The organism is Streptomyces sp. HUAS TT7 (assembly GCF_051550175.1).
In the GTDB taxonomy this organism is placed as follows: Bacteria; Actinomycetota; Actinomycetes; order Streptomycetales; family Streptomycetaceae; genus Streptomyces.
On the sequence record NZ_CP196175.1, the window covers coordinates 3,568,947 to 3,795,149 of the forward strand.

Consider the following 226,203-nt stretch of genomic DNA (forward strand, 5'->3'; position numbering starts at 1 on the left):
CGGGCGAGCGGTGCTTGCGCTGCACACCGTGACCGGCGCCCAGGCCCTTGAAGTTGTGACGCTTCATGCCACCGGCGAAGCCCTTGCCCTTGCTCTTGCCCGTGACGTCGACCTTGACGCCGGACTCGAACACCTCGGCAGTGATCTCCTGGCCCAGCGTGTACTCGCTGGCGTCAGGGGTGCGGAGCTCCACCAGGTGGCGGCGCGGGGTCACGTCGGCCTTGGCGAAGTGGCCCTTGAGGGGCTTGTTCACCTTGCGCGGGTCGATCTCGCCGAAGGCGATCTGGACCGACTCGTAGCCGTCGACGTCGTTGGTGCGAACCTGCGTCACGACGCACGGCCCGGCCTTGATGACGGTGACCGGGACGACCCGGTTGTTCTCGTCCCAGACCTGGGTCATGCCGAGCTTCTCGCCCAGGACGCCCTTGATGTTCTTGCTCATCTCGGCCCGTCCCTTCAGAGCTTGATCTCGATGTCGACGCCGGCCGGGAGGTCGAGACGCATCAGCGAGTCAACCGTCTTCGGCGTGGGGTCGAGGATGTCGATGAGGCGCTTGTGCGTGCGCATCTCGAAGTGCTCGCGAGAGTCCTTGTACTTGTGCGGCGACTTGATGACGCAGTACACGTTCTTCTCAGTGGGCAGCGGCACCGGGCCCGCGACCGACGCACCAGTGCGGGTCACCGTCTCGACGATCTTCTTCGCCGAGGAGTCGATGACCTCGTGGTCGTAGGCCTTGAGCCGGATGCGGATCTTCTGTCCCGCCATGGCTACCTAGTAGTCCTTTGTCTCGTAACGCTCTGGAACCCGGGGGATCCACTGACTCCCACCTCCGACCCACGCGGTCGGGCGTGTCGCACTCCCTCTACGCAGAAACCCCATACGGAATTTCCCAACCAAGGGGATGCGGGCCACAGGACCTCGCAGATGGGGGTAGAACACCCACCGGACGCCTGGCCGGAGCCCCGCTGACACTTCCCGGAAGATTCCCGTACGTCCGCCCCTGAGCAGGGACGACGAGTACTGTGGGACTCGCTTCCGGTCCTCCCGGCGGGAGGCGCGCAGCATCGGCACTCAACCGAGCAACCCCGACAGTCTGCCATACGGGGCCAGGGCCTGGCCAATCGCAGCCGGGAAGCGTACCCCACGTCACATGCACTCACGCATTCGGCACGCGCCCGAGCGCCACTCAGTGCCATTCCTGCACGTCGACGAGGGTGCCCCGGGCCACATCCGGCCTGGCCGCCCACGGAGGGCCGTCATCGCATCAGCGCCCTGACATCCGCCGAAGGGATGCGCACGGACACCCGGCTGCCCGGGTTCAGCTTGAGGGCGACATCGGGCGGCAGGGACGCCAGGAGCTGGGCGCAGGTGACGGCTTGCAGATGCGGTGCCGTGCTCGGGGCGTGGCCCGGGGCGGTCAGGACGGGCACGAAGCGGCCCTGGGCATCGCTGTACAGGGCCAGCCCGGGTTCAGCCGTCGGCACCAGAAATACCGTCGCTCCGGCCAGGCGGCCCACCACATCCGCGTCCGGCCCGTGCCCTGTCGCGGCCAGCTGCATTGCCGCGTCGACCGCATCCGTGGGGACGGGAAGCCCGAGCGCCGTCGGGGACGGCCGATAATTGGGATTGCGCTTGAACATCCCCGGGTCGCCCTTCGCATCGACCGGCCAGGCACCGATGACCGCGTACGGCGGAACCGATCCCCTCGGGTCGTACGCCGGGTCGATGGAGTAGAGCCAGCTACCGGGCGCCCTTTTCGCCTGGGCCCGCAATTCGTCGGTCAGAACGGGTTCCGACGGCGCCATGTTGTTTCCGTTCATACTGAATCCATCCAATTTTCTCTGCGCAGCGTGATTCGGCTGCTCGGGCCGTCATTGCCCAGTCATAACGTCCACCCTGGTGGCAGGTCGGGACCGGGGACCGGGGGTGGAGCCGAGGCAACGGGCGGTTGATAATTGAGATTCAGGGTGAATTTTCCCCACTGCCCGTCAGGTGTTCGCTCCCACACCCCCTTGATGTTCTCCGCACGAAGACCCCCAGGAAAAGTGACCTCCTGCTCTGCGGTTCTGAAATTCTTGGGATGCGAAGCATTCACATCGATGCCGTCCGGCCGCGCCCTTGGCCGCCCCGGCCCGGGCGGCATCCTGGACGTCCTCCCTGAGACCGGACTGGACGGTGGATCGCAGCCCGCCGGCAGCGAGCATTTCCGGTTCGGCGAAGTTGGGAGCCAGCCGCCCGCCGAATTCGAGCGGGTCGTGCTTGAACTCGTTCCACATGTTCTTGGCCGCCCGCTCCGGGTGGGCGTCCATGGAGACGAGGCCGGTCAGGGTGGTGGTGACGCCCTTCGCGTACTCGGCGGGGTGGAGGAGGTTGTAGGGGTCCTCGGGGTTGAGGCTGCGGGCGAAGTTCAGGATGTCGGCGGTGCCCTTGACGACGCCCACGGCGACGTGGTCGAGCTCGAGCTTGCTCTGGGCCCACTCGACGGTCCCGGCGTAGTGGGCGAGAGCACCGGACGCGTCGTGGCAGGCGGACGACGCCTCGTCCCACTTCGCCGGGTGCATCGCGAACCGGTCGCGGAAGGCGTCGGCGGCCTGCCCCTTCCAGCTCCCGGAGTCCAGCCGGCGCATGCCCTGACCGACCTTGCCGAACGCGGTGGAGAAATCGGCGAGGTGCTTGGCGTTGGCCCGGATCGTCTTCGGATTGCCGTGCACGAGGTCGTTGAACAGGTCGGTCTGACCGAGCTGCTTCTCGTCGACGTACGCGCCGAGTTCGGCGGCGACCGCATCGCCGAGGTCGTCCACCTGCTCGGCCAGACCGTGTGCGCCGACCCGGTCCAGGAGGCCGCTGACGGCGTGCGCACCTTCATCGACGGCGCCACCCACCGCCTTCTTACCGGCGTCGATCCCCTCCTCGACCTTGCCCAGGCCCTTGTTCAGCAGGTTCTTCCCTCCGTCGACCAAGCCCCCGAAATCCACCATCAGCCCTGGCCTCCGCCCTTCGTGCGCTGCTGCTCCGCGCGTTCGGCGGGCGACGGGCCGAACGTCTTCTCACGCCACTGGTCCACGGCCTCGTCCTGGCCGGAGGCCGACAGGGCAAGACCGAACAGGTTCAGCTTGCTGTCGCTGAAGTCCCGGCCGGGGTACCGAGCGCCGGCACCGCGACATCCAACAACCTTGCGCCGAGCACCCGTTGATACGCCCACTCCCGGAATCCCTCACCGCGTGCGATCGCGAACCGGGCCAGCGCCGCCTCGTCGGAGAACGCGCAGATCCACCGGACCCCGCCCCACTCGGAGATCCAGGGCCCGCCGTCGATTTCGGGCACCAGCACGGCGGTACGCCGGAACTCCCCCAGCACCGCGGCGAACTCACGCAGCCTCTCCTGCCCCACAAGCCCCCCGGATATCTCCACGCCCCGCAGAATCACATGAGCCCGCTTCATTCCGCAAAGCGAATCGGGCTGATTTCAGGGCGAGTTGACCGATAGCAGTGCGGCTCGGCGTGGCCGCCTTGCCGTCTATTTCCGTACGTCCCCGAGGCCCGCCCCGGAAAGACCTGAGCCGACTCACTGACGCAGGCCAAGACCCGGGCCCACCGCATCTCCCCTCCCCCGCACCGCACCGGCACGGGCGCCGTCCCCACCGACATCCACCGGCCCCCGACGGCTCCCGCTACGCGACCCGCAAGGACTTCGTCCACGGCGAGGACGTCACCATCGCCGAGTGGACGATCTCCACCGAATCCCTGCCCCGCTATGAATAACCCGCTCCGCCCCTGCCATCACCCCCCTCGGTAGCATCGCCGGTATCCCCCTCGGCACCCAGCGGACGGAACGTACGTGTACGACGTAAGCGGTCGCGCCCAGCGCAGCGGCACCGGCGGGCCCACCCGTCGCGCACTCCTCGGAACCGCGGCCGCCGTCGGCCTCACCGCCACCGTCGCGGGATGTTCCGTACCCACGACCGGGCGCGCGGCCGCCCACGCCGCCAAGGACGCCCCCCTCGCCGCCCCCCGCACCCCCCTCCTCCTCCAGATCCTCGCCCACCCGGACGACGACCTGTACTTCATGAACCCCGACACCCAGCACACCCTCGACTCCGGGGTTCCGCTGGTCAGCGTGTATGTCACCGGCGGGGAGGCCAATGGGGACAACCGGGTGGTCAGCGACACCGGGCCGCACGTCTACGACAAGGCCGCCTACTCCTCCGCCCGGCACCAGGGGCTGCGGCAGGCCTACGCCACCCTCCTCGGGCTCGACAAGTACACCCCCTGGGAGAAGTCCGTCGCCGAGCTGCGCGGCGGGCACCGCGCCGAGGTCAACCGGCTCCAACACCGGGGCCGCAGCGTGGAGTTGGTGTTCCTCAACACCGCGATGCACACCCCGCTCGGGGGGCGGATGGGACTGCCCAGCCTCTGGGAGGACCACCGCCTCCAGCTGCCCGTCGTCATCGCCGAAGGGTCACCGCTCACCCAGGCCAAGGCCTACACCTACGACGACATGGTCGACGTCCTCGCCGGGATCCTCGACGACTACGCGCCCACCCTCGTGCAGACCCTCGATCCCGACCCCGACATCCAGCACAGCTCCCCCGCGAACCGCTCGCACGACTCCGAGCAGCCCGGGTACTCCGATCACGCCGACCACACCGCCGCCGCCTCCTTCGCCTGGGCCGCGATGATCCGGCACGCCGAGCGGGGCAACGCCTTCCTCGCCACCGCCTACCGCGCCTACTACAACCGGCACTGGCCCAAGAACCTCCCCCCGAAGGTGCTCGCCGAGAAGGCCGCGCACCTCGTTCCGTACGGCGGCGCCAAGGACTGGCAGTGCGGGAATCCCGGCGGCTGCGGGGACTACAACGTCGGCGGCAACCGGCCCCTCACCAACTGGAAGGGGTGGGTCCGCTCCACCCACCACCGCCACCCCGGCACCCGGCTCACCCTGTCCGGCGACGGCTCGTACGCCTACGGAGTGCTCGGGCTGCGGGCCGTGAGATGGAGCCGGAACGACGATGGCGGCTGGGGCGGCCCCGAGGACCTCGGCGGCTCGCCCCTCGCTCCCGTACTCGGCGGCGCCACCCTCCCCGACGGGCGTCAGATGCTGTTCGGGCTGCGGTTCTCGTCCCTCCAAGGGCGGGCCGGCGCCAATACCCGGGAGATCGTCACGCTCGAACAGGCCTCCCCCGGCGGGAAGTTCGGAGCCTGGCGAGGGCTCGGGAATCCCGAGCGCGGGGACGACCGCGGGCGGCGGATCGGGACTCCGCTCGCCCTCGCCGCGCCGGACGGGCGCGTCCACCTCTTCGTGCGCAACGCCGACCGCGGCATCAGCTCACGCACCCGGGCGGCGGACGGCACCTGGTCCCCCTGGCGCGATCTCGGTGGCGCATCCGTACAGGAAGGGCTGAGCGGCGTCGTCGACGGGCGCGGGCGCGTGCACGTCTTCGCGGCCGGCGCCGACACCGTGCACCACTGGACCCAGGCCGCCCCGGGCAAACCCCTCGCCCCCGCCCCCTCCCGGCTCCCGCTCGCCGTCGACGCGGTGGCCCCGGTCCCGCTCGGCGACGGCGTACAGCTCCTGTACCGCACGTCCGCCGACCCCGCAAAGGCCCTCCAGGACCCCGGCTCCCCCGCCTCCCCGCACCTCACCTCCGTGGACGCGAGCGGCCGCCCCGCGAAACCCGTCGCACTCGACGGGTACGGGCCCGTCGGCGCCGCAAGCGGGTTCATGCTGGGTGCGGACGAGCAGGGGATCCTTCAACTGGCCCATGAACAAAGGGTGTTGAAGCGTACCCAGGGCGTCGTGCCCGTCGGCCTTCCCACCCTGTACGTCCGGGACGGGCGCGCGCTCGCCGTCGGGCTCGGGGTCGACGCCCGGCCCTGGTCCTGGCGGCCATAGAAACCCCGGCAACCCGGCCGTAAAACCCCGGACAACGCGAAGAGCCCCGCACCTCGAAAGGTGCGGGGCTCTTCTGACAGCTCAGCGAGCTACCAGGTCAGACGGTCAAGTAATTACTTGACGATCTTGACGACCTGGCCGGCGCCCACGGTCCGGCCACCCTCACGGATGGCGAACTTCAGGCCCTCCTCCATGGCGACCGGCTGGATCAGCGCGACCGTCATGGCGGTGTTGTCGCCCGGCATGACCATCTCGGTGCCCTCGGGGAGGGTAACGACACCGGTCACGTCAGTCGTACGGAAGTAGAACTGCGGGCGGTAGTTGTTGAAGAACGGCGTGTGACGGCCACCCTCGTCCTTGGACAGGATGTACGCCTGGGCCTCGAACTCGGTGTGCGGGGTGACCGAACCGGGCTTGATGATGACCTGGCCGCGCTCGACGTCCTCGCGCTTGATGCCACGGAGGAGCAGACCGACGTTCTCACCGGCCTGGCCCTCGTCGAGCAGCTTGCGGAACATCTCGATGCCGGTGACCGTGGTGGTGGTCTTCTCGGTCTTGATACCGACGATGTCGACGGTCTCGTTGACCTTCAGGACACCACGCTCGATACGACCGGTGACGACGGTGCCACGACCGGTGATCGTGAAGACGTCCTCGATCGGCATCAGGAACGGCTTGTCGACGTCACGCTCGGGCTGCGGGATCGCCTCGTCGACGGCGGCCATCAGGTTCAGGACCGACTGGCCCCACTCCTTGTCGCCCTCGAGCGCCTTGAGCGCCGAGACCTTGACGACCGGCAGGTCGTCGCCCGGGAACTCGTACTCGGAGAGGAGCTCACGGACCTCGAGCTCGACGAGCTCCAGGATCTCCTCGTCGTCCACCATGTCGGCCTTGTTCAGGGCGACGACGATGTACGGAACGCCGACCTGGCGGGCCAGGAGCACGTGCTCCTTGGTCTGCGGCATCGGGCCGTCGGTGGCGGCAACCACGAGGATCGCGCCGTCCATCTGCGCGGCACCCGTGATCATGTTCTTGATGTAGTCCGCGTGACCGGGGCAGTCGACGTGGGCGTAGTGACGCGACTCGGTCTGGTACTCGACGTGCGCGATCGAGATCGTGATACCGCGCTGGCGCTCCTCAGGAGCCTTGTCGATCTGGTCGAAGGCCGAGGCCTCGTTCAGGTCCGGGTACGCGTCGTGCAGCACCTTGGTAATGGCGGCCGTGAGGGTCGTCTTACCGTGGTCAATGTGACCGATGGTGCCGATGTTGACGTGCGGCTTAGTCCGCTCGAACTTCGCCTTCGCCACTGAGTCCTCCTGTGGAGTGGTTCTGTACGCCTTGCTTCATCGGCGCCAGGTGATCTTTGCTGGGATGCCGGGGCCCGGGGCATTCACCGCAAACCTGATGGTTTACGCCGAATGCCCCAGTGGCTCCGGTGACAAGCCTAAAGCGTGAACTCGGAAGAGTTACTCGCCCTTGGCCTTCGCGATGATCTCCTCGGCGACGTTCCGCGGAACCTCGGCGTAGGAGTCGAACTGCATCGAGTAGCTTGCGCGACCCGAGGTCTTGCTGCGGAGGTCGCCGACGTAGCCGAACATCTCCGAGAGGGGCACGAGGCCCTTCACGACGCGGGCGCCGCTGCGCTCCTCCATGGCCTGGATCTGGCCACGGCGGGAGTTGATGTCACCGATGACTTCACCCATGTAGTCCTCGGGCGTGACGACCTCGACGGCCATCATCGGCTCAAGGAGCACGGGAGAAGCCTTGCGCGCGGCCTCCTTGAAGGCCTGCGAACCGGCGATCTTGAACGCGAGCTCGGAGGAGTCGACCTCGTGGTAGCCACCGTCGAGAAGGATGACGCGGACGCCAGTCATCTCGTAGCCGGCCAGGATGCCGAACTGCATGGCCTCCTGCGCACCCGCGTCCACCGACGGGATGTACTCCCGGGGGATGCGGCCACCGGTGACCTTGTTGACGAACTCGTACGACGCCTCGCCGCCCTCGATGGGCTCGATCGCGATCTGCACCTTGGCGAACTGACCGGTACCACCGGTCTGCTTCTTGTGGGTGTAGTCCACGCGCTCGACGGTCTTGCGGATCGTCTCGCGGTACGCGACCTGCGGCTTGCCGACGTTCGCCTCGACCTTGAACTCGCGACGCATACGGTCGACGAGGACGTCGAGGTGAAGCTCGCCCATACCACCGATGATGGTCTGGCCGGTCTCCTCGTCCGAGTGAACCTGGAAGGAGGGGTCCTCCTCCGCGAGACGCTGGATGGCGACACCCAGCTTCTCCTGGTCACCCTTGGACTTGGGCTCGATGGCGACCTGGATCACCGGAGCCGGGAAGTCCATGGACTCCAGGATCACCGGGGACTTGTCGTCGCACAGCGTCTCACCGGTGGTGGTCTGCTTCAGGCCCATGACGGCGACGATGTCACCGGCGCCCACCGACTCGATCTCCTCACGCTTGTTCGCGTGCATGCGGTAGATCTTGCCGATGCGCTCCTTCTTGCCCTTGACGGAGTTCAGCACCGAGGTGCCGGCCTCCAGGCGACCGGAGTAGATCCGGATGAAGGTGAGCTTGCCCAGGTGCGGGTCGCTCGCGATCTTGAACGCCAGCGCCGAGAGGGGCTCCTCGTCGGACGGCTTGCGCTTGACCACGACCTCCGGGTCCTTGACGTCGTGGCCCTCGATGGCCTCGACGTCCAGGGGGGAAGGCAGGTAACGGACGACGGCGTCGAGCAGGGGCTGGACGCCCTTGTTCTTGAACGCGGTGCCGCAGAACACGGGGGTGACGGTGGTGTCGCCGCCCTTGCCGGACGCGATGGTGATACGACGCACCGCGGCGTACAGCTGCTCCTCGGTGGGCTCGACGCCCTCAAGGAAGAGCTCCATGATCTCTTCGTCGTTCTCCGCGACGGTCTCGACCAGCTTGCCGCGCCACTCTTCAGCAGCCTCGGTGTGCGTGGCCGGGATGTCGACGACGTCGTACATCTCGCCCTTGGTCGCTTCCGCGGACCACACGAGGGCCTTCATGCGGACCAGGTCCACAACGCCCTCGAAGTTGGCCTCGGAACCGATCGGCAGCTGCATCACGATCGGGGTGGCGCCGAGGCGGTCCACGATCATGTCCACGCAGCGGTGGAACTCAGCGCCGGTGCGGTCGAGCTTGTTGACGAAGCAGATACGCGGAACGCCGTAACGGTCGGCCTGACGCCAGACCGTCTCGGACTGCGGCTCCACACCGGCGACACCGTCGAACACGGTGACCGCACCGTCGAGGACGCGGAGCGAACGCTCCACCTCGACCGTGAAGTCCACGTGGCCCGGGGTGTCGATGATGTTGATGGTGTGGTCGACGTCCTCGAGCGGCCAGTGGCAGGTCGTCGCGGCGGACGTGATGGTGATGCCGCGCTCCTGCTCCTGCTCCATCCAGTCCATCGTGGCAGCGCCGTCGTGGACCTCACCGATCTTGTACGAGACACCGGTGTAGAACAGGATCCGCTCGGTGGTGGTCGTCTTGCCCGCGTCGATGTGGGCCATGATCCCGATGTTGCGGACCTTGGCCAGGTCAAGTGAAGTGGTAGCCATATCGGCTCAGTCTTCTCTCGGTCTCGATGTGGGTAGCGACTACCAGCGGTAGTGCGCGAAGGCCTTGTTGGACTCGGCCATCTTGTGGGTGTCCTCACGCTTCTTGACCGCAGCGCCGAGGCCGTTGGAGGCGTCGAGCAGCTCGTTCATGAGGCGTTCGGTCATGGTCTTCTCACGGCGGGCGCGGGAGTAGCCCACGAGCCAGCGCAGCGCGAGGGTGGACTGACGGCCGGGCTTGACCTCGACCGGAACCTGGTAGGTCGCGCCACCGACACGGCGGGACTTGACCTCAAGGGACGGCTTGACGTTCTCCAGCGCGCGCTTCAGCGTGATGACCGGGTCGTTGCCGGTCTTCTCGCGGAGGCCTTCCATGGCGCCGTAGACGATGCGCTCGGCGGTGGAGCGCTTGCCGTCCAGCAGGATCTTGTTGATCAGCGAGGTGACAAGAGGAGAGCTGTAGACCGGGTCGATGATGACCGGGCGCTTCGGGGCGGGGCCCTTACGAGGCATTCTTACTTCTCCTTCTTGGCGCCGTAGCGGCTGCGAGCCTGCTTACGGTTCTTGACGCCCTGCGTGTCGAGGGAACCGCGGATGATCTTGTAACGAACACCCGGCAGGTCCTTCACACGGCCACCGCGCACGAGCACGATCGAGTGCTCCTGCAGGTTGTGACCCTCACCCGGGATGTAAGCCGTGACCTCGATGCCGGAGGTCAGACGCACACGCGCGACCTTACGGAGCGCCGAGTTCGGCTTCTTCGGGGTGGTCGTGAACACACGCGTGCAGACGCCACGACGCTGGGGCGAACCCTCGAGCGCGGGCGTCTTGTTCTTCTCGACCTTGTCCTGCCGGCCCTTCCGGACCAGCTGCTGGATCGTAGGCACTACTTCTCCGGTTTCTGTGTGCCGTAGTAAAACTAACCTGGAACACGTCTCCGACCCACGCGGTCGGGTGTGTCGAATACTGCAGACCCCCGCCCAAAGGCAGGAGAGGCGCAGATTGCGGTGGCCGGTCCAGAAGCTCGCGCTGCGGACGTAGGCACGCAGCGGAGCCCAGGCACACCCCAGGCACAAGGTCTGAGCGTACCTACCTCATCGACTTGGGTCAAAACAAATGCCGTCCACCCCGACACGCCGGTGAGCAGCCCCTCGGTCGTCCCGCCCGGATCCCGGGTCCGCCGAGGGGCGCCGCTCAGCTGCTGGCCGAGCGCCGGGGGTGTACGCCCCGAGAGCGGGCCCCGCTCACCGCGATGATCATCTCCGCCATCTCGACGAACTGCCGGCGGTGACTGTCCGGGATGCCCAGGAGTTCGGCCGCCTCCGCGGGCGTGACCCTGCCGCGCCCGGCGTCCACACGGTCCTTGCGGGGCCCGTCCGGCAGCGGCAGGTCCTCGGCCGTCACCCGGCCCGACTCGATCAGCATGTCCCGCAGCCCCACCCCCAGAACCCGCGCGAGGGCGCGCATGGTCTCCAGGTCGGGCAGGCTCTGCCGCTGCAGCAGCCGGGTCACCGCGGCCCGATGGACGCCCGCGTCCTCCGCGAGCCGGGATCTGCCGCCGCCCCGCGGGCTGTCGATGTCGTATCCGCGCTCGCGCATCAGGTCCTCGACCCAGCCCGCAAACCGCTCCATATCCGAGCTTTTCTCGCCCATAGCACGCTCCCTCCGCAACAAAGCCGACCCTACCGTCCGTTCGCGCGCGCAATGACCAGCATGAAGTGCGAGTCCGCAACTAGCCACCCCGCCAGGCAAAAACCCGGTATACGCAGGGACAACCGGCTGGAAACGGGCCACGGAACGTCGAACGCCCGCAACCAAGAGCAAGGTTTGTTGCGCACTCGCACGCAATATCGGTAACGTTGATTGCGCCACCGCAACAAGAGGGTCCGCAACCCCTCCCGCTTCCAGAGAGGGATTCCGTCCCATGCCCGCACCCGCACCCGCCCGCGCACCCCTGTCCCGGGGCGGCCATCCCGCCGCCCGGCGTTCCGAGGACTGGCGTACGCACGCCGCCTGCATCGGCCTGCCCGACGATGCCGTCTTCGCCCGCGAGCCCGAGGCCGCCCGGCCCGCCCTGCGCGCCTGCGACATCTGCCCCGTACGCCGTTCCTGCCTGGAGGCCGTCGCGCCGCGCCGCAGCTGGTTCGACGGCGTCAGCGGCGGGCGCCTGTGGCGCAACGGCCAACAGGTCAAGATCCCGGCCGGTTTCGACCGCCCCCGCACGGCCGACCGCCTTCGCACGCCCCCCGCCGGTTCCGGACCCGACCGCCGTCGGGAGCCGCAGTCATGAGCACGAGCACAGGAGCAGCAGTCATGAGCCACCGCCCCGACCCCGCCGCCGTCTGGCTGGGCATCCTGCTCCGGCAGTTCCCCGAGCTGCACCAGGAGCTCGCCCCCGGCCGGGGCACCCGCCCGCTCGACGCGGTGCGCTCGGGTCGGCCCACCGCACCGGCCGCACCGATACGCCTGTTCATCTCCGACACCATCCGCGACATCACCGACGGCGTGGTGGAGCTGGAGGAGGCGGTCACCGAGAAGCTGCGCATACCGCGCCCGCCGCGCGGCACGGTCGAGCAGCGCCTGGCCCGGCTGATCGGCCTGCTCGACGAGGTCGCGGCACGCCCGATCCTGGCCGAGCACGTACGCGGTGAGGCCCGCCGGATGGCCCGCCGCTGCTCGCTGGCGCTGGGCGATGCCGAGAGCCCGGTCCGCGTCGGCGGCCGCTGCCCGCACTGCGACTCCGTGTCCCTGCGCGTCTTCCCGCACCGCGAGACCGTCCTGTGCGTCAACCCGGGCTGCCGCTGCGCCGAGGCGGAGTGCGGCTGTCGTACGGACGCCGCGCACCGGCACTCCTGGGTCCGGGCCGACTGGCAGCGCCTCGCGGAAGCGACCGACGGCGACCTGGCGGAACTGACGGCGGCTCAGGACGCGGAGGGGCCAGCGGAGGTGCTGTCGGCGGCGTGCGACACGGAAGGGGTCTCCCGATGAGCCGGACGCGTACGACTGCCCCCTACACCCCGGCCGGGGCCCTCATCACCACGGCGATGGCGGCCGAGGAGGCCGCGGTCACCCCCGACACCATCCGTAAGTGGGTCCAGCTCGGACACATCGCACCGGCGGGCCGCAGCGGCCGCTCCCATCTCTTCCACCTGGCCGACGTCTTCGCCGCGGAGCGGGCAACGCGCAGGCCCCACGAACTCCGCGCCTGAATTCCATCTCCGTACATACGAGTGCCCCGCAGCCGGTGTGGCTGCGGGGCACTCGTATGTACGAAGGGGGTTCGGCGCGACTTCCAGGGGCGGGCCCCACCCGCCCCCGTCGGACGGCTAGCGCACCCGGGGCCGCGGCGAACCGCTGCGCCCGGCCGGGCCGCGTACGTCCCACGCGGGCACCTGGTAGACCTGCGCGTCGGCCGGGGTGTCGTCCCCGAAGGTGGCCATGGCCTCCTGCCACCCGGTGACGAACCCGTTGAGCTCCGCGTCCCCGATGGCCCGCTCCGCCACCTTGCCGACGACGGCGGTGAGCGCCCGGGCGACCTCGGGGGTGAAGGACCCTGCGGTGGCGGAGTCGGCGGCCACCTCCACAGTGGCGGTCACGACGTCCGAGACGCGCTCGCTGTACACACTCACCGCGTGACTCCTCCGCACCCCACGACCTGCTCGCTCATGCCACCCCCAGGTGCTCTTTGACGGCCCATATGCCCTTCCGTGCCACTCCCTGGCATCTGTCATGAGATGCCCCAGAGTGCGCGACAACCACAAACCTAACCCGAGGAACTGACACTGTGTTCCCTGAGGGCCGCGCCCGGATCGCTCAGCAGATGAGCGGCTCGTCGAGCACCACGAGCGACAGGCGTAATTGCGCCCTCGAAACCTCAAGTTGCGTGCCCGCACGATCTCGTTCACAATAAGTGCAGCGGCGGAGCTGTGCCCCCTACCGGGTGCGGCCCGCCGCTTCTCGTTGAGCGCTCCGGTGCGTACGGGCCGAACGGCAGCCCGCTCTCCCGCCCTCCGCACCGCCCGCGCGGCCCGCACCCACCGCCGCTCGACGCACTCCGCCCTTCAACTCACCGAAAGGAGGCCCGGTTGAACGAGGCCCTGCTCGCGTTCCCCGACGTGGAACGTCTGATCGTCGACCACCTCAAGTACCGGCCGGAGCTGGCCGGGGTGGCGGTCGACAACCGCCCGCCCGCCGACTTCGACGGTACGCACCAGGCGGTGCTGGTCTCCCGGACCGGCGGCGCCTGGGTCGACGACCTCCATCTCGACCAGCCACTCGTCGAGTTGGAGGTGTACGGCAAGACCAAGACGGAGGCACACACGGTGTCGCTCTCGGTCCGCGCCGCGCTCCTCCAGCTCCGCGGCACCACGTACGGCACCGCGGTCGTCACCGACGTCGTGGAGACCGAGGCGGTGCGCTGGCTGCCGGACTACAACCGGCCGGCCGGCAACCGCTATCTGACCACGGTGCGCCTGTCCCTGCGCCCGTCCTGACCGCCCTCCCCATGAAGGCCCCGCCGAATCCGGCGGGGCCTTTCGCGCATCCTGAACGAACTAGGAGAACCACCATGTCCGGAATGAATCCGAGCGAGATCCGCGTGGCCGGCACCGGCCGCATCTTCCTCGCCAAGGTCGGCACCGACGCCCCCGCGGACACCACCACCGACTGGGGCACCGCCTGGCACGACCTGGGTTACACCAGCACCGACGGCGTGAAGTTCGGCCGCAAGGGCAAGACCGCCAACATCGACACCTGGCAGTCGCTGACCCCGGCCCGCACGATCTACACCGAGCGCGAACTGACCCTGAAGTTCGGCATGCTCCAGCTCAACGAGGACACCCTGCCGTTCTTCTTCGGCGGCGGCGAGGTCGTCGAGACCGCCCCGAACTCGGGCCTCTACAAGTACGAGATCCACAGCGACCAGGGCGAGGACGAGCGCGCCCTTGGCGTGGAGTTCACCGACGGCGCCGAGGTGCGCTACCGCTTCGTCGTCCCGCGCGGCCTGGTGACCGTCTCCGACGACGTCGACCTCAACCGCAAGGGCGCCGTGAAGCTCGGCGTCACCTTCACGGCAATGGCCACGAAGCCGGACGCGCCGCTGGCGACGTGGCTGATGAAGGACAAGGCGTTCGCTACGAAGTAGTGCGCCAGAGGCGGGAGTTGGAACCCCGCCCCGCCTGAATGGGGCGCCGCCCAACGCCCCCGCCGCCGGGGCGGCGCCCCTCCCCTTCCCCCCTTCTCTCTTACTTAGGAGCAGCACCATGTCCGGATTCGACGTCAACGCGGCCCGCGCCCAGCGCCTGGAGGCCCACGGGACCGCCTGGTCCTTCCAGTTGGACGGCGACACCTTCGAACTCCCCACCGAGATCGGCCACCGTACGGCCCGCGCGCTGCGGGAACTCGACGACAGCGACGTCGACGGGCTGCTCGGACTGCTCCTGGGCGAGGCCCAGTTCAAGCGGTTCCTGGAGCACGACGTGACGATGCAGGACATCGCCGCGGTCCTGGAGGCGTACGGCAAGGAGACCGGGCTCGGCCTGGGGGAAGACTGAGCCTCGACGCGTTCGTCGAAGAACACGCCGAGGCTCTCGAAGCCGACCTGCTACGCCATTACGGCGTGGACCTGCTGGACTGGCACCGCGGGGCGGTGTCGTCCCGCCGCCTCACGGTCCTCGTGAAGCACCTGCCACGCGACAGCGCGGTCAACCGCGACCTGCACGGGGAGGCGGTGGAGTGGGACGCGTCCACGCACCTGCTGGCCGCGACGGTGGACCACCTGGCGGTGGCGAACTGGATGACGGCGACGATCAATGGCGGCGAGGACTCCGATCCGCTGGAGTATCCGGAGGGGGTGCCGCGGCCGGCCTCCTTGGGGGCCTCTGAGGACGAGGCACTGACGCCCGGGGCGAACGATTCACTGCCCGGCCCGGAGGAGTTGGCCCGCTTCTTCTTCTGAGCCAACGGGATCCGCGATTTCACGTCGCCCACAGATCTCTCCACCGAAATCGACACGCCCCTGTTCGACGGAGAGACGAGCTTCTCGCCACCGCGCACAGGGCAGGACTATGGGCCTGTCAAAGAAAGTGCAGAACTATAAAAGGGAGGAGCACCAGGTGGACCGTTCCCAGCAGAATGATCCCGTTTCTCAGATCTCCGCGCCCCTGAGACTTCCCTCCGTACAACTCCATTTCCGTACGCGCCCGGCGGTCCGGTGACCTGGGATCGTAAATCACCTGGACCCTCTCGCCGTCACGTGAAATTCGACCGTCGGCCAGAGGGCTCCGGTATGAGGTGGCACGCCCGTCCAGAGTGGTAAACCGGAAGAACTCCAGCACCCGGCCCTCATCCCAGGATGCACCAGTGCATTCCGCAGTGACAGCCACTCCCGTCTTGCGGAGCCTGCGATCTACCAGCAATGGGTAGATGCCGAATGGGAATACGTAGAGAGCTGTCGGCACGAGCACGATAAATCCGTACACAAGCCACAAAGAATTTTGCCACATCCAACTCAGCACAGACCCCCCCAGGGCCAATAATTCGCAAATTTACGGCAAACTATCACAAGTCGGCAGGAGAGATCAAGAACTGCCTGACCTCCGAACGAATGGAGTAACGAGATGGCCATCGATCCAGGCCCCTTGGTGAGCGATTACTTCGTCGAGAAATTCGAAGACACAAAGGAGGAGCATGCCGAATTCAACAGGAAGATCAATGATGTCAACTTTGCCGTAAACGGCCTGGGGCTGACGGTCAATGGCTGGACCAACACCATCAGCACTTTGAGCGGAAGCATCGAGGGGCTCAAGGTCGGGCTCGGCGCCATAGCGCTCGGATTCACTCCCGTAAAAGTCGATGGCGCCCTTTTCAAGATGGACGAAAAGGGAATTGTATACGCCGGCAAGCAGAAGTGGACCTGGCCACACGCCCGGGATGAGAAGCAGAAACAAGAGGCCGCGGATAAGCGGGCATCCAAGCTTCAGGGAAAACTGGAAGAAGCTGGGCAAACTGCAAGGGATAGCGTTGAGCAGGCCAGACTGGACCCTCGCGACGCCGAGAAGGCAAGGAAAGCAAAAGAGGACGTCGCCGCGTTCCGCGTCGCCTACTACAACGCCCGGGTGGACATCCAGCGGGCGCAGCAGCTGCGAGACAACGCGAAAGCCGCAGAAACCGCGGCCAGGGAAGCCAGGGAGAAAGTGCAGCGGGATGCACAAGCTACCGGACATACCGTTCAATCCCTGGCGCAGCAGGTTCGGGAACTCGAAAGAGAATTGGTCGCGCACTGAGAATGGTTCCCCGCCCCAGGGCACTGCCGCGAAAACAGGATCGGAATAGAACATGTCCCTAGTCCAGTCCCTGACCAGAGCCTCCGGCTCGCTAAAAGGATTCAAAACAGGAATAGACGGCGCCGGCCGCTCCGCCGGTGCCCTCGGGCGGCAGGCCGGGGCCGCCAACAGCAATGTGGGGCGGATCAAGGGGGCCGCTCAGCAGTCCGCTCGTGAGCTCAAGGGGATGAAGACCGCCGCCGACCAGGCCGCCAAGTCCGTCGGGAAGGTCGGCAAGGAGGCCGGGGCCGGCGGGGTTTCCATGGGGAAGCTCCAGGGCGGGCTCAAGAACGCCGACGGGGGGTTCAAGGGGCTCAACAAGGCCATGAAGGGCAACGTCATCGGGATGCTGCTCGAACTCTTCGCCCCGCTCATCGAGAAGGTCGTCGCCATGGCGACCAAGTCGAAGGCGATGCAGAAGATCATGAAGGTCGCCTTCGACGTCATCGGCAAGGCCGTCGACACCGTGATGAAGGCGATCGGGCCGCTGATGAAGGCCACCGGGAAGGTCATTTCGTCGGTCTGGAACGGGATCAAGGGGGCCATTCTGCCCATCGCCCTGTGGATCGCCAGTTTCATCCCCGGCGCGTTCGACACCGTCAAGAACGCCCTGTCCAGCGCCTGGGGCGGGCTCTCCCGCTTCGCGGGCGGGGTCTTCGACGGGATCCTGTCGGCGGTGAAGTCCCCGCTCAACATGGTCATCGGGCTCATCAACTCCGCCATCGGCGCCCTCAACGGCATCAAGGTGTCGATCCCGGGCTGGGTCCCGCTGGTCGGCGGGAAGACCTTCGGCGTCAGCATCCCGAGGATTCCGATGCTCGCGGAGGGCGGCATCGTCGCCCCGCGCAGCGGCGGTGTGCCCGCGATCGTCGCCGAGGCGGGCGAGTCGGAGGCGGTCATGCCGCTGTCGAAGCTGGACCGGCTGCTGAGCCGTACCGCGGCCCGTGCCGCATCGGTCCCGGCCGGGCCCGACGGGTACGGCAACGGGTTCCACATCGAGAACTACTACGCCACCCAGAGCACCGACCCCCAGCACACCGCCCGCGCCCTCCTCTTCCTCGCCAAGGCCCGGGGATGAGCCACAACACCCGGAACACCCCTCGGAGGGAGGACTCCCATGGCCGCAGCCCTGGCCCATCCGCTCGCCGGCTCCAGCGGTGCCTTTCGTAACTTCGGCGGCTCGGTCGGTCAGGCCGCCCGGGCCGCCGGGAGCGCCCGGAACGGCATCACCGGCGCCGCCCGTGCCGTCGACCGGATCAGGGCGTCCACCACCCAGGCCGGCAAGAACATCAAGCAGTTCGCGACCGGCGCCGACGCGGCCGGCCGGGCCGCGGGGGCACTCGGGCGGCAGGCGCGCGGGGCCGGCTCCGGGATCCTGAAGGTCAAGTCCGGCGCCCAGCGCGGCACCCGCGAGCTCAAGAACCTGAAGCGGAGCTCCGACAGTGCCGCCAAGTCCATCGGGCTGGCGGGCAAGGGCTCCGGCGTGCTCGGAAAGGTCGCCACCCTTTTCGGCGGCAATCTCAAGATCGCCGGCGCGGTCATGACCGCGGTCAACCTGGTCATGAAGGCCAACCCATGGGTCCTGGTCGCCACCCTGCTCGCCCCGTTCGCCGAACAGCTCATCGAGTTCGCGCTGAACTCCGAGCTCGGACAGCAGCTCATGGAGACGGTGTTCTCCACCGTCGGCAGCCTGATCGAGACCGCCCTGACGTACATCGCCCCCGTCGTCACCGGCTATCTGACCGTCGTCCTCGGGTTCTGGAAGGGGCTCGGAGACGTCATCAAGCCGGCCCTGAAGTGGGTCACCAGATCGGTTCCGGGTGCCTTCCGTACGGTCAACTCCGCCATGGAGAAGGCACTTCACGGCATGGGCGGCTTCCTGGAGAGCGGCTTCCAGATGGCCGTCGGCGTCATCAAGGGCCCGATCAACGGGCTCATCGCCTTCGCCAACTGGGTCATCGACGGACTCAACAGCCTCAGTTTCAGCATCCTCGGCAAGCACTTCGGCGTCGACCTGGCCAAGATCCCGATGCTCGCCGAGGGCGGGGTCGTCTCCCCCCGCACCGGCGGAGTCCCGGTGATCCTCGCCGAGGCGGGCGAGGCCGAGGTCGTCCTGCCGCTGTCCCGGCTCGACGCGCTGCTCGCCCGCACCGCCGAGGCGGCCCGCGCCGCGCGGCCCACCGCCCGCACCCCCCGTATCGAGCACTACCACGAGCCCGAGGGCCGCGGCTCGTACGGCATCGCCGAGGAACTGCTCTTCCTGGCGCACACCACGTAACCCAGAAGGTGAGGGCCGACCACCCATGCCCCCAGTACAGTTGACCACCACTACCGAACCCCCCGGCTCACTGATCACCCGCGACGGGCAGATCCAGTGGGCCGGACTTCTTTTCGGGCCCGGCACGGACTACGAGATCGCCGACAGCGGTCTCACCGGCTGGGCCGACCTCCCCGGCCTCGACAGCGGCGACGTGCTGCGCCCCGACCAGCACGGCGCCTGGCCCGGCGCCCAGTGGTCGCAAGCCCGTACCGTCACCGCGTCCGTCTGGCTGCTGCCCGACCAGCGCGAGCAGGCGGCCGCCGTGGCGCAGCGGTTCCGCGCCGCGACCTCGGTGCACTCCGGCGAGCAGTGGCTTGCCGTACGACTGCACGGCGAGACGCTGGCCGTGCAGGCCCGGGTCAGCCAGCGTTCGATTCCGCACGACCGCATGTACGTCACGCAGGGCGCCGCCAAGGCGACCGTGCAGTGGGTCTGCGCCGATCCGCGCCGCTTCTCGCTCGACGTGCAGTCCGTACGCACCGGGCTTCCGCTGCCCGAGACGGGTCTGACCTGGGAGCGGCCGCCCGCCCAGACGCCCGACCCGGACCAGCCCCCGCCCAAGCCCGACGAGGAGACCCGGCCGACCGGCGCCCCGGCCCCGCTCGTCGCGCCCGCCGAAGCGCCGCCGGCTCCCGTTCCCACGTCCGGCCTCGCCTGGCCGCTGGGCTGGGGCACGGCCAGGTCCACCGGGCTCGCCACCGCGTTCAACAGCGGCGACGCGCCCGCCAACCCGGTGATCGAGTTCCGGGGCCCGGTCCGCAGGCCGTCGCTGACCCGGCTCGGCGACGGGCTGCGCCTGGAGTACGACATCACGCTGGCCACGTCCGACGTACTGACCGTCGACACCGGCGCGGGCACGGTGCTGCTCAACAACACCGCCTCGCGCATCCACACGGCCACGGCCTGGTCCACACCCGAGCAGCTCTTCCAACTGGAGCCGGGCCAGAGCACGTTCGGCTTCCGCTGCGCGGCGGGTTCGAACCCGAGCCCTGCCGGTCCTCAGCCGTCGGCGACGGTCACCTGGCGCAACGCGCACTGGTGACCCGCCCCCGCACCTCAACTTCCGTACACCACTTAGGAGTTCGCATGAACATCGGCAGTGCCTGGCTGCTCAACAGCACCGACGGCAACGGCGGACAGTCCCGGCTCGACACTCGGCTCGCCCCGATCGGCACCATGGCCCCCGACGGCCCGCTCGCCACCCGTAGCGGCGTGATCCCCGGCTCCCCCGAGGGTCGGTTCCTCATGTCCGGCCTGTACGTCTTCGGCGACACCGCGGGCATGAGCGGGCTCGTCGCGCCGGGCCGGGCCGTCGTCCAGGGCCGCGCGGGCTCCGGCGCCTACCCCGTCTACATCCCCGAGTACACGAGCCTCACCTTCCTCGACGGCGACCCGGGCCTGCCCCGCATCGACCTCGTCGTGCTGCGGGTGTACGACGACGCGGGCAGGACCGCCGCCGTCCTCGAAATCGTCCAGGGTGACTACGCCGCCTCCCCCGTCGCACCCCGCGTCCCGGAGGCGGCCCTCGCGCTCGCCGAGGTCAAGGTGCCGATCGGGGCCTCCGCGGGCAACGGCGGCATCGACTGGACCACGGCCGTGAAGGACGTGCGCCGGCCCACCGCGTCGGTCGGCGGCATCATCCCGGGCGGCGGCGCCTACAACGGCTCCTACCCCGGCCAGTACCGCGACAACGGCGGCAGCCTGGAGCGCTGGAACGGTACGGAGTGGCGGCCCTACCCCGAGCCGCGCTCGGGCTGGGAGGACTACACGCCGGCCTGGGGCCAGGCCACCGCGGGCGCGCCGGTCCCGAAGATCGGCAACGGCACGCTGTGGGGCCGGTACATCAAGGACGGCCCGATCGCGCACTTCCAGGCCGCGCTCACCATCGGCTCCACCAGCAGCTGGGGCGGCCCGGGCCGCAACGGCAACTGGTACCTGACCCTGCCGATCCGCCCGGCGGGCCCGCGCGGTCTGACCGTCAACTTCCGCGCCCGCACCGGCGGCGACCCCGGCGGCTACTTCTACGGCGGCGCCGAGACCAGCACCGCGTACCACCCCAACGGCGTGGCCCGGAACTGGTCCACCATCCAGTCCAACGGCAGGCCGACCGGCGTGTGGGTCGACGCCGACGACCCGATGACGCCGGTGCCCGGCAGCTGGTACGAGGTGTGGGGCACCTACGAGGTCGCCCCGTGAACCGCGTGACACCCACGGGCGAGGTCACCTACCGCGCCCTGTTCTGCGACCTGCGCACCGACCGGGTCATCGACGCGCTGCCGCTCACCGAGGTCGAGTTCGACGACTTCATCGGCAAGCCCGGCCAGCTGCGCGCCACCGTGCCGCTGCCCGACGCGGCGCTCGCGGGGCGGGCCCGCGAGGCGCTCCGGCCCGGCCGCACCGCGGTCTGGCTGGAGCGCGGCTCCGACATCTGGTGGGGCGGCATCCTGTGGACCTGCACCCCGGCCGGCGACGAGCGCGGCCGGCTCGACGTGCAGATCCAGGCGGGCACCTTCGACTCGTACCTGGACCACCGCATCCTGTCGGGCGATCTGGCCTTCCCGGCCCCCGGCACCGACCAGTTCGAGATCGTCCGCGCGCTCGTACGGCACGTCCAGGAGCAGCCCGGCGGCGACATCGGCATCGTCCTCGACGAGGGCCTGTCCGGCGTGCTCGGCAGCCACGCCTACGCCCGGACCGACCTCGCCCGGGTCCGCGAGCTGATCGACGCGCTCGCCGCCCTCCAGTACGGATTCGAGTGGCGCATCCAGTGCTACCGCGACTCCGAGACGGGCGCCCGGGTCAAGAAGCTCCAGCTGGGCCACCACAAGATCCGTACCGGCTCGGTGCCGATCGTCCTGGACCGTCCTGGACCGGTGCTCACCTACAGCCTGCCCGCCGACTCGACCGTGCAGGCCAATGTGTGGCTGGCCCGCGGCGAGACCGCGAACAACAACAACGCCGCGGCCTCGCTCCCCCAGATGTCCGACCCGGCCGTCGCCGCCGACGACCTCGACGCGGGCTGGCCACGCCTCGAAAGCTCCTCGGACCACAGCGGGGTCTTGGACAAGGCCGTCCTGGACAGCCTGGCCCGGGCCGAACTCGCCCGCTCCAGGCGCCCGCAGGTCATCCCCGAGATCACCGTCCGCGTGGACGGCCGCATCACCCCCGCCCTCATCGGCGCCTCGGTGCTGCTGCGCATCCGGGACGGCTGGCACCAGGACGGCACCGATCCGCGCTACCGGGTCGTCGGCCTGACGGTGACGCCGCCCGGCCGCGGCCGCAGCGAGACCGCGAAGCTCTACCTGGAACTGGAGGACGCCTAGATGGCCGCGATCCCCACGGATCTCCTGGACCGCATCCGTGCCCTGGAACGCCAGGTCCGCGCCCTGATGGGCAGCGCCAACACCCGGCCCGCGATGGACCGGATCAGCGGCGGCAACGTCGTCATCAGCGACGGCGGGCAGCTCGCGGTGCGCAACCGCGACGAGCAGAAGGGCGCCGAGCTCCTCTACATCGGCCAGGTCTCCCCGGCCCGGCCCGGCGGCGAGGAGCAGCAGGGCTTCTTCGTGCGGCGCGACGACGGCTCCAAGGCCCTCACCGTGCACGCGGACGCCCCCGACCTCCAGCCCAACCAGTCGGTGAAGGTCTTCGACCGCAAGGGCAACGCGCTGTTCGCCGACGACACCGGCGGCGCGGGCCTTGCCCGCCCCTACATCCCGTATCCGCTGCCCACCCCCGAGGACACCGGCCACTGGGAGTCCACCTCGGCCACCGAGTGGACCACCCTCTACAACGGCAACGCGATCGCCCAGCACCCGAATCTGTACTGCCTGATCGCGGCGACGCAGGGCGGCGAGGTCCGGCTGCTCGTCAACGGCGCCCAGGTCGGGCCGAGCGCCGCGGGGACGCTGGAGTTCACCGCGCCCCTCGGGGCCCCGTACGACAGCCCCGTGACCTTCCTGGTGCAGGCCAGGGCCACCGCGCCCGGCGCCACCGTCCGCTGCTCGCCCCGCGCGCTGTACGGCGTCAAGTCCTGACCCCCGCCCGATAGTTCTAGGAGCCCCTCCGTGTTGCCCACCACCATTCCCACGGTGACCGTCACCGCCCGCTACCTCACCCCGGCGGGCCTCGCCCTGAGCGGCACGGTCACCTTCAGCGCCCCCACCCTGCTCACGCACACCGCGAGCGATGTCATCCTGGGCGGCCCGATCGTGGCCCCGCTGGACGCGGACGGCCGGATCAGCGCGGTCCTTCCGGCCACCGACACCCCGGGCATGAACCCGGTCAAGTGGCAGTACACGGTGACCGAGCAGCTCTCCGGCCTGCCCGCGAACCGCACGTACAACATCGTGCTCCCGGCCGCCCAGGCCACCGTCGACCTGGCCGACCTCGCGCCCGCCGACCCGCAGGCGCCCCAGTACGTCGCCGTGCCGGGCCCGCCCGGCCCAGCCGGTGCGCAGGGCCCGGCGGGGCCGGCGGGCGCCCCCGGCGTCGTACGGTCGGTGAACGGCCGGAACACCGCGGACATCGTCCTCGCGCCCGCCGACGTCAAGGCGGTGGCCGCGGCCTCCGTCGGCGTCGCGAACGGCGTGGCCTCGCTCGACGCAGCCGGACGGGTGCCGGCCGCGCAGCTGCCGCCGGGCACGGTCGACCCGGTGTCGTCCGTCAACGGCAAGAAGGGCGCGGTCGTGCTGAGCGCGGCCGACGTCAACGCGCTCGACCAGGCGGCAGGCGACCTGCGCTACGTACGCCCGGAGGGCATCCCCGTCCAGTCGGTCAACGACCGCACCGGAAAGGTCGTCCTCGACGCTGCCTCGGTGGGCGCCGCCCCGCTCGGCTCGGCGGTACTGCTGACCGGCACGCAGAACATCGACGGCGCCAAGACCTTCACCTCCGTACCGTCCTCGGCCGCCGCCCCCGCGGCCGCGGCCCATCTGACGCGCCGGGACTACGTCGACGCCGTCGCCACCCCCGGCAGCTGGGCCCCCGGCGACCTCGGCTTCAAGGCCTGGGGGTTCGATCCGGCGGCCACCTCCGGCAACCGCTCGCAGTACTGCGGCGCGGGCTCCGTCTACCTGATGGGCATCCGCCTCAGCACCCCCGCCACCATCAGCAGCGTCGCCTTCTACTGCACCGGCTACGTCGGCGGCACCCTCAGCGAGGCGACGTACGCGGGTCTGTACGACGCGAACGGCACCAGGGTCGGCATCACCGGCTCCCTCAAGGACGTCATCAAGGACGGCGCCACCGCCGTGTGCCCGCTGACCAAGGCGTACGACGCTCCGGCCGGCAGCTACTGGGTGGCGCTGGTCGTCAACGGCCCCTCCGAGCCGGGCAAGGGCCCCGCGTTCGCGATGGGAGCGGGCGCGGGCGACCGTCCGGCCGGCTCCGCCCGGATGCCGAACGCCTTCGCCCGCTACGGGCGGCTGCCCGCGACGGGCCAGGCCTCGCTGCCGACCAGCTTCGCCCCGAAATCCATCGTCACCGACACCAACTCCCTCTGGGCCGCCGTCGCCTGACCGGCCCCCGACCCGCCCCCGAAAGCCCCCCCGTGCCGCGGCGCCGGGGGCATTCGTCCGTCCCCGCTCCGAAAAGGAATCGCATGTCAACTCCCTTGTCCGCAGAGGCATTTGTGGCCGCACTGCGCGCCGAAGGCGTCGCCGTCGTCGAGGTCGACGGCTGGCGCGACCACAACCGCAACCACAAGGGCGCCTGGGGCCCGGTCAACGGCGTGATCGTCCACCACACCGTGAGCAGCGGCACCGACTCCTCGGTCCGCCTGTGCTACGACGGCTACGACGAGCTGCCCGGCCCGCTGTGCCACGGCGTCATCGCCAAGGACGGCACCGTCCACCTGGTCGGCAACGGCCGCGCCAACCACGCGGGCGGCGGCGACCCGGCCGTCCTGAACGCGGTGATCGGCGAGAGCTACGCCGCCCGGCCCCCGGCCACCCACCAGCACGAGGGCAGTTCCGGCGCGGTCGACGGCAACGCCCGCTTCTACGGCTTCGAGTGCATCAACCTCGGCGACGGCTCCGACCCCTGGCCGGCCGCCCAGCTCGACGCAATCGAGCGGGTCTCGGCGGCGCTCTGCCGGGCCCACGGCTGGTCCGCGAAGAGCGTGATCGGCCACCTGGAGTGGTCGGACTGGAAGAGCGACCCGCGCGGCTTCGGCATGCCCGACATGCGCTCGCGCATCGCCGCCCGCCTGTCCGGGAAGCCGTCCGAGACCTCCGAGGGCGCCGCCGCGATCGCCGCGGCGGCCAGCCCCAACGGCCCGCGGCGCCACCAGCCGTTCCCCGGCGCCGAGTTCTTCGCCGAGGGCCGGAACTCGCCGGTGATCACCGCGATGGGCCGCCGCCTGGTCGCCGAGGGCTGCTCGGCGTACGCGGAGGGCCCGGGCCCGCGCTGGAGCTCCGCCGACCGCGCCTCGTACGCCCTGTGGCAGAAGGAGCTCGGCTTCGACGGTGCGGACGCCGACGGCGTGCCGGGCCGCAGCTCCTGGGACGCCCTGAAGGTCCCGTACACCGCCTGATCCCCCGGCCGCACAGCTCCCCCGAGCCCCCAGAAATGAGAACCCCCATGTCCGAAGCCGCCAAGCACGCCCTGCGCACCGTCCTGCAAACGGCCGTCGGTCTCGCCCTCGCGCTGCCCGCCATCGTGGACGCCTCCGGCGTTTCCGCCAGCCTCCCGTGGGTCGCGGGAGCACTCGCCGTGGCCGGCGGTCTCGCCCGTGTCATGGCCCTGCCCGCCGTGCAGGCCCTGCTGCCCGGCTGGCTGCGCACCCGGTCCCAGCCCACGGGTGCCGCCGATGACCGAGCCTGACCCGGGTGACCCGGTCGCGGTCGCCCTGGAGCTGGAGCGCCTTCGCGGCACCCTGGAGGCCGGGTTCGCCCGGGTCGACGGGGCACTGGCCCTCCTTGTGCAACGCAGCGACCAGACCGACCGACAGCTGGCCGACCACGAAAGCCGCCTGGACGCCCTGGAGCGGGCCCGCTGGCCGGTCACCAGCATCGCCGCGCTCACCGCGGTGACCGGCACGGCGCTCGGCCTGTGGCAGCTGGCCGCCCGCTGAAAACCCCGAAGGGCGCCCACCCCGCGCAAGCGGAGTGGGCGCCCTTCGGCAGACGTACGCCTTACTGGTTGTACGGACCGTAGTCGTAGTCCTCCAGCGGAACGGCCTGGCCGGAGCCCGTGCCGAACGGCGAGTAGTCGATGTCGTCGTAGCCGACGGCCGAGTACATCGCGGCCTTGGCCTCTTCGGTGGGCTCGACCCGGATGTTGCGGTAGCGGGACAGACCCGTACCGGCCGGGATGAGCTTACCGATGATGACGTTCTCCTTGAGGCCGATGAGGCTGTCGGACTTGGCGTTGATCGCCGCATCCGTCAGGACTCGGGTCGTCTCCTGGAAGGAGGCGGCCGACAGCCAGGATTCCGTCGCCAGCGAGGCCTTGGTGATACCCATCAGCTGCGGACGGCCGGAGGCGGGGTGACCGCCCTCGGTGACCACACGACGGTTCTCGGTCTCGAACTTCGAGCGCTCGACGAGCTCGCCCGGCAGCAGCTCCGCGTCGCCGGACTCGATGATCGTCACGCGGCGCAGCATCTGCCGGATGATGATCTCGATGTGCTTGTCGTGGATCGACACGCCCTGGCTGTTGTAGACCTTCTGGACTTCGCCGACCAGGTGGACCTGGACCGCACGCTGACCGAGGATCCGCAGCACGTCGTGCGGGTTGGTGGCACCGACGGTGAGCTTCTGGCCCACCTCGACCGCGTCGCCCTCGCCGACCAGCAGACGGGCACGCTTGGAGATCGGGAACGCCGTCTCCTCGCTGCCGTCGTCCGGGGTGACGACGATCTTCTTGGTCTTCTCGGTCTCCTCGATCCGGACGCGGCCCTTGGCCTCCGAGATCGGCGCGACACCCTTGGGCGTACGGGCCTCGAAGAGCTCGACGACACGCGGCAGACCCTGCGTGATGTCGTCACCGGCCACACCACCGGTGTGGAAGGTACGCATCGTCAGCTGGGTACCGGGCTCACCGATGGACTGGGCGGCGATGATGCCGACCGCCTCACCGATGTCGACCAGCTTGCCGGTGGCGAGCGAGCGTCCGTAGCAGAAGGCACAGGTGCCGACCGCGGACTCACAGGTCAGGACCGAGCGGGTCTTGACCTCCTCGACACCCGCACCCACGAGGGCGTCGATGAGCACGTCACCGAGGTCCACGTTGGCCGGCGCGATGACCTTGCCGTCGACGACGACGTCCTCGGCGAGCATGCGGGCGTATACGGAGGTCTCGACGTCCTCGGTCTTGCGCAGCACGCCGTCGGCGCCCCGCTCCGCGATCTTGAGCTTGAGGCCGCGGTCGGTGCCGCAGTCCTCCTCGCGGATGATGACGTCCTGCGAGACGTCCACCAGACGACGGGTCAGGTAACCCGAGTCGGCGGTACGAAGCGCGGTGTCCGCCAGACCCTTACGGGCACCGTGCGTGGAGATGAAGTACTCCAGAACGGTGAGGCCCTCACGGAAGGACGCCTTGATCGGACGCGGGATGGTCTCGTTCTTCGCGTTCGACACCAGACCACGCATACCGGCGATCTGACGCATCTGCATCATGTTTCCTCGGGCACCCGAGTCAACCATCATGAAGATGGGGTTCGTCTTGGGGAAGTTCGCGTTCATCGCCTCGGCAACCTCGTTGGTCGCCTTGGTCCAGATCGCGATGAGCTCCTGCGTGCGCTCGTCCTTGGTGATCAGACCGCGCTCGTACTGCTTCTGGACCTTCTCGTCCTGCGCCTCGTAGCCCGCGACGATCGCCTTCTTGGCCTCGGGGACCACGACGTCGGAGATGGCCACGGTGACACCGGAACGGGTCGCCCAGTAGAAGCCGGCCGCCTTCAGGTTGTCGAGCGTCGCCGCCACGATGACCTTGGGGTAGCGCTCGGCGAGGTCGTTGACGATCTCGGAGAGCTGCTTCTTGCCCACCGAGTAGTCGACGAACGGGTAGTCCTCGGGCAGCAGCTCGTTGAAGAGCGCGCGGCCCAGGGACGTACGCAGCCGGAACGAGTCGCCCTGCTGCCAGGTCGTCTCGCCGTCCTCGTCGAGCGGCGGGGTCCAGCCGCGCGGCGGGACGGTGCCGATCGGGAAGCGGATGTCGACCTTCGCCTGGAGCGAGAGCTCCCGGGCGTCGAACGCCATGATCGCCTCGGCGGTCGAGTTGAAGGAACGGCCCGCGCCCTTCACCTCGCGCTCCTCTTCGTCCGTGGTGAGGAAGAAGAGGCCGAGCACCATGTCCTGGGTCGGCATGGTGACGGGACGACCGTCGGCCGGCTTCAGGATGTTGTTCGAGGACAGCATCAGGATGCGGGCCTCGGCCTGCGCCTCCGCGGAGAGCGGCAGGTGGACGGCCATCTGGTCACCGTCGAAGTCCGCGTTGAACGCGGTGCAGACGAGCGGGTGGATCTGGATGGCCTTGCCCTCGACCAGCTGGGGCTCGAAGGCCTGGATGCCGAGGCGGTGCAGCGTGGGCGCACGGTTCAGCAGAACCGGGTGCTCGGCGATGACCTCTTCGAGGACGTCGTACACGACCGTGCGGCCGCGCTCGACCATCCGCTTGGCGCTCTTGATGTTCTGCGCGTGGTTCAGGTCGACCAGGCGCTTCATCACGAACGGCTTGAAGAGCTCCAGCGCCATGGCCTTCGGCAGACCGCACTGGTGCAGCTTCAGCTGCGGACCAACGACGATGACGGAACGCGCGGAGTAGTCCACACGCTTGCCGAGCAGGTTCTGACGGAATCGACCCTGCTTGCCCTTGAGCATGTCGGACAGCGACTTCAGCGGACGGTTGCCGGGGCCCGTGACCGGGCGACCACGACGGCCGTTGTCGAAGAGCGCGTCGACGGCCTCCTGAAGCATGCGCTTCTCGTTGTTCACGATGATCTCGGGGGCGCCGAGGTCGAGGAGTCGCTTCAGGCGGTTGTTGCGGTTGATCACACGGCGGTACAGGTCGTTCAGGTCGGAGGTCGCGAAACGGCCACCGTCCAGCTGCACCATCGGACGCAGGTCCGGCGGGATGACCGGGACGCAGTCGAGGACCATGCCCTTGGGGCTGTTGGAGGTCTGCAGGAACGCGGACACAACCTTCAGCCGCTTCAGCGCACGGGTCTTCTTCTGGCCCTTGCCGGTGCGGATGATCTCGCGGAGGCGCTCGGCCTCCTCGTCGAGGTCGAAGGTCTCCAGGCGCTTCTGCAGGGCAGCGGCACCCATCGAGCCGTCGAAGTACGTGCCGAAGCGGTCACGCAGCTCGCGGTAGAGCAGCTCGTCGCCCTCCAGGTCCTGGACCTTGAGGTTCTTGAAGCGGCTCCACACCTCGTCGAGACGGTCGATCTCGCGCTGCGAACGGTCGCGCAGCTGCTTCATCTCGCGCTCGGCACCCTCGCGCACCTTGCGGCGCACGTCGGCCTTGGCACCCTCGGCCTCAAGCTCGGCGAGGTCCGTCTCGAGCTTCTTGGCGCGGGCTTCGAGGTCCGAGTCGCGACGGTTCTCGATCTGCTGACGCTCGACGGAGACGTGCGCCTCCAGCGACGGCAGGTCGCGCGTACGGCGCTCCTCGTCCACGAACGTGATCATGTACGCGGCGAAGTAGATGACCTTTTCGAGGTCCTTCGGCGCGAGGTCGAGCAGGTAGCCAAGACGCGACGGAACGCCCTTGAAGTACCAGATGTGGGTCACGGGAGCGGCAAGCTCGATGTGGCCCATCCGCTCGCGGCGCACCTTGGCACGCGTGACCTCTACGCCACAGCGCTCACAGATGATGCCCTTGAAGCGGACGCGCTTGTACTTGCCGCAGTAGCACTCCCAGTCCCGGGTCGGACCGAAGATCTTCTCGCAGAAGAGTCCGTCCTTTTCGGGCTTGAGGGTGCGGTAGTTGATGGTCTCCGGCTTCTTGACCTCACCGTGGGACCACTGACGAATGTCGTCAGCGGTGGCGAGGCCGATCCGCAGCTCGTCGAAGAAGTTGACGTCGAGCACTTGTCGTCAATCCCTCTTTCGGGGTCGATTCTTCAAGATGGTCTGAGGGGGGTCCGGATGGGGGTCCCTCCCAGGCCCATAAGGCCTAGGGGGAGGAGGGGGCTCTTGGTGAGCCCCCTCCAGACCCGTCAGACCTCTTCGACGCTGCTCGGCTCGCGCCGGGACAGGTCGATACCGAGCTCCTCCGCAGCGCGGAAGACGTCCTCGTCCGTGTCGCGCATCTCGATGGACATGCCGTCCGAGGACAGCACCTCCACGTTGAGGCAGAGCGACTGCATTTCCTTGATGAGCACCTTGAAGGACTCGGGAATGCCGGGCTCGGGGATGTTCTCGCCCTTGACGATGGCCTCGTAGACCTTCACACGGCCGGTCACGTCGTCGGACTTGATGGTCAGCAGCTCCTGGAGGGCGTACGCGGCGCCGTATGCCTCCAGCGCCCACACCTCCATCTCACCGAAGCGCTGGCCACCGAACTGGGCCTTACCACCCAGCGGCTGCTGGGTGATCATCGAGTACGGACCGGTCGAGCGGGCGTGCAGCTTGTCGTCGACCAGGTGGTGCAGCTTCAGGATGTACATGTACCCGACCGAGATCGGGTCCGGGAACGGCTCGCCGGAGCGGCCGTCGAAGAGCTGCGCCTTGCCGGACGGCTGCACCAGGCGGTCACCGTCGCGGTTGGGGATCGTGGCCTCGAAGAGACCGGAGATCTCGTCCTCGCGGGCACCGTCGAAGACCGGGGTCGCGACGTTGGTACCGGCGGCGACCTGGTCGGCGCCGATGGCCTGCAGACGCTGGGCCCAGTCGTCGGCCAGACCGGAGACGTCCCAGCCGCGGCTGGCGAGCCAGCCGAGGTGGATCTCCAGGACCTGTCCCGGGTTCATTCGGGACGGGACACCGAGCGGGTTGAGGATGATGTCGACCGGAGTTCCGTCCTCGAGGAACGGCATGTCCTCGATCGGAAGGATCTTCGAGATGACACCCTTGTTGCCGTGACGGCCGGCGAGCTTGTCACCGTCCGTGATCTTGCGCTTCTGCGCCACGTAGACGCGAACCAGCTGGTTCACACCCGGCGGCAGCTCGTCGCCCTCTTCACGGTCGAAGACGCGGACGCCGATGACCTTGCCGGTCTCGCCGTGCGGCACCTTCAGCGAGGTGTCACGCACCTCGCGGGCCTTCTCACCGAAGATCGCGCGCAGCAGGCGCTCCTCCGGCGTCAGCTCGGTCTCACCCTTGGGCGTGACCTTGCCTACGAGGATGTCGCCGGCGACGACCTCGGCACCGATACGGATGATGCCGCGCTCGTCGAGGTCGGCGAGGACCTCCTCGGAGACGTTCGGGATGTCCCGGGTGATCTCCTCCGGGCCGAGCTTGGTGTCACGGGCGTCGACCTCGTGCTCCTCGATGTGGATCGAGGAGAGGACGTCGTCCTGCACGAGGCGCTGCGACAGGATGATCGCGTCCTCGTAGTTGTGACCCTCCCACGGCATGAACGCCACGAGCAGGTTCTTGCCCAGCGCCATCTCACCCTGCTGGGTGGCGGGACCGTCGGCCAGGACCTGGCCCTCGATCACGCGGGCGCCCTCGTCCACGACAACCTTCTGGTTGACCGAGGTGCCCTGGTTGGAGCGGGAGAACTTGGCGATCCGGTACGTGGTGTACGTGCCGTCGTCGTTGGCGACGGTGATGTAGTCCGCGGAGACCTCCTGGACGACACCCGCCTTCTCCGCCTTGATGACGTCACCGGCGTCGACCGCGCAGCGGTACTCCATGCCGGTGCCGACGAGCGGCGCCTCGGACGTGATCAGCGGCACGGCCTGACGCATCATGTTCGCGCCCATGAGGGCACGGTTGGCGTCGTCGTGCTCGAGGAACGGGATCATGGCGGTCGCGACCGACACCATCTGGCGCGGCGAGACGTCCATGTAGTCGACCTCGGTGCCGGGCACGTAGTCGACCTCGCCGCCACGGCGGCGAACCAGGACGCGCGGCTCGGTGAACCGCATCTCGTCACTGAGCGCGGCGTTGGCCTGCGCGATGACGAAGCGGTCCTCCTCGTCGGCGGTGACGTAGTCGACCTCGTCGGTGACCTGGCCGTCGACGACCTTGCGGTACGGCGTCTCGATGAAGCCGAACGCGTTGACGCGGCCGTACGAGGCGAGCGAACCGATCAGACCGATGTTCGGGCCTTCCGGGGTCTCGATCGGGCACATGCGGCCGTAGTGAGACGGGTGCACGTCACGGACCTCGAAGCCGGCCCGCTCACGGGAGAGACCACCCGGGCCAAGCGCCGACAGACGGCGCTTGTGGGTGAGACCCGACAGCGGGTTGTTCTGGTCCATGAACTGCGACAGCTGGCTGGTGCCGAAGAACTCCTTGATGGAGGCGACGACCGGCCGGATGTTGATCAGGGTCTGCGGCGTGATCGCCTCGACGTCCTGGGTCGTCATGCGCTCACGCACGACGCGCTCCATACGAGCCAGACCCGTACGGACCTGGTTCTGGATGAGCTCGCCGACGTTGCGCAGACGACGGTTGCCGAAGTGGTCGATGTCGTCGGTCTCGACGACGATGTTCCGACCCGACTCGCCGACCGTCTCGGTCTCACCGGCGTGCAGCTTGACCAGGTACTTGATGGTCGCGATGACGTCGTCGGTGGTGAGCACGCCCGCGTCGAGGGGCTCATCCGCGCCGAGCTTCTTGTTCACCTTGTAGCGGCCGACCTTCGCGAGGTCGTAGCGCTTCGGGTTGAAGTAGAGGTTCTCGAGCAGCGTCTGAGCGGCCTCGCGCGTCGGCGGCTCGCCCGGGCGCAGCTTGCGGTAGATGTCGAGCAGCGCGTCGTCCTGGCCCTGGGTGTGGTCCTTCTCCAGGGTGGCGCGCATGGACTCGTACTCGCCGAACTCCTCCAGGATCTGCTCGGTGGTCCAACCGAGAGCCTTCAGGAGAACGGTGACGGACTGCTTGCGCTTGCGGTCGATGCGGACACCGACCATGTCGCGCTTGTCGATCTCCATCTCGAGCCAGGCACCCCGGGACGGGATGATCTTGGCCGTGAAGATGTCCTTGTCGGACGTCTTGTCGATGTTGGAGTCGAAGTAGACACCCGGCGAGCGGACCAGCTGCGACACGACGACACGCTCGGTGCCGTTGATGACGAAGGTGCCCTTGTTGGTCATGAGCGGGAAGTCGCCCATGAAGACCGTCTGGGACTTGATCTCGCCGGTCTCGTTGTTGGTGAACTCGGCGGTGACGAAGAGCGGGGCCGCGAACGTGAAGTCGCGCTCCTTGCACTCGTCGATCGAGTTCTTCGGCGGCTCGAAGCGGTGGTCGCGGAAGGTCAGCGACATCGACCCGGAGAAGTCCTCGATCGGAGAGATCTCTTCGAAGATCTCCTCCAGACCGGACTTGGTGGGGACGTCCTGTCCACTCTCGAGAGCGGCCTCGACCCGAGACTTCCAAGCGGCATTGCCGAGCAGCCAGTCAAAGCTCTCGGTCTGCAGCGCAAGAAGGTTCGGAACCTCGAGGGGCTCCTTGATCTTTGCAAAGGAGATGCGCAGCGGGGCGGTGCTGGCGCCGTTGTTCGTATTGGCGGTCGAGGCGTTGCGCGAGGCGGCCAAGAGGGGGTCCTTCCGAGGGCTCGGACTCACTACGCGCGTACCGGTCCCACGTGGGCACAGAGAGAGACGTTTCTGATTCGGCCGGAAAGGCCAGTTCAGGGCGGTTCAATCCGAGGTGCTCAAGCGAGGGCATGCCCCTGGTGACGGGCAGGGGACAGCTAACAGGCAGCGCAAAGGGACAGTGTAGCCACTCGGCACACTGATGTCCAGGGCGGATTTTTCGAGACCCGCATTGCTCTTCTCAAGTACCTCGGTACCTCGGTCAGCCGTGCGCCGCGCAGACGCAGATTAGTACTGCCCTCTTCGCCGTCGATCCATGCCTCGGATCCGGATCGTTGTGACGACGCGTCCTGAGAATTGCGCGCTGCGTGCGGTTCGTCAAGACCCCTCCGCTCCCCGGAGATCGCCGCGGGAGCCGTGCGGAGCGTACGCCTGCGTCCCTGCCGAGCAGACGGCGAAGATCACCATACTCCCAGACAGGCCCCGTGCAAGGCAGGGTCGCGGGTACGCCGAAGGGCGACCACCCGGATGGGTGATCGCCCTTGGCGGTGTCCAGCGGCGCGCGAGCGCGCCTGCGAGACGGGTGCGGGTCGGCAGACCCGCGAGGTGTTACTTGACCGTGACGGAGGCGCCGGCGGCCTTGAGGGACTCGGCAGCCTTCTCCGCGGCCTCCTTGGCGACCTTCTCGAGGACCGGCTTCGGGGTGCCGTCGACGAGGTCCTTGGCCTCCTTCAGACCCAGGGAGGTCAGCTCGCGCACGACCTTGATGACCTGGATCTTCTTGTCGCCGGCGCCCTCGAGGATGACGTCGAACTCGTCCTGCTCCTCGACGGCCTCAGCGGCGGCACCCGGGGCACCCGGGGCAACGGCGGCGACGGCCGCGGCGGCGGTGACGTCGAACTTCTCCTCGAAGGCCTTCACGAACTCGGAGAGCTCGATGAGGGTCATCTCCTCGAACTGAGCGAGCAGGTCTTCCTGGCTGAGCTTCGCCATGATGGGCGATCCTTCCACTAATTCGGCAGGTGCCGGATGTACATGTAGGCGGGCGTACGTTCGGCCCGCTGCGACCGCGTCCCTAGTGGGCCGCGATCAATGCGCGAGCCGAATTACTCGGCACCGCCCTGCTCGGCGAGCTTGACGCGAAGCGCTTCCGCGGTGCGGACGAACTTCGACGGCAGCGCCTGGAGGAGCGAGGCAGTCTGGGACTGCTTGCCCTTGAACGCGCCGGCCAGCTTGCTGAGCAGAACCTCGCGGGACTCGAGGTCCGCAAGCTTCTTGATCTCATCGGCGGACAGCGCCTTGCCATCAAGGACACCGCCCTTGATGATCAGGTTCGGGTTCTCCTTGGCGAAGTCACGAAGACCCTTCGCCGACTCCACCGGGTCACCGGTGATGAAGGCAGCGCCCGTCGGACCGGTGAACTGGTCGTCGAGCGAGGTGATCCCGGCATTGTTGGCCGCAATCTTGGTCAGCGTGTTCTTCACCACGGCGTACTGGGCGTTCTCACCGAGCGAACGACGCAGCGTCTTGAGCTGCGCCACGGTGAGACCCCGGTACTCGGTCAGCACGACGGCGTTCGAGCTGCGGAACTTGTCCTCAAGCTCGGCTACGTCGGCAGCCTTGTTGGGCGTCGGCATAGTGCGTCGGCCTCCTTCCGGGTGATGAGGACCGCTCAGAAGGGGCTGAACAATACGAAACGCCCCGGCGCAGGCGCACGGGGCGTAGCTCAACCAGCTGCACTCAGAAGAGGAACATCCGGGAACTTTCCACGGTCACCTGCGCGGGTCGTCCGCATTCAGCGGATCCTTCGGCCACCGCCCCTTCGAATGAAGGCACGGCAACGACCAGCGGTCTTTGGCTTCTGGGGAAGCGTACGTTACGGGGTCCGCGTCAAGCAAATCCGCCCAGACGGACCCCCGCGCGGGCTCAGGCGGCAGTAGCGCCCGCGCCGGCGCGCTTCATCAGCTCGGCCAGGTCGGCGACCTGGTCGGCCGGCGGGGTCTGCACGGTGACCGGCTTGTTGTAGTCCAGGAACTTGACGGTCATGTCCAGCGGGCCCTTGGCGGCCGTGGCCTGCGTCCGGAACTGCTTGGTGTGGTCCTGCCCGTCGATCCACATGTCCATCTGAAGCGAGCCGACGCCCCACTCCTCGTACTGCTTCAGGGACTTCTCCGCTCGCCCCTTGGCAGCGGCGTCCTTGCCCTTGAGGCTGTCGCGCAGCTGGTCGAGGGTGACGGTGCCCGCGTAGTGCGTGGTCTTCACACCGTCGACGGTCTCCTCGCCGAGCTTCTTGAGGTCCTTGGCGGCGGTCAGGTTGTTGGACTCTTCGGCCGGGTTCTTGTCCGCCTGGTTGCCGAGGCCGGCCAGCGGGTTCCTACCGCTCTGCTGCCCCAGGGCGGACAGGTCGAACTTGAACCAGGACTTGCCGTCCACCGGCTCGCCGGCGTTCATGTACATGGCGTTGTCCACGAAGCGGATCTCGAACTCGCCGGACTCTCCCCCGGAGCCGCCCTTGGCCTTCATCTGCATCGCGAGCGGCTTCATGCTCATCGACGCGCTCGCCTCGACGGTGCCGGCGTCAGGCGTCTTCCCGGTCATCGTGTACGAGAGGGACGTCAGCTCGCTGTTCTTGGCGGCCGCGCGCTTCACCGCAGCCGCGAACGTCGCCTCTGCGGGCTTCCCGGCCGCCTGGCCCGCGGAGCCCTCAGCGGATTTGCCCGCAGCCGGCTTGCCGTCGCCGGAGCAGGCTGCGAGGCCGGCGACCAGCACACCGGCCAGCACGGCGGCAGCGGCGTTGCGGTGGATGTGACGCATGTGGATCCCCCCAGGATCTGCTGATGCCGCGCATCGGTAATGATTCGGCAAACTCCAAAGATCGTAACCGCTGCCACTGACAAGTCGCACACGAAAAAACCGGCCCCCGCGCCTCTGACGAGGTGCGGGGGCCGGTCTCAGTACGCGGCGTACGTCTCCGTACGCGAACCCGCGACTGCCGGTGATCCGAGGGATCAGACGGCGGCCGGGTCCTCCTCGACGAGGAGGTTGCGGGTGCGGTTCTGGTCCAGGGTGATACCGGGGCCCATCGTGGTGGTGATGGTCGCCTTCTTGATGTACCGGCCCTTGGCGGCGGACGGCTTCAGACGGAGGATCTCCTCCAGAGCCGCACCGTAGTTCTCCACCAGCTTGGCGTCGTCGAACGACACCTTGCCGATGATGAAGTGCAGGTTCGAGTGCTTGTCGACGCGGAACTCGATCTTGCCGCCCTTGATCTCCTCGACCGCCTTGGCGACGTCGGGGGTGACCGTGCCGGTCTTCGGGTTCGGCATCAGGCCACGGGGACCGAGCACGCGGCCGAGGCGGCCGACCTTGCCCATGAGGTCCGGGGTGGCGACGACGGCGTCGAAGTCCAGACGGCCCTTCGAAACCTCGTCGATGAGCTCGTCGGAGCCGACGATGTCGGCGCCCGCGGCAAGCGCGGCCTCGGCACGGTCGCCGGTCGCGAAGACCAGGACCCGGGCGGTCTTACCGGTGCCGTGCGGGAGGTTCACGGTGCCACGGACCATCTGGTCGGCCTTGCGCGGGTCGACACCCAGGCGGAAGGCGACCTCGACGGTGCCGTCGAACTTGGTCGTGGAGGTCTCCTTGGCGAGACGGACCGCCTCGAGCGGCGCGTACAGCTTGTCCGCGTCGATCTTGGCGTCCGCAGCGCGGAGAGTCTTGCTGCGCTTCACTTCTGCTCCTGTGTTGGTTCAGGCATGGAGTCGTGGTGCGGGCCAGCGCATGGCCCTACCACTGAGGTCAAACGGGGGTGAGCTGAGATCAGCCCTCGACCGTGATGCCCATGGAACGGGCGGTGCCGGCGATGATCTTCGACGCGGCGTCCAGGTCGTTGGCGTTCAGGTCGGCGAGCTTCGTCGTGGCGATCTCGCGGACCTGGGCCTCGGTGATCTTGGCGACCTTGGTCTTGTGCGGCTCGCCGGAGCCCTTCTCGACACCAGCGGCCTTGAGGATCATCTTCGCGGCCGGCGGAGTCTTGGTGATGAAGGTGAAGGAGCGGTCTTCGTAGACCGTGATCTCCACCGGGATCACCCAGCCACGCTGCGACTCGGTCGCGGCGTTGTAGGCCTTGCAGAACTCCATGATGTTGACGCCGTGCTGGCCGAGCGCGGGGCCGACCGGCGGGGCCGGGTTCGCCGCACCGGCGTTGATCTGGAGCTTGATAAGCCCCGTGACCTTCTTCTTCTTGGGAGGCATTGCTCTCTCCGGGTCCTAGTGAGAGTGAACCGCCTGCATCCGATCAACCGGATGGAGGCATACCGCACAACGATAACGGGTATAGCTGTGCGGCTAAAAACCGAGCAGGTCAGAGGGGCTGCGAGAGCCTCTCTGACCTGCTCGGAAGTGCTGGTTCCAGAAAGCGCCGGTGGCCGGGGCCGCTAGTTCTTCTGGATCTGGTCGAAGCTGAGCTCGACCGGGGTCTCTCGGCCGAAGATCTCGACCAGGCCCTTGACCTTCTTCGAGTCGGCGTTGATCTCGTTGATGGTCGCCTGCAGCGTCGCGAACGGGCCGTCGGTGACGGTGACCGAGTCACCCACCTCGAAGTCCAGGACCTGGACCTCGACCTTGCGCTGCGGAGCCGGCTTGCCCTCGGCCTCGGCGGCCTCGCGGGCGGCCTTCTCCTCGGCCTCCGGGGCGAGCATCTTCACGATCTCGTCGAGCGTCAGCGGGTACGGGTCGTAGGCGTTGCCCACGAAGCCGGTGACACCGGGGGTGTTGCGGACGACGCCCCAGGACTCGTTCGTCAGATCCATGCGGACGAGAACGTAACCGGGCAGCTTGTTCTGCCGGACGTTCTTGCGCTCGCCGTTCTTGATCTGGACGATCTCCTCTTCGGGGACCTCGGCCTGGTAGATGAACTCCTCGACGTTCAGCGAGACGGCACGCTGTTCGAGGTTGGCCTTCACACGCTTCTCGTAACCGGCGTACGTGTGGATGACGTACCACTCGCCGGGCAGGAAGCGGAGCTCCTGGCGCAGGGCCTCGACCGGGTCGACGGGGGCGGCGGGCTCCGCCGGCTCCTCGTCCTCGCCGGATTCGGCGGAGACCTCGGCGGGCTCCTCGTCCGACTCGGAGGCCTCGGCCTCGTCGGAAGCGTCCTCTTCGGTCACGTCTTCGGTCAGGTCGGAAGCCTCGGCGGCTTCGGCCTCGGGCTCGGCGTCGTCGGACTCGACGTGCAGGGCAGCCTCTTCGGCCGCTTCGCCCGCAGCGGCGTCGGCAGCCTCGGCCTCGTCCTCGTCGGCCGCCTCGATGATCTCGAGCTCGTCCTCGACGGACTCGACCGACTCGATGGCGTCGTTCAGGTTCGGGTCAGACACGGTGGCTGCTTCTTCCTGGCTACAGATGGGGTGGAACATGCGAAAGGGGCGCCGATTGAGGGGCGCCCTTCGCTGATCAGCCGAAGACGTACTTGACTACCTGCGAGAAGCCGGAGTCAATCAACGTCACGATGCCAATCATGATGACAACGAACACGATCACGACGGAGGTGTACGTCGTCAGCTGGCTGCGTGTCGGCCAGACAACTTTACGGAGTTCGGCGACGACCTGCCGGTAGAAGAGCGCGAGACGGCCCAGAGGGCCCTTCTTGCCGCGCTTACCGCCCTTGCGGGCCTTCTTCTTCGAATCCTTGGACTCCGCTGCCTCGTCCTGGGCATCAGGCATGTCGATGGAGCCCACGGCGTCCGTCACGCTTCTCACCTGATTCCGGGTCATGGCCGTGCCGCGCCCGGTGGAGCCGCACGGCGGTGCATTGAAGTACGTACATGCGCACACATCCTGGCGAAGGTGTGTGTAGCAGGGCCGGAGGGACTTGAACCCCCAACCGCTGGTTTTGGAGACCAGTGCTCTACCAATTGAGCTACGACCCTTTGTGGTTCCCCCAACCTACCGCATGTGGTGGTGTGGTCGGTGAGGGCCAACAGGCAGTGAGTGTACGTGGTCAGGGGCCCGGCGTCGAACAGCTTGCTCCCGAACACCTTCCGAATCGCTTCGCGATCCGTTCCGGATCACTTCGGAATCCGTTCCGGATCGCTTTCCGGATCATTTCCGACCGCCTCGTCATCACCTCCGCCTCCCCTTCGCGCGGCCTCTCTCACGACCCCTGTCACAGCCTCTTCAAGGGTGCCGCTCGGACGCCTGTCCACATGCTGACCGGTCCGTGAAACGCGGGTGCTCCCTTCGTCGGGGGTCTGGGACCATGGCCGGCATGAGCGCTGCAACTCCCCCGCCTTCCTCCCCCACCGAGCGCCGGGTCTCCGCGCGCATCGGCGCCATCTCCGAGTCCGCGACCCTCGCCGTCGACGCCAAGGCCAAGGCCCTCAAGGCCGCCGGGCGTCCGGTCATCGGTTTCGGCGCGGGCGAGCCCGACTTCCCGACGCCCGACTACATCGTCGAGGCCGCCGTCGAGGCCTGCCGCAACCCGAAGTACCACCGCTACACGCCGGCGGGGGGCCTGCCCGAGCTCAAGGCCGCCATCGCCGCCAAGACGCTGCGCGACTCCGGCTACGAGGTCGACGCCTCCCAGGTCCTGGTGACCAACGGCGGCAAGCAGGCGATCTACGAGGCCTTCGCGGCGATCCTCGACCCGGGCGACGAAGTCATCGTCCCGGCGCCCTACTGGACCACCTACCCCGAGTCGATCCGGCTCGCGGGCGGGGTCCCGGTGGACGTCGTGGCCGACGAGACGACCGGGTACCGGGTGTCGGTGGAGCAGCTGGAGGCGGCCCGTACGGAGCGCACGAAGGTCGTTCTGTTCGTCTCCCCGTCCAACCCCACCGGCGCCGTCTACAGCGAGGCCGACGCCGAGGCGATCGGGCGCTGGGCCGTCGAGCACGGGCTGTGGGTCATGACCGACGAGATCTACGAGCACCTGGTGTACGGCAGCGCCACGTTCACCTCGCTGCCCGCGATCGTGCCCGAGCTGCGCGACAAGTGCATCGTCGTCAACGGCGTCGCCAAGACCTTCGCGATGACCGGCTGGCGGGTCGGGTGGATCATCGGCCCGAAGGACGTCGTGAAGGCCGCGACCAACCTCCAGTCGCACGCGACGTCGAACGTCAGCAACGTGGCCCAGGTGGCCGCGCTTGCCGCCGTCTCCGGGAACCTGGACGCGGTCGCCAAGATGCGCGAGTCCTTCGACCGGCGCCGCACCACCATGGTGCGCATGCTGAGCGAGATCCCCGGCGTGGTCTGCCCCACCCCCGAGGGCGCGTTCTACGCCTACCCCTCGGTCAAGGCCCTGCTCGGCAAGGAGATCCGCGGCAAGCGCCCGCAGACCTCCACCGAGCTCGCCGCGCTGATCCTGGACGAGACCGAGGTCGCGGTCGTCCCCGGCGAGGCCTTCGGCACGCCGGGCTACCTGCGGCTCTCCTACGCGCTGGGCGACGACGACCTCGTCGAGGGCGTCTCCCGCATCCAGAAGCTGCTGCGCGAGGCCACGGACTGAGGTATTGCGCATAAGCGGGCTCCCGGCGAGGCCAGGGGCCCGCTTATGCGTTCAGGCACGCGCTCATTCGGTGAACTCGGCTGCCTGGACCAGGATCTCTACGGCAAGATCCCTGGGTGACTCCTCCCCAGAGGGGCTTCTCACTTGGCCGCCACAGCGGCCTCATGACGGACAAGCCCTGCCCGGCACCTCGCGGCACAGGGCAGAGCCTAGCGATTACGGAGCGTTGATGGGTGTGGTTCGCGATATCCGACAGCTGCCCAAGGCCCATCTGCATCTGCACTTCACCGGGTCCATGCGGCCCTCTACCCTGCTCGAACTCGCCGACAAGTACGGCGTACGGCTGCCCGAGGCGCTGACCGGCGCCGAGCCGCCGAAGCTGCGGGCCACCGACGAGCGCGGCTGGTTCCGCTTCCAGCGCCTCTACGACGCGGCGCGGTCCTGTCTGCGCGCCCCCGAGGACATCCAGCGCCTGGTGCGCGAGGCCGCCGAGGAGGACGTCCGGGACGGCTCCGGGTGGCTGGAGATCCAGGTCGACCCGACCTCGTACGCGCCGCTGCTCGGCGGGCTCATCCCGGCTCTGGAGATCATCCTCGACGCGGTCGACTCGGCCTCCCGCGAGACCGGGCTCGGCATGCGCGTCGTGGTCGCGGCGAACCGGATGAAGCACCCCCTCGACGCGCGCACCCTGGCCCGGCTCGCGGTCCGCTACGCCGATCGCGGCGTGGTCGGTTTCGGCCTCTCCAACGACGAACGCCGGGGCATGGCAAGGGACTTCGACCGCGCCTTCGCGATCGCCCGCGAGGGCGGCCTGCTCGCGGCCCCGCACGGCGGCGAGCTCTCCGGCCCGGCCTCCGTACGCGACTGCCTCGACGATCTGCACGCGCGGCGGGTCGGCCACGGGGTGCGGGCGGCCGAGGACCCCCGGCTCCTGCGCCGCCTTGCCGACAAGGGCGTCACCTGCGAGGTCTGCCCGGCGTCCAACGTCGCCCTCGGCGTCTACGAGAAGCCCGAGGACGTGCCGCTGCGGGTCCTGTACGACGCGGGCGTCCCGCTCGCCCTGGGCGCGGACGACCCCCTCCTCTTCGGCTCCCGCCTGGCCGCCCAGTACGAAATCGCCCGCCACCACCATGCGTTCACCGACGAGGAACTGGCCGATTTGGCCCGCCAGTCGATCCGGGGCTCGGCAGCGCCGCAGGACGTCCAGGGGAAGCTGCTGGCGGGGGTGGAGGGGTGGTTGGCGGGGTGATGCGAATCGCCGCTGCGCGTTCGTGCCGGCGCGCCACAACCCCCTGAGGGGCGCGGGGAACTGCGCGACCAGCCACGGAGGGGCGCAGCCGACAACCCGGGGTGCAGCCGGGCCGCCGCGCCCACCACGCGGGAGCATCACGAGGTGCCGGTCCGTGGACGATCCGGCGCGGGCATCGCCCTGCCAAGGGGCTACCCGATACCCCGCAGCAGCGCACGAGCCACCCCCCGCGCAAACTCCTCCCGCGTCTGAGGAGGCTCCCCGGACGGCGTCATGTCGTACGCGAACGCCCGCTGCGCACACGCGCCGAGCAGCAGCGACGCAGCCGCATACGTGTCGGCGTCCTCACGGATCCGGCCGGCCGAACGCTCCGCCCGGAGATACCCGTCCACCCACTCGATCGGCATGTGGGGCCCTGAGCCGAGCTCCCGCAGCGCCTCGTCATGGCGCCGCTTGAGCTGCGGATCCGCGTACAGCGACGCCGCGATCGGAAAGCTCTCCGCGTAGAAAAGCGACGCCTGACGGGCGATCTCCGTCAGGTTCGACTCCACCGACCGCTCCCCCGGCTCCGCCGCGAGCCCCTCCACCAGCGGGCCGAGCTTCGGCAGCCGCTCCTTCAGGACCGCCACGAACAGGTCCTCCTTGCTCGCGAAGTGCTTGTAGAGCGCCGCCTCCGAGCATCCCGCCGCCTTCGCGATCTCCTTCGTCGTGGCGCGGGCGAGGCCGATCGTGAGCATGAGCTCGTGCGCGGCGTCGAGGATGCGGACGCGGGCCGGCGGCGACTGCATGGGTGCTCCAACGGGGCTTGACTAGTGGGTGAGTACTTACTCACTCTAGTGGTGAACGAAGTGAGTGAATACTTACCCACCCAGGAGGGTGACGCCATGAGGCTCACTGTTTTCGGTGCCACAGGGGGCATCGGCCAGGAAATCGTCAAGCAGGCGCTGGCTTCGGGGCACGAGGTCACGGCGGTGGTGCGCGATCCGGCCAGGTTCGCCGTGACCGGCGCGGGCCTTCAGGTCGTCAAGGCCGACCTCACCGACCCCGAGTCGCTGCGCGGAGCCGTGGCCGGGCGGCACGCCGTCCTGTCCGGGCTCGGCGCCCGCAAACGCTCCGACGCCGGGATCACGGCCCGGCTCACGCGGTCGGTCCTGGCCGCGATGGAGGCCGAGGGCACTCGGCGGCTGGTCGTCGTGAGCGCGGCGCCGGTCGGGCCGGAGGCCCCCGGCGACGGGCTCCTCGACCGCGGCATGCGGTCCATGATCAGCGCGATCCTGAAGGAGGTGTACGCCGATCTCCGCGCCATGGAGGCCGAGTTGGCGGCCAGCGCCACGGACTGGACGTCCGTACGCCCGCCCAAACTCACCGACAAGCCGCTCACCGGGTCCTACCGCCGGGTCGTCGGCGGCAACCCCAAAGCGGGCCGCACCATCGCCCGCGCCGACGTGGCGCACGCGATGCTGGCCTGCGTGGACGACCCGGCGACGGTGAAGCAGGGGGTGGGGGTGGCGTACTGAGGGAGTACCGGGGGGCGAGGGGTGCGGCCGGACCTGTCGGGGCGGGCTCTAAACCTCTACGCCGACCGCCACCGGTTCGTTCACCAGGGTCACGCCGAAGGCCAGCTCCACCCCTGCGACCACCTCGCGGGCCAGCGCCAGCAGGTCCTCGGTGGTGGCGCCGCCGCGGTTCGTCAGCGCGAGGGTGTGCTTCGTGGAGATGCGGGCGGGGCCGGTCCCATACCCCTTGGTGAAGCCGGCCTTGTCGATCAACCAAGCGGCGGAGGTCTTGGTGCGGTCGGTGCCGACGGGCCAGGCGGGGGGCGTCACATCCGCGCCGAGGCGCTCCTGGGCGCGGGCGACGAACGCCCCGTACGCCTCGTTGGGGAGGATCGGGTTGGTGAAGAACGAGCCCGCCGACCAGGTGTCGTGGTCCTCCGGGTCGAGCACCATGCCCTTGCCGGCGCGCAGCTTGAGCACGGTCTCGCGGGCGGTGGCGGCGGGGACGCGGTCGCCGGGCTCGACGCCGAGGGTCCGGGCGGTCTCGGCGTACTTGACCGGCGCGGAGAGCCCCCCGGCGTCCTCCAGCTCGAAGACGACGCGGAGTACGACGTAGCGGTCGGGGTGCTGCTTGAAGCGGCTGTTGCGGTACGAGAAGTCGCACTCGGCGTTGGGGATGGTGACGGTGGTGCGGTCGAGGCGGTCGTAGGCGACGACGTGTGTGATGGTGCTGGACACTTCCTGGCCGTACGCCCCGACGTTCTGGATCGGGGTCGCGCCGGCCGAGCCGGGGATGCCGGCGAGGCACTCGATACCGGCGAGCCCGGCCTCGACGCTCCTGGCGACGGCGTCGCTCCACAGCTCACCGGCGGCGAGTTCGAGGCGGGTGCCGTCGAGCTCGAAGCCGCGGGTGGCGATGCGCAGGGCGGTCCCGGCGAAGCCCTTGTCCCCGATGAGCAGGTTGCTGCCGCCGCCGATGACGAGCAGGGGGGTGCCGCTGTCGTCGGCCTCACGTACGGCGTCGATGACCTCGGCGTCGGTGACGGCGGTGACCAGCCGGTCCGCCGGGCCGCCGAGGCGGAGGGTGGTCAGGGGGGCGAGGGGGGCGTCGTGAAGTTCCTGCACGGGGTCCAGCGTACGGGTGCGGGTCGGTGGGGCGGCGCCGCCCTTCGGTCGGCAGTGCGGGCAGATGCCGCGGGCCGGGGCTGCGGCATCACCGGTACGCATCGCACCGTCATGGGGTGGGGGCGTGAACGCGGCGGGGTACCTCCTCATACGTCGCGCAGTTCCGCCCACCGGAAATCCCCCCAGAACCAGCGCTCCTCCTTGCGGGGGCACCCCGCCACGTCCCCACCCGGCCGGACACGCGTCCGTCCGTAGTGCCTCGATCACCGTTCAGACAAACCCCTACGCGTACGACGCGTACGAGGCATCCCGCCCACGCCCCAGACCAGATCCCCATGGACGAGCACCTGCGGCAGGCCCCCGGCCCGCCGCCAGCGCCCGAACTCTCGACCCACCAGCACAAGCGGAGCGGCGGGTAACCCCCAGCCCGCCACAGGCGGGCGCCCCGCACACGGCCAGACGGCCGCCGACTGACCTGCCCCACCCGCAGGTCCTTCAACCGTCTACAGCGTGCAGAACGGGCGGAGCGGGGGAAAACTCCGGCCCGCCCGCAGGCGGGCGCGTCCACCGCCCGCCTTCGGATGCCGAACAACCCCGACCACCTCCGGTGCCGCACCCCCCAGGGTGCGCAAATGGGCGGGCGGGTGGGAAAGCCCCCCAACCCGCCCAGCGCCGCACGGCAAACGTCAGCCCACCAGCTCCCGCACCCCCTCCGCAGCCCCCGGCGCCGCCCCGACCCGGGGCAGGGCCGCACGCCCGGGAAGCAGCAGCGCCGACACCGCCGCAACCGCAACCACCCCCGCCCCCACCCAGAGCGCCGGGCCAAGGCCGTCGACGAAGGCCCGCGCCGACCCGTACCCGCCCTGCGCGGAGAACACCGACGCCAGCACCGCGATGCCGAGCGCACCTCCGACCTCCCGCAGCGCGTTGTTCGCGCCGGAGGCGATGCCCTGCTCGGAGGGCCGCACGCTGGACATCACCAGATTCGCGGCCGGCGCGAAGTACAGCCCCATCCCGATGCCGCTGATGATCAGCGCCGGCAGCTGCGCCCCGTACGACACGTCCGGCGAAATGATCGCGGCGAACCAGGCGAGTCCGATGGCCTGGAGCGCGAGACCGGTGGCCACGACGGGCCGCCCCCCGATCCGGTCGGAGAGGAAACCGGCTATCGGCGCGGCGATCATCGGCATGCCGGTCCAGGGCAGCATCCGCAGCCCCGCCTCGGTCGGCGAATAGCCGATGACGTTCTGCAGGAACTGGCTGAGCAGGAAGATCGAGCCGAACATCCCGACGAACATCAGCAGGCTCGCCGCGTTGATCGCGGAGAACGCCCGGCTGCGGAACAGCCGCATCGGCAGCATCGGATTCGCGCTGCGCATGCCGTGGACCACGAACCCCGCGAGGAGCGCCGAACCCGCGATCAGGCCGGTCAGTACGGTCGCGCTGGTCCACCCGTCGGGGTTGCCGCGGATCAGCGCGTACACGATCCCGAAGAGCCCGCCGCTGGCAAGCAGCGTGCCCACGATGTCGAGGGGGGCACCCGTGCCGTACGACTCGTTCAGGCGCAGCCGGGCCAGGGGAAGCGTGAGCAGGCCGAGCGGAACGTTCAGCCAGAAGATCCACTGCCAGGACACGTGCTCGGTCAGGCTGCCGCCGATCAGCGGCCCCGAGGCCACCGCGAGCCCGTTCACCGCGCCCCAAATCCCGTACATCAGCCCGCGCTTGGCGGCGGGCACGGCCGCGGTCAGGAGTGTGAGGGTCAGCGGCATCATGATCGCGGCGCCGACTCCCTGTATCGCGCGGGCCGCGATCAGCCCGTTGATCCCGGGAGCCAGCGCCGCCCCCGCCGAGGCGCCGGTGAAGATCGTCAGCCCGGTGATGAAGAGCTTCCGACGGCCGAACCGGTCACCCAGCGCCGCCCCGAACATCAGCAGCACCGCGAAGGTGAGGGTGTACGCGCTCACCGTCCATTCGAGGTCGTCCAGCGCTCCCCCGAGGTCCTCACGGATCGACGGGAGCGCGGTGGTGACGACGAGGTTGTCCAGCGCCGCCATGAACCCGGCCACGCTGGTGATCACCAGCGCCCACCCCGCACCCCCACGCCGCCCCGCCCCGTCCTGCGGCTTTTTCGGCTTCTTCTCCGACATCGCTCCCCCTTGGTGGGTTAGTTATCAATGACTAACTTCAGCTGCCATGAAGAAATCCGGAGAGGCTCGGGCGAGCCCCACCCCGATGGTTCAGTTCGATCCGGTCAGGCCGGTTCGCCGCCCATCCGCTTCGGCTGGGCCGATTCGTAGAAGCCCTGCCAGACCCGGTCCTCGGGCGGAAACCCCAGCGCCACCAGGGTGTTGATGAGCATCCCGTACGCCAGGAACGTCGTCGTCTCGCCCTGATCCGCGCCCAGCGCCAGGTGCACCGTGTCGTACAGCTCCGTCCACCCGGCCCGCACCGCCTTGCCGAACTCGTGGTCGCCGGCCGCCTCAGCCGCTGCCGCGGCCACATAGGTCTGCATCTGCAGGAGCAGCTTGTCGCGGTCCTCGGCGATGAGCGTCTGGTACGCCGCGCCCATCGCGTGCAGCGCCGCCTCGCCTTCGAGCCCTTCGGCCGCCTCCCGGAAGACCTCGACGGTTTCCTTGATGCAGCGATCGGACGCCGCCAGGAAGATGGCCTGCTTGTTCGGGAACAGGCGGAAGAGGTACGGCTGCGAGACGCCCACCCGCTTGGCGATCACCTCGGTGGACGTGCCGTGATATCCACCACGGGCGAACTCCACCATCGCCGCACGGACGACGCTCTCGCGCCTCTCTTCTGCGCTCATCCTGACCATGCGAGTAAGTTAGTGGCTGATTACTAACTCCGTCAAGGGTGACGAGCCGACGGGATCCGGGGAGCCCCCGGATCCCGCCCGCCGCCTCACGCCAGTCGTACGACCGCTCGCGACATCCCGAGCACCTTCTGCCCCGCGCTCATCGCGGTGAGATCCACCCGTACCGTGCGCGCCTCGTCGTCCAGCTTCGCCGCCACCTTGGCGCTGACCTCGATCAGCGCTCCGGTCTCGTCGTTCGGGACGACCACCGGCTTGGTGAAGCGGACGCCGTATTCGGCCACCGCGCCCGGGTCGCCGACCCAGTCCGTGACCACGCGCACCGCCTGGGCCATCGTGAACATGCCGTGCGCGATGACGTCGGGCAGCCCGACCTCCTTCGCGAACTTCTCGTTCCAGTGGATCGGGTTGAAGTCCCCGGAGGCGCCCGCGTACTGAACCAGCGTGGCGCGACTCACAGGGAAGGAGGCGGACGGCAGCTCGGTGCCCGGCTCCACGTCCTCGTAACGGATCTTCGCGGTCATGTCAGGCCCCCTCGGCCGCTCGGGACACCAGCTTGGTCCACGCGGTCACGACGTGTTCGCCGGCCTCGTCGTGGACCTCGCCCCGGATGTCCAGGATGTCGTTGCCCGCGAGGGACTTGATCGCCTCGATGGTGGACGTCACGGTCAGGCGGTCGCCCGCGCGGACCGGGCGGCTGTACGCGAACTTCTGGTCGCCGTGCACCACCCGGCTGTAGTCCAGGCCCAGCTGCGGGTCCTCGATGACCTGGCCCGCCGCCTTGAACGTGATGGCGAACACAAAGGTCGGCGGCGCGATCACATCGGTGTGGCCAAGCGACTTGGCCGCCTCCGGGTCGGTGTAGGCGGGGTTCTCGTCCCCGACCGCCACAGCGAACTCGCGGATCTTCTCGCGGCCGACCTCGTACGGGGCGGTGGGCGGATAGGTCCGCCCCACGAAAGACTGGTCGAGCGCCATCTGCTGGCTACCTCCTGCGAATGAGGGTTCGGATCCCTGTGGGTACGGAAAATCTAGTCGTACGCCAACGCCGAGAGGCCGCTCCCCCTGCGGGGAACGGCCTCTCGAACGAGCCTGAATGCCAGACGCCGTGATTAACGGGTCTCGCGGTGCGCAGTGTGCGAGTTGCAGCGCGGGCAGTGCTTCTTCATCTCAAGACGGTCCGGGTCGTTACGCCGGTTCTTCTTGGTGATGTAGTTCCGCTCCTTGCACTCCACGCAGGCCAGCGTGATCTTCGGGCGGACGTCGGTGGCAGCCACGTGAGTGCTCCTTGACGGACGGATTGACGGATGAACGCATAAAAGAGTAGCCGATCGAAGGACCGACCCCACAATCGGCTACTGTGTGTAGCGGTGACCGGACTTGAACCGGTGACACAGCGATTATGAGCCGCTTGCTCTACCGACTGAGCTACACCGCTTTGACACGGAGTCCCTCACCCGAAGGTGAGGGCTTCCGCACCAGAGCCCCAATACGGAATCGAACCGTAGACCTTCTCCTTACCATGGAGACGCTCTACCGACTGAGCTATTGGGGCGAGCGATGAAGACATTACACGCTCCCTCGCCGATCGCCCAAATCCGTTTCGTGCCGCCCAGCGGGCGGCCTCCCGGGCCCCCGCCCCACCGGTCTCGTAGGCCACTCAGGGCCACACCGGTACGACTATTGCGCTCCTCCTCGATGCGCGGGTTGGCCGCCCCTAGGCTCGCCTCACGCTGCGTGATCATGCCTGCCCGAGCCTGATCACCCGAGCCCGATCAGGAGCGCGATGTCCGACAGCCACCAGCAGCCGGCCCACTCCCCCGGCACCGGCGAAGGCCCCGACCCGACCTCCGCCTCTTCCCTGCTGCTGTGCGGCGCCCGGCTCGCCGACGGACGCACCGTGGACGTGCGGCTCGGCGGCGGCCGCATCGAGGCGGTGGGCACCGCGGGCAGCCTCACCGCGCACGGCGCCCGCGTCGACCTGACCGGCTTCCTGCTGCTGCCCGCCCCCGCCGAGCCGCACGCCCACAGCGACACCGCGCTGACCGCCTTCAGCGCGGAGGGGCCGGTCTCGTACGCCGTCGAGGAGGTCCAGCGCCGGGCCACCGAGGCCGCCCTGCTCCAGCTCGGGCACGGTGCCACGGCGCTGCGTTCGCACGTACGCATCGACGAGGTCAGCGGGCTCGACCCGCTGGAGGCGGTGCTCCAGACCCGGCGCTCCCTGCGCGGCCTCACCGAGCTCGCGGTGGTCGCCGTGCCCCGCCTGCTCACCGGGGTGGCCGGCGCGGACGGGCTCGCCATGCTGCGCGACGCGGTGAAGATGGGCGCCTCGGTGGTGGGCGGCTGCCCCGACCTGGACGCCGACCCCGCCGGCTACGCGGAGGCCGTCCTGGAGCTCGCCGCCGAGCACGGCTGCGCAGTCGACCTGCACACCGACGGCACCGACCCGACGCGCCTGGCCCGCCTCGCGGCCATGTCCGGCGGCCTGCGCCCCGGCGTCGCGATCGGCCCCTGCGGCGGCCTCTCCCGCCTCCCCCGCGACACCGCGGCCCGCGCCGCCGACCAACTCGCCTCCGCCGGAGTCGCGGTGACCTGCCTTCCGCAGGGCGGGTGTGGCATGACGGATCGTCAAGCTGCCGCTCCTGTGCGACTGTTGAGGGCGGCAGGGGTTCGACTGGCGGCCGGTAGCGGCGCGTTGCGCGACGTCTCCAACCCGGTCGGCCGGGGCGACCCCCTGGAGGCCGCCTACCTCCTCGCCTCCCAGGCCGGCATGCGCCCCGAGGACGCGTACGCGGCGGTCAGCACGGTCGCCCGCGAGACGATGGGCCTTGCGGAGGTACGCGTCGAGGCGGGCTTCCCGGCCGAACTGCTCGCCGTACGCGGCGAACGCATCGCGGGCGTCCTCTCGCTCGCCTACAGCCGCATCGTCATCCACCGGGGCCGGGTCGTGGCCCGTACCAGCGCGGTGCGCGAGTACTGCGACTCGGCCGCCGCGGTCGCCCTCGGCCTCCCCCGCCAGGGCCGCCCGGACCCCGGCCGTGGCGAGACCGGGTGACGAGGTCGCCGCTCCGCCAGCGGGCCGCCGTATCTCCGGCTACCGTCGTCAACATGCGCATTGTCATTGCTGGAGGTCATGGTCAGATCGCGCTGCGGCTCGAACGCCTGCTGGCGGCGCGCGGCGACGAGGTCGCGGGAATCATCCGCAAGCCGGAACAGGCGGACGACCTGCGACAAGCCGGCGCGGAGCCGGTCGTCCTGGACCTGGAGTCGGCTTCGGTGGACGCCGTCGCCGAGGTGCTCCGGGGCGCGGATGCGGTGGTCTTCGCGGCGGGCGCGGGCCCGGGCAGCGACGCCGCCCGCAAGGAGACGGTGGACCGGGCGGCGGCCGTCCTGTTCGCCGACGCGGCCGAACGCGCGGGCGTGCGCCGCTACGTCATCGTGTCGTCGATGGGCGCGGACGCGGCCCACCGCGGCGACGGCGTCTTCGACGCCTACCTGCGCGCGAAGGGCGCCGCCGACGACGCCGTACGCTCCCGCACGACCCTGGACTGGACGGTCCTGCGCCCCGGAAGCCTGACCAACGACGCGGGCAAGGGCCAGGTCTCCCTGGCCGCCTCGACGGGCCACGGCGCGATCCCCCGGGACGACGTGGCCGCAGTCCTGGCCGAACTCCTGGACACCCCGGCAACAGCGGGCCTGACCCTGGAACTGATCTCCGGCCCGGCCCCGGTGACGGTGGCGGTGGCGGTGAAAGGCGTGGCGGGGAACTGACCCCGCCCGGCAACGAAGAGACCCCCGCCCCCTGCGTTTCCGCAGGAAGACGAGGGTCTCACCCAGTGTGGCGGCGCCAGGATTCGAACCTGGGTAGGCAGAGCCGACGGATTTACAGTCCGTTCCCATTGGCCACTCGGGCACACCGCCATGGGATGTCACCGTCGGTTTCCCGCTTTTCGGCGGTGCTCCGTGGCAACGACGTAAACGATACCCGATGCCCAGGGGTGCTTCGCCACCCCATTGATCAGCGCTCTGCCGGGCATGGGATGACTAGGCTTTGGGGCGGTGGTTCGGCAGTGGGGCCGGGTCGCCGCGCGCTCGGCCGCAGGGGCCGCGCGCATCAGACACGCACCCGACCCAAGGAGCCACAGGACATGGCCGACTCCAGTTTCGACATCGTCTCGAAGGTCGAGCGGCAGGAGGTCGACAACGCCCTCAACCAGGCCGCGAAGGAGATCTCGCAGCGCTACGACTTCAAGGGCACGGACGCCTCGATCTCGTGGTCCGGCGAGAAGATCCTGATGCAGGCGAACGGCGAGGAGCGGGTCAAGGCGATCCTCGACATCTTCGAGACCAAGCTGATCAAGCGGGGCATCTCCCTGAAGTCGCTGGACGCGGGCGAGCCGCAGCTGTCCGGCAAGGAGTACAAGATCTTCGCCTCCATCGAGGAGGGCATCTCCCAGGAGAACGCCAAGAAGGTCGCCAAGGTCATCCGCGACGAGGGCCCCAAGGGCGTCAAGGCGCAGGTCCAGGGCGACGAGCTGCGCGTCTCCTCGAAGAGCCGCGACGACCTCCAGGCCGTCCAGGCCCTGCTCAAGGGCAAGGACTTCGACTTCGCCATCCAGTTCGTGAACTATCGCTGAACCGGCTCGCGCCGTTCGCCGGGCGGCCGGACGTGGTGTCCGATTTCCGCCAGCACGCGGTGGGCGGGGGTCGCAGACTCAGTGTCGTACGCAAGGGAAGGAAAAGTGCGATGACTGTCTATGCGACCCTCGACAGCCCCCTCGGTGAGCTGCTGCTCGTGGGGGTGGAGTCGGCTACCGCTCCGGGCGGGACCGCGCTGGATTCGCTTTCCGTGCCGGGGCAGAAGGGCGGCGCCGTCGTCCAGGACGGGTGGCGGCTCGCGCCCGAGGCCTTCGCGGGCATCGCCGCGCAACTGCGCGCGTATTTCGCCGGCGAGCTGACCCGATTCGACATCGAGTACGCGGCCGACGCGCCCGGCACCGACTTCCAGCGCCGGGTCTGGGCCCAGCTGGACGCCATCGAGTACGGGACGACCGCCTCGTACGGGGAGATCGCCCGGCGGATCGGGGCCTCCTCCGTGCAGGTGCGGGCGGTCGGCACCGCCATCGGGAGGAATCCGCTGCTCGTGGTGCGGCCCTGCCATCGTGTGATCGGCTCCGACGGGTCCCTCAAGGGGTACGCCGGTGGGCTTGAGCGGAAGCAGGCGCTGCTTGGGCTTGAGGGAGCCCTCGGCCCGGCTCCGACGTCGTGAGTGAGGGATTGTTCCCGCTGCCTCGGCCCGCGCGGGCCGAGATCGCGCCCGGCGCCGTTCACGTACCGGGCTGGCTCTCGTTCGAACGGCAGCGGGAGCTCGTCGCCGCCTGCCGGGCCTGGGCGCGCGGGCCCGTGCCGATCCGCCACACCGTGCTGCCGGGCGGCGGTGTCATGTCCGTGCAGACGGTGTGCGTCGGCTGGCACTGGCAGCCCTACCGGTACACCCGTACCGCGGCGGATGTGAACGGGCTGCCGGTGGCCCCATTCCCCGACTGGCTCGGCGAGTTGGGACGCTCCGCGATCGCGGCCGCGTACGACGACCCGGGCGCGGCCGAGCGCTACTCCCCCGACACCGCACTCATCAACTTCTACGACGGCTCGGCCAAGATGGGGCTCCACCAGGACAAGGACGAGAAGTCCGGGGCGCCCGTGGTTTCGCTCAGCATCGGAGACAGCTGCGTCTTTCGGGTCGGCAACAGCGAGAACCGCGGACGTCCTTATACGGATGTGGAGCTGCGCTCCGGCGACCTGTTCGTCTTCGGCGGGCCGGCCCGGTTCGCATACCACGGTGTGCCCAGGGTGCTTCCGGGGACGGGTGATCCGGCGACCGGGCTGAACAGGGGCCGGCTCAACATCACCCTGCGCGAGACCGGGTTCCTATAGGCCCCGGACGTCAGCGGCTGCGCGAGTTGCCGAACAGGATGCGATAGATGATCAGCAGGACGAGCGAGCCACCGATCGCCGCCGCCCAAGTGGCGCCGTCGTAGAAGTGGTTGGCGATCGGGCGGTCCAGCCAGCGGGCCGATATCCAGCCGCCGACGAATGCTCCCGCGATGCCTATGAGGGTCGTGCCGATCGGGCCGCCCGGGTCGCGGCCGGGAAGCAGGATCTTGGCGATCGCCCCGGCGAGCAGGCCGAGAATGATCCAGCTGACGATGCCCATGCCGGGAACCTGCCTTTCATGCGTACACGCTGCGCGGGGCATTGCCGTATTGCGTAACCCCGCAACCATTCGGTTCGTCCGGGAAGACGCCCCCGGGGCGCGCACGGTTGCATCCGGAGTCGCGGTGCGGTGCAGGCCACCCGCCTCAGCGGGCCGCGAACGGCTGGTCCGTGGGGACGATCTCCTTGCCCAGGGGCAGCAACGACACGGGGATCAGCTTGAAGTTGGCGATGCCCAGCGGGATGCCGATGATCGTGACACACAGCGCTATGCCGGTGAAGATGTGGCCGAGCGCCAGCCACCAGCCGGCCAGGATCAGCCACAGGACGTTGCCGACGCAGGAGGGCGCGCCCGCGCCGCGCCGCTCGACGACCGTGTAGCCGAACGGCCAGAGGGCGTACAGGCCGATGCGGAATGCCGCCACGCCGAACGGGATCCCGATGATCGTGATGCACAGCAGCAGGCCCGCGAATATGTAGCCGAGGAACATCCAGAAGCCGCACAGGATCAGCCAGATGACGTTCAGGATTGTCTTCATGAGCGGCGACCTGCCATCTGTTCGAGTCGGGCGATGCGTTCCGCCATCGGCGGGTGGGTCGAGAACAGTTTGGACACTCCCTGACCGGGGCGGAAGGGGTTCGCGATCATCATGTGGCTCGCCGTCTCGATGCGGGGCTCGGGCGGCAGCGGGAGCTGCTTGGTGCCCGCGTCGAGCTTGCGCAGGGCGCTGGCGAGGGCCAGCGGGTCGCCGGTGAGCTGGGCGCCGGACGCATCCGCCTCGTACTCCCGGGAACGGCTGATCGCGAGCTGGATCACCGAGGCCGCCAGCGGGCCCAGGATCATGATCAGCAGCATGCCGAAGATGCCGGGGCCCTCGTCGTCGTTGGAGCGGCCGACCGGGATCAGCCACGCGAAGTTGACCAGGAACATGATCACCGAGGCGAGCGCGCCGGCGACCGACGAGATCAGGATGTCGCGGTTGTAGACGTGGCTCAGCTCATGGCCGATCACGCCCCTCAGCTCCCGCTCGTCGAGGATCTGCAGGATCCCCTCCGTGCAGCACACGGCCGCGTTGCGGGGGTTGCGGCCCGTCGCGAAGGCGTTGGGCGCCTGCGTCGGCGAGATGTACAGCCGGGGCATCGGCTGGCGCGCCTGCGTCGAGAGGTCGCGGACCATCCGGTAGAGCGCCGGGGCCTCGAACTCGCTGACCGGGCGCGCCCGCATGGCCCGCAGCGCCAGCTTGTCGCTGTTCCAGTACGCGTAGGCATTGGTGCCGAGCGCCACCAGAAGCGCGATGATCAGCCCTCCGCGGCCGAAGAAACTGCCGATGACGATGATGAGCGCGGACAGTCCTCCGAGGAGGACAGCTGTCCTCAGCCCGTTGTGCCGGCGGTGCACGGTACGCCCTCCAAGTGGTGCGACGGGGAGCCCTTCGCTGGTCGTCCTTCCACGTTCCAGTGGACTCTCCCGTACTGGTCAACGCCAGGCGGGGGACGCTGGTTCCCTTGTGCGCGCTGGAGGGCGCGTTACGCCGTACGGGTCGGATCAGCGCGGGGCGGGAAGCCCGGCCATCTCCAGAGCCATCGCGTCGGGCTCGATTTCGCTGGTGCAGTGGGAGCAGCGGGTCGCGATGCCGGGGATCTGCGAGTAGCAGCGGGGGCAGTCGCGCAGGGCGGCCTTGATGTCCACCGGCTTGTCCCGGTCGAGGCGGGCCTGGACCTTCATCATGGGCACGACGACGAGGAAGTAGAGCACCGCGGCGGTGATCACGAAGGCGATGGCCGCGCCGATGAACTTCCCGTAGGGGAAGGTCACGCCCTCCGCGGTGAAGGTCGCCGTGCTGAAGTCGCCGGTCGAGCTGGTGGCCAGGCCGATCAGCGGGGTGATGAACGCGGTGCTGAAGCCCGTGACCACCGCCGTGAAGGCCGATCCGACGGCCAGACCGACGGCCATCGTCACTATGTTCCCGCGCAGGATGAAGTCCTTGAACCCGCTCAGCACCGCTCTGCTCCCTGTTGTGTCTCGTCTTGGTTCCACGCCGTCGCACGTGTGTCCGTACTGGGGTGTGCGCGTACGACAGTGCCTTCTCAGGGGCGTCCGGACCAAACCGTGCCCTGGCATCGGGCTTGCCAAAACGGAATCGCGGCCGCAATAGGGGCACGCCGAGGACAGATCCGTTTCGATCGGCTGCCGCGCGCCTATGGAGGAGCCGCGCCTCTGTAAGAGGGCGCGGCTGGACAGGCGCCCGCGTTGACGCGGGCGCGTCCTTGAAGCGTGTCCTCAGAAGAGGGTGACCGAGGCGAAGTGCAGGGCCAGTTGGGGGAGGCCGGACAGGACGACGCCGACGAACGCGGTCAGCGCGATGGCGACCGTGAGCGGCGCCGGGATACGGGGACGTACGGCCGCGGAGGACTGCTCGGCGGCCTCGGGCGACCGGAACAGGATCGCGGTCCAGCGCAGGTAGTAGTAGAGGGCGACGACAACGTTGATCGCCATGACGACCGCGAGCCAGCCGAGCCCCGCGTTGACGGCCGCCGAGAAGACGGTGACCTTGGCGAACAGGCCGATGATGCCCGGCGGAAGACCGGCCAGGCACAGCAGGAAGAAGGCCAGCGCCAGCGCGGCCAGGGGGCGCTCGGCGTACAGGCCCCGGTAGTCGGTGAGGCGGTTCAGCGGCTTGCCGCGGGCCACCAGGGCGGCGACCGCGAACGCGCCCAGGTTCACGACGGCGTACATCAGCGCGTACGCCACGGTGGCGCCGACCTGGTTACCGCTGGAGTACGCGGCGGCCGCGATCGGCACCAGGAGGTAGCCGGCCTGTCCGACCGAGGACCAGGCGAGCAGCCGGACCGCGCTGTGGGCGCGCGTGGCGGACTGGCGCAGGGCGGCCGCGTTGCCGATCGTCATGGTCAGCGCGGCGAGGACGGCGAGCGCGGGGCCCCATACGTCGGCGTACGAGGGGAAGGCGACGACGGTCACCAGGATGAGCCCGGAGAAGCCGACCGCCTTGCCGACGACGGAGAGGTAGGCGGCGACGGGCAGCGGCGCGCCCACATAGGTGTCGGGCACCCAGAAGTGGAAGGGTGCCGCGGCCGTCTTGAAGGCGAAGCCCACCAGGGTCAGGACGACGCCGGTCTTGGCGACGGTGTCCAACTGGGCGGGAACGGTGGCCAGTTTGGTGGCGATCTCGGTGAGGTGCAGGGTGCCGGTCGCCGCGTACACGAAGCTCACGCCGAGCAGCATCACGGCGGTCGCGGTGACCGACGACAGGAAGAACTTCAGGGCCGCCTCCGAGGACAGCCGGTCGCCGCGCTTGAGGCCGACCAGGGCGAAGGCCGGCAGCGAGGCGACTTCCAGGGCGACGACGAGGGTGGCCAGGTCACGGGCGGCGGGCAGCAGGGCCGCACCGGCCGCGGAGGAGAGCAGCAGGAACCAGAACTCGCCCGCGGGCAGCTTCTCCTTGGTGTCCCGTACCGAGAGCAGCGCGGTCAGCAGGGCGCCGCCGAGGACCAGGGCCTGGATGACGAAGGCGAACTGGTCGACGGTGTAGCTGCACGCGTCCGGGTTCGCGGTCAGGCAGAACGTCGAGCGGCTGCCGGTGCGCAGCGGGGCGAGCGCGGCGAGGGCCGCGACCAGGCCCGCAATGGTGATCCAGCCGAGCAGCGGCTTGCGCGACGGCGGCAGGAACAGGTCGGCGAGCAGCACGACCAGGGCGACGGCCGCGGCGATCAGGGGCGGCGCGATCGCGACCCAGTCGACGGACTGGACCAGGCTTGCGGTGCCGGCCGCCGCGGTGGTGACGTCGGGGGTCACGACTTGCCTCCTGCGAGGAGCTTCTGGACGGCCGGGTCGGTGAGGCCGAGGAGGACCGCGGGCCAGAGCCCGGCGAGGACGGTGAGCGCGACGAGCGGGCTCCAGGCGGCGAACTCGTAGCCCTGGATGTCGGCGAGCCGGGGCTCCTCGGCCGGCTTGCCGCCCATGCAGACCCGGCGCACGACGACCAGCAGGTACGCGGCGGTGAGCAGGGTGCCGAAGGCGGCGATCGCCACGAAGGTGAGGTAGGCGGGGCGGCTGAGGCCCGCGGCCGGGTCGAAGGCGCCGAACATGGCGAGCATCTCGCCCCAGAATCCGGCGAGTCCGGGCAGTCCGAGGGAGGCGACGGCGGCGAAGGCGAGCAGCCCGCCCAGGCGCGGCGCCCTGCCGTAGAGGGCGGCTCCGGTGGCGCCGGCCAGGGTGTCGAGGTCGGCAGTGCCGTAGCGGTCCTTGAGGGCGCCGACCAGGAAGAACAGCAGGCCGGTGATGAGGCCGTGGGCGATGTTGGCGAAGAGCGCGCCGTTCACGCCGGTCGGGGTCATCGACGAAATGCCGAGCAGCACGAAGCCCATGTGGCCGACGGAGGAGTACGCGATGAGCCGCTTCAGGTCGCCCTTGTTGCCCTGCTTGGCGAGCGCGAGGCAGGCAAGCGATCCGTAGATGATCCCGGCGACGGCGAACGCGGCCAGGTAGGGCGCGAAGGTGTGCATGCCGTGCGGCGCGACCGGCAGGACGATGCGGACGAATCCGTACGTGCCCATCTTCAGGAGCACGCCGGCCAGGAGCACCGAACCGACGGTCGGGGCGGCGGTGTGGGCGTCCGGGAGCCAGCTGTGCAGCGGGAACATCGGGGTCTTGACGGCGAGCCCGATCCCGATCGCCAGAACGGCGATGACCTGCACGGATGTGGTCAGCCCACGGCCGTTGTCAGTGGCGAGTGCCACCATGTCGAATGTGCCCGACTTGAGCCCGACGAGGAGCAGGCCGAGCAGCATGACGACCGAGCCGAGCAGTGTGTAGAGGATGAACTTCCAAGCGGCCGCCTGCCGTTGGTCCCCGCCCCAGCGGGCGATCAGGAAGTACATCGGGATGAGGACCATCTCGAACGCGAGGAAGAACAGCACGAGGTCGAGAACGGCGAACGTGGCGAGGGTGCCGGACTCCAGGACGAGCAGGAGCGCGACGAATGCCTTCGGGGACGGGCCCGCGGGCATCTTGAAGTAGGAGTACAGCGCGCAGAGGAAGGTCAGCAGCGCGGTCAGGACGAGGAGGGGGAGCGAGATGCCGTCGATGCCCAGGTGGATGTGGACGTTCAGGGCCGGGATCCACTGGATGTCCGTCGTGGCCTGCATCTTCGACGGGTGGCCGTGGTCGAAGCCGAGCGCGAGGACGATCGCGGCGATGAGGATCACGCCGGTCACGGTCACACCGTGGCGCAGCACGGCCTGTTCAGGACTCTTGCCCTTCAGCCCGGGCGGTGCGGGGAGCAGGGCCGCGACGGCCCCGATGAGCGGGACGACGACGATGAACGCCAGAAGGAACTGCATCACGGACTCGCTGATATCGATCACGGCTCACGACCCCGCGGTGACGTTGGCAAGGACGACCACGGCGGCCGCCAGGACGAGTGAGCCGGCCAGCAGTGCGCTGAGGTAGCTCTGCACATTGCCGTTCTGCGCACGGCGGACGGCCCAGCCGAGCCAGCGCGGCGCGGCGCTCGCACCGCGTACGTACGTCTCGACGACCTCGCGGTCCAGGAAGCGGACCAGGGCGGCCGCGGCCAGCACGGAGCGGACGAACAGGGCGTGGTAGACGGCGTCCAGGTGGAATCCGGTGGCCGCGTGGCGGTGCAGCGGGCCGAGCAACAGGCGGCCCGGGTCGGCGGGATCCGGGGCGGACGCGATATCGCCGTAGACCTGGGTGTGGCTCGCGATGGCTTCTTCCTCGACCAGGCTGCCGTCGCCCTCGGGGTGGGCGGCGACGGCTCCCATCGGGGTGCGGGCGGCCAGCGCCGAGGTGTGGCGCCAGGCGGCGTAGGTGACCAGACCGCCGACCAGGGCGACGCCCGTGGACAGGACGGAGGTGGTGACGGCCGGGGTGAGGGCGCGCCCGTCGAACCAGTCGCCGAGGTAGCCAGTGGTGAGACCGAAGGCGATCGAGGGGATGGCGAGCACCCAGAGCACGGCGTTCATGACGACCGGCTGACGACCGTGGTCGGGGGCTTCGGCTCCACTGCCGCGGAAGGCCAGCAGCCACAGGCGGGTGGCGTACGCGGCGGTGAGGAGGGCGGTGAGCAGTCCGGCGATCAGCACGGTCCAGCCGGCGCCGGACGGGGCGACCTGGCTCTCGCCGAGCGCGGTGTGCTCGGCGGCCGACAGGACGGACTCCTTGGAGAAGAAGCCGGCGAAGGGAGGGATCGCGGCGAGCGCGAGCAGGGCGACGGTCATCGTCCAGTACGCGTCGGGGATTCGCTTGGCCAGGCCGCCCATGCGGGACATGGCGGTCAGCGAGTTGGTGCCGGCGGCGTGGATGATCACGCCCGCGGCGAGGAAGAGCAGCGCCTTGAAGGCGCCGTGCGACAGGAGGTGGAACACGGCGGCCCCGCGGTCGCCGACGGCCAGGGCACCCGACATGTAGCCGAGCTGTCCGATGGTCGAGTAGGCGAGGACGCGCTTGATGTCGTCCTGGGCGAGCGCGGCCAGCGCCGAACCGACCATGGTGACCGCGGCCATCACGGCGAGCACGGTCATCGCGGCCGCCGACGCGGCGAAGACGGGCAGCAGCCGGGCCACGAAGTAGATACCGGCGGCCACCATCGTCGCGGCGTGGATCAGCGCGGAGACCGGCGTGGGGCCGGCCATCGCGTCGGGCAGCCAGGTGTGCAGCGGGAACTGGGCGGACTTGCCGGCCACACCGGCGAGCAGCAGCAGCGCGATGAGGGTGGGGTGGCCGATGCCCCCGGTCAGGGCGGCCTGGACGACGCCGGTGATCCGGAACGTACCGGCGTCGGTGGCGAGCGCGAACAGACCGATCAGGAAGGGGACGTCGCCGAGCTTGGTGACCAGGAAGGCCTTCAGCGAGGCGGCGCGCGCCTCGGGGGTCTCCCAGTAGTGGCCGACCAGGAAGTACGAGCAGATGCCCATGATCTCCCAGCCGACCAGGAGCACCATCAGGTCGCCGGAGTAGACGACGAGCAGCATCGCGGAGGTGAACAGGGAGACGAGCGCGGCGTACGAGGTGTAGCGCGGGTCGTCGCGCAGATAGCCCGTCGAGTAGAGCTGTACGCAGGTGGCGACCAGGCCGACCAGCACGGCGACGAGGACCGCGAACCCGTCCAAATGGAGGGCGAGTTCGATCGGTACGGAGCCGGTCGGGGTGAGCCGGGTGGCCGCGTCGATGGCCTTGCCGCCGCCCTGGTCGACGGCGACGACGACGGCGAGGACGAACGCGGCGAACGTCGGGAGCACCGCGAGCGGGCGGACGAAGCCGGGGGCGCGGCGGCCGAGCAGCAGGCCGGCCGCGGCGCCCAGGAACGGAAGGAGGGGGACGAGGACGGCGAGGGTCGTGGTAGTCACGCGGCGGCCTCGGCCTTCTGTGCCGGGGCGGCGGGGTCTTCGGGGTCCGCCGGGCCGGGGTCGGTGCCCTCGGCGGTGTCGCGGAGCTTGTCGATGTCGGCGGTGCCGCGGTTGCGGTACACCGCGAGCACGATGGCCAGGCCGATGCCGATCTCGGCGGCGGCGATGGCGATCGTGAACAGGGTGAGCGCCTGGCCCGCGTGGAGGGTGTCGCGCAGCCACACGTCGAAGGCGACGAGGTTGAGGTTGACGGCGTTGAGCATCAGCTCGACGGACATCAGGACCAGGATCGCGTTGCGCCGCGCGAGCACACCGTAGAGACCGGTGCAGAACAGGAGGACGGCGAGCACGGCGGGATAGGCGAGGTGCATCAGCGCGACTCCGTCTCACGGGGGGCGGCAGCGGTGTCGGCGCCGGGAGCGTCACCGGGGGCGCTCTTGCGGGACAGCACGATCGCGCCGACCAGGGCGGCCAGGAGCAGTACGGACAGCGCCTCGAAGGGCAGCACCCAGTGCCGGAAGAGGATCTCTCCGGACACCCTGGTGGAGCCCTGGGCCGGGCCGTCCAGGTCGATCCAGCTCGTGCGGAAGGCGTCCACGACGACCCAGACCAGGGTTCCGGCCGCGGCGACGGCCACCGTCAGGGCCGCCCAGCGGTTGCCCGAATCGGCGTCCGGGGAGCGGCCGATGGGAGCCTTGGTGAGCATCAGCCCGAACAGGAGGAGCACCACGACCGAACCGACGTAGATGAGCACCTGCACCCAGGCGATGAACTCGGCGGTGAGCAGGAGGTATTCGACGGCCAGGCCGCCGAGCGCCACGACCAGCCACAGGGCGGCGTGCACCAGCTGCTGGGTGGTGACGGTCATGACGGCCGCGGCGAGGGTGGCGATGCCGACGAGGACGAAGGCGATCTCCACGCCGGTCGGCGACAGGAAGCCGTGCGGCGCGGTGAGGGCCGCCTGGGCGAGGATCCCGCTCATGCCTGCCCTCCCTCGGGGCCGGGCTGCTCGGCCTGCCCGGTCTGCTCGGCCTGCCCGGCCTCGGCCGCCGCCGCGGCTTCGGCTGCCTGCGCGGCGGCCAGTTTGTCGGCGGCCTTGCGGGCGGCGGCGACTTCCTTCGGCTCCTCGGCGCCGGGGTCGAGCGCGGGCGGGGCCGGGACCGTCCACATCCACTCGCGCAGCTTGTCGCGCTCGTGGGTGAGCTCGTGGATGTCCGTCTCCGCGTACTCGAACTCGGGGGACCAGAACAGCGCGTCGAAAGGACACACCTCGATGCAGATACCGCAGTACATGCAGAGCGAGAAGTCGATGGCGAAGCGGTCGAGGACGTTGCGGCTGCGTTCGCGGCCGCCCTCGACCGCGGCCGGGACCGTCTCCTTGTGGGAGTCGATGTAGATGCACCAGTCGGGGCACTCTCGGGCGCACAGCATGCACACCGTGCAGTTCTCCTCGAACAGGCCGATCACGCCCCGGCTGCGGGGCGGAAGTTCGGGCTGGACGTCGGGGTACTGCGCGGTGACGGTCTTCTTCGTCATCGTGCGGAGCGTTACGGCGAGGCCCTTGGCGAGGCCGGAACCGGGGATAGCCATTAGCTGATCGCCACCTTCACGATGCCGGTGAGCGCGATCTGGGCGAGCGCGAGCGGGATGAGCGTGGTCCAGGCGAGCTTCTGCAGCTGGTCCTCGCGGAGGCGGGGGTAGCTGACCCGGAGCCAGATCACGACGAAGGCCAGGACGGCCGTCTTGAGCAGGGTCCAGACCCAGCCGAGCCCGTCGGCGCCGAACGGGCCGTGCCAGCCGCCCAGGAACAGGACGGTGGTGAGGCCGCACAGGACGACGATGCCGGCGTACTCGGCGAGCAGGAACAGGGCGAAGCGCAGGCCCGTGTACTCGGTGTACGCGCCGAAGATGATCTCGGAGTCGGCGACGGGCATGTCGAAGGGAGGGCGCTGGAGTTCGGCGAGGCCGGCGATGAAGAAGACCAGGGCGCCGACGATCTGCCAGGGCAGCCACCACCAGTGGAAGGCGTTGAGGATGCCGGGCAGCGAGACCGTGCCGGCCGCCATCGCCACGGAGGCGGCGGCGAGCAGCATCGGCAGCTCGTACGCGAGGAGCTGGGCGGCGGTGCGCAATCCGCCGAGCAGGGAGAACTTGTTGGCCGAAGCCCAGCCCGCCATCAGCGAGCCGAGCACGCCCACGCCCATCACGGCGAGCACGAAGAAGATGCCCGCGTCGACGACCTGGCCGACCGCGCCCTCGCTCGGCCCGATCGGGACCGCGACGAGTACGAGGAGGTAGGGCAGCAGGGCGACGGCGGGGGCCAGCTGGAAGATGCGCCGGTCGGCCGCGGCCGGTACGACGTCCTCCTTCTGTGCGAACTTCACGCCGTCCGCGACGAGCTGGGCCCAGCCGTGGAAGCCGCCCGCGTACATCGGGCCGAGCCGGCCCTGCATGTGCGCCATCACCTTGTGCTCGGTCTGCCCGATGACGAGCGGGAGGACCAGGAACACGACGAAGACGACGACCAGGCGGATGGCGACGTCGAGTGCGTCATTCACGCGGGTCGCCTCCGGCGGGGTCGGTGGTATCGGTGTTCTCGGCGGGGTCGGACTCTTCGGGGGCTTCGGTTCCGGGGGCCGGGGCGGGCCGCGACTCCTGCTCCCCCTCGTCGAAAGCGGGTTTCGGGTTGTGCCAGGGGGCGTCCGAGCTGCGGGTCCGGGGCGGCGCGGCAGGCTGCCCCTCCCCGTCCCCGGCCTGCTGCGATGCCGAGCCCTGGCCGGCGCTGCGGGTACGGCGGGGGCGTACGGCCGGGGCTTCCGGGGCGGCGGTGACCTCGGGGGTGGCCGGGGTCTCGGGTGCCTCAGAGGTCCCGGCTGCCTCGGCCGCGTCGGCGTTCCCGGCTGCCTCAGCCGTGCCCGGGGTCCCGGCTGCCTCGGCAGCACCCGGCGTCGTCACACCCGGTGCTGCCGCCTGTGACGCCGAGCCCTCGCTCGCGCTGCGCGTGCGACGCGGACGTACGGCCGGGGCTTCCGGAGCGCCGGTGGCCTCAGGAGTCCCGGCTGCCTCAGCCGTGCCCGGGGTCCCGGCTGCCTCGGCCGCACCCGGCGTCGTCGCACCCGGTGCTGCCGCCTGTGACGCCGAGCCCTCCGACACGCTTCTGGCGCGCCGGACCGGGCGGTCGGCCGCACCGGCGCCGGCTGCCGCGCGCGGCGTTCGGGCCGGGCGGGCCGGGGCCGGCGGGAGCTGGCCCTTCAGGGGGCCCCATTCGTTCGGGTCGGGGACGCCCGGCGGGAGCATCTGGCGGCGCTTGGGGCCGCCGTGCTCCGATTCGCCCGGCTCCTTCGCGCCGGGCCAGGCCTTCGCGACCCGGGCCGCCAGCACGAAGTCCTTGCGCAGGGGGTGGCCCTCGAAGTTCTCGGGGAGGAGCAGCGGGACCAGGTGCGGGTGGTCCGTGAAGTCCACGCCGAACATCTCGTGGGTCTCGCGCTCGTGCCAGGCCGCGCCCGCGTAGATGTCGACGGCGGAGGGCAGCACGGCGGCCGCGTGCGGGACGGTCGTGCGCACGAGCAGGCGCCGTACCCGGCCCTCGCCGAGCGAGACGACGTGCGCGCAGATCCGGAAGCCCGTGCCCGGCTCGTCGACCGCGCTGAGCCAGTCGAAGTAGGTGCAGCCCAGCTTGTCGCGGGCGATTTCGAGGGCGGCGATCCAGGAGCCGGCGGGCACGTCGACGGTGAGCAGGCCGTACGCCTCCTCCGCCGTGGCCTCGGCGCCGAAGATCTCGGTGACGCCGTCGGGCAGGCTGTCGTACGCGCTCACGCCCGGCCCTCCCCGGGGGTCGGCGGGGCGGCGACGAGCCCGCTGGTCAGCTGGGCCGGGGTGGCCGTGTGCGCGTACCGCTCGCCGAGCGACTCGCGGGCGATCTTCTCCTGAAGCTTGAGGATGCCCTGGAGGAGCGCCTCGGGCCGGGGCGGGCAGCCGGGCACGTACACGTCGACCGGGATGATCTGGTCCACGCCCTTGGTCACCGAGTACGAGTCCCAGTACGGGCCGCCGCAGTTGGAGCAGGCGCCGAAGGAGATGACGTACTTGGGCTCGGGCATCTGCTCGTAGAGGCGCTTCACGGCGGGCGCCATCTTGTCCGTCACCGTGCCGGAGACGATCATGAGGTCGGCCTGGCGCGGTCCCGGTGCGAAGGGGATCACGCCGAGCCGGATGAAGTCGTGGCGGGCCATGGAGGCCGCGATGAACTCGATGGCGCAGCAGGCGAGGCCGAAGTTGAAGACCCAGAGGCTGTAGCGGCGGCCCCAGTTGAGGACCACCTTCATCGGCTCGGGGGCCAGGCGCGAGAGCACACCCAGCTTCTTCGGCTCGGGCAGCAGCACGGGCTGCGACTCGGGTCCGGGAGTCGTCACGTCCATTCCAGGACGCCCTTCTTCCATGCGTAGAGCAGTCCCACGGCCAGGAAGCCGAGGAAGATGAACATCTCGACGAGGGTGGTCGCGCCGTAGCCCGGGGCCGCGAAGACGGTCGCCCAGGGGAAGAGGAAGATCGAGTCGACGGCGAAGATCACGTACAGGAAGGCGTAGACGTAGTAGCGGACCTGGGTGTGGGCCCAGCCCTCGCCCACGGGGTCCACTCCGCATTCGTACGTGAGGAGTTTCTCCGGCGTCGGCACGACCGGCCGCAGCAGCCGCCCGGCCCCGAAGGCCACGGCCACGAACAGCACGCCGATCACGGCGAGCAGGCCGACGACCGAATAGCTCTGGAAGTAGTCGGCAGCCAACACCGGCATCTGGCGCACGCTCGGTTCCGGCACGTCGCGCCCCTCGCTCCCTGGCCTCGATGATCTCGTCGCGCCCTGTTCGACGCTGTGTACGGACGGGAGTCTAGGCCCTGCTAGGGGGTGTCCGATGGGTCAGGGTCGGGTAGGTCGCGGCGTCTGGTGCGGTGCATCGCAAGGCGCCGGAGCGTCCCGATAGCGGAGCTCTCGGGGCGTTTCGGCAACGCGGCGAGGTGCCGTGCCAGGCGTCGCGGCCCCGGCCATGGCCCATCGGACACCCCCTAAGGGGGCCCTTGGCAGGCGCGTCTCACGGGGTGGGCCGCCAGGGTGGGGTTTTCCCCCGTACAAGACGGTGCGGCACCCCATGGCGCCGCCGATCGCGGCCCGGCAGTCTTGGCAGCATGACCAGGACCCTCCGCGACCAGCAGCGGTACCCAGCACAGCACGCCGGCCGCGACGAGAGCGCTGCCCCGCCCGCGGTGGGGTTCGCCTACGACCGGCACACCTGGAAGGAGATCGTCCATCTCCTCGCCAATCTGCCGATGGCGCTGATCGGCTGGGTCTACGTCGTCGTGATGGTCGTGCTCGGCCTCGGTCTGTCGATCACCGTGATCGGTCTTCCGCTGCTCGCGGCGGGCCTGCTCGGGGTGCGCCAGATCGGCAAGGTGGAGCGGGCCCGGGCGCGCGCCCTGCTCGGGGTGCGGATCGAGGAGCCGACGCCGATCCCGGCGAGCCCGAGCAAGCACGGCGGCTTCTTCTCCTGGCTGTGGACGAGCCTGAAGGACCCGGTGGCCTGGCGCAATGTGCTGTACGAGTTCGTGCGGCTGCCCTGGGGGATCCTGACCTTCACGGTCACGCTGGTCTCGCTCTTCGTGGCGTGGCCGGTGCTCGGGTTCATCGCGCGGGGGCTGGGCAACGTCGACCGGATGATGGCGCGTGCGCTGCTCTCGCCCTCGGACGAGCTGGAGCGGCGGATCGCCGAGCTGGAGTCCGACCGGGGCGTGGTCGTCGACACGGCCGCGGCCGATCTGCGCCGGATCGAGCGCGATCTGCACGACGGAGCCCAGGCCCGCCTCGTGGCCCTCGCCATGGGCCTCGGCCTCGCCAAGGAGAAGGTCCTCGAAGACCCGGAGGCAGCCGCCGCCATGGTCGACGAGGCGCACGGCGAGGTGAAGCTGGCCCTCCAGGAGCTGCGCGACCTGGCCCGCGGCATCCACCCGGCCGTCCTCACCGACCGCGGCCTCGACGCCGCCCTCTCCTCCGTCGCCTCCCGCTGCACCGTGCCGGTCAAGGTCGCCGTCGACCTGCCCGCGCGGCCCGCCCCCGCCATCGAGGGCATCGCGTACTTCACCGTCTCCGAGCTGCTCCAGAACGTCAGCAAGCACAGCCGGGCGCGCGGCGCATCGGCCGAGGTGTGGCGGGCCGGCGACCGGCTGCTCATCCAGGTCGAGGACGACGGGGTGGGCGGCGCGCGCCTGGACGGCGGCAGCGGCATGGCGGGGCTCGCCGAGCGGCTCGGCGCGGTGGACGGGCTGCTCGTCCTCGAATCGCCCGTCGGCGGGCCGACCGTCGTCACGGCCGAACTGCCCTGGCGCGACCGGGGTCCCCAGGACTGACGGGCGGGCCGGGGGTAGGGAAAACCCCCGGCCGAAGAGGGTGACCGGCTGCATGGTCCGGGCCTGCCCCGACGACGAAGCTGGTGGGTAAGAGGGGCGGCGCGGCCGCGCACCACAGGGAATGGACGGACGGGACCGATGACCATGGACACGGAGTACGGGTACGGCGTGACGCGGTCCCCCGAGCCGCGGCGGCACCTCCTTCCGCCGGCGCTGCGCGCGCCGTTCGAGGCGCGGACCTTCCGCGAGTTCGGCTACCTGCTGCTGAGCATGCCGATCAGCGTCGTGCTGTTCGGCTGGGCCGTCACCACGGTGTCGGTCAGCGCCGGACTCCTGGTCACCTTCATCGGCATCCCGCTCATGGCCGTGGCCCTGCTGGGCTGCCGCGCGTTCGGTGCGATGGAGCGGGCCCGGGCGCGGCTGCTGCTCGGGGTCGAGATCGCCGAGCCGCAGCCGGTCCGCTCGCGCGGCGGCCTCATGTCGTGGATCGGCGGGGTGCTCAAGAGCGGCGTCTCCTGGCGTCACCTGCTGTACTCGGTCCTCCACTTCCCCTGGGCTCTCTTCTCCTTCTGCACCACCCTGCCGATCTGGCTGACCGGCTGGGCGCTCTTCACGTACCCGGTGTGGCAGTGGGTGTTCCCGATGTACGCGGGCCAGGCCGGCCTCCAGCTCTACGGGGACGACCACCACAACGTCTACCTGGACACGCCCGGCAGGATCGCCCTGACCTCGCTGGTCGGGCTGCTCATCACGCTGGCCGTGCCGTGGCTGATCCGCGGGTTCGCCACGGTGGACCGGGTGATGGTCATCGGCCTGCTCGGCCCCTCGCGGCTTGAGGAGCGGGTCACCGAGCTGGAGTCGGACCGCGGGGTCGTCGTCGACACCTCGGCCGCCGACCTGCGGCGCATCGAGCGGGATCTGCACGACGGTGCGCAGGCCCGCCTCGTGGCCCTCGCCATGGACCTGGGCCTCGCCAAGGAGAAGCTGACCGAGGACCCGAAGGCGGCCGCGAAGATGGTCGACGAGGCGCACGGCGAGGTGAAGGTCGCCCTCCAGGAGCTGCGCGACCTGGCCCGCGGCATCCACCCGGCCGTCCTCACCGACCGCGGCCTCGACGCCGCCCTCTCCTCCGTCGCCTCCCGCTGCACCGTGCCCGTGCAGGTCGAGGTGGACCTGCCGGCCCGGCCGGTCCCTGCGATCGAGGGCATCGCGTACTACACGGTCTCCGAGCTGCTCCAGAACGTCAGCAAGCACAGCGGCGCGAGCCGGGCCTCCGTCGACGTGTGGCGGGCCGGCGACCGGCTGATGCTCCAGGTCGGCGACAACGGGCGCGGCGGCGCGGACGCCACCGCCGGCTCGGGCCTCGCGGGCCTCGCCGAGCGGCTCGACGCGGTGGACGGAATCCTGGTCGTCGACTCCCCGCGCGGCGGCCCCACGACGATCACCGCGGAGCTCCCGTGGCGCGCGTAGCCCCCGACACTCGCTAGCGCCCCAGCCCGCACCTCCCGGCCCTCAAACACAGGGTCGGGGGGTTTTTGCCTGGCGGAGGCCGATTCTTGCCCGGATGCTGGGATGCTGGATGGGCACAACGCCATGGCTTGCACAGAGCTGTGGGGCGCGCGCCCCGGCGGCACGCGCCTGGGGAGCCAACAGAGCCCGGGGGGCTGCAGAGTCGTGGAGGACAGGGTGCGGGTGGTCATCGCCGAGGATTCGGTACTGCTTCGGGAGGGCCTGACCCGCCTGCTGACCGACCGGGGGCATGACGTCGTCGCGGGTGTCGGCGACGGGGATGCGCTGGTCAAGACCGTGGGAGAGTTCGCCGACCAGGGCGCGCTGCCCGATGTCGTCGTAGCGGATGTGCGGATGCCGCCCACCCACACCGACGAGGGCGTGCGCGCGGCGGTGCTGCTGCGCAAGCTGTACCCGGGGATCGGGGTGCTCGTGCTCAGCCAGTACGTCGAGGAGCAGTACGCGACCGAGCTGCTCGCCGGGTCGAGCCGGGGCGTCGGCTATCTGCTGAAGGACCGGGTCGCCGAGGTCAGGGAGTTCGTCGAGGCCGTCGTACGGGTCGCCCAGGGCGGCACCGCGCTCGACCCGGAAGTCGTGGCGCAGCTGCTCGGCCGCAGCCGCAAGCAGGACGTGCTGGCGGGCCTCACCCCGCGCGAGCGGGAGGTCCTAGGACTAATGGCCGAGGGACGGACGAATTCCGCGATCGCCAAGCAGCTGGTCGTGAGCGACGGCGCGGTCGAGAAGCACGTCAGCAACATCTTCCTGAAGCTGGGGCTCTCGCCGAGTGACGGGGATCACCGGCGCGTACTGGCGGTGTTGACCTACATCAATTCATGACGAGCTGCCACCCTGTCGAGGATCGAGCGGGACCCAGCCGACAGGGCCGAAAGTCGGTCACCGGGCCGGATTGAGTCACCGCTCGCGGGGCTCCCGACACGGTGAGACCTAGAACCGAAGAAGGATTGCTGGGCGTCTTAGCAGAAGGGGCCGGGGGGCGAGTAAATCGTGGCAATTCAGGGCAGTAAGGCGTCTCAAAAGAGCGTCCAACATATGAGCGGTCCAGGGAAGGCGACCCTTACCGACGTAGGGTGGGCCTTGGCGCTACCGGTCGGCCGGATGCGCCCGAGCAGCCCGCCCGAGGGAGGTCCAGTTCAGTGACCAGCCAGGTCAGTAGCCCAGCCGAGCAGGCCGACGGAGCCGAAGAGGCCGTCGTCGGGGAGCAGCGCAGGCCCACCGGCGAGAAGGAAATCCGGCGCCTCGACCGCGTGATCATCCGTTTCGCGGGCGACTCGGGCGACGGCATGCAGCTCACCGGGGACCGGTTCACGTCGGAGACGGCTTCGTTCGGCAACGACTTGTCGACGCTGCCGAACTTCCCCGCCGAGATCAGGGCGCCTGCCGGAACGCTGCCGGGTGTGTCGAGCTTCCAGCTGCACTTCGCCGACCACGACATCCTCACCCCGGGCGACGCGCCGAACGTGCTGGTGGCGATGAACCCTGCGGCCCTGAAGGCCAACCTGGCGGACGTGCCGCGCGGCGCCGAGATCATCGTGAACACGGACGAGTTCGCCAAGCGCGCGATGGCCAAGGTCGGCTACGACACCTCTCCTCTGGAGGACGGCTCGCTGTCGGCGTACAACGTGCACCCGGTGCCGCTGACGACGCTGACGATCGAGGCCCTCAAGGACTTCGGTCTCTCCCGCAAGGAGGCGGAGCGCAGCAAGAACATGTTCGCGCTCGGCCTGCTGTCGTGGATGTACCACCGGCCCACCGAGGGCACGGAGAAGTTCCTGCGGACCAAGTTCGCGAAGAAGCCGGCCATCGCCGAGGCGAACGTCGCGGCCTTCCGCGCGGGCTGGAACTTCGGCGAGACCACCGAGGACTTCGCGGTCTCCTACGAGGTCGCGCCGGCCACCAAGGCCTTCCCGGCCGGTACGTACCGCAACATCTCGGGGAACCTGGCGCTGTCCTACGGGCTGATCGCCGCGTCCCGCCAGGCGGACCTGCCGCTCTACCTGGGCTCGTACCCGATCACGCCGGCCTCGGACATCCTGCACGAGCTGTCGCGGCACAAGAACTTCGGCGTGCGCACCTTCCAGGCGGAGGACGAGATCGCCGGGATCGGCGCGGCCCTTGGCGCGGCGTTCGGCGGCTCGCTCGCCGTGACGACGACCTCGGGTCCGGGCGTGGCGCTGAAGTCGGAGGCGATCGGTCTGGCGGTGTCGCTGGAGCTGCCGCTCCTGATCGTGGACATCCAGCGCGGCGGCCCCTCCACGGGCCTGCCGACCAAGACCGAGCAGGCCGACCTGCTGCAGGCGATGTACGGCCGCAACGGCGAGGCGCCGGTACCGGTGGTCGCGCCGAGGACCCCGGCGGACTGCTTCGACGCGGCCATGGACGCGGCGCGCATCGCGCTGGCCTACCGCACCCCGGTCTTCCTGCTCTCGGACGGCTATCTGGCCAACGGCTCCGAGCCGTGGCGGGTTCCCGAGATCGACGAACTCCCGGACCTGCGCGTCCAGTTCGCGACGGGGCCCAACCACACGCTGGCCGACGGCACCGAGGTCTTCTGGCCGTACAAGCGCGACCCGCAGACCCTGGCCCGCCCCTGGGCGGTGCCCGGCACGCCGGGTCTTGAGCACCGTATCGGCGGCATCGAGAAGCAGGACGGCACGGGCAACATCTCCTACGACCCGGCCAACCACGACTTCATGGTCCGCATCCGCCAGGCCAAGATCGACGGCATCCAGGTCCCCGACCTGGACGTGGACGACCCGGACGGCGCCCGCACCCTGGTGCTCGGCTGGGGCTCCACCTACGGCCCCATCACCGCCGCCGTACGCAGGCTGCGCGCCCTGGGCGAGCCCATCGCCCAGGCCCACCTGCGCCACATCAACCCGTTCCCGAAGAACCTCGGCGAGGTCCTGAAGAGCTACGACAAGGTCGTCGTGCCGGAGATGAACCTCGGCCAGCTCGCCACCCTGATCCGCGCCAAGTACCTGGTGGACGCCCACTCCTACAACCAGGTCAACGGCATGCCGTTCAAGGCCGAGCAGCTCGCCACCGCTCTCAAGGAGGCCATCCATGCCTAACGCGAACGAGCTCCTGCAGCTGGTCCCCAAGGCCGAGGGCAAGCAGTCCATGAAGGACTTCAAGTCCGACCAGGAAGTGCGCTGGTGCCCGGGCTGCGGCGACTACGCGATCCTGGCCGCCGTGCAGGGCTTCATGCCCGAGCTCGGCCTGGCCAAGGAGAACATCGTCTTCGTCTCCGGCATCGGCTGCTCCTCCCGCTTCCCGTACTACATGAACACCTACGGGATGCACTCCATCCACGGCCGCGCCCCGGCGATCGCCACCGGACTCGCCTCCTCGCGGCGGGACTTGAGCGTGTGGGTGGTCACCGGTGACGGCGACGCCCTGTCCATCGGCGGCAACCACCTCATCCACGCGCTGCGCCGCAACGTCAACCTCAAGATCCTTCTGTTCAACAACCGGATCTACGGTCTGACCAAGGGCCAGTACTCCCCCACCAGCGAGCTCGGCAAGATCACCAAGTCGACGCCGATGGGCTCCCTGGACGCCCCGTTCAACCCGGTCTCCCTCGCGATCGGCGCCGAGGCCTCGTTCGTGGCCCGTACCGTCGACTCCGACCGCAAGCACCTCACCGAGGTCCTGCGCCAGGCGGCCGAGCACCCGGGCACCGCGCTGGTGGAGATCTACCAGAACTGCAACATCTTCAACGACGGCGCGTTCGAGGTCCTCAAAGACAAGGACCAGGCCGAAGAGGCCGTCATCCGCCTCGAACACGGCGCTCCGATCCGCTTCGGCGCCGACCGGTCCAAGGGCGTCGTCCGCGACCCGGCGACCGGCGACCTCAAGGTCGTCCCGGTCACCCCGGACAACGAGGCCGACATCCTGGTCCACGACGCGCACAGCTCCTCGCCGACCACGGCGTTCGCCCTGTCGCGCCTCGCCGACCCGGACACCCTGCACCACACCCCCATCGGTGTGTTCCGCTCCGTCGACCGCCCGGTCTACGACACCCTGATGTCCGACCAGCTCGACACCGCCATCGAACAGAACGGCAAGGGCGACCTGGCCACCCTGCTCGCAGGCAAGGACACCTGGACCGTCGTCGGCTGAACCAGCGGCATGAGAACGGGTGCCCGGCCGGGGAGTCTGCATGGACCCCGGGCCGGGCACCCGTTCTCATAGGGGGATGGACCGTCTCGCGTACCGCGTCAAGCGACGCCTGCTCGGCAAGCCCCTCACCACCGAGCGGGTCAGCGAGGAGAAGCTGAACAACCGCACGGCGCTCGGCGTGCTCGCCTCGGACTGCATCAGCTCGTCCGCGTACGGCTCCGAGGAGATGCTCCGGGTCCTGGTCCCGGTGGCGGGGGCCGCCGCGTTCTCCCTGCTCATGCCGGTGACCGGCGCGATCCTGCTGGTCCTGCTCCTGCTGACGCTCTGCTACAGCGACGTCGTCATGATCTACACCCGGGCCGGCGGCTCCTACGTCGTGGCCCGCGAGAACTTCGGCCCGACGATCGCGCAGATCGCCGCGGTCGCGCTGCTCGTCGACTACATCGTGACCGTCGCCGTCCAGGTCTCGGCCGGCACCAACGCGATCGTCTCCCTCGCACACCTCGCCGGCGGCGGCCCGACGGCCATGGACCACCTCCAACTCCCCATCTCCGCCGGGGTGATCCTCTTCCTCGCGTACGGAAATCTGCGCGGGGTGCGCGAGGCGGGGCGGCTCTTCGCGCTGCCCGCGTATCTGTTCATGGCGGCCGTCGCTCTGGTGCTCGCGGTCTCCGCCGTACGCGGCCTGACCGGCGGGCTGCCCCGGGCCGATCTGCACGCGGCGGGCGTGATCCCGGTCGGCACCCCGGGGAACGGCTGGCTGTACGGGGCCTCGCTGTTCATCGTGCTGCGCGCGTTCGCCAACGGCGGCTCCTCGCTGACCGGCCTGGAGGCGATCTCCAACGGCATCTCGGCGTTCCGCGAACCGCAGGGCCGCAACGCGCGGCGCACCCTCATCACGATGAGCTGCGTCCTGGGCATCCTGGTCCTCGGCGTCTCGACGCTCGCCCACTTCACGCACGCGGTCCCGTACCGCGACGGCACCCCGACCGTGATCGCGCAGGAGGCCCATTTCGCCTTCGGCGGCTCGGTGTTGGGGACGGCGGGCCTGGTGTTCGTCCAGCTGGCGACGGCACTGGTCCTCTACACGGGCGCCAACACCCCCTTCACGGGCTTCCCGTTCCTGGCCAGCTTCGTGGCCGAAGACCGGTTCCTGCCACGGCAGTTGACCCGCCGGGGCCATCGCCTTGCCTTCTCCAACGGGATCATCGCGCTCACCGTCGTGGCGATGGCCCTGCTGCTTGTGACGCGCGCGAGCGTGGACAAGCTGGTGGCGCTGTACGCGATCGGGGTGTTCACGGCCTTCACGATGGCCGGGGCCGGGCTCACCGCGTACCACTGGCGACGCCGCGAGCGGCACCGGCGACTGAAGATCGGCATCAACGCCCTTGCGGCCGTGGTCTCGGCGGCGGTCGTCCTGATCTTCGCCGTCACCAAGTTCACCGAGGGCGCCTGGCTGGTGGTCGTGGTGTTCCCGCTCGGGGTGTGGGCGCTGACCCGGATCAACCGCGAGTACCGGCGCGAGGCCGAGGTGCTCACCACCATCCAGGCGCCCGGCGCCGACCGGCCGCACGCCAGGCGGCACTTGGTGTTCGTCCTGGTCGAGACGCTGGACCTGGCGACCATCAAGGCCCTGCGGTACGCGCACGAGGTGCGGCCCGACGAGATCAGGGCCATCCACTTCGCGATCGACGAGGCGCACGCGCGCAGGCTCGCGGCGTCCTGGGAGGCGACGGCCGCGACCTCGGTGCCGCTGGAGCTGGTCGAGTGCCCCGACCGGCGGCTGCGGCACGCCATGGTGGAACTGGCCGGCCGCACCACCCAGGACGGCGCGACCTCGCTGACCGTCCTTGTCCCCCGGCGCCTCTACACCAACGCGCTGGGCAAGCTGCTGCACCGGGGCACGGCCGAGGAGATGGCGAAGGCCCTGGAACATCTGCCGTCGGTGGCGGTGACGATCCTGCCCTTCGACGTGTCGCGCGCCCTGCGCTCCCTGGCGGCGGGCCGCGAGCCTCAACCCGACTGATCTACAAGGAAGTTGACTCGCGCGCCGCGTCATAGGCGGCCCGCGCCCGCTCCACGTCGCCCATCCGTACGTCGGTCCAGCGGGCCAGCGCCCGCACCTGCTCGGCGGCCTCGCGGCCGAGCGGAGTGATCGAGTAGTCGACGCGGGGCGGGATCACCGGCTTGGCGTCCCGGTGCACGAACCCGTCGCGCTCCAGCGTCTGCAGGGTCTGGGCGAGCATCTTCTCGCTGACCTTGTTCACCCTGCCGATCTCGCGCCGCAGCTCACTGAAGCGGTACGAGCGGTCGAGCAGCGCGTCCAGGACGAGGACGCCCCACCGGCTGGTGACGTGTTCCAGGACGAGCCGGTGCGGACACATGGCCTCACGCTCGGCCCGGGCCTCCCTCTCACTTACTCCCATACCAGTACCTTACTTCAAAGTGGGTACTTACGGAAGGTTAGCGCAATCCGTAGGGTGGAGACCGAAGCAAGGACATACCCCCTCACCTCCCTCTTTTAGGAGCTTTCCCATGAGCATCGTCGTCACTGGAGCCACCGGAGCACTGGGCCGCCTCGTCGTCGACGAGCTGCTCGCGCGGGTCCCGGCGAGCGGGATCGCCGCCGTCGTACGCAACAAGGAGAAGGCCGCCGACCTGGTGGCGCGGGGCGTGGAGCTGCGCATGGCCGACTACAGCGAGCCCGCCACCCTGGCCGGAGCCTTCCGGGCCGGCGACCGGGTGCTGCTCATCTCGGGCAGCGAGGTCGGCCGGCGGGTGCCGCAGCACGCCGCGGTGATCGAGGCCGCCAAGGCCGCGGGCGTGGCCCAGCTCGCCTACACCGGCATCCTCGGCGGCCCCGACGCCGACTTCGCGCTCGCCGACGAGCACAAGACCACCGAGCAGCTGATCCTCGACTCGGGGCTGCCGTACACGTTCCTGCGCAACGGCTGGTACACCGAGAACTACACGGCCAACCTCGCCCCGGTCCTGGAGCACGGCGCGGTGGTCTCCAACGCGGGCGAGGGCCGCATCGCCTCGGCGGCCCGCGCGGACTACGCGGCGGCCGCGGCCGCGGTGCTGACCGGCGAGGGCCACCTGGGCAAGGCGTACGAGCTGAGCGGCGACGTGGCGTGGTCGCTGGCCGAGTACGCGGCCGAGGTCGCGGCCGCCTCCGGCAAGCCGGTCGCGTACACCTCCGTCACCCCCGAGGCCCACCTCGCCGTCCTGACCGGCGCGGGCGTGCCGGCCGGCTTCGCGGAGATCCTGGTCGACGTCGACCGCGCCATCGAGCGGGGCCGCCTGGCGGGCACCTCGGGCGACCTGACCCGCCTGATCGGCCGCCCGACGACGCCGCTGGCGGTCACGGTCCGCGAAGCCGTCACCGCGTAACAAGGAACGTCAGGACCGTATCGCGGAACGGACATGACACCACGGCTCCTTCGGCGCTACCTTCTGCCTTCGGTGGGATCTCCTTCTGTGGGATCGAGCGCGCGCAGGGAGGGCCAGTGGCCAAGGAGTCGGCGGGACAACAGCGGACCGGACTGCTCTACGGGATCGGCGCGTACGGAATGTGGGGGCTCGTCCCCCTGTTCTGGCCGCTCCTCAAGCCCGCCGACGCCATCGAGATCCTGGCCCACCGCATGGTGTGGTCCCTGGCGCTCGTCGTCGTGGTGCTGCTCGTGATGCGGCGCTGGGCGTGGATCGGCGAGCTGGTGCGCCAGCCGCGCAGGCTCGGCCTGATAGCCGTGGCCGCCGTCGTGATCACGGTCAACTGGGGCGTCTACATCTGGTCGGTCAACTCCGGCCACGTGGTGGAGGCGTCGCTCGGCTACTTCATCAACCCGCTCGTCACCATCGCGATGGGCGTGCTGATCCTGAAGGAGCGGCTGCGGCGGGCCCAGTGGATCGCGGTCGGGATCGGGGCCGGGGCCGTGGCCGTCCTGACGGTGGGCTACGGGCGGCCGCCGTGGATCTCGCTGACGCTGGCGTTCACGTTCGCGACGTACGGCCTGGTCAAGAAGAAGGTGAACCTCGGCGGCCTGGAATCGCTGGCCGCCGAGACCGCCGTGCAGTTCCTGCCCGCGCTCGCCTACCTGCTGTGGCTGGGCGGCCAGGGCCGGGCCACGTTCGGGACCGAGGGAGTCGGTCATGCGGCGCTGCTCGCCGCGACGGGGGTGGTGACCGCCCTCCCGCTGATCTGCTTCGGCGGCGCGGCGATCCGGGTGCCGCTGTCGACCCTCGGCCTCCTCCAGTACCTGGCCCCGGTCTTCCAGTTCCTGCTCGGCATCGTGTACTTCCACGAGGCGATGCCGCCGGAGCGCTGGGCGGGCTTCGCACTGGTGTGGCTGGCTCTGACGATCCTGACGTGGGACGCCCTGCGCGCGGCCCGCGCCACCCGCAAGGCGCTGGCCTCGGCGATCGCGAGTGTGCCGGGGACGCCGAGGGCGCACGGGCTGATCCCGCCGGCCCAGCGGGAGCCGAGGACGCCGGAGGCGCAGGGGTCTTAGGGGGTTGGGCCCTGGACGCCGAACCGGCGCCGGTACGCGGAGGGGCTGAGCCCCGTCTCGCGGCGGAGCCGGGCGCGGAGGTTGGCGGTCGTGCCGAGCCCGCTGAGCCGGGCCACCCGGTCGAGACCGGGCTCACCGCGTTCGATGAGGCGGCAGGCGAGGGCCACCCGTTCCGAGGTGAGCCAGGCCAGCGGTGTGGTGCCGAGCTGCTCCTGGAACCTGCGGTGCAGGGTGGCCGGGCTGACCGAGGCGCGGTGCGCGAGATCGGCGACGCCGAGCGGCTGATCGAGGCGTTCCTGCGCCCAGGCGAGCACGCCGCCCAGCGAGGTGCCGGGCACGGCGGGGACGGGCCGCTCCACGAACTGGCGCTGCCCGCCGTCCCGGTGGGCCGCGAAGACGAGCCGCCGGCTCACGGCGTTGGCGATCTCGGCGCCGTGATCGGCTCGGATGAGCTGCAGCCCGAGATCGAGCGAGGCCGCGCTGCCGGCGGCGGTGTGAATGTCCCCGTCGTGCACGAACAGCACATCGGGCTGCAGCCGAACGTCGGGGTAGCGCTCGGCGAAGTCCCCTGCCCAGCGCCAGTGGGTGGTGGCCCGGCGCCCGTCGAGCACCCCGGCGGCGGCCAGGGTGAAGGCGCCCGTACAGAAACTGACCAGTCGCGCACCCCGGTCTGCCGCACTCCGCACGGCGTCGAGGACGGCCGGGGTGGGGGTGGTCAGCGGGTCGGGCCGGTTGGGCACGATGAGGGTGTCGGCGGAGTCGGCCGCGCGGAGGTCGGCGATCCCGGACAGCGTGAACAGGCCGTTGTGCATCCGTACGGTGGGCGAGGCCGCGGCGAGTGTGAAGTCGTACCAGCCGTGGGCGGGCAGGCCGAGCTCGGGCCGCCGCAGCCCGAACAGCTCGGTGGCAACGCCGAGTTCGAAGGGGTTGGACCCTTCGTCGACGATCACGACGACACGGTGCGGGGAGCCTTCGGCGGGGTGCTGCGAGGATCGTTGCGGCATGCGCGATTCCTAGCACTCGCGGGGCGAAGGCGCCACGGCGACGATGAGGGCATGACTGATCAAGGCATGACTGTCGAGCCTGTTGTTCTTTCGGCCGCGTTCTCTGCGTTCGAGGCGCTGTGGAGCCCTCGGATCGTCGCCCGGGTGAACGACTACGACGTCCGCGTCGCGAAGGTGGCGGGCGAGCATGTGTGGCATGCGCACGATGACACGGACGAGTTTTTCCTGGTGGTGGAGGGCGAGCTGACGATCGCGCTGCGGGACGGGGGTGAGGAGCGGGAGGTGGTGCTGCCGCAGGGGGCGGTGTTCGTGGTGCCCCGCGGCACGGAGCACAAGCCGTCGTCGGAGGCGGGGGCGTCGATTCTGCTCTTCGAGCCGACGGGGACGCTGACGGTGGGCGACCGTCATGACGAGATCCCGCCCCACGTGGACGCAACGGTGGGCCACCCCCTCCCGTAACCCCTGCCCCCTCGGGGCTCCGCCCCGAGCCCCGCCTCCTCAAACGCCGGAGAGGTTGGGTTGGTTGGCCTGATGGGGCCCCTTCGCGGACGGCATGGTGGGTGGACCGCGGGCGGCCGGTGGCCGGTCGCGCAGTTCCCCGCGCCCCTGGCGGTACGTGTGCGGGCATACCCGCCGGGCGGGAGGTCCCCGACACCTCCATCGACTGCGGACCATGCGTGGCTGATTACGCTCACGCGGCGGAGCCGCACCATGTCACAGCCCCGCGCCCTTGGCAGGGGATGGTGCAGGTATCCCCACTCGTCCCACGCTTGGCGGCCGCCTGCGCAGGCGGCCCCAGCTGCCAGGCGATCGTGGACGTCAGCCCCACTCCAGCCTGTTGTGGGGGTCCCCCTGGCCCTTGAGGCCTTGGGGGAGATTGAGGACGAGCGCCCTTGAGGCGCGAAAGGGGTCCGGGGCGGAGCCCCGAAAAGGGGTGCAGGGGGCGGAGCCCCCGCAAGGGGGGGGCTGGCGCAGCCCCAGAAGCCGGGCCGTCCGACCCCCTCCACGGGCGGGTGGGTGGGCAAACTCCCCGGGGGCTGGGGCGGAGCCCCAGAAGCCCGGGCCATCCAACCCCCGTCACGGGCGGGTGGGTGGGTGGGAGAACGCCCCCTGCGCGCCCCCAGAAAATCAGGGGACCCAGCGGACCACCCCCGCTACGGTGAACCCCATGTACTCGTACTACTTCTTCCGCTGACCCGCACCGCGCCCAAGCGGCCCGCAGGGGTGCAAAGAAAAGCCCCGCCGCGCCGCGACCCCGCGCTGCCCTCCGCCAGGAAGAAGCCCCGAGTACCCCCAGGGAACAACCATGCGCACCCGCGCCCGAAACAACCCCTCCCAGCTCACCCTCACCGCCGTCTCCAAGGCATACGGAGACCGCCCAGTGCTGGAAGACATCTCGCTCACCATCCGCCCCGGCGAGAAAACCGCCGTCATCGGCGAGAACGGCTCCGGCAAGTCGACCCTGCTGCGGCTGCTCGCCGGAGCCGAGCGACCGGACTCCGGCGAGGTCACCGCCGTCTTCCCCGGCGGCACGGCCCACCTCGCCCAGACCCTGGACCTCGCCCCGGACCGCACCGTCCAGGACGCCGTCGACCTCGCGCTGAAAGAACTGCGTACCCTCGAAGCAGCCATCAGGGCGGCCGAGTCCACCCTGACCGACGCGACGGACGCCGAACTCGCCGCCTACGGCGACCTGTTGACCGCGTACGAAGAACGCGACGGCTACCGCGCGGAAGCCCGTACCGACGCCGCCCTGCACGCCCTCGGCCTCGCCCACGTGACCCGCGACCGCGCACTCGGCTCGCTCTCCGGCGGGGAGCAGTCCCGCCTGGCGCTGGCCTGCGTCCTGGCCGCCGCCCCCGAACTGCTGCTGCTCGACGAGCCGACGAACCACCTGGACCGCCAGGCCACCGACTGGCTCGCGGAGCAACTCCGCGCCCACCGGGGCACCTTGGTGGTCGTCACCCACGACCGCGCCTTCCTCGAACGCGTCTCGACGACGATCCTGGAGGTGGACCGGGACCTGCGTACGGTCGTCCGGTACGGCGACGGCTGGGCCGGATACCGTACGGCCCGGGCCGCCGCGCGGCGCCGCCGGGAGCTGGCGCACCAGGAGTGGCGCGAGGAACTGGCCCGTACCCGGGAGCTGGTCGACGCCGCCGGGCAGCGGCTCGCCGCCAGCGGCAAGGACCCCCGCCAAGGCTTCGGCAAGCACCGCCGTTCCTCGGAGGCCAAGCTGTCCGCGCAGGTCAGGTCGGCCAGGACGCGCCTGGACCAGTTGGAGCGCGAGCCGGTCGCGACCCCGCCGCCGCCCCTGCGTTTCAACGCCCGTCTCACCACGGCGGCGGCCACCCCCGACGGCCCGCTCGTCGAGCTGACCGGGGTGAAGGTCGGCCGCCGCCTCGACGTACCCGGCCTGACCGTCAAACCCGGCCGCCGCCTCCTCGTCTCCGGACCCAACGGCGCGGGCAAGACCACCCTGCTCCGCATCCTCGCCGGTGACCTCGTCCCCGAGGAGGGCGAGGTGCGCCGGACGAGCCGTCATATCGGTTATCTGGCACAGGAGTTGAGCAATGCCCCGACCCGCCTGCCCCTCCTCGGTGCTTACGCCTCAGGGCGGCCCGGTCTCCCCGAGGAGTACGCCGACGAGCTCCTCGCGCTCGGCCTGTTCCGGGAGGAGGACCTGGCCGTGCCGGTCGCCGCGCTCTCCGTCGGGCAGCGGCGCCGGCTCGAACTGGCCCGCCTGGTGACCCGCCCCGCCGACCTCCTCGTACTGGACGAGCCGACGAACCACGTGTCGCTCGCGCTGGTCGAGGAGGTGGAGCAGGCCCTCGCCGACTACTCGGGCGCGATCGTCGTGGTCTCGCACGACCGCCGCTTCCGGTCCTCCTTCATGGGAGACGAGTTGGAGCTCCGCGCCGGAGCGGCAGTGAGCTGACCCGGATCCCGCCCGGCCACGGCGCCCGCACATCGGGACGGGACGCCGCGGCCCGGCTATAAACGAACACATGACCCTGCACTGGAAACTCGTCGTCGACGCCGCCGACCCGCACGCCCAGGCCGACTTCTGGGCCGCCGCGCTCGGCTACACGGTCGAGGACAACAGCGTGCTGATCAACCGGCTGCGCTCGGCCGGCGCGATCGGCCCCGAGATCATCCTGGAACACGGCGGCCGGATCGCCTTTCGCGATCTGGTCGCCGTCCGGCACCCGGACGATTCCTACGACCCCGAGAGCGGCACGGGGCTCGGCCGACGCATCCTGTTCCAGCGCGTGCCCGAGCCGAAGACGGTGAAGAACCGGCTGCACATCGACGTCCACTCGGCTCCCGGCACCCGGGAGGCCGAGGTCGGCCGCCTGACCGGGCTCGGTGCGAGCGTGCTGCGCCAAGTGAAGGAAGCCGGAGGGGAGTTCATGGTGATGACGGACCCCGAGGGCAATGAATTCTGCGTCCACTAGGACCTGCCGGAGCCACCAGGACTCAGCTTCCAACCTCCGTCCCCAACTGCCCTCCATTTGACGCTGGTTGGATCCAAGGTGGGCCCAAGTGGGGCCTCTTCGACCCCCTTCGACCCCCTCCGTGTCCGGAATTCGAACACCCCTGGCCGATTTACGTTCTTGACGCCTCCTGTACCCCTCCTTGACCATCGGGCTCACGTTTCCGTCCCATCCCCCCACACACGGAACACGGAGCCCCCCATGCACAGCTCCCACTCCCGGCGCACCCCGGTCGCGGGCGCGGCGCTCGCCACCGCCGCCCTCGCCGTCGGTCTGCTCGCGCCGACCGTCCACGCGGCCCCGGCCGCACCGGCAGCCCCCGCACCCACTGCGGTCTCGGCGCCCGACATACCCGTTGCCAACGTCAAGGCGCACCTCGCCCAGCTCCAGCAGATAGCCAACGCCAACGGCGGCAACCGCGCCCACGGCCACTCCGGCTACAAGGCCTCGCTCGACTACGTGAAGGGCAAGCTGGACGCGGCCGGATTCACCACCTCCGTCCAGCAGTTCAGCTCCTCCGGCGCCACCGGCTACAACCTGATCGCCGACTGGCCGGGCGGCGACACCTCCCGGACCGTCATGGCGGGCGCACACCTCGACTCGGTCACCGAGGGCCCCGGCATCAACGACAACGGATCCGGTTCGGCCGGCATCCTGGAGACCGCGCTGGCTGTCTCCAGGGCCCAGCTCAAGCCCGACAAGCACCTGCGGTTCGCCTGGTGGGGCGCCGAGGAGCTGGGCATGGCCGGGTCCCGGAGCTACGTCAACTCGCTTGCCACCGGTGACCGTTCGAAGATCTCCGGGTATCTGAACTTCGACATGATCGGCTCGCCGAACCCGGGCTACTTCGTCTACGACGACGATCCCGCCCTGGAGAAGGTCTTCAAGGACTACTTCGCCACCCTCTCCATACCGACCGAGATCGAGACGGAGGGCGACGGCCGCTCCGACCACGCCCCGTTCAAGAACGCGGGCATCCCCGTGGGCGGCCTCTTCTCGGGCGCCGACTACACCAAGACGGCGGCCCAGGCCCAGAAGTGGGGCGGCTCGGCGGGCAAGGAGTTCGACGCCTGCTACCACGCCTCCTGCGACACGAGCACCAACATCGACGACACCGCGCTGGACCACAACAGCGACGCGATCGCGTACGCGCTCTGGCAACTGGCCGGGCCCTCGTCGTCGTGACGTACACCGTGGCCGCCTCCGCCGGGGCGGCGAACGACGGCCGGAAGCCCACCTCCTGAGTTCGCCAACTCGTCCCGTACCGGGCCCCACAAGATGCATGCGTGTGCATAGAATGCACACGCATGCTTTCTTGGGTTACGTACGGAGGGGACCATGGCCCGCGACTTCCTTTTCCTGCTCGGCAGCACCCGCAGCGGCGGCAACACCGAGGCGCTCGCCCGGCAGGCCGCCGAGCAGCTCCCGGCGGGCGACACCGCCCGCTGGCTGAGCCTCGCCGAGCTCCAACTCCCCGAGTTCCGCGACCTGCGCCACACCGAGAACCGCGTCCGGGCCGCCCCCACCGGGGACGCGGCGACGCTCCTGGAGGCGACGCTGGCCGCCACCGACCTGGTGATCGCCTCGCCGCTGTACTGGTACAGCGTCTCCACCCCGGTCAAGCACTACCTCGACCACTGGGAGGCCTGGCTGGAGACCCCCGGACTCGGCTTCAAGCAGCACATGACGGGCCGCACCCTGTGGGGCGTGACCGCGCTCGCCGACAGCGATCACTCGGCGGCGGACCCGCTGGTGGGGACCCTGCGGAACTCGGCCGCGTACATGAGGATGAACTGGGGCGGAGTGCTGCTCGGCTCCGGCATACGGCCCGGTGACATCGAGGGCGACGCGGACGCAGTGGCCCGTGCCAAGACCTTCTTCAGCTCGGCGCCGGAGTCCGCAGCGCGCGCATGACATGGGCCACGAGGGTCTCGATCCGCTGCTCGTCGAGCAGCGTCCGCCCCAGCGCGTGGCGGTAGTAGAGCGGCCCGTAGAGCATCTCCACGGCCAGCGGAAGATCGGCGTCCGGGGGCAGTTGGCCCTGCTCCTGGGCGCCCCGCATGCGCTGATAGACCAGCGCGACGCGCGGGATGACGAGCTCGTCGTTGACCGCCCTGGCGAGCCGCTCGTCGTGCAGCAGCTCGGCGAGAATGCCGGTGTACGCGGGCCCCACCACCGGCGAGGTGAACAGCCGCACCAGGCTTGCGATGTGCGTGCGCAGATCGGCTGCGATGTCACCGGTGTCGGGCAGCGGTGAAGCGCTGGCCACCAGCTCGGTCACCGCGTCGAGCAGGATCGCGCCCTTCGTCGACCACCAGCGGTAGATCGTCTTCTTGCTGACCCCCGCCCGGGCCGCGATGGCCTCAATGGTGACCTTTCCGTATCCGTTCTCCGCACACAGTTCGAGCGCGGCCGACAGCGTCGCGCTGCGCGATTTCTCGCTGCGGCGCCTGGGGCTCGGGTCGGAAACGGACGGGGTGATCATGCCCTCACTCTACGAGCACGCCCCGAACCGGATTGACAGTCGGGCGTACGACTCCAACAATGACGCAGGAAACGGAACGTGTCGTGTCGAGCCGTCACGGGGGTCGGCTCGCACGACCGGTCCGTTCCGGACACTTCACGTCCCGTTCTGGACACTTCGCGTCCCGTTCCGGACGTTCAAGGGCCCCGTTCGGGATGTCACGCCGTGATGTCCTTCGTCGTGAAGCGGGCCCAGGCCGCCGAGCCGAAGACCGCGACGTACAGGGCCTGGAGCTCGAAGTTCTTCACCAGCTGGTCCCAGTAGACGGGCTCGCGCAGGACGTCCGCGAAGGACAGCCAGTAGTGCGGGAAGAGGTACGGCGCGATCGCGTGAAGCTGCGGTATCTGGCCCAGGATCTGGACCGTGATCAGCAGCCCGACGGTCGAAGCCATCGCCGCAATCCCGCTGTTGGTCAGCGTCGAGACGAACAGGCCGAGCGCGGCGATCCCGGACAGCGAGGCCGCCACCACCCCGGCGACCGCGACGGCCCGCAGCATCCCGTCCGCGAAGGAGATCTGCGTGCCGGAGATCGTCGTGACGTCGCCGAGCGGGAAGAGCAGCGCGCCGACCGCGAGCGCGGATGCCGCCACCGCGAGCGTGGCTATCAGGCAGAACGCGAGCACCGAGGCGTACTTGGCAAGAAGCAGCCGCGTGCGGCCCGCCGGGGCGACGAGCAGATAGCGCAGGGTGCCGGAGCTGGCCTCCCCCGCCACCGCGTCGCCCGCCACCACCCCGACCGCCATCGGCAGGAACACCGGCAGGGTGGCCGCGAGGGCCGCGAAGACGAGGAAGAGACCGTTGTTGGTGATCTGCGCGATGAAGGCGGGGCCGTCTCCCCCACCGCCGCCCCGGCCTCCCCCGCCGTCGCCCGTCTGGATCTTCACCGCGATGCCGATCAGGACCGGCACGGCGGCCAGCACCCCGAGCAGGGCAAGCGTGCGCCAGCGGCGCAGCACCGTGACCAGCTCGGAGCGGAACAGACCGAGCGCCCACAGGACGCTCGGCTTCCGCTCGGGACCGGGTGCCGGGTTCTTCCGCGCTACGTCCATGACCTCAGCCCGCGACATCGAAGCCCTCCCCGGTCAGCGCGACGAAGGCGTCCTCAAGAGAGGCCCGCTCGGCCACGAAGCCCCGCACCCGCACCCCGGCCCGCACCAGCTCGGCGTTGAGGTCCGCCAACTCCACGCCGTCGGGCGGCAGTTCCGCCGTCACACGGTCCTCGTCGGCCACCGTCACGTCGGCGATCCCCCGCTCCTTCAGGAGCCGGGCCGCCGCCCCGGTGTCCGGGGTGGTCACCGCGAGCCGGCCGCGCGCGTTCGCGGCGAGCTCGGCCACCTCGCCCTGGACGACGAGCCGGCCCTGGTTCATCACGGCCGCGTGCGAGCAGACCTGCTCGATCTCGTCGAGGAGGTGCGAGGAGAGGAAGACGGTCGTCCCGTCCTCGGCCAACTCCCTGATCAAGGCCCGGATTTCGCGCATGCCCTGCGGGTCGAGGCCATTGGTCGGCTCGTCCAGGACGAGCAGTTCCCGGCGCTGGAGCAGCGCCGCCGCGAGGCCCAGGCGCTGCTTCATGCCCAGCGAGTACGCCCGCGCCTTCTTGCCCGCCGCCGCCGTGAGGCCCACCCGGTCCAGGGCGGCCGTCACCCGGGCGGTGCGGGTGCGCGGGTCGGCGGTGGGGTCGGCGGCGTCGTACCGCAGCAGGTTGTCCCGGCCGGACAGGAAGCCGTACAGGGCGGGGCCCTCGATCAGGGCGCCCACCCTGGGGAGCACGGTGCGGGCGGCTCTCGGCATGGGGCTGCCGAGGACGCACGCGGAGCCGTCGGTCGGCTCTATGAGGCCCATCAGCATGCGGATGGTGGTGGTTTTGCCCGAGCCGTTGGGGCCCAGGAATCCGAAGACGCTGCCGCGGGGGACCGTGAGGTCGAGCTTGTTCACGGCCAGCTGGCCGCCGCGGTACCGCTTGGTCAGGCCTCGCGTCTCGATGACCGCCGAACTGTTCCCCACCCCGCCCCTTCCCGCTGTAACACTCTGCGGCTCCGCCGCGTGGCCTCCGGGGGTGAAATTGCCCTGGGGCTCCGCCCCAGACCCCGTTCGCGCCTCAAGGGCGCTCGTCCTCAAACTCCCCCGATGTGCCCCGAGCGGCATGCATGTGTGTACGGGGTCGGGAAGGGGGCAGCCAGGCGCCCCCTTCCCAACTCCCCTACTACTTGGCCGAGTTGGCCGCGCTCACCAGTGCGTCCTTAGTCACCGCGCCCACGTACACCTTGCCGTTGTCCGTGATCAGGGCGTTCACCAGACGGGTCTTGAAGACCGTGCCCGTGCCGAACTTGCCGGATACCTTGTCGCCGAGGGAGTCCAGGAACTTCTGGGCGTCGCCGCCGCCCTTGGCGCTGTCCGCCCTCGGCATGCCCTTGCCGCCGGTGTCGAGCTCGGCGATGGCGGTCCAGCCCTTGCCGATCACCTTGGTGTTCTTGGCGTTCTTGGCGTCGCCGAAGCTGCCGAGGCCGCCGGGCAGGCTCTGCTCGGGCAGAGACGTCTGCTTCTGCTTGCCGTCGTCCTCGGTGACCTTCGCGCCCTTGGGCGGGCTGAACTTGAAGGTGTCCGCCGACGGCTTCGAGAAGTCGACCTTGGTGAAGCCCGCGTCGACCACGGCCTTGCCGCCCGCGCTCGGCGAGAGCGTGAACTTCAGCGGCACACCCGTCTTGGCGTCCACCGCTATGCGGACCGAGCCGATCGTCGAACCGGACTGCTTCGGCTTGATCAAGAGCTGGTACGCGTCGCGCCCGGCCACCTGGGACGTGCCGTCGACCGACACCTCGGTGGTGGGGTCGACGTTCTTCAGGAACTGGTCGGCCAGCGCCTTCGGCGTGGTCGGCACACCAGCATCCGGAGTCTTCTTGCCGTGCTCCTTGGCCGCGTCCGCCGCGGACTTCTGCGAGTGGAAGACCTGGTTCGAGCCGCTGTCGTACGCCCACACGTCGTTGCCGTTGTGGATCAGGCTGTACTCGGCCGCGTCCTCCAGGATCGACACCTTCTGGCGGTCCGGACCGTCGGCCGCGACGCGCAGGGTGTGCGTGCCCGAGGCGAGCTCGGTGAGCTTCGCGTCCGGGGACGCCGACTTGTCCGAGCCGCCGCCCTTGGGGGCGAACGAGCCGAGGCTGCCGAGGCCGGGCAGGCCCAGGTCGGTCGTGATCTTCATCGTGCCGGAGAGCTGCTGGGTGTCCGACGCGGCCATCTTCTCGATGAGCTGCTGCGCGCTGATCTTCGGCAGACTGGGGTCACCGGAAGCGGCGAGCGCCGGGACCAGTCCGATGGTCGCCGCCGCAACCCCCGCCACCCCGACCGGGACGAGATAGCGCGCCGCCTTCCGGCGGCCCGCGCCGAGGTCCCTGGCCTCGTCGGTGGCCTGTGCGCTGTCGTTCGGTGCCATGTGTGCCCTACCTCCGTGGTCGGCGGCGTCCGTCCGTCGTGCTCAGTTCCACCCCGCGCCGCCATTCTCACCCGAATTGGTCAGGAGTGGTGCTTCCAATCTGACCAAATTGACCGCCCCGGCGCGTCAGCCCCCGGGAGCAACCTCACGTACCTCTCTGGGATGACAGAACCCCGAGCCGGCTGCCCCGTCCAGTAGGGGTCGGCGGCGCGTCCGGCACCCCGGCCGAGTGGCCCGGGTCACAAAACTGTGGCTCGAAGTGAGTGCGGGGCGGGCCGGATCCGTACCTCTGGGTGAGAGCAAGCGGCACCCGTCAAGCCCTGCTGAAGCCCTACCAAGGGGGTTCGCCATGCTCAGGAATCAGCGCATCGCGGTCGGCGCGACGGCCGGGGCCTTCGCCCTCGCGCTCGCCGTCGGCGGATGCGGAAGCAGCAACTCCGGCTCCGGTGGATCCACTTCCACCACCAGCCCCTCCACCGGCAACAGCTCAGGCAGCAGCACGGCCCGGCCCGCCGCCGACACCCTCTCCACCGCCAAGGTCGACAAGGTCGGCACGGTGGTCGTCGACGGCAAGGGGTTCGTGCTCTACCGCTTCGACAAGGACACCGCGAAGCCGACGCCCAGGTCGAACTGCTACGGCACCTGCGCCGCCCAGTGGCCGCCCGCCCCCGCGAACGGCCACGTCACGGTGAAGGGCATCGACAAGTCCCTGGTCGGCACGGTCACCCGCAACGACGGCACCCAGCAGCTCACCCTCGCGGGCTGGCCGCTGTACCGGTACGCCAAGGACGACGAGCCGCACGAGGCCTACGGCCAGGGCGTCGGCGGCATCTGGTTCGCGGCGACGCCGACCGGCGCCAAGGCCATGACGAGCGACACCGGCAGCGGCTCAGGAAGCGGCTCCGGCTACTGACGGCTCGGCTCTGACGGCTCCGGCCGGTGGTCAGCCAGCGCGGTGCACGACCGCGTCGCAGAGCTCTTCCAGCGCGGACTTCGCGTACCCGGAGGGCAGCGGCGCGAGCGTGGCCCTCGCCTCCTCCGCGTACCGGACGGTGTCCCTGCGCGCCTGCTCCAGGGCCGGGTGGACGCGCAGCCGGCGCAGCGCCTCCGCGTGCCGGGCGTCGTCGCTGAGGTCGCCGTCGAGCAGCGCCACGAGCTCCAGGTCGTCCGGGCGGCCGTACTGGGCGGCCTGCGCCCGCAGGTGCAGCACGGGCAGCGTCGGGATGCCCTCGCGCAGGTCGGTGCCCGGGGTCTTGCCGGACTCGTGCGAGTCGCTGGCGATGTCCAGGACGTCGTCGGCGAGCTGGAAGGCGGTGCCCAGGCGCTCGCCGTACTGCGTGAGGATGTCGACGACCGTCTCGTCGGCGCCGGACATCATCGCGCCGAACCGGCCGGAGACCGCGACGAGCGAGCCCGTCTTGCCGGACAGCACGTCGAGGTAGTGGTCGACCGGGTCGCGCCCGTCACGGGGGCCCGCGGTCTCCAGGATCTGGCCGGTGACGAGCCGTTCGAACGCCTCGGCCTGAATCCGTACGGCCTCGGGGCCGAGATCCGCCAGTATGTGCGAGGCGCGCGCGAAGAGAAAATCACCCGTGAGAACCGCGACGGAGTTGCCCCAGCGGGCGTTGGCGCTGTCCACGCCGCGCCGCACATCGGCCTCGTCCATCACGTCGTCGTGGTACAGCGTCGCGAGATGCGTGAGCTCGACGACCACGGCGGAGGGCACGACGCCCGGCGCGTACGGATCACCGAACTGGGCGGCCAGCATCACGATCAGCGGGCGGAATCGCTTGCCACCTGCACGGATGAGGTGCTGCGCGGCCTCCGTGATGAACGGAACCTCGCTCTTGGTGGCATCGAGCAGTCCCGCCTCGACAGCCGCCAATCCGGTCTGGACATCGGCTTCAAGTGCCTGGTCCCGCACGCTCAGCCCGAACGGCCCGACGACGGTCACGAGGGGTACTCCTGTCTGCTGACGATCACACGGTTTGTCGATGTGTCGCTGCCTTCACTCAAGTCAGCGTATCGGGTCGCTGTTCGATCACCGTGGGCGCCTTCCCGTCACCCCTCGCGCACAGTCCCTTGGACCCCGGTATGTTCTTGATCAGCTCATACGATCAGGAGTGGACCTTTTGTCCGGAACGATGACCGACACCCCCGACGATCCGGCCGCGGAGCAGCCGCCTCCGCAGGACGACCACGCCTTCTTCGGTCAGCCGCGCGGTCTGCTCACCCTCTCCGGCCTGGAGGTCTGGGAGCGGTTCTCGTTCCTCGGGATGCAGGCGATCCTGGTCCTGTACTTCGCCGACTCCGTCGCGAACGACGGCATGGGCATGGACGCGGGCACCGCCGCCTCCGTCTCGGCCGCGTACGGCACCCTCGTCTATCTGGTCTCGGTGGCCGGCGGCTGGCTCGCCGACCGCATCCTCGGCTCGTACCGGGCGGTCCTGTACGGCGGCGTCCTCATCGCCTGCGGCCACTACGCGATGGCCGTGCCCACCCCCGCGATGACCTGGGCCGGGCTCGGTCTGATCAGCGCGGGGACCGGCCTGCTCAAGCCCAATGTCGCCTCCATGGTCGGCAAGCTCTACCGCACCGACGACGAGCGGCGCGACGCCGGATTCGCGCTGTACTACATGGGCATCAACGTCGGCGCCTTCGCGGGCCCGCTGATCACCGGCTGGCTCGGCGACCACAAGGGCTGGCACTGGGGCTTCTCTGCGGCCGCGGTCGGCATGACGTTCGGCCTGATCCAGTACGTGCTCGGCCGGCGCCACCTCGCCGGACGCAAGCACGCGGCCGAATTCGCGCTGCCGCCCGAGGGCATGCGCCGCGCGGTCCGCCTCATGGTTCTCGGCGCCCTGCTGGTCGCGGCCCTCGCCTTGCTGCTCGCCCTGGGCGGCTGGCTGACGATGGGCCGCTTCGTCGACCTGCTGACGCTGATCTCGGTGATCGCGCCGGTCGTCTACTTCGCGGTGATGTTCGCCAGCCCGCGCGTGACCGCCGGGGAACGCGGCCGCCTCAGGCCGTATGTGGTCCTGTTCCTGGCCTCGGTCGCCTTCAACTTCATCCTGTTCCAGGCGTACTCGACGATGATGCTGCTCGCCTCGACCAACGCCGAGACGACCATCCTCGGCTTCCACTTCCCGGCGAGCTGGTACGCCTCCGCGCTGGGCGCGTTCGAGGTGGCGCTCGCGCCGGTGGTGGCCGCCGTGTGGGCCCGCATGGGCCGGCGCCAGCCGCACGCCTCCAACAAGATCGCCTTCGGCGTGATCCTGGGCGGCCTGTCCTTCCTGCTGATGGTCCTGCCGACGGCCGGGCACGGCGCCGGCCCGTACAAGATGGCCGCCTGGTGGATCGTCGGCTCGTATCTGCTGCTCGGACTCGGCGACATCCTGCTCGAAACCTCCGGCATGTCGGCCACCACCAAGCTCGCCCCGAAGGCCTTCGCCAGCCAGACGATGTCGCTCTGGTTCCTCTCCCTCGCGCTCGCCAACGGCATCCAGGCGCAGACCGTGAAGGTGTACGGAAAGGTCTCCAACCCCGCCTACTTCGGCCTGAACGGCGCCATCGCGGTGGCCGTCGGCATCGCCGTGATCCTCGCCGCCCCCTGGCTCAAGCGCACCATGCACCCCGTCCACTGAGGTTGCCGCCATGCACATCCGCACCGAATTCCCGTACGAGACGCAGCGCGAGGATGTCCGGATCCCGCTGCCCGACGGCACACTGCTGTACGCGCGCGTCTGGCGCCCGGTCACCGAGGAGCCCGTCCCGGCGCTGCTCGAGTACCTCCCGTACCGCCTGACCGACTGGACGGCGCCGCGCGACTGGCAGCGCCATCCCTGGTACGCGGGGCACGGCTACGCATCCGTACGCGTCGACGTGCGCGGACACGGCTGCTCGGAGGGCCTGCCGGGTGACGAGTACGACGCGACGGAGCTGGCCGACGGTGTCGCGGTCGTCAACTGGCTCGCGCAGCAGCCCTGGTGCACCGGCAAGGTCGGCATGTTCGGCATCTCGTGGGGCGGCTTCAACAGCCTCCAGATCGCCGCCCTCGCACCCGAACCACTGAAGGCGATCGTCACCGTCTGCTCGACCGACGACCGCTACGACAACGACGTGCACTACATGGGCGGTTCGGTGCTCGCCGTCGACATGCACGCCTGGGCGGCGACCATGCTCGCCTTCGTCTCGCGCCCGCCGGACCCCGCGTTCGTCGGGGAAAAATGGCGAGAAATGTGGCTGGAACGCCTGGAAGCGGTGCGTCCGTTCATTCACACCTGGCTCGCCCACCAGACCCGGGACGACTACTGGAAGCACGGCAGCGTCTGCGAGGACTACGGCGCGATCAACGCGGCCGTCCTCGCGGTGGGCGGCTGGCACGACCCGTACCGCGACACGGTCCTTCGCCTGGTGGAACACCTCCCACCCGACCGGGTGCGCGGCCTCATCGGCCCGTGGTCCCACCAGTACCCGGACCGCGGTCTCCCCCCTGGCCCGGCGATCGGCTTCCTCCAGGAGACCCTGCGCTGGTGGGACCACCATCTGAAGGGCGAGGAGACGGGCGTGATGAAGGAGCCGCTCCTGCGCTCCTGGATCAGCGAGTCGCACCCGCCGGCCACGGTGTACGCGGAGCTCCCGGGCCGCTGGGTCGGCAATCCGAGCTGGCCGTCGCCCCACGTCACACCCCTCTCCTACGCACTGCGGGGTGCGCCCGTGCGGGTGCGCTCGCCGCAGCAGACGGGCCTGGACGCGGGCCGCTTCTTCCCCTTCGGCAACGACGCCGACCTCCCCCCGGACCAGCGCGCCGAGGACGCCCACTCGGCGGCCTTCGACTTCCCGGTACCGGCGGACTCGGGCCCCCTCGAAATCCTGGGCCGCCCCCGGGTGACCCTCCGCCTGCGCATGGACGTCCCGTACGGCCAGGCCATCGCCCGCCTCTGCGACGTGGCCCCGGACGGCTCGTCGACGCTGGTCACGCGGGGGGTGCTGAACCTGTCGGCGCGGCACGGCAGGGACAGGGCGGAGGCGTGGCCACTGGGCGAGACGGAGGACGTGACCTTCGCTCTGAACGGCATCGGGCATGCCTTCCCCCCGGGGCATCGCATCCGTCTGGCGGTGTCCTCCGCGTACTGGCCGTGGATCTGGCCGCAGGCCGACTCGGTGGGCTTCACTCTCGATCCGGCGGGCTCCGCCCTCCAACTCCCGCTCAGGGAGCGCACGTCGGACGACACGATCGCCTTCGCGGACCCCGAGCAGTCCGAGCCCCTGGGCGTCTCGTACCCGGCCCCGCTGGACGAGCCGCGCCCCGAGCGCCTGGTCGTACGCGACGTGGCGAAGGGCGAGTGGCGCCTGGAGGTCGATCCGCGGTACGGGGGCACGCGGGTGTACCCGGACGGGCTCGAATTCACGGAGGACGCGAAGGAGACGTACACGATCGACGAGTCCGACCCGCTGTCCGCCCGGACCCGCTCGGACTGGCACCTGCGGTTGCACCGGCCGGAGCTGGCCTGGGACGTGACGATCGACACGCGCTCGGAGATCGCGTGCGATGCGGCGGATTTCATCACCTCTGACGAGGTGGTGTGCCGGGAGGGGGGCGAGGTGGTGTTCCACCGGACGTGGGAGCGGCGCATCCCCCGGGACGCAGGGTAATTCCCCCCACCCCGCCCCTTCCCGAGACCCTCCGGGGGTGAAAGTGCTCCTGGGGCTCCGCCCCAGACCCCGTTCGCCCGCTAGGGGCGCGGGGAACTGCGCGACCAGCCACGCACGGTCCGCAGCCGAACCAACTCACCCCCGGAGGGTCTAGGGAAGGGGCGGGGTGGGGCCTCCGGGGTCTGGGGCGGAGCCCCAGCGGGTTCGCAGGGGTCAGCCCGCTGCCACCGACGCCGCCAGCCGCGGCGACGCGTACTCCGTGCCGCACACGAACCGCATCACCGGCCCGAACGACGACGCGGCCGGAAGGCCGGTGAAGTACAGCCCCCGCACCGTCGACTGGTAGCCCGCATCCAGCACCGGCGCCCCCCGCGAAGTGGAGAGCTGGGTGCGCAGCCCGTGCCCGAGGAAGTCGAGCGCCGCCACGTCCATGCGATAGCCCGTCGCCGCCATCACATGGTCCGCCGAAAGCTCCCGCCCGGACCCCCCGCTCAGGGTGAGCACGGGCCGGCCCCCCTCGACGCGGGCCCGTACGATCCGCCGCCCGTCCGTCACCGCCACCCGCCCGGTGAAACGGTCCCGCAGCCACCACGCCCCCAGCGGGCCCAGCACGTTGCGGACCAGATAGTGGCGGGCCGGCGCGGGCAGATGGCGGAAGTGGGTCGCGTGGTACGAGAAGGCGTGCAGCGACCAGGCCCTGCCGAAGGGCGAGTTGGGGGTGAAGCGGGGCTGCTGGTCGGGCGCCGCCCCGAACCGCACGGCCCCTGCCCCTCGTGCGACGATCCGTACGCGGGCTCCCGCCTCGGCCATCAGCACCGCGTTCTCCAGGGCGGACTGACCGGCCCCGACCACCAGCACCTCGCGCCCCGCGAACCCGGACAGGTCGTGGTGCTGGGCGGCGTGCGAGACGGGGCCGGTCGCCGAGGGGCCGTCCGGAACCGCCGCGGCCAGTTCGCGCGGCAGCCGGGCCAGGCCCGAGAGCCCGGTCGCCACCACGACGGCCCGCGCCTCGAAGCTCTCGCCGGAATCCAGCTTCAGCGCGAAGTGCCCGCCGGGCACCCGGTCCACCGAAACGACCCTGACCTGCTCCAGATCGGGGAAGAGCTTCTCGGCGAACCACTGCCCGTACGCCGCGAACGACTCGACCGGGATCAAATCCCAGTCCGATTCGAGCCGCCGCGCCCCGGTGTCCGCGCAGAAGTCGAGCAGCCCGTGCCCCGGCTGCGGCGCGTCGATGCTGGAGGCGACCGGCGTCGACTTGAGGACCATGCCCGCCGGCATGTGCTCCCGCCAGCTCACCATCGGCGAGCCGAAGACGCGGACCGGTATTCCCCGGGCGCGCAGATGGGCGGCGGCGGACAGGCCGAACGGCCCCGCCCCGATGACCGCCACCGGACGTGTCGCAGTGCTCACTCGCAGTCCCCTTCTCAGGAAATGACTCATCCCGCGTTCAGCAACAACAGCCGTGCTGGACAAGGGAGTTGATTGCCGGGCTTATTTCGTCACCGCGCGGCGGGAACTCCGCCAGAGCCGGTACAGATGCTGTGCACCGGGGCCCACGAAGCGGGCCATCATCGTGAAGAAGGGTCTGATGTCGTCCCCGGCGACCCACGCGTACTCGGTGCCGGTCGGGCGTGCGGGCGCGTGGGGTGTGGTGTAGCCGCTGCGCCGGTAGGCGAGCAGTGCGGGCAGGTCGATGTTCTCGACGACGTAGCGGTGGCCGGCCCGCTGTTCACCCTCCGGGACCCGGCGGCCGGTGAGGTGGAGGTGCTGCGCGCGGACGACGTCGACGCCCGCCTCGTTCTCGAAGAGCCGGAACTGGGCGCCCATGCGCGGGTTGAAGTCCAGGAGCTTGTAGCGGCCGTCGCGGCGGTCGAAGCGCAGATCGAGGTCGACGATGCCGGTGAAGCCGATCCGCTTGACGAACTGCTCGGCCAGCGCGGCCAGTTCGGGGTTGTCGACGACGTACGCGTTCGCAGTCATCCCCGCGTGCGGCGGCCAGGACCGCACCTTCACGCCGGTGAACAGCGCGAGCGGGGTGGAGTTCTCGTCGAAGTACGCGTGAACGATCCAGTCCTCGGCCTGCTCGCGCGGCAGGTACTCCTGGAGGATCACGCCGGGCCGGTCGCCCCAGCCGCGGGCCAGCGCGAGCAGGTGCGCGCGGTCCTCGATTCGGGTGGTGCCGGGCACCGCCGGGCTGCGCCGCCGTACGAAGGCCTCGCGATTCTTGGCCACCACCGGGAAGCGCGCGTGGCGTGCGAAGTCCTCGACATCGGCGTACGTCTCGGGAAAGGCGGCCGCCGGGGACGGCACCCCGTGCTCCACGCACAGCTCGTGCAGGCCCTGTTTGCTGGCGAGGCGCCGGGGTAACTCCGGCGCCACGGGCGGGAAGAGGAAGAGCTCGGCGAGCTCCTTCTGGTGCTCGGCGATCAGCACCGCGGCCTCTTCGTCGGTCGGGATGAGGACGGCCGGACGGCCGATCCGCCGGCCGATCCCGAGCAGCCCGTCCACCAGCGCGGCCGGTTCCTCGGCGCCGGTCGTCGGCCAGGGGAACGCGCGCTGGAGGTAACGGGAGTGGGCCGCGGGAGTCCAGCGGTCCTCGGTGATCGCGTACATCGGCACCCCGAGTCTGCCGAGACTGCGGATGGCGCCGACCCCTCCGTGGTGCAACGGATAGTTCCCGAACTTCACGATCAGTCCCGGTACGTCCCGGTCCGCCCTGAACAGCACGTTACTGCCCGCCACCAGTCCCCCCTCGGGACAGAGAGCCCCCACAGCCCCGCAGGGCACGCGGCCCCCTCGCCTGACGTGCCCCGGACAGAGACGGTACGGGGGAATGACCGCTTCCGGAGGCGGAATTTCCGGACATTGCGAACTCTTTAGGCACTGCCGCCCCGCGCACCGCCGACGTAACGTGTGACCCACAAACCGTGGAAAGCGAGGCAGGCACCGATGTCCGAGCAGAGCCCGCTCGAACTGGCCGAGGGCGACCCCTTCGGCCCGCACAATCTCCCGTACGGCGTCTTCTCCACGCCGGACCGTCCGGCCGACCGGAGGGTCGGCGTCCGCATCGGCGACCACGTCCTGGACGCAGGGGCGGCGGCGCACGCGCTGGGCTCCCCGTACGCGGCACTCCTCGCCAAGCCGAGCCTCAACCCGCTGCTCGCGGCGGGGCGCACGGCCTGGCGCGATGTGCGCCGGGCGCTCACCGCCTGGGTGACGGTGCCCGCCCACCGCCCGGTCGTCGAGCCCCTGCTGCACCCGCTCTCCGACGTCGAGCTGCACCTGCCGTACGAGGTCGCCGACTACGTCGACTTCTACGCGAGCGAGCACCACGCCACGAACGTGGGCCAGATCTTCCGCCCCGACGGCGCGGCCCTGACCCCCAACTGGAAGCATCTGCCGATCGGTTACCACGGCCGCTCCGGCACGATCGTGGTCTCCGGCACGGAGGTGGCCCGCCCCCAGGGCCAGCGCAAGGCCCCGTCGGACCCGGCCCCGGTCTTCGGCCCTTCGGTGAAGCTGGACATCGAAGCGGAGGTGGGCTTCGTGGTAGGCACCCCGTCACAGCTGGGCTCGCGCGTCGAACTGAACTGCTTCGACGACCACGTATTCGGCCTGTTCCTCCTGAACGACTGGTCGGCGCGGGACATCCAGGCCTGGGAGTACGTGCCGCTCGGCCCGTTCCTCGGCAAGTCCTTCGCGACGTCGGTGTCGGCGTGGGTGACCCCGCTGGAGGCGCTGACGGCGGCCAGGGTCTCCCCTCCTGCCCGCGACTTCCCCCTCCTCCCCTACCTGGACGACTCCGCGGAGGAGGTCCCGGGCGGGTTCGACCTCCGGATCACGGTGTCGATCAACGGCACGGTCGTGGCCGAGCCTCCGTTCGCCTCGATGTACTGGACGGCGGCACAGCAGCTGGCCCACATGACGGTGAACGGCGCGTCGCTGCGGACCGGGGACGTGTACGGCTCGGGCACGGTCAGCGGCCCCGAGCGCGACCAGCGCGGCTCGCTCCTCGAACTCACCTGGAACGGTACGGAGCCGCTGGAGCTGCCGTCCGGCAAGCGGGCGTTCCTGGAGGACGGCGACGAGGTCACCCTGACGGCGTGGGCGCCGGGGGCGCATGGGGTAAGGGTGGGGCTGGGCGAGGTGAGGGGCCGCATCACTCCACCCCGCTGAGTCCTGCCCCCCACCCCGCCCCTTCCCTAGACCCTCCGGGGGCGAAGGTGCTCCTGAGGCTCTGCCCCAGACCCCGTTCGCGCCCTAAGGGCGCTCGTCCTCAAACTCCCCCAAGGCCTCAAGGACCAGGGGGACCCCCATGACAGGCTGAAGATGCCAGTGCCGGCCAGGATCGATGCTGCCAGGGGCGCGGGACTGTGACATCTGCGGCTCCGCCGCGATGGGGGTCCCCCCTGTTCATGGGGGTCCCCCTGGCCCTTTAGGCCTTGGGGGAGAAGCCGAGAACTTGGGGGAGCGACCAGCCCCCACCGGCCCGCAGCCGAAAGTCCGACCACAGCGGGGTCCGGGGGCAGCGCCCCCGGGAACCGGCCTCAGCCCATCCCCACCCCCCGGCGGGTTTCGGGAAGGGGCGGGGTGGGGCCAAAACGGGGCCCGGGGCGGAGCCCCGGCGCATCCCGCCCGGAAGGAATCCGGCCAGGGCTGTGGATAACTCTCGGGGTGTCGGCGGGGACGCCTATCGTTGCGAGGGTGAACGGTGAGGCAGCAGACGGACCAGCACGGGGGACAGAGCGATGAACGGCACGGGCGGGACGCAGACGGTGGACGCGGAGACCGAGGCCCTGCAGACACTGCACCGAGTCTTCGGATACGAGTCCTTCCGCGGAGCGCAGGGCGAGGTCATCGACCACGTCGTGGCGGGCGGCGACGCCGTCGTCCTCATGCCCACCGGCGGCGGAAAATCGCTCTGCTACCAGATCCCCGCCCTGGTCAGGCCCGGCACGGGCGTCGTGGTCTCCCCTCTCATCGCGCTCATGCAGGACCAGGTGGACGCGCTGCGCGCGCTCGGCGTGCGCGCCGGGTTCATCAACTCGACGCAGGATTTCGACGAGCGCCGCACCGTCGAGGCCGAGCTGCTCGCCGGCGAGCTCGACCTGCTGTACCTGGCGCCCGAGCGGCTCCGCGTGGAGGCCACGCTCGACCTGCTCGCCCGCGCCAAGATCTCCGTATTCGCGATCGACGAGGCACACTGCGTCGCCCAGTGGGGCCACGACTTCCGCCCCGACTACCTCGCCCTGTCCCTGCTAGGCGAGCGCTGGCCGGACGTGCCGCGCATCGCACTCACCGCGACCGCCACCGGCGCCACCCACCGCGAGATCACCCAGCGCCTCGGCATGCCGGACGCCCGCCATTTCGTGGCGAGCTTCGACCGGCCGAACATCCAGTACCGGATCGTGCCGAAGAACGACCCGAAGAAGCAGCTGCTGACCTTCCTCAAGGAGGAGCACGACGGGGACGCGGGCATCGTCTACTGCCTCTCGCGGGCCTCCGTGGAGAAGACCGCGCAGTACCTGAGCGACAACGGGGTGCAGGCCGTCCCGTACCACGCGGGCCTCGACTCCGCGACGCGCGCCGCCAACCAGTCCCGCTTCCTGCGGGAGGACGGCCTGGTCGTGGTGGCGACCATCGCCTTCGGCATGGGCATCGACAAGCCGGACGTGCGCTTCGTCGCCCACCTCGACCTGCCGAAGTCGGTCGAGGGCTACTACCAGGAGACCGGCCGCGCCGGGCGTGACGGTCTCGCCTCGACGGCCTGGATGGCGTACGGGCTCCAAGACGTCGTCCAGCAGCGGAAGTTGATCCAGGGAAGCGAGGGCGACGAGGCGTTCCGGCGCCGGGCGGCCGTCCACCTGGACGCGATGCTGGCGCTCTGCGAGACCGCCTCGTGCCGGCGGGCCCAGCTCCTCGGCTACTTCGGCCAGGAGGCCACGGCCGAGAACTGCGGCAACTGCGACACCTGCCTGACCCCGCCGCAGACGTGGGACGGCACGGTGGCCGCGCAGAAGGTGCTCTCCACCGTCGTACGTCTTCAGCGCGAGCGGGGCCAGAAGTTCGGCGCGGGCCAGATCATCGACATTCTGCTCGGCCGCAGGACCGCGAAGATCATCCAGTTCGACCATGACGCGCTGTCCGTCTTCGGCATCGGCGAAGAGCTGTCCGAGCCTCAATGGCGGGGCGTGGTACGGCAGTTGCTCGCGCTGGGGCTGCTCGCGGTCGAGGGAGAGTACGGGACGCTGGTCCTGACCGAGGCGAGCGGGGAGGTGCTCGGCGGGAAGCGCGAGGTCCGGATGCGGACGGAGCCGGAGAAGGCGGCGCGGGCGGCGGCGCGGAGCGCGTCGAAGAAGCCCGCCGTGGCGGCGGCCGACCTGCCGGCCGAGGCGCTTGCGGTCTTCGAGGCGCTGCGGGCCTGGCGTGGGGCGCAGGCGAAGGAGGCGGGGGTCCCGGCGTACGTGATCTTCCACGATGCGACGCTGCGGGAGATCGCGACGGTTCGGCCCGGGTCGCTGGATGAGCTGGGCACGGTTGGCGGGGTGGGCGAGAAGAAGCTCGCGACATGGGGCGAGGGAGTCCTGTCCGTCCTGGCAACCCTGGACTAGCCCCCACCCCGCCCCTTCCCGCAGTGACACCCTGCGGGAAGGGGCGGGGTGGGGAAAGAAAAAGGCCCCGGCGCCACCCACCCGCGCCGGGACCCCACCCACCCCCAAACCCCTTACCGCACAAACACACCCGCGCTATGCGCAAGATCAAGGAAGTACTGCGGCGCCACACCCAGCACCAGCGTCACAGCCACCCCCACCCCGATCGCCGTCATCGTCAGCGGCGAAGGCACCGCCACCGTCGGCCCGTCCGCCTTCGGCTCGCTGAAGAACATCAGCACGATCACCCGGATATAGAAGAACGCGGCCACGGCCGAGGACACCACACCGACCACGACCAGCGCCCCCGCACCCCCCTCCGCCGCCGCCTTGAACACGGCGAACTTTCCGGAGAAACCGGACGTCAGCGGGATACCCGCGAAGGCGAGCAGGAAGACCGCGAAGACCGCCGCCACCAGCGGCGAACGCCGGCCCAGGCCCGCCCACTTGGACAGGTGCGTCGCCTCTCCGCCCGCGTCCCGCACCAGCGTGACCACCGCGAACGCACCGATCGTCACGAAGGAGTACGCCCCGAGGTAGAAGAGGACCGACGAGATGCCGTCCGCGTTGGTCGCGATGACACCGGCCAGGATGAACCCCGCGTGCGCGATCGAGGAGTACGCGAGCAGCCGCTTGATGTCGGTCTGGGTGATCGCGACGACCGCACCGCCCAGCATCGTGATGATCGCGACGCCCCACATCACCGGCCGCCAGTCCCAGCTCATGCCGGGGAGGACGACGTACAGGAGGCGGAGCAGCGCACCGAAGGCCGCTACCTTCGTGGCCGCCGCCATGAAGCCCGTCACCGGAGTGGGCGCGCCTTGGTACACGTCCGGGGTCCACATGTGGAACGGCACGGCGCCGACCTTGAACAGCAGGCCCATCAGGATCATCGCGCCGCCGATGAGCAGCAACGCGTCGTTGCCCATGGTTCCGGCGAGGGCCGGGTCCACGTTCTGGACCGAGCCGCTGACGACGTCGGCGATCGTGGCGTACGAGACGGAGCCCGCGTAGCCGTAGAGGAGCGCGATGCCGAAGAGCAGGAAGGCCGAGGAGAACGCGCCGAGCAGGAAGTACTTGACCGCCGCTTCCTGCGACATGAGCCGCTTGCGGCGGGCCAGCGCGCACAGCAGGTAGAGGGGGAGGGAGAAGACTTCCAGCGCCACGAACAGGGTCAGGAGGTCGTTCGCCGACGGGAAGACCAGCATGCCGGAGACCGCGAACAGGGCCAGTGGGAAGACCTCGGTCGTGGTGAACCCGGCCTTGACCGCGGCCTTTTCGCTGTCGCCGCCCGGCACCGAGGCCGCCTGCGCGGCGAACGAGTCCACCTTGTTGCCGTGCGCCACCGGGTCCAGGCGGCGTTCGGCGAAGGTGAAAATGGCGACCAGGGACGCCAGCAGGATCGTGCCCTGGAGGAAGAGCGCCGGGCCGTCGACCGCGATCGCGCCCATCGCCGCGATGTGCGCCTTGGTCGTGCCGTAGCCGCCGGCCGCGAGGCCGACCACCGACGCGAAGGCGGCGGCGAGCGCGACCACCGACAGGAACACCTGCACGTAGTAGCGGCTGCGGCGCGGGACGAAGGCTTCCACCAGGATGCCGATGATCGCCGCGCCCACCACGATCAGCGTGGGTGCGAGCTGGGCGTACTCGATGTGCGGCGCGGGGATCTTGTCCAGCTTGCCTTCGGCCGCCGTGGTCCACAGGCTGTGGACAGCTGATGAGCTCACTTGGCCGCCTCCACCACCGGGTTGGGGTCCTTCTTCTGTACGTCCGACATGGTCTGCCGCACCGCCGGGTTGACGATGTCCGTCAGCGGCTTCGGGTAGACCCCGAGGAAGATCAGCAGCGCGATCAGCGGGGCCACCACGAGCAGTTCACGGACCTTGAGGTCCGGCATGCCCTGGACCTCGGCCTTGACCGGGCCGGTCATCGTCCGCTGGTAGAGGACGAGGACGTAGAGCGCGGCCAGGACGATGCCGAGGGTCGCGATCACACCGGCCACCGGGTAGCGGCTGAACGTGCCCACCAGGACCAGGAATTCACTGACGAAGGGAGCCAGGCCCGGCAGGGACAGGGTGGCGAGGCCGCCGATCAGGAACGTGCCGGCGAGCACCGGGGCGACCTTCTGCACGCCGCCGTAGTCCGAGATGAGCCGCGAGCCGCGGCGCGAGATCAGGAAGCCGGCCACCAGCATCAGCGCAGCCGTCGAGATCCCGTGGTTGATCATGTAGAGCGTGGCGCCGGACTGCCCCTGGCTCGTCATCGCGAAGATGCCCATGATGATGAAGCCGAAGTGCGAGATCGACGCGTACGCCACCAGGCGCTTGATGTCGCGCTGGCCGACCGCGAGCAGCGCCCCGTAGATGATGCTGATCACGGCGAGCACCACGATCACCGGCGTCGCCCACTTGCTGGCCTCCGGGAAGAGCTGGAGGCAGAAGCGCAGCATCGCGAACGTACCGACCTTGTCGACGACCGCGGTGATCAGCACGGCGACCGGCGCCGTCGCCTCACCCATCGCGTTGGGCAGCCAGGTGTGCAGCGGCCACAGCGGGGCCTTCACCGCGAAGGCGAAGAAGAAGCCGAGGAACAGCAGCCGTTCGGTGTTGGTCGCCATGTCGAGCGAGCCGTTGGCGCGGGCGGTGGCGATCTCGTTCAGCGAGAACGAGCCCGCCACCACGTACAGGCCGATGACTGCGGCCAGCATGATCAGCCCGCCGACCAGGTTGTAGAGCAGGAACTTGACGGCCGCGTACGAGCGTTGGGTCGCCGCCGCCTCGTCGCCCTGAGCGTGGGCCCGGTCGCCGAAGCCGCCGATGAGGAAGTACATCGGGATGAGCATGGCTTCGAACAGGATGTAGAAGAGGAAGATGTCGGTGGCCTCGAAGGAGAGCACCACCATCGCCTCGACGGCGAGGATCAGGGCGAAGAAGCCCTGGGTCGGCCGCCAGTCGTTCTTGACTGTCTCCTTGGGGCCTCCCCTGCTCGAACGAAGTTGAGAGCTTGGGGAAGGGTCGGCGTCGTGCCAGCCGGCCGCGATGATGAACGGGATCAGCAGCGCGGTGAGCCCGATGAGGGCGACGCCGATGCCGTCCACACCCAGTTCGTAACGGACTCCGAAGTCCTTGATCCAGGCGTGCGACTCGGTCAACTGGTAGCGGTCGCCGCCCGGTTCGAACCGTACGAGCTGGATCGCGGCCAGCGCCAGAGTGCCGACCGAGACCAGCAGGGCCAGCCACTTGGCGGCGGTGCGCCTGGCCGCCGGGACGGCTGCGGTGGCGATCGCGCCGAGCGCCGGGAGGGCCGCCGTCGCGGTAAGGAGGGGGAAGGACATTGCGTTACACCGCCCTCATCAGCAGAGTCGCGGCGATGATCACCACAGCACCTCCGAACATCGAGACCGCGTAGCTGCGGGCGAAGCCGTTCTGCAGCTTGCGCAGCCGGCCGGAGAGCCCGCCGACCGAGGCGGCGGTTCCATTGACGACTCCGTCGACCAGACTGTGGTCGAGGTAGACGAGCGAGCGGGTGAGGTGCTCGCCGCCGCGCACCAGGACCACATGGTTGAAGTCGTCCTGGAGCAGGTCACGGCGGGCGGCCCGGGTGAGCAGCGAGCCGTGCGGGGCGACGGCCGGGACGGGCCTCCGGCCGTACTGGGCGATGGCGAGGCCCACGCCGATCAGCAGGCAGACGACGGTGGCGGCGGTGACGGTCCACTCCCCCACCGGCGAGTCGCCGTGGCTGAAGGACGTGATCGGCTCCAGCCACTTCACGAACCGGTCGCCGATGCCGAAGATGCCGCCCGCGAAGACCGAGCCGAAGGCGAGCACGACCATGGGGATCGTCATGGACTTCGGGGACTCGTGCGGATGCACCTCCTCGGGGTTCCAGCGCTTCTCGCCGAAGAAGGTCATGACCATCACGCGCGTCATGTAGTACGCGGTGATCGCGGCGCCGAGCAGGGTGACCGCGCCCAGGATCCAGCCCTCGGTGCCGCCCTTGGCGAACGCCGCTTCGATGATCTTGTCCTTGGAGAAGAAGCCGGACAGGCCCGGGAAGCCGATGATGGCGAGGTAGCCGAGGCCGAAGGTGACGAAGGTGACCGGCATGTACCGGCGCAGGCCGCCGTACTTCCGCATGTCCACCTCGTCGTTCATGCCGTGCATGACCGAGCCGGCGCCGAGGAAGAGCCCGGCCTTGAAGAAGCCGTGCGTCACCAGGTGCATGATCGCGAAGGCGTAGCCGATCGGGCCGAGACCGGTGGCCAGGATCATGTAGCCGATCTGCGACATCGTCGAGCCGGCCAGCGCCTTCTTGATGTCGTCCTTCGCGCAACCGACGATCGCACCGAACAGGAGCGTGACCGCGCCGACGACCACGACCGTGGTCTGTACGTCGGGAACGGCGTTGAACACCGCGCCGGAGCGGGTGATCAGGTACACGCCCGCGGTCACCATGGTCGCCGCGTGGATCAGGGCCGAGACCGGGGTCGGGCCCTCCATAGCGTCGCCGAGCCAGGACTGCAGCGGCACCTGCGCCGACTTGCCGCAGGCGGCGAGCAGCAGCATCAGGCCGATGGCGGTGTTGCGCCCCGAACTCGCGCCGTCCGCGCCGCCTAGGACGGCGGGGAAGGCGAACGAGCCGAACGTCGTGAACATCACCATGATGGCGATGGACAGGCCCATGTCGCCGACCCGGTTGACCAGGAAGGCCTTCTTGGCGGCGGTCGCCGCGCTGGGCTTGTGCTGCCAGAAGCCGATGAGCAGGTAGGACGCGAGGCCCACGCCTTCCCAGCCGACGTACAGGAGCAGGTAGTTGTCGGCGAGGACCAGGAGCAGCATCGCCGCGAGGAACAGGTTGAGGTAGCCGAAGAAGCGGCGGCGGTTCTCGTCGTGCTCCATGTAGCCGATCGAGTAGATGTGGATCAGCGTGCCCACACCGGTGATCAGCAGGACGAAGGTCATCGACAGCTGGTCGAGCTGGAAGCCGACGTTCGCCTGGAAGCCCTCGACCGGAACCCAGCTGAACAGGTGCTTGGTCACCGTCCGGTGACCGGCCGAGCGGTCCAGCAGGTCGACGAAGAGCACCGCGCCGAGGACGAAGGACACGCCCGCGAGCAGCGTGCCCAGCCAGTGGCCGATCCCGTCCAGTCTCCGTCCGCCGCACAGCAGTACGGCCGCTCCGAGCAGAGGCGCCGCGATGAGCAGCGCAATGAGGTTGTCCACGATTCAGCGACCCCTTACAGCTTCATCAGGCTGGCGTCGTCGACCGAGGCCGAGTGGCGGGAACGGAAGAGCGACACGATGATCGCGAGCCCGACGACGACCTCCGCGGCGGCGACGACCATCGTGAAGAACGCGATGACCTGGCCGTCGAGATTGCCGTGCAGCCGGGAGAAGCAGACGAACGCGAGGTTGCAGGCGTTGAGCATCAGCTCGACGCACATGAAGACCACGATCGCGTTCCGCCTGATGAGCACTCCGGCGGCGCCGATGGTGAACAACAGGGCTGCCAGATAGAGGTAGTTGACCGGATTCACTTGACCGCCTCCTCGTCCCGGCCGAGCCGTTCCTCGGAGCGCTGCTCCAGGGCCTTGAGGTCGGCGAGCGCCTCGCTGGACACGTCACGGATCTGGCCGCGGCCGCGCAGCGTCTGGTTGACGGTGAGCTCGGAGGGCGTGCCGTCGGGGAGCAGGCCCGCGATGTCCACCGCGTTGTGCCGGGCGTAGACGCCGGGGGCGGGCAGCGGGGGCAGGTACTTGCCGCGTACGCGCTCCTCGGACATCTCCCGCTGGGTCTTGGCGCGCTCGGTGCGCTCCCGATGGGTGAGCACCATCGCGCCGACCGCCGAGGTGATCAGCAGGGCGCCGGTGATTTCGAAGGCGAAGACGTACTTGGTGAAGATGAGGGTGGCCAGCCCTTCGACGTTTCCATGGGCGTTGGCCTGGCCGAGCCCGTTGAAGCTCTTCAGGGAGGCGTTGCCGATGCCCGCGACGAGGAGCACCCCGAAGCCGAGCCCGCAGGCCGCGGCCCACCAGCGCTGGCCCTTGATGGTCTCCTTCAGCGAGTCGGCCGCCGTGACGCCGACCAGCATGACGACGAAGAGGAACAGCATCATGATCGCGCCGGTGTAGACGACGATCTGGACGACGCCCAGGAAGTACGCCCCGTTGGCGAGGTAGAAGACCGCGAGGATGATCATGGTTCCGGCCAGGCAGAGCGCGCTGTGCACGGCCTTCTTCATCAGGATGGTGCACAGCGCGCCGATCACGGCGACCGTGCCGAGCACCCAGAACTGGAAGGCCTCGCCCGTGGAGGTGTGCGAGGCGGCCGCGGCGAGCGACATCATGCGCCCACCTCCTCGGGCCGTTCGCCCTTGGATCGGGCGACCTGGCGCTCGGTGCCGGGCGCGGCCTCGGTGACCAGGCCCCGGTAGTAGTCCTGCTCGTCCATGCCCGGGTAGATCGCGTGCGGGGTGTCGACCATGGTGTCGTCGAGCCCGGCGAGCAGCTGCTCCTTGGTGTAGATCAGGCTCTCGCGGGAGGAGTCGGCCAGCTCGAACTCGTTGGTCATCGTCAGCGCCCTGGTCGGGCAGGCCTCGATGCACAGGCCGCACAGGATGCAGCGGGCGTAGTTGATCTGGTAGACCCGGCCGTAGCGCTCGCCCGGCGAATAGCGCTCCTCGTCCGTGTTGTCCGCGCCCTCCACATAGATGGCGTCGGCGGGACAGGCCCAGGCGCACAGCTCGCAGCCGACGCACTTCTCCAGGCCGTCCGGATGCCGGTTGAGCTGATGGCGGCCGTGGAAGCGCGGCGCGGTGGTCTTCTGCTGTTCCGGATACTGCTCGGTCAGCCGCTTCTTGAACATGGCCTTGAAGGTCACGCCGAAGCCGGCCACGGGGTTGAGGAACTTCTCCCCCGACTCCGCGGGCTTCCCCGACTCTCCAGGCTTCCCCGACTTACCGGTCGATGACTCAGACACCGTCGCCCTCCCTTCCTTCTCGGTCACTCTCAGTATCGACGCCACCACTGACAATCAACTCGCGCTCTTGACGCGGCCGTCGGCGGGGTACGGGCGGAAGGGTCTGGCCGGGCAGCGGGGGCACCGGGAACCCGCCGGCCATCGGGTCGAAGGCCGCGGGCGGCACCTTCGCCTCCTCGGCTTCCTTCTTGCCGCGGAAGATGTCCGCGACGAAGGAGAGAAGCAGCACCACGATGACCGCGCCTCCGACGTACAGCACGATCTTCGAGAAGTCGTAGCCGTCGTTGCGCAGCGCCCGGACGGTCGCGACCAGCATCAGCCAGACCACGGAGACCGGGATGAGGACCTTCCACCCCAGCTTCATCAGCTGGTCGTAGCGGACCCGGGGCAGGGTGCCGCGCAGCCAGATGAAGAAGAAGAGCAGCAGCTGGACCTTGATGACGAACCAGAGCATCGGCCACCAGCCGTGGTTCGCGCCCGCCCAGAAGGTGCTGATGGGCCAGGGCGCGCGCCAGCCGCCGAGGAAGAGGGTGACCGAGACGGCCGAGACGGTGACCATGTTGACGTACTCGGCGAGCATGAACATCGCGAACTTGATGGACGAGTACTCGGTGTTGAACCCGCCGACCAGGTCGCCCTCGGACTCCGGCATGTCGAACGGGGCCCGGTTGGTCTCGCCGACCATCGTGACGATGTAGATGATGAAGGAGACCGGCAGCAGCACGATGTACCAGCGGTCGCCCTGCGCCTCGACGATCTTCGAGGTCGACATCGACCCCGAGTACAGGAAGACCGAGGCGAACGCCGCGCCCATGGCGATCTCGTACGAGATCATCTGCGCGCACGAGCGCAGGCCGCCGAGCAGCGGGTACGTCGAGCCGGACGACCAGCCCGCGAGCACGATGCCGTAGATCCCGACCGAGGCCACGGCAAGCACGTACAGCATGGCGATCGGCAGGTCGGTGAGCTGCATCGTGGTGCGGTGGCCGAAGATCGACACCTCGTTGCCCGCGGGCCCGAACGGGATCACGGCGATCGCCATGAACGCCGGGATCGCGGCGATGATCGGGGCGAGGACGTAGACGACCTTGTCGGCCCGCTTGACGATGACGTCTTCCTTCAGCATCAGCTTGATGCCGTCGGCGAGCGACTGGAGCATGCCCCAGGGGCCGTGCCGGTTGGGGCCGATGCGCAGCTGCATCCAGGCGACGACCTTGCGCTCCCACACGATGGAGAACAGCACGGTCACCATCAGGAACGCGAAGCAGAAGACGGCCTTGACGACGACGAGCCACCAGGGGTCGCGGCCGAACAGGGAGAGGTCCTCCGCAGCGAGCGTGATCACGCCTCCACCACCTCCGAGGGGGCTTCCGTAACGGCCGGGCCGATGCGGACGACCTGGCCGGGGATCGCGCCGGTGTCGGCGGTGACGCCGCCGCCGACGGAGTTCAGCGGAAGCCACACCACCCGGTCGGCCATCTCGCTGACTTGGAGCGGGAGTTGGACGCTGCCGGACGGCCCGGTGACCTCCAGGAGATCGCCGTCCTTGACGCCGGACTCGGCCGCGGTGGTCACGGAGAGCCGCGCCACGGCCGCGTGCCGGGTGCCGGCCAGCGCCTCGTCGCCCTCCTGGAGCGATCCCTGGTCGAGCAGCATCCGGTGTCCGGCGAGGACCGCCTCGCCCGCACCGGGCCTCGGCAGCGCCTGCGCCGACTCCAGGGGCTCGCTGGCGCGCGGCCCGTCCCAGGTGCCGAGCCGCGTCATCTCACGGCGTACGGAGCGGACATCGGGCATCCCGAAGTGGACGTCCATGGCATCGGCCAGCATGTGCAGCACCCGTGCGTCCGTGGGCGCCGGGGTGCGGGTCAGCTGCTCCGGCTTGAGCGCGGCCTCGAACAGGCGGGCCCTGCCTTCCCAGTTGAGGAAGGTGCCGGGCTTCTCGGCGACGGCCGCGACCGGGAAGACCACGTCCGCGTGGGCGGTGACCTCGGTGGGCCGCAGCTCCAGGCTGACCACGAAGGCCTCCGCTAGGGCCTCGCGGGCGCGTGCCGGGTCCGGCAGGTCCGCCGGATCGACGCCCGCGACGAGCAGCGCGCCCAGTTCGCCGGTGGCCGCGGCCTCGACGATCTGGCCGGTGTCGCGCCCGTAGCGGTGCGGGAGTTCGCGTACGCCCCAGGCCGATGCGACCTGTTCGCGGGCGCGCGGGTCGGTGGCCGGGCGGCCGCCGGGCAGCAGCGACGGGATCGCGCCCGCCTCCACCGCGCCGCGCTCGCCGGCCCGGCGTGGGATCCACACCAGGTCGGCGCCGGTCGCCGAGGCCGTGCGTACGGCGGCGGTCAGCGCGCCGGGCACGGCCGCGAGCCGTTCACCGACGACGAGGACGGCGCCCGGGGAGCGCAGTGCCTCGGCCGCTCTCGTGCCGTCCGCGTCCAGGCCGACGCCGCCCGCGAGCGCGTCCAGCCACTCGGTCTCGGTGCCGGGCGCGGCGGGAAGCAGCGTGCCACCCGCCTTCTTCAGGCCACGGGTCATGTGGGTGGCGAGCGAGAAGGTGCGCTGGCCGTGCTTGCGCCAGGCCTTGCGCAGCCGCAGGAAGACGCCGGGCGCCTCCTCCTCGGACTCGAACCCGGCGAGCAGGACGGCCGGTGCCTTCTCCAGGGAGGTGTAGGTGGCGCCCCGCCCGTCGAGGTCCCGGCCGTGTCCGGCGACCCGGGCCGCCAGGAAGTCGGCCTCCTCGGCGGAGTGCACCCGGGCCCGGAAGTCGACGTCGTTGGTGTCGAGGGCGATCCGCGCGAACTTGGCGTAGGCGTACGCGTCCTCGACGGTCAGCCGGCCGCCGGCGAGCACCCCGGCCCGGCCGCGCGCGGCGGCGAGTCCGGCGGCGGCCGCCTCAAGGGCCTCGGGCCAGCCGGCCGGTTCGAGCTCACCGGTCTCCGAGCTGCGCACCATGGGCGTGGTCAGACGGTCCGCCTTCTGCGCGTACCGGAATCCAAACCTGCCCTTGTCGCAGATCCACTCCTCGTTGACCTCGGGGTCGTCGGCCGCCAGGCGCCGCATGACCTTGCCGCGCCGGTGGTCGGTGCGGGTCGCGCAGCCGCCCGCGCAGTGCTCGCACACCGACGGCGACGACACGAGGTCGAAGGGCCGGGAGCGGAATCGGTACGCCGCCGAGGTCAGCGCGCCGACCGGGCAGATCTGGATGGTGTTCCCGGAGAAGTACGACTCGAACGGGTCACCCTCGCCCGTGCCGACCTGCTGGAGCGCGCCCCGCTCGATCAGCTCGATCATCGGGTCGCCGGCGATCTGGTTGGAGAACCGGGTGCAGCGCGCGCACAGGACGCAGCGCTCGCGGTCCAGGAGCACCTGGGTGGAGATCGGGACCGGCTTCTCATAGGTGCGCTTCTTGCCCTCGAAACGCGAATCCGTGTCACCGACCTGCATGGCCTGGTTCTGCAGCGGGCACTCGCCGCCCTTGTCGCAGACCGGGCAGTCCAACGGGTGGTTGATCAGGAGGAGTTCCATCACTCCGCGCTGGGCCTTCTCGGCGACCGGCGAGGTGAGCTGGGACTTGACGACCATGCCGTCGGTGCAGGTGATGGTGCAGGACGCCATCGGCTTGCGCTGGCCCTCGACCTCGACGATGCACTGGCGGCAGGCGCCGGCCGGGTCGAGCAGGGGGTGGTCGCAGAACCGGGGGATCTCGATGCCGAGCTGTTCGGCGGCACGGATCACCAGGGTGCCCTTGGGGACGCTGATGTCGATGCCGTCGATGGTCAGCGAGACGAGGTCCTCCGGCGGCACGGCCGCCTCGCCGCCCCCGGAGGAAGCGCTACTCGTCGTCACAGTCATGCGTTCACCTCCGTGCTGTCGTCCGCCCAGGCGGTGGACCTGGCGGGGTCGAAGGGGCAGCCCTTGCCCGTGATGTGCTGCTCGTACTCGTCGCGGAAGTACTTCAGCGAGGAGAAGATCGGCGAGGCGGCGCCGTCGCCGAGGGCGCAGAACGACTTGCCGTTGATGTTGTCGGCGATGTCGTTCAGCTTGTCGAGGTCGTCCATCGAGCCCTGGCCGGCCTCGATGTCGCGGAGCAACTGGACCAGCCAGTACGTCCCTTCCCGGCACGGCGTGCACTTGCCGCAGGACTCGTGGGCGTAGAACTCGGTCCAGCGGGTGACCGCCCGCACCACGCAGGTGGTCTCGTCGAAGCACTGGAGCGCCTTGGTGCCGAGCATCGACCCGGCCGCGCCCACGCCCTCGTAGTCCAGCGGGACGTCGAGGTGCTCGTCGGTGAACATCGGGGTCGAGGAGCCGCCCGGCGTCCAGAACTTGAGCCGGTGGCCGGCCCGCATCCCGCCGCTCATGTCGAGCAGCTGGCGCAGGGTGATGCCGAGCGGCGCCTCGTACTGGCCGGGGCCCGCGACGTGCCCGCTCAGCGAATACAGCGTGAAGCCCGGTGACTTCTCGCTGCCCATCGATTTGAACCAGTCTTTCCCGCGGTGCAGGATCGCGGGAACCGACGCGATGGATTCCACGTTATTGACGACAGTGGGGCACGCGTACAGACCGGCTACCGCGGGGAAGGGGGGTCGCAGCCGGGGCTGGCCGCGACGGCCTTCGAGGGAGTCCAGGAGTGCGGTCTCCTCGCCACAGATGTACGCGCCCGCGCCCGCGTGCACGGTGAGTTCGAGGTCCAGACCGCGGCCCAGGATGTTCTTGCCGAGGTAGCCCGCCGCGTAGGCCTCCTTCACGGCCTCGTGCAGCCGCCGCAGCACGGGGACGACTTCACCCCGCAGATAGATGAAGGCATGCGACGACCTGATCGCGTAACAGGCGATCACGATCCCCTCGATGAGGGAATGCGGGTTGGCGAACAGGAGCGGGATGTCCTTGCAGGTCCCGGGCTCCGACTCGTCGGCGTTGACAACCAGATAGTGCGGCTTGCCGTCCCCTTGGGGAATGAACTGCCACTTCATCCCGGTGGGGAAGCCCGCACCGCCACGGCCGCGCAGGCCCGAGTCCTTGACGTACGCGATGAGGTCGTCCGGCGTCATGGCGAGCGCCTTGCGCAGACCCTCGTAGCCGTCGTGGCGCCGGTAGGTGTCCAGCGTCCAGGATTCCGGCTGGTCCCAGAACGCGGAGAGAACCGGGGCCAGGAGCTTCTCGGGGCTGCTCCCGTTCCCGTTTCCCTCGATCTCGGTTGCCAAGGTCATCACTCCCCCTCCTCGTTGACCGGGCCCGCGGGATGCTCGGGGTCGGACGCGGAGGTCTGCTGCGAGGTGTTCGGCGTCCCGGAGGGACTCGTTGAGGGGCGGTGGTCGGGAGACGGACGGGCGTGCGAGCTCAAGTGCCCTGATCCCGGCTCGGGTTGGTCATGAGCCCCCCCGCCGCGCGGGTGCACCACGCGCGCACCCGGCGTCTCGCCCCTGGCGAGCCTGAGGCCGGCCAGCGAGGCAGGTCCCGCGCCGCCGGTCGCGGCCACCGCGCCGGGCCGCTCGTCGGGGAAGCCGGCCAGGATGCGCGCGGTCTCCTTGTACGTGCACAGGGGCGCGCCCCGGGTGGGTTCGACCTGGCGGCCGGCGCGCAGGTCGTCGACGAGGCGCTTGGCGCTCTCGGGGGTCTGGTTGTCGAAGAACTCCCAGTTGACCATCACGACGGGCGCGAAGTCGCAGGCGGCGTTGCACTCGATGTGTTCGAGGGTGACCTTGCCGTCGTCGGTCGTCTCGTTGTTGCCGACGCCCAGGTGCCGCTTCAGCTCGTCGAAGATGGCGTCGCCGCCCATCACCGCGCACAGCGTGTTGGTGCAGACGCCGACCTGGTAGTCGCCGGACGGCCCCCGCCGGTACATGGAGTAGAAGGTGGCCACGGCCGTGACCTCGGCCGTCGTCAGCTCCAGGAGATCCGCGCAGAAGGCCATGCCGGTGCGCGAGACGAAGCCCTCCTCGGCCTGGACGAGGTGGAGCAGCGGCAGCAGCGCGGAGCGGCTGTCGGGGTAGCGGGCGACGATCTCCCTGCCGTCCGCTTCGAGCCGGGCGCGTACATCGGCCGGGTAGTCGGGCGCGGGCAGTTGGGGCATGCCCAATTGGACGTCTGTCACCGGTCGACGCCTCCCATCACGGGGTCGATGGACGCGACGGCGACGATGACGTCGGCGACCTGGCCGCCCTCGCACATGGCCGCCATGGCCTGCAGATTGGTGAAGGACGGGTCGCGGAAGTGGACCCGGTAGGGGCGGGTGCCGCCGTCGGAGACGACGTGTACGCCGAGTTCGCCCTTGGGCGACTCGACGGCCACGTAGGCCTGTCCGGCGGGGACCCGGAAGCCCTCGGTCACCAGCTTGAAGTGGTGGATCAGGGACTCCATCGAGGTGCCCATGATCTTCTTGATGTGGTCGAGGGAGTTGCCGAGTCCGTCCGGGCCGAGCGCGAGCTGCGCGGGCCAGGCGATCTTCTTGTCCTCGACCATGACCGGGCCCGGCTCAAGGCGGTCCAGGCACTGCTCGACGATCCTGAGCGACTGGCGCATCTCCTCCAGGCGGACCAGGAAGCGGCCGTAGGAGTCGCAGGTGTCGGCGGTCGGGATGTCGAACTCGTAGTTCTCGTAGCCGCAGTACGGGTCGGTCTTGCGCAGGTCGTGCGGCAGACCGGCCGAGCGCAGGATCGGTCCGGTGGCGCCGAGCGCCATGCAGCCGGTGAGGTCGAGGTAGCCGACGTCCTGCATGCGGGCCTTGAAGATGGGGTTGCCGGTGGCGAGCTTGTCGTACTCCGGCAGGTTCTTCTTCATGGTCTTCACGAACTCGCGGAGCTGGTCCACCGCGCCCGGGGGCAGGTCCTGGGCGAGGCCGCCGGGGCGGATGAATGCGTGGTTCATGCGCAGGCCGGTGATCAGCTCGTAGATGTCGAGAATGAGTTCACGATCGCGGAAGCCGTAGATCATGATCGTGGTCGCGCCGAGTTCCATGCCGCCGGTGGCGATGCAGACCAGGTGCGAGGAGAGCCGGTTGAGCTCCATGAGCAGGACCCGGACGACCGAGGCCCGGTCGGGGATCTGGTCGGTGATGCCGAGGAGCTTCTCGACGCCGAGGCAGTACGCCGTCTCGTTGAAGAACGGCGTCAGGTAGTCCATGCGCGTGACGAAGGTGGTGCCCTGCGTCCAGGTGCGGAATTCGAGGTTCTTCTCGATGCCGGTGTGCAGATAACCGATTCCGCAACGGGCCTCGGTGACGGTCTCGCCCTCGATCTCCAGGATCAGCCGGAGCACACCGTGCGTGGAGGGGTGCTGGGGGCCCATGTTGACGACGATGCGCTCGTCGTCGGTCTTGGCCGCGGACTGGACGACCTCGTCCCAGTCGCCGCCGGTGACTGTATATACAGTCCCCTCGGTCGTTTCCCGAGCAGAAGCATGTGAAGTGGACATCAGCTGTACGACCTCCGCTGGTCCGGAGCCGGGATCTGGGCGCCCTTGTACTCGACCGCGATGCCGCCGAGGGGGTAGTCCTTGCGCTGCGGGAAGCCCTGCCAGTCGTCCGGCATCATGATCCGGGTGAGGGCGGGGTGGCCGTCGAAGACGAGGCCGAAGAAGTCGTACGTCTCGCGCTCGTGCCAGTCGTTGGTCGGGTAGACCTCGACGAGCGAGGGGATGTGCGGGTCGCTGTCGGGGGCGCTCACTTCGAGCCGGATCAGCCGGCCGTGGGTCAGGGAGCGCAGGTGGTAGACGGCGTGCAGCTCACGCCCCTTGTCCCCCAGGAAGTGGACACCGCTCACGCCCGTACAGAGCTCGAAGCGCAGGGCGGGGTCGTCGCGCAGGGTGCGGGCGACGCGCACGAGGTGTTCGCGGGCGATGTGGAAGGTGAGCTCGCCGCGGTCGACGACCGTCCTCTCGATGGCGTTGCCGGGAAGCAGGTCCTGCTCCTCCAGGGCGCCTTCGAGTTCGTCGGCGACCTCGTCGAAGTAACCGCCGTAGGGCCGCGAGGAGGCGCCGGGCAGCGTGATGGTGCGTACGAGACCGCCGTAGCCGCTGGTGTCACCGCCGTTCGCGGCGCCGAACATGCCCTTGCGTACGCCGATGACCTCGCCGGTGTCGTCCCGCTGGGCGGGCACGCCGTTCTGTTCGGGGGTGTCCGGAGTATCGGGAGAGCTCACCGCAGCAGCCCCTTCATCTCAATGGTGGGGAGCGCCTTGAGGGCCGCCTCCTCCGCCTCGCGGGCCGCCTCCTCCTGATTGACCCCGAGCTTCGAGCCCTGGATCTTCTGGTGGAGCTTGAGGATGGCGTCGAGCAGCATCTCGGGCCGGGGTGGGCAACCGGGCAGGTAGATATCTACCGGGACAATATGGTCAACACCCTGAACAATTGCGTAATTGTTAAACATTCCGCCCGACGAGGCGCAAACCCCCATGGAAATCACCCACTTGGGGTTGGGCATCTGGTCGTAGACCTGCCGCAGGACCGGCGCCATCTTCTGGCTGACCCGGCCCGCCACGATCATCAGGTCGGCCTGGCGCGGGGAGCCGCGGAAGACCTCCATGCCGAAGCGGGCCAGGTCGTAGCGGCCCGCGCCGGTCGTCATCATCTCGATGGCACAGCAGGCCAGGCCGAAGGTGGCAGGGAAGACGGACGCCTTGCGCACCCAGCCCGCGGCCTGCTCAACAGTGGTCAGTACGAAGCCGCTAGGCAGTTTCTCTTCGAGTCCCATAGGTGCCCCTCAGCCCCTCAGTCCCATTCCAGGCCGCCGCGCCGCCACACATACGCGTAGGCGACGAAGACGGTGAGCACGAAGAGCAGCATCTCCACGAGCCCGAAAAGCCCCAGGGCGTCGAAGGTGACCGCCCAGGGGTAGAGGAAGACGATCTCGATGTCGAAGACGATGAAGAGCATCGCCGTCAGGTAGTACTTGATGGGGAAGCGCCCGCCGCCGGCCGGCGTGGGAGTGGGTTCGATGCCGCACTCGTACGCCTCAAGTTTCGCCCGGTTGTACCTTTTTGGGCCGATTAGCGTGGCCATGACCACGGAAAAGATCGCAAACCCTGCCCCGAGGGCGCCGAGCACGAGGATGGGCGCGTAGGCATTCACGCTCCTCGCTCCTTCCAGTCGTCCTTGACCGTTGGACCGCACAGCGGGTCTCGCAAACGTCTCGCCGCCTCCCGGTTCGCATGAAGATCGCGTACATGTGAGGCAGTTCACAAGCCCGACTGCCCCGCATCCTATGCCCGGCGGTCTGTGATCTGCGACACGGGGTACACCAACGCCTTTGTGATCTCCACCACCTGACGAAGGATCATGAAGTCGGATGAGCAGTGATCTTCATACGTGAAGCGCCCGAGTGATCACGAGACGTGACATCCGGAGGTGTTACCCCTGGTCGGCGACCGTCTGGCTTTATCAAGAGATGTGCGCTACAGGCAAATTGGCGATGGACGGGCGTCCAGTGATAGGTGGGCGCCCGTCACCCGCGAGAGGGGCTTCGACACCCAGAGGTGGACGCGTACGCCTCTCCACGAAAGCCGCCCCCGCCGCCCGGAAGGCCGCCGCCCGACCGGATCAACCCATGATGTGACCTGCGTCACTCGCCAACAGTCGTGGAATCAACGGGGCTTGGCCATCGACATGAGGGGATGGTAAGCGTCGGGCAATTCGGACGTTTCATGGAAAACACATGATCACAGCCCTGATCGCGCATGCCAGGTTTGTCCGTTACGGCGTCAATAAGTGCTGGCAAGAAGCGGATTCGCCTCTTCCGCCATCAACTGTGGCGCAGCACACGTTTCTTGAAGGGAACCCTGAACCCCTGATAGCGGTTGTACCCATGTCCCACACCGCTCACATACCCAGCCACCGGAAGCCCCGCCGCAGCGCCTCGAAGGTCTCGCTTCGGGCCGGAGTTGCCGGTGGCGTACTCAGCACCATCGCGCTGGCAGGCGCGGCCGCCCCGGCCATCGCCGCCCAGCCGGTGACCGAGACCATCGAGATGCCGACGCTGACGGGCGACCTCGCGACCACCGCGGCCGCCACGGCGCAGGCCACCAAGACGGTCGCCGCCGACCTCCAGCTCCAGGCCGCCCAGGACGCCGCCGCGTCCAGCGCCGCCAAGGACGCCAAGAAGGCCAAGGACGACGCCGAGCAGAAGGCCGCCGAAGCCAAGGCGAAGGCCGAAGCGGAGGCGAAGGCCAAGGCCGACGCCGCCGAGCGCGCCTCCCGCTCCGCCGAGCGCAAGACGCTCAGCGCGAAGTCGTCCTCGGACAGCGGCTCCACCTCCACCGGCACGTCGTTCAAGGCGTCCAACGCCACCGGTTCCGCCGCCGCCATCGTGAACTTCGCGCTGGCCCAGGTCGGCAAGGCGTACGTCTCGGGTGCCACCGGCTCCAGCGCGTACGACTGCTCCGGTCTCGTGCAGGCCGCCTACCGCCAGGTCGGCATCGACCTGCCGCGCGTCTCGCAGGACCAGTCGGCCACCGGCACCCAGGTCTCGCTGTCGAACCTGCAGCCGGGCGACATCCTGTACTGGGGCGGCTCCGGCTCCGCGTACCACGTGGCGATCTACGTGGGCGGCGGCAAGTTCGTCGGCGCGCAGAACCCCTCGACCGGCGTCGTCGAGCGCAGCCTGGACTGGGACCAGCCCACGGGCGCCGTCCGCGTTCTCTGAGGCGTACAGCGGCCTTCTGAGCCGCACCCGCACCGCCTGCAAGGGCCGTTGCTCCCCCGCTCGGGAGGAACGGCCCTTCGGCATGCCCGGAATGTGTTGAACTCTGCCTGTTCCGGGGCACCATGCACGTATCAGGGGGTGCACGCATGGACGAGCAGGTGCAGGATCCGGAACCGCAGTCGTACGAGGTCTACGCCGACGGGCTCGGCATGTTCGCCGCGATCGGGATCGTGTTCATGGTGCTCGGCCTGTGGATGCTGACCGGCATCCAGCCCTGGCACGGGCCCGTCGACTGGGCCAAACTCGCCTTTGGTTGGGGTTTCGCCCTGTTCGTCCTCGGCGCCGGCGCGTTCCTGGTCCTGGCGTGCGTGTACGGGGCGGTGCGTCCGGTCATCCGCGCGGACGCGGCGGGGGTACACCTCGCCACGCGCTTCGACGCACCCTGGGCGGAGGTGCGGGAGATCGAGGTCGGCACCGTGGCGATCTGGGAGCACGGCGACGAGAGCCATGCGGGCGGTTACGAGCACCATCGCGCGGTGTGGGTGACGCTGCACAGCGGCAAGCGGCACGAATACATAGCCCGCCGCCAGGGCGGGGACCTCTCCGCGGACGAACTGCGCACCGGTCTGTCCCGGTTCGCCGGAGAAGTTCCCGTCCGCTGGACGGACGAGGTGGAGCGGCGCTTCTAGGTACGCGCCGAGGGGGCGACTCGGGGCCTGGGGCACACTCGATGGGCGCTGCCTCCTCTCAGGTGAGGGTCTCCTGTGCCCAGCGCGCGACGCCGCCGAGCCTGGCCGCCGCGAGGCTCACGTCGCCGGTCCGGACAGGCTGATCGACCTCGTGGTCGTAGCCCTCGATGCCGAACTCCTCCTCGGCCATCCGCCCGATGCGATACGCCTCCGCCATGATGGGCAGCGCTTCGCGCCCCGGGTATCGGTAGGGGATCTCGATGTCGGCCGAGTCCCCGGCGTAGGCCGGCTGGAGCCAACCGGCGGGCCCGTCACGCCACAGAGTCAGGCTGTAGGGATACTCCTGAGTGGTGACCGGCCCGATCTCCCGCTCTGTCCGCTGGACGAACCTGTCCCAAGCCGCACGCTGTTCGCCGGTCAGGTCCATGGGCTTGAGGTCGGCGTCCGGGTCGTAGGCGGAGTTGGCCTCTGTCAGGGCCTCGTCGAAGGTGCGCCCCGGAGGAACCCGCAGAAACATGATGTCGTAGGCCATCGCCTGACCTTACGTGCCGGGTCTCTCGGCGGGTTCGCAGGTCAGGTCATGCGTTTGCCCGCCCGCGAGGCTGGCGGGCACCATGGCTCGAAGGGCCGGCCCCACTTCGTCCGGCGCCGCGAGGGCGGTCCGGCTCACGCCGCACCCCTTCCGCCGTCGTCTCCGCCGCCGTCGATCCCGGGAACCACGGCGACCGGCATCTGCTCGGCCACATCCGCTCGGACCGCCAACTCGCCCAAGACACAGTCGAGTTCGGCGACGACACACTCGGGTGGGCCGGACACAACGGCGCCCCGTGACCTCCTGCCCCTACCCGATGAGCAGAGCGCTCAGAGGCTGAGGGTATTGCCCTTGAAGCCGTCAACGAAAAATGCCGACGAAAATACCGACAATGATGCCGATCGCTTGGAGGCACTTAAACCAGTCAAAGCCCTTGCTTTCAGAGCTCGGCAAAGTGTGGCCGGTCTCGTGGCTCTCCTGCCGTGGGTTCATGGGGCGGCCAGGATTGGCTACTCGGTATTCAGGAAAATACTGCTCGGGCTGTGCCACATACCCGGAGCCGGCCCGACGCCGCCGGCTGCGGGTCTGTTGGAATTTCTCCACCCCCTCCCACACGAGGGCCCCGGCGCCCCGGGCGCGGTGAGAGTGCCGGTGCAACCACGCTCGTAGTGCGTCACCACAGTGCGCACTGGCCGACCGATGTCTGTCGTCCTGCATCCGGTGTCACAGAAGGCATCTGGGAAAGCAGCGGTTTCGCATGGGCGGTCGGGCGGCCGCTGATCCGGGTCGTAGTGGGCTTGGCGGTAACTGGACCTGTGCGACCGCCGTGCTCACCGCGATGGTTGGGACCACGTCTTCCGGCGCTCCGTCAGAAGACGTGCCAACCGAGCGAGAGGAAGCCCCGCACATGGCTCCGGTACCAGTACGGCCCGGCATCTACAAGATCCACGCCCACATCATCGGCCCGACGTCCCTGCTGACGGCCACCGAATACGCCGTCAAGCACGGTGCCCCCGTCATCACCGACCGCCTGAACCCGCTGCCGATCGAGCAGGAGTGGCTCGTCGAGCCCACCGAGCACACCCTCGGCGCCCCCTACGTGATCCGCCTCGCCCAGCATGACAAGGCGGGCCTGGTGATCGCCGAGGACAAGCTCTGGGTCAACAGTGTCGAACGCACCGAGCTGGCGAAGTTCACCTTCGAGCGGGTCATCGGCGGGCTCAAGATCCTGTCGGAGAACGGCCTGGCCCTGCGTGCGGGCCACCGTGGCGCGCAGATCACACTCGTGAAGCCGGCGCCCGACTTCCAGGAGACATGGACCCTGGAGTTCATCTCCCCGCCCAACGACGAGGAGTAGAGCGCGACCGCGCGGGCGGCGGCCGCGCCCCATCACCGATCAGGCCTTCGGAGCCACCTTCGAGAGCCCGTTGATGATGCGGTCCATCGCGTCGCCGCCCGTCGGGTCGGTCAGGTTGGCCAGCATCTTCAGCGTGAACTTCATCAGCATCGGGTGCGTGAGCCCGCGCTGGGTCGCGATCTTCATGACCTTCGGGTTGCCGATCAGCTTCACGAAGGCGCGGCCCAGCGTGTAGTAGCCGCCGTAGGTGTCCTTGAGGATCTTCGGGTAGGCGTGCAGCGCCAGTTCGCGCTGGGACGGGGTCGCGCGGGCGTGCGCCTGGACGATGACGTCCGCGGCGATCTGCCCCGACTCCATGGCGTACGCGATGCCTTCGCCGTTGAACGGGTTCACCAGACCGCCCGCGTCACCGACGAGCAGCAGGCCCTTGGTGTAGTGCGGCTGGCGGTTGAAGGCCATCGGGAGGGCGGCGCCGCGGATCGGGCCCGTCATGTTCTCGGGGGTGTAGCCCCAGTCCTCGGGCATGGAGGCGCACCACGCCTTGAGGATCTCGCGCCAGTCCAGCTCCCGGAACGCGGAGGAGGAGTTGAGGATGCCGAGGCCGACGTTGGACGTGCCGTCGCCCATGCCGAAGATCCAGCCGTAGCCGGGCAGAAGGCGGTCCTGCGGGCCTCGCCGGTCCCACAGTTCGAGCCAGGACTCCAGGTAGTCGTCGTCGTGCCGGGGCGAGGTGAAGTACGTCCGCACGGCCACGCCCATCGGGCGGTCCTCGCGCCGGTGCAGGCCCATCGCGAGCGAGAGCCGCGTCGAGTTGCCGTCGGCGGCGACCACGAGCGGGGCGTGGAAGGTGACCGGGGTCTTCTCCTCGCCGAGCTTGGCGTTGACGCCGGTGATGCGCCCGTTGCGCTCATCGATGATCGGGGCACCGACGTTGCAGCGCTCGTAGAGCCGGGCGCCGGCCTTCTGCGCCTGCCGGGCGAGCTGCTCGTCGAAGTCGTCGCGCTTGCGCACGAGTCCATAGTCCGGGTACGAGGCGAGGTCCGGCCAGTCGAGCTGGAGGCGGACGCCGCCGCCGATGATCCGCAGGCCCTTGTTCCGCAGCCAGCCGGCCTCTTCGGAGATGTCGATCCCCATGGAGACGAGCTGCTTGGTGGCGCGCGGGGTCAGCCCGTCGCCGCACACCTTCTCGCGCGGGAAGGCGGTCTTCTCCAGGAGCAGCACATCGAGTCCGGCCTTGGCCAGGTAGTACGCGGTCGTCGAACCGGCCGGACCGGCCCCGACGACGATCACGTCCGCGGTGTGTTCGGAGAGCGGCTCGGTCACAGCGGGATCTCCCGAAGACTCGAATTTGCGTGCCGACAAGCACAGGACATGTGCAGTCTATGGGTGGCTGTTGATCGACATCGCGAAGGGTTGCCCACGCCATGAGCTCCGTCTCCCCCGAGTCCTCCATACCGTCGTCGGTACCGTCCGCCGTACCGGACAAGCCTCTGCCCGCAGTACGGCTGCGGGTGCCCACCGAGGAGGACGCGTACGCCTGGCACCGGGTGTTCGACGACCCGGAGGTCATGGAGTTCCACGGCGGCCGCTCCGCGGAGGTCTCCGTCTACGAGGAACTGACCGCCCGCCAGCGCAGACACGACGCCGAACACGGCTTCTGCTTCTGGACGATGCTGGACGAGAACGACGAGGTCATCGGCTTCACCGGCGCCCAGCCCTGGCCGCTGGACGACTGGGGCCCGGCGGGCGAAGTGGAGATCGGCTGGCGCCTGGGCCGCGCGCACTGGGGCCGCGGCTACGCGACGGCGGCGGCCCGGGCCACGCTCGACCGCGTCCGCGCGAAGGGCCTGGACCACGTGGTGGCGATGGTCCACCCGGACAACACCCGCTCGCTGGCGATGACCGAGCGGCTGGGGATGACGCTGTCGAGAACGTACGAGTCGAGGGTGTCGGGCCTGGGAATCCCGTGCTTCCGCCTGGAGCTGGGTGAAGTCTGACCGGCCAGGTCCTGCGATCTCGACGCTGGGGGCAGAATCCAGCCCCTCATGGGGGTCCCTCCCTGGCCCTTCAGGCCTTGGGGGAGTTTGAGGAGCGGGGGTGTGGGGGCGCGGCGCCCCCACCCAACCCTGCTCAGCCCTTGAAACCGCGGTGCAGCGCCACGACCCCACCCGTCAGGTTCCGCCAAGCCACCTTGGACCAGCCGGCCTGCTGAAGCCGCCCGGCAAGGGCGTTCTGGGCGGGCCAGGCCCGAATGGACTCCGCCAGGTACACGTACGCCTCCGGGTTGGAGGACACGGCCGTGGCGACGGGGGGCAGCGCCCGCATCAAGTACTCCGTGTACACCGTCCGGAACGGCTTCCACGTCGGCTGGGAGAACTCGCAGATCACGACCCGCCCGCCCGGCTTGGTGACCCGGTACATCTCCCGCAGCGCGGCGTCCGTGTCCTGGACGTTGCGCAGCCCGAAGGAGATGGTCACCGCGTCGAACGTGTCGTCGCGGAAGGGCAGCTTCGTCGCGTCGCCCGCCGTGAACGGCATGTGGGGCTGGCGCTCCTTGCCGACCTTGAGCATCCCGAGCGAGAAGTCGCAGGGCACGGTGTACGCGCCCGCCGCGGCGAAGGGCTGCGAGGAGGTGGCCGTGCCGGCCGCGAGGTCGAGCACCTTCTGCGCGGGCCGCGCGTCGACCGCCTTCGCGACCTCCTTGCGCCAGAGCCGGGCCTGGCCGAGGGAGAGCACGTCGTTGGTGAGATCGTAGTGCGCCGCGACGTCGTCGAACATCGAGGCGACTTCGTGCGGCTGCTTGTCCAGGGATGCGCGGGTCACGCTTCCCATTCAAGCAGTACGCCGCACAGCCGGGTGCCCGGCCCTCACCGGCACAGCCGGGCCGCGTACATTCTCCTTTCCGTGCCACGGGGGCGCGGAACCACGAGAGCGGGTGCACACGACATGCGGAGTCTCCTGAGGGTGCCGGTCGCGGGGCTCGGCGCCCTGGCCGCGCTGGTGTGCGCGGGGTGCTCCGCGACCCCGGACGCGGCCCCGGACGCCCCGGCCAGGCCCACCGCCGCGGACGGCCCGCTGAACAGCGCGTACTCCCCCTACGTCAGCGCCACGACGGCCTCGCCGACCGACGCCGTCGGCTCCCCGGCCGTCTACAACCTGGCTTTCGCCGTCGCGCACGGCAACACCTGCCGGGCGGTGTGGGACGACGACACGGCCGTCGTGGACAGGGACGTCAAGGACCGGGCGGCCGGGCTGAAGAAGTCGGGCGCCGCGGTGCGGGTGTCCTTCGGCGGGCAGGCCGGCAAGGAGCTGGCGCTGACCTGCAAGACCCCGGCCCAGCTGGCCGCCGCCTACGGCTCGGCCCTTGACGCGGTCGGCGCCGGTGAGGCCGACTTCGACATCGAGGGCGCCGCCCTCGCCGATGCGGCCGCGCTCACCCGGCGCGCGGAGGCGATAGCCCTGCTCCAGAAGCAGCGCAGCCTCAAGGCGACGTTCACGCTCGCGGTGATGCCGACCGGGCTCACTCCCCAGGGCACGGCTCTGCTCAAGTCGGCCAAGGACCACGGCGTGAAGGTCTCGGCCGTCAACGTGATGACGATGAACTACGGCACCTCCTTCGGAGGCGACATGGGCGACTACGCGGTGCGGGCCGCGACCGCCGCGCACGGCCAGCTCCAGCAGGTCCTGGGCCTCTCGGACACTGCGGCCTGGCAGGGGCTCGGGGTCACGTCGATGATCGGCGTCAACGACGTGAAGGGCGAGACGTTCACCCTGGACGACGCCGCGAAGGTACGGAAGTTCGCCCGGGACAAGGGCGTCGGACGGCTGTCCATGTGGGTGACGTACCGCGATCAGAAGTGCGGCGGTGGGGTCAACTCGGCCGTGGCGCAAGCGAGTTGCAGCGGCGTTGATCAGGAGCCGGGCGCCTTCGCGAAGGCGCTTTCCGGAAGCTGACCTAGCGGCGCCGGTGCACCAGCCGCCCGCCGACGACGGTGGCGATGCAGGTCCCGGCACCCTGCGCGGCGAGAGCGGCCTCGTCCGGCACCGCGAAGACCGCGAACCGGGCGGGACCGCCCACCGCGAGCGGGGCCAGGAAGGCCTCGCTCGGCTTGGCACCGGCGAAGGGGTCAAGGGCCGAAGGACCCTCGACGCCACCGCCCGGCAGCACCTCAAGTCCCGCCCGCTGTACGGCGGTTCGCACCGCCGGGGTGGTGATGGGGCCGGTCACCGCGACCACGCCGTGCGCGAGGAGTTTCTGGGTGCAGCGGCGGGCGCTGTTGCCCCGGCGGGACTCGCTCGGGCCGAGGGCGGCGAGCGCGGCGCCGGTCAGCGGTTCGGTGCCGAGCTCGTCGACCTCGAAGGGGTCGTCCGGGAAATAGGTGCGCTCAAGCAGGGCCGCACCGTGCCGGTTGACCAGGCCGGGCGTGAGCACGCCGGGCCAGCGGCGGACGCGGGCCGAGGGGTGCCCGGCGGCCACATCCTCGTACGCGGCGATCATCGCGATCCGGTCGCCGTCGACCAGGACCGCGCCGCCCGGGACCGGCTCGCGGTCCCCGGGCAGCACGAGGTCGGCGGCGTGAAGCGTCAGCACGTCAGGATCGCGGCCTCAGTTGGAGGCGAGGAGCTTCAGCTCCGGGTGGGCGGTGCCGCCCTCGATCGCGGTCGAGGAGATGTGCGACTGGACGCGCGCGTCGACCGGGTCGTTCGCCGGGTCGTCGTGCACGACGAGGTGCTCGTAGGTGGTGGCGCGCTGGGCGGGCACCCGGTCGGCCGTGCGGATCATGTCGATCATCTCGCGGAGGTTCGAGCGGTGCTTGGCACCGGCCGACGAGACGACGTTCTCCTCCAGCATGACCGAGCCGAGGTCGTCGGCGCCGTAGTGCAGGGTGAGCTGCCCGGCCTCCTTGCCCGTGGTCAGCCAGGAGCCCTGGATGTGCGCGACGTTGTCGAGGAAGATCCGGGCGATGGCGATCATGCGGATGTACTCGAAGATCGTCGCCTGGGTGCGGCCCTTGAGGTGGTTGTTCTCGGGCTGGTACGTGTACGGGATGAACGCGCGGAAGCCGCCCGTACGGTCCTGCACGTCGCGGATCATGCGGAGGTGCTCGATGCGCTCGGCGTTGGTCTCGCCCGTGCCCATGAGCATGGTGGAGGTGGACTCGACGCCCAGGCCGTGCGCGGTCTCCATGATCTCCAGCCAGCGCTCGCCGGACTCCTTGAGCGGCGCGATCGCCTTGCGCGGCCGCTCGGGCAGCAGCTCGGCACCGGCGCCGGCGAAGGAGTCGAGCCCGGCGGCGTGGATCCGCGAGATGGCCTCCTCCACGCTCACCTTGGAGATGCGGGCCATGTGCTCGACCTCGGAGGCGCCGAGGGAGTGGATGACCAGCTGGGGGTAGGCCTTCTTGATCGCGGCGAAGTGCTCTTCGTAGTACTCGACGCCGAAGTCGGGGTGGTGCCCGCCCTGGAACATGATCTGGGTGCCGCCGAGTTCGATGGTCTCCGCGCACCGGCGCAGGATGTCGTCGAGGTCGCGGGTCCAGCCCTTGGCGGTGTCCTTGGGCGCGGCGTAGAAGGCGCAGAACTTGCACGCCGTCACGCAGACGTTCGTGTAGTTGATGTTCCGCTCGATGATGTACGTCGCGATGTGCTCGGTACCGGCGTAGCGGCGGCGGCGCACCGCGTCGGCGGCGGCGCCGAGCGCGTGCAGCGGCGCGGACCGGTACAGGTCGAGCGCTTCCTCCGGGGTGATCCGCCCACCCGCGGCGGCACGGTCGAGAACGGACTGAAGATCGGCCTTCTCAGTCACCGGAGGTGTCCCTTTCGGAGGGGATATGGACGGACCGATCCAGCCTACGCCAGCGGCTCTGCCCCACTGAGCGGGGGCCGACGGCCTCCCTATCCGCCGAGCCCGCCGAGGAGCAGGCCGCCGAAGGCCCCGGCGACGAGGAAGGGGCCGAGCGGGAACGCGGCCGTACGGTTCGCCCTTCGCAGCACCAGAAGACCGCCCCCGTAGACCGCGCCGAGTACGAGACCGAGCAGAGCTCCCGTGAAGAGCACCGGCCAGCCGTACCACCCGAGGACGGCCCCGAGCCCGAGCGCGAGCTTGGCGTCGCCGAGGCCCATGCCCGCCGGGTTGATCAGCACAAGCACCAAGTACCCACCGCCCAGGGCGAGTTCACCGAGCAGAGCCGTGGTCCAGGCCCCCGCGTGCCCCGGCAGCAGCGAGGCGAGCCCGAGCAGCAGGGTGGCAGCGAGGGCGAACGGCAAGGTCAGCACATCGGGCAGCCGGTGTACGCCCCGATCGACAACCCCGAGCAGCACGGCCACCGGCGCGAGCAGCAGCCACACCAACAGCTCCGGGCGGGCGCCGGTGGTGAAGGCGAGCCCCGCACAGGCCAGCGAGGTCAGCACCGCGAGACCCGGGGTCGAGGGCCCGTACCCACGAGCGGCCCCGAGCCAGCCCCGGGCCGGACCGGTGAACGGCCGCCCGTCGGGGACCGCGGACCGCCACGGCTGGCCGGGTTCGACGGAGAGCCGGTACGCCGGGCGGGGCAGCAGCACTCCGGCGGCCGCGCCCCACAGCGCGGCCCCGGCGACGAGAGACCCGTTCACCGGGTCGAGCCCGTTCACTGCTTCGTCAGGATGCCGGACGGCTTTCCGGCGGCCGCCTCCTCGGACTGGTAGGTGAGCTTGCCGTCGCTGCCGAGGGTGAAGACCAGTTCGGCGGTGCCGGTGGTGCACAGGCCCGCGGTGCCAGGCTTGCGCGGGTCGGTGCGCTCCTCGATGTGCACCTCGCCCGCCGTGCCGAAGAGCAGCTTGCCCACGCCGTGGCACTCCACCTTCGTACCCAGCACGTCGATCGTCGAGGTCGTCAGGGCGACATCGCTCCCGGTGCTGCCCGCCGTGAAGACGGCGGTGACCGTGCCGTGCGGCTGGCCGGTGCTCTGTTCCGTGGTCGGGCCCTGCCAGGTTCCGATGAACTGGCTCGGCAATTCGGCCAGTTGGGTTCCGGACGGCGAACCCGAGGGGGTCGCGGCGTCGGTCGGGGCCTGCGTCCCCGGCTCGGGCGCGCCCGTGGCACCGCTCGAAGCGGGCGGCTTCGCGCCCGTGTTTTTCGTACTGTCGCCGCCCGGCAGCATGTCGAAGAGGAAGGCCGCGCCGACCGTGACGGCGGCCAGCGCGCCCGCCACCGCGAGGGCCACCGTGCAGCTGACCTTGCGGCCCCGGCCGCGTTCGCCGGGTTCGGCGGCGGTCGCCACGGAGAGGGCTACGCGCGGGCCCTTGTCCACCGGTCCCGGCGGGGCCGTGGGCGGCGGGGGCGTGCGGGGGCCGGGGAACGGGGCCGCGTCCCTGCCGTACGAGGCGTCCGGCGGGCCGAAGGCTCCCGCGGATCCGGACGCGGGACCCGTGCCGCCTCCGACCGCCGGGCTGCTGAACGGGATCGGCCCCGAGCCGCTCACCGACTCCTCGGGCTCCAGGTCGAGCAGCCGGACCGCGGACCGGCTGACCTCCTCCACCAGCGGGCCCGGCAGCCAGCCGTCCCGCACCAGCGCCGCCGCTCCGGACGGGGCGAGGCGGGCCGCGAGGGCGGCGGGGGTCGGGCGGTCGGCCGGGTTCTTGGCGAGGCAGGCTCCGACCGCGTCGCGCAGCTCGCCGGTGAGGCCCGCGCCCAGCTCGGGCGACTCGTGCACCACCTTGTAGAGGAGGGCCGCCGAGGAGTCGCCGGGAAAGGGCGGCTCGCCGGTCGCCGCGTACGCGAGGACCGCGCCGAGCGAGAACACGTCGGCGGCGCCGGTGACGCCCCGGCCGAGGATCTGCTCGGGCGACATGTAGCCGGGCGAGCCGATGGAGACACCGGTCGCGGTCAGCGAGGCGGTGCCGTCGGTGGCGCGGGCGATGCCGAAGTCGATGAGGCGGGGCCCGTCGAGGGTGAGCAGCACGTTCGACGGCTTCACATCGCGGTGGACCAGGCCGAGCGCGTGCACCGCGGCGAGGGCCTCGGCGAGGCCGGCGCCCAGGACCCGTACCGAATGGCCGGGGAGCGGGCCGCGGTCCATGACGGCCTGGGTCAGCGAGGGGCCCGCCACATAGCCCGTCGCCACCCACGGAACCGGCGCCTCCGGGTCCGCGTCGAGGACCGGCGCGGTCCAGTCGCCGCCGACCCGCCGGGCCGCCTCGACCTCGTGCCGAAAGCGGGCCCGGAACTGTTCGTCGAGGGCGAAGTGCGGGTGCACCACCTTGACCGCGACCGTGCGGCCGCCCGCACTGCGGCCCAGGTACACGCGGCCCATGCCGCCCGCACCGAGCCGGCCGAGCAGCCGGTAGGCACCGATCGTCTGCGGTTCGCCCGCTTCCAGCGGCTGCAAAGACTGCATCGCGGTGCTCCCCCAACGCCCACCCTGGTCAAGCCGGTCGCACAGCAGCGTAGAGCCGTACGTGCGCGGGATCACCCTCAACCGAGACTGATCCGATGCTTACATGAGCGAACCGAAGAGCGGGTTCCGCCCTCTTGACTGGCGTAGTTCATGCTTAATCGCCCAAAATGCCGCCGCCCTCAGCCAGATTCACGGAGCCCCGAATGAACCGTCGCCGCCCTGCCGCTCTGATAGCAGCCGCCGCCATCGGCTCGGTCGTGCTGGTCTCCGGCTGCTCCGACGAGGGCAAGCCGGTCAGCTTCGACTCGGGGCCGAGCAGCAGCAGCCCGTCCTCGGGCGCCTCGGCGCAGGGCGGGCAGAAGAAGGACGACGACGCCTCCGCGAAGAACGGCGCGGCCGCGCAGACGCTCCTGCCGACCGGCCCGAAGGCCGAGTTCACCACGCAGAGCAGCCTCGACGACGGCACCAAGATCGGCGTGACCACGCTCAAGGGCGCCAAGTCCGGGTTCACGGGCAAGGTGTGGGTGTGGGCGCCGAAGCAGTACTTCGAGGAGAAGTACCGGAACAGCGGCTTCCCGGTACTCATCGCGCTGCCCGGCGGAAACGGTTATCCCAAGAACTACTGGATGGGCACCGACCTCAAACTGCAGAGCAGCATCAGCGAGTGGTCCAGGACGGGCAAGAGCCTGCCGTTCATCGTGGTCATGCCGGTCCTCAACCCGGACGCCAAGCACTACTACGACGGCAGCGACATACCGGGCCAGCCGAAGATGGGCACCTGGATGACCGAGGACGTGCCGGACCTGGTGCGGGCCAACTTCCGCACGTTCAAGTCCCGTGACGGCTGGGCCTTCATGGGCTCCTCGTCGGGCGGCTTCGTCGGCCTGAAGTCGGTGCTCAAGCGGCCCGACCTGTTCAAGGCCGCGATCGCCTCGGGCCCGGACACCGTGCCGGACTCCCCGCTGTGGGCCGGCCACGAGGCCGAGAAGCAGGCGAACAACCCGGAGAAGCTGGCCCAGGACCTGATCGACAAGAGCGGCCCCGAGGTCGCGCTCGCCTTCCAGGTGGGCACCAAGGAAGGCACCGTCGTGCCGAACGTGAAGAAGTTCATCGACACGTACGGCAAGGGCCCGGTGAAGACCCGCCTCCAGCTGATCCAGGGCGGCACCCACAACGCCCACACCTACGTGAAGGGCATGGGCGAGGGGACCATGGAGTGGATCAGCAAGCAGATGCTCGCCCCGATCCCGTCCTCCTGAACCGGCTGACGCTCCTTATGGAGCGAGCTTTACGGAGCGAGCAGCTCCACGTTCACATCCGCGGGGAACCCGGTGGTCGGACCCGTCCGCCTGGCGAACTCCCGTACGCCTTCGAGCTGTTGGTCCCCGAAGCGGAAGTCCAGCGTCGTGAAGTAGCGCTCCAGGAGCTCGGCGTCGAACACCTCCCAGCGCGCGGCCTGCTCCGCCACCTTGCCCACCTCCTCCAGGGAGAGGTCCCGGGACGCGAGGAACGCCTCGTGCACCTGCTGTACGACGCGGGGCTCGCGGGCCAGGTAGTCCTTGCGGGCCGCCCACACGGCGAAGACGAACGGCAGCCCCGTCCACTCCTTCCACATCGTGCCCAGGTCGTGGACCTGGAGCCCGAGCCGCGGGGCGTCGTGCAGCGAGGCCCGCAGCGCGGCGTCCCCGATCAGCACGGCGGCGTCGGCCTCGCGCATCATCAGGCCGAGGTCGGGCGGGCACGTGTAGTAGTCGGGGGCCACCTGGTACCGCTCGGCGAGCAGCAGCTGCGCCAGGCGTACGGAGGTCCGCGAGGTGGACCCGAGCGCGACCCGGGCCCGGTCCAGGTCCTCCAGGGGACGCTGCGAGACGATCACGCAGGACATGACCGGCCCGTCGCAGCCGACCGCGATGTCGGGGAAGGCGACCAGGTCGTCGGCGTTGCGCAGGAACTCCACGAGGGTGATCGGCGCGATGTCCAGGTCACCGTTCACCAGCTGCTCGCTGAGCTTCTCCGGGCTGTCCTTGGTCAGCTCCAGGTCGAGCAGCGTCCCCGTCCGCGCCAGGCCCCAGTACAGGGGCAGGCAGTTGAGGAACTGGATGTGACCGACGCGCGGCCGGCCGCCGCGGTGCTGGGGGCTGGTTGAATTGTCCACATGGCGAGGCTAGACCCGTCCCAGTCCGTGGACTCCGCCGGGCCCTGCCGGGGGCTCTGCGGGGGCGCTGCGGGGGTGTCCCGGCTGGGCCGTACGGGGTGCCTCGCGGGTGGGCCTGATCACCTGCTCAGCCTCCGGTCAAACGTCCGGGTGGAGTGATCTTTCCCTCTACCGCAGCACCTGAGCTGCGTGCTACGCTCAGCGCAAGTTGCAGTTTGGTTTCCCTTGCAGTACAGAGCCTGCGGAGCATGTAACCCGCAGGCTTTTGTAGTTTTCAGACTTGTTTGCAGGTTCTGGAGCAGGGCAACCCTTTGGCCCAAGGAGGGCTTATGGCTACCGGAACCGTGAAGTGGTTCAACGCTGAAAAGGGCTTCGGCTTCATCGCCCAGGACGGCGGCGGCCCGGATGTCTTCGTCCACTACTCCGCGATCAACGCGTCTGGTTTCCGCTCCCTGGAGGAGAACCAGGTCGTGAACTTCGACGTCACCCAGGGCCCGAAGGGCCCGCAGGCGGAGAACGTCACCCCGGCCTAACTTGCCCGGGTTGGCGATCGCTGACTTAGCAGTACCCAAGGAGCCCCGTCCGTCAGGACAGGGGCTCCTGCCTTTTGCAGCGGGCGTCACCGCATGCCGCCAGGGGCGCGAGGCACTGCGCGAGCAGCCAAGCACGGCCCGCAGCCGACATCGGACCCGATAAGGGGCGCGGGGAACTGCGCGAGCAGCCACAGACGGCCCGCACCCGAAAGCGAACCACCCCCGCGGCCCCGCTCAGCGGTAAAGCCCCTCGATCTCGGCCGCGTACCGCTCCAGAACCGCCTTCCTCCGCACCTTCAACGTGGGCGTCAGCTCACCCCGCTCCACGGAAAAATCCCGCGGCAGAACCGCGAACCCCCGAATCCGCGCGGGCCGGGACACCTGCGCATTGGCCGCCTCGACCGCCGCCCGCACGAGCTCGCGGACCTCGTCCGCACCCCGCCCCGCCGTCTCCTCCGCATCCACCGTGATCAGCGCGACCGGATACGGCCGCCGATCCCCCACCATCACCGCGTGCGAGACGATCCGGGCCCGCTCGATGGCCAGCTCCACGTGCGAGGGCGTGAGGTTCTTCCCGGCGGACGTGATGATCAGGTCCTTCTTGCGGCCGGTGATCGTCAGGTAACCGTCCGCGTCCAGCACCCCCAGATCCCCCGTGTGCAGCCATCCGTCCGCATCTAGCGCCTCCGCCGTGCCCAGGGCGTTCGCGTGGTACCCGGGGAAGATCATCGGCCCCCGGGCCAGCACTTCCTCGTCGTAGGCGATCTTCACCTCGCACCCCGAGACCGGCCGCCCCACCGTCCCGTACCGCACCGCCCCGGGGTGGTTGAGCGAGATCACGCCCGCGGACTCGGTCATCCCGTACCCCTCGAAGACCTGGATTCCGCAGGCCCGCAGGAAGTCCAGGATCGCCGGGTCGATCGGGGCGCCGCCGGTCAGCGCCCAGCGGAGCCGTCCGCCGAAGGCCGCTCTGACCAGGCTGAACAGCGAGGCGTCGGCGGCCTCGTACGCGCTCTGCCGCTCGGGCGGAAGCTGCCCGTCCGCCGCGAGGACGCCGATCGCGACCGCCGCGTCGAACCGCTCGCCGCCTCCCTCCGTCGCCTCGGCGAGCGAGCGCACGACCGAGTAGACCTTCTCGAAGAGGCGCGGTACGGAGGGGAGATGGGTCGGCTGCGCCTCGGCGAGCTCGCCGACCACGTCCTCGATGCGGCCGCCGAAGTAGCAGAGCTCGCCGCCGTAGAGCAGCGTCGAGAACTGGATCAGCTGGGCCAGCAGGTGCGCGAGGGGCAGGTAGAGGTACGTGCGGTCGCCGGGGCCACCCTCGATGAGGTTCAGGGTCGCGTCCTGGACCGCGCCCATGTTGCCGTGGGTGAGCCGGCAGCCCTTGGGCAGGCCGGTGGTCCCGGAGGTGTAGACGAGCTCGGCGTCGTCGCCGGGGCGGACGGCCGCGGAACGGGCCGACAGCTCGTCGGGCGGCACGGACTCGCCCCGGGCCGCGAGATCCACGAGCGGCACCGCGGACCCGCCGGGCAGCCCCTCCCCCGTCATCAGCAGGACGTGAGCGAGCGCGGGAAGGCCCCCGCGCAGCCCCTCCACGCGGGCCGCCTCCGCGGGACCCTCGCAGATGACCGCCTTCGCGGCGGAGTCGGCGAGGACCCAGGTGGCCTCCTCGTCGCCCGCCGTCGGGTACACCGGCACCACCACCGCGCCCGCCGCCAGGCAGGCGAAGTGCGCGTACGTCCACTCGGGGCGGGTCTCGGCGAGGATCGCGACCCGGTCGCCGGCCTCTATGCCGAGCGCGAGCAGGCCGCGCGCGGTGCGGCGTACGGTCTCGCGCAGCCCGGCGTACGTGACCGTCGCCCAGCCCCCGCCCGCCTCGCGGAACCTGAGGGCCGGCCGGTCCGGGTGGCGCGCGGCCGCCCACTCGGTGAACAGGGCGAGCGTCTCGGGGCGCGGGCTCTCGTACGGGCTCTGGGGGGTCATGATCCGACGGTAGGTACGGTTCCGGGCCACGCGGGATGACGGGAAACGTCACCCCGGCTGACCTCAACGCTCAACCCCGCTACCGTCGTTGACCATGGCGAAGCCGACGATCACCGTGCACCATGTGCGGGCCGTGCTGCGCGGCGCGGAGCGGCACGGCATCGACACCGTGCCGCTGCTCCAGGCGTCCGGCATCCCCCCGCTGCTGCTCGGCGACGACCGGGCGCGGGTCACCCCGGCCCAGTTCGCGCAGCTCTTCCGGGCCCTGTACCGGGCGACCGGGGACGAGTTCCTCGGGCTCGGCGGCGCCCCCAGCCGCCCCGGCACCTTCGCGATGATGTGTTACGCGGTGCTCGGCTGCCGCGACCTCGGCGGGGCGATGCGACGCGGCACCACGTTCTACGGCCTGTTCGCGCACGGCCCCGACCTCACCCTCGACATCACCGGCCCCGAGGCGGTGTTCGCGGTGCGGGGCGACCTCGCGAGCCAGGACGAGGACCGGTTCCTGGCCGAGTGCCTGGTGATCATCTGGCACCGGCTGTGCAGCTGGCTGGTGGGCCGCCGCATCCCGCTGACCCGCGCCGCGTTCGGCTATCCGCCGCCCCCGCACAAGGACGAGTACGAGTCGCTCTTCGGCTGCCCGGTCCGGTTCGGGGACACCCGCACGGAGGCGGTGTTCGACGCGCACTGGCTGACCGCCCCGCTCGTCCGCGACGAGGCGGCCCTCGGCCAGATGCTGCGCCGCTCCCCCTTCGAACTGCTCAGCCGGCGCGCGTACGGGACGACCGTGGGCGAGCAGGTGGGCCGAGCCCTGTCGGCCGCCCTGCGCGCCTCGCCCCGGCTGCCCACCCTCGACGAGACGGCGGCCCGCCTCGCCATGTCCCCGGCGACTCTGCGCCGCCGCCTGGCGCAGGAGGGCACATCGTTCCAGCAGCTCAAGGACGCGGTGCGGCGCGATGCCGCGATCGCGGGCCTGGCGGAGGGCCGCGAGCCGATCGCGGAGATCGCGGCCCGCCTCGGCTTCGCGGAGGACACGAGCTTCCACCGCGCGTTCCGCCGCTGGACAGGGGCGACCCCGGGGTCGTACCGGCCGGGCCGCTGAAGGCCACAGGGGTCAGTGAAGCTGAGCGGTACGGTCAGCTCCGTACCTACCGGTCAGTCACTACCTTCTCCTCAACTGCCCGCGCCCCATAGGACCGTTGGGAGAGCCGCATGCACGTCCGTACCCGAGTGGCCGGTGCCATCACCGCCGCACTCCTCCTGTCGGCAGCCACCCCCACCGCGTTCGCCGATGACACGGCGACCGCCTCGCCCGGGGACATCGTCACCCAGTCCCCCACCGAGTTCCATCCGCTGCCAGGCCAGTGGACCAACACCAAGGCCTGGCACATCACCTACCGCTCCACCGACGCCAAGGGCGGCCCGAACGTCGTCTCCGGGACGGTCATCGTGCCCAACGACGGCCGTACGGGCCCGCGCCCGGTCGTGACGTACGCCGTCGGCACGGTCGGGCTCGGCGACTCGTGCGCGCCGAGCGCCAACTTCCCGTACGGGACGGCCGTCGAGGCCACGCTGATCAACCAGGTCGTGCAGAAGGGCTGGGCGGTCGCGGTCACCGACTACGAGGGCCTGGGCACGCCCGGCGACCACACGTACACGGTCGGCCGGGCCGAGGGCACCGCCATGCTGGACGCGGCCCGCGCCGCCGAACGCCTCGGCATCCCCGGTGTCGACGCCGACTCGCCCGTGGGGATCATGGGCTACTCGCAGGGCGGCCAGGCCAGCAGCTGGGCGGCCGAGCTGCACGACTCGTACGCCCCCGACCTGCTGGTGAAGGGCACCGCGACCGGCGGCGTCCCGGCCGACCTCATGAAGGTGGCCGCGTCCAACGACGGCGGCCTCGGCTCCGGCCTCATCTTCATGGCGGCGGCCGGCCAGAACGCGGCCTTCCCCGAGCTGAAACTCGATTCCTACCTGAACCCGGCGGGCAAGGCGCTGGTCGACTACTTCAAGAACAACTGCGTGGCGATCGACACGACGGTGGGCTCGTTCAAGCACGTCACCGACCTGACCGTGAAGAACCCGCTCCAACAGCCGGACTGGCAGGCCAGGCTGGCCGAGTCGAAGCTCGGCACGCACCGCCCGGACGCGCCGGTGTACCTCTACCACGGCACGGTGGACGAGCTGATCCCGTACGCGGTGGGCCGGCAGCTCCGCTCGGACTGGTGCGCCAAGGACGCGAACGTGGAGTGGCACGCACTGCCGCTGCTCGGCCACATCGGCGGGGTGACGGTGGGCGGAGTCCCGGCGGCGAACTGGCTGGCGGACAGGTTCGCGGGCAGGCCGACGAGTTCCAACTGCTAGTGGTTCAGGTGTGGTTGAGCCCTTCCTCGGGGATCCCCGCGGAAGGGCTCGGCGCATATACGGGCGCTACAGCCCGTAGCGCCGTGCCGACTCCTCCTGCTGGGCGAGGCGGTGGAGGGCGCGCAGGATCGGGTCGAAGAGGATGGTCGCGGCGACGGCGACCTCGACCTTCTCGGCCTCGGAGGGGTGGGTCTCGACGAAGTCGAGATCGCGGACGGCGGCCTGGTGCATGAGCTGGGCATACGGGGCCATCAGCTCGGCGTCCCAGGCATAGCCGAGCCGGCGGAGGGTGGCGACGGCGACGATCAACGCCCGGTGATCGGGCGAGAGTTCACCGATCTCCCGGGCGGTGGACCACCCCAGCATGTCGAGCAGCCGGCACACTTCATCACGGGCGGCGGCCACAACCTCATCGCCGTCGTCCGGATCGGGCCCGTGGGGCAGGGCCCACAGGGCGGCGCCGAGGCGGATGGTGCGGTCGAGGGAGTCGTCGTCGACGTACCCGACGACCTCCTTGGCCGTGGCCACCGGGAGCCGGCCGACCTCGACCAGGGCGCGGATGAGACGGAGCCGGCGCAGGTGGCTGTCGTCGTAGTCGGCCGTGGTGGCGCCCACTTTGCGTCCCGGCGCGAGCATGCCCTGGCGCAGGTAGTACTTGATCATCGCGGCGGAGACCCCGCTCCGCTCGCTCAACTCGGCCAGCCGCATCCCTTGCACCCCTCGTCGGACAACGCCATTATCCAAGGTATCGATTCTGGATAACTCCGTTATCCAACAAGGTAGTTGTCCGCCGAGGAAGCCATCTGCCGAGGAGCTGGAGGCACCATGCAGGCCAAGCCGACCGTGAACCGCACGACCGCCGCCGCCGAGGGGGACGTGGTGGTGCTGCTCATCGGGATGCGCGTCAACCACTTCTGGGCGGTGCACCAGTGGGTTCCGGTGGCCCTGGCCATGTTCCGCATGCTCGGCGAACTGGGCAAGGACAGGAGTCGCGGTCTGCTCAGCCACGTCCTGCTCACCGCGTCACCTCGTACGTACTACGTGGTCCAGTACTGGGAGTCCAAGGAGCAGCTGTACGCCTACGCGCACTCGCCGGAGATGTTCCACCACCGGGCGTGGGCGATCCTCAACCGCAAGGAGCGCAAGGGCAAGCTGCGCGGGCACGTGGGCCTGTGGCACGAGACGTACATCGTGCCCGAGGGCGGCTACGAGTCGATCTACGCGGACATGCCCCCGTTCGGCCTCGCGGCGGCGACGGGGGTGCTGCCGCTGGAGGCACGGGGGCGGAGTGCGGCGGAGCGGCTGGGGCGTCGTTCCAAGGCGGCCACCTCCGAGGAGCCTTCGGCGAAGGCACACTGAGCCGCAGCTCCCCGGCGCCGACCAACTCCCGGTCGGCGCCGGGGAGTTGGCGCTCGCCTCAGCCCTCGGTGGAGCGGCGGCGACGCGTGGCGACCAGCAGGCCCGCGCCTCCGGCGAGCGCCAGGGCGGTGCCGCCGGCGGCCCACGGCAGCGCGGAACCGGCCCCGGTGGAGGCGAGGGAGGTGCCGCCGGAGGCGGGTGCCGGGTCGTTCTTGGCAGCGGCGGTCATCGACTTGCCACCCTTGTCGGCAGTGGAAGTACCGGTGCCCTTGTCGCCCTCCTTGGCGGCGTCAGGCTTGAGCCGGCCCTTGCCGTCGCCCTTCTCCCCCTCGCCCTTCTTGCCCTTGTCCTTCGCGGCGGCGTCGGCCTCGTCCTTCTTGCGGGCCTCGTACTGCCCCTTGTCGAGGAAGGCCTGGACGTCTTCGGGGGTGCCGAGGAGGGCCTTCTTGCCCGCCGCCTTCACCGCGGGTCCGCCGGTACTCATGATCTGCATGGCCAGCACCCGGTTGTCGATGATGCGAGCCTTGAACTGGCCGACCTCAAGGAACTCCGTGAGGGCCTCAAGGGTGTTCGCGTCCAGCGCCTTGCTCCCGGCTTCCTTCACCGAAGGCCCGCCGGTGTGCATGATCCTGAGAACGCGCACCCGGTCATCGTCGAGGCGGGCCTTGAACTGACCCACCTCAAGGAACTTCACTCGATCCTGCGGAGTGCCTTCGAGCGCCTTCATGCCCGCCTCGCGGACACCCCGGCCGACCTTGTCGGCCGTGCCGATGATCCGGGCGATCGCGACCCGGTTGTCGTCGTCACGCGCGATGAACTGGCCCACCTCAAGGAACTTGCGCATGGCGGCCGGTCCGCCGGAGATGGCCCTGGCCCCCTCTTCCTTGATGCCCGCCCCCGCGCCCTTGGCCGCCATCAGCCGCAGGATCTCCGCCTTGTCCGCGACCGCCTGCTCGTCGGAAGTCTTCGCCCCCGCGTCCGGCGCCGAGACGGCGGGCGCCTTGGCGTCGGCGGCGTACGCCGGAGAGGCGAGCAGAACGGCCGGCGCGATGGCCGCAGAGGCGACGAGCGCCGATATGCGCGTGAACTTCATGCAATTCCCCAGATACTCAAGAAAGTCCGGATTGACCCCCCGCATCGTATGTCGGCCTTGACTTTCCCTTTACGCGACCCCCCTCCCCCGCTCTGGTCCCCGAGACCACCAGGACCGGGGCGGGGAGCCGGTTGCGGAAGTGGTGGATGAGGGTCATGCCGATGAACATGTGGATCAGGTACAGCGGATACGTGATCGCACCGGCGGTGGAGAGCCACTTCCACTGGATCTTGTCGAAGACGCCCAGGGCGATCGCCCCGACCACGGCGAACCCGGCGATGATGATCAGCCGGACCGGCCAGGTCGCCAGATGCTCGGCGGCCACCCGGCCGAGGTTGCTGGCCATGCGGTGGTGGATGTAGCGCTGGGACAGGAGAAGCTGGAACAGGACGATGCCCCAGAGCAGGGCGTTCTGCATACCGGTCATTGCGGCGTGCGCGCCGATGCGGGATGCCGACTGGCGGCTACCGGGGGCCGGCGAGTGTCGGCCCCGGCCGGGACACAGCAACGCGGCCGCACCCCCTTCGGGAAGAGGTGCGGCCGCGCTGACGGCCCGACTCAGGCCTGCTCGAAGATCCACTTCTGGAAGCGGAGGCCCTCGAAGGGCTGCAGGGTGAGCTGCGTGCCCTTCTGGCCGTCGGGGAGCGTCACGACGCCGTCCATGTACGGGAAGGCGATGCGGTACAGGTGCTCGCCGACGGGTTCGATCGACCAGCGCTCCGGGAACGGCTGCACCGCGATGCGCGGCGGGAAGATGCGCAGGGCGCTCAGCGCGAAGAACGCCTCACCGGTGCTGAGCGAGCTCTTGATCTGGTACTCGTTGATGCCGTTGATGCAGGTCAGCCGCCACTTCTGGTTCGGCTCCTTGCTGAGCGGCCAGCCGATGACGGGCGTGTTGGGGTGCGGGCTCCCGCCGGAGACGTCCGCGTACAGGTCTTCGGCCGCGTTCTTGATCAGGTACTCGCCATCGGGCAGGATCGGCATGAAAGCCTCCAGGTCAGGACGGTGTACTGGTCTGATCGAGCCCCCTCACATTAGGTGTGGAGTGGAGGGAACGTAACGGATGCGTCCAGCCGATCCGGCGTAATTCAACTCGGCCTGGCCATACGCGACTTGGGTGCATTTATGCGTTCGGCAGCCGCATCGGTACGGCGGGAATCCGGTCCGTCCGCGCTTCCGGATACGGGTTCACGCGCGGCCTGAGCGGCGGGCTCGGCTCCGTCAAGTGGGCTCCGCGCCAAGGTGCGTGAGGGCGGCCGGGACCAGCCACCTGGGCGCTCGGCCATCCGCCCGGAAAGGGCCTCGGCCTCGAACGCCAGACGCCCGCACCCCGACAGGCAGGGCACGGGCGTCTCAGAAGCGAGGTCGAGCGAGATGCTCAGGCAGCGGCCGGGACGGTCGCCTTCTGCTCCGCCTCGCGGACGTCGTAGTCGTCGTCGACCGGAGAAACGTGCACCGAGTCGAACGCCCCCCGGTCCAGGATGTTCTCCCGGGCCGAGACGATGACCGGCACCAGCGCCTGGCCCGCCACGTTCGTAGCCGTGCGCATCATGTCCAGGACCGGGTCGATGGCCATCAGGAGGCCGACGCCCTCCAGGGGCAGGCCCAGTGTGGAGAGGGTCAGGGTCAGCATGACCGTGGCGCCCGTCAGGCCCGCCGTCGCCGCCGAGCCGATGACCGAGACGAAGGCGATCAGGACGTAGTCGCCGATACCCAGGTGCACGTCGAAGATCTGGGCTATGAAGATCGCCGCCAGCGCCGGGTAGATCGCGGCGCAGCCGTCCATCTTGGTGGTCGAGCCGAACGGCACCGCGAAGGACGCGTACTCCTTGGGCACGCCGAGCCGCTCGGTGACCTTCTGCGTCAGCGGCATCGTGCCGACCGACGAGCGGGAGACGAAGGCCAGCTGGATCGCCGGCCAGGCGCCCTTGAAGAACTGGAGCGGGTTGACCTTGGCGACGGTGGCGAGCAGCAGCGGGTACACCCCGAACATCACCAGGGCGCAGCCGATGTAGACGTCGGCGGTGAAGGTGGCGTACTTGCCGATGAGGTCCCAGCCGTAGTCGGCGATGGCGAAGCCGATGAGGCCGAGCGTGCCGAGCGGGGCGAGCCGGATGACCCACCACAGCGCCTTCTGGAGGAGTTCGAGGACGGCCTCGCTGAGCGTGAGGATCGGCTTGGCCTTCTCCCCGAGCTGGAGCAGCGCGATGCCGGCGACGGCGGCCATGAAGACGATCTGCAGGACGTTCAGTTCGGTGAAGGGTGTGATCACGTCCGTCGGGATGATGCCCGTCAGGAAGTCCAGCCACGAGCCCGTGTGCTTCGGGAGCTTGCCGTCCTTCGGGGTCAGGCCCGTGCCCGAACCCGGGTTGGTGAGCAGGCCTATGACGAGGCCTATGGCCACCGCGATCAGCGACGTGATCATGAACCAGAGCAGCGTGCGCGTGGCGAGCCGGGCGGCGTTGTTGACCTTGCGCAGGTTGGTGATCGACACCAGGATCGCGAAGAAGACGAGCGGCGCGACGGCCAGCTTCAGGAGCTGGACGAAGATGCTGCCTATCTGCTCAAGGGTGTCCTTGAGCCAGCCGACGTCCTGGCTGCGGGCCAGCCAGCCGAGCAGGCCACCGAGCACCAGACCCGCGATGATCTGGGCCCAGAAGGGGAACTTGGACGATATGGAGAAGCCTCGCTTGGGCTTCTCCTGGGCGGTCGCGGAGGACACGGAAACACTCCCTGGTGAGCGGGTTCAGGCGTTCCGCACGTGCAGACATGCAGACGTTCGGTTCGGAGGAGCGCGGCGCCCGTTCACAAGGGACTGGTCAGCATGGACCGGTCACGTAACGCTGGGGACACCGCCGCATGATGCCGGGGTCAGACGTCGCGGCAACAGACCGCGGACATGCAGCGGCAGAGGTCGACATGCAGACGCGCCACGAGCGGAACGGCTCCGCCGGTGGGGTGCTGGTGCACAGCTGCTGTCGTCATGTCGAACACGTTAACACTTGAACTTTGAGAACCTCAAAGCAGTTCTTTTACACCGACATGACCCCGGCATGACCGGATGCCACTCCAGCCGAGCCTGAAGACAACGACGGCCCGGCTCCGAAGCGGTGAGCTTCGGAGCCGGGCCTTCCAGGCGTGTGAACTACCTAACGCGAGGCGTCTCGGCTACTGGACGACGCCGTCCTCCTGCGACCGGTTCGCCTCCAGCTTCGCCTTGGCGTTCTCCACCTTGTTCACGAGCTGGACGGACATCGCGTCGCGCTGCTTGCGCAGGAGGACGAAGCTCAGCGGCGCGGAGATGACGAGGGCGAGCAGGATCACCCAGATGAAGTTGGAGTTGCCGAGCCCCTTCGGCAGCACGCCGAACTGGACCAGCAGGCCGACGAAGACCAGGCTGCCGATGAAGATCCCCACGCGCAGCATGGTGTACCAGATGGTGGCGCTCGGCTTTGCGGCGTTCACGACTGACCTTCTCTCTACGGTGGCCCCTGCCCGACTAGTGAAGCACGCCCACAAATGGATCAGTTCAGCGGGCACGGGCCTCAGGTCAGGGGCAGCAGCATGATGATGTCGTCCCGGTCGTCCCCGTCGGCAACCCGGATCGCGCCGGGCACCCGCCCGACCTCCTTGTAACCACACGAGCCGTAGAACCGGTCGACACCGGTACCGCCCCGGCAGGTGAGCCGGATCGCCTCGATGCCGTCGAGGCCCCGTACCGCGTCGGCGGTCGCCGTCATCAGGTCGCGGCCGTACCCCTTGCCCTGGTGCACGGGATGCACCATGACCGTGTACAGCCACACCCAGTGCGTCATGAGGCGGTGCGTGTTGTACGCGATGAACGCGGTGGCGGCGACCCGCCCGGCCTCGTCGAACCCGACGAGCAGCCGCATCCGCCCCTCGGCCATCGCCACGAAGTGCTTGACCAGTTCGGGCCGTACGTCCTCGGCGGAGACCGGCGGGACGAACCCGACGGCCCCGTCCGCGTTGGACACCTCCGTCCACAGGCCGAGCAGCCCGTCGCGCAGGGCGGGCGTGACCGGCGGGTCGAGCTGGAAGGTCAGTGCCACGGAGCCCCGCTCAGAAGCGCATCGGCTGCGGCGCTTCGCGCAGCGAAGCGTCCGGGCCCGGGTACTCACGGATGATCTCGTACCGCGTGTTGCGCTCCACGGGGCGGAAGCCGGCCTCGCGGATGAGTTCGAGCAGGTCGTCCCGGGTCAGCTTGTTCGGCGTGCCGTAGTTGTCGGCGTCGTGCGTGATCTTGTATTCGACGACCGAGCCGTCCATGTCGTCCGCGCCGTGCTGGAGCGCGAGCTGGGTGGTCTGCAGGCCGTGCATGACCCAGAAGCACTTCACGTGCGGCACGTTGTCGAACAGGAGGCGGGAGACCGCGAAGGTCTTGAGCGACTCGGCGCCCGTCGCCATCGTCGTACGCGCCTGGAGCTTGTTGCGGACCTTGCCGTCCTGCATGTCCACGAAGTCGTGCTGGTAGCGCAGCGGGATGAAGACCTGGAAACCGCCGGTCTCGTCCTGGAGCTCGCGCAGGCGCAGCACATGGTCGACGCGGTGGCGCGGCTCCTCGATGTGCCCGTACAGCATGGTCGAGGGGGTCTTGAGCCCCTTCTCGTGGGCGAGGCGGTGGATGCGCGACCAGTCTTCCCAGTGCGTGCGGTGGTCCACGATGTGCTGGCGGACCTCCCAGTCGAAGATCTCCGCGCCGCCGCCGGTCAGTGATTCCAGACCGGCGTCGATGAGCTCGTCGAGGATCTCGGAGGCGCTGAGCCCGGAGATCGTCTCGAAGTGGTGGATCTCGGTCGCCGTGAACGCCTTCAGGCCGACGTTCGGCAGCGCCTCCTTGAGGGCCTTGAGCGAGCGCGGGTAGTAGCGCCAAGGGAGCGTCGGGTGGAGCCCGTTGACGATGTGCAGCTCGGTGAGGTTGTCGTTCTCCATCGCCTTGGCGAGGCGGACGGCCTCCTCGATGCGCATCGTGTACGCGTCCTTCTCGCCCGGCTTGCGCTGGAACGAGCAGTACGCGCACGACGCCGTGCACACGTTGGTCATGTTGAGGTGACGGTTCACGTTGAAGTGGACGACGTCGCCGTTCTTGCGCGTGCGCACCTCGTGGGCGAGCCCGCCGAGCCAGGCCAGATCGTCCGACGCGTAGAGCGCGATGCCGTCCTCGCGGCTGAGCCGCTCACCGGCCCGGACCTTCTGCTCCAGCTCGCGCTTGAGTCCCGCGTCCATCAAGGCCGCCTCCCATACGTGTGTCTTTCAGGCTCCACCAAAGGTACGCCCCGCCCTACTCGGGAAGTTCCCCGACCCGGTTCTCCCACTTCGTGGAGAGCACGATCGTGGTGCGGGTGCGCGAGACGCCCTTGGTGGAGCCGAGGCGGCGGATCGTCTTCTCCAGGCCGTCCACGTCACCGGCCCGGATCTTGAGCATGTACGAGTCGTCGCCCGCGATGAACCAGCAGTCCTCGATCTCGGCGAGGTCGCGCAGGCGCCGGGCCACGTCCTCGTGGTCGGCGGCGTCGGAGAGCGAGATGCCGATCAGCGCGGTGACACCGAGGCCGAGCGAGGCCGCGTCGACCGTGGCGCGGTATCCGGTGATGACACCGGCGGCCTCCAGACGGTTGATGCGGTCGGTGACGCTGGGGCCGGAGAGCCCGACGAGCCGGCCCAGCTCCGCGTACGAGGCCCTGCCGTTCTCGCGCAGTGCCTGGATGAGCTGCCTATCGACGGCGTCCATATGCCTGAAGCCTTCCATTGTTCAGCGATACCGCGAGTTTAAGTGTAGAATCTAAGGCATGCAGGGCCAACACCCTGCGAATCATTCAGCTGCTTGCATAATTTTCCAGCAGATCAAAGACGATCTTTCAGGAGTTGTCACCGTGTACACGATCGAGATGGCCTACGCCCGGATGCGCGAGCTTCAGGACCTGGCCAACCGGTCCCGTGCCCACCAGCCCTCCGCGACGAAGCCCCGCGCCGCCAAGCGCACCGCCAAGAAGCGCTAGTTCTCGCGAGAGCCTCCCCCAAGGTCTCGGCTCCGGTCGACCATGGGGGACCCCGATCCGAGCTCTCCCTCCCAACGGCGGTACAGGCCGTGCGGCACTCCTGCCGCATCCAGTACGCGCCCCGCGACGAAGTCCACCAGATCCTGGATGTGCGTCGCCCCCGCGTAGAACGCCGGAGAGGCGGGCAGCACCACTGCGCCCGCCTCGTCCAGTGTCACCAGGTGCTTGAGGGTCTGTCCGTTCAACGGCGTCTCGCGCACCGCGACCACCAGCTTCCGCCGCTCCTTGAGCGTCACGCTCGCGGCCCGCTGCAACAGGTCCTTCGAAAGCCCGAGCGCGACCCCGGCCACACAGGCCGTCGACGCCGGCACGATCAGCATCCCCTTCACGGAGTACGAGCCCGACGAGGGCCCGGCCGCCAGATCCCCGGCCGCCCAGTGCCGTACGTCCGACACGTCGAGCGCCCCGAAGGTGTCCGGCTTCCCGTCCGCGCCCCGCGCCAGCCACGCCCGCAGGTCGTCCCGCCAGTGCGCGTCGCGGAACGCGATGCCGGTCTCGTCGAGCAGCGTCAGGCGCGAGGCCCGCGAAACCACCAGGTCGACGCTCTCCCCGGCCGCGAGCAGCGCACGCAGCACCGCCGCCGCGTACGGCGTCCCCGAGGCACCCGACACGCCGACGACCCAGGGCGTGCGCTGCTGACTGTGTACGTTCACGTGCTCCACGTGTCCGAGCCTATCCGGCGGCCCGCCCGCAGGTCCGGTCCAGGTGTCAGACCGTCAGGCCCCGCACCAGCAGGTCGAGCAGCGCGCAGATGAACAGGGCGATCCCGATGAAGCCGTTGACCTGGAAGAACGCCCGGTTGAGGCGCGACAGGTCGTGCGGCTTGACCAGCGTGTGCTCGTAGAGGAACGCCGCGAACACGATGAGCAGACCCAGCCAGAAGAAGAACCCGGCGCCGGTGGCGAGGGCGTACCAGACGAGCAGCGCCATCGTCACGGAGTGGCAGCCGCGCGCACCGTGGATGGCGGCCGGGATGCCGAAGCGGGCCGGGACCGACTTCACGCCGTGGCCGCGGTCGGCCTCGACGTCCTGGCAGGCGTAGATCAGGTCGAAACCGCCGATCCAGATGCCGATGGCGAGACCCAGGATCACCGCGTCCCACGACCAGGAGCCGGTGATCGCGATCCAGGCGCCGACCGGGCCCATCGCCTGCGCGATGCCGAGGATGGCCTGCGGGAAGTTGGTGAACCGCTTCCCGTACGGATAGACCACCATCGGGATCACCGCGACGGGGGCGAGCGCCAGGCACAGCGGGTTGAGCGCGGCGGCCGCGCCGAGGAAGACGACGAGCGCGATGAGCGCGCCCGTCCACGCGGAGCGCACCGAGACCGCGCCGGTGACGAGCTCGCGGCCCGCGGTGCGCGGGTTACGGGCGTCGATCTCGCGGTCGATGATCCGGTTGCAGGCCATCGCGAAGGTGCGGAGCCCGACCATGGCTACGGTGACCAGGAGCAGCCGCCCCCAGTGGATGTTCTTGTCGAGCTGGAACATCGCGGTCAGCGCGGCGGTGTAGGCGAAGGGCAGCGCGAAGACCGAGTGCTCGATCATGACCAGGCGGAGGAACGCCTTGGTACGACCCGGTTGCGGAACTGCTGCGGCGGAGGCGCTCACTGGAGTCCGTACTCCGGTTCATCCCCGCGGCGGCGGGGAAACCCGCGCTCCGCGCTGCCGTTCTCCATCATCTGCCAGCACCTCACAGTCCGTATTCCTTCCAACGCCTTGTCACCCGTTCGGCCGTGTCCGGGTCCGACTCGACCATCGCGGGCCAGCCGCCGTCGCGTGTGTAGCCCTCCTCGGGCCACTTCGCGGTCGCGTCGATGCCCGCCTTGCCGCCCCAGAACTGCTGGTAGGAGGCGTGGTCGAGGTGGTCGACCGGGCCTTCGACGACGGTGAGGTCGCGGGCGTAGTCGGTGTTCCCGAAGGCCCGCCAGGACACTTCGTGCAGGTTGTGGACGTCGCAGTCGGCGTCCACGATCACGATCAGTTTGGTGAGCGACATCATGTGCGCGCCCCAGATCGCGTGCATCACCTTCTGGGCGTGCTTGGGGTACTTCTTGTCGATCGAGACGATCGCGCAGTTGTGGAAGCCGCCCGACTCCGGCAGGTGGTAGTCCACGATGTCCGGCACGATGATCTTGAGGAGCGGCAGGAAGAACCGCTCGGTGGCGCGGCCGAGGGGACCGTCCTCCGTCGGCGGGCGGCCGACCACGATGGACTGGAGCAGCGGGCGCCTGCGCATCGTCACGCAGTCGATGGTCAGCGCGGGGAACGGTTCCTGCGGGGTGTAGAACCCGGTGTGGTCGCCGAACGGGCCCTCCGGCAGCATCTCGCCCGGCTCCAGCCAGCCCTCGATGACGACCTCGGCGTTGGCCGGGACCTGCAGCGGCACCGTCTTGCAGTCGACCATCTCGATCCGCTTGCCCTGGATGAACCCGGCGAAGAGGTACTCGTCGATGTCGCCCGGCAACGGCGCGGTCGAGGCGTACGTGACGGCCGGCGGGCAGCCGAAGGCGATGGCGACCGGCAGCCGCTCCCCCTTCTTGGCGGCGACGGCGTAGTGGTTGCGGCTGTCCTTGTGGATCTGCCAGTGCATGCCGATGGTGCGCTTGTCGTGGCGCTGGAGGCGGTAGAGGCCGAGGTTGCGGACCCCGGTCTCGGGGTGCTTGGTGTGCGTGAGGCCCAGGTTGAAGAAGGAGCCGCCGTCCTCGGGCCAGGTGAACAGCGCGGGCAGCTGGTCGAGGTCGACGTCGTCGCCCTTCAGGACGACTTCCTGGACGGGCGCGGCCTCCTGCTTCACCTTCTTCGGCGGCACGTGCACCATCGAGCCGAGCTTGCCGAACGCCTCGCGGATGCCGACGAAGCCCTGCGGCAGCTCCGGCTTGAGCAGCCCGCCGATCTTGTCGCTGATCTCCTCGTACGACGTGAGGCCGAGCGCCTTGAGCAGGCGGCGGTCGGTGCCGTACACGTTCATGGCCAGGGGCATCGAGGCACCCTTGACGTTTTCGAAGAGGAGGGCGGGGCCGCCGGCCTTGTTGACCCGGTCGACGATCTCGCCGACTTCGAGATACGGGTCGACCTCGGCCTTGATGCGCTTGAGGTCGCCCTCGCGCTCCAGCGCCCTGAGCAGCGATCGGAGATCGTCATAAGCCATGGGGTCAAGTATCGGGCACCCGATACCCTGGCCGGGTCACCGGGGCCGAGGCACGGCCCGCAACCGTTCCCGGGGGGACCCTCCAACCATGCTCAGGTATCTGCCGTTCCTGCTGGTCCTGGCGCTGTGGATCTACGCGTTCATCGACTGCCTCAACACCCCGGAGGAGGAGGTCAAGGGCCTCCCCAAAGTGGTGTGGATCATCATCATCCTGCTCTTCGGCGAGGTTCTGATCGGGCCGGTCGCGTGGCTGGCCGCGGGGAAGGTGCGCGGCGGGAGCCCTGGGGGGCGCTGGACCGCCCCCGACGACAACCCGGCCTTTCTCGCGTCCCTCGGGGAGGGGACCAAGAAGGACGAGGCGCTGCTGAAGGACTGGGAGGCGGATCTTCGGCGCCGGGAGGAAGAGCTGAAGCGCCGCGAGCGGGGCGAGGAGGCGTAGGCCTGGGTGCGCTGGGGCTCCGCCCCAGACCCCGCTGGCCCCGCCCCGCCCCTTCCCTCAACCCTCCGGGGGATTCATTCGGCTGCGGACCGTGGCTGGCTGGGCGCGCAGTTCCCCGCGCCCCTAGCTGCATTGGTGCTGGCCCGCACCGGGCATTTCAGCCTGTCATGGGGGTCCCCCCTGGCCCTTGAGGCCTTGGGGGAGTTTGAGGACGAGCGCCCTTCAGGCGCGAACGGGGTCTGGGGCGGAGCCCCAGGAGCCCCGCCCCAGTACTGGGTACCGACTCACACCCCGGCGTACGAGTGCTTTCCGTTCACGAAGATGTTCACGCCGTAGTAGTTGAACAGCCAGCACCCGAACGCGATCAGCGCCAGCGTCGCCGCCTTGCGGCCCTTCCAGCCGGCCGTGGCGCGGGCGTGCAGGTAGCAGGCGTACGCGACCCAAGTGATGAAGGACCAGACCTCCTTGGGGTCCCAGCCCCAGTAGCGGCCCCAGGCGTCGCCCGCCCAGATCGCGCCCGCGATGATCGTGAAGGTCCAGAGCGGGAAGACCGCGGCATTGACCCGGTACGCGAACTTGTCGAGCGAGGACGCGGCCGGCAGGCGCTCCATGACGGACGTCGCGAAGTTGCCCGGCTTGCCGCCTTCCGCGAGCTTCGCCTCGTACCGGTCGCGGAAGAGGTACAGGATCGTGGCGACCGCGCCCACGTAGAAGACCGCGCCACAGAAGATCGCGGTGGAGACGTGGATCCACAGCCAGTACGAGTGCAGCGCCGGGACCAGCTGGTCGCTGGCGGTGTAGAGCACCGTGACCGCGAGGCCGAGGTCCAGCAGGACCGTGGTGACCAGCGGGAGGCCGAGCCAGCCGACGTTCTTCTTCAGCGCGAGCAGCGCCAGGTACACGCCGACCGCGACGGTGGAGAAGGTCAGGTTGAACTCGTACATGTTGCCCCACGGCGCCCGCTGCACGGACAGCGCGCGGGTCAGCACACCGGAGAACTCGATGAGGAAGGCGAGCACCGTCAGGGAGACGGCGATGCGGCCGTAGAGGTCGCCCTTCTCGTCACCGCCGGAGGCACCGGGGCCGTCCGGCACGTCGCGGGTGCCGCTCGTGGAACGCGTAACGATCCTGGGTCGCTCCAGGACGGCGGTGCCGCCGTTCTTGGTGGCGACCTCGACCTTGACGGTCCCCGCGTCCTTGGCGTCCTGCGCGCCGCCGGTCAGCGCGGCCGCCGTACGGGCGACCTTGCTGCGGCTGCCGAAGAGCCACTCGGCCATGCTGGCGAAGAAGGCCAGCATGTACACGGCCATCGACGAATAGATCAGGTAGTTGCTGGTGTGCGCCAGGCTCTCATTGGTGGTGGCGGCGAGATTCACTTCTCAGCCCCTTCGGCAGGAACAACTGAGGATTCGGGTTGGGGATCCGGCGCGGTCGGCGCCTGCGGGATGAGCGTGACCGCGAGATCGGCCAGCTCCTCGGGAAGCTTCGCGGACTCGCTGCGGCCGAGCCCGGCCATCTCGACGACGGTCACTCCGTCGTCGCCCTTGACGGCCCGGACCCAGACCCGGCGCCGCTGGATGAACAGCGAGCCGGCGAGACCGGCGATGGCCCCGATCGCGCCGGTGAGGGCGAGACCGTTGGCCGGCTGGTGGGAGATCTGGAAGCTCGCCCACTGCTTGATGGGGCCCTTGTCGAAGGTGATCGACCCGGCGCCGTCGGGCAGTTCGAGGCTCTCGCCCGGCAGCAGCAGCTTCTTCAGGATGTTGCCCTGGGCGTCCTTGAAGGGCTTGATGGAACGGCTGCCGGTGTCCAGCTGGTACACGTTCTTCGGCAGGCCCGAGTCGAGGCCGAGGTCGCCGTGGTAGGCACCGATGTTGAGCACCGGGAAGTCGGGCGCGGGGAACTTCGAGAACATCTGGGTCGCGCCCGTGCCCTTGCCGCCGAAGGTCGGCACGAAGAACGCGGCGAAACCGAGCTGGTCCTTGTTGCCCTTGGCGTCGCGGTAGCCGTCGAGCACCTTGATGGCGCCGCTGGACGTGAGGTTGTTGTCCATCGGCAGCAGCGGCACCGAGCCCTGGAAGACGACCTTGCCCCGGCCGTCCTTGACGGTGACCGTCGGCGCGTAGCCGTGCGAGAGCAGGTAGACCTTGGAACCGTCGACGACGAGCGGCTTGTTGACCTCGACGACCTTCTGCTGCGACTTGCCGTCGGCGCCCTCGGAGTAGGTGAGGTGCGCCTTGAACTCGCGGGCCGTGCCCAGCTCGGGCCCGTTGCGCTCGTACGACGCGTCGAACCGGTCCAGGGTGAAGCTGAACGGCGCCAGGTCCTGGGTGTCGAACAGCGAGCCCGACTTGAAGTCGTCGTACTGGGTGAGCGTGTTGGAGAACCCGTCGCCCTGGACGATCAGCTTGCCGCCCTCGGACTTGAAGAGCTGGCCGGTGGCGAACGCCACCAGGATCACGATCAGCGAGACGTGGAAGACCAGGTTGCCGGCCTCGCGCAGATAGCCCTTCTCGGCGGCGACGGCGTCCCCGCTGATCCGGGAGCGGAAGCGGCGCCTCTTGAGCATGGCGAGCGCGGCCTCGCGGACCTGCTCGGGCTCGGCCTCGGTGCGCCATGTCGTGTACGCGGGCAGCCGGGTCAGGCGGCCGGGCGCGGCCGGCGGCAGGCCGCGGAGCTGGCCGACGAACTGCCAGGTGCGCGGCACGATGCAGCCGATGAGCGAGACGAAGAGCAGGATGTAGATCGCGGAGAACCACACCGAGCTGTAGACGTGGAAGAGGCCGAGCTTCTCGTAGATCGGCGAGATGGTGTCGTGCCGCTTCTGGAAGTCGGCGACCTTCATCTCGTCGACGCTCGTCTGCGGGATCAGCGAGCCGGGGATGGCGCCGAGCGACAGCAGGAAGAGCAGGATCAGCGCGACCCGCATCGAGGTCAGCTGCCGCCAGAACCAGCGGATCCAGCCGAGGACGCCGATGCCGACCGGCCCGTTGGACCGCTCCTCGGTGGGGGCGGTCGAGAGCTGCGCCCCGGCCGCGCCGAGGTCCGGCTCGGGAGTCGATTCGGTCTTGCTCATGCGTCAGACACCCACCTGAAAGCCTTGGGACCAGCCCTGTACCTGCTGGACGAGCTCCGCCCAGGCTCCGGTCAGCAGCAGCACACCGGTCACGATCATCATGCCGCCGCCGATCCGCATCACCCATACGTAATGCCTCTTGACCCAGCCGAAGGCGCCGAGCGCCTTGCGGAAGGCGACTGCCGCGAGCACGAACGGCAGCCCGAGGCCGAGACAGTACGCGACCGTCAGTATCGCCCCGCGGCCGGCGCTCGCCTGGTCCATCGCCAGCGCGTTCACCGAGGTGAGCGTCGGGCCCAGACACGGCGTCCAGCCGATGCCGAAGAGCGCGCCGAGCAGCGGCGCTCCCGCCAGACCCGTCACCGGCCGCTTGTGGACGCGGAATTCGCGCTGCGTCATCCACGGCATGAGGCCCATGAAGAAGACGCCCATCAGGATCATCAGGACGCCGAGGACCTTGGAGAGCGTGTCGCCGTACTCCTGGAGGTTCCTGCCGAAGTAGCCGAACAGCGCGCCGCCGGAGACGAAGACCGCGGTGAAGCCGAGCACGAACAGGCTCGCGCCCGCGACCATGCGGCCGCGCCGCGCCTCGGCCAGATCGGTGCCGGTGACTCCGGTGACGTACGAGAGATAGCCGGGGACCAGCGGCAGTACGCAGGGCGAGAAGAACGAGACGAGGCCGCCGAGTACGGCGACCGGCAGGGCCACCAGTAGGGCCCCGCTGAAGACCGTCTCATTCATTCCGCCGACGGCGGCCAGTGCCATCACGCGATCACTTCTCCGCGATCAGCGGGTCGATCATCTGGTGCAGCTTGGTGTCGTCGAGCGCCATCAGAGCACGTGCGGCGATTTTTCCGTTCCGGTCGAGAACGATCGTCGACGGAATGGCCTGCGGATTCAGGCTGCCCTTCGGGAAACGCAGAATGAGCTTGCCGATCGGGTCGTACAGGCTCGAATAGTCGACCCCGAATTCCTTCTCGAACTGCTGGGCCGGGCCCTTGTCGGTGTCGCGGGTATTGATCCCGACGAACTCGACGCCCTTGGCCTTCATCTCCTTGGAGACCTTGGCCAGATACGGCGCCTCGGCGCGGCAGGGCGCACACCATGAGCCCCACACATTCAGCACGACGACCTTGCCCTTGAGGGAGGCGACGTCGAGCTGCTTGCCGTCGACGGTCTCGCCGGACAGCTCCGGGGCGTTCTGGCGGTCGCCCTTGGCGACGGTGGCGATGCCGCCGGTACCGGTGACGAACTTGGTGTCACCGGAACCACCGGACGTACCACCGGAACCGCAGGCCGTCAGGGTCAGCGCACCGGCGGCCGCGGCAGCCGCGGCCAGCGTCAGGGTGCGACGGCGTCGGAAGGCAGGACTCACGGACATGTGAAAAGTTTCGCATGGCGGTTTCAGGGATCTTCCGCGCCCCCCTGAGTGCCCGTAAAGCCCCTTGTCAGGAAGGCTTAAACGGTCTTCATGAACGCGTTCCAGCCACCGGCGGGGGCCTCTCCCACGTTGAGCGTACGGAGCTTGGCGAGCACCTTCGGGTCCTGCACGTCGAGCCAGTCGACGTACTGCTTGAAGGAGACGAGCCTCACATCCTTCTTCTCGTCCCGCTTCGCCGCGATGCCCTTGAACGCCTCCTCGACGGCGTCCATGTAGATGCCGCCGTTCCACTGCTCGAAGTGGTTTCCGATATAGAAGGGCGCGCGATTGGTTTCGTAGGCGCGCTTGAATCCGGCGAGATAGGCCTCGGTGGCCTGCTTGCGCCAGCCGGGATAGTTCGCCGGCGGCGCCTTGGTCGAATTCTGCGACTGGTTGGCGAGGATGTTGTAGTCCATCGACAGGACCTGGAAGGAATGCCCGGGGAAGGGTATTTGCTGGAGCGGCAGGTCCCACAGGCCGTGCCGCTTGACGGGCCAGACCTGGGTGCCGCCGGGCGAGGAGGCGTCGTAGCGCCAGCCCAGCTTCTGCGCGGTGGGCAGCAGGTTGTCCTGGCCGAGCAGGCAGGGTGTGCGGCCGCCGGCGAGTTCGCGCTTGTAGTCGAACGGCAGCGGGTCCTCGTCCGTCCAGCCCGTGTTGGTCTTCCACTTGGTGACGAAGTCGATCGCCTGGTCTATCTCGCTCTGCCACTGGGCCGCGGTCCAGTGCTCGACGGTGCCGCGTCCGGAGCAGAAGTGGCCGTTGAAGTGGGTGCCTATCTCATGGCCGTCGGTCCAGGCCTGACGGACGTACTTCAGCGTCTCCTTGATGTGCGGGTCGGAGAGGTAGCCGATGTCGGAGGCGCCGACGGGGTTGTTCGGCGGCTGGTAGAGCCGCTTCTTGGCCTCGGGCAGCAGGTAGAGGCCGGAGAGGAAGAACGTCATGCCCGCGCCGTGGTCCTTGGCGAGCTGGAGGAAGCGCGGGAAGAGGCCGTTGCCGACCTCTCCGGCGCCGTCCCAGGAGAAGACGACGAACTGGGGCGGGGTCTGGCCGGGTTCGAGCGGGACGGGCTTGTCGGGCTGGTGCGGCTGCTTGCCCGTGTCCGAAGTGGAACCGTCGCCTATCAATTTCGCGTCGGCCTTCTTGGCGGCCGCGTCGTCGCCGCCCTTGCCCGATCCGCTACCGCCCGAAGTGCCGCAGCCGGACAGCCCGGCCGCGGCCGCGGCCCCCAGACCCAGTCCCAGCATGCCCCTTCGGCTGAAGTTCCGGCCGCTCTCCCGCATAAGCCCGTCCGTTCCCATCGCGTCGCACCGTCGTCTCGTCGTCCTCGAAGCCCAAGTACGTCACCGCAGTTGGGCAATCTGTGAGATGCCGGGTGAAACAGGGATGGTTCCGCACGGATCGCACAAATCTCCGTAAACCGTACGAGGTGAGGGGCGCGGGGTGGAGAGGCGGGGGGGTGTGCGGCGGGCTGACCTGCCGGTTTCGCTGGGCAGCGCGGGCCTGCTGGCCGGCCGGGGTGATCCGGCCGGCCGGACGCGTCAGGCGCCGAAGGCCTTCGACTTGCCCTTGACCGGCTTGGCACCGGCCAGCAGATGCGCCGGTACGAGATCACGGGCGGGCTCGCTGTAGCCCACGGACACGATCCGGTCGCCCTGATAGGTGAAGCTGGTCAGCGAGGCCAGCGTGCACTGCCGCTTGCGCGGGTCGTGCCACAGGCGCCGCTTCTCGACGAAGCTGCGCACGATCCAGATCGGCAGTTGGTGGCTGACGCACACCGCCTCGTGTCCGCGGGCCGCATCGCGCGCCGCTTCCAGCGCGCCCATCATCCGCACGACCTGCTCGACGTACGGCTCGCCCCAGGACGGGCGGAACGGGTTCGTCAGGTGCTTCCAGTTGGCGGGCTTGCGCAGGGCGCCGTCGCCGACCCCGAAGGTCTTGCCCTCGAAGACGTTGCCCGCCTCGATGAGCCGCGGGTCGGTGGCGAGGTCCAGGCCGTGCGTCTTGGCGATCGGACTCGCCGTCTCCTGGGCGCGCTCCAGGGGGGAGGCGACGACATGGGTGATGTCGCGGCCCGAGAGGTGCTCGGCGACCCGGTCGGCCATCTGCCGGCCGAGCTCGGAGAGGTGGTAGCCGGAACGGCGCCCGTAGAGCACGCCGTCCGGGTTGTGCACCTCGCCGTGGCGCATCAGGTGCACGACGGTGAGGTCGCTCCCGCCGTTGCTGTTCTCGCTCATGCGGTGGCCTCCGCTGCGGCACGGGCGGCGGCGGGCAGCGCGGCCGCGATGCGCTCGATCGCGCGCTCGTCGTGGGCGGTCGACACGAACCAGGACTCGAACGCCGACGGCGGCAGGTAGACGCCCTGCGACAGCATCGAGTGGAAGAACCCGTTGAAGCGGAACGCTTCCTGCTTCTTCGCGTCGTCGTAGTTGCGGACCTCGTCGGCCGTGAAGAAGACGGAGAACATGTTGCTCGCCGTCTGCAGCCGGTGGGCCACACCCTCCTTGCTGAGCGCGCCGGTCACCAGCGCCTGGATCTCTCGGGAGACGGCGTCGACCTTGGCGTACGCGGCGTCGTCGAGCAGCCGCAGCTGGGCGAGGCCGGCAGCGGTCGCGATCGGGTTCCCGGAGAGCGTGCCCGCCTGGTAGACGGGGCCCGCCGGGGCGAGGTGACCCATGACGTCGGCGCGGCCGCCGAACGCCGCGGCCGGGAAGCCGCCGCCCATGACCTTGCCGAACGTCATGAGGTCCGGCACGACGCCGTCGACGCCGAACCAGCCCGCCTTGGACGTACGGAACCCGGTCATCACCTCGTCCGAGATGTACAGCGCGCCGTTCTTGGCGCAGGCCGCCTTCAGACCCGCGTTGAAGCCGTCCGTCGGCGGGACGACGCCCATGTTGCCGGGCGAGGCCTCCGTGATCACACAGGCGATCTCGCCCGGGTTGGCGTGGAACGCCGCGTGCACCGCGTCCAGATCGTTGTACGGCAGCACGATCGTGTCGCCGGCCTGTGCGCCGGTCACCCCGGGGGTGTCGGGGAGGCCGAACGTGGCGACCCCGGAACCGGCGGCGGCAAGCAGCGCGTCCACATGGCCGTGGTAGCAGCCGGCGAACTTGATGACCTTGGCACGGCCGGTGAAGCCGCGCGCCAGCCGGATCGCGGACATGGTCGCCTCGGTGCCGGACGACACCAGGCGGACCTGCTCGACCGGCTCGATCCGGGCCACGATCTCCTCGGCGAGCGCGACCTCGCCCTCGCCGGGCGTGCCGAAGGAGGTGCCGCGGGCGACGGCCTCCTGCACGGCGGCGATGACCTCGGGGTGCGCGTGCCCGAGGATCATCGGGCCCCACGAGCACACCAGGTCGACGTATTCGCGGCCGTCGGCGTCGGTCAGGTACGGACCCGTACCGGACACCATGAACCGGGGCGTACCACCCACGGCCCGGAAGGCACGGACGGGGGAGTTCACACCGCCGGGCGTCACGGCGGACGCACGGTCGAAGAGGTTCTGCGAAACTGGGGCGTCGTATTCGTACGGATAGCTCACACACGCCATGGTGGCAGAGGGCCGGGCGATCTTGCGGACCGGTGTTTCGCCGCACCCGCGCGGGGGAGGTCAATGACACGATGATCCGCAGATGATCGAGTTGCATCGGCGGATGATCGGGTTGCGCGGTGGGGGCCGCGCCATCTACAAAGCAGTCGGGCTACAAGCAGTCGGGTGAAGGATATGCATCGCGGTGGCGGACTGGGCGAAGGGACCGATGACCGGGGTCCCGAGCGCGCCCACCGTCGGGGACGGCACCGGCGACGCGACGCCCAGGACCGGATCGACCGGGTCGGGGACGGCGCAGGGGCGGGGAACGGAAGTGGCCGGGTGGGGGTGACCTACAAGTACTTCGGCGCCCCGGACGGCGCGACCGCTGCCCGGGTGCCCGTGACCATGCGCCCCGAGGAGCTCGGCGGTGACGAGCTGGGCATGGGCGGCATGTTCACCAAGATCAAGCCGGAGACGATGGCCGCGATGGTCCTCACCGGCATCCAGGGCATACCGCTGCACAAGGTCCCGCCGCTGGAACTCGTCGTCCTCCACCCCGACTACGCGGTGGTGAAGCTCCCCATGACGGTGGTCGACCCGCTGCGCGGTGTCGGTGAGGAGACGGTCGGCGCCGCCGCCTTCATCTGGTCCACGGTGCCTGACCGCGGCGGCCCGCGCGACGCCTTCAACGTCTATCAACTCCTGCACGAATGGCAGGATTTCAGCCACCGGTTGCATGAGGCTGGGCATCAGCCGTACTGCCTGGTGTGGCCCTGAGCCCGGCCTGTCTCTGAGCCCTCGCCCGCCCGGCCGGGACGCCCGCCGTGCGGGGCGGGGCACAAGGTCCTGCGGGCCGCGGGCCCACGGCTGAGGCGGCGGGGCGCAGGGCCTGCGCCGGGTGGGGCGATCAGCTTGGACCTTCATCCATTCGGCTCTGCAACTGCGGCGTATGTTCCGCCAGACCCTTTGTATATGCGGCGTGAAGCCGCCTATCTTGTCGCACATGCAGTCCTACACCATCGGCCAGGCAGCGCGTCTGCTCGGCGTCAGCCCCGACACCGTGCGCCGCTGGGCCGACGGCGGCCGCGTCACGACCCATCGCGACGAAGGCGGCCGCCGACTCATCGACGGGCGGGATCTGGCCGCCTTCTCCATCGAAGTCGGCCAGTCCTCCAACAGCGAGGAAGAGGTGCCCTACACCTCTGTCCGCAACGCCTTCCCCGGCATCGTCACCGCCGTCAAGCTCGGTGACGTCGCCGCCCAGGTCGAGATCCAGGCCGGACCGCACCGGCTGGTCTCCCTCCTGACCCGGGAGGCCGTCGAAGAGCTGGGCCTTGAGGTGGGCATGCAGGCCACCGCGCGGGTGAAGTCCACCAGCGTGCACATCGACCGCACCTAGGTCGAAAACCGGCCACTCACGAACGTCCCCCGCGGCGTCGCCCTTCCCCGCCCCCTCGTTCCTCGCAGGACATCCGGCAATCGGACATCCATTGAGGGCACAAGCAGGGGAAGCCCTCACCTCCGGCGCGGCTCGACAAGCATCCGAAGGAGCACCACCCATGTCTGTCATGGCTCTCAGCACCAAGCGCCGCCGCGCCGCCGCGGCCGTCGTCTCCGCCGCCCTGCTCATCCCGCTGGCCGCCGCGTGCAGCAGTAGCAGCAAGGACAGCGGAAGCGACAAGTCCGCCTCCCCGTCCGCGAGTTCCGGCGCGGCGCCGAAGGCGGCCCAGCTGACCGTCCTCGCGGCGGCCTCGCTCACCGACGTCTTCAAGGCTGCGGGCGCGGCCTACGAGAAGGAGCACCCGGGCACCCACGTGAAGTTCTCCTTCGCCGGTTCGCAGGAGCTCGCCGCCCAGGTGAAGCAGGGCGCGCCCGCCGACGCCCTGGTGACCGCGGACACCAAGACCATGGACGGTCTGAAGGCCGATGTGAACGACTCGTCGATCATCGCCAAGAACCGCCTGGTCATCGCCACCGGCAAGGGCAACCCGAAGAAGGTCGAAGGCCTCAAGAACCTGTCCGACACCAACCTGAAGGTCGTCCTCGCGGCCCCCGAGGTGCCGGTCGGCCGCTACAGCAAGCAGGTCCTCGACGCCCAGAAGATCACGGTCAAGCCGGTCTCCCAGGAGCCGAACGTCCGCGCCGTACTGTCGAAGGTCGAGCTGGGTGAGGCCGACGCGGGCATCGTCTACAAGACCGACGCCGCCTCCGCCAAGGGCAAGGTCGACACCGTCGACATCCCGGACGCGCAGAACGCCGTCGCCAAGTACCCGGCCGCCACCCTCAAGACCTCGAAGAACGCCGACGCCGCGGCCGCCTTCGTGAAGTGGCTGTCCGCCCCCGAGGCGCAGAAGATCCTCCAGGACGCCGGCTTCCAGCAGCCGTAACCACTGCGGCTCCCTCGTCCGCAACCGCTCCAGCTCCCTTGCGGGGTCTGCCTGTTCGCTCCGGGCGGGCAGGCCCCGCGCCATCAGGACACCGGGTACCTCCCATGACTCGCAGCCGCTCCCGCACCCGCCAGCGCCCGCCGGCCGCACTGGCCCTGCCCGCGCTGCTCGCCATCGCGTTCCTGCTGATGCCGCTCCTCGGCATCCTGGCCCGCACCTCCTGGGCCCAGATCGGCACGCACCTGACCGGCCCCGATGTCACCGAGGCCCTGCGGCTCTCGCTGGTCGTCTCGTTCTGGGCGCTCGGCTTCTCCCTTCTCCTCGGTGTGCCCCTGGCCTGGCTGCTCGCCCGCGTCGACTTCCCCGGCAAGGCCCTGGTGCGCTCGCTCGTGCTGCTGCCGATGGTGCTGCCGCCCACGGTCGGCGGTGTCGCCCTGCTGCTCGGCTTCGGGCGGCGCGGCCTGCTCGGCCCCTGGCTTGAGGGCACCTTCGGCATCACCCTCCCCTTCCACACCTCCGGCGCCGTGGTCGCGGCCACCTTCGTCGCGATGCCATTCCTGGTGATCAGCCTGGAGGGCGCGCTCGGCGGACTGCGGCCCCGCTACGAGGAGACCGCCGCCTCGCTCGGCGCCTCCCCGTTCCGCGTCTTCCTCACCGTGACCCTGCCCATGGTCGCGCCGGGTCTCGCCGCGGGCGCGGCACTCACCTGGGCCCGCGCGCTCGGCGAGTTCGGCGCCACCATCACCTTCGCCGGCAACCTCCCCGGCACCACCCAGACCCTGCCGCTCCAGGTCTACCTCCTCCTCCAGGACTCCCCCGAGGCCGCGACCTCGGTCTCCCTGCTCCTGCTCGCCATCGCCATGGCGGTGCTCGTGGCCCTGCGCGGCCGCTGGACCGGCTCCGCCTCGGTACGGAGCGGCTCGCCTGCCACTGCCGCACTTGCGGAGCCCTCCACGCTGCACGGCAGCCCGGGGCCGACAGACACGGCCGACTCCGAGCGCCCGGAAGCCACGGGCTCCCTCAAGGGCGAGCCGGAAGGCGCCGGGCAGGCCGCGCGGTCCGTCGAGGAACCCGACTCGGCCGAGCCTGCGCCGAGTTGGTCGCTGCACGCCGAGGTGACCGGCTTCAACGAGCTGACGCTGGAGGCGGACCCCGGCGTCACCATCGCCGTCGTCGGAGAGAACGGCGCCGGCAAGACCACCCTGCTGCGGGCCCTGCTCGGCCTCACCCCGCGCGCCCGCGCCGAACTGCGCCTCGGCGACCTCGACGTCACCGCGCTGCCGCCGCACAAGCGCGGGGTCGCCTGGGTGCCCCAGGACGGCGCACTGTTCCCGCATCTGACCGCGCTCGCCAACACGGCGTACGGGCTGCGCGCCCAGGGGGTGGCCCGCGGCGAGGCCCGCGCCGCCGCCCAGCTCTGGCTCGACCGGCTCGGTGTCGGCCACCTCGCCCACCGCAAGCCCGCCCAGCTCTCGGGCGGACAGGCCCAGCGCGTCGCCCTGGCCAGGGCTCTCGCCGCCCGCCCCCGGCTACTGCTCCTGGACGAGCCGCTCGCGGCCCTCGACCAGACCACCCGGGCCCACGTCCGTCACACCCTGCGCACCCACCTGGCCGGGTTCGCCGGGGTCTGCCTGATCGTCACCCACGACCCGGTCGAGGCGGTCTCCCTGGCCGATCGCGTCCTCGTGCTGGATGCCGGACGCACCCTCCAGGACGCGCCGCCCACCGAGGTCACCCGGAATCCGCGCTCCCCCTGGGTGGCCCGGATGCTGGGCCGCAACGCGTGGGCCGGGGAGGCGAGCGGCGACGGTCTCGTGCTGGCCGGCGGCGGGCGGATCGTCGCGGCCGAGCAACTGCGCGAGGGCAGCCGGGCGTTGGCGATCATCGCGCCGGAGTCGGTGTCCGTGCACCGCAAGCGCCCCGACGGCAGCCCCCGCAACGTCTGGTCCGGCACCGTGCGGGAGATCACAGCGAGCGGGAGCAGGCTGCGGGTGCTCATCGGATCCGCCGAGTCGCCCGACCTGATCGCAGAGGTCACCCCGCAGGCGGCGGCCGAGCTGGGCCTGGTGGAGGGCGCGGCCGTGTGGTCGAGCGTGAAGGCAACCGAGGTGACCCTCGTATCCCTGTGAGCCGGCGCCCCTAGACTGGCTGCCCGGGGGCGACAGGAACGGCCACCACACCTAGGAGACGGGAGACGACGGTGACGACCACGAGCAGCACCGACCCGTCGGCCGAGGTGCTCGGCGAAGCAGCGGGCGTCTTCGGACTCCTTGCCTCGCCCGCGCGGCTGCACATCATGTGGACGCTGAGCCACGGCGAGTCCGATGTGTCGGGGCTGGCCGAGAGGGTCGGCGGTGCGCTGCCGGCCGTCAGTCAGCATCTGGCGAAGCTGAAACTCGCGGGGCTCGTCCGGTCCCGGCGGGAGGGGCGCCGGGTCGTCTATCTCGTGGACGACCCCGATGTGGCCCAGATGGTGCGCTGGCTGGTGGCCCGGCTGGGCGAGGGCGTAAAGCTGCCGGGACCGTCGGGACTCGTCCGTGACCTGGGCGCCTGAGCGGATCTCTACTCTGCAGTTGTCAAGGAGCACTCCTCTGCAGCTGCTGCGTTCCCTCGGCTCCGGCCCCCGGGGGCTGGTGGAGTCGGAAGCCGAGAAACGACTCACGCGGTATGGGGAAAACGTCCTTCCCGCGCGCCGGGTTCCCTCCCTCCCGATCATTTTTCTCCGCAGTCTGCGCGACCCGTTCACGGCCGTCCTCGCCTGCCTGGCGCTGGTCTCCGCGGCGGTGGCCGCCTGGGCCACGGCCGGGGTGATCACGGTTCTCGTGGTGGTGAGCTGTGCGCTGCGGGCGGCCGGTGAGCACCGCGCCGACCGGTCGGCGGCCGGGCTGCGGGAGCTGGTGGCGAGCACCGCGACCGTGCTGCGCAGGGCGGACGACGACGCTGCGCCGGTGGCGCGCGAGGTGCCCGTGGACGAGGTGGTGCCGGGTGACGTGGTGCGCCTCGCGCCCGGCGATCTCGTACCGGCGGATCTGCGGCTGCTGCGGGCCACCGGTCTGACGATGCATCAGGCAGCGTTGACCGGGGAGTCCGCGCCGGTCCCCAAGTACCCGGTGGACGAGCCCTTCGCGCGGGCGCCGGAGCGGCCCCTCGGCGCCCAGGACTTCGACCGGCCCGAAGTCTGCTTCCAGGGCAGCAGTGTCGCCTCCGGCAGCGGCACCGGCGTGGTGGTCGCGACCGGCGCGGACACCCGGTTCGCGAGGGCCGACAGGCTGCCGGGCAACGACCGCCGCACGACCGCCTTCGACCGGTCGGTGTACGGCGTCTCCTGGATCCTGATCCGCTTCATGCTGCTCACCCCGCCGCTGGTCCTGATGGCCAACGCGGCGCTGCGCGGCCGCGGTCTGGAGACGCTGCCGTTCGCGGTGGCGGTCGCGGTCGGACTCACGCCCGAGATGCTGCCGGTCATCGTGACGACCACCCTCGCGCGGGGCGCCTCGGCGCTGGCCCGCACCCACCAGGTGATCGTCAAGCGGCTGCCGGCGCTGCACGACCTGGGAGCCGTCGATGTCGTCTGCCTCGACAAGACGGGCACCCTGACCCAGGACCGGCCGGTCCTGGACTGTGCGCTGGACGCGTCCGGCGCCCCCGACGACTCGGTGCTGCACTGGGCCGCCGTCAACAGCCTGTGGACGTTGCAGCTCGCCGAACTGCCCGGCGCCGACGCCCTCGACGAGGCCCTCCTCAACGCCGCCGAGGAACGCTTCCCCGAGGGCCTTGACGCCCTGGAGTACGACGCCGTCACCGCCCTTCCCTTCGACCCGGTACGCCGCCTGTCCACCGCCGTCGTCAACACGCCGCACCGGCTCGGCCACCACACCCTGGTGGTCAAGGGCGCTGTCGAGGACGTCCTGGAACGGTGCGCGCTCACCGGCGACGAACGGGACCGGGCGCTCGCGCTCGCCGACCGCCTCGCCTCCGACGGCCTGCGCGTCCTCGCGGTGGCGCTCGCCGAACGGCCCGCCGCTCGGCGCCCGTACACCACCGGAGACGAGCGCGGGCTGACCCTCCAGGGGCTGGTCGGGCTGCGCGACGCGACGGCGGAGACGGCGGCCGACGCGCTCACCGCCCTCCTCCACAGGGCCATCGCCGTGAAGGTCCTGACCGGCGACCACCCCGGCACGGCCGCCCGTGCCTGCCGCGAACTCGGGCTGGAGCCCGGCGAGGTCGTCACCGCCGCCTCCTTCGACGGCCTCAGCGACGCCGAGCTGGGCGAACTCGCCGACCGTAGTACTGTCTTCGCCCGCTGCTCCCCCGAGCAGAAGGCCCGGATCGTGCGGGTCCTGCGCGAACGTGGACACGTCACCGGATTCCTCGGCGACGGCGTCAACGACCTGCCCGCCCTGCGCGCCTGTGACGTCGGCATCTGCCCGCCCGAGGCCGTGGACGTGGCTCGCGAGGCGGCGGACGTCGTGCTCGCGGCGAAGGATCTGACCTCGCTCGACCACGCCATCGTGGCGGGGCGCAGCAGCGGCGCCACCATCGCGGGCTATTTGCGGATCACACTCTCCTCAAACCTCGGCAACGTCATCGCGATGCTGACCGCCGGTCTGCTCCTGCCGTTCCTGCCCATGCTGCCGGCCCAGGTCCTGGTCCAGAACCTGTGCTTCGACGCCGCCCAGCTGGCCTTCGCCTACGACCGTCCGCCGGCCGGGGCGCTGCGCCGCCCGCTGAAGCTGCGCCCGCGCGAGGTCCTCGCCTCCGTCACCGGGTTCGGCGTGCTCAATGCCGTCGCCGACCTCGCGACCTTCGCGGTACTCGTCTGGGCGGTGAGCGACACCCGAGCCGAAACGGCCTTCCACGCGGGCTGGTTCACGGAGAACCTGCTGACCCAGGCCCTGGTCATGGTCCTGCTGCGCACGGGCCGCGGCGGCGGGATCCCGGTCACGGCCGGCATCCTCGCGCTGACCGGCCTGCTGCTTCCGCTCTCGCCCCTGGGCCCGCTCATCGGCATGACCGCGCTCCCCCTGGCCTACTACCCGCTGCTCGCCCTGGTGCTCGCCCTGTACGCCGGCTCCCTGTACTGGTTCGCCCGACGGGCCCGGCGGACGGCCGCTCCCTGAAGAAGGCGGCCGTTCCGGAAACGGCCGCCCACCCCGTAGGGGATGCCGACTCGGATGTAACTCCGCGCAGAGCACGCCCTCCCAAGGAGGCGACCGCTTCATAGGATCGGCCCATGCCAGCGCAGAACTCCGGCCCGCGGCGCGACACCCGCGGCATCGTCGACGCCGCCGATCTCTTCGCGCACGTACGGTTCCGCCGCCATGAACCGGCGCCCGAGCTGAGCCCCCACCTGGAGCACTACTGGCTGATCGACTGGGACCTGCCCCAGCCGTACGCCTCGCACGTGGTGCCGCATCCGTCCGTCAACCTGGTCTTCCAGCGGTACGACGACGGGCGGCCCGACTTCCTGGAGCTCTCGGGGGTCGGACTCGCCCTGGACACCCGGAAGTTGGCGGGCCGGGGGGGTGTGCGGGATCCAGTTCCGGCCGGGCGGGTTCCGGCCCTCACGCTCGGCGCGCCGCCCTCGGCGCTGCGCCCCGGGGCCTCCCGAGCCTGATCAACTGCCGTTGTCAGACCCGGCGTTTACTGTTTCGGGCATGAGCGACACGACCCGTGAAGTTCCCCCGCGCATCCGTCTCGAAGCCTGGTCGGACGGCGACCTCGGCCTGCTCCGGAGGAAGAACGCGCCGGAGATGACCGATCACCTCGGCGGCCCGGAGCCCGAGGAGAAGGTGCTGTCCCGGCACGACAAGTACAAGGCGATGAGCGCCCGCCCGGCCACCGAGGGCCGGATGTTCAAGGTCGTCCTCAACGGGACGGGCGAGACCGTCGGATCGGTCGGGTATTGGCCGCGCATATGGCAGGGCGAGCCGGTGTACGAGACGGGGTACGGCATCCTCCCCGAGTTCCAGGGCCGCGGCCTCGCCGTCGCGGCCCTCCTGGCGATCGTGGAGGAGGCCCGCACCGCGGGCGGCCGGCACCGGCTGCACGCCTACCCGTCCGTGGACCACACCGCGTCCAACGCCACCTGCCGCAAGGCCGGGTTCGAATGGGCCGGAGAGGTCGAGTTCGAGTACCCGCCGGGCACATGGCACCGCTCCAACGACTGGCGGATGGACCTGGGGGCCGGGGGCTGACCCCACGCGGGCCGCCGCCCTCGCCCGCCGCGGTCAGTCCAGCCGCTTGTCGAAGTTGAAGGCCGTCACGGCCATGCGCTCGCGGAAGTAGAAGCGGTGCGCGTCGGTGCGGTGGGTGCCGGAGTCGAGGTTGAGGGAGGTGCAGCCGGCCGCCCTCGCGCGGCCCTCCAGGTGCGCGAGAAGGGCGTGCCCCACGCCGGTGGAGCGGGCGGTGGCGGCGGTGACCAGATCGTCGACGTACAGCTTGCGGACCGCGCTGGTGTTGACGATGATCCGCCATCCGGCGGCGCCGACGCAGGCCCCGTCGTCACCGTACGCGGCGGTGAAGCGCAGCCCCTGGGCGTGCCCCTCCCCGTAGATCTCGGCGAAGAGGTCATCGGTGAGGTGCGGGCGGAGTTGGCTCAGTACCGGCAGCAGGTCGTCCGTCAGACGCGGGTCGCCCGGCTCAAGGTCAATGATCTTCATGCGGGCAGGGTAAGGCCCCGCCCTGCCCGGTACCGCTTCACCCTGCCCTGCCCGGCCAGTCCCGGCCAGTCCGAACAGCCCCGGCCGGGCCCGTCGAAACGCGGTTGACGGCTGCGGCCCCGTCGAGGATATTTAGCTGCGCAACGCAGATTCTGCACAGCGCATCTTAGTAACGAAGCCCACGGCCCGCCGGGATTTCTCCGGCACCCCGCCCGGCACCCCGTCGCCCCCTCGACACCCAGGCGGCCCCCGCCGGGACCGGCCCGCAGCACGCGCCCACCACGCCGGCGCCCGCCCGACCAGGCGGCTGCGACGTAGGCTCGTTCCTTGCGCGTCAGCACTGCCGTCGTCCCTCAACTTCCTTTCACCGAAGGGTATTTCCACCATGACGATTCTGATCACCGGCAGCCGCGGCAAGGTCGCCGCGACTCTCATCCCGCTGCTTCGGGAGCGCGGTCTCGCCGTTCGGGCGGCCTCCGCCAGCCCCGACAAGCTGACCGTTCCGGACGGTGTGGAGCGCGTCGTCCTCGACCTCGACGACCCGGCGACGTTCCCGGCCGCGCTGGCCGGCGTCGAGTCGGTCTTCCTGTACGCCAACCCGAAGCACATCGAGGCGTTCCTCGCCGAGGCGAAGGCCGCCGGGGTCCAGCACATAGCGCTGCTCTCCTCCAGCTCCGTGCTCGACCCCGACGCCGACACGAACGCCATCGCGGCCATGCACCTGGCCGTCGAGCGCGGCCTCGAACGTTCCGGCATCCAGTCGACCTTCCTGCAGCCCGGCGCCTTCGCGGGCAACGCGCTCGGCTGGGCCTGGGCGGCCAAGTCGTCCGGCACCGTGGACCTCCCCTACCCCGAGGCGCAGACCAGCCCCATCCACGAGGCGGACATCGCGGAGGCCGCGCTCGCCGTCCTCACCAGGCCCGAACTGCGCGGCCGCGCCTACCACCTCACCGGGCCCGCGTCCCTCAGCGCCGCCGAGCAGGTCGCGGTCGTCGCCGAGGCCACCGGACGGCCGATCGGTGTCAACGCCGTGAGCGGCGCGGCCTGGAAGGAGTCGATGGCCGACTTCATACCCCCGACCGTCGCGGACGCGCTGCTCAGCTACTTCGCCGCGCATCAGGGCCGCCCCGACGCCGTCACCACCGCCGTCGAAGAGCTCACCGGCCACCCGGCCCGCGCCTTCGCGGCCTGGGCCGGCGAAAACGCGGACGCCTTCCGCCCGTAGGGGACGGCCGGCGGGCCTTGGCCGGGGCCGCGCCACCGACCCCCTGGCGAATGCCCGCACCACGAGCGAGCCCCCGGGTGCTCCGGCGCGAGCACCGGGGCGCGCCCCGAAATCCCTGGCCCCCGCCCCCGCGGCAATGCGATCCTGACCGCGTGAACGGACCGGAGATCCATCTCGACTTCGCCCCTGAGCTGCGGCTCTTCGTTCCGACGAAGCGCCGCGAGGGACGCAGCGCCGTCGTGACCGACGGCGTGTCCACCCTCGGCCACGTCGTCGAATCGCTGGGCGTTCCGCTCACCGAGGTCGGCCGGCTGCTCGCCGACGGCCGCGAGGTCCCGGTCTCGCACATCCCGGCGGCGGGCGAGGCCATCGAGGTGCTCGCCGTCGAGCGCCCGCAGAAGGTGCCGGGAGCCCCGCTCCGCTTCCTGCTCGACGTCCATCTCGGCACGCTGGCACGCCGATTGAGGCTGCTCGGCGTCGACGCGGCGTACGAGAGCGAGGACATCGGGGACCCGGCGCTCGCCGCACTCTCCGCGCGGGAACAGCGCGTCATGCTCTCCCGGGACCGCGGGCTGCTGCACCGCAGGGAGCTGTGGGCCGGGGCGTACGTCTACAGCCATCGCACCGACGAGCAACTCCGGGACGTGCTCGGCCGGTTCGCCCCGGCCCTCGCGCCCTGGACGCGCTGCACCGCCTGCAACGCGCCGCTGCGGGAGGCCGACAAGGAGACGGTGCGCGAGCGCCTGGAACACGGCACCCGCACCTCGTACGACGTCTTCGCCGAGTGCAGCTCCTGCGAGCGCGTCTATTGGCGCGGCGCGCACCACGCCAGCCTTGAGGCGATCGTCGACGAGGCCGTCCGCGAGTTCGGCACAGCGGGGACCTGCCCGGTGGACCGAGCCGGATAGCTACCCCCGGGGGCCGCCGACCGGGAGTGAATTCACTTCAACTCCCCATCACAGACGCCCTGTTGGAGTCACCGCCCATGAAAGGCTTCAGAGCTGCCCGCTCCTGAGGCGTTCGACCTGGGCCGCGCTGAGGTCGACGGTCCGGCGCATATGGGTGGCGATGAGGGAGATCTCGTCGTCCTCGTACGCGTCGAACATCTCCCACCAGGCGCCGTTGAGCCGGCCCCAGACCTTGCCGAGCTCCGCCATCCGCTCGGGCACCACCTCGACGAGCACCTTCCTGCGGTCCTCGGTGTCCCGGCGCCGCGTCACATACCCGGCCTTCTCCAGCCGGTCGACGAGCCGGGTCGCGGAACCGGTGGTGAGCCCGGTCAGCCCGGCGATCCGCCCCGTGGCAACGGGCCCGGGTTCGAGGCCCAGCAGGTTGAGGCACTGGAGATCCGTCGGGTGCAGCCCCAGATGGTCGGCGAGCGCCTGGTTGAAGAGCGCGTACGACGCCATGTAGCGGCGCGAGACGGCGCCGAGGTCACGCATGAGCTCGACCCGGCCGGCAGGGGCCCGCTCTCCGGTGCGCTTCTTCTGTGCCATGCAGAAAGCGTACGGCGCAGAGGACTCGCCGGCCGAAGGGCGACAGAACCGCTGCCCGGCAGCACCGGCGCCGCAGAAGCCCTGCCGCGTGGAGGCCTACGCCCCCTCGGCCGTGAGGTAGCGCTGCAGCGTGGGGGCCAGCCAGGCGACCACCTCGTCGCGGGACATGGCGACCGCGGGCGGGAAGCGCAGTACATAGCGGGCTATCGCCATCCCCAGGATCTGCGAGGAGACCAGCGCGGCGCGGCGCGGGGCGTCGGCGGGGTCGGGGCAGACGCCGGCGGCGACCGGGATCATCTGCTCGGCGAATATCGTCCGCATCCGCTCGGCGCCGGCCGGGTTGGTGACGCCGACCCGCAGCAGGGCGGTGAGCACGTCGTCAGCCTCCCACCGGTCGAGGAAGTGCGTGACGAGCACGGCTCCGATGTGCTTGCCGGGCAGCCTCCCCAGGGCGGACAGACCCAGGTCCATCTCGGAGGCGGCGGCGAACAGGCCCTCCTTGTTCCCGTAGTAACGCATCACCATCGACGGATCGATCCCGGCGTCCCGGGCGATGGCCCGGATGGTCGCGCGCTCGTAACCGTCGGACGCGAAGCGCTCGCGGGCGGCTTCGAGGATCGCGGCCTTCGTGACTTCGGAGGTGCGGCGAGGGCCTCCGGCGGGGGCTTCGGTCATCATGCCAACGACTGTAGGCCAACAAGTGTTGACATGCCAGTCGGGATGGTTCTACATTTGCCAACAAGCGTTGACCAACAACCGTTGGCACCTGAGGAGGAAGCCATGAACGACACCACCAGCTCGTCCGGCTCCACCAGCTCGCCCACCCCCGGGAGCTCCACGACCTCGCCCCGGCCCGAAGGCCCCTTAAGCAGCGACGTCCTCGTGGTCGGCGCGGGGCCGACCGGGCTGCTGCTCGCGGGCGACCTGGCCGCCGCGGGCCTGAGCGTCACCGTCGCCGAGCGCCGGCCGCACGGGATCAGCAACATGACGCGCGCCTTCGGCGTCCACGCGCGCACGCTGGAGATGCTCGACGCCCGCGGCCTGGCCGACGAGCTGGTCAAGCGCGGCAGGGCCATGGAGCAGATGAACATGTTCGGCCGCCTCACCCTCGACCTGACCAGGCTGCGCACACGCTTCCCGTACGTCCTGATCACTCCGCAGTACGAGGTGGAGCAGCTCCTCGAACGGCGCGCCCTGTCCGAAGGGGTGCAGTTCCACTACGGCACCGAGCTGTTGGGCCTCCGCCAGGACGGCGAAGGGGTGGCCGCCGAGCTGCGCGGCGCAGACGGGGAGCCCGTGTCGGTCCGGGCCCGCTATCTCGTCGGCACCGACGGCGTGCGCAGCAGGGTCCGCGAGGAGCTCGGCCTGCCGTTCCCCGGCGTGGCCGTGATCCGCTCGATCGTGCTGGCGGACGTGCGGCTCACCGAGGAGCCGGAGGACATCCTCACCGTCAACGGCTCGGGCGACTCCTTCGCCCTCGTCGCCCCCTTCGGCGACGGCTACTACCGGGTCATGGGGTGGAGCCGGAAATGCCAGGTCCCCGACACCGCCCCGGTCGACCTCGACGAGCTCCGCACGATCGCCCGCGAGGCCTTCGGCACCGACTACGGGATGCACGACGCCCGCTGGATCTCCCGCTTCCACAGCGACGAGCGGCAGGCTCCGGCCTACCGGGTCGGCCGCGTCTTCCTCGCCGGGGACGCCGCACACGTCCACTCCCCCGCCGGCGGCCAGGGCATGAACACCGGCCTCCAGGACGCCGCGAACCTCTCCTGGAAGCTCGCCGCCGCGCTGCGGGGCCGCACCACCGACGCCGAGGCCCTGCTCGACAGCTACCAGGCGGAGCGCCACCCGGTCGGCGCGATGGTGCTGCGCAGCAGCGGCGCGCTCGTACGGCTCGCCATGGCCCACAACCCCCTTCAGCGGGCGGCCCGTTCAGCGATCACCCGATTCCTCGAAGTCGTACGCCCTGTCGCCGACAAGGCGATAGGGATGGTCAGCGGCCTGGGCATCTCATACGGAGCCGAGCGCGGATCGCATCCGCTCACCGGCAAGCGCGTCCCCGATCTGGAGCTCGCGGAAGGCCGCCTCTACGAGGTGCTGCGGCGGGGCGAGTTCGTCCTGGTGGCACCGCGGGACGGCCGGGTGGCGGCGCCGGAGGGGGCGCTGTGCGCGCACTGGAAGAGCGAGCGCGGCAGCACTCTGCTCGTCCGCCCCGACGGGTACGTGGCCTGGGCGAGCGACCGCCCGGACGCGCCCGGCCTGCACGCGGCCCTCACCGGCTGGACGGGGCGCGCGTAACGGCGGGCCAGCCCGGAGGCCCGATCCACACCGCGCGCCCGGCTGTTCAGAAGGTGTACGGATCGCCCGTGGCCAGCGTCAGCACGCGGTGGGTGTTGTTCGCCGGGTTGCGGTCGCTCGCGCCGCCGTTCCAGACGGTGTCGATGTCGAGGCCCATCTCGGCCCGGGTGCCGACGGTCGCCACGTCCAGGGCGAGCTGCACGCCGGTCCCGCCCGCCCGCATCGAGCCGGTGCCGCAGTGCACCTCCGCCGGGCCGGTGCGCAGACAGCTCGGCGGCAGGGTGACGCCGGAGGCGAGTGGCGCCGAGAACCGCAGGCGCACGGTGACTCCGGAGACCGGCGCAGGACCGTGGTTGGCCGTCGCGAGCCAGATGCCGACGTGGCCGTTCCAGAAGGAGACATGCCCGTGATACGACACATCCGCCTCGGCCACAGCACCGCCGACCACGGCTGGAGCGGGCCTGACAACAGGGCCCGGATCATCGCCGCCGCCGTCGAACCCGGCGGCACCGCCGGCCGGTCCGGTACTGCCCATGAGCCCGGCACCCCGCTCGGACCCGGTCGCCCCGCTCGGCGTGCCGGTCGCGATCAGCGTCGCCGCCACCAGTACGGCGACGCCGACCGTCGCCAGAGTTCCGCGGGCCCGGACAGGGCGGGCTCCGGCCGGACGCGCACCGGCTCGGCGGGGCGCTCCGGCTCCGCCCACCCCGCTCAATCTGTTCATCACACGAACCACCATGAGCGAAAGGTACCTTTCGCCCCTTATTTCCGAGGAACGCCACCCCGAACGACGCCGTCCAGAACAACGCTGCCCCGAAGGAGGTCCGGCTCCATGCCACCCTGAGCCCATGCTCGTCGCACGCTCGGTTCTCCTCTTCGTCCTGGCCGCCCTGTTCGAGATCGGCGGGGCCTGGCTCGTCTGGCAGGGCGTCAGGGAGCACAGGGGCTGGGTCTGGATCGGCGCCGGAGTCGTCGCGCTCGGCATCTATGGCTTCGTGGCGACGCTCCAGCCGGACGCCGAGTTCGGCCGGGTCCTCGCCGCGTACGGCGGTGTCTTCGTCGCGGGCTCGATCGCCTGGGGCATGGTCGCGGACGGCTACCGGCCCGACCGCTGGGACGTCACCGGCGCCCTGATCTGCCTGGCCGGGATGGCTGTGATCATGTACACCCCGCGCGGCCGCTGACCATCGCCCCGCCCGCACGCACCCTGCCCCGCCTATCCTGGCCGCGTATCGGTTTCGATCACCCCTTCGACCGCCGCCACACCTCGACCGCAGCGCCGGTCGCCACACGCGCGAGGAGCACGACATGACTGCCGCCGGGACCCCGATCGCCGTCGTCACCGGAGCGAGCAGCGGGATCGGTGCCGCCACCGCCCGGCAGCTGGCCGCCGCCGGCTACCGCGTGGTGGTCACCGCCCGCCGCAAGGACCGCATCGAGGCGCTGGCCGCCGAGATCAACGAGGCGGGCCACCAGGCGACGGCGTACGCGCTGGACGTGACGGACCGGGCCGCGGTGGACGAGTTCGCCACCGCCTTCCGCACCATCGGGGTGCTCGTCAACAACGCGGGCGGCGCGCTGGGCGCGGACCCGGTCGCCACCGGCAGCCCGGACGACTGGCGGCAGATGTACGAGACGAACGTCATCGGCTCGCTCAATGTCACCCAGGCCCTGCTGCCCGCGCTGGAAGCCTCGGGCGACGGCACGGTCGTCATCCTGTCCTCCACGGCGGGCCACGCCACGTACGAGGGAGGCGGCGGCTACGTGGCCGCGAAGAACGGCGCGCGCGTGCTCGCCGAGACGCTGCGCCTGGAGATCGTCGGCCGCCCGGTACGGGTCATCGAGATCGCGCCCGGCATGGTGAAGACGGAGGAGTTCGCGACGACGCGCTTCCGCGGCGACACCGAGAAGGCCGCCAAGGTGTACGCGGGCGTGGCCGAGCCGCTCACCGCCGACGACGTCGCCGAGACCATCACCTGGGCGGTCACCCGGCCCAGCCACGTCAACATCGACCTGCTCGTGGTCCGACCCCGCGCCCAGGCCTCCAACACCAAGGTCCACCGCGAGCTGTAGCCGGAATCGGGCCGGGGCCGACACCCCGGCCCACCACACCCGGGCCGGCCCGAACCGCACCCCGGCCCAAGGCCTTCACCACCCCCGGGCCGGGCCGAGCGCCCCCCTGCCGGGCCCAGACCTACTGCACCCTCGCCCGAAGCATCGGGGCCCGCGTGTGCCGCCGCTTCTCGCCCGCGTGGAACACCAGAATGATCATGCGGGCACCCGGCGCCGCCATCGGCTGGGCGGCGCACATCGTCACCCAGCCTGGCCCCTGGGCCGCGTGGTTGAGGGGGCGTTCGTCGCCGTCGAGGTGGAGGTAGGCGCTGGCCCGGTTGTAGATCCCGGAGGCGAGCGGGTCCTCCAGGACCTCCTTCTCGATCTGGGCCAGCGTCTCGTCGGTGGGGTCGGCGGCCAGCGCGGCCCGCAATTGGGGCAGCACCAGCGGCGCCCAGGAGTGCTCCCAGTCGGTCAGGGTCTCGCGGGCTGCGGGGTCGAGCGCCATCCACCGCATGGTGTTCTGCGGCACCCGCCCACCGGGGAACATCTCGGTCCAGCGCTGGTTGTAGGCAAGCAGGTTCCACGACCGGTCATTGACGTACGCCATGTGTCCGATGCCGTCGACGGCCTCTTGCCACACGCCGGGGATCTCCTCCCCGGACTGCGAATGCAGCGGGAACGGCGGGTCCTGGCCCAGGCAGTACCGCCACAGGGCTATCCACTCCTGCTCGTTCATGCCGAGCAGGCGGGCCACGTCCTGGAGCAGGTCCGCGGGCGGGTTGGGGTAGCGGCCGGACTCCAGGCGGCCGTAGGTGTCGGGGGCGCGGTGCAGGATCTGGTCGATCTGGGCCTGGGACAGGCCAGGTGCCCGCCGGCCCTGCCGGGTGGGTCTGCTCAGCCCATGGCTCTCGGGCGTGATCAGCGCGCGGCGCTCGCGCAGCAGAGAGCGCAGAGCGGGCTTGTCCATCTGTGGTTCTCCCCCGGTAACGGGCGGCCGGCGACTTCGCCATTGGCCGCGCGGTTGGAACAGCCGCTCCCGACGTTCGGTCCCGACTCTGCCATCGGCTCCGGGCCGGATGATCGGCGTGCACCGGCTTCCCGGTGCGCTTCCCATGGTCGGCGTACGCTCCATTGTCGGCGTACGTCCCATTGTCGGAGCGGACCGATTCCTCGGAGCGCACGGGGTGCCCTCGGGGCGCCGGACGGCCGGTGCGGGCCGGTGCGGGCGCGGCCCGCCGACAGCACAGCGGCCCCGGACGGAGACGGACGCGTCAGGGGCTGGGAGCACAGCGGTCACCGCGGGCGGGTCGAGGACGGCGTCGGCCATCACGGCCGGTACGCGGGCCGGGAGGTGATTGGCGAGGTGTGCCCTTTCATGGACGGGTCAGGTACGGTCGGCCCCCTCCGGGCACAGCGTTGGCGCCCGCCCCCTTCGGGATGGCCGCCGAGGCACCCGCCAGGAGAGACCCCACGGGTACGCTGACTGATGAGCCGTGCACGGATCAAGCGGTAGCGGGGTGCGCACGTACGCCGGGCGCACACACGCAGCGTCGCAACGGGGGCAGACATGGGCGAACCGGACAGCCGGGCGGCCAACGCCGGAGCGTTGTCACCCGAGGCCGTCGACGTCTACGGCCGGGTCACCCGCCATGAGCACATCGATCCGGAGCGGGACGCCCGGGCGCTCGCGGAGCTCGCCGAGTGGGGCCTGGTCACCACCGATCCGCGGCTGCCGCACCTGCCCATCGCGCTCGACCCCCAGGAGGCCGGCCGGCGCCGCCTGGACGACGAGCTGCGCCGGATGGCGGCCAAGGCCGCGCTCGCGGCCCGTATCCCCCAGGTCACCGACGAGCTGAGCCTGCACTTCGAGCGCGCCAAGTGGCGCTCGGGCCGCGGCTCGGAGTTCCTCGGCGAGCCCGAGCTCGTCGACGCCCGTATCGAGCAGGCCGTCGGCCGGGCCCGCGCCGAGCTCCTCACCGCACAGCCCTGCGGCCCGCGGACCGAGGCCCAGCTCGCGGCCGTCGAGGAGCGGGACCGCGCGGCGCTCGCCCGCGGCGTCCACATCCGCAGCCTGTATCTCGACACCGGCCGCGACGACGCGGTGACCCGCGCCTATGTGAGCGCGATGACGGGCCGCGGAGCCCAGTTCCGCACCCAGGTCACCCAGTTCCAGCGCTGCGTGGTCATCGACCGGCGCCAGGCGTTCATCTCCGACCACGTCGTCAACTCCGCGCCCGGCCATGCCTCCTGGCACGTACGGGACCGGGCCGTGGTGGCGTTCATCGCCGAGGTCTTCGAGGAGTGCTGGCGGCGCGCCGACCCGTGGAGCGGCGACCCGCACAGCGGCGCGCCCCGCTCGGCCGGGTCCGGCGGTACGCGCACGACGCTGCTCCAGCGCGAGATCCTGCGCGACATGGCCCGCGGCATCGAGCAGCGCCTCACCGCGCAGCGCCTCGGTATCGGACTGCGCAGCCTTTCCAAGGAGGTACAAACCTTGCGGGAGCTGTTCGGAGCGTCCACGCTTCAGGAACTCACCTATCAGTGGGCCCTGTCGGACGAGCGCCTCATCGACGACCGCCCGCCGCACCACGGCCAGGCCACGGCCTGACGCACCGCCACCGGCCAGGGCTCATCCGGCCACCTGGTCACATGTATCCCGCCCGCCGGGCCGGATCTTTTCCCACCCCGCTTTTCAGCGGATAAATCTTCAGCGGAAAACTACCGCCGCTTCCTGCATGCTGGTTGAGGACGATCAATGGCACGCCCCGTAACGGGGGCGGCACCGGACCGTCCTGACGTCCGCTGTCACGAGGACGTTGTCCGCGTACGCCAGAACCGGCAGTGCAGGGCATGGGCAGACGATGCCCTGCCGGGCGTCCCGCGGACACCGGGCGGCTTCTGCCACCGCCGCCCGGACAAAACCGGACCCCTCCCCGGTACGTCCTCGTGATACGGGCAGTGCCCGGCAGGCCTTCGGCTCGCCGAAGGCACAGCCGCGCGCCCCTTCCGGCGCTTTCCCGGCATGCGGGCCGGGAAGAGGCGGCGGCCGGGGGCGAGAGCCCCCGGCCCGGCCGCGCTCCCCCGCCCCTGCGAACCGGCCGGACGCGCCACCCACCGGCACCTCAGCCCTTCACGCACACCACCTGCTTCAGCTTCGCCACGACCTCCACCAGGTCGCGCTGCTGGTCCATGACCTTCTCGATCGGCTTGTAGGCGCCCGGGGCCTCGTCCACCACACCCGCGTCCTTGCGGCACTCCACGCCCCGGGTCTGCTCGGCCAGGTCGCGCGTCGAGAACGTCCGCTTCGCCGCGCTGCGGCTCATCTTGCGGCCCGCGCCGTGCGAGGCCGAGTTGAAGGACGCCGCGTTGCCGAGGCCCTTCACGATGTACGAACCCGTGCCCATCGAGCCCGGGATGATCCCGAAGTCGCCGGAGCCCGCCCGGATCGCGCCCTTGCGGGTGACCAGCAGGTCCATGCCGTCGTACCGCTCCTCCGCCACATAGTTGTGGTGACAGGAAATGACCGGTTCGAAGGTCACCCTGGCCTTCTTGAACTCCTTGCGGACCACGTCCTGGAAGAGCGCCATCATGATCGCCCGGTTGTACTGCGCGTACTCCTGCGCCCAGAACAGGTCGCTCCGGTACGCCGTCATCTGCGGGGTGTCCGCGACGAAGACGGCCAGGTCACGATCGACCAGGCCCTGGTTGTGCGGGAGCTTCTGCGCCTCGCCGATGTGGAAGTCGGCGAGCTCCTTGCCGATGTTCCGGGACCCGGAGTGCAGCATCAGCCAGACCGAACCCGACTCGTCCAGACAGAACTCGACGAAGTGGTTGCCTGATCCGAGCGTTCCCATCTGCTTCGCGGCCCGCTCCTCGCGGAACTTGACCGACTCGGCGATCCCCCCGAACCGCTCCCAGAACCCGTCCCACCCCGACGTCGAGAAGCCGTGCAGCCGCCCCGGGTCCACCGGGTCGCCGTGCATGCCCCGGCCCACCGGGATGGCCTGTTCGATCTTCGAGCGGAGCCGGGAGAGGTCGCCCGGGAGATCGTTGGCGGTCAGCGAGGTCTTGACCGCGGACATGCCGCAGCCGATGTCCACGCCCACCGCCGCCGGGCACACCGCGCCCTGCATGGCGATGACCGAGCCGACCGTGGCGCCCTTGCCGTAGTGGACGTCCGGCATCACGGCGAGGCCCTTGACCCACGGAAGGGTGGCCGTATTGCGCAGCTGCTGCAGCGCGCCCGAGTCCACCGACGCCGGGTCGGTCCACATCCTGATGGGCACCCGTGCCCCGGGCATCTCCACGTACGACATAATTCCTCGATCCCCCGAGAGCAGAAAACGGCACCAAAGCGCCTGAAAGTGCACGTAAGGCAAAACTGGCGCCAAGGTCCACATCCAGGACAGCGGACCGGCGTTCACAGGTGCGCGTGCGATACACATTGTGTCCGGCCACCGCCCTCGGGCGGCAACCGCTTTTTCCTACGTCGTCCTGCTGAAAGGAGCCTGGAAGCCGTGCAGCGAAAGGCGTACGTGCCCGGTCTCGCGCTGCTTGTGGCGCTCGCTTCGGGCTGCTCGGCGGCTTCGGGCGGCGACGGCTCCACCGACGATTCCAAGGCGGGCGTGCCCAAGTCGGCCGCCGCGCAGCCCGGCAAGTACCGCACCCTTCCCGAGCCCTGCCGGGCCGTGAGCAAGAGTGTGCTCAAAGACATGCTGCCGGGCGCGGCCGCCCTCGCGGAGGCCGACGCCACCAAGGAGTACGCGGGCACCGCCGACCTGACCTACGACACCGACCGCCGGGTCGGCTGCCGCTGGAAGGACGAGACGGGCGAAGGTGTGCGAAGGCTCACGGTCGACTTCGAGCGGGTCGTCTCCTACGACCCCGCGGTGAGCGACGACGACCAGACCAAGGAGCTGTACGGGAAGAAGGAGACGGCGGCGAATCTGCCCGCCCCCAAGAGCTCCGCACCCGCTCCGACCTCGTCCGCTGCCCCGGCCCCGTCCGGCCCGCCGGCCTCCGGCGCCCCCGGCACCCCGTCCCGCCCGGTGGCCCCGCCCAGCGGTTCCCCGGTCTCCCCGAGCCCCTCGCGGAGCAGTGACGCGGACGGCCTCCAGCCGCGCCGGCTGAGCGGGCTCGGTGACGCCGCCTTCCTGAACGACGTATTGTCCCCGTCCGGCACCGACAGCGGTTCGGGGGCCGGACAACGTACCGTCACTGTGGTCTTCCGTACGTCCAATGTGATCGTGACCATCGAGTACACCGCCCAGGCCGCGGCATCCGCCGTGGTCCCCGACAGCAAGGAGCTGCAGGAGCAGGCCCAGGCTCTGGCCGGCAAGCTCGTCGAGCAGTTCAGCGAATAGCGCGCCAGCGCGAAGAACGAAGAGCGAAGGAATCATGCACCGATCAGCCCCGGCCACCCCCGAAAAGGCCCACGCCCCGGCCCCGCGCATCCGGCTCGCCCGTGTCCTCGCCTGTGCCGCCGTCCCTGTGATGCTCGTCGCAGTGGGCTGCTCCTCCGACTCGGGCGGCGACAAGAAGTCGGACTCGGCGTCCTCGTCGGCCTCCGGCGGCAAGCAGGCCTCCTCGTCGCCCTCCCTCGCCCCGGCGAAGTTCAAGAAGCTCCCCGAGGCGTGCCAGTCGATCGGCGCCGGGTCGATCGACAAGTACGTCCCCAAGGCGAAGACGAAGGCGGGCGAGGTCGGCAAGACCTCCGACCCGCAGGCCCAGGCGAGCTGCACCTGGAACGGCCTCGACGACAAGGGCGTCCAGGGCTCGCTCTACCGCTGGCTCGACGTCGACTTCAAGCGCTACGACTCCACGCAGGGCCTCGGCACCGGCGACGCGCTGGCCCAGAAGCAGTTCGAGCGGGCCGTCTCGGCCGCCCGGTCGACGGCCGATGCGAAGAACGTGAAGACCTCGCCGGTCTCCGGCCTCGGCGACCAGGCGACCGCGATCACCTTCGACCTGAAGAAGACCGACGCGGACTTCAAGTACGGCGTCGTCGTGGTCCGCACCGCCAACGTCGTGGTCGCCGTCGACTACAACGGCACCGGCTACCAGGGCGCCGACGCCCCCCAGACCAACGAGGTCCAGGAGGGCGCCACCGTCACCGCCAAGGAGGCGGTCACCGCGGTGGCCACAGCGAACAACAAGTAGCGCTCGCAGGGCCGTACGGAGTCCGGCCCTCCCCTGTGGGCCGGACTCCGTACGCATGTGCCAGGCTGTGCCCGCCAGTTGCTTGACAAGGGGAGGGGGCGCGGGTGGCCGCGACTCAGCTGACACGCACGCACCGCATTCTGATCGGGTTGGTGGTCGCGGGTGCCGTGGTGATCGCCGGGATCGGTTTCGCGGGTTCGTACGCGGCGGTCCGCGAGCTCGCGCTCAAGAAGGGCTTCGGGAACTTCGCCTACGTCTTCCCGGTCGGCATCGACGCGGGCATCTGTGTGCTGCTCGCCCTCGACCTGCTCCTCACCTGGATCCGCATCCCGTTCCCGCTGCTCCGCCAGACCGCCTGGCTGCTCACCGCCGCCACCATCGCCTTCAACGGCGCCGCCGCCTGGCCGGACCCGCTGGGCGTGGGCATGCACGCGGTCATCCCGGTCCTGTTCGTCGTCGCCGTGGAAGCGGCCCGGCACGCGGTCGGCCGGATCGCCGACATCACCGCCGACAAGCACATGGAAGGCGTCCGCCTCACCCGCTGGCTGCTCTCCCCCGTCCCCACCTTCCTGCTGTGGCGCCGCATGAAGCTGTGGGAGCTGCGCAGCTACGAGCAGGTCATCAAGCTCGAACAGGACCGCCTCGTCTACCGCGCCCGCCTCCAGTCCGTCTACGGCCGCGCCTGGCGCCGCAAGGCCCCCGTCGAATCCCTCATGCCACTGCGCCTGGCCAAGTTCGGCGTCCCGCTCGCCGAGACCGCCCCGGCCGGCCTCGCCGCCGCCGGCATGGATCCGGTCCTCCTGCCGCCCCCGCCGGTGACCGTGCAGCACGAGCCGCAGCCGGAACTCCCCCCGGCCCACGCCCACTCCGCCCCCGAGGAGCCCCCGCTCCAGACCCAGACCCAGGCCCCGCGGCCCGAGCAGGAGCAGACGTACGCCGAGCCGGAGCAGCCCACCACGCACGAGAGCCCGTGGTTCGCCGCCCAGCACGTCTCGCCCGAGGTGTACGAGGGCACGTACGACCCGGCCTTCGCGCAGGCGCAGGCGGAAGTCGAGTTCCAGCCGGGCCAGGAGCAGGAGCCCGTGATGGTCCCGGCGGGCCCCGGCCGCGAACGCCGCCTCGGTGTGCCCGGCCCCCGCGCGGCGGAACCGCAGCCCGTGCCGGAGCCCGAGGAACCCGCCCTGGAGGACGCGGAGTTCGCCCGGGTGGCGTATGACGTGTTCCGCCAGTACGCGCACCAGCACAACGACTACCCGAGCGTCGAGGTCCTCGAAATACACCTCTCCGACGGCTACGGAGTGACCCACCCCCGCAGCACCGCCCTGCTGCGCGGCCTGATCCCCGGTTTCAAGCAGCGCTACGACGCCGAGCTCGCCGAGGACCACATCGCCTGACGGCACGTCAGCACACATACAACCAGGCCCACTTGGGGCAAACACCGAGGGCCGCCACCCGGGAACGGGTGGCGGCCCTCGGCCATGCGGCAGGTCAGGCGGCGAGCAGCTTGCGCACCCGGTCCGCGCCGACGGCGAGGAGCAGGGTGGGCAGGCGGGGCCCCGTCTCACGGCTCACCAGGAGCTTGTAGAGCAGCGCGAAGAACGACCGCTGGGCGACCTTCAGCTCGGGCGTCGGCTTGGCGTCGGGGGCCAGGCCCGCCATCACCTTCGGCACGCCGTAGACGAGCGTGGTGAGCCCGTCCAGCGACCAGTGCGAGTCCAGGCCCTCGGCCAGGAGCCGCAGCGACTCGCGGCCCTCGTCGTCGAGCGAACCGAGCAGCTCGGCGTCCGGCTCCTCGCGGACCAGGGTGCGCTGGTCGGCCGGGACCTGGGTGGTGATCCAGTTCTCGGCGCGGTCCAGGCGCGGGCGGACCTCGTCGAGCGAGGTGACCGGGTTCGCCGGGTCCAGCTCGCTGAGGATGCGCAGGGTCTGGTCCTCGTGGCCCGCGGTGATGTCCACGACCGAGGCCAGCGTGCGGTACGGCAGCGGGCGCGCGGTGCGCGGCAGCTCACCGGCGGCCGTGCGGGCGGCCCGGGCGTACGCGGCGGCGTCGGCGGGCAGCACCGAGCCGTCGGCGACCTTCGCCTCCAGCTTGTCCCACTCGTCGTAGAGCCGCTGGATCTCCTGGTCGAAGGCGATCTTGAACGACTGGTTCGGCCTGCGGCGCGCGTACAGCCAGCGGAGCAGCTGCGGCTCCATGATCTGCAGCGCGTCGGCCGGGGTCGGGACGCCGCCCTTCGAGGAGGACATCTTGGCCATGCCGCTGATGCCGACGAAGGCGTACATCGGGCCGATCGGCTGGACGCCGTCGAAGATCGACACGATCTGGCCGCCGACCTGGAACGACGAGCCCGGCGAGGAGTGGTCGACGCCCGAGGGCTCGAAGATCACGCCCTCGTACGCCCAGCGCATCGGCCAGTCGACCTTCCAGACCAGCTTGCCGCGGTTGAACTCGCTGAGCCGGACGGTCTCCGAGAACGCGCACGCGGAGCAGGTGTAGGTCAGCTCCGTGGTGTCGTCGTCGTAGGCCGAGACGACCGTGAGGTCCTTGCCGCAGCCGCCGCAGTACGGCTTGTACGGGAAGTAGCCCGTCGAGCCCGTGCCGTCGTCCTCGGCCGCCGCGCCGGAGCCCTCGGCGGCCTCCAGCTCGGCCTCGTCGACCGGCTTCTGCGACTTCTTGCCCGGGGCCTTCTTGGTCCGGTACTGCTCCAGGATCGCGTCGATGTCGCCGCGGTGCTTCATCGCGTGCAGCACCTGGTCGCGGTAGACGCCGGTCGTGTACTGCTCGGTCTGGCTGATGCCGTCGTACTCGACGCCCAGCTCGGCGAGCGCCTCGATCATGGCGGCCTTGAAGTGCTCGGCCCAGTTCGGGTACGAGGAGCCCACCGGCGCCGGGACCGAGGTCAGCGGGCGGCCGATGTGCTCGTTCCACGACTCGTCCACACCGGGGATGCCGAGCGGCACCTTGCGGTAGCGGTCGTAGTCGTCCCAGGAGATCAGGTGGCGGACCTCGTACCCGCGCCGGCGGATCTCGTCCGCGACCAGGTGCGGGGTCATGACCTCGCGCAGGTTGCCCAGGTGGATGGGGCCGGACGGGGAGAGGCCGGACGCGACGACGACCGGTTTGCCAGGCGCACGTCGCTCCGACTCGGCGATGACATCGTCCGCGAAACGGGAGACCCAGTCGGTCTCGGTGCTGCTCTGAGCCACGGTCGGCACGTCCTTCTTTCTCGTATGCCTGGGAGAGGCTGGCATGCCCATTCTCCCAGACGGAACGAGCCCCTCGGGGGTTGCCCGTATCTCGGGAGAAAGGGAAGGGGGCCACGTGGGAGAATCTGAGGGCAATCGTCCTCACTCCCGACAGGAACGGCACCTCATGGCCTCGGTCCATTCCCTCGCTTCCACTGTCCAGCAGCGCCTGGCGGACGCCCTCTCGGCTGCCCTGCCGGAGGCCGGCTCCACCGACCCGCTGCTGCGACGAAGCGACCGGGCCGACTTCCAGGCCAACGGCATCCTGGCGCTCGCGAAGAAGCTCAAGGGCAACCCGCGCGAGCTCGCGACCAAGGTCGTCGACCAGGTCCAGGGCGACACGATCAAGGAGATCGAGGTCTCCGGACCCGGCTTCCTCAACATCACGCTCGCCGACAAGGCGATCATCGAGACGCTCGCGGCCCGTGCGGCCGACGACCGGCTCGGCGTGCCGCTGAAGGAGCACCCGGGCGTCACGGTCATCGACTACGCCCAACCCAACGTGGCCAAGGAGATGCACGTCGGCCACCTGCGCTCGGCGGTCATCGGCGACGCGCTGCGCGGCATGCTCGACTTCACCGGCGAGAAGACGATCGGCCGGCACCACATCGGCGACTGGGGCACCCAGTTCGGCATGCTCATCCAGTACCTGATCGAGAACCCCGGCGAGCTGGCCCCGCCGGAGGACGTCGACGGCGAGCAGGCCATGTCGAACCTGAACCGGGTGTACAAGGCCTCGCGCGCGGTCTTCGACTCCGACGAGGAGTTCAAGGAGCGCGCCCGCAAGCGGGTCGTCGCGCTCCAGTCCGGCGACAAGGAGACCCTGGAGCTGTGGCAGCAGTTCGTGGACGAGTCGAAGGTCTACTTCTACTCGGTCTTCGAGAAGCTGGACATGGAGATCCGGGACGACGAGATCGTCGGCGAGTCGGCGTACAACGACCTGATGCCGGAGACGGCCCGGCTCCTGGAGGAGTCCGGTGTCGCGGTGCGCTCCGAGGGCGCGCTCGTGGTGTTCTTCGACGAGATCCGGGGCAAGGACGACCAGCCGGTCCCGCTGATCGTGCAGAAGGCGGACGGCGGCTTCGGCTACGCGGCGTCCGACCTCTCGGCGATCCGCAACCGGGTCACCGAGCTGAACGCGACCTCCCTGATCTACGTCGTGGACGTACGCCAGTCGCTGCACTTCAAGATGGTCTTCGAGGCGGCCCGCCGGGCGGGCTGGCTCGGCGACGAGGTCACCGCGCACAACATGGGCTACGGCACGGTGCTCGGGGCCGACGGCAAGCCGTTCAAGACCCGTGAGGGCGAGACGGTCAAGCTGGAGGACCTCCTGGACGAGGCCGCCGAGCGGGCCACCGCGGTCGTGCGCGAGAAGGCCGAGAAGGTGGGCCTGACCGAGGAGGAGATCGTCGAGAACGGGCGGTACGTCGGCATCGGCGCCGTGAAGTACGCGGACCTGTCGACGTCGGCGAACCGGGACTACAAGTTCGACCTGGACCAGATGGTGTCGCTGAACGGCGACACGTCCGTGTACCTCCAGTACGCGTACGCCCGGATCAAGTCGATCCTGCGCAAGTCCGAGGGCGACACCGCCGCCGCGCACCCGGAGCTCGAACTCGCCCCGGCGGAGCGGGCGTTGGGCCTGCACCTGGACGCGTTCGGCGATCTGGTCTACGAGGCGTCGGCCGAGTACGCGCCGCACAAGCTGGCGGCGTACCTGTACCAGCTGGCGTCGCTGTTCACGACGTTCTACGACCAGTGCCCGGTGATCAAGCCGCGCCCGGCGCAGGACGTGGTCGAGAACCGCCTCTTCCTGTGCGACCTCACCGCCCGGACGCTGCACCAGGGCATGGCCCTGCTCGGCATCCGGACGCCCGAGCGCCTCTAGTCACCGTCAACTCCCGTGTGGGGCCGCCCGGTTCACCCGGTCTCCAGGTGGTCCCACACATTGGTGTCCAGGCGGTACTCGTACGCCGGACGGCCCTTGATCGCGCTGGTGCGGAACGGCTTCCCGTTGTCGTAGACCGGGATCTTGCCCGAGCGGTCGCCGCTGCTCCAGGTGACCTCCAGGTACCAGCTGACGTCGTGCGCCTCGGTGTGCACCTCCAGGTCGAAGACCTCGGGGTCGGTCGTGGACACCTTGAAGGGGAAGTCCTTGGCCGGCACGACCGTGTCGCCCTGCTTGCCGGCGACCGGCTTGCTGACCGGCTGGGCCGCATCCAGATTGACGTCGAAGGTCTGCGGGACGACACCGCCGCCGCAGCCCGAACCCATCGAGTACGCCGACCACTTGAGCGGCGCCTCGCGGCCCACCACCCGCACGTTGATGCCGGTGATCACCACCGAGTCCTGGCTCTTGCCGGTCGCGGTGAGCTCCAGTTTCAGGTCCCCGCCGTCGACCCCGCCCAGCGCCCGCGCCCAGGAGAGCCGGTCCTGCACATTGGCCGGGGGCGGCGGCACCGAGCCGGGCTTCTGGTCGAGCAGGTAGAACTTGCCGCAGGGCGGCTCCCAGTCGTACGAGCTGATGCCGACGCTCAGCGGAACGCCCGCCTCCGGAGCGTGCTTCTGCTGCCCCTTCGGGGCCGGGCTGCCCGACGAGGCGGACGGGGAGGGTGAGACCGACGGACTCGGGCGCGCGCTGGGCGAACCGCTCGGCGGGCGGGCGGACGGGCTCTTGAGCGTGGGGCCGCTCTCCTTGGCGTCGGCGACCGTGGAGCTCTTGTCGTCGTCCCGCCCGGACAGGCTCGCGACGGCGACGGCGGGCACGGCGAGCGCGACGACGGCCGCCCCGACGAGCCCGAGCCGCGCCTTCCTGCCGCTGAACCTGCCCGTGCGTTTCGGGCCGTGCGGGGCGGCGGGGACGACGTCGGGGAGCTCGACGGCGTCGGAGTCCCCATCGGATTCCTGCGCGAGCCCGGGCCGGGTTTCCTGAACCGGAGCGGGCTCGGGGGCCGGCTCCGGCTCCCGGACAGGCACGGGCTCGACGGCCACCGGCGCGGGTTCAGCCGCAACCGGAGCGGGTTCGGCCGCAGCCGGCCCGGCGTTCGCCCCTCGCGCGCGGCGCCGCGCCTCGTCCGCCAGGATCCAGCGCCGGTGCAGTTCGACGGACTCCTCGGGGGTCGCCCCGCACAGCCGGGCGAGCCGCTCCACGGGTGCGTACTCGTTCGGGACCGCATCTCCGTTGCAGTACCGGTGGAGCGTGGACGTACTCATGTGGAGCCTGCCCGCCAGCACTCCGTAACTGCGCCCCGAGCGGTCCTTCAACTCCCTCAGCAGCGCCGCGAACTGCTCGGACTCCGTCGTCGCCATGCCCCGGTTCCCTCCCCATCCATCCCAGGAACGCATTCCAGGGACAGGACATTCCCCCAGGTCACAGCCGTTCCAGCGTTCCAGCTTCCCCCATTGTCCCCCGTCGATTGCGGGCCGATCCGACCGGCCCGCAAGGTAGTTGCAGCAACCAGCCGAACAGCTCGTTCCGGGAGCAGTCCATGCGATTCCGCATCCGGTTCAACGTCGCGGATTCGATGGCCGTGGTCGTCCTGGCCGCGTCCATCGCGACCCTCATCACGCTGATCCACCACTACCGCCCCTGACACCGCCACGGCGTCCGGGGCACCTACTTACCGACACACGGGGAGCACCACCATCATGCGTACCAACTTCCGCATCGCCGCCGCCGCGACCACCACGCTCGTCGCCGCCCTCGCCCTGACCGCCTGCGGCGGCGACAGCGGTTCCGACGCGGCGCCGTCGGGCGACCAGCCCTCGGCCTCCGCCCCGGCGACCGCCGCCCCCGCTCCGACGGCGGGTGACGCGGCGGGCAGCAAGGGTTCGGACTCCGGCAAGGGAGCGGGTACGGGCTCCGGCAAGCACACCGGCGCCCCGGCCAAGTCGACCGGCAAGTCCACGAAGAAGCCCTCCGGGGGCGGCGACGCCAACGACGCGCCCTGCACCGGCGCCAACGTGAAGCTGACCGCGACCGAGGTGAACCGCCCGCTCAACCACATCCTGCTGACCGTCACCAACACCGGCAAGACGATGTGCAACGCCTACGACGCCCCCGCCGTCTCCTTCTCCAACGCCCAGCAGTCCCCGATCGCGGTCGACAAGGACACCATCCCCCAGGCGGTGGTGTCGCTGGCGCCGGGCGCCTCCGCGTACGCGATGGTCCGCACCCAGGGCGAGGACGACGGCAGCAAGTCGTACAACACGGGCCAGGTCGTCGTGTACTTCCGGGGCAAGGCCGGCATGGAGTCCACGGGCCCCTCCGCGTACGCCGCGCTCTCCAAGAGCGTCGCGGTCGTGGACAGCCAGGCCATGGCCACGTACTGGCAGTCGGACCTGTCGTCGATCGAGGCGTGGTAGCCGGCCGGCGGGCCGGAGTTCCCCTGGCCGAGAGGAATAACCGGCTTTCCCCTCCTGGCGGTTCAGCCCTTGAGAGCGCGCCCGAGGCGCCCGAGGCCCTCCCGGATCTCGTCCGGGGCGGAGGTCACGAAGCACAGCCGCAGCGCGGCGGCGTCCGGCACGCCGGCGAAGAAGGGCGCACCGGGAACGTAGGCGACATCGTGCTCAACCACCTTGTGCAGCAGGGCAGTCGCATCGCTTCCCTCCGGAAGGCGGGCCCACAGGAACATGCCGCCCTCGGGCCGGTTCCAGGTGGAGCCTTCGGGCAGCGCGTCGGGGAGGCCCGCGAGCATGGCGTCGCGGCGCTCGCCGTAGGCGGCGCGGACCTTGGCCACGTGGGCGTCCAGGTCGCGGTCGGCGAGGTAGCGGGCGGCGGCGAGCTGGTTGACGGTCGGGGTGTGCAGGTCACAGGCCTGCTTGGCGATCACGCAGGCCCGCAGCAGCGCGCGGGGCGCCCGCACCCAGCCGAGGCGAAGCCCCGGCGCCATGATCTTCGAGTAGCTGCTGAGCAGCACGGTGCGGTCGGCGGCGTCCTCGTAGGAGGAAATCCAGGGCACGTGCTCGCCCTCGTAGCGCAGCTCGCCGTACGGGTCGTCCTCGACGAGCCACAGCCCGCGCCGCACGGCCACGTCGGCGACCGCGCGGCGGCGCTCGGCGGTCATGGTGCGGCCGGTGGGGTTCTGGAAGGTGGGCACGCAGTAGAAGAGCTTGGGCCGCTCGCGGGCGACGAGCGCGTCGAGGGCGGCGGGGTCGGGCCCGTCGTCGTCGCAGGGCACGGCGACGACGCGGGCCCCGGCGAAGCCGAAGACCTGCAACGCGGCCAGGTAGCAGGGGTCTTCGACGAGGACGACGTCGCCGGGTTCGATCAGCGCGGCGGCGAGGAGGGTGAGGCCCTGCTGCGAGCCGGTGGTTATCAGCAGGTCGTCGGCGCCGGTGGCGAGCCCGCGCGCGCTGAGCCGGGCGGCCGTCGCGGCCCGCAGCGCGGGGCTGCCCTCGGTGGTCGAGTACTGCAGAGCGGTCGCCGCCTCCCCCTCCATCACGGCGCGGAAGGCGGCGGCCATGCCCTCGCCGTCGAACAGCTCGGGCGCGGGGAGCCCGCCCGCGAACGAGATCACCTCGGGCCGGGCGGTCAGCGCGAGGATCTCCCGCACGGGCGAGGACCCGACGGACGCGGCACGCGCGGCGAGCGCGGGCACGGCGGCGGCCGATGAGGTGGCGGGCATGGTGCGGCTCCTGTCAGTTGCTCGGACGTCCGACTACCCCGCACCCTACGCAGCCCCCGCCCACCCCTAACGCCCCATTCCATGATCCGAACCCCGGTCCGGCGCCGGACCCTCGCAGCCGAACTCACACCACACAGCCTTCCCGGGGTCCCGCTCCCCCACGCCCCACTTGTCGGCGACGGCGCCCACGAGCAGCAGCCCGCGCCCACCGCAGTCCGGGCTGTCGGCGACCCGGGGCACCCCGCCCCCGCTGTCGTGCACCTCGGCCCGCAACACGGCCCCCTCGCAGAGCCGCAGCCGCAGAAGGAACCCCCCGCCCCGGCGGCACCCCGTGCAACAGGGCGTTGGTGGCGAGCTCGCTGACGCAGAGCAGGACGTCGTCGATGCGGTGGAAAAACCCCCAGTCGGCCACGGCCCCGGCCGCGAAGTTCCGCGCGGCGGGGACGGATTGGCGGCGGCGGGGGTAGAAGCGCTCGCGCATTTCGTTGCCGGTCGCGCTGACGGTGATGTTGTTGTCGGTCATGGGGGGAGGGTTTCGGAGCGGTGGCGGCGGGCCGCAGTGGCTGGACCCGTACACAAATTCTGTACGGGTCCGCGATGCGTAACGTACGGGTACGTATGGGGAGTTCGCAGGCATGCACCCCAGGAAGCGACCCCGGAAGAACACGTCGGCGATGAGGATGGTCGGCGCCCTCGTGGCGACCTTCCGGATTGCCGCAGGCCTGACCCAGCGCCAGCTGGGCGAGCGCGTGCTGCTGCACGAGGAGATGATCGCCTCGATCGAACAGGGCCGCCGCCCCCTGAAACTCGACCTGGCCGCCTTGCTGGACCAACTCCTCGACACAAAGGGCGCGTTGACGACGGCGGTCGAGAACATGCCGGAGATCGACCTGATCCCGGCGTGGGCGGAGGAGTACATGGACCTGGAGCGCGAGGCCATCGCGCTGTCCTGGTTCGAGAACCAGGTACTGCCGGGCCTGCTCCAGACGGAGAGCTACGCGCGGGCGGTGTTCCTCAGCAAGGTGCCGGCGATGAGCGAGGACGAGATCAACGCGCAGGTCGCTGCGCGGCTGGAGCGGCAGGAAATACTGCATCGGAAGGAGCCGCCGACCCTCAGCTTCGTCATCTCCGAGGCCATCCTGCGAGACCGCTTGGGCAGCGACGCGGTGTACGCGGAGATGCTGCGGCACCTGCGCGGCTGCACCGATCTACCAGGGCTGACCCTCCAGGTCATGCCGCTCGGCAGGCATACGCACGCGGGGCTCGCAGGCCCCTTCGTGCTCCTGGAGACTCCGGACCACCAGCACCTCGCCTACACCGAGACCCACCGTGGAAGTCAGCTCATTTCCGACCCCGACGAGGTCAGTGTCTTGGCACAGAAATATGCGATGCTGCGAACGCAGGCCCTCAACTCCGAGCAGACAAGAGGCCTGTTGGACCGGCTACTAGGAGAGCAATGAGCATCGCACTTACGTGGTTCAAGTCCAGCTACAGCAGTGACGAAGGCGGCGCCTGCGTCGAAATCGCGTGCGCTTGGCGCAAGTCGAGCTACAGCGGGAGCGAGGGCGGGGCCTGCGTCGAGGTGGCAACCCACCCCTCCGCCGTCCACATCCGCGACTCCAAGGCCCCCGAGGGCCCCACCCTCACCGTGAACCCCACCACGTGGCAGGGCTTCGTCGCGGGACTCTGAACCCCGCACTCTCACACTCCGCCCCCAGAACCATGAGGGCGGCGTTGTCAGTGGTGGGATCTACATTCGGGGCATGGCGATGCTTGCGAATCCACTTCCGCAACTGATGGACGACCCCACCGGCAAGGTGCTGGGTCTCGACCTGCCGCCGGGCAGGGTGATCGGCCCGGCGGCGGAGCCGCTGCTCTGGCACGCGGACGAACCGGCCGGCCCGCAGGACTGGGCGCGCCTCGCAGCGGCCCGCAGGACAAGCGGCCTGCACCCCGTACTACTGGGCGGAATACGGGAGTTGGCGGACTGGGAGCTCGCCCCGGACGAGGCGTCGTACCCGGGCGACCACGACGCCGAGGACGTGCTGGCCGAGCACTGGGAGACGTACGCCGAGGAGGAGCTGGGCTACGACCCCGAGGAGTGGCCCGGCCTGGCGGAGGCCCCGGCGCTTCACGAGGACCCGGACCGAAGGGCGGCCGAGACCGCCGGGGCGGCGACGGGCGAGGGCCATCTGAAGGGCGCCCGGATCGCCCTGGTCCCGGCCCGCCGCAGCGCCGACATCCCGGCGGCCATCGGCTGGCGCGGCGCACGGAGGCACGAGCCCGACGTGGCGCGCCTGTGCGCGGTGCTGCGCTCGTGGGAGGACAGGTTCGGGGCCAGGGTGGTGGGCCTGACGCCCGATCGCCTCACGGTCTCCGTCGCGGCCCCGCCCGCAACGGGGGAAGAGGCCCTGGTGCTGGCGGCGGAACACTTCGCCTCCTGCCCGGACACGATAGAGACCGACCTCGACGAGTACGCCAACTTCCTTCTGAACAACGGGAGTTGGACCCTCTACTGGAACTGACCGCGGAGCGACAGTGCCCACCCGGAGCCCTTGACGCATCCTTAGCGCAATGATCGATCATCCAAGGAGCATCATGAGCGCATGAACGAAAGACGGGCAGAGGCCGCCCCGGCCGCACTCTCGCTGCCCAAGAACCGCGCGGTGGTCATCAGCGCGACGGCCATCGGTACCGCCCTGCTCCTGGTGATGGTCTGGCTGCTGCTCGTGCCGATGCCGGAACGCCTCGACACGGAGCGGGCGTTCCGGGCGGCCAAGGACTGTGCACCCGGAACGTCCGCCACCGACTGCCTGCACTCCGTACCAGCAGTGATCGAGCGCACGAGGGAGAGGAGCGGCAAGACGCCCTCCCACTGGATGTACGTGAAGACCGCCGAGGGCAACACACCCACCCTCTACTTCAAGGGAGATCAGCGGTACACGTTCGACGGGCTGGCCGGGAAGCGGATCGGCGTCACGTACTGGGAGGGCTCGGTCCGGTACGTCGACTGGGCGGACGCCCGCTGGTACACGGCCGCCGACCCGCGCGGCGCGTACCGGCTGTTCCTGGCCTGGGGTCTGGCCCTGGGCTCGGCCGGCCTGGGCCTGATCCTGATCGGCCTCTGGTGGGCCCGGAGTTACGCCACGACCCGGCTCCGGTACCCGTGGCAGCCGGGGGTCCTGATCATGGGCACGGCCACCCTCGGCCTGGCGGGCGGCCTGCTCCCGTGGTTCGTCCACGGGTGGCGGGCGGCGCTGCTGGCGTACGGGGTGGTGGGGGCGGTCGTCGCGGCTGGGTGCGCGATCGTCGCCGTGGGGCTCCACCGCGCGAACGCATGCAAGACAACGGACACGATCACGATCACGCCGGTCGTCCCGGACGAGGAGGTCGTCCTCTCCGGCATCGTGCGGGGCGACGTCCCGTACGGGGGCGTTCTGGGCGGCGGCTACCTGGTGGCCGAGGCCACCCGCCTGTCGATCATCCCCGACCCGAACTACCGCCTCCACCCCAAGGCCGTACCGGCCACGCTGGAGCCGCTGAGGGTCCGCCCGCCGTACCGGACGGACCCCGACGATCTGAACCTGGGCGACAACTGCCTGGTCCTGGAGTGCCGGGACGGCGGCACACGGGTGTACGTGGCCGCCTCCAGGGAGTCCATGCCGCTGGTGCTGGGCGCGCTGACCACGGCCCGCCAACTGCACCAGCAGTAAAGGGACTTGGGAGCCTCGCGGGGCTACAGGCCCTTGGCCACCTCGGTCGCCCAGTACGTGAGGATCATGTGGGCGCCGGCGCGCTTGATGCCGGTCAGGGTTTCCAGGATCGCGCGGTCGCGGTCGATCCAGCCCTTCTCGGCGGCGGCCTCGATCATCGCGTACTCGCCGCTGATCTGGTACGCGGCGACCGGCACGTCCACCGACTCGGCGACCTTGGCGAGGATGTCGAGGTAGGGCCCGGCCGGCTTGACCATGACCATGTCGGCGCCCTCGTCGAGGTCGAGCGCCAACTCCCGCATGGATTCACGGGTGTTGGCGGGGTCCTGCTGGTAGGTCTTGCGGTCCCCGCGCAGGGAGGAGCCGACGGCCTCGCGGAAGGGCCCGTAGAAGGCGGAGGAGTACTTGGCGGTGTAGGCCAGGATGGAGACGTCTTCGTGGCCGGTCTGGTCCAACGCGTCCCGGATGACGCCGACTTGGCCGTCCATCATCCCGGAGGGCCCGACGACGTGGACTCCGGCGTCGGCCTGGACCTGGGCCATCTCGGCGTAGCGCTCAAGGGTGGCGTCGTTGTCCACGCGCCCGTGCTCGTCGAGCACGCCGCAGTGTCCGTGGTCGGTGTACTCGTCGAGGCAGAGGTCGGACATGATGACGAGGTCGTCACCGACTTCTTCCTTCACGGCGCGGATGGCGACCTGGAGGATCCCGTCCGGGTCGGTCCCGGCCGTTCCGGCGGCGTCCTTCTTCTCGTCCTCCGGCACCCCGAAGAGCATGATCCCGGAGACCCCGGCGGAGACGGCCTCCACAGCGGCCTTGCGCAGCGTGTCGAGGGAGTGCTGCACGACGCCCGGCATGGCCTGGATCGGAACGGGCTCGGCGACGCCCTCCCGCACGAACGCGGGGAGGATGAGGTCGGCGGGGTGCAGGCGGGTCTCGGCGACCATGCGGCGCATGGTGGGGGTGGTGCGCAGCCGACGGGGCCGGGCCCCGGGGAAGGATCCGTACACAGTCATGCGGTACACGCTACGCCGCCGGGGAGGGGGACTTTCCCCACCCCACCCCTTCCCGCTGTGACACTCTGCGGCTCCGCCGCGTGGCCTCCGGGGGGTGTGGGTGGCTGAGCTGCTCTCCTGGGGCTCCGCCCCAGACCCCGTTCGCGCCTTAAGGGCGCTCGTCCTCAAACGCCGGACGGGCTAGAGGTGCCCGTACCCGACCCTGCCAGGGGCGCGGGGAACTGCGCGACCAGCCACCTACAGTCCGCAGCCGAAGTCCGTCCACACAGCGCCCCCACCCCCGGAGGGTTTAGGGAAGGGGCGGGGAGGGGCCAACGGGGTCTGGGGCGGAGCCCCAGCACCCCTGGGGGAGCCGGGGCTCCGCCCCCGCGCACCGTGCTACGTCGTGCGGCGGCGCCGCGCCCCCGGCCGGCGCTCGCTCGGCCGGGTCACGTGCTCGCCCGCGGACACCGCCGCGTCACGACGGGCCGCGCCGAAGTCCGCAAGGGCCTGCGCCAGCTTGTGGACCGACGGCTCCGGAGCCATCACATCCACCCGCAGCCCGTGCTCCTCCGCCGTCTTGGCCGTAGCAGGGCCGATACACGCGATGACGGTCACGTTGTGCGGCTTACCGGCGATGCCGACAAGGTTCCGGACAGTCGAAGACGAAGTGAAAAGGACCGCATCGAACCCGCCCCCCTTGATCGCCTCGCGCGTGTCCGCCGGCGGCGGCGACGCGCGCACGGTCCGGTACGCCGTGACGTCGTCGACCTCCCAGCCGAGCTCGATCAGGCCCGCCACCAGCGTCTCGGTGGCGATGTCGGCACGCGGCAGGAAGACGCGGTCGATCGGGTCGAAGACCGGGTCGTAGGGCGGCCAGTCCTCAAGGAGGCCGGCGGCCGACTGCTCGCCGCTCGGTACCAGGTCCGGCTTCACGCCGAACTCCACGAGCGAGGCCGCGGTCTGCTCGCCCACCGCGGCGACCTTGATCCCCGCGAAGGCCCGAGCGTCGAGACCGTACTCCTCGAACTTCTCGCGCACCGCCTTCACCGCGTTGACCGAGGTGAACGCGATCCACTCGTACCGGCCCGTCACCAGGCCCTTGACCGCGCGTTCCATCTGCTGCGGCGTCCGGGGAGGCTCGACCGCGATCGTCGGCACCTCGTGCGGCACCGCACCGTAGGACCTCAACTGGTCGGAGAGCGAGGCGGCCTGCTCCTTCGTACGCGGGACGAGTACGCGCCAGCCGAACAGCGGCTTGGACTCGAACCACGACAGCTGGTCGCGCTGAGCAGGGGCACTTCGCTCGCCGACCACGGCTATGACGGCCTGGTGCCCGTCCGGCGAGGGCAGCACCTTCGCCTGCTTGAGCACCTGGGCGACCGAGCCGAGCGTCGCGGACCAGGTCCGCTGGCGCGTGGTGGTGCCCGCGATCGTCACGGTCATCGGGGTGTCGGGCTTGCGGCCCGCGGAGACCAGCTCGCCGGCCGCGGCCGCGACGGTCTCCAGGGTCGTCGACACCACCACCGTGCCGTCGCTCGCGCCGACCTCGGCCCAGCACCGCTCGGAGGCGGTACGGGCGTCGACGAAGCGGACGTCGGCGCCGCCGGCGCCGCTCAGCGGGACACCGGCGTACGCGGGCACGCCGACCGCGGCGGCCACGCCCGGCACCACCTCGAAGGGGATGCCCTCGGAGGCGCAGGCCAGCATCTCGCCGGCCGCGTCGCCGTCCAGGCCCGGGTCGCCGGAGACCGCACGGACGACCCGCCTGCCGGAGCGCGCGGCCTCCATGACAAGATTGGCGGCGTCCCGCAACACCGGGATACCGGCGGTAGTTGACGCCTCGTCCACTACCGTCAGCTGAGGTGTGTCCACACCTGCCCGCGCATGCGCGCGAACAACGTCGAGCACAGCGGGCTCGGCGATCAGGACGTCGGCCGACGCCAGCGCCTCCACGGCGCGCAGCGTCAGAAGTCCGGGGTCTCCGGGACCGGCACCGAGGAAGGTGACGTTTCCGGCGGCGGTGGGGTTGGTGGTGGGGCTCAAAGTGCTCGCTCCCCCATAAGACCGGCCGCACCCTTGGCGAGCATCTCGTCCGCGAGTTCGCGTCCGAGGGCCATCGCTTCGTCGTGCGACGTGGGTACGGGACCGGTGGTGGACAGCTGCACCAGCGAAGAACCGTCGGTGGTACCGACCACTCCGCGCAGGCGCATCTCATGAACAATCTGCCCGTCGGCCAGAAGGTCGGCCAACGCACCCACAGGTGCGCTGCAGCCGGCCTCCAGGGCGGCGAGCAGGGACCGCTCGGCGGTCACGGCGGCCCGCGTCAACGGGTCGTCGAGCTCGGCGAGCGCGGCGGCGAGGTCGGCGTTGGCCGCCGTGCACTCGATCGCCAGGGCCCCCTGGCCGGGGGCGGGCAAAACGGTGTCGACCGAGAGGAACTCGGTCACGACGTCGGCGCGTCCGATGCGGTTGAGCCCGGCGGCGGCCAGGACCACCGCGTCGAGCTCGCCCTTGGTGACGTAACCGACGCGGGTGTCGATGTTGCCGCGGATCGGCACGCACTCGATGGTGCGGCCGTGGCTGCGGGCGTACGCGTTGAGCTGCGCCATCCGCCGCGGCGAACCGGTGCCGATGCGGGCGCCGTCCGGAAGCTCGTCGAAGGTCAGACCGTCGCGGGCGACCAGCACGTCGCGCGGGTCCTCGCGCACCGGCACGGCGGCGAGCACCAGGTCGGGGTGCTGGGCGGTGGGCAGGTCCTTGAGGGAGTGCACCGCGAAGTCGACCTCGCCGCGCAGCAGCGCGTCGCGCAGCGCCACGACGAACACACCGGTGCCGCCGATCTGCGCGAGGTGCTCACGCGAGGTGTCGCCGTACGTGGTGATCTCCACCAGCTCGACGGGACGCCCGGTCAACTGCCGTACGGCGTCGGCCACATGGCCGGACTGGGCCATGGCGAGCTTGCTGCGCCTGGTCCCGAGTCTCAGTGCTTTCTCGGTCATGACCGCCCTCGGTTCTTGACATCGGCGTCGTTCAGATCGGCCCGGGAGACGGCGGCCACCGTCTCCGGGTCGAGGTCGAAGAGAGTGCGCAGCGCGTCCGCGTACCCGGCGCCACCGGGCTCGGCGGCAAGCTGCTTGATCCGCACGGTCGGTGCGTGCAGAAGCTTGTCGACAACGCGGCGCACGGTCTGGGTGACCTCGGAGCGCTGCTTGTCGTCGAGGTCCGGGAGCCGGCCCTCCAGGCGCGCGACCTCGCCGGCCACGACCTCGGCGGCCATGGCGCGCAGCGCCACGACGGTCGGCGTGATGTGCGCGGCCCGCTGGGCGGCGCCGAACGCGGCCACCTCGTCGGAGACGATCGAGCGCACCTGGTCCACATCGGCGGCCATCGGCGCGTCGGCCGAGGCTTCGGCGAGCGACTCGATGTCGACGAGCCGCACCCCGGGGATGCGGTGCACGGCGGCGTCGATGTCGCGCGGCATGGCGAGGTCGAGCAGCGCCAGCTTCACGGGCCCGGCCGGTACGGGAACACCGCGCCCGGCGCCGGCCTGCGGCCGCTCCGCCCGCTCGGCCCAACTGCCGTGCAGTTCAAGGGAGTTGACGTCGACGGCCGGGGCCGCGTTCAGGGCGTCCACGCCGGGCCCGGCGAAGGTGATGCCCGCGTCGGCGAGGGCGGCCAGGTCCACCGGGCAGCCCGCGGCGTCGGGCGCGGGGGCCTCGGAACGTACGGCTTCGGCCTGATGCGCGACATCGTCCGGCTCCGTACCGTCCGCGAGGAGGCCCGCGCGCCCGGCGGCGGCGACCTCGGCGAGAGCGGCGCGGTCGGCGGCCGAAAGGCGGGCCACCGTGGCGGGGTCGGCGGCCGGGGCCAGCGGCGGCAGGCCGAGCGCGGTGGCGACGGCCTCGCCGGTCAGCACCAGACCCGTTGCCCCGGTGCAGGACACGGCCACGTCGACTCGTGTCAGTTCCCGTGCGACATCGGCCATCGCGACGGCGCGCGCGGCCGTGCCCGCCTCGCCGAGGATCTCGACGAGCCGCTCGGCGCGGGCGTGCGTCCGGTTGGCGACCACGATCTCGTCGACGCCGGTGCGGGCCAGCGTCGCCGCGGCGAGCGAGGACATCGAACCGGCGCCGATGACCAGCGCCCGCTTGCCCTTGGCCCAGTCCTCGACGGACGCCCCGGCGGCGAGCTGCTCCAGGCCGAAGGTGACGAGCGACTGCCCGGCCCGGTCGATCCCGGTCTCGCTGTGGGCGCGCTTGCCGACCCGCAGCGCCTGCTGGAACAGGTCGTTCAACAGCCGCCCGGCGGTGTGCAGTTCCTGCCCGAGCGCGAGGGTGTCCTTGATCTGCCCGAGGATCTGCCCCTCGCCGACGACCATGGAGTCGAGCCCGCAGGCCACCGAGAAGAGGTGGTGGACGGCCCGGTCCTCGTAGTGCACATACAGATAAGGGGTGAGCTCTTCGAGGCCGACGCCGCTGTGCTGGGCGAGCAGCGTGGAGAGCTCGGCGACACCCGCGTGGAACTTGTCCACGTCCGCGTACAGCTCGATGCGGTTGCAGGTGGCGAGCACCGCGGCCTCGGCGGCGGGCTCGGCGGCGAGGGTGTCGTGGAGCAGCTTGGCCTGCGCGTCCGCGGAGAGGGAGGCCCGCTCCAGGGCGCTGACGGGGGCGCTGCGGTGGCTGAGGCCGACGACCAGGAGGCTCATGCCGGCATCACGGCGGGCATGTCCCCGTCCGGTCCCTTCCGGCCATTGCCCGCGGCGCGCACCGGCGGCACCACGGCGGCCGCGGCCTCGGTGACGGCGGCTTCCTCGCCGGCCTTGCGCTGCTCGTGGAAGGCGAGGATCTGCAGCTCGATGGAGAGGTCGACCTTGCGCACGTCGACGCCCTCGGGCACCGAGAGCACGGTCGGCGCGAAGTTGAGGATGGAGGTCACCCCGGCCGCGACGAGACGGTCGCAGACCTGCTGAGCGGCGCCCGCCGGGGTCGCGATGACCCCGATCGAGACCCCGTTCTCGCTGATGATCTTCTCCAGGTCGTCGGTGTGCTGCACCGGCATCCCGGCCACCGGCTTTCCGGCCATAGCGGGGTCGGCGTCTATCAGCGCCGCGACCCGGAAACCGCGCGAGGCGAAGCCGCCGTAGTTGGCGAGGGCGGCGCCGAGGTTACCGATACCGACGATGACAACCGGCCAGTCCTGGGTCAGGCCCAGTTCCCGGGAGATCTGGTAGACGAGATACTCGACGTCGTACCCGACACCGCGGGTGCCGTACGAGCCCAGGTACGAGAAGTCCTTGCGCAGCTTCGCGGAGTTGACCCCCGCGGCGGCCGCGAGCTCCTCCGAGGAGACCGTCGGCACGGAGCGCTCCGAAAGTCCGGTGAGCGCACGCAGATACAGCGGAAGCCTGGCGACGGTGGCCTCGGGGATTCCTCGGCTTCGGGTCGCCGGTCGGTGAGTTCGGCCAGTTGCCACGGTGCTCCTGCGGGATGAGCGGGGCTGCAGGCGGCCACATGTCCCAGGGCCGCCCCGTCGGATGCAGGCTATGTCTTTGTGAACGCGTGCACAAAGATGGTGTCCGCTTTGTCCGAGCAAAGTGACCGGGCTCACGCGACCCGAGGAGGGAATCGCGGAACCACAGACGGGTTCGGTCCGTTCAGGACCCGAAGGGGGCAAAGCCGCACACACTCCTCACAGCGATACCCCCGAACCACAGCAAAACGACCACGATGGTAACCGCAACTATCGCGAACCCCATCATTTGGCTGTTCAACCGCCCACGGCCCGGAGCGCAGCGTTCAACCGGTCAGTGCGCCTCTGAGGCGTACGGGATCCACGCGCCAGAAGGTGTGCTGCTCGCCGTCGACCAGCACGACCGGAATCTGCTCCCAGTACTCCTTGTACAGCGCCTCGTCCTGGGTGATGTCCTTCTTCTCCCAGGCCGCACCCGTCTCGGCACACACGGCCTCGATCACCTCCTGGGCGTCGTCGCAGAGGTGGCAACCGGGCTTCCCGATCAGCGTGACCACCCGGTCGGCAGGGTTCCCGCCCGGCTTCTTCGTACGTCGCAGCAAGGGACTCATGGCTCCCATTCTCCAACCCCCGACCCGCCCTGTGGACCCATAAGCCCGGATCGTCCGCTTAACACGACGGCCGCGGAGAGTTCACGCCATCGCTCCCTGGCGAGTCGGGAAGTTCCGAACAGACTGGCTATGCTCACGGCATGGCCGCACTGGGATGGCTCACCCCTCGTAGGCGCTCGGCGACAGCACGCAGCGTGCTGGCCGGCGAGGCCGCAGCCGAGGCAGCCCGCAAGTCCTCGCAGGAACTGGCAGAGCTGGCGCAGGCCAAGGCCGACGAGACACCGTCGGAGCCCGAGTTCCCCGTCGTCGGGGACGATCTCGCCGCCGCCTTCTTCGACCTCGACAACACCGTGATGCAGGGCGCCGCCCTCTTCCACTTCGGCCGGGGTCTGTACAAGAGGAAGTTCTTCCAGCGCCGCGAGCTGGCGCGCTTCGCCTGGCAGCAGGCCTGGTTCCGGCTCGTCGGCGTCGAGGACCCCGAGCACATGCAGGACGCCCGCGACAGCGCGCTGTCCATCGTCAAGGGCCACCGCGTCTCCGAGCTGATGTCCATCGGCGAGGAGATCTACGACGAGTACATGGCCGAGCGCATCTGGCCCGGCACCCGCGCGCTCGCCCAGGCCCACCTGGACGCGGGCCAGAAGGTCTGGCTGGTGACGGCCGCCCCGGTCGAGACCGCCACGATCATCGCCCGGCGCCTGGGCCTGACCGGCGCGCTCGGCACGGTCGCCGAGTCGGTGGACGGCGTCTATACGGGACGCCTGGTGGGCGAGCCCCTGCACGGGCCCGCCAAGGCCGAGGCCGTCCGGGCGCTCGCCGCCGCCGAGGGACTCGACCTGACCCGCTGCGCCGCGTACAGCGACTCGCACAACGACATCCCGATGCTCTCGCTCGTCGGCCACCCCTACGCCATCAACCCGGACGCCAAACTCCGCAAACACGCCCGCGAGCGCGAGTGGCGGCTGCGCGACTACCGCACCGGGCGCAAGGCCGCGAAGGTCGGCATCCCGGCCGCGGCCGGGGTCGGCGCACTGGCGGGCGGCACGGCCGCGGCCGTCGCCCTGCACCGCCGCCGCCGCTAGTCGGCCACTGTCCGCAGTCAACGGGCGTCTCCGGCGGCCGCCCGCGGCGTCAGCCGCCGGAATATTCGATTGCGGGGGTTTCGTCCCCATCCCCCTTGGCTCGCCAGCCCCGTTGCCCACACCCGGGCACAACAGATCCCCGGCACGGACAAATCCGAAAGCATTCCGATCAACTTCCGGTCACTATGTGCGACTTGAACAGACGCATAGACGTAACAGAAGCGACGGAATCGACGATTTGAGCAACTGGGTGTAGCGCTCCCTGCACGAAGCGTTATTCTCCTCAGACGCAATCCGGAACCCGCACATCGCCACGATGGGTGAACAGTTCCGCACTGCACGTGATGGAAGCTCTGCCTCTGGGAGTCCCGTGTACCCACACGTCGGGGTTGACGCCTCGGGCCTGGCTACGCTGCGCGGGGCGGTCGTCGACCGCCTGCGCGTATTCGTCCCCACCGCGTACGCCGGCGCCCCTGCCTTCGCCACCGCAACACCCGTCGGGCCCTGCTATGCCCTGGCCGACGGTGGTGCCGCAGTCGGTAGACGGAGCGGCGGCCGCAGCACGGGCACGTCCGCGACGCCCACCGCGCGCCGGCCCACCGCCGACAGCGACAGCGCCCGCATGATGGACCTCGTCGAGCGCGCCCAAGCGGGCGAGGCCGACGCCTTCGGACGGCTCTACGACCAGTACAGCGACACCGTCTACCGCTACATCTACTACCGCGTCGGCGGCAAGGCGACGGCCGAGGACCTCACCAGCGAGACGTTCCTGCGCGCCCTGCGCCGGATCTCCACCTTCACCTGGCAGGGCCGCGACTTCGGCGCCTGGCTGGTCACGATCGCGCGCAACCTGGTCGCCGACCACTTCAAGTCGAGCCGTTTCCGGCTCGAAGTGACCACCGGCGAAATGCTCGACGCCAACGAGGTCGAGCGCTCCCCCGAGGACTCCGTCCTGGAGTCGCTCTCCAACGCCGCCCTGCTCGAAGCCGTACGCAAGCTCAATCCGCAACAGCAGGAGTGCGTCACCCTGCGCTTCCTCCAGGGCCTCTCGGTCGCCGAGACCGCCCGCGTCATGGGCAAGAACGAGGGCGCGATCAAGACCCTCCAGTACCGGGCCGTGCGCACCCTCGCCCGGCTCCTCCCGGACGACGCCCGTTGACCGCCCGGCCCGTCCGGACACCACCCGCCGACCCGCCTCAGGCGGGTCCGACTCGCCGTCCGTGAGCACCTGATGACGCTGTGGTCCGATCATCCTTCGTCCGTAACCCAAGTGCCGCGTCCGTCGTTGTGCGGGATGAAGGCTCCCTGTGGTCACGCCATGTCCACAGCCGCTCACTCGATCGTGTGGATGTGCTCAAGGCGTGCAACCTTCCAGGCCCCTTGGGGAGTCGACCGTGATGACGAGAGGAGGTGCCGCCAGTGATCGCGAACGTATCGGCGCACCGGCGGGCGAACGCCTTCGCCCAGGCCCTGGAAGAAGCCTCGGCGGCCGACCAGGAGACACCCGAGACCGGTCCGGCCGATCAGGCCGAGACCGGCAGGCTGTTGACCCTGGCGGGTGGGCTCGGCGAACTGCCGAAACCGGAGATGGAGCCGCAGGTCAAGGTCGAGCAGCGGGCGCTGCTCATGGCCGAGATGGAGCGGATGTTCGCCGGCGGCGGTGCCGCCGACCCTCAGGTGCCCGAGCAGCGGACCGGCCGCGGCGCCCACCGGGCGACGTCGCTCCGGAAATTGCGACCCCGCTCCCGCTGGTCCAAGGGCATTGCGGCGGGCGGACTCAGCATCGGTGTGGCCGCGGGAGCGTTCAGCGGCGTGGCCGCTGCCAGCTCCGACGCCCTTCCCGGTGATTCCCTGTACGGGCTGAAACGCGGCATGGAGGACCTCAAGCTCAACATGGCCGACGACGACGCCAGCCGGGGCGAGCTCTACCTCGACCAGGCCTCGACCCGGCTCTCCGAGGCGAGACGCCTGATGGAGCGGGGCCGCGCGGGTGACCTCGACCACGAGCAGCTCGGCGAGGTCCGGCGCGCCCTCAGCGGTATGGAGCACGACGCCTCCGAGGGCCATCGCCTGCTGCACCAGGCCTATGCGAAGGACGGTTCCATCGGCCCCATGGCCGCCCTGAACTCCTTCGCCCAGGCCCACCGCGACAGCTGGACCAAGCTCCGCGGCAAGCTGCCCGCCCAGCTGACCGACGTCGGCAACAAGGTGAGCTCGGTCTTCGCCGCCATAGACCAGGAGGTCGGGCCGCTGCAGTCGCTGCTGCCCAAGACGTCTTCCACCACCCGCGGCCGGCAGAGCTCCTCGCACCCGGGCAGCACCTCGGGCACCGCCCGCCCGGCCACGCCGTCCTCGGCCCCCGGATCCGGTCACAGCGCCCCCGCCACCGGCGGAAAGCCGCAGCCCTCCGGCTCGCCCTCCAGCGAGGGCCTGCTCGGCGGCAACACCGGCGGCCTGTTCGAGCCGGGCACGGGCGGCGGCATCGTCCCCGCCCCGTCCGGCAAGTCCTCCAACAAGCCCCCGGTGCCGGACGTCACCCTGCCCCCGCTCCTGCCGGGCCTGCTGCCGGGCCTGGGCATCGACACGGACAAGGCGGAGTAGAGGTCGCGTACAGACGCGTGGGAGGGGCCGGGAAAACCCCTCCCACGCGTACGAGCCTCAAAAGGGCTCAGAAGAACACGGACCGCCGCTGTACGAGCAGCTTGTACAGCGTGTGCTGGATCTGCTCCCGCACCTGGTCGGTGAGGTTGAACATCAGCATCGGGTCCTCCGCCGCCTCCGGCGGATACCCGTCGGTCGGGATCGGCTCGCCGAACTGGATCGTCCACTTCGTCGGCAGCGGCACCAGGCCCGCAGGCCCCAGCCACGGGAACGTCGGCGTGATCGGGAAGTACGGGAAGCCGAGCAGCCGGGCCAGCGTCTTGGAGTTCCCGATCATCGGGTAGATCTCCTCGGCCCCCACGATCGAGCACGGCACGATGGGCGTGCCCGCCTTCAGCGCGGTCGACACGAAGCCGCCCCGCCCGAAGCGCTGCAGCTTGTACCGCTCGCCGAACGGCTTGCCGATGCCCTTGAACCCCTCCGGCATCACGCCGACGACCTCGCCCCGCTCAAGGAGCGCCTGGGCGTCCTCCGAGCAGGCCAGCGTGTGCCCGGCCTTGCGGGCCAGCTCGTTGACGACCGGCAGCACGAACACCAGGTCGGCCGCGAGCAGCCGCAGATGGCGCCCTGCCGGGTGGTGGTCGTGGACGGCGACCTGCATCATCAGCCCGTCCAGCGGCAGCGTCCCGGAGTGGTTGGCGACGACCAGCGCCCCGCCCTCGGCCGGGATGTTCTCGACGCCCTTCACCTCCACCCGGAAGTACTTGTCGTAGAACGGCCGCAGGATCGACATGAGGACCTGGTCGGTGAGCTCCTTGTCGTAGCCGAACTCGTCGACGTCGTACTCGCCGGTGATCCGCCGCCGCAGGAACGACAGGCCCCCGGCGATGCGCCGGTCCCAGCCGCCGCGCTGCTCCTGCCGGTCCGCCGCGCGGGCCCCGGAGGCCTGCTCGACGGCCTCCTGCGCCCCGGGCAGGGCACTGACCGGGGCGGTGGGGGTGCCGAGCGGCTGCGGCCCGGGCTCGGCCTTGCGGCGGCCCGGGACCGGGCGCCTGCGGCCGGTGCGCTGCGCGCTCTGGCGCGAGCGGTCGTCGTCGAACGGGATGACCTTGGCGTCCGCCATCGTTGGTGCGCTCCTCATTCCGCGTTCGAAGGGGTGGTGGCCCCGGCGAGGGCCCCGCCGGGGAAGGGCGCGAACGGCAGCCCGGCAACCCGGTCCACGGCCCTGGCCAGCGAGTCCGGGGGCAGCAGCCCGGGGCCCCTGCTGCGGGCGAAGTCCGCGAAGGTCTCGGCGGTCGTGTACTTGGGTTCGTAGCCCAGTGTCTCGCGCATCTGGACCGTGCTGACCACCCGGCCATGCGTGAGCAAACGAATCTGCTCCGGCGAGAAATCGGTGATCCCGACCGTCCTGAGCGCGGTGCCGACCCAGCGGACCGCCGGGAGCAGCACCGGCACCGTGGGCCGCCCGAGCCGTCGCGAACACTGCGAGAGCAGCAGCACGCCCTCCCCCGCGATGTTGAAGGTCCCGCTGTTGAGCGTCCCTCGGCGCGGGTCGCCCGCCGCGATCCGCAGCACGTCGATCACGTCGTCCTCGTGGACGAACTGGAGCCGCGGGTCGTAGCCGAGCACCGTCGGCAGGACCGGCAGCGAGAAGTACTCGGCGAGCGGCGAGTCGGCGAGCGGCCCCAGGATGTTCGCGAAGCGGAGCACGCACACCGCCACGTCGGGCCGGCGCCGAGCGAAGCCGCGCACATACCCCTCGACTTCGACGGCGTCCTTCGCGAAGCCCCCGCTGGGCAGCGACTTCGGCGGCGTGGTCTCGGTGAACACCGCGGGATCGCGCGGCGCGGACCCGTACACGCTCGTGCTCGACTTCACGACGAGCCGCTTGACCGTCGGCGACTTCTGACAGGCGCCGAGCAGCTGCATGGTGCCGATGACATTGGTTTCCTTGACCGTGGTGCGCCCGCCGCCCGAGCTCAGCGGCGTCCCGGTCACATCCATGTGCACGACGGTGTCCACCTCGTGCTCGGCGAGCACCTTCGCTATCGCCGGCTGGCGGATGTCCGCCTGTACGAAATCGGCACCACCCAGACGGTGCCCCGGCCGGACCGCATCGACCCCGATCACCCGGTCGACCTCGGGATCCCGCTGGATCCGCCGCACAAGACGGCCGCCCAGCTGCCGGGCCACTCCGGTGACGAGCACGACCTTCCCCAAGATCAGCGCCTTCCTTCGGCCTTCGGTACGTCCCTAACGCCCTGAGCGCCACCGTAGCGGCTGGATGTTGCGCGGCGATGACCACGTGCGCGCGCATGGCCGAGAAATTGCGTCCGTGTACGCCACAGCCCTCCCACCGACAATGCGGCGGGAGGGCTGCGATCTCACGAACAGCGTTCGCTTACTTCTTGTTGCGACGCTGAACGCGCGTGCGCTTGAGCAGCTTGCGGTGCTTCTTCTTGGCCATCCGCTTGCGCCGCTTCTTGATAACAGAGCCCACGACTACCCTCGCTCACTTCTTCTCACTCGGTGCGGGGCGTCTGGGCCCACACGACCTACGTCGGCCTAGCCTACCTGCCGCCGAGTGAGGGACGTAATCCGAGGGGAGCGCGGAGCCCCCTCAGGCCGTCTCCACCCCCACAAAGGACTCGCGGAGGTACTCCTGAACTGCCTGTTCCGGAACCCGGAAGGACCTGCCCACCCGGATCGCGGGCAGATGACCGCTGTGCACCAAGCGGTACACGGTCATCTTTGACACTCGCATCACCGAGGCGACTTCCGCCACGGTAAGGAACACGACCTCGTTGAGAGGCCTCTGGTCTGCAGCCATGACCCACCTGTACCTTCCGCACCCAACGCGCACCGGCTTCCCCTCCGGTGACTCAACGTCGCTGTGCGCTCACTCCCCAGACTAGGGGCGGGTGGTGCGAGTGGGGAAGAGGAGCTGCCATCGGCCGCCTACTGTGACAGACACGCTCGATTGAGTACATAGCGAGTAAGCGGCCGGTAGTAATCAGACCGCACAGCGTCATCAAGCGGAACGGCCACGGCCACCCGCCCCTCGGCCTCGCCGACGAACAGCGCGGGGTCGTCCGTATCGGCGAGCCCGACGGCCTCAATGCCCAGCTGACCTGCCCCGCAGACCCATCCGTGATCTCCGATCACGAGATCGGGAACCTGTCCGGAACCCCCCGCCGAGGCCCCCAGGGCGACCCGAACCGGGAGCGGCGAATGGGTGTGCGCGCCGGTCTCGCTCCCGGCTCCCCGCGCGCCGGGTTCCCGCACCAACGCGACTCCTCGTACGTAGTCAAGGTTGTACGTACGTACCCCGAACCGGGTCGTTATGTCGACAGAGCTACCCTGCGCGGGGGTGAGAACAGGGCACCCCGCCGCCGACAAAGCGTCCGCCAGGGCGGCGTAGAACCCGAGCAGCCGGTGCGGATGCCCGGTCCCGAGCAGCACCGCGCCGCGCCGCGAGGCCACCTCTCCGATCCGCACCGCGAAGGCGTCGAGCCCCGCCAACGTCCGCTCGGGATCAATGACATCGGGCCCGCTCACATGGCCCGGGTCGTCACTCACCCCGCACTTGTCCGCCATCAGCCGCAGCAAGTCCCGCTCGCCCCACCCCCATTCGGGGTCGAGTCCGAGCGTGACCCGGGGATCGCGCGCCGCGAACAGCCGATAGCTGCGCAGACTCTCCTCCCGCGAGGTGGCCACAGGCCCGGCCAGCCTGGCCGCCAGAAGATGCGCCCGCAGCGCGCCGATGCTCAACACCCGTCGATGCTCCCGCAGGGGGGTAGGACGCGGGTCACATTCGAAGCAGAGCCCCACAGTTGGCGTAACGCGGCCGGGCGGGAGCGGGGGTCTCTCCCCCACCCCGCCCCTTCCCGAGACCCTCCGGGGGAGTCGGTTCACCTGCGGCCCGTGCGTGGCTGGTCGCGCAGTTCCTCGCGCCCCTGGCAGTGTTGGTGCTGGCTGGGTTGCCGTTGGCGTGCTGCCCACGCAGGCATACCCAGCCTGTCATGGGGGTCCCCCCTGGCCCTTAAGGCCTTGGGGGAGTTTGAGGACGAGCGTCCTTTAGGCGCGAACGGGGGTCTGGGGCGGAGCCCCAGGAACCCGGCTTCCCCCTTCCAACCCCCGGAGGGTCTAGGGAAGGGGCGGGGTGGGGAGAGAACCCCTACGCCAACAACCCCCGCAACGGGAACACCGCCCGCCGAGTCGCCAGGACCGCCTGATCGAGCCGATCCGCAGGGTCGTACCCCGCATCCCAGGACCGCCACGACACGGTCCGCCCGTCAGTCATCCGCCCCGGCCCCAACTCCCGCGTACGCGCGAACACTTCATCCCGCCAGGACGCCGGAACCACCGACTCGGGATCGACCGGCGCATGCCCCGCGATCCCCACCAGATGCGTCCAGGACCGCGGCACCACATCCACCACCGCATAACCCCCGCCGCCGAGCGCGACCCACTTCGCCCCCTCGACGTACTCATGCGCCAGCGAGTGGCAGGCGGCCTGCACCGCCCGCTGCGCATCGAGCGAAACGGCCAGATGAGCCAGCGGATCCTCGAAGTGCGTATCGGCCCCATGCTGAGTGACAAGGACCTGTGGCCGGAAATCGGCGATCAGCTCGGGCACCACCGCGTGGAACGCCCGCAGCCACCCCTCGTCGCCGGTCCCCGCCGGCAGCGCGACATTGACCGCGGACCCCTCACCGGCCCCGTCCGCCCCGGTCTCCTCCGGCCACCCGGTCCCGGGGAACAGCAGCCGGGGATGCTCGTGCAGCGAGATCGTCAGGACCCGCGGGTCCTCCCAGAACGCCGCCTGCACCCCGTCCCCGTGGTGCACGTCCACATCCACGTAGGCGACCCGCTCGGCGCCGAGCTCCAGCAGCCGCGCGATGGCCAGCGCCGCATCGTTGTAGATGCAGAACCCGGCCGCCCCGCCCGGCATCGCATGGTGCAGCCCGCCCGCGAAGTTGACCGCGTGCGCGGCCTCCCCCGCCCAGACCGCCTCGGCCGCGGCGACGGACTGCCCGGCGATCAGCGCGGAGGCCTCGTGCATCCCGGCGAAGGCGGGATCGTCCATCGTCCCGAGCCCGTACGCGGTGTCGGCCGCACCCGGGTCCGCCGACGCGGCCCGCACGGCGTCCACGTAGTCCTGCCGGTGCACGAGCCGCAGCGTGGAGTCCCCGGCCGACGGCGCGGCAACCACGTCCACCTGCTTGTCGAGCCCGTACGCCCGCACCAGACCCATGGTCAGCGCGAGCCGTACCGGGTCCATCGGATGGCTCGACCCGAAGTCGTAGCGCGTGACAGCTTCATCCCACATCAACAGTGCGCGGCCGCTCATGCCCGCCACCGTATCGGGCGGCCTCGGAGCCGAACGAGCGGGCGTACACCAGCGTCAGCAGCACCAGAACCATCGGCACGAGCATCGCCCCGCGGTAACTCCAGGCGTCCCCCAGCGCCCCCACGAGCGGCGAGCCGACAAGGAAACCCACGTAGTTGAAGATGTTGAGCCGGGCGACCGCCGCGTCGCTGGCGTCCGGAAACAGCCGTCCGGCCGCGGCGAACGTCTGCGGCACGATCACGCACAGCCCGAAGCCGAGCAGCGTAAATCCGGCCATCCCCGCCCAGGCCCCGGGCGCGGCCGCCACCACGCCGAACCCGGCCGCGGCCAGCACCGTCCCGAACCGCACCATGGCCACCGCCCCGAACCGCCGCACCCCGAAGTCCCCGGCAGCCCGCCCGAGCAGCGTGGTGACCATGTAGACGTTGTACGGAACGGTCGACAGCTGCTCGGAGCTGCCCAGCGTGTCCTGGAGGTACTTGGCACTCCAGTTGGAGACCGTCGAGTCCCCGATGTACGCGAAGCTCATCACGAGGCACAGCGGCAGCAGCAGCCGGAAGACGACGGGTTTGGCCCCCTCGGCCCGCTCCACCGCGGCACCGGCCGGCTCCCCGTCCACGTACCACCGGCTCGCGACCAGACACACCGGCAGCAGCACGGCCACGACCGGCAGATACGACACGAGCAGCGACAGGTGCCAGTGCGCCCCCACCCAGGCGAGCGAGGCACCCCCGATCCCCCCGAGGCTGTACGAGGCGTGGAACCCGAGCATGATGCTGCGCCCGTACGTCCGCTGAAGGCTGACCCCCAGCATGTTCATGGACGCGTCGAGCGCCCCCACCGAAAGCCCGAACGCGCCGAGCGACAGCGCGGCCTGCCACATCCGGTCACCCGCGCCGGCCCCGAGCAGCGCCAGAAGCACGGCGGGCTGGGCGAACCGCAGCACCACGCTGGGCCGGATCCGCTTGATCAACTGCTCGGTGCAGACGCTGCCGGCCCCCGCGAGGATCGGCACGGCCGCGAGGAAGACGGGCAGCAGTCCGTCGGATATCCCGTACCGGTCCTGGATCGCGGGTATGCGGGTCACCAGGAGGGCAAAAGCCATGCCCTGCGCGAAGAAACTCACCGCCAGGGACGCCCTGCCGTGCCGCAGGCGTGCGTCTGTCATGGCGGCACAGCCTAGGGCCGTTACTTACTCCTGGGTAGAGAGATCACCCGAGCAATCCGAGCAGCTGCCCCATGTCGTCGAAGTACCCGTTGGCCCCCTCAAGCCGCTCGGCGGGCGTCATCGCCGTGAACCCGTACACATCCATCCCCGCGGCCCGCGCGGCCTGGACCCCGAGCCGGCTGTCCTCGACGACGACACACCGCTCGGGCGCCACGCCCATCCGCTCGGCCGCGTGCAGGAACAGGTCCGGCGCCGGCTTGCCCCGCCCGACGTCCTCCGAGGAAAACACCCACTCGTCCTCGAACCACTCGTCGAGCCCGGTCCTGCGGTGCCCCACCCGAATCCGCTCATGCGTCCCGGACGACGCCACGCAATACGCCACCCCGTCCGCCACAAGCTTCCCGAGTACGTCCGTGACCCCCGCGACGGGCTGCAATTCCCGCTCGAAAGCGGCGAAAATCCGAGCGTGCAGCGTCTCGTCGAAGTCGGCCGGCAACACCTGCCCGGTCCGCTCCTGGATCACATCGTGTACGCGATGGACGGCGGCCCCCATGTAGTCACGGAGGGATTCCTCGTACGAGGTGGGATGGCCGAGCTCGGTGAGATACCCGGACAGGATCGTGTTCGAGATCGGCTCGCTGTCGACGAGCACGCCGTCGTTGTCGAAGATGATGAGGTCGTAGCGCATGACTCGACCTTAAACGCAGAAAAGCCCCGCACCGTGACTCTGAAGAGTCTGGTGCGGGGCTTTCCCCAAAATTTGTTCGGCGGCGTCCTACTCTCCCACAGGGTCCCCCCTGCAGTACCATCGGCGCTGAAAGGCTTAGCTTCCGGGTTCGGAATGTAACCGGGCGTTTCCCTAACGCTATGACCACCGAAACACTATGAAGTTGAACACCGGAACCCACCGAAACCAGGGGTTCTCACGGCTGTTCATTGCTTCAGAACAAACACAGTGGACGCGAGCAACTGAGGACAAGCCCTCGGCCTATTAGTACCAGTCAGCTCCACCCGTTACCGGGCTTCCACATCTGGCCTATCAACCCAGTCGTCTACTGGGAGCCTTACCCCATCAAGTGGGTGGGAACACTCATCTCGAAGCAGGCTTCCCGCTTAGATGCTTTCAGCGGTTATCCTTTCCGAACGTAGCCAACCAGCCATGCCCTTGGCAGGACAACTGGCACACCAGAGGTTCGTCCGTCCCGGTCCTCTCGTACTAGGGACAGCCCTTCTCAATATTCCTGCGCGCGCAGCGGATAGGGACCGAACTGTCTCACGACGTTCTAAACCCAGCTCGCGTACCGCTTTAATGGGCGAACAGCCCAACCCTTGGGACCGACTCCAGCCCCAGGATGCGACGAGCCGACATCGAGGTGCCAAACCATCCCGTCGATATGGACTCTTGGGGAAGATCAGCCTGTTATCCCCGGGGTACCTTTTATCCGTTGAGCGACGGCGCTTCCACAAGCCACCGCCGGATCACTAGTCCCGACTTTCGTCCCTGCTCGACCCGTCGGTCTCACAGTCAAGCTCCCTTGTGCACTTACACTCAACACCTGATTGCCAACCAGGCTGAGGGAACCTTTGGGCGCCTCCGTTACTCTTTAGGAGGCAACCGCCCCAGTTAAACTACCCATCAGACACTGTCCCTGATCCGGATCACGGACCGAGGTTAGACATCCAGCACGACCAGAGTGGTATTTCAACGACGACTCCACCATGACTGGCGTCACGGCTTCACAGTCTCCCACCTATCCTACACAAGCCGAACCGAACACCAATATCAAACTGTAGTAAAGGTCCCGGGGTCTTTCCGTCCTGCTGCGCGAAACGAGCATCTTTACTCGTAGTGCAATTTCACCGGGCCTATGGTTGAGACAGTCGAGAAGTCGTTACGCCATTCGTGCAGGTCGGAACTTACCCGACAAGGAATTTCGCTACCTTAGGATGGTTATAGTTACCACCGCCGTTTACTGGCGCTTAAGTTCTCAGCTTCGCCACACCGAAATGTGACTAACCGGTCCCCTTAACGTTCCAGCACCGGGCAGGCGTCAGTCCGTATACATCGCCTTACGGCTTCGCACGGACCTGTGTTTTTAGTAAACAGTCGCTTCTCGCTGGTCTCTGCGGCCACCCCCAGCTCAGAGTGCAAGACTCATCACCAGTTGTGGCCCCCCTTCTCCCGAAGTTACGGGGGCATTTTGCCGAGTTCCTTAACCATAGTTCACCCGAACGCCTCGGTATTCTCTACCTGACCACCTGAGTCGGTTTAGGGTACGGGCCGCCATGAAACTCGCTAGAGGCTTTTCTCGACAGCATAGGATCATCCACTTCACCACAATCGGCTCGGCATCAGGTCTCAGCCTCAACGTGCGACGGATTTGCCTACCGCACGGCCTACACCCTTACCCCGGGACAACCACCGCCCGGGCTGGACTACCTTCCTGCGTCACCCCATCGCTTACCTACTACAAGTCTGGGTCACCGGCTCCACCACTTTCCATTCCCCGAAGGGTCCGGAACGGCTTCACGGGCTTAGCATCGCCTGATTCGATACTGGGCGTTTCAAAGCGGGTACCGGAATATCAACCGGTTGTCCATCGACTACGCCTGTCGGCCTCGCCTTAGGTCCCGACTTACCCTGGGCAGATCAGCTTGACCCAGGAACCCTTAGTCAATCGGCGCACACGTTTCTCACGTGTGTATCGCTACTCATGCCTGCATTCTCACTCGTGAACCGTCCACCACTAGCTTCCGCTGCAGCTTCACCCGGCACACGACGCTCCCCTACCCAACCCAACAGGCGTTGGCCCTATTGCTGGATTGACACGACTTCGGCGGTACGCTTGAGCCCCGCTACATTGTCGGCGCGGAATCACTTGACCAGTGAGCTATTACGCACTCTTTCAAGGGTGGCTGCTTCTAAGCCAACCTCCTGGTTGTCTCTGCGACTCCACATCCTTTCCCACTTAGCGTACGCTTAGGGGCCTTAGTCGATGCTCTGGGCTGTTTCCCTCTCGACCATGGAGCTTATCCCCCACAGTCTCACTGCCGCGCTCTCACTTACCGGCATTCGGAGTTTGGCTAAGGTCAGTAACCCGGTAGGGCCCATCGCCTATCCAGTGCTCTACCTCCGGCAAGAAACACACGACGCTGCACCTAAATGCATTTCGGGGAGAACCAGCTATCACGGAGTTTGATTGGCCTTTCACCCCTAACCACAGGTCATCCCCCAGGTTTTCAACCCTGGTGGGTTCGGTCCTCCACGACCTCTTACAGCCGCTTCAACCTGCCCATGGCTAGATCACTCCGCTTCGGGTCTAGAGCGTGCAACTCAAACGCCCTGTTCGGACTCGCTTTCGCTACGGCTTCCCCACACGGGTTAACCTCGCTACACACCGCTAACTCGCAGGCTCATTCTTCAAAAGGCACGCAGTCACGACGTTGAGTACAAGTACTCAACGCGACGCTCCCACGGCTTGTAGGCACACGGTTTCAGGTACTATTTCACTCCGCTCCCGCGGTACTTTTCACCATTCCCTCACGGTACTATCCGCTATCGGTCACCAGGGAATATTTAGGCTTAGCGGGTGGTCCCGCCAGATTCACACGGGATTTCTCGGGCCCCGTGCTACTTGGGTGTCTCTCAAACGAGCCGTTGATGTTTCAGCTACGGGGGTCTTACCCTCTACGCCGGACCTTTCGCATGTCCTTCGCCTACACCAACGGTTTCTGACTCGCCTCACAGCCGGCAGACTGTGAAAGAGAGATCCCACAACCCCGCATGCGCAACCCCTGCCGGGTATCACACGCATACGGTTTGGCCTCATCCGGTTTCGCTCGCCACTACTCCCGGAATCACGGTTGTTTTCTCTTCCTGAGGGTACTGAGATGTTTCACTTCCCCTCGTTCCCTCCACATACCCTATGTGTTCAGGTACGGGTGACAGCCCATGACGACTGCCGGGTTTCCCCATTCGGAAACCCCCGGATCAAAGCCTGGTTGACGGCTCCCCGGGGACTATCGTGGCCTCCCACGTCCTTCATCGGTTCCTGGTGCCAAGGCATCCACCGTGCGCCCTTAAAAACTTGGCCACAGATGCTCGCGTCCACTGTGCAGTTCTCAAACAACGACCAGCCACCCATCACCCCCACCTTGCAGTGGAGTGCACTGGGGCCGGCAACCGAAGACACAACCTTCACGGCCGCACCTTCAGACACCCAACAGCGTGCCCGGCCCAGCCAGCCGATGTATTTCGCGTTCCACGCCGAAGCAGTACTTGCAAAACCACCGAACCAACTGTGCCGAATAGTCAACGTTCCACCCATGAGCTGACCGTGCAGGACATCTGCCTGCAGACGGTGCTGTGCTCCTTAGAAAGGAGGTGATCCAGCCGCACCTTCCGGTACGGCTACCTTGTTACGACTTCGTCCCAATCGCCAGTCCCACCTTCGACAGCTCCCTCCCACAAGGGGTTGGGCCACCGGCTTCGGGTGTTACCGACTTTCGTGACGTGACGGGCGGTGTGTACAAGGCCCGGGAACGTATTCACCGCAGCAATGCTGATCTGCGATTACTAGCAACTCCGACTTCATGGGGTCGAGTTGCAGACCCCAATCCGAACTGAGACCGGCTTTTTGAGATTCGCTCCGCCTCACGGCATCGCAGCTCTTTGTACCGGCCATTGTAGCACGTGTGCAGCCCAAGACATAAGGGGCATGATGACTTGACGTCGTCCCCACCTTCCTCCGAGTTGACCCCGGCAGTCTCCTGTGAGTCCCCATCACCCCGAAGGGCATGCTGGCAACACAGAACAAGGGTTGCGCTCGTTGCGGGACTTAACCCAACATCTCACGACACGAGCTGACGACAGCCATGCACCACCTGTATACCGACCACAAGGGGGACACCATCTCTGATGTTTTCCGGTATATGTCAAGCCTTGGTAAGGTTCTTCGCGTTGCGTCGAATTAAGCCACATGCTCCGCTGCTTGTGCGGGCCCCCGTCAATTCCTTTGAGTTTTAGCCTTGCGGCCGTACTCCCCAGGCGGGGAACTTAATGCGTTAGCTGCGGCACCGACGACGTGGAATGTCGCCAACACCTAGTTCCCAACGTTTACGGCGTGGACTACCAGGGTATCTAATCCTGTTCGCTCCCCACGCTTTCGCTCCTCAGCGTCAGTAATGGCCCAGAGATCCGCCTTCGCCACCGGTGTTCCTCCTGATATCTGCGCATTTCACCGCTACACCAGGAATTCCGATCTCCCCTACCACACTCTAGCCAGCCCGTATCGAATGCAGACCCGGGGTTAAGCCCCGGGCTTTCACATCCGACGCGACTGGCCGCCTACGAGCTCTTTACGCCCAATAATTCCGGACAACGCTTGCGCCCTACGTATTACCGCGGCTGCTGGCACGTAGTTAGCCGGCGCTTCTTCTGCAGGTACCGTCACTTGCGCTTCTTCCCTGCTGAAAGAGGTTTACAACCCGAAGGCCGTCATCCCTCACGCGGCGTCGCTGCATCAGGCTTTCGCCCATTGTGCAATATTCCCCACTGCTGCCTCCCGTAGGAGTCTGGGCCGTGTCTCAGTCCCAGTGTGGCCGGTCGCCCTCTCAGGCCGGCTACCCGTCGTCGCCTTGGTAGGCCATCACCCCACCAACAAGCTGATAGGCCGCGGGCTCATCCTTCACCGCCGGAGCTTTCAACCCCCCACCATGCGGTGGAAGGTGTTATCCGGTATTAGACCCCGTTTCCAGGGCTTGTCCCAGAGTGAAGGGCAGATTGCCCACGTGTTACTCACCCGTTCGCCACTAATCCACCCCGAAGGGCTTCATCGTTCGACTTGCATGTGTTAAGCACGCCGCCAGCGTTCGTCCTGAGCCAGGATCAAACTCTCCATGAATGTTTACCCGTCATCGGGTGCACACATCACGTAAGAGCGGGACGGAACCACCGGAATAAGGCGGCCCGTCCACAGCGTCCTCGCTGTGTTTGTCGCCACCCACACCCCAAAAGGGGGCGGGTGGACTTTTCAAAGGAACCTCGATCCGCCGGAGCGGATACGGGGTTGTCAATCTGGCGTTGACTTTTGGCACGCTGTTGAGTTCTCAAGGAACGGACGCTTCCTTCGTACTCACCCTCTCGGGCTTTCCTCCGGGCGCTTCCCTTCGGCATTTCGTGTTCCCGACTCTATCAGACTCTTTCGTGTCCGATTTCCTCGGCGCCTTTCCGGTTCCCCCTCTCGGGTTTCCCTTTCCGGCGGTTCCGACTCTATCAGATCCTTTCGGCCCTGATTTCCGGTCTCCCGGAGCCAAGTCGGCTTGTCTTCCCGGCTGTTGGGCCGTTCCGACGAGTGAGACATTAGCGGAATCCTGACCTCCGACGCCAATCGGAGTGCGTTCTCGAACGCGGATTCCTCATTTCGCAAAAGCGCACGAAAAACGAGACGACGAGGTGTCGTTCATAAGAAGTGGTTGATGCGGAATGGCTGTCCGGGGACCGACCGAGGTCGGCGCTCACGTCGGACAACTCGGAGAACACTACGTACCGGGGATGGCCGTGTCAACCCTCGGCCAGGGGCCCGAGCGAGGTCCCGTCCGTGGCACCGCACGCCTTGGACCTCGTGCTTTCGGCTGAGGCAAGCGTGGCGGGACGGCCGATCTGTGGTCGCCGGATGCGTCCTAGCTTGGCAGGTATGAGGTCTCTTCTCCGGATTGCCGTGGCCGCCGCGACCCTCCTCGTGCTGGGGATGGCCGTGGGGCCCGGCGCTGCCTACGCCGCGGACGGTGATGAGCACGTCGCCCGCATACGGCTGCGGGTCGTCGACGCCGTCAATGAGGAGACCCGGGCCGAGATCGAGCGGGCGCGGGCGGGCCTCGCCTCCTCCGGAGAGGTGGCTCGGCTTGAAGAGAAGTTCCGGGAAGGGAGCCGGCTCGCGGCGGATCTGCGCACCGTACGGGCGGTCCGGCCGCGCGGTGCCGCCTCGGAGACCCGCGTCCATTCGGCCGCTGATGGGGACAAGCCGTCGGGGGACAACGCGTTCCAGGCTGCGCGTGCGGCGCTTCTGCATACCCCCGCCGGGGTGTTGAGCCTGGTCGGCGGGGGTGCGCTGGCGCTCGTCGGCGGGGGCCTGGCCGCCGCTGTGGTGCGGCGGCCAGGCAAGAAGGCGTAACGAGAGGGCGCAGCCCGTCAGCTGTTGCCGGAGGCCAGTTCGCGGCTGCGGTCGCGGGCGGCTTCCAGGGCTGCGATGAGGGCGGCCCGTACGCCGTGGTTCTCCAGCTCGCGGATCGCGCTGATGGTCGTGCCGGCCGGGGACGTCACCGCTTCGCGGAGCTTCACCGGGTGCTCGCCGCTGTCGCGGAGCATCACCGCGGCGCCGATCGCGGACTGCACGATCAGGTCGTACGCCTGGGCGCGGGGCAGGCCGAGCAGGATGCCGGCGTCGGTCATCGCCTCGACCAGGTAGTAGAAGTACGCGGGGCCCGAGCCGGAGAGGGCGGTGGCCGCGTCCTGCTGGGATTCCGGTACGCGCAGGGTCTTGCCCACGCCGCCGAAGATTTCCTCCGTATGGGCGAGGTGGTCCGGCGTCGCGTGGCTGCCGGCGCTGATTACCGACATGCCCTCGTCGACCAGTACCGGGGTGTTCGGCATGACGCGTACGACCGGGGTGCCGGAGGCCAGGCGGGCTTCGATGAAGGAGCTCGGGATGCCTGCCGCGGCGCTGACGACGAGGCGGTCGCTCGTGACGTGCGGGGCCAGTTCGTCCAGGAGCTTGCCCATGTCCTGGGGCTTCACCGCGAGGATCAGGGTGTCCGCGCGCTTGGCGGCCTCGGCGTTGGTGACCGTGTCCACGCCGTAGCGGGCGTGGAGTTCCGCGGCGCGCTCCGGGCGGCGGGCGGTGACGAGGAGGTTGGCCGGGTGCCAGCCGGCCCGGATCATTCCGCTGAGGAGAGCCTCGCCGATCTTGCCGGTGCCGAGGACTGCGACGGTCTGGGTCATGCGGTCACCCTCCAGGTGGTGCGGCGTCTCGTGTCGTCATCCTCGCATCGGGGGCGGGCGGCCGACGGGGGCGTCCGATGGGCGGTACGGCTAGGGAGTTCGGCGGGGCAGGGTGGCCGCGCCGAGGATGAGTACCAGGAGCGCGATCGCCGCCACGATGCCGGTGTCCTTCGCGAAGGCGGCCGTCGCGTCCGGGTGGTGGAGGACCTGGGTCATGGCGTCGACGGCGTACGACATGGGCAGGACGTCCGAGATCCAGCGCAGGACCGGCTGCATCGCATCGCGCGGGGTGAACAGGCCGCACAGCAGAAGCTGGGGGAAGATCACCGCCGGCATGAACTGGACTGCCTGGAACTCGGAGGCGGCGAAGGCCGAGACGAACAGGCCGAGGGCGGTGCCGAGCAGGGCGTCAAGCAGCGCGACCAGGAGCAGCAGCCAGGGGGAGCCGACCACCTTCAGGTCGAGGAGCCAGACGGAGATGCCCGTCGCGATGAGCGACTGGAGTACGGCGAGGACGCCGAAGGCGAGTGCGTAGCCCCCGATCAGATCGCCCTTGCCGAGCGGCATGGCGAGGAGGCGTTCCAGGGTGCCCGAGGTGCGTTCGCGCAGGGTGGCGATGGAGGACACCAGGAACATCGTGATCAGCGGGAAGATTCCGAGCAGCGAGGCGCCGATGCTGTTGAAGACGGCGGGGCTGCCGTCGAACACGTACCGGAGCAGGATGATCATCAGGGACGGGATGATCAGGAGCAGCGCGATCGTGCGCGGGTCGTGGCGCAGCTGACGCAGGACGCGGGCGGCGGTCGCGAGGGTGCGGGATGCGGTCATGAGCGGGCCTCGGGGTGGGGGGGCGGGGGCTTGTGGCGCGGTCACGCGGAGGTGTCCGGGTGGGCGGCCTCGTCCACCAGGTGGAGGAAGGCCTGCTCGACGGTTTCGGTGGCCGTACGGGTGCGGAGGTCGTCCGGGGTGTCTTCGGCGAGGAGTACGCCTTCGCGCAGGAGGAGCAGGCGGTGACAGCGTTCCGCTTCGTCCATGACGTGCGAGGAGACGAGCAGGGTGGTGCCGCGGGTGGCGGCGATGGTGTGGAAGAGGTTCCAGAGGTCGCGGCGGAGTACGGGGTCGAGGCCCACCGTCGGTTCGTCCAGGACGAGCAGTTCCGGGGTGCCGAGCAGGGCGACGGCGAGTGAGACGCGGCTGAGCTGGCCGCCGGAGAGCCGGCCCGCGAGGTCGTCGGCGTGGCTGGTGAGGTCTACGTCGGTGATGGCCCGGGTGACCGCCTCCGCGCGGGCGGCGCGGTGGGCTCGGCCGGGGTTGAGTACGGCCGCGAAGTAGTCCAGGTTCTGACGTACCGTCAAGTCCTGGTAGACGGACGGGTCCTGGGTCACGTAGCCGATGCGTTCGCGCAGGGCCGGGGTGCCCGCGGGGGCGCCGAGGACGGTGAGGGTGCCGGCGACTTTCGCCTGCGTACCCACGATCGCGCGCATCAGGGTCGACTTTCCGCAGCCGGAGGGGCCGAGGAGGCCGGTGATACGGGCGCGCGGGACGGTGAAGTCCAGGCCCTTCAGGACTTGGCGATCGCCGCGTACGACGGTGAGGGATCGGGCGGATACGGCGGGGCCGTCCGGGGTGCTCGGGGCACCCGGGGTGGTGTCGCGCCCCGGGGAGGTGCTGTTGCCCGTGGAGGTCGGGTCATAATTCACCATGTGATGAATAGTGCGCCTGTCGGGGTTCGGGCGTCAAGGATCGGGGGCCGTCGGGGTCATCCCCCACGGCCTCGCGGGGGCCGGGCGCGGACGTTGGGCGTATGACGAATCACGACGTATTGAGGAATCACTCGGAAAGCGCGCGGGGCTCGCAGGGCTCCCGGGGTGCCGTGATCATCAGGGCCGAGTCGCGGCATCTCGCCGTCGCGTCGGCGTCGCTCGGGCCGTGGGGGGCGCGGCCGCGGTCGGTGCGGTGGGCGGGTTCGTACCGCTCGCGTTCGGGGCGGTCGCGGAGGGCTTCGGCACGGTGGCGGCGGCCGGGGCCGGGGCCGTCGCGCTGATGCTGTTCTTCCTGGTGGGGGGGGTGCGGGGGCGGCGCTCGGGGGTGGGCGTACGGAGCGTGCGGACCACCGGAGCCGGCGCTGGGCACGGGCCTACCCGTGGCGGGTCGTGTCCGTGCCGACCGCGCGCTCTTGCTTCTCAGCGATGTCGTCGTACGCCAGGTCGTGACGTCCGAGTCGCTGTTCGCCAGCGTGTGGGACGGGCTGTGGCGGGGTGTTGTCGTTGCGGGGGTGGTGGGCTTTGCGGGGAAGGTGGGGTGGGGGCGGTAGTCGGGGGGCGTGGCCGACTTGGTGGGTCTGACTGGGGGGGTTGGGGCCGCTGGGGTTCGTCAGGCGGTGGTTGGGGGCGGCGGGCTTGGCTGGGTGCTGGAGCCTGACTGTCAGTGCCTGGCTGTCAGTGCCTGGCTGTCAGTGCCTGGCTATCAGTTGAGGGCCAGGCGCAGGTGGACCACGTAGCTCTCCTCCACCGTGCCGTCGGGGAAGAGTTCACTCAGGAGCTCGTGCTCCCTCGTCATGAACTCCCTCGTCCTCTCCTCGCCGAGGACCAGGAACGCCGAATGGCTGCCGAGATTCGCCAGGTGGGTGGCGAGGGGGACCTTGCGGGTGTGCGGGATCTCGCGTTCCGTGAAGTCCAGGCCGGGGACGTCGGTCCAGGGGTGGCCGCCCCGCTGGTTGCTCTCGCCGCTGGACTGCCGGGCGTGGTCGTGCAGGAAGAAGTCGTGCAGGCGGGCGTCCTGGGCGGCCACCCACTCCGCGGAGGGGTCCGTCATGTTCCACCACAGGGCGAGTGCGCCGCCCTCGCGCAGGACCCGGCGGGCTTCCGGGCCCGCCTTCGCCGGGTCGGTCCAGTGCCAGGCCTGGGCGTACGTGATGAAGTCCGCGGATGCGGTGGCGAGGGGGAGGTGGTTTCCGTCGCCCCGCACCAGGGGGATGCCGGGGTTGTTCCTGCGGAACTCGGCGGCCATGCCGTCGCCGGGCTCCACCGCGGTGACCCTCGCCCCGCGGGCGTGCAGGAGGCGGGTGGCTATGCCGGTGCCGGCGCCGATGTCCGCGACCTGGGCGTTCTTCAGGGGGCGCCCTGCCAGCTCTTCCAGGGTGTCGAGGAGGAATGGGGGGTACGAGGGGCGGTTCGCGGCGTATTGCGCGGCGGCGGCGTTGAAGGAGAGCGCGCGGGTTGTCATGGGGCGAGTCTGCCGGGTGGGCGCGGGTTGGGAGGCGTGTTTTCCCACCACCCGCCCGTCCCGCTCCCTTGCAAGGTTGAGCCACGGGCGGGTGGTGCTGGTCCGTCGGCGGGCGCGGGGCGGTGGGCGGACGAGGGCGCTCTCCCACCCGCCCACCCGTTCGGCGGGGTCGAGCGGACGAGGCACCAGCAGGGTGCCGGTCGTTGCCGTGCGGCGGACGGTGGGAAGACAGAGCCTGCGTCGTCGATAGGCTCGCGGCCGATGGGTGAGCGCCAGCTCATCAGTGGCCCCCCGGGCCCGTGAGCGCCCCGGACCGACCGGCCCCCGCACGCACGCCCCGCCACGCGAAGCACCGAGCCGCTCCCCCGGCCCCGCTCGCCGCCCCACCACCAGCACCGCTGGACGGTGAGCCCTGAACCCCTCGGCCCCCGCACACACCCCGCCGCGCGAAACGACCGAGCCACTCCCCAGCCCCACCCACCACCCCACCACCAGCACCGCTGACGGTCCACGAGCGCCCCGGGCTCACCGGCCCCCAAAGGGGTGCGGGGAGCTGCGCGGTTGGCCGCCCGCTGACCGCAGGCTCAGATGCACCCAGCCCCTCCGCAGGAGCAGGGCCCGGCAAGGGTGCCCGGGTCGGCGGGGGATGCGGGGCTGGCCTCGCTGTCGCCCTGGGCGGCGGTTCGGGCTACTTTCGCTTTGGCTTTTTCTTCGGCGGGGTCTTTGACGGGTTGCCTCGGCGGCGGGCGTACTGGGCGCGGGCCGCTTCGTATTCCTTGCGGTGGAGGGCCTCGCCGGGGGCCTCTGTGAACGTGCGGAAGAAGTACGCCAGCAGCGAGCCGATGAAGCCGATCGCCTTCAGGCCCTGGAGCGAGCGGTCCGCTTCCGGGTCGGTCGGGCGGGTCGAGAAGGCGTCCCAGGTCTTGCGGAACGCCAGCGCGCTGCAGATCGCGAACATCACCACCACCAGCACGTTCACGAAGCTGCCGGTGTTCGAAATCTGCAGGCCCTCGTACGCGAAGCGCAGCACGAAGCACGCCGCCACCGCCGCCAGCAGCGAGCCGATCGCCGCGCCCGCCCGGCGCAGCCCGTACCCGTTGTCGTGGTCCACCCACGTCGTGCCGAAGAAGCGGATGGGCTCGGGCTGGGGGCCCGCGGCGCTTCCGCCCTTGTTCTCGGGGTTCTCGGGCTCGCTCATGGGGTCGATTATCCCAGGGGCGGACACGTACCCCGCGGACACGTGCCCCGTCAGCCGCAGCGCGGCGCCACGTATCCGTCGCTGCCCGTCTTCACGTACGCGTCCGCGACGAAGCGGCCGTTCCCGATGTTGTCCCAGATGTTCGAGGTGCCGTACGGGCCCGAGACCCGCGTGCCCGGGGTCTGGCAGTTCACCGGGACCGTGGCGCCCTGCGGCAGGACGTCGATGATCGAGTAGCCGGTGCCGGGGCCGCTGCGGACGTTCAGTTCGCACCCCGGGGCCACCGGATAGCGCTGGGTCCCCAGCGACGTGGACGCCATGGATTCGGCTGATTCTGATGCCATGTGAAGCTCCCCCATCGGTTTCACTCTGCGTGCAACACGCAGGCTAGCAAGCCCCATCGGGCCCGTGCGCCCCATCGACTAGGCTCCGTCGGACGCGTGCGTACAACGGACACCGGGGGTGCACCATGGCGTCGCCGCGCAGTATCGGGTTCGGGGCGGAGGGCGCCGCGGATCCGGAATCCGTCGGGGCATACCGGCTCGAATCCGTCCTCGGCGCCGGCGGGATGGGTGTGGTGCATCTGGCCACCTCTCCCTCCGGCATGCGGCTCGCCGTCAAGGTCGTGCACGCCCAGCACGCCGCCGATCCGGAGTTCCGGGCCCGCTTCCGGCAGGAGGTGTCGGCGGCCCGGCGGGTCAGCGGGGCCTTCACCGCCTCCGTCGTCGACGCCGATCCCGATGCCGACCGGCCCTGGATGGCCACCGTCCACATCCCCGGCCCCACGCTCGCCGAACGCGTCAAGGACAGCGGGCCGCTGACCGCCGCCGAGGTACGCCGCCTCGGGGCCGGGCTCGCCGAGGCGCTGCGCGACATCCACCGCGCCGGGGTCGTGCACCGCGACCTCAAGCCGAGCAATGTGCTGCTCGCCGCCGACGGGCCCAAGGTCATCGACTTCGGGATCTCGCGTCCGTACGACAGCGATCTGCGGACCGAGACCGGCAAGCTCATCGGCACGCCGCCCTTCATGGCGCCCGAGCAGTTCCAGCGGCCCCGCGAGGTCGGGCCCGCCGCGGACGTGTTCGCCATGGGGGCCGTGCTCGTGCACGCCGCCACCGGGAGCGGGCCCTTCGATTCCGATTCGCCGTACGTCGTCGCGTACCAAGTCGTCCACAACGAGCCCGACTTGGGCGGGGTGCCCGAGGATCTCGCGCCCGTGCTGCGGCTCTGCCTCGCCAAGGATCCCGGCGACCGGCCCACCCCGGACGAGCTGATGTCCGCGCTGCGGTCCGCGGCGTACGGGTCCGAGGCCCAGATTCCTACGCAGCGGTTCCGCAATCCTGTTCCGCATCACCCTGATCCGCCTCGGAATCCTGATCCGGCTCGGGCCGGGAGCGCCTCCCCCGAGTCCCCGGCCTCCCCGGCCCCCTCGCCCCGGCGCGCCCGCTGGGTCGTCGCCGCGCTCGCGCTCATCGGGGTCGTCGGCGGGGGCGCGGTCGCCGTCCAGGCGCTGCCCGACGGCACCGGGACCGTCGCCGCACCCGAGCAGCACGCACCTGCGCAATTCCGGCCCTGGAACGGGCAGTTGGCCGCCAAGGGGGACGGGAACCGTACGGCGTTCTGCTCGGCGGACGCGGCCGGCGGCGCCCTGTACTGCGCCGCGCCCGGGGTCGCCGCCGCCCGGCTCGACGCCCTCAGCGGGAAGGTCCTCTGGTCGGTGGCGGGGGGCGGCGGGCAGCTGCTCTCCGACGACCTCGCTCCTGTCGTGGCCGACGGGAGGGTCCTTGTGCGGGCGCCGGGAGGCGGATCCTTGCGGGCGTACGACGCCGGGAACGGGGAGCCGGTGTGGTCCGCCGACGTATCGGCGTACTCCGGGGTGCATCCCGCAGGCCCCACCGTGCTGCTCGCCACGGCGGACGGGCACGTCACCGCCCTCAACTCCGTTACAGGGAAAGAGAGTTGGCGGAAGGCGGTTGGCGGGGCCCGGTCCCAGTGGGTCGTACCCGCCGACGGCAAAGGGGCGGCCTTCGTCGCCACGCCCTCCGCGGACGGGCGCTCGACCTCCGTCGCCGCCCTCGACCCCGCCACCGGATCCGTACGCTGGCAGGCCCGGGCCGACGGACGGCTGAGGCCCGTCGCGGCGGACGACAGGGCCGTGTTCCTGCTGGCCACCGACGCCGGCGGGTTCACCTCGGCGGTCGTACGCCTGGACGCCGCCACCCACGCCATCCACCGCACCACGCTCACCGCACCACTCGACCAGGCGCAGGCCGGGGCCGACGGGGACACGGTCTACCTGTTCGGGGCGGGCGGGGCGCTGGTCGCGGTCGACTCCGTACGGGGCGGCGAGAAGTGGCGGCTCGACACGGGGGTGGCCCGCGCCTCGCGGCCCGTCGCCTCGGGCGGCCAGGTGTATCTGAGCGGCGCGGACGGCAGGCTGCTCGCCTTCGACGCGGGCAAGGGCGTACTCGCCGGGCAGACCAACCCCCGTATGAACAACGGGCGTTACACCTTCACGCCCGCTCTCCCGGCGCCGCTCGCCGTCGGGGGGCGGGTGTATGCCGCCTCCCCCGACGGGTCGGTGTTCGGGGTCGATCCGGGGGATGTCGGCAGCTGGTGACCTGCCGGACCCGATACCTGATGCGGTGTCAGCCGAGCTTCGTCACATCGCGGACCGCGCCCCGGTCGGCGCTGGTCGCCATCGCCGCGTAGGCGCGCAGCGCGGCCGAGACCTTGCGATCGCGGTTCTTCGGGGCGTACACCCCGCCGAGCGCCTCGCGGCGGGTCGCCAACTCGGCCTCGGGGACGAGGAGTTCGATCGTACGGCTGGGGATGTCGATCCGGATGCGGTCGCCGTCCTCGACCAGCGCGATCGTGCCGCCGGACGCCGCCTCGGGCGAGGCGTGGCCGATGGAGAGGCCCGAGGTGCCGCCGGAGAAGCGGCCGTCGGTGATCAGCGCGCAGGTCTTGCCGAGGCCGCGGCCCTTGAGGAACGACGTCGGGTACAGCATCTCCTGCATGCCGGGGCCGCCCTTGGGGCCCTCGTAACGGATCACGACCACGTCGCCGTGCGTGATCTCCTTGCGGAGGATCTTGTCGACGGCCTCGTCCTGCGACTCGCAGACGACCGCCGGGCCCTCGAAGGTCCAGATCGACTCGTCGACGCCGGCCGTCTTCACGACACAGCCGTCCTCGGCGAGGTTGCCGTGCAGGACCGCGAGGCCGCCGTCCTTGCTGTACGCGTGCGCCGCGTCCCGGATGCAGCCCTCGGCGGCGTCGGTGTCCAGCGTGTCCCAGCGCTCGGACTGCGAGAACGCGGTGGCCGAGCGGACGCAGCCGGGGGCCGCGTGCCACAGCTCGACGGCCTCGTCGGACGGGGATCCGCCGCGCACGTCCCAGGTGTCCAGCCACTCCTTGATGGAGCGGGAGTGGACGGTGTGGACGTCCTCGTTGAGCAGGCCCGCGCGGTACAGCTCGCCGAGGATCGCGGGGATGCCGCCGGCGCGGTGCACGTCCTCCATGTAGTACGTACGGTTCTTGGCGACGTTCGGGGCGACCTTGGCCAGGCACGGGACGCGGCGGCTGATGGCGTCCATGTCGCTGAGGCCGTAGTCGAGCTCGGCCTCCTGGGCCGCGGCAAGCAGGTGCAGGATCGTGTTGGTGGAGCCGCCCATGGCGATGTCGAGCGCCATCGCGTTCTCGAACGCGGCGCGGGTCGCGATGGAGCGGGGCAGGACGGAGTGGTCGTCGTCCTCGTAGTGCCGCTTGGTGATCTCCACGACCGTGCGGGCCGCGTTCTCGTACAGGGCGCGGCGGGCGGTGTGGGTCGCGAGGACCGAGCCGTTGCCGGGCAGGCTCAGGCCGATGGCCTCGGTCAGGCAGTTCATCGAGTTGGCCGTGAACATGCCGGAGCAGGAGCCGCAGGTGGGGCAGGCGTTCTCCTCGATGCGGAGGATGTCCTCGTCGGAGATCTTGTCGTTCACGGCGTCCGAGATCGCGTCGACGAGGTCGAGGGTACGGACCGTGCCGTCGACCAGCGTCGCCTTGCCGGACTCCATCGGGCCGCCGGAGACGAAGACGGTGGGAATGTTGAGGCGGAGCGCCGCCATCAGCATGCCGGGGGTGATCTTGTCGCAGTTGGAGATGCAGATCAGGGCGTCGGCGCAGTGCGCTTCGACCATGTACTCCACGCTGTCCGCGATGAGGTCGCGGGAGGGGAGGCTGTAGAGCATGCCGCCGTGGCCCATCGCGATGCCGTCGTCCACGGCGATGGTGTTGAACTCGCGGGGGACGGCGCCGGCCTCCTTGATCGCCTCGGAGACGATCCGGCCCACCGGGGCGAGGTGGGTGTGGCCCGGGACGAACTCGGTGAAGCTGTTCGCCACGGCGATGATCGGCTTGCCGATGTCCTCGCTCGCTACACCGGAGGCCCGCATAAGGGCGCGGGCGCCCGCCATGTTGCGGCCGTGGGTGACTGTGCGGGACCTCAGCTCGGGCATCGTCGCTCGTCTCCTCGGTGGCGGTCCCCCGGCGCCTTGAGCGCCCGGGGAAGGTCTGCCTGGGTGTGGGTGTGCCTGGGTGTGAGCCTACGCCGTGGCTCCGCCATCTGGACAGGGTGTCCGGATGGCGGGACCCGGGGTTCGCGATGCGGCCCCCGCCGGGGGGTGGGGTGGCGGCTCGGCAGGGTGCGCTGGGGCTCCGCCCCAGACCCCGGGAGGCCCCTCCCCGCCCCTCCCCTAAACCCGCCGGGGGTGGGCGGAAAGGGAGGTTCGTTTCCTGGGGCTCCGCCCCAGACCCCGTTCGCGCCTGAAGGGCGCTCGTCCTCAAACTCCCCCAAAGCCTTAAGGGCCAGGGGGGGACCCCCATGACAGGCTGAAGATGCCGGTGCTGGCCGGGGTCGATCCCGCTAGGGGCGCGGGGAACTGCGCGACCAGCCACGCACGGTCCGCAGCCGTACTCGTATCCAGCCCCTCATGGGGGTGCCCCCTGG

205 protein-coding genes, 4 tRNA genes, 3 rRNA genes and 5 pseudogenes (1 of these 217 cut by a window edge) are annotated in these 226,203 nt (G+C 69.9%); 86 read left to right on the forward strand and 131 right to left on the reverse strand.

All coding sequences use genetic code 11. From position 1 onward, the window contains the following. From rplC to ACSHXC_RS15970, 6 genes and pseudogenes are all read right to left on the reverse strand, one after another. A protein-coding gene (rplC, locus tag ACSHXC_RS15945) for a 50S ribosomal protein L3 (RefSeq protein ID WP_344375256.1) crosses the window boundary here: on the reverse strand, positions 1-442 show its 5' portion. Its footprint begins 203 nt before the window's first position; the window shows 442 of its 645 coding nt (coding positions 1-442); it begins with the start codon at positions 440-442; its stop codon lies off the left edge, out of view. A 14-nt stretch (positions 443-456) separates the two neighbouring features. Continuing rightward, the gene (gene rpsJ, locus ACSHXC_RS15950) at positions 457-765 is read right to left on the reverse strand and encodes a 30S ribosomal protein S10 (protein WP_003948644.1); all 309 of its coding nucleotides are present in this window, start codon (positions 763-765) and stop codon (positions 457-459) included. 491 nt (positions 766-1,256) lie between these two features. Next, positions 1,257-1,820 carry a type VII secretion system-associated protein gene (locus ACSHXC_RS15955; RefSeq protein WP_438292249.1) on the reverse strand — a complete coding sequence of 188 codons (564 nt, stop codon included), beginning with the start codon at positions 1,818-1,820 and terminating at the stop codon, positions 1,257-1,259. Between the two features lie 62 nt (positions 1,821-1,882). Beyond that, a complete protein-coding gene (locus ACSHXC_RS15960) occupies positions 1,883-2,143 on the reverse strand; it encodes a scabin-related ADP-ribosyltransferase (protein WP_438292250.1) in 261 nt (86 codons plus the stop codon). A 331-nt stretch (positions 2,144-2,474) separates the two neighbouring features. Continuing rightward, positions 2,475-2,978: pseudogene (locus ACSHXC_RS15965) on the reverse strand (WXG100 family type VII secretion target); the annotation flags it as partial. Positions 2,979-3,114: 136 nt separating this feature from the next. Next, positions 3,115-3,441, reverse strand: a pseudogene (locus ACSHXC_RS15970) (hypothetical protein); the annotation flags it as partial. 174 nt (positions 3,442-3,615) lie between these two features. Between ACSHXC_RS15970 and ACSHXC_RS15975 the strand changes: the two are divergent. Together ACSHXC_RS15975 and ACSHXC_RS15980 are read left to right on the forward strand one after the other, a co-directional pair. Further along, positions 3,616-3,761, forward strand: a pseudogene (locus tag ACSHXC_RS15975) (Uma2 family endonuclease); the annotation flags it as partial. A gap of 76 nt (positions 3,762-3,837) precedes the next feature. Next, positions 3,838-5,892, forward strand: coding sequence for a PIG-L family deacetylase (locus ACSHXC_RS15980; protein WP_438292251.1), 2,055 nt, complete (start codon positions 3,838-3,840; stop codon positions 5,890-5,892). A gap of 113 nt (positions 5,893-6,005) precedes the next feature. Here the strand turns inward: ACSHXC_RS15980 and tuf are convergent, their stop codons facing one another. The 5 genes from tuf to ACSHXC_RS16005 form a co-directional block, all read right to left on the reverse strand. Beyond that, entirely contained in the window at positions 6,006-7,199 is a 1,194-nt protein-coding gene (gene tuf / locus ACSHXC_RS15985; protein WP_053731194.1) for an elongation factor Tu, read from the reverse strand. Positions 7,200-7,358: 159 nt separating this feature from the next. Beyond that, positions 7,359-9,485 carry an elongation factor G gene (gene fusA / locus ACSHXC_RS15990; RefSeq protein ID WP_189963081.1) on the reverse strand — a complete coding sequence of 709 codons (2,127 nt, stop codon included), beginning with the start codon at positions 9,483-9,485 and terminating at the stop codon, positions 7,359-7,361. 39 nt (positions 9,486-9,524) lie between these two features. Next, positions 9,525-9,995, reverse strand: coding sequence for a 30S ribosomal protein S7 (gene rpsG / locus ACSHXC_RS15995; RefSeq protein WP_053731192.1), 471 nt, complete (start codon positions 9,993-9,995; stop codon positions 9,525-9,527). A gap of 2 nt (positions 9,996-9,997) precedes the next feature. After that, a complete protein-coding gene (rpsL, locus tag ACSHXC_RS16000; protein ID WP_003948652.1) occupies positions 9,998-10,369 on the reverse strand; it encodes a 30S ribosomal protein S12 in 372 nt (123 codons plus the stop codon). Positions 10,370-10,676: 307 nt separating this feature from the next. After that, positions 10,677-11,135 (reverse strand): helix-turn-helix domain-containing protein, encoded by a 459-nt coding sequence (locus ACSHXC_RS16005; protein WP_438292252.1) that lies wholly within the window; start codon positions 11,133-11,135, stop codon positions 10,677-10,679. Between the two features lie 271 nt (positions 11,136-11,406). Between ACSHXC_RS16005 and ACSHXC_RS16010 the strand changes: the two genes are divergently transcribed. From ACSHXC_RS16010 to ACSHXC_RS16020, 3 genes are read left to right on the forward strand one after another with little or no spacing between them, the layout of a single operon-like run. Next, positions 11,407-11,772, forward strand: a complete 366-nt coding sequence (locus ACSHXC_RS16010) for a WhiB family transcriptional regulator (RefSeq protein ID WP_438292253.1) — start codon at positions 11,407-11,409, stop codon at positions 11,770-11,772. Beyond that, complete coding sequence (locus ACSHXC_RS16015; RefSeq protein ID WP_438292254.1) at positions 11,769-12,470, forward strand: hypothetical protein; 702 nt, start codon at positions 11,769-11,771, stop codon at positions 12,468-12,470. The genes ACSHXC_RS16010 and ACSHXC_RS16015 overlap by 4 nt, the downstream gene beginning before the upstream one ends. After that, positions 12,467-12,691: a hypothetical protein gene (locus ACSHXC_RS16020; protein ID WP_438292255.1), complete on the forward strand. Its 225-nt coding sequence runs from the start codon at positions 12,467-12,469 to the stop codon at positions 12,689-12,691. Before ACSHXC_RS16015 ends, ACSHXC_RS16020 begins: the two co-directional genes overlap by 4 nt. 117 nt (positions 12,692-12,808) lie before the next feature. Here the strand turns inward: ACSHXC_RS16020 and ACSHXC_RS16025 are convergent, their stop codons facing one another. After that, the gene (locus ACSHXC_RS16025) at positions 12,809-13,111 is read right to left on the reverse strand and encodes a hypothetical protein (RefSeq protein ID WP_438292256.1); all 303 of its coding nucleotides are present in this window, start codon (positions 13,109-13,111) and stop codon (positions 12,809-12,811) included. Between the two features lie 456 nt (positions 13,112-13,567). On the opposite strand from ACSHXC_RS16025, the gene ACSHXC_RS16030 reads away from it, so the two are divergent. From ACSHXC_RS16030 to ACSHXC_RS16100, 15 genes are all read left to right on the forward strand, one after another. Next, the gene (locus tag ACSHXC_RS16030) at positions 13,568-13,975 is read left to right on the forward strand and encodes a hypothetical protein (protein WP_438292257.1); all 408 of its coding nucleotides are present in this window, start codon (positions 13,568-13,570) and stop codon (positions 13,973-13,975) included. Between the two features lie 74 nt (positions 13,976-14,049). Beyond that, the gene (locus ACSHXC_RS16035) at positions 14,050-14,625 is read left to right on the forward strand and encodes a phage tail protein (protein WP_438292258.1); all 576 of its coding nucleotides are present in this window, start codon (positions 14,050-14,052) and stop codon (positions 14,623-14,625) included. A gap of 118 nt (positions 14,626-14,743) precedes the next feature. Further along, positions 14,744-15,034, forward strand: coding sequence for a hypothetical protein (locus ACSHXC_RS16040; protein ID WP_438292259.1), 291 nt, complete (start codon positions 14,744-14,746; stop codon positions 15,032-15,034). Positions 15,035-15,099: 65 nt separating this feature from the next. Then, positions 15,100-15,438, forward strand: a complete 339-nt coding sequence (locus ACSHXC_RS16045) for a hypothetical protein (RefSeq protein ID WP_438292260.1) — start codon at positions 15,100-15,102, stop codon at positions 15,436-15,438. 661 nt (positions 15,439-16,099) lie between these two features. Further along, positions 16,100-16,765 carry a hypothetical protein gene (locus ACSHXC_RS16050; protein WP_438292261.1) on the forward strand — a complete coding sequence of 222 codons (666 nt, stop codon included), beginning with the start codon at positions 16,100-16,102 and terminating at the stop codon, positions 16,763-16,765. Positions 16,766-16,817: 52 nt separating this feature from the next. Then, a complete protein-coding gene (locus ACSHXC_RS16055; RefSeq protein WP_438292262.1) occupies positions 16,818-17,882 on the forward strand; it encodes a phage tail protein in 1,065 nt (354 codons plus the stop codon). Between the two features lie 39 nt (positions 17,883-17,921). Further along, positions 17,922-19,082: a hypothetical protein gene (locus tag ACSHXC_RS16060; RefSeq protein ID WP_438292263.1), complete on the forward strand. Its 1,161-nt coding sequence runs from the start codon at positions 17,922-17,924 to the stop codon at positions 19,080-19,082. A gap of 25 nt (positions 19,083-19,107) precedes the next feature. Continuing rightward, on the forward strand, positions 19,108-20,166 hold the full coding sequence (locus tag ACSHXC_RS16065) for a phage distal tail protein (protein WP_438292264.1): 1,059 nt from the start codon (positions 19,108-19,110) through the stop codon (positions 20,164-20,166). Positions 20,167-20,210: 44 nt separating this feature from the next. Beyond that, complete coding sequence (locus ACSHXC_RS16070) at positions 20,211-21,320, forward strand: hypothetical protein (protein ID WP_438292265.1); 1,110 nt, start codon at positions 20,211-20,213, stop codon at positions 21,318-21,320. Then, entirely contained in the window at positions 21,317-22,447 is a 1,131-nt protein-coding gene (locus ACSHXC_RS16075; protein ID WP_438292266.1) for a hypothetical protein, read from the forward strand. Before ACSHXC_RS16070 ends, ACSHXC_RS16075 begins: the two co-directional genes overlap by 4 nt. After that, positions 22,448-23,161 (forward strand): hypothetical protein, encoded by a 714-nt coding sequence (locus tag ACSHXC_RS16080; RefSeq protein ID WP_438292267.1) that lies wholly within the window; start codon positions 22,448-22,450, stop codon positions 23,159-23,161. It begins immediately after the preceding gene. A gap of 30 nt (positions 23,162-23,191) precedes the next feature. Continuing rightward, on the forward strand, positions 23,192-24,643 hold the full coding sequence (locus tag ACSHXC_RS16085) for a phage tail protein (protein ID WP_438292268.1): 1,452 nt from the start codon (positions 23,192-23,194) through the stop codon (positions 24,641-24,643). Between the two features lie 83 nt (positions 24,644-24,726). Further along, positions 24,727-25,659: a peptidoglycan-binding protein gene (locus tag ACSHXC_RS16090; RefSeq protein ID WP_438292269.1), complete on the forward strand. Its 933-nt coding sequence runs from the start codon at positions 24,727-24,729 to the stop codon at positions 25,657-25,659. 47 nt (positions 25,660-25,706) lie between these two features. Beyond that, positions 25,707-25,949 carry a hypothetical protein gene (locus ACSHXC_RS16095; RefSeq protein ID WP_438292270.1) on the forward strand — a complete coding sequence of 81 codons (243 nt, stop codon included), beginning with the start codon at positions 25,707-25,709 and terminating at the stop codon, positions 25,947-25,949. Further along, complete coding sequence (locus ACSHXC_RS16100; RefSeq protein ID WP_438292271.1) at positions 25,936-26,199, forward strand: hypothetical protein; 264 nt, start codon at positions 25,936-25,938, stop codon at positions 26,197-26,199. Before ACSHXC_RS16095 ends, ACSHXC_RS16100 begins: the two co-directional genes overlap by 14 nt. 61 nt (positions 26,200-26,260) lie before the next feature. On the opposite strand, the gene ACSHXC_RS16105 is transcribed toward ACSHXC_RS16100, so the two are convergent. The 10 genes from ACSHXC_RS16105 to ACSHXC_RS16150 form a co-directional block, all read right to left on the reverse strand. Continuing rightward, positions 26,261-30,160, reverse strand: a complete 3,900-nt coding sequence (locus tag ACSHXC_RS16105) for a DNA-directed RNA polymerase subunit beta' (RefSeq protein ID WP_114037211.1) — start codon at positions 30,158-30,160, stop codon at positions 26,261-26,263. A gap of 128 nt (positions 30,161-30,288) precedes the next feature. Continuing rightward, the gene (gene rpoB, locus ACSHXC_RS16110; protein ID WP_344375218.1) at positions 30,289-33,774 is read right to left on the reverse strand and encodes a DNA-directed RNA polymerase subunit beta; all 3,486 of its coding nucleotides are present in this window, start codon (positions 33,772-33,774) and stop codon (positions 30,289-30,291) included. A gap of 609 nt (positions 33,775-34,383) precedes the next feature. After that, entirely contained in the window at positions 34,384-34,767 is a 384-nt protein-coding gene (rplL, locus tag ACSHXC_RS16115; RefSeq protein ID WP_344375217.1) for a 50S ribosomal protein L7/L12, read from the reverse strand. Between the two features lie 113 nt (positions 34,768-34,880). Then, positions 34,881-35,411 (reverse strand): 50S ribosomal protein L10, encoded by a 531-nt coding sequence (gene rplJ / locus ACSHXC_RS16120; protein ID WP_344375215.1) that lies wholly within the window; start codon positions 35,409-35,411, stop codon positions 34,881-34,883. A gap of 289 nt (positions 35,412-35,700) precedes the next feature. Continuing rightward, positions 35,701-36,588: a DUF1396 domain-containing protein gene (locus ACSHXC_RS16125; protein ID WP_438292272.1), complete on the reverse strand. Its 888-nt coding sequence runs from the start codon at positions 36,586-36,588 to the stop codon at positions 35,701-35,703. A 194-nt stretch (positions 36,589-36,782) separates the two neighbouring features. Next, positions 36,783-37,505 (reverse strand): 50S ribosomal protein L1, encoded by a 723-nt coding sequence (gene rplA / locus ACSHXC_RS16130; protein WP_382588664.1) that lies wholly within the window; start codon positions 37,503-37,505, stop codon positions 36,783-36,785. Between the two features lie 88 nt (positions 37,506-37,593). After that, positions 37,594-38,028 (reverse strand): 50S ribosomal protein L11, encoded by a 435-nt coding sequence (rplK, locus tag ACSHXC_RS16135; protein ID WP_053731185.1) that lies wholly within the window; start codon positions 38,026-38,028, stop codon positions 37,594-37,596. 182 nt (positions 38,029-38,210) lie between these two features. Then, complete coding sequence (gene nusG / locus ACSHXC_RS16140) at positions 38,211-39,149, reverse strand: transcription termination/antitermination protein NusG (protein WP_438292273.1); 939 nt, start codon at positions 39,147-39,149, stop codon at positions 38,211-38,213. A 76-nt stretch (positions 39,150-39,225) separates the two neighbouring features. Continuing rightward, the gene (gene secE, locus ACSHXC_RS16145) at positions 39,226-39,522 is read right to left on the reverse strand and encodes a preprotein translocase subunit SecE (protein WP_053731183.1); all 297 of its coding nucleotides are present in this window, start codon (positions 39,520-39,522) and stop codon (positions 39,226-39,228) included. A 106-nt stretch (positions 39,523-39,628) separates the two neighbouring features. After that, positions 39,629-39,701, reverse strand: a tRNA-Trp gene (locus ACSHXC_RS16150). A 338-nt stretch (positions 39,702-40,039) separates the two neighbouring features. On the opposite strand from ACSHXC_RS16150, the gene ACSHXC_RS16155 reads away from it, so the two are divergent. Both ACSHXC_RS16155 and ACSHXC_RS16160 read left to right on the forward strand, forming a co-directional pair. Next, positions 40,040-41,278, forward strand: a complete 1,239-nt coding sequence (locus ACSHXC_RS16155; protein WP_438292274.1) for a pyridoxal phosphate-dependent aminotransferase — start codon at positions 40,040-40,042, stop codon at positions 41,276-41,278. Between the two features lie 229 nt (positions 41,279-41,507). Further along, positions 41,508-42,527, forward strand: a complete 1,020-nt coding sequence (locus ACSHXC_RS16160) for an adenosine deaminase (RefSeq protein ID WP_438292275.1) — start codon at positions 41,508-41,510, stop codon at positions 42,525-42,527. Positions 42,528-42,718: 191 nt separating this feature from the next. Here ACSHXC_RS16160 and ACSHXC_RS16165 read toward each other — a convergent pair whose 3' ends face one another. Beyond that, positions 42,719-43,315: a TetR/AcrR family transcriptional regulator gene (locus tag ACSHXC_RS16165; protein WP_438292276.1), complete on the reverse strand. Its 597-nt coding sequence runs from the start codon at positions 43,313-43,315 to the stop codon at positions 42,719-42,721. 96 nt (positions 43,316-43,411) lie between these two features. Between ACSHXC_RS16165 and ACSHXC_RS16170 the strand changes: the two genes are divergently transcribed. Next, the gene (locus ACSHXC_RS16170; RefSeq protein WP_438292277.1) at positions 43,412-44,044 is read left to right on the forward strand and encodes an NAD(P)-dependent oxidoreductase; all 633 of its coding nucleotides are present in this window, start codon (positions 43,412-43,414) and stop codon (positions 44,042-44,044) included. 48 nt (positions 44,045-44,092) lie between these two features. On the opposite strand, the gene ACSHXC_RS16175 is transcribed toward ACSHXC_RS16170, so the two are convergent. From ACSHXC_RS16175 to ACSHXC_RS16210, 8 genes are all read right to left on the reverse strand, one after another. Next, on the reverse strand, positions 44,093-45,250 hold the full coding sequence (locus tag ACSHXC_RS16175) for a UDP-N-acetylmuramate dehydrogenase (RefSeq protein WP_438292278.1): 1,158 nt from the start codon (positions 45,248-45,250) through the stop codon (positions 44,093-44,095). A gap of 584 nt (positions 45,251-45,834) precedes the next feature. After that, positions 45,835-47,295, reverse strand: coding sequence for a DHA2 family efflux MFS transporter permease subunit (locus ACSHXC_RS16180; protein ID WP_438292279.1), 1,461 nt, complete (start codon positions 47,293-47,295; stop codon positions 45,835-45,837). A 104-nt stretch (positions 47,296-47,399) separates the two neighbouring features. Beyond that, on the reverse strand, positions 47,400-47,975 hold the full coding sequence (locus ACSHXC_RS16185) for a TetR/AcrR family transcriptional regulator (protein WP_438292280.1): 576 nt from the start codon (positions 47,973-47,975) through the stop codon (positions 47,400-47,402). Between the two features lie 86 nt (positions 47,976-48,061). Further along, positions 48,062-48,496, reverse strand: a complete 435-nt coding sequence (locus tag ACSHXC_RS16190) for a MaoC family dehydratase (protein WP_399489678.1) — start codon at positions 48,494-48,496, stop codon at positions 48,062-48,064. Position 48,497: 1 nt separating this feature from the next. After that, a complete protein-coding gene (locus ACSHXC_RS16195; protein WP_344375200.1) occupies positions 48,498-48,950 on the reverse strand; it encodes a MaoC family dehydratase N-terminal domain-containing protein in 453 nt (150 codons plus the stop codon). Positions 48,951-49,084: 134 nt separating this feature from the next. Further along, entirely contained in the window at positions 49,085-49,249 is a 165-nt protein-coding gene (gene rpmG, locus ACSHXC_RS16200) for a 50S ribosomal protein L33 (RefSeq protein ID WP_006604855.1), read from the reverse strand. An 88-nt stretch (positions 49,250-49,337) separates the two neighbouring features. Further along, positions 49,338-49,410, reverse strand: a tRNA-Met gene (locus ACSHXC_RS16205). A gap of 44 nt (positions 49,411-49,454) precedes the next feature. Further along, a tRNA-Thr gene (locus ACSHXC_RS16210) sits at positions 49,455-49,527 on the reverse strand. 231 nt (positions 49,528-49,758) lie between these two features. Between ACSHXC_RS16210 and ACSHXC_RS16215 the strand changes: the two genes are divergently transcribed. Together ACSHXC_RS16215 and ACSHXC_RS16220 are read left to right on the forward strand one after the other, a co-directional pair. Beyond that, entirely contained in the window at positions 49,759-51,027 is a 1,269-nt protein-coding gene (locus tag ACSHXC_RS16215) for an amidohydrolase family protein (protein WP_438292281.1), read from the forward strand. Between the two features lie 53 nt (positions 51,028-51,080). Then, on the forward strand, positions 51,081-51,743 hold the full coding sequence (locus ACSHXC_RS16220; protein WP_438292282.1) for an SDR family oxidoreductase: 663 nt from the start codon (positions 51,081-51,083) through the stop codon (positions 51,741-51,743). 68 nt (positions 51,744-51,811) lie between these two features. On the opposite strand, the gene ACSHXC_RS16225 is transcribed toward ACSHXC_RS16220, so the two are convergent. Beyond that, positions 51,812-51,893 (reverse strand) — tRNA-Tyr (locus ACSHXC_RS16225). Positions 51,894-52,120: 227 nt separating this feature from the next. On the opposite strand from ACSHXC_RS16225, the gene ACSHXC_RS16230 reads away from it, so the two are divergent. The 3 genes from ACSHXC_RS16230 to ACSHXC_RS16240 all read left to right on the forward strand — a co-directional run bounded on the left by ACSHXC_RS16230 (position 52,121) and on the right by ACSHXC_RS16240 (position 53,906). Further along, entirely contained in the window at positions 52,121-52,609 is a 489-nt protein-coding gene (locus tag ACSHXC_RS16230; protein ID WP_100578076.1) for a YajQ family cyclic di-GMP-binding protein, read from the forward strand. A 110-nt stretch (positions 52,610-52,719) separates the two neighbouring features. Next, positions 52,720-53,241 (forward strand): methylated-DNA--[protein]-cysteine S-methyltransferase, encoded by a 522-nt coding sequence (locus ACSHXC_RS16235; protein ID WP_438292283.1) that lies wholly within the window; start codon positions 52,720-52,722, stop codon positions 53,239-53,241. After that, positions 53,238-53,906, forward strand: coding sequence for an alpha-ketoglutarate-dependent dioxygenase AlkB family protein (locus tag ACSHXC_RS16240; RefSeq protein ID WP_438292284.1), 669 nt, complete (start codon positions 53,238-53,240; stop codon positions 53,904-53,906). Before ACSHXC_RS16235 ends, ACSHXC_RS16240 begins: the two co-directional genes overlap by 4 nt. A gap of 10 nt (positions 53,907-53,916) precedes the next feature. Here ACSHXC_RS16240 and ACSHXC_RS16245 read toward each other — a convergent pair whose 3' ends face one another. The 14 genes from ACSHXC_RS16245 to ACSHXC_RS16310 all read right to left on the reverse strand — a co-directional run bounded on the left by ACSHXC_RS16245 (position 53,917) and on the right by ACSHXC_RS16310 (position 66,366). Next, complete coding sequence (locus ACSHXC_RS16245) at positions 53,917-54,186, reverse strand: GlsB/YeaQ/YmgE family stress response membrane protein (RefSeq protein WP_053724092.1); 270 nt, start codon at positions 54,184-54,186, stop codon at positions 53,917-53,919. A gap of 145 nt (positions 54,187-54,331) precedes the next feature. Continuing rightward, positions 54,332-54,724, reverse strand: coding sequence for a YccF domain-containing protein (locus ACSHXC_RS16250; RefSeq protein ID WP_438292285.1), 393 nt, complete (start codon positions 54,722-54,724; stop codon positions 54,332-54,334). Continuing rightward, positions 54,721-55,584: a zinc metalloprotease HtpX gene (gene htpX / locus ACSHXC_RS16255; RefSeq protein ID WP_438292286.1), complete on the reverse strand. Its 864-nt coding sequence runs from the start codon at positions 55,582-55,584 to the stop codon at positions 54,721-54,723. Before htpX ends, ACSHXC_RS16250 begins: the two co-directional genes overlap by 4 nt. Positions 55,585-55,731: 147 nt before the next feature. Continuing rightward, positions 55,732-56,187 carry a large conductance mechanosensitive channel protein MscL gene (locus ACSHXC_RS16260; protein ID WP_438292287.1) on the reverse strand — a complete coding sequence of 152 codons (456 nt, stop codon included), beginning with the start codon at positions 56,185-56,187 and terminating at the stop codon, positions 55,732-55,734. A 279-nt stretch (positions 56,188-56,466) separates the two neighbouring features. Beyond that, on the reverse strand, positions 56,467-57,999 hold the full coding sequence (locus ACSHXC_RS16265) for an NADH-quinone oxidoreductase subunit N (RefSeq protein ID WP_438292288.1): 1,533 nt from the start codon (positions 57,997-57,999) through the stop codon (positions 56,467-56,469). Further along, positions 57,996-59,570, reverse strand: a complete 1,575-nt coding sequence (locus ACSHXC_RS16270) for a complex I subunit 4 family protein (protein WP_438292289.1) — start codon at positions 59,568-59,570, stop codon at positions 57,996-57,998. The genes ACSHXC_RS16265 and ACSHXC_RS16270 overlap by 4 nt, the downstream gene beginning before the upstream one ends. 3 nt (positions 59,571-59,573) lie before the next feature. Beyond that, positions 59,574-61,574 (reverse strand): NADH-quinone oxidoreductase subunit 5 family protein, encoded by a 2,001-nt coding sequence (locus ACSHXC_RS16275; protein ID WP_438292290.1) that lies wholly within the window; start codon positions 61,572-61,574, stop codon positions 59,574-59,576. Further along, the gene (gene nuoK / locus ACSHXC_RS16280; protein ID WP_438292291.1) at positions 61,571-61,945 is read right to left on the reverse strand and encodes an NADH-quinone oxidoreductase subunit NuoK; all 375 of its coding nucleotides are present in this window, start codon (positions 61,943-61,945) and stop codon (positions 61,571-61,573) included. Before nuoK (ACSHXC_RS16280) ends, ACSHXC_RS16275 begins: the two co-directional genes overlap by 4 nt. Next, entirely contained in the window at positions 61,945-62,556 is a 612-nt protein-coding gene (locus ACSHXC_RS16285) for an NADH-quinone oxidoreductase subunit J family protein (RefSeq protein ID WP_438292292.1), read from the reverse strand. The genes nuoK (ACSHXC_RS16280) and ACSHXC_RS16285 overlap by 1 nt, the downstream gene beginning before the upstream one ends. Next, positions 62,553-63,164, reverse strand: coding sequence for a NuoI/complex I 23 kDa subunit family protein (locus ACSHXC_RS16290; protein ID WP_438292294.1), 612 nt, complete (start codon positions 63,162-63,164; stop codon positions 62,553-62,555). The genes ACSHXC_RS16285 and ACSHXC_RS16290 overlap by 4 nt, the downstream gene beginning before the upstream one ends. Next, entirely contained in the window at positions 63,164-64,132 is a 969-nt protein-coding gene (locus ACSHXC_RS16295; RefSeq protein WP_386002239.1) for a complex I subunit 1/NuoH family protein, read from the reverse strand. Before ACSHXC_RS16295 ends, ACSHXC_RS16290 begins: the two co-directional genes overlap by 1 nt. Next, entirely contained in the window at positions 64,125-65,390 is a 1,266-nt protein-coding gene (locus ACSHXC_RS16300; protein WP_438292295.1) for an NADH-quinone oxidoreductase subunit C, read from the reverse strand. The genes ACSHXC_RS16295 and ACSHXC_RS16300 overlap by 8 nt, the downstream gene beginning before the upstream one ends. Continuing rightward, positions 65,387-65,992 (reverse strand): NADH-quinone oxidoreductase subunit B, encoded by a 606-nt coding sequence (locus ACSHXC_RS16305; RefSeq protein ID WP_438292296.1) that lies wholly within the window; start codon positions 65,990-65,992, stop codon positions 65,387-65,389. The genes ACSHXC_RS16300 and ACSHXC_RS16305 overlap by 4 nt, the downstream gene beginning before the upstream one ends. Continuing rightward, positions 65,983-66,366 carry an NADH-quinone oxidoreductase subunit A gene (locus ACSHXC_RS16310; protein WP_438296614.1) on the reverse strand — a complete coding sequence of 128 codons (384 nt, stop codon included), beginning with the start codon at positions 66,364-66,366 and terminating at the stop codon, positions 65,983-65,985. Before ACSHXC_RS16310 ends, ACSHXC_RS16305 begins: the two co-directional genes overlap by 10 nt. 389 nt (positions 66,367-66,755) lie before the next feature. On the opposite strand from ACSHXC_RS16310, the gene ACSHXC_RS16315 reads away from it, so the two are divergent. The 6 genes from ACSHXC_RS16315 to ACSHXC_RS16340 all read left to right on the forward strand — a co-directional run bounded on the left by ACSHXC_RS16315 (position 66,756) and on the right by ACSHXC_RS16340 (position 75,648). Next, on the forward strand, positions 66,756-67,970 hold the full coding sequence (locus tag ACSHXC_RS16315) for a sensor histidine kinase (protein ID WP_438292297.1): 1,215 nt from the start codon (positions 66,756-66,758) through the stop codon (positions 67,968-67,970). Between the two features lie 144 nt (positions 67,971-68,114). Further along, complete coding sequence (locus tag ACSHXC_RS16320; RefSeq protein ID WP_438296616.1) at positions 68,115-69,440, forward strand: sensor histidine kinase; 1,326 nt, start codon at positions 68,115-68,117, stop codon at positions 69,438-69,440. 216 nt (positions 69,441-69,656) lie between these two features. Then, complete coding sequence (locus ACSHXC_RS16325) at positions 69,657-70,316, forward strand: response regulator transcription factor (RefSeq protein ID WP_053724079.1); 660 nt, start codon at positions 69,657-69,659, stop codon at positions 70,314-70,316. Positions 70,317-70,633: 317 nt separating this feature from the next. Then, positions 70,634-72,571: a 2-oxoacid:acceptor oxidoreductase subunit alpha gene (locus ACSHXC_RS16330; RefSeq protein ID WP_438292298.1), complete on the forward strand. Its 1,938-nt coding sequence runs from the start codon at positions 70,634-70,636 to the stop codon at positions 72,569-72,571. Continuing rightward, positions 72,564-73,622, forward strand: a complete 1,059-nt coding sequence (locus ACSHXC_RS16335) for a 2-oxoacid:ferredoxin oxidoreductase subunit beta (protein WP_438292299.1) — start codon at positions 72,564-72,566, stop codon at positions 73,620-73,622. The genes ACSHXC_RS16330 and ACSHXC_RS16335 overlap by 8 nt, the downstream gene beginning before the upstream one ends. Positions 73,623-73,698: 76 nt before the next feature. Then, positions 73,699-75,648, forward strand: coding sequence for an APC family permease (locus tag ACSHXC_RS16340; protein WP_438292300.1), 1,950 nt, complete (start codon positions 73,699-73,701; stop codon positions 75,646-75,648). Position 75,649: 1 nt separating this feature from the next. On the opposite strand, the gene ACSHXC_RS16345 is transcribed toward ACSHXC_RS16340, so the two are convergent. After that, entirely contained in the window at positions 75,650-76,048 is a 399-nt protein-coding gene (locus tag ACSHXC_RS16345; RefSeq protein WP_438292301.1) for a winged helix-turn-helix transcriptional regulator, read from the reverse strand. 109 nt (positions 76,049-76,157) lie between these two features. On the opposite strand from ACSHXC_RS16345, the gene ACSHXC_RS16350 reads away from it, so the two are divergent. Together ACSHXC_RS16350 and rarD are read left to right on the forward strand one after the other, a co-directional pair. Further along, positions 76,158-77,015 (forward strand): NAD(P)H-binding protein, encoded by an 858-nt coding sequence (locus tag ACSHXC_RS16350; protein WP_438292302.1) that lies wholly within the window; start codon positions 76,158-76,160, stop codon positions 77,013-77,015. A gap of 116 nt (positions 77,016-77,131) precedes the next feature. After that, the gene (rarD, locus tag ACSHXC_RS16355; protein ID WP_438292304.1) at positions 77,132-78,133 is read left to right on the forward strand and encodes an EamA family transporter RarD; all 1,002 of its coding nucleotides are present in this window, start codon (positions 77,132-77,134) and stop codon (positions 78,131-78,133) included. Here rarD and ACSHXC_RS16360 read toward each other — a convergent pair. Continuing rightward, complete coding sequence (locus ACSHXC_RS16360; protein WP_438292305.1) at positions 78,130-79,137, reverse strand: helix-turn-helix domain-containing protein; 1,008 nt, start codon at positions 79,135-79,137, stop codon at positions 78,130-78,132. The genes rarD and ACSHXC_RS16360 overlap by 4 nt on opposite strands. 66 nt (positions 79,138-79,203) lie before the next feature. Between ACSHXC_RS16360 and ACSHXC_RS16365 the strand changes: the two genes are divergently transcribed. The 5 genes from ACSHXC_RS16365 to ACSHXC_RS16385 all read left to right on the forward strand — a co-directional run bounded on the left by ACSHXC_RS16365 (position 79,204) and on the right by ACSHXC_RS16385 (position 84,548). Then, positions 79,204-79,596 carry a cupin domain-containing protein gene (locus ACSHXC_RS16365; protein WP_438296618.1) on the forward strand — a complete coding sequence of 131 codons (393 nt, stop codon included), beginning with the start codon at positions 79,204-79,206 and terminating at the stop codon, positions 79,594-79,596. An 847-nt stretch (positions 79,597-80,443) separates the two neighbouring features. Next, positions 80,444-82,075, forward strand: coding sequence for a ribosomal protection-like ABC-F family protein (gene abc-f, locus ACSHXC_RS16370; RefSeq protein WP_438292306.1), 1,632 nt, complete (start codon positions 80,444-80,446; stop codon positions 82,073-82,075). Positions 82,076-82,145: 70 nt separating this feature from the next. Then, positions 82,146-82,595: a VOC family protein gene (locus ACSHXC_RS16375; protein ID WP_438292307.1), complete on the forward strand. Its 450-nt coding sequence runs from the start codon at positions 82,146-82,148 to the stop codon at positions 82,593-82,595. A 240-nt stretch (positions 82,596-82,835) separates the two neighbouring features. Continuing rightward, positions 82,836-83,819, forward strand: a complete 984-nt coding sequence (locus ACSHXC_RS16380; protein WP_438292308.1) for a M28 family metallopeptidase — start codon at positions 82,836-82,838, stop codon at positions 83,817-83,819. A 153-nt stretch (positions 83,820-83,972) separates the two neighbouring features. Next, positions 83,973-84,548, forward strand: coding sequence for a flavodoxin family protein (locus ACSHXC_RS16385; protein WP_438292309.1), 576 nt, complete (start codon positions 83,973-83,975; stop codon positions 84,546-84,548). Here the strand turns inward: ACSHXC_RS16385 and ACSHXC_RS16390 are convergent. The 4 genes from ACSHXC_RS16390 to ACSHXC_RS16405 all read right to left on the reverse strand — a co-directional run bounded on the left by ACSHXC_RS16390 (position 84,514) and on the right by ACSHXC_RS16405 (position 88,588). Then, entirely contained in the window at positions 84,514-85,119 is a 606-nt protein-coding gene (locus ACSHXC_RS16390) for a TetR/AcrR family transcriptional regulator (RefSeq protein WP_438292310.1), read from the reverse strand. The two genes, ACSHXC_RS16385 and ACSHXC_RS16390, sit on opposite strands and share 35 nt — an antisense overlap. Positions 85,120-85,316: 197 nt before the next feature. Continuing rightward, positions 85,317-86,225, reverse strand: a complete 909-nt coding sequence (locus ACSHXC_RS16395) for an ABC transporter permease (protein ID WP_438292311.1) — start codon at positions 86,223-86,225, stop codon at positions 85,317-85,319. After that, positions 86,212-87,303, reverse strand: coding sequence for an ABC transporter ATP-binding protein (locus ACSHXC_RS16400; protein ID WP_438292312.1), 1,092 nt, complete (start codon positions 87,301-87,303; stop codon positions 86,212-86,214). Before ACSHXC_RS16400 ends, ACSHXC_RS16395 begins: the two co-directional genes overlap by 14 nt. A 58-nt stretch (positions 87,304-87,361) precedes the next feature. Beyond that, a complete protein-coding gene (locus ACSHXC_RS16405) occupies positions 87,362-88,588 on the reverse strand; it encodes a LolA family protein (RefSeq protein WP_438292313.1) in 1,227 nt (408 codons plus the stop codon). Between the two features lie 349 nt (positions 88,589-88,937). On the opposite strand from ACSHXC_RS16405, the gene ACSHXC_RS16410 reads away from it, so the two are divergent. Then, positions 88,938-89,501 carry a hypothetical protein gene (locus tag ACSHXC_RS16410; protein WP_438292314.1) on the forward strand — a complete coding sequence of 188 codons (564 nt, stop codon included), beginning with the start codon at positions 88,938-88,940 and terminating at the stop codon, positions 89,499-89,501. A gap of 30 nt (positions 89,502-89,531) precedes the next feature. On the opposite strand, the gene ACSHXC_RS16415 is transcribed toward ACSHXC_RS16410, so the two are convergent. Further along, positions 89,532-90,542 carry a polyprenyl synthetase family protein gene (locus tag ACSHXC_RS16415; RefSeq protein WP_344380406.1) on the reverse strand — a complete coding sequence of 337 codons (1,011 nt, stop codon included), beginning with the start codon at positions 90,540-90,542 and terminating at the stop codon, positions 89,532-89,534. A 190-nt stretch (positions 90,543-90,732) separates the two neighbouring features. Between ACSHXC_RS16415 and ACSHXC_RS16420 the strand changes: the two genes are divergently transcribed. Together ACSHXC_RS16420 and ACSHXC_RS16425 are read left to right on the forward strand one after the other, a co-directional pair. Next, positions 90,733-92,232, forward strand: coding sequence for a peptide MFS transporter (locus tag ACSHXC_RS16420; RefSeq protein ID WP_438292315.1), 1,500 nt, complete (start codon positions 90,733-90,735; stop codon positions 92,230-92,232). A 10-nt stretch (positions 92,233-92,242) separates the two neighbouring features. Then, a complete protein-coding gene (locus tag ACSHXC_RS16425) occupies positions 92,243-94,243 on the forward strand; it encodes a CocE/NonD family hydrolase (protein WP_438292316.1) in 2,001 nt (666 codons plus the stop codon). A gap of 213 nt (positions 94,244-94,456) precedes the next feature. Here the strand turns inward: ACSHXC_RS16425 and ACSHXC_RS16430 are convergent, their stop codons facing one another. Together ACSHXC_RS16430 and ACSHXC_RS16435 are read right to left on the reverse strand one after the other, a co-directional pair. Next, positions 94,457-95,656, reverse strand: coding sequence for an FAD-dependent oxidoreductase (locus ACSHXC_RS16430; RefSeq protein WP_438292317.1), 1,200 nt, complete (start codon positions 95,654-95,656; stop codon positions 94,457-94,459). An 81-nt stretch (positions 95,657-95,737) separates the two neighbouring features. Further along, positions 95,738-96,973, reverse strand: a complete 1,236-nt coding sequence (locus tag ACSHXC_RS16435) for a carboxylate--amine ligase (RefSeq protein ID WP_438296620.1) — start codon at positions 96,971-96,973, stop codon at positions 95,738-95,740. A 222-nt stretch (positions 96,974-97,195) separates the two neighbouring features. Here ACSHXC_RS16435 and fahA point away from each other — a divergent pair, with 222 nt between their 5' ends. Together fahA and recQ are read left to right on the forward strand one after the other, a co-directional pair. Then, positions 97,196-98,422, forward strand: coding sequence for a fumarylacetoacetase (fahA, locus tag ACSHXC_RS16440; RefSeq protein WP_438292318.1), 1,227 nt, complete (start codon positions 97,196-97,198; stop codon positions 98,420-98,422). 572 nt (positions 98,423-98,994) lie between these two features. Beyond that, entirely contained in the window at positions 98,995-100,857 is a 1,863-nt protein-coding gene (recQ, locus tag ACSHXC_RS16445; protein WP_438292319.1) for a DNA helicase RecQ, read from the forward strand. A 113-nt stretch (positions 100,858-100,970) separates the two neighbouring features. Here the strand turns inward: recQ and nuoN are convergent, their stop codons facing one another. From nuoN to ACSHXC_RS16515, 14 genes are read right to left on the reverse strand one after another with little or no spacing between them, the layout of a single operon-like run. Beyond that, positions 100,971-102,623, reverse strand: a complete 1,653-nt coding sequence (gene nuoN, locus ACSHXC_RS16450) for an NADH-quinone oxidoreductase subunit NuoN (protein WP_438292320.1) — start codon at positions 102,621-102,623, stop codon at positions 100,971-100,973. Then, complete coding sequence (locus tag ACSHXC_RS16455; protein WP_438292321.1) at positions 102,620-104,230, reverse strand: NADH-quinone oxidoreductase subunit M; 1,611 nt, start codon at positions 104,228-104,230, stop codon at positions 102,620-102,622. Before ACSHXC_RS16455 ends, nuoN begins: the two co-directional genes overlap by 4 nt. Positions 104,231-104,234: 4 nt before the next feature. Beyond that, positions 104,235-106,118: an NADH-quinone oxidoreductase subunit L gene (nuoL, locus tag ACSHXC_RS16460; protein WP_438292322.1), complete on the reverse strand. Its 1,884-nt coding sequence runs from the start codon at positions 106,116-106,118 to the stop codon at positions 104,235-104,237. 14 nt (positions 106,119-106,132) lie between these two features. Then, positions 106,133-106,432, reverse strand: coding sequence for an NADH-quinone oxidoreductase subunit NuoK (gene nuoK, locus ACSHXC_RS16465; RefSeq protein WP_053728780.1), 300 nt, complete (start codon positions 106,430-106,432; stop codon positions 106,133-106,135). Beyond that, a complete protein-coding gene (locus ACSHXC_RS16470; RefSeq protein ID WP_438292323.1) occupies positions 106,429-107,241 on the reverse strand; it encodes an NADH-quinone oxidoreductase subunit J in 813 nt (270 codons plus the stop codon). The genes nuoK (ACSHXC_RS16465) and ACSHXC_RS16470 overlap by 4 nt, the downstream gene beginning before the upstream one ends. Beyond that, a complete protein-coding gene (nuoI, locus tag ACSHXC_RS16475) occupies positions 107,238-107,873 on the reverse strand; it encodes an NADH-quinone oxidoreductase subunit NuoI (protein WP_438292324.1) in 636 nt (211 codons plus the stop codon). The genes ACSHXC_RS16470 and nuoI overlap by 4 nt, the downstream gene beginning before the upstream one ends. Then, positions 107,866-109,218, reverse strand: coding sequence for an NADH-quinone oxidoreductase subunit NuoH (nuoH, locus tag ACSHXC_RS16480; RefSeq protein ID WP_438292325.1), 1,353 nt, complete (start codon positions 109,216-109,218; stop codon positions 107,866-107,868). Before nuoH ends, nuoI begins: the two co-directional genes overlap by 8 nt. Beyond that, positions 109,215-111,719 carry an NADH-quinone oxidoreductase subunit G gene (locus ACSHXC_RS16485; protein ID WP_438292326.1) on the reverse strand — a complete coding sequence of 835 codons (2,505 nt, stop codon included), beginning with the start codon at positions 111,717-111,719 and terminating at the stop codon, positions 109,215-109,217. Before ACSHXC_RS16485 ends, nuoH begins: the two co-directional genes overlap by 4 nt. Next, positions 111,716-113,077, reverse strand: coding sequence for an NADH-quinone oxidoreductase subunit NuoF (gene nuoF / locus ACSHXC_RS16490; protein ID WP_386037451.1), 1,362 nt, complete (start codon positions 113,075-113,077; stop codon positions 111,716-111,718). The genes ACSHXC_RS16485 and nuoF overlap by 4 nt, the downstream gene beginning before the upstream one ends. Beyond that, entirely contained in the window at positions 113,077-113,940 is an 864-nt protein-coding gene (nuoE, locus tag ACSHXC_RS16495; protein ID WP_438296621.1) for an NADH-quinone oxidoreductase subunit NuoE, read from the reverse strand. The genes nuoF and nuoE overlap by 1 nt, the downstream gene beginning before the upstream one ends. A 17-nt stretch (positions 113,941-113,957) precedes the next feature. Next, positions 113,958-115,280 (reverse strand): NADH-quinone oxidoreductase subunit D, encoded by a 1,323-nt coding sequence (locus ACSHXC_RS16500; protein ID WP_438292327.1) that lies wholly within the window; start codon positions 115,278-115,280, stop codon positions 113,958-113,960. Further along, complete coding sequence (locus ACSHXC_RS16505) at positions 115,280-116,005, reverse strand: NADH-quinone oxidoreductase subunit C (RefSeq protein WP_438292328.1); 726 nt, start codon at positions 116,003-116,005, stop codon at positions 115,280-115,282. Before ACSHXC_RS16505 ends, ACSHXC_RS16500 begins: the two co-directional genes overlap by 1 nt. Then, positions 116,002-116,556 (reverse strand): NuoB/complex I 20 kDa subunit family protein, encoded by a 555-nt coding sequence (locus ACSHXC_RS16510; RefSeq protein WP_100578785.1) that lies wholly within the window; start codon positions 116,554-116,556, stop codon positions 116,002-116,004. Before ACSHXC_RS16510 ends, ACSHXC_RS16505 begins: the two co-directional genes overlap by 4 nt. 17 nt (positions 116,557-116,573) lie before the next feature. Continuing rightward, positions 116,574-116,933, reverse strand: a complete 360-nt coding sequence (locus ACSHXC_RS16515) for an NADH-quinone oxidoreductase subunit A (protein WP_030494815.1) — start codon at positions 116,931-116,933, stop codon at positions 116,574-116,576. Positions 116,934-117,666: 733 nt separating this feature from the next. Between ACSHXC_RS16515 and ACSHXC_RS16520 the strand changes: the two genes are divergently transcribed. Next, positions 117,667-118,503 carry a C40 family peptidase gene (locus tag ACSHXC_RS16520; protein WP_438292329.1) on the forward strand — a complete coding sequence of 279 codons (837 nt, stop codon included), beginning with the start codon at positions 117,667-117,669 and terminating at the stop codon, positions 118,501-118,503. Positions 118,504-118,649: 146 nt separating this feature from the next. Continuing rightward, positions 118,650-119,192: a hypothetical protein gene (locus tag ACSHXC_RS16525; protein WP_438292330.1), complete on the forward strand. Its 543-nt coding sequence runs from the start codon at positions 118,650-118,652 to the stop codon at positions 119,190-119,192. A gap of 58 nt (positions 119,193-119,250) precedes the next feature. Here the strand turns inward: ACSHXC_RS16525 and ACSHXC_RS16530 are convergent, their stop codons facing one another. Then, on the reverse strand, positions 119,251-119,724 hold the full coding sequence (locus ACSHXC_RS16530) for a hypothetical protein (protein WP_438292331.1): 474 nt from the start codon (positions 119,722-119,724) through the stop codon (positions 119,251-119,253). 907 nt (positions 119,725-120,631) lie between these two features. Here ACSHXC_RS16530 and ACSHXC_RS16535 point away from each other — a divergent pair. Continuing rightward, complete coding sequence (locus ACSHXC_RS16535; protein ID WP_438292332.1) at positions 120,632-121,081, forward strand: hypothetical protein; 450 nt, start codon at positions 120,632-120,634, stop codon at positions 121,079-121,081. 39 nt (positions 121,082-121,120) lie between these two features. Here ACSHXC_RS16535 and ACSHXC_RS16540 read toward each other — a convergent pair whose 3' ends face one another. Then, a complete protein-coding gene (locus ACSHXC_RS16540; protein WP_114040340.1) occupies positions 121,121-122,404 on the reverse strand; it encodes a geranylgeranyl reductase family protein in 1,284 nt (427 codons plus the stop codon). A gap of 101 nt (positions 122,405-122,505) precedes the next feature. Here ACSHXC_RS16540 and ACSHXC_RS16545 point away from each other — a divergent pair, with 101 nt between their 5' ends. Further along, positions 122,506-123,078 (forward strand): GNAT family N-acetyltransferase, encoded by a 573-nt coding sequence (locus tag ACSHXC_RS16545; RefSeq protein ID WP_438292333.1) that lies wholly within the window; start codon positions 122,506-122,508, stop codon positions 123,076-123,078. A 133-nt stretch (positions 123,079-123,211) separates the two neighbouring features. Here ACSHXC_RS16545 and ACSHXC_RS16550 read toward each other — a convergent pair whose 3' ends face one another. Further along, the gene (locus tag ACSHXC_RS16550) at positions 123,212-123,904 is read right to left on the reverse strand and encodes a demethylmenaquinone methyltransferase (RefSeq protein WP_438292334.1); all 693 of its coding nucleotides are present in this window, start codon (positions 123,902-123,904) and stop codon (positions 123,212-123,214) included. 123 nt (positions 123,905-124,027) lie between these two features. Here ACSHXC_RS16550 and ACSHXC_RS16555 point away from each other — a divergent pair, with 123 nt between their 5' ends. Further along, positions 124,028-125,035, forward strand: a complete 1,008-nt coding sequence (locus ACSHXC_RS16555) for a chitinase (RefSeq protein ID WP_438292335.1) — start codon at positions 124,028-124,030, stop codon at positions 125,033-125,035. A gap of 1 nt (position 125,036) precedes the next feature. Here the strand turns inward: ACSHXC_RS16555 and ACSHXC_RS16560 are convergent, their stop codons facing one another. The 4 genes from ACSHXC_RS16560 to ACSHXC_RS16575 form a co-directional block, all read right to left on the reverse strand. Beyond that, positions 125,037-125,672 carry an amidohydrolase family protein gene (locus ACSHXC_RS16560; RefSeq protein ID WP_438292336.1) on the reverse strand — a complete coding sequence of 212 codons (636 nt, stop codon included), beginning with the start codon at positions 125,670-125,672 and terminating at the stop codon, positions 125,037-125,039. A 15-nt stretch (positions 125,673-125,687) separates the two neighbouring features. Further along, positions 125,688-126,887: a cyclic dehypoxanthinyl futalosine synthase gene (mqnC, locus tag ACSHXC_RS16565; RefSeq protein ID WP_438292337.1), complete on the reverse strand. Its 1,200-nt coding sequence runs from the start codon at positions 126,885-126,887 to the stop codon at positions 125,688-125,690. Between the two features lie 89 nt (positions 126,888-126,976). Beyond that, the gene (locus tag ACSHXC_RS16570) at positions 126,977-127,711 is read right to left on the reverse strand and encodes a prepilin peptidase (RefSeq protein ID WP_438292338.1); all 735 of its coding nucleotides are present in this window, start codon (positions 127,709-127,711) and stop codon (positions 126,977-126,979) included. Beyond that, the gene (locus ACSHXC_RS16575; RefSeq protein WP_438296623.1) at positions 127,708-129,447 is read right to left on the reverse strand and encodes a serine/threonine-protein kinase; all 1,740 of its coding nucleotides are present in this window, start codon (positions 129,445-129,447) and stop codon (positions 127,708-127,710) included. Before ACSHXC_RS16575 ends, ACSHXC_RS16570 begins: the two co-directional genes overlap by 4 nt. Positions 129,448-129,659: 212 nt before the next feature. On the opposite strand from ACSHXC_RS16575, the gene ACSHXC_RS16580 reads away from it, so the two are divergent. After that, positions 129,660-130,715, forward strand: coding sequence for an alpha/beta hydrolase (locus ACSHXC_RS16580; protein ID WP_438292339.1), 1,056 nt, complete (start codon positions 129,660-129,662; stop codon positions 130,713-130,715). Positions 130,716-130,744: 29 nt separating this feature from the next. Here the strand turns inward: ACSHXC_RS16580 and ACSHXC_RS16585 are convergent, their stop codons facing one another. Further along, complete coding sequence (locus ACSHXC_RS16585) at positions 130,745-131,611, reverse strand: menaquinone biosynthetic enzyme MqnA/MqnD family protein (RefSeq protein ID WP_438292340.1); 867 nt, start codon at positions 131,609-131,611, stop codon at positions 130,745-130,747. Between the two features lie 329 nt (positions 131,612-131,940). Here ACSHXC_RS16585 and ACSHXC_RS16590 point away from each other — a divergent pair, with 329 nt between their 5' ends. After that, positions 131,941-132,144, forward strand: coding sequence for a cold-shock protein (locus tag ACSHXC_RS16590; protein ID WP_003967102.1), 204 nt, complete (start codon positions 131,941-131,943; stop codon positions 132,142-132,144). A gap of 234 nt (positions 132,145-132,378) precedes the next feature. Here ACSHXC_RS16590 and ACSHXC_RS16595 read toward each other — a convergent pair whose 3' ends face one another. After that, positions 132,379-134,127 (reverse strand): AMP-dependent synthetase/ligase, encoded by a 1,749-nt coding sequence (locus ACSHXC_RS16595; RefSeq protein WP_438292341.1) that lies wholly within the window; start codon positions 134,125-134,127, stop codon positions 132,379-132,381. 94 nt (positions 134,128-134,221) lie between these two features. On the opposite strand from ACSHXC_RS16595, the gene ACSHXC_RS16600 reads away from it, so the two are divergent. Both ACSHXC_RS16600 and ACSHXC_RS16605 read left to right on the forward strand, forming a co-directional pair. Next, entirely contained in the window at positions 134,222-135,229 is a 1,008-nt protein-coding gene (locus ACSHXC_RS16600; RefSeq protein WP_438292342.1) for an AraC family transcriptional regulator, read from the forward strand. A gap of 110 nt (positions 135,230-135,339) precedes the next feature. Next, positions 135,340-136,491, forward strand: a complete 1,152-nt coding sequence (locus ACSHXC_RS16605) for a lipase family protein (protein ID WP_438292343.1) — start codon at positions 135,340-135,342, stop codon at positions 136,489-136,491. A 66-nt stretch (positions 136,492-136,557) separates the two neighbouring features. Here the strand turns inward: ACSHXC_RS16605 and ACSHXC_RS16610 are convergent, their stop codons facing one another. Further along, entirely contained in the window at positions 136,558-137,199 is a 642-nt protein-coding gene (locus ACSHXC_RS16610) for a MerR family transcriptional regulator (protein WP_438292344.1), read from the reverse strand. A gap of 117 nt (positions 137,200-137,316) precedes the next feature. Between ACSHXC_RS16610 and ACSHXC_RS16615 the strand changes: the two genes are divergently transcribed. Beyond that, complete coding sequence (locus ACSHXC_RS16615; protein ID WP_438292345.1) at positions 137,317-137,850, forward strand: DUF4188 domain-containing protein; 534 nt, start codon at positions 137,317-137,319, stop codon at positions 137,848-137,850. 58 nt (positions 137,851-137,908) lie between these two features. Here the strand turns inward: ACSHXC_RS16615 and ACSHXC_RS16620 are convergent, their stop codons facing one another. From ACSHXC_RS16620 to ACSHXC_RS16655, 8 genes are all read right to left on the reverse strand, one after another. After that, positions 137,909-138,943, reverse strand: coding sequence for an ALF repeat-containing protein (locus ACSHXC_RS16620; RefSeq protein ID WP_438292346.1), 1,035 nt, complete (start codon positions 138,941-138,943; stop codon positions 137,909-137,911). Between the two features lie 16 nt (positions 138,944-138,959). Beyond that, entirely contained in the window at positions 138,960-139,370 is a 411-nt protein-coding gene (locus ACSHXC_RS16625; protein WP_438292347.1) for a hypothetical protein, read from the reverse strand. 131 nt (positions 139,371-139,501) lie between these two features. Continuing rightward, complete coding sequence (locus ACSHXC_RS16630) at positions 139,502-139,927, reverse strand: RICIN domain-containing protein (RefSeq protein ID WP_438292348.1); 426 nt, start codon at positions 139,925-139,927, stop codon at positions 139,502-139,504. Positions 139,928-140,321: 394 nt separating this feature from the next. Beyond that, a complete protein-coding gene (locus ACSHXC_RS16635; RefSeq protein ID WP_438292349.1) occupies positions 140,322-141,665 on the reverse strand; it encodes a dicarboxylate/amino acid:cation symporter in 1,344 nt (447 codons plus the stop codon). 446 nt (positions 141,666-142,111) lie between these two features. Next, on the reverse strand, positions 142,112-142,408 hold the full coding sequence (locus ACSHXC_RS16640; RefSeq protein ID WP_438292350.1) for a DUF4229 domain-containing protein: 297 nt from the start codon (positions 142,406-142,408) through the stop codon (positions 142,112-142,114). A gap of 80 nt (positions 142,409-142,488) precedes the next feature. Further along, complete coding sequence (locus ACSHXC_RS16645; protein ID WP_438292351.1) at positions 142,489-143,013, reverse strand: N-acetyltransferase family protein; 525 nt, start codon at positions 143,011-143,013, stop codon at positions 142,489-142,491. A 10-nt stretch (positions 143,014-143,023) separates the two neighbouring features. Beyond that, entirely contained in the window at positions 143,024-144,187 is a 1,164-nt protein-coding gene (mqnE, locus tag ACSHXC_RS16650) for an aminofutalosine synthase MqnE (RefSeq protein WP_438292352.1), read from the reverse strand. 55 nt (positions 144,188-144,242) lie between these two features. Next, entirely contained in the window at positions 144,243-144,692 is a 450-nt protein-coding gene (locus ACSHXC_RS16655) for an Lrp/AsnC family transcriptional regulator (protein ID WP_053728817.1), read from the reverse strand. Positions 144,693-144,834: 142 nt separating this feature from the next. On the opposite strand from ACSHXC_RS16655, the gene ACSHXC_RS16660 reads away from it, so the two are divergent. After that, positions 144,835-144,960, forward strand: a complete 126-nt coding sequence (locus ACSHXC_RS16660) for a hypothetical protein (protein WP_264199000.1) — start codon at positions 144,835-144,837, stop codon at positions 144,958-144,960. On the opposite strand, the gene ACSHXC_RS16665 is transcribed toward ACSHXC_RS16660, so the two are convergent. From ACSHXC_RS16665 to ACSHXC_RS16675, 3 genes are all read right to left on the reverse strand, one after another. Then, on the reverse strand, positions 144,957-145,682 hold the full coding sequence (locus tag ACSHXC_RS16665; RefSeq protein WP_438292353.1) for a UbiX family flavin prenyltransferase: 726 nt from the start codon (positions 145,680-145,682) through the stop codon (positions 144,957-144,959). The two genes, ACSHXC_RS16660 and ACSHXC_RS16665, sit on opposite strands and share 4 nt — an antisense overlap. Before the next feature lie 46 nt (positions 145,683-145,728). Further along, a complete protein-coding gene (gene mqnP / locus ACSHXC_RS16670; RefSeq protein WP_438292354.1) occupies positions 145,729-146,631 on the reverse strand; it encodes a menaquinone biosynthesis prenyltransferase MqnP in 903 nt (300 codons plus the stop codon). An 82-nt stretch (positions 146,632-146,713) separates the two neighbouring features. Further along, positions 146,714-148,171 carry a menaquinone biosynthesis decarboxylase gene (locus tag ACSHXC_RS16675; RefSeq protein WP_438292355.1) on the reverse strand — a complete coding sequence of 486 codons (1,458 nt, stop codon included), beginning with the start codon at positions 148,169-148,171 and terminating at the stop codon, positions 146,714-146,716. Positions 148,172-148,259: 88 nt separating this feature from the next. On the opposite strand from ACSHXC_RS16675, the gene ACSHXC_RS16680 reads away from it, so the two are divergent. Further along, a complete protein-coding gene (locus ACSHXC_RS16680) occupies positions 148,260-148,610 on the forward strand; it encodes a PLD nuclease N-terminal domain-containing protein (RefSeq protein ID WP_438292356.1) in 351 nt (116 codons plus the stop codon). A 284-nt stretch (positions 148,611-148,894) separates the two neighbouring features. On the opposite strand, the gene ccsB is transcribed toward ACSHXC_RS16680, so the two are convergent. From ccsB to hemL, 7 genes are all read right to left on the reverse strand, one after another. Then, positions 148,895-149,986, reverse strand: coding sequence for a c-type cytochrome biogenesis protein CcsB (gene ccsB, locus ACSHXC_RS16685; RefSeq protein WP_438292357.1), 1,092 nt, complete (start codon positions 149,984-149,986; stop codon positions 148,895-148,897). Then, positions 149,983-151,686 carry a cytochrome c biogenesis protein ResB gene (gene resB, locus ACSHXC_RS16690; RefSeq protein WP_438292358.1) on the reverse strand — a complete coding sequence of 568 codons (1,704 nt, stop codon included), beginning with the start codon at positions 151,684-151,686 and terminating at the stop codon, positions 149,983-149,985. The genes ccsB and resB overlap by 4 nt, the downstream gene beginning before the upstream one ends. Positions 151,687-151,689: 3 nt before the next feature. Then, positions 151,690-152,451 (reverse strand): cytochrome c biogenesis CcdA family protein, encoded by a 762-nt coding sequence (locus tag ACSHXC_RS16695; RefSeq protein ID WP_438292359.1) that lies wholly within the window; start codon positions 152,449-152,451, stop codon positions 151,690-151,692. 7 nt (positions 152,452-152,458) lie between these two features. Next, positions 152,459-153,067 carry a TlpA family protein disulfide reductase gene (locus ACSHXC_RS16700; RefSeq protein ID WP_438292360.1) on the reverse strand — a complete coding sequence of 203 codons (609 nt, stop codon included), beginning with the start codon at positions 153,065-153,067 and terminating at the stop codon, positions 152,459-152,461. Positions 153,068-153,144: 77 nt separating this feature from the next. After that, a complete protein-coding gene (locus ACSHXC_RS16705) occupies positions 153,145-154,350 on the reverse strand; it encodes a hypothetical protein (protein ID WP_438292361.1) in 1,206 nt (401 codons plus the stop codon). Positions 154,351-154,644: 294 nt separating this feature from the next. After that, a complete protein-coding gene (locus ACSHXC_RS16710) occupies positions 154,645-155,340 on the reverse strand; it encodes a histidine phosphatase family protein (RefSeq protein ID WP_438292362.1) in 696 nt (231 codons plus the stop codon). After that, complete coding sequence (gene hemL, locus ACSHXC_RS16715) at positions 155,337-156,659, reverse strand: glutamate-1-semialdehyde 2,1-aminomutase (RefSeq protein WP_438292363.1); 1,323 nt, start codon at positions 156,657-156,659, stop codon at positions 155,337-155,339. The genes ACSHXC_RS16710 and hemL overlap by 4 nt, the downstream gene beginning before the upstream one ends. Positions 156,660-156,833: 174 nt before the next feature. Between hemL and ACSHXC_RS16720 the strand changes: the two genes are divergently transcribed. From ACSHXC_RS16720 to ACSHXC_RS16755, 8 genes and pseudogenes are all read left to right on the forward strand, one after another. Next, on the forward strand, positions 156,834-157,418 hold the full coding sequence (locus ACSHXC_RS16720; RefSeq protein ID WP_189968883.1) for a hypothetical protein: 585 nt from the start codon (positions 156,834-156,836) through the stop codon (positions 157,416-157,418). A gap of 226 nt (positions 157,419-157,644) precedes the next feature. Next, positions 157,645-158,040 carry a TOBE domain-containing protein gene (locus tag ACSHXC_RS16725; protein WP_100578725.1) on the forward strand — a complete coding sequence of 132 codons (396 nt, stop codon included), beginning with the start codon at positions 157,645-157,647 and terminating at the stop codon, positions 158,038-158,040. A gap of 169 nt (positions 158,041-158,209) precedes the next feature. After that, positions 158,210-159,028 (forward strand): molybdate ABC transporter substrate-binding protein, encoded by an 819-nt coding sequence (gene modA / locus ACSHXC_RS16730; RefSeq protein ID WP_438296625.1) that lies wholly within the window; start codon positions 158,210-158,212, stop codon positions 159,026-159,028. Positions 159,029-159,132: 104 nt separating this feature from the next. Beyond that, complete coding sequence (locus ACSHXC_RS16735; protein WP_438292364.1) at positions 159,133-161,157, forward strand: ABC transporter permease; 2,025 nt, start codon at positions 159,133-159,135, stop codon at positions 161,155-161,157. 71 nt (positions 161,158-161,228) lie between these two features. Next, complete coding sequence (locus tag ACSHXC_RS16740) at positions 161,229-161,582, forward strand: ArsR/SmtB family transcription factor (protein ID WP_438292365.1); 354 nt, start codon at positions 161,229-161,231, stop codon at positions 161,580-161,582. A 19-nt stretch (positions 161,583-161,601) separates the two neighbouring features. Then, complete coding sequence (mgtA, locus tag ACSHXC_RS16745; RefSeq protein WP_438292366.1) at positions 161,602-164,148, forward strand: magnesium-translocating P-type ATPase; 2,547 nt, start codon at positions 161,602-161,604, stop codon at positions 164,146-164,148. A 113-nt stretch (positions 164,149-164,261) separates the two neighbouring features. Then, positions 164,262-164,607: pseudogene (locus ACSHXC_RS16750) on the forward strand (DUF6597 domain-containing transcriptional factor); the annotation flags it as partial. 78 nt (positions 164,608-164,685) lie between these two features. Next, positions 164,686-165,225 carry a GNAT family N-acetyltransferase gene (locus ACSHXC_RS16755; RefSeq protein ID WP_438296627.1) on the forward strand — a complete coding sequence of 180 codons (540 nt, stop codon included), beginning with the start codon at positions 164,686-164,688 and terminating at the stop codon, positions 165,223-165,225. A gap of 33 nt (positions 165,226-165,258) precedes the next feature. On the opposite strand, the gene ACSHXC_RS16760 is transcribed toward ACSHXC_RS16755, so the two are convergent. After that, positions 165,259-165,690 carry an N-acetyltransferase family protein gene (locus ACSHXC_RS16760; protein ID WP_438292367.1) on the reverse strand — a complete coding sequence of 144 codons (432 nt, stop codon included), beginning with the start codon at positions 165,688-165,690 and terminating at the stop codon, positions 165,259-165,261. A 385-nt stretch (positions 165,691-166,075) separates the two neighbouring features. On the opposite strand from ACSHXC_RS16760, the gene ACSHXC_RS16765 reads away from it, so the two are divergent. Together ACSHXC_RS16765 and ACSHXC_RS16770 are read left to right on the forward strand one after the other, a co-directional pair. Then, the gene (locus ACSHXC_RS16765; protein WP_438292368.1) at positions 166,076-166,915 is read left to right on the forward strand and encodes an NAD(P)H-binding protein; all 840 of its coding nucleotides are present in this window, start codon (positions 166,076-166,078) and stop codon (positions 166,913-166,915) included. Positions 166,916-167,067: 152 nt separating this feature from the next. Then, entirely contained in the window at positions 167,068-167,823 is a 756-nt protein-coding gene (locus ACSHXC_RS16770; RefSeq protein ID WP_438292369.1) for a Mut7-C RNAse domain-containing protein, read from the forward strand. Positions 167,824-167,910: 87 nt separating this feature from the next. Here the strand turns inward: ACSHXC_RS16770 and ACSHXC_RS16775 are convergent, their stop codons facing one another. Together ACSHXC_RS16775 and ACSHXC_RS16780 are read right to left on the reverse strand one after the other, a co-directional pair. Then, positions 167,911-168,357, reverse strand: a complete 447-nt coding sequence (locus ACSHXC_RS16775) for a MarR family winged helix-turn-helix transcriptional regulator (protein WP_438296629.1) — start codon at positions 168,355-168,357, stop codon at positions 167,911-167,913. A gap of 150 nt (positions 168,358-168,507) precedes the next feature. Beyond that, positions 168,508-169,086, reverse strand: coding sequence for a TetR family transcriptional regulator (locus ACSHXC_RS16780; RefSeq protein ID WP_438296631.1), 579 nt, complete (start codon positions 169,084-169,086; stop codon positions 168,508-168,510). Positions 169,087-169,191: 105 nt separating this feature from the next. Here ACSHXC_RS16780 and ACSHXC_RS16785 point away from each other — a divergent pair, with 105 nt between their 5' ends. Continuing rightward, the gene (locus ACSHXC_RS16785; protein ID WP_438292370.1) at positions 169,192-170,712 is read left to right on the forward strand and encodes an FAD-dependent monooxygenase; all 1,521 of its coding nucleotides are present in this window, start codon (positions 169,192-169,194) and stop codon (positions 170,710-170,712) included. Between the two features lie 46 nt (positions 170,713-170,758). Here ACSHXC_RS16785 and ACSHXC_RS16790 read toward each other — a convergent pair whose 3' ends face one another. Next, entirely contained in the window at positions 170,759-171,436 is a 678-nt protein-coding gene (locus tag ACSHXC_RS16790) for a hypothetical protein (RefSeq protein WP_438292371.1), read from the reverse strand. A 124-nt stretch (positions 171,437-171,560) separates the two neighbouring features. Between ACSHXC_RS16790 and ACSHXC_RS16795 the strand changes: the two genes are divergently transcribed. Together ACSHXC_RS16795 and ACSHXC_RS16800 are read left to right on the forward strand one after the other, a co-directional pair. Further along, positions 171,561-171,896, forward strand: coding sequence for a YnfA family protein (locus ACSHXC_RS16795; RefSeq protein WP_438292372.1), 336 nt, complete (start codon positions 171,561-171,563; stop codon positions 171,894-171,896). Positions 171,897-172,020: 124 nt separating this feature from the next. Then, entirely contained in the window at positions 172,021-172,785 is a 765-nt protein-coding gene (locus ACSHXC_RS16800; protein ID WP_189968750.1) for an SDR family NAD(P)-dependent oxidoreductase, read from the forward strand. A 121-nt stretch (positions 172,786-172,906) separates the two neighbouring features. Here the strand turns inward: ACSHXC_RS16800 and ACSHXC_RS16805 are convergent, their stop codons facing one another. Then, the gene (locus tag ACSHXC_RS16805; protein WP_438292373.1) at positions 172,907-173,734 is read right to left on the reverse strand and encodes an MmyB family transcriptional regulator; all 828 of its coding nucleotides are present in this window, start codon (positions 173,732-173,734) and stop codon (positions 172,907-172,909) included. 600 nt (positions 173,735-174,334) lie between these two features. Between ACSHXC_RS16805 and ACSHXC_RS16810 the strand changes: the two genes are divergently transcribed. After that, positions 174,335-175,375 (forward strand): hypothetical protein, encoded by a 1,041-nt coding sequence (locus ACSHXC_RS16810; protein ID WP_438292374.1) that lies wholly within the window; start codon positions 174,335-174,337, stop codon positions 175,373-175,375. A 514-nt stretch (positions 175,376-175,889) separates the two neighbouring features. Here the strand turns inward: ACSHXC_RS16810 and ACSHXC_RS16815 are convergent. After that, positions 175,890-177,083: an RtcB family protein gene (locus tag ACSHXC_RS16815; protein ID WP_438292375.1), complete on the reverse strand. Its 1,194-nt coding sequence runs from the start codon at positions 177,081-177,083 to the stop codon at positions 175,890-175,892. Between the two features lie 201 nt (positions 177,084-177,284). On the opposite strand from ACSHXC_RS16815, the gene ACSHXC_RS16820 reads away from it, so the two are divergent. The 3 genes from ACSHXC_RS16820 to ACSHXC_RS16830 all read left to right on the forward strand — a co-directional run bounded on the left by ACSHXC_RS16820 (position 177,285) and on the right by ACSHXC_RS16830 (position 180,320). Further along, positions 177,285-178,130 (forward strand): DUF3558 domain-containing protein, encoded by an 846-nt coding sequence (locus ACSHXC_RS16820; protein WP_438292376.1) that lies wholly within the window; start codon positions 177,285-177,287, stop codon positions 178,128-178,130. A 34-nt stretch (positions 178,131-178,164) separates the two neighbouring features. Beyond that, positions 178,165-178,926: a DUF3558 domain-containing protein gene (locus ACSHXC_RS16825; protein ID WP_438292377.1), complete on the forward strand. Its 762-nt coding sequence runs from the start codon at positions 178,165-178,167 to the stop codon at positions 178,924-178,926. 104 nt (positions 178,927-179,030) lie between these two features. Next, positions 179,031-180,320 (forward strand): DUF2637 domain-containing protein, encoded by a 1,290-nt coding sequence (locus tag ACSHXC_RS16830; RefSeq protein WP_438292378.1) that lies wholly within the window; start codon positions 179,031-179,033, stop codon positions 180,318-180,320. Positions 180,321-180,414: 94 nt separating this feature from the next. Here the strand turns inward: ACSHXC_RS16830 and lysS are convergent, their stop codons facing one another. Beyond that, the gene (lysS, locus tag ACSHXC_RS16835) at positions 180,415-182,142 is read right to left on the reverse strand and encodes a lysine--tRNA ligase (RefSeq protein WP_438292379.1); all 1,728 of its coding nucleotides are present in this window, start codon (positions 182,140-182,142) and stop codon (positions 180,415-180,417) included. A gap of 157 nt (positions 182,143-182,299) precedes the next feature. Here lysS and argS point away from each other — a divergent pair, with 157 nt between their 5' ends. Further along, positions 182,300-184,060: an arginine--tRNA ligase gene (gene argS, locus ACSHXC_RS16840; protein ID WP_438292380.1), complete on the forward strand. Its 1,761-nt coding sequence runs from the start codon at positions 182,300-182,302 to the stop codon at positions 184,058-184,060. A gap of 32 nt (positions 184,061-184,092) precedes the next feature. Here argS and ACSHXC_RS16845 read toward each other — a convergent pair whose 3' ends face one another. Beyond that, positions 184,093-185,481: a helix-turn-helix domain-containing protein gene (locus tag ACSHXC_RS16845; RefSeq protein WP_438292381.1), complete on the reverse strand. Its 1,389-nt coding sequence runs from the start codon at positions 185,479-185,481 to the stop codon at positions 184,093-184,095. Positions 185,482-185,820: 339 nt separating this feature from the next. On the opposite strand from ACSHXC_RS16845, the gene ACSHXC_RS16850 reads away from it, so the two are divergent. Further along, complete coding sequence (locus ACSHXC_RS16850; protein WP_438292382.1) at positions 185,821-186,537, forward strand: DUF4232 domain-containing protein; 717 nt, start codon at positions 185,821-185,823, stop codon at positions 186,535-186,537. 62 nt (positions 186,538-186,599) lie between these two features. Here ACSHXC_RS16850 and ACSHXC_RS16855 read toward each other — a convergent pair whose 3' ends face one another. Together ACSHXC_RS16855 and ACSHXC_RS16860 are read right to left on the reverse strand one after the other, a co-directional pair. Continuing rightward, the gene (locus tag ACSHXC_RS16855; protein ID WP_438292383.1) at positions 186,600-187,799 is read right to left on the reverse strand and encodes a PLP-dependent aminotransferase family protein; all 1,200 of its coding nucleotides are present in this window, start codon (positions 187,797-187,799) and stop codon (positions 186,600-186,602) included. Positions 187,800-187,865: 66 nt separating this feature from the next. Continuing rightward, positions 187,866-188,322, reverse strand: a pseudogene (locus tag ACSHXC_RS16860) (ATP-binding protein). Between the two features lie 112 nt (positions 188,323-188,434). Between ACSHXC_RS16860 and ACSHXC_RS16865 the strand changes: the two are divergent. The 4 genes from ACSHXC_RS16865 to ACSHXC_RS16880 all read left to right on the forward strand — a co-directional run bounded on the left by ACSHXC_RS16865 (position 188,435) and on the right by ACSHXC_RS16880 (position 191,512). Continuing rightward, on the forward strand, positions 188,435-189,259 hold the full coding sequence (locus ACSHXC_RS16865; protein WP_438292384.1) for a helix-turn-helix domain-containing protein: 825 nt from the start codon (positions 188,435-188,437) through the stop codon (positions 189,257-189,259). Beyond that, positions 189,256-189,489, forward strand: coding sequence for a DUF397 domain-containing protein (locus ACSHXC_RS16870; RefSeq protein ID WP_438292385.1), 234 nt, complete (start codon positions 189,256-189,258; stop codon positions 189,487-189,489). Before ACSHXC_RS16865 ends, ACSHXC_RS16870 begins: the two co-directional genes overlap by 4 nt. Before the next feature lie 73 nt (positions 189,490-189,562). Further along, positions 189,563-190,324, forward strand: coding sequence for a DUF4253 domain-containing protein (locus tag ACSHXC_RS16875; protein ID WP_438292386.1), 762 nt, complete (start codon positions 189,563-189,565; stop codon positions 190,322-190,324). A gap of 81 nt (positions 190,325-190,405) precedes the next feature. Then, complete coding sequence (locus ACSHXC_RS16880) at positions 190,406-191,512, forward strand: hypothetical protein (RefSeq protein WP_438292387.1); 1,107 nt, start codon at positions 190,406-190,408, stop codon at positions 191,510-191,512. 23 nt (positions 191,513-191,535) lie between these two features. Here ACSHXC_RS16880 and hemB read toward each other — a convergent pair whose 3' ends face one another. The 6 genes from hemB to ACSHXC_RS16910 form a co-directional block, all read right to left on the reverse strand. After that, positions 191,536-192,525 carry a porphobilinogen synthase gene (hemB, locus tag ACSHXC_RS16885; protein WP_438292388.1) on the reverse strand — a complete coding sequence of 330 codons (990 nt, stop codon included), beginning with the start codon at positions 192,523-192,525 and terminating at the stop codon, positions 191,536-191,538. 378 nt (positions 192,526-192,903) lie between these two features. Then, complete coding sequence (locus tag ACSHXC_RS16890) at positions 192,904-194,550, reverse strand: uroporphyrinogen-III synthase (protein WP_386009048.1); 1,647 nt, start codon at positions 194,548-194,550, stop codon at positions 192,904-192,906. After that, positions 194,547-195,506: a hydroxymethylbilane synthase gene (gene hemC, locus ACSHXC_RS16895; protein ID WP_438292389.1), complete on the reverse strand. Its 960-nt coding sequence runs from the start codon at positions 195,504-195,506 to the stop codon at positions 194,547-194,549. Before hemC ends, ACSHXC_RS16890 begins: the two co-directional genes overlap by 4 nt. Beyond that, positions 195,503-197,212: a glutamyl-tRNA reductase gene (locus ACSHXC_RS16900; protein WP_438292390.1), complete on the reverse strand. Its 1,710-nt coding sequence runs from the start codon at positions 197,210-197,212 to the stop codon at positions 195,503-195,505. Before ACSHXC_RS16900 ends, hemC begins: the two co-directional genes overlap by 4 nt. Further along, on the reverse strand, positions 197,209-197,979 hold the full coding sequence (locus tag ACSHXC_RS16905; protein WP_438292391.1) for a redox-sensing transcriptional repressor Rex: 771 nt from the start codon (positions 197,977-197,979) through the stop codon (positions 197,209-197,211). Before ACSHXC_RS16905 ends, ACSHXC_RS16900 begins: the two co-directional genes overlap by 4 nt. A gap of 323 nt (positions 197,980-198,302) precedes the next feature. Further along, positions 198,303-198,587 carry a glutaredoxin family protein gene (locus ACSHXC_RS16910; protein WP_053724588.1) on the reverse strand — a complete coding sequence of 95 codons (285 nt, stop codon included), beginning with the start codon at positions 198,585-198,587 and terminating at the stop codon, positions 198,303-198,305. 140 nt (positions 198,588-198,727) lie between these two features. Here ACSHXC_RS16910 and ACSHXC_RS16915 point away from each other — a divergent pair, with 140 nt between their 5' ends. The 3 genes from ACSHXC_RS16915 to ACSHXC_RS16925 all read left to right on the forward strand — a co-directional run bounded on the left by ACSHXC_RS16915 (position 198,728) and on the right by ACSHXC_RS16925 (position 202,270). After that, entirely contained in the window at positions 198,728-199,669 is a 942-nt protein-coding gene (locus ACSHXC_RS16915) for an HAD family hydrolase (protein WP_438292392.1), read from the forward strand. Between the two features lie 370 nt (positions 199,670-200,039). Then, on the forward strand, positions 200,040-200,828 hold the full coding sequence (locus tag ACSHXC_RS16920; protein WP_053724590.1) for an ECF subfamily RNA polymerase sigma factor, BldN family: 789 nt from the start codon (positions 200,040-200,042) through the stop codon (positions 200,826-200,828). A 260-nt stretch (positions 200,829-201,088) separates the two neighbouring features. Beyond that, positions 201,089-202,270 carry a DUF5667 domain-containing protein gene (locus tag ACSHXC_RS16925; RefSeq protein WP_438292393.1) on the forward strand — a complete coding sequence of 394 codons (1,182 nt, stop codon included), beginning with the start codon at positions 201,089-201,091 and terminating at the stop codon, positions 202,268-202,270. A gap of 67 nt (positions 202,271-202,337) precedes the next feature. On the opposite strand, the gene ACSHXC_RS16930 is transcribed toward ACSHXC_RS16925, so the two are convergent. The 11 genes from ACSHXC_RS16930 to ACSHXC_RS16980 form a co-directional block, all read right to left on the reverse strand. After that, entirely contained in the window at positions 202,338-203,393 is a 1,056-nt protein-coding gene (locus ACSHXC_RS16930; protein WP_438292394.1) for a lysophospholipid acyltransferase family protein, read from the reverse strand. Positions 203,394-203,407: 14 nt separating this feature from the next. Next, on the reverse strand, positions 203,408-204,490 hold the full coding sequence (locus ACSHXC_RS16935; RefSeq protein WP_438292395.1) for an NAD-dependent epimerase/dehydratase family protein: 1,083 nt from the start codon (positions 204,488-204,490) through the stop codon (positions 203,408-203,410). Between the two features lie 181 nt (positions 204,491-204,671). Then, positions 204,672-204,770, reverse strand: a complete 99-nt coding sequence (locus tag ACSHXC_RS16940; RefSeq protein WP_003948845.1) for a 30S ribosomal protein bS22 — start codon at positions 204,768-204,770, stop codon at positions 204,672-204,674. A 120-nt stretch (positions 204,771-204,890) separates the two neighbouring features. Further along, the gene (locus ACSHXC_RS16945) at positions 204,891-205,100 is read right to left on the reverse strand and encodes a helix-turn-helix domain-containing protein (RefSeq protein ID WP_159047648.1); all 210 of its coding nucleotides are present in this window, start codon (positions 205,098-205,100) and stop codon (positions 204,891-204,893) included. A gap of 128 nt (positions 205,101-205,228) precedes the next feature. Further along, positions 205,229-206,044: a phosphatase gene (locus tag ACSHXC_RS16950; RefSeq protein WP_438292396.1), complete on the reverse strand. Its 816-nt coding sequence runs from the start codon at positions 206,042-206,044 to the stop codon at positions 205,229-205,231. A gap of 403 nt (positions 206,045-206,447) precedes the next feature. Beyond that, a complete protein-coding gene (locus tag ACSHXC_RS16955) occupies positions 206,448-207,623 on the reverse strand; it encodes an acetoin utilization protein AcuC (RefSeq protein WP_438292397.1) in 1,176 nt (391 codons plus the stop codon). Further along, positions 207,592-208,791, reverse strand: a complete 1,200-nt coding sequence (locus tag ACSHXC_RS16960; protein WP_438292398.1) for an MFS transporter — start codon at positions 208,789-208,791, stop codon at positions 207,592-207,594. The genes ACSHXC_RS16955 and ACSHXC_RS16960 overlap by 32 nt, the downstream gene beginning before the upstream one ends. A gap of 43 nt (positions 208,792-208,834) precedes the next feature. Beyond that, a complete protein-coding gene (locus tag ACSHXC_RS16965; protein ID WP_438292399.1) occupies positions 208,835-209,479 on the reverse strand; it encodes an HAD family hydrolase in 645 nt (214 codons plus the stop codon). Between the two features lie 74 nt (positions 209,480-209,553). Continuing rightward, positions 209,554-209,670, reverse strand: a 5S ribosomal RNA gene (gene rrf / locus ACSHXC_RS16970). 92 nt (positions 209,671-209,762) lie between these two features. Further along, positions 209,763-212,885 (reverse strand): 23S ribosomal RNA (locus ACSHXC_RS16975). A 283-nt stretch (positions 212,886-213,168) separates the two neighbouring features. Next, positions 213,169-214,694 (reverse strand): 16S ribosomal RNA (locus ACSHXC_RS16980). Together the 16S, 23S and 5S rRNA genes form the textbook arrangement of a ribosomal RNA operon. 792 nt (positions 214,695-215,486) lie before the next feature. Here ACSHXC_RS16980 and ACSHXC_RS16985 point away from each other — a divergent pair. Further along, positions 215,487-215,963 (forward strand): hypothetical protein, encoded by a 477-nt coding sequence (locus ACSHXC_RS16985; protein WP_438292400.1) that lies wholly within the window; start codon positions 215,487-215,489, stop codon positions 215,961-215,963. A gap of 17 nt (positions 215,964-215,980) precedes the next feature. On the opposite strand, the gene proC is transcribed toward ACSHXC_RS16985, so the two are convergent. The 6 genes from proC to ACSHXC_RS17015 form a co-directional block, all read right to left on the reverse strand. Continuing rightward, positions 215,981-216,790, reverse strand: a complete 810-nt coding sequence (gene proC, locus ACSHXC_RS16990; protein WP_438292401.1) for a pyrroline-5-carboxylate reductase — start codon at positions 216,788-216,790, stop codon at positions 215,981-215,983. 90 nt (positions 216,791-216,880) lie between these two features. Continuing rightward, a complete protein-coding gene (locus ACSHXC_RS16995; protein WP_438292402.1) occupies positions 216,881-217,618 on the reverse strand; it encodes an ABC transporter permease in 738 nt (245 codons plus the stop codon). 41 nt (positions 217,619-217,659) lie between these two features. Then, positions 217,660-218,493, reverse strand: a complete 834-nt coding sequence (locus ACSHXC_RS17000) for an ABC transporter ATP-binding protein (protein WP_438292403.1) — start codon at positions 218,491-218,493, stop codon at positions 217,660-217,662. 763 nt (positions 218,494-219,256) lie between these two features. Then, positions 219,257-220,015 (reverse strand): class I SAM-dependent methyltransferase, encoded by a 759-nt coding sequence (locus tag ACSHXC_RS17005; RefSeq protein ID WP_438292404.1) that lies wholly within the window; start codon positions 220,013-220,015, stop codon positions 219,257-219,259. A 688-nt stretch (positions 220,016-220,703) separates the two neighbouring features. Then, positions 220,704-221,213, reverse strand: a complete 510-nt coding sequence (locus tag ACSHXC_RS17010; protein WP_438292405.1) for an EamA/RhaT family transporter — start codon at positions 221,211-221,213, stop codon at positions 220,704-220,706. A gap of 50 nt (positions 221,214-221,263) precedes the next feature. Then, the gene (locus tag ACSHXC_RS17015) at positions 221,264-221,557 is read right to left on the reverse strand and encodes an SH3 domain-containing protein (RefSeq protein WP_053729090.1); all 294 of its coding nucleotides are present in this window, start codon (positions 221,555-221,557) and stop codon (positions 221,264-221,266) included. Between the two features lie 125 nt (positions 221,558-221,682). Between ACSHXC_RS17015 and ACSHXC_RS17020 the strand changes: the two genes are divergently transcribed. Next, positions 221,683-223,833, forward strand: a complete 2,151-nt coding sequence (locus ACSHXC_RS17020; protein WP_438292406.1) for a protein kinase domain-containing protein — start codon at positions 221,683-221,685, stop codon at positions 223,831-223,833. Between the two features lie 28 nt (positions 223,834-223,861). Here ACSHXC_RS17020 and ilvD read toward each other — a convergent pair whose 3' ends face one another. Beyond that, on the reverse strand, positions 223,862-225,712 hold the full coding sequence (gene ilvD, locus ACSHXC_RS17025; protein WP_438292407.1) for a dihydroxy-acid dehydratase: 1,851 nt from the start codon (positions 225,710-225,712) through the stop codon (positions 223,862-223,864). Between the last annotated feature and the right edge of the window lie 491 nt (positions 225,713-226,203).

What these genes read in the sequence shown, in the direction of transcription:
- rpsJ (WP_003948644.1), bottom strand. Translation starts at nt 765, where the DNA reads ATGGCGGGACAGAAGATCCGCATCCGGCTCAAGGCCTACGACCACGAG.
- ACSHXC_RS15955 (WP_438292249.1), bottom strand. Translation starts at nt 1,820, where the DNA reads ATGAACGGAAACAACATGGCGCCGTCGGAACCCGTTCTGACCGACGAA.
- ACSHXC_RS15960 (WP_438292250.1), bottom strand. Translation starts at nt 2,143, where the DNA reads ATGCCGCCCGGGCCGGGGCGGCCAAGGGCGCGGCCGGACGGCATCGAT.
- fusA (WP_189963081.1), bottom strand. Translation starts at nt 9,485, where the DNA reads ATGGCTACCACTTCACTTGACCTGGCCAAGGTCCGCAACATCGGGATC.
- rpsG (WP_053731192.1), bottom strand. Translation starts at nt 9,995, where the DNA reads ATGCCTCGTAAGGGCCCCGCCCCGAAGCGCCCGGTCATCATCGACCCG.
- ACSHXC_RS16005 (WP_438292252.1), bottom strand. Translation starts at nt 11,135, where the DNA reads ATGGGCGAGAAAAGCTCGGATATGGAGCGGTTTGCGGGCTGGGTCGAG.
- ACSHXC_RS16010 (WP_438292253.1), top strand. Translation starts at nt 11,407, where the DNA reads ATGCCCGCACCCGCACCCGCCCGCGCACCCCTGTCCCGGGGCGGCCAT.
- ACSHXC_RS16015 (WP_438292254.1), top strand. Translation starts at nt 11,769, where the DNA reads ATGAGCACGAGCACAGGAGCAGCAGTCATGAGCCACCGCCCCGACCCC.
- ACSHXC_RS16020 (WP_438292255.1), top strand. Translation starts at nt 12,467, where the DNA reads ATGAGCCGGACGCGTACGACTGCCCCCTACACCCCGGCCGGGGCCCTC.
- ACSHXC_RS16035 (WP_438292258.1), top strand. Translation starts at nt 14,050, where the DNA reads ATGTCCGGAATGAATCCGAGCGAGATCCGCGTGGCCGGCACCGGCCGC.
- ACSHXC_RS16040 (WP_438292259.1), top strand. Translation starts at nt 14,744, where the DNA reads ATGTCCGGATTCGACGTCAACGCGGCCCGCGCCCAGCGCCTGGAGGCC.
- ACSHXC_RS16050 (WP_438292261.1), top strand. Translation starts at nt 16,100, where the DNA reads ATGGCCATCGATCCAGGCCCCTTGGTGAGCGATTACTTCGTCGAGAAA.
- ACSHXC_RS16055 (WP_438292262.1), top strand. Translation starts at nt 16,818, where the DNA reads ATGTCCCTAGTCCAGTCCCTGACCAGAGCCTCCGGCTCGCTAAAAGGA.
- ACSHXC_RS16060 (WP_438292263.1), top strand. Translation starts at nt 17,922, where the DNA reads ATGGCCGCAGCCCTGGCCCATCCGCTCGCCGGCTCCAGCGGTGCCTTT.
- ACSHXC_RS16065 (WP_438292264.1), top strand. Translation starts at nt 19,108, where the DNA reads ATGCCCCCAGTACAGTTGACCACCACTACCGAACCCCCCGGCTCACTG.
- ACSHXC_RS16070 (WP_438292265.1), top strand. Translation starts at nt 20,211, where the DNA reads ATGAACATCGGCAGTGCCTGGCTGCTCAACAGCACCGACGGCAACGGC.
- ACSHXC_RS16080 (WP_438292267.1), top strand. Translation starts at nt 22,448, where the DNA reads ATGGCCGCGATCCCCACGGATCTCCTGGACCGCATCCGTGCCCTGGAA.
- ACSHXC_RS16090 (WP_438292269.1), top strand. Translation starts at nt 24,727, where the DNA reads ATGTCAACTCCCTTGTCCGCAGAGGCATTTGTGGCCGCACTGCGCGCC.
- ACSHXC_RS16095 (WP_438292270.1), top strand. Translation starts at nt 25,707, where the DNA reads ATGTCCGAAGCCGCCAAGCACGCCCTGCGCACCGTCCTGCAAACGGCC.
- ACSHXC_RS16100 (WP_438292271.1), top strand. Translation starts at nt 25,936, where the DNA reads ATGACCGAGCCTGACCCGGGTGACCCGGTCGCGGTCGCCCTGGAGCTG.
- rplL (WP_344375217.1), bottom strand. Translation starts at nt 34,767, where the DNA reads ATGGCGAAGCTCAGCCAGGAAGACCTGCTCGCTCAGTTCGAGGAGATG.
- rplJ (WP_344375215.1), bottom strand. Translation starts at nt 35,411, where the DNA reads ATGCCGACGCCCAACAAGGCTGCCGACGTAGCCGAGCTTGAGGACAAG.
- ACSHXC_RS16125 (WP_438292272.1), bottom strand. Translation starts at nt 36,588, where the DNA reads ATGCGTCACATCCACCGCAACGCCGCTGCCGCCGTGCTGGCCGGTGTG.
- rplK (WP_053731185.1), bottom strand. Translation starts at nt 38,028, where the DNA reads ATGCCTCCCAAGAAGAAGAAGGTCACGGGGCTTATCAAGCTCCAGATC.
- ACSHXC_RS16155 (WP_438292274.1), top strand. Translation starts at nt 40,040, where the DNA reads ATGAGCGCTGCAACTCCCCCGCCTTCCTCCCCCACCGAGCGCCGGGTC.
- ACSHXC_RS16160 (WP_438292275.1), top strand. Translation starts at nt 41,508, where the DNA reads ATGGGTGTGGTTCGCGATATCCGACAGCTGCCCAAGGCCCATCTGCAT.
- ACSHXC_RS16165 (WP_438292276.1), bottom strand. Translation starts at nt 43,315, where the DNA reads ATGCAGTCGCCGCCGGCCCGCGTCCGCATCCTCGACGCCGCGCACGAG.
- ACSHXC_RS16170 (WP_438292277.1), top strand. Translation starts at nt 43,412, where the DNA reads ATGAGGCTCACTGTTTTCGGTGCCACAGGGGGCATCGGCCAGGAAATC.
- ACSHXC_RS16175 (WP_438292278.1), bottom strand. Translation starts at nt 45,250, where the DNA reads ATGCGTACCGGTGATGCCGCAGCCCCGGCCCGCGGCATCTGCCCGCAC.
- ACSHXC_RS16180 (WP_438292279.1), bottom strand. Translation starts at nt 47,295, where the DNA reads ATGTCGGAGAAGAAGCCGAAAAAGCCGCAGGACGGGGCGGGGCGGCGT.
- ACSHXC_RS16185 (WP_438292280.1), bottom strand. Translation starts at nt 47,975, where the DNA reads ATGGTCAGGATGAGCGCAGAAGAGAGGCGCGAGAGCGTCGTCCGTGCG.
- ACSHXC_RS16190 (WP_399489678.1), bottom strand. Translation starts at nt 48,496, where the DNA reads ATGACCGCGAAGATCCGTTACGAGGACGTGGAGCCGGGCACCGAGCTG.
- ACSHXC_RS16195 (WP_344375200.1), bottom strand. Translation starts at nt 48,950, where the DNA reads ATGGCGCTCGACCAGTCTTTCGTGGGGCGGACCTATCCGCCCACCGCC.
- ACSHXC_RS16215 (WP_438292281.1), top strand. Translation starts at nt 49,759, where the DNA reads ATGTCCGACAGCCACCAGCAGCCGGCCCACTCCCCCGGCACCGGCGAA.
- ACSHXC_RS16220 (WP_438292282.1), top strand. Translation starts at nt 51,081, where the DNA reads ATGCGCATTGTCATTGCTGGAGGTCATGGTCAGATCGCGCTGCGGCTC.
- ACSHXC_RS16230 (WP_100578076.1), top strand. Translation starts at nt 52,121, where the DNA reads ATGGCCGACTCCAGTTTCGACATCGTCTCGAAGGTCGAGCGGCAGGAG.
- ACSHXC_RS16235 (WP_438292283.1), top strand. Translation starts at nt 52,720, where the DNA reads ATGACTGTCTATGCGACCCTCGACAGCCCCCTCGGTGAGCTGCTGCTC.
- ACSHXC_RS16245 (WP_053724092.1), bottom strand. Translation starts at nt 54,186, where the DNA reads ATGGGCATCGTCAGCTGGATCATTCTCGGCCTGCTCGCCGGGGCGATC.
- ACSHXC_RS16250 (WP_438292285.1), bottom strand. Translation starts at nt 54,724, where the DNA reads ATGAAGACAATCCTGAACGTCATCTGGCTGATCCTGTGCGGCTTCTGG.
- nuoK (WP_438292291.1), bottom strand. Translation starts at nt 61,945, where the DNA reads ATGCACCTCGCCTATCCCGCCGTGCTCGCCGTCCTCCTGTTCTGCACC.
- ACSHXC_RS16285 (WP_438292292.1), bottom strand. Translation starts at nt 62,556, where the DNA reads ATGAGCGGGATCCTCGCCCAGGCGGCCCTCACCGCGCCGCACGGCTTC.
- ACSHXC_RS16290 (WP_438292294.1), bottom strand. Translation starts at nt 63,164, where the DNA reads ATGGCTATCCCCGGTTCCGGCCTCGCCAAGGGCCTCGCCGTAACGCTC.
- ACSHXC_RS16305 (WP_438292296.1), bottom strand. Translation starts at nt 65,992, where the DNA reads ATGGACGTGACGACTCCCGGACCCGAGTCGCAGCCCGTGCTGCTGCCC.
- ACSHXC_RS16310 (WP_438296614.1), bottom strand. Translation starts at nt 66,366, where the DNA reads ATGCCGGTGTTGGCTGCCGACTACTTCCAGAGCTATTCGGTCGTCGGC.
- ACSHXC_RS16315 (WP_438292297.1), top strand. Translation starts at nt 66,756, where the DNA reads ATGACCAGGACCCTCCGCGACCAGCAGCGGTACCCAGCACAGCACGCC.
- ACSHXC_RS16320 (WP_438296616.1), top strand. Translation starts at nt 68,115, where the DNA reads ATGGACACGGAGTACGGGTACGGCGTGACGCGGTCCCCCGAGCCGCGG.
- ACSHXC_RS16335 (WP_438292299.1), top strand. Translation starts at nt 72,564, where the DNA reads ATGCCTAACGCGAACGAGCTCCTGCAGCTGGTCCCCAAGGCCGAGGGC.
- ACSHXC_RS16340 (WP_438292300.1), top strand. Translation starts at nt 73,699, where the DNA reads ATGGACCGTCTCGCGTACCGCGTCAAGCGACGCCTGCTCGGCAAGCCC.
- ACSHXC_RS16345 (WP_438292301.1), bottom strand. Translation starts at nt 76,048, where the DNA reads ATGGGAGTAAGTGAGAGGGAGGCCCGGGCCGAGCGTGAGGCCATGTGT.
- ACSHXC_RS16350 (WP_438292302.1), top strand. Translation starts at nt 76,158, where the DNA reads ATGAGCATCGTCGTCACTGGAGCCACCGGAGCACTGGGCCGCCTCGTC.
- ACSHXC_RS16360 (WP_438292305.1), bottom strand. Translation starts at nt 79,137, where the DNA reads ATGCCGCAACGATCCTCGCAGCACCCCGCCGAAGGCTCCCCGCACCGT.
- ACSHXC_RS16365 (WP_438296618.1), top strand. Translation starts at nt 79,204, where the DNA reads ATGACTGTCGAGCCTGTTGTTCTTTCGGCCGCGTTCTCTGCGTTCGAG.
- abc-f (WP_438292306.1), top strand. Translation starts at nt 80,444, where the DNA reads ATGCGCACCCGCGCCCGAAACAACCCCTCCCAGCTCACCCTCACCGCC.
- ACSHXC_RS16375 (WP_438292307.1), top strand. Translation starts at nt 82,146, where the DNA reads ATGACCCTGCACTGGAAACTCGTCGTCGACGCCGCCGACCCGCACGCC.
- ACSHXC_RS16380 (WP_438292308.1), top strand. Translation starts at nt 82,836, where the DNA reads ATGCACAGCTCCCACTCCCGGCGCACCCCGGTCGCGGGCGCGGCGCTC.
- ACSHXC_RS16385 (WP_438292309.1), top strand. Translation starts at nt 83,973, where the DNA reads ATGGCCCGCGACTTCCTTTTCCTGCTCGGCAGCACCCGCAGCGGCGGC.
- ACSHXC_RS16390 (WP_438292310.1), bottom strand. Translation starts at nt 85,119, where the DNA reads ATGATCACCCCGTCCGTTTCCGACCCGAGCCCCAGGCGCCGCAGCGAG.
- ACSHXC_RS16395 (WP_438292311.1), bottom strand. Translation starts at nt 86,225, where the DNA reads ATGTCGCGGGCTGAGGTCATGGACGTAGCGCGGAAGAACCCGGCACCC.
- ACSHXC_RS16400 (WP_438292312.1), bottom strand. Translation starts at nt 87,303, where the DNA reads ATGCCGCTCGGGGCACATCGGGGGAGTTTGAGGACGAGCGCCCTTGAG.
- ACSHXC_RS16405 (WP_438292313.1), bottom strand. Translation starts at nt 88,588, where the DNA reads ATGGCACCGAACGACAGCGCACAGGCCACCGACGAGGCCAGGGACCTC.
- ACSHXC_RS16410 (WP_438292314.1), top strand. Translation starts at nt 88,938, where the DNA reads ATGCTCAGGAATCAGCGCATCGCGGTCGGCGCGACGGCCGGGGCCTTC.
- ACSHXC_RS16420 (WP_438292315.1), top strand. Translation starts at nt 90,733, where the DNA reads ATGACCGACACCCCCGACGATCCGGCCGCGGAGCAGCCGCCTCCGCAG.
- ACSHXC_RS16425 (WP_438292316.1), top strand. Translation starts at nt 92,243, where the DNA reads ATGCACATCCGCACCGAATTCCCGTACGAGACGCAGCGCGAGGATGTC.
- fahA (WP_438292318.1), top strand. Translation starts at nt 97,196, where the DNA reads ATGTCCGAGCAGAGCCCGCTCGAACTGGCCGAGGGCGACCCCTTCGGC.
- recQ (WP_438292319.1), top strand. Translation starts at nt 98,995, where the DNA reads ATGAACGGCACGGGCGGGACGCAGACGGTGGACGCGGAGACCGAGGCC.
- ACSHXC_RS16455 (WP_438292321.1), bottom strand. Translation starts at nt 104,230, where the DNA reads ATGTCCTTCCCCCTCCTTACCGCGACGGCGGCCCTCCCGGCGCTCGGC.
- ACSHXC_RS16470 (WP_438292323.1), bottom strand. Translation starts at nt 107,241, where the DNA reads ATGATGTCGCTCGCCGCGGCCGCCTCGCACACCTCCACGGGCGAGGCC.
- ACSHXC_RS16485 (WP_438292326.1), bottom strand. Translation starts at nt 111,719, where the DNA reads ATGACTGTGACGACGAGTAGCGCTTCCTCCGGGGGCGGCGAGGCGGCC.
- nuoF (WP_386037451.1), bottom strand. Translation starts at nt 113,077, where the DNA reads ATGACCTTGGCAACCGAGATCGAGGGAAACGGGAACGGGAGCAGCCCC.
- nuoE (WP_438296621.1), bottom strand. Translation starts at nt 113,940, where the DNA reads ATGCCCCAACTGCCCGCGCCCGACTACCCGGCCGATGTACGCGCCCGG.
- ACSHXC_RS16500 (WP_438292327.1), bottom strand. Translation starts at nt 115,280, where the DNA reads ATGTCCACTTCACATGCTTCTGCTCGGGAAACGACCGAGGGGACTGTA.
- ACSHXC_RS16510 (WP_100578785.1), bottom strand. Translation starts at nt 116,556, where the DNA reads ATGGGACTCGAAGAGAAACTGCCTAGCGGCTTCGTACTGACCACTGTT.
- ACSHXC_RS16520 (WP_438292329.1), top strand. Translation starts at nt 117,667, where the DNA reads ATGTCCCACACCGCTCACATACCCAGCCACCGGAAGCCCCGCCGCAGC.
- ACSHXC_RS16525 (WP_438292330.1), top strand. Translation starts at nt 118,650, where the DNA reads ATGGACGAGCAGGTGCAGGATCCGGAACCGCAGTCGTACGAGGTCTAC.
- ACSHXC_RS16530 (WP_438292331.1), bottom strand. Translation starts at nt 119,724, where the DNA reads ATGGCCTACGACATCATGTTTCTGCGGGTTCCTCCGGGGCGCACCTTC.
- ACSHXC_RS16535 (WP_438292332.1), top strand. Translation starts at nt 120,632, where the DNA reads ATGGCTCCGGTACCAGTACGGCCCGGCATCTACAAGATCCACGCCCAC.
- ACSHXC_RS16545 (WP_438292333.1), top strand. Translation starts at nt 122,506, where the DNA reads ATGAGCTCCGTCTCCCCCGAGTCCTCCATACCGTCGTCGGTACCGTCC.
- ACSHXC_RS16555 (WP_438292335.1), top strand. Translation starts at nt 124,028, where the DNA reads ATGCGGAGTCTCCTGAGGGTGCCGGTCGCGGGGCTCGGCGCCCTGGCC.
- ACSHXC_RS16580 (WP_438292339.1), top strand. Translation starts at nt 129,660, where the DNA reads ATGAACCGTCGCCGCCCTGCCGCTCTGATAGCAGCCGCCGCCATCGGC.
- ACSHXC_RS16590 (WP_003967102.1), top strand. Translation starts at nt 131,941, where the DNA reads ATGGCTACCGGAACCGTGAAGTGGTTCAACGCTGAAAAGGGCTTCGGC.
- ACSHXC_RS16595 (WP_438292341.1), bottom strand. Translation starts at nt 134,127, where the DNA reads ATGACCCCCCAGAGCCCGTACGAGAGCCCGCGCCCCGAGACGCTCGCC.
- ACSHXC_RS16600 (WP_438292342.1), top strand. Translation starts at nt 134,222, where the DNA reads ATGGCGAAGCCGACGATCACCGTGCACCATGTGCGGGCCGTGCTGCGC.
- ACSHXC_RS16605 (WP_438292343.1), top strand. Translation starts at nt 135,340, where the DNA reads ATGCACGTCCGTACCCGAGTGGCCGGTGCCATCACCGCCGCACTCCTC.
- ACSHXC_RS16610 (WP_438292344.1), bottom strand. Translation starts at nt 137,199, where the DNA reads ATGCGGCTGGCCGAGTTGAGCGAGCGGAGCGGGGTCTCCGCCGCGATG.
- ACSHXC_RS16615 (WP_438292345.1), top strand. Translation starts at nt 137,317, where the DNA reads ATGCAGGCCAAGCCGACCGTGAACCGCACGACCGCCGCCGCCGAGGGG.
- ACSHXC_RS16620 (WP_438292346.1), bottom strand. Translation starts at nt 138,943, where the DNA reads ATGAAGTTCACGCGCATATCGGCGCTCGTCGCCTCTGCGGCCATCGCG.
- ACSHXC_RS16625 (WP_438292347.1), bottom strand. Translation starts at nt 139,370, where the DNA reads ATGACCGGTATGCAGAACGCCCTGCTCTGGGGCATCGTCCTGTTCCAG.
- ACSHXC_RS16630 (WP_438292348.1), bottom strand. Translation starts at nt 139,927, where the DNA reads ATGCCGATCCTGCCCGATGGCGAGTACCTGATCAAGAACGCGGCCGAA.
- mqnE (WP_438292352.1), bottom strand. Translation starts at nt 144,187, where the DNA reads ATGGACGCGGGACTCAAGCGCGAGCTGGAGCAGAAGGTCCGGGCCGGT.
- ACSHXC_RS16655 (WP_053728817.1), bottom strand. Translation starts at nt 144,692, where the DNA reads ATGGACGCCGTCGATAGGCAGCTCATCCAGGCACTGCGCGAGAACGGC.
- ACSHXC_RS16675 (WP_438292355.1), bottom strand. Translation starts at nt 148,171, where the DNA reads ATGGCTTATGACGATCTCCGATCGCTGCTCAGGGCGCTGGAGCGCGAG.
- ACSHXC_RS16680 (WP_438292356.1), top strand. Translation starts at nt 148,260, where the DNA reads ATGCTCAGGTATCTGCCGTTCCTGCTGGTCCTGGCGCTGTGGATCTAC.
- resB (WP_438292358.1), bottom strand. Translation starts at nt 151,686, where the DNA reads ATGAGCAAGACCGAATCGACTCCCGAGCCGGACCTCGGCGCGGCCGGG.
- ACSHXC_RS16695 (WP_438292359.1), bottom strand. Translation starts at nt 152,451, where the DNA reads ATGGCACTGGCCGCCGTCGGCGGAATGAATGAGACGGTCTTCAGCGGG.
- ACSHXC_RS16700 (WP_438292360.1), bottom strand. Translation starts at nt 153,067, where the DNA reads ATGTCCGTGAGTCCTGCCTTCCGACGCCGTCGCACCCTGACGCTGGCC.
- ACSHXC_RS16705 (WP_438292361.1), bottom strand. Translation starts at nt 154,350, where the DNA reads ATGCTGGGACTGGGTCTGGGGGCCGCGGCCGCGGCCGGGCTGTCCGGC.
- ACSHXC_RS16710 (WP_438292362.1), bottom strand. Translation starts at nt 155,340, where the DNA reads ATGAGCGAGAACAGCAACGGCGGGAGCGACCTCACCGTCGTGCACCTG.
- hemL (WP_438292363.1), bottom strand. Translation starts at nt 156,659, where the DNA reads ATGGCGTGTGTGAGCTATCCGTACGAATACGACGCCCCAGTTTCGCAG.
- ACSHXC_RS16720 (WP_189968883.1), top strand. Translation starts at nt 156,834, where the DNA reads ATGCATCGCGGTGGCGGACTGGGCGAAGGGACCGATGACCGGGGTCCC.
- ACSHXC_RS16725 (WP_100578725.1), top strand. Translation starts at nt 157,645, where the DNA reads ATGCAGTCCTACACCATCGGCCAGGCAGCGCGTCTGCTCGGCGTCAGC.
- modA (WP_438296625.1), top strand. Translation starts at nt 158,210, where the DNA reads ATGGCTCTCAGCACCAAGCGCCGCCGCGCCGCCGCGGCCGTCGTCTCC.
- ACSHXC_RS16735 (WP_438292364.1), top strand. Translation starts at nt 159,133, where the DNA reads ATGACTCGCAGCCGCTCCCGCACCCGCCAGCGCCCGCCGGCCGCACTG.
- ACSHXC_RS16755 (WP_438296627.1), top strand. Translation starts at nt 164,686, where the DNA reads ATGAGCGACACGACCCGTGAAGTTCCCCCGCGCATCCGTCTCGAAGCC.
- ACSHXC_RS16760 (WP_438292367.1), bottom strand. Translation starts at nt 165,690, where the DNA reads ATGAAGATCATTGACCTTGAGCCGGGCGACCCGCGTCTGACGGACGAC.
- ACSHXC_RS16765 (WP_438292368.1), top strand. Translation starts at nt 166,076, where the DNA reads ATGACGATTCTGATCACCGGCAGCCGCGGCAAGGTCGCCGCGACTCTC.
- ACSHXC_RS16775 (WP_438296629.1), bottom strand. Translation starts at nt 168,357, where the DNA reads ATGCGTGACCTCGGCGCCGTCTCGCGCCGCTACATGGCGTCGTACGCG.
- ACSHXC_RS16780 (WP_438296631.1), bottom strand. Translation starts at nt 169,086, where the DNA reads ATGACCGAAGCCCCCGCCGGAGGCCCTCGCCGCACCTCCGAAGTCACG.
- ACSHXC_RS16785 (WP_438292370.1), top strand. Translation starts at nt 169,192, where the DNA reads ATGAACGACACCACCAGCTCGTCCGGCTCCACCAGCTCGCCCACCCCC.
- ACSHXC_RS16790 (WP_438292371.1), bottom strand. Translation starts at nt 171,436, where the DNA reads ATGAACAGATTGAGCGGGGTGGGCGGAGCCGGAGCGCCCCGCCGAGCC.
- ACSHXC_RS16795 (WP_438292372.1), top strand. Translation starts at nt 171,561, where the DNA reads ATGCTCGTCGCACGCTCGGTTCTCCTCTTCGTCCTGGCCGCCCTGTTC.
- ACSHXC_RS16800 (WP_189968750.1), top strand. Translation starts at nt 172,021, where the DNA reads ATGACTGCCGCCGGGACCCCGATCGCCGTCGTCACCGGAGCGAGCAGC.
- ACSHXC_RS16805 (WP_438292373.1), bottom strand. Translation starts at nt 173,734, where the DNA reads ATGGACAAGCCCGCTCTGCGCTCTCTGCTGCGCGAGCGCCGCGCGCTG.
- ACSHXC_RS16810 (WP_438292374.1), top strand. Translation starts at nt 174,335, where the DNA reads ATGGGCGAACCGGACAGCCGGGCGGCCAACGCCGGAGCGTTGTCACCC.
- ACSHXC_RS16815 (WP_438292375.1), bottom strand. Translation starts at nt 177,083, where the DNA reads ATGTCGTACGTGGAGATGCCCGGGGCACGGGTGCCCATCAGGATGTGG.
- ACSHXC_RS16825 (WP_438292377.1), top strand. Translation starts at nt 178,165, where the DNA reads ATGCACCGATCAGCCCCGGCCACCCCCGAAAAGGCCCACGCCCCGGCC.
- argS (WP_438292380.1), top strand. Translation starts at nt 182,300, where the DNA reads ATGGCCTCGGTCCATTCCCTCGCTTCCACTGTCCAGCAGCGCCTGGCG.
- ACSHXC_RS16845 (WP_438292381.1), bottom strand. Translation starts at nt 185,481, where the DNA reads ATGGCGACGACGGAGTCCGAGCAGTTCGCGGCGCTGCTGAGGGAGTTG.
- ACSHXC_RS16850 (WP_438292382.1), top strand. Translation starts at nt 185,821, where the DNA reads ATGCGTACCAACTTCCGCATCGCCGCCGCCGCGACCACCACGCTCGTC.
- ACSHXC_RS16855 (WP_438292383.1), bottom strand. Translation starts at nt 187,799, where the DNA reads ATGCCCGCCACCTCATCGGCCGCCGCCGTGCCCGCGCTCGCCGCGCGT.
- ACSHXC_RS16865 (WP_438292384.1), top strand. Translation starts at nt 188,435, where the DNA reads ATGCACCCCAGGAAGCGACCCCGGAAGAACACGTCGGCGATGAGGATG.
- ACSHXC_RS16870 (WP_438292385.1), top strand. Translation starts at nt 189,256, where the DNA reads ATGAGCATCGCACTTACGTGGTTCAAGTCCAGCTACAGCAGTGACGAA.
- ACSHXC_RS16875 (WP_438292386.1), top strand. Translation starts at nt 189,563, where the DNA reads ATGGCGATGCTTGCGAATCCACTTCCGCAACTGATGGACGACCCCACC.
- ACSHXC_RS16880 (WP_438292387.1), top strand. Translation starts at nt 190,406, where the DNA reads ATGAACGAAAGACGGGCAGAGGCCGCCCCGGCCGCACTCTCGCTGCCC.
- hemB (WP_438292388.1), bottom strand. Translation starts at nt 192,525, where the DNA reads ATGACTGTGTACGGATCCTTCCCCGGGGCCCGGCCCCGTCGGCTGCGC.
- hemC (WP_438292389.1), bottom strand. Translation starts at nt 195,506, where the DNA reads ATGACCGAGAAAGCACTGAGACTCGGGACCAGGCGCAGCAAGCTCGCC.
- ACSHXC_RS16900 (WP_438292390.1), bottom strand. Translation starts at nt 197,212, where the DNA reads ATGAGCCTCCTGGTCGTCGGCCTCAGCCACCGCAGCGCCCCCGTCAGC.
- ACSHXC_RS16910 (WP_053724588.1), bottom strand. Translation starts at nt 198,587, where the DNA reads ATGAGTCCCTTGCTGCGACGTACGAAGAAGCCGGGCGGGAACCCTGCC.
- ACSHXC_RS16915 (WP_438292392.1), top strand. Translation starts at nt 198,728, where the DNA reads ATGGCCGCACTGGGATGGCTCACCCCTCGTAGGCGCTCGGCGACAGCA.
- ACSHXC_RS16930 (WP_438292394.1), bottom strand. Translation starts at nt 203,393, where the DNA reads ATGGCGGACGCCAAGGTCATCCCGTTCGACGACGACCGCTCGCGCCAG.
- ACSHXC_RS16945 (WP_159047648.1), bottom strand. Translation starts at nt 205,100, where the DNA reads ATGGCTGCAGACCAGAGGCCTCTCAACGAGGTCGTGTTCCTTACCGTG.
- ACSHXC_RS16955 (WP_438292397.1), bottom strand. Translation starts at nt 207,623, where the DNA reads ATGAGCGGCCGCGCACTGTTGATGTGGGATGAAGCTGTCACGCGCTAC.
- ACSHXC_RS16960 (WP_438292398.1), bottom strand. Translation starts at nt 208,791, where the DNA reads ATGACAGACGCACGCCTGCGGCACGGCAGGGCGTCCCTGGCGGTGAGT.
- ACSHXC_RS16965 (WP_438292399.1), bottom strand. Translation starts at nt 209,479, where the DNA reads ATGCGCTACGACCTCATCATCTTCGACAACGACGGCGTGCTCGTCGAC.
- ACSHXC_RS16985 (WP_438292400.1), top strand. Translation starts at nt 215,487, where the DNA reads ATGAGGTCTCTTCTCCGGATTGCCGTGGCCGCCGCGACCCTCCTCGTG.
- proC (WP_438292401.1), bottom strand. Translation starts at nt 216,790, where the DNA reads ATGACCCAGACCGTCGCAGTCCTCGGCACCGGCAAGATCGGCGAGGCT.
- ACSHXC_RS16995 (WP_438292402.1), bottom strand. Translation starts at nt 217,618, where the DNA reads ATGACCGCATCCCGCACCCTCGCGACCGCCGCCCGCGTCCTGCGTCAG.
- ACSHXC_RS17000 (WP_438292403.1), bottom strand. Translation starts at nt 218,493, where the DNA reads ATGGTGAATTATGACCCGACCTCCACGGGCAACAGCACCTCCCCGGGG.
- ACSHXC_RS17005 (WP_438292404.1), bottom strand. Translation starts at nt 220,015, where the DNA reads ATGACAACCCGCGCGCTCTCCTTCAACGCCGCCGCCGCGCAATACGCC.
- ACSHXC_RS17010 (WP_438292405.1), bottom strand. Translation starts at nt 221,213, where the DNA reads ATGAGCGAGCCCGAGAACCCCGAGAACAAGGGCGGAAGCGCCGCGGGC.
- ACSHXC_RS17015 (WP_053729090.1), bottom strand. Translation starts at nt 221,557, where the DNA reads ATGGCATCAGAATCAGCCGAATCCATGGCGTCCACGTCGCTGGGGACC.
- ACSHXC_RS17020 (WP_438292406.1), top strand. Translation starts at nt 221,683, where the DNA reads ATGGCGTCGCCGCGCAGTATCGGGTTCGGGGCGGAGGGCGCCGCGGAT.
- ilvD (WP_438292407.1), bottom strand. Translation starts at nt 225,712, where the DNA reads ATGCCCGAGCTGAGGTCCCGCACAGTCACCCACGGCCGCAACATGGCG.